Source organism: Bacillus sp. FSL H8-0545, assembly GCF_038006105.1.
GTDB lineage: Bacteria > Bacillota > Bacilli > Bacillales > Bacillaceae_G > Bacillus_A > Bacillus_A cereus_U.
On sequence record NZ_JBBOUO010000001.1, the window covers coordinates 3,528,400 to 3,759,085 of the forward strand.

Genomic DNA, 230,686 nt, shown 5'->3' on the forward strand with positions numbered 1-230,686 from the left:
ACATCAACAACGATAGTATCTTTATCAATATTCTTTTTCTCCATCGCACTTACATCAGCAAGCTTGAATGTATATGTAACAGTCGGAACAGCCAAGATTAACAAAAGAATAATCGGAATAACTGTCCATATAATTTCTAGTTTGTGATTTCCTTCAACTTGCTCTGGAATATAATCTTCCTCACCCTTTTTTTGTCGGAAACGCACAATTACATATAAGAAAATAATAGTAACTACAAGTACTACTCCTACCATGATTGCACTCGCTAGCAAGAGCAAATCATATTGCATTTTTGCTACTTCCCCTTGCGGAATTAAAGTAGACTGAAAAGCTTTACCGCATCCCCCTAACAGTAAAGCCAGCAGTGAAACGAACGAAAGCAGTCGCCACTGTTTCTTCATACAAACAACCCCCACTTTCTTTGTGAATTAGATTGTACTTTATAGTTAAGTAAAGTAAATCTCAACGTAAAGAAATCCAATTATGTCGTTGTCTTAGAAGAATGTAACTACAATCATTGACACAAATAAGATTGTTAAGTAATTCAGGGAATAAACAAACATTTTTACGGACCACTTGATGTCATCTTGCTTACGGAAGCCATAAAACCCTAATGCGATCCATCCGATGTTAAGCAATGTTGCAATTACCATGAATGTTATTCCAAGCCCACTCATATAAAATGGTAGTGGTAATAAACATACTGTCCAAATCATAATCTGACGTTTCGTAATATCAAATCCCTGTACAACAGGAAGCATTGGGATTCCTGCATTTCGATATTCATCAACACGCTTCATCGCTAATGCGAGGAAATGTGGGATTTGCCAAATAAACATAATTAAAAATAACATCCAAGCAATTGGATGATTTAAAGACGGATCAATTGCCGCCCATCCAATTAAAGGTGGAACTGCTCCTGATATACTACCTACAACAGTATTTAACGTATATTTTCTCTTCGTCCATAACGTATATAAAACAACATACGTGAAGGCACCAATAAATGAGATTAACACTGCCATCGGTGTAGTAAGTAATAAAAATGCAAAGCCAAGAAGTAAAATTACAAGTCCAAATGCAAGTGCAAAGCCAGGTTTATATTTACCTGTTACCGTTGGACGGTTTTTTGTTCTTTCCATTAATGGATCGATATCTCGGTCAATGTAGTTATTTAAACAACATACCCCAGCCATAATTAATGCAGAACCAACGATTGTGAAAAATAGCTTATCTAGATTGTCCATAACACTCAATCCATTAAAATGTAAAGCCAACCAAAATCCTGTAAATACAGTAAGTGTATTTGAGTTTACAATCCCCATTTTAACGAGCGCTGATAAATCTTGTAACCGAGTTGTTTCCGGTACACTTGAAACAGCTGACTCATCATGCAGCTCACTTGTTGCATGGTTCATCACTTTAACCCCCTCTTAAACCTATCATCTTTCTAAGCACATATTTCATGTGAAATATTTCGCTTCTATACAGCAATATTATTACAGTAGAAATATTGTTAACCCATTCTACTACTAATCTACGCCCATACTCCAATATATTAAATCACATTTCCCGAACATTTTGTGAAGAAAACATGAACTTTTTGTGTCGAACATTAAAAAACTTTATTCCAATTTATCCTTATCATAACATGATGTTATCTTCTATAATAAACTATTTTGTCATATTTAGCATGTATTCTCCCCATTTCTTTTCAAAACAGCCTGAATTTCACCTAAAATATGTATTTAAAATCCCATTTTTTTCTTTATACTGCGTAGGTTGTCCTCGCCCTCCATTTCTTTGCTATTTTATTATTTTTTATATATCATAGGACTGTAGCACGTTTTATTCTATACATAATGGAATGAAAATATTTCGCAATAACTTCATAGCAGAAAGATGGTGAAAGAGATTGCAACGCTTTATTAAATGGTTAGCAGTCATTACAAGTCTCGATTTATTAGTAGTTTTACTAGGAGGCGCTTTAGTTACAAAAACAGGTTCAGGCCAAGGATGCGGCAAATCATGGCCACTTTGTAACGGTGAATGGTTTCCATCTAATTTATCAATGGAAACTATTATTGAGCTAAGTCACCGCTTAACATCGGGATCAGCAGGAATCCTTGTTACTCTTCTTTGTATCTTGTCCTGGAAATATTATAAACATGTGCGCGAAACAAAAACGTTAGCAATTTTATCCTTCGTATTTTTAGTTGCACAAGCATTAATGGGGGCGGCAGCAGTTGTTTGGGGACAAATGCCTGCAGTATTAGCTATTCACTTCGGTATTTCCTTAATTTCATTTGCTTCTGTCATCTTGTTAACGTGTCTTATTTTTGAAATTGATCAGAAATTTGATGCACGTTCACTTATTATGGACAAAAAAATGAAATTTCATATTTATGGTGTAACAATTTACAGTTATATTGTTGTCTACACAGGAGCTTTAGTACGTCACGAACGAGCTACCTTAGCCTGTCCAGACTTCCCTTTATGTAGTAAAAACAGACCTATGCCAACTCAACTACATGAGTGGGTCCAAATGGGGCATAGAGTTGCAGCTATGTTAATATTCGTTTGGATACTATACGCAATGTTTATAGCTATTCGTCATTACAAGCAGCAGCGTGTAGTATACTGGGGATGGATTATTTCATTTATCCTTGTTACACTTCAAGCTATAGTAGGGATTTTAGTCGTATTTACAAATGCTAGTTTAGCAATGGCATTATTACATTCACTCTTCATTTCTTGCCTGTTTGCTGTACTATGCTATTTAGTTATGATAGGTACAAGAAGTACAGTCAATGCAAAAGAAACTGAATCAACTTCTAAGCAAAGCAAAACAAAATAAAGTAAAACTTTAATACCTTGCCAATTCGGCAAGGTATTATTTACACACAAAAAAGAGCTGCTTTCGCACAGCTCTTTTTCTTTATTTTAATGATCTAATTCAATGAGTAAATCTCCCGTTTGAATTGCATCCCCATCATTTACATATACTTTTTTCACTTTACCACTGAATGGCGCTTGAACCGTCGTTTCCATTTTCATCGCTTCTGTAATTGCCATGGAATCACCTTTTTTCACTTCATCGCCTTCTTTTACAACTACTTTAATAGCAGTTCCCGGCATCGTTGCGCTAATATGATTTGGATTTTCACGATTCCCCTTCACACGCTGTGCAACAGTTGATTTCACGCTTTCATCTTTCACTACGATTTCACGCGGTTGTCCATTAAATTCCAAGTAAAGCACACGATTTCCATCTGGCTGCGGTTCTCCAATGGAAACTAGTTTAACCATCAATGTTTTACCTTGTTCGATTTCTACATCAATTTCTTCACCAAGTCTCATTCCATAGAAGAAAGTAGGTGTATCAAGCACAGATACATTTCCATAAAGTCCAACAACTTTTTCGTAGTCCATAAACACTTTTGGATACAATGCATATGCGACTACATCAAAAATTGTTACTTCGCGTCCAAGTTTGTGGAATAACTCTTCTTTTAAAGCGTCAAAATCTACTGGCTCTAATAATTCACCTGGTCTTACTGTCAACGGCTCTTTCCCTTTTAAAATAATATTTTGTAATTCTTTCGGGAAACCACCATATGGTTGACCTAAATCTCCAGAGAACATTTCAACAACAGATCCTGGGAAGTCCATAGAATCTCCACGCTCTAAAATATCTTGTTCTGTCAGATGGTTTTGAACCATAAATAATGCCATATCACCGACAACTTTAGATGATGGTGTTACTTTTACAATATCTCCAAACATATCATTAACACGACGGTACATCACTTTAACTTCATCAAAGCGATCTCCTAAACCAACCGCCTTCGCTTGTTGTTGAAGATTACTATATTGTCCACCTGGCATTTCGTGCATATATACCTCTGTGTGAGGAGCGTTCATACCACTTTCAAATGGTGCATAATATTTACGTACATCTTCCCAATAATGAGATAGTTTTTCTAATGAGTCTATATTAACATCTGGTTGTCTTGCGTTTCCGCCTAACGCATAGTATAGTGTATTCGCACTCGGTTGTGACGTTTGACCAGCCATAGAACTCACCGCTACATCGACAATATCAACGCCTGCTTCAATTGCCTTCGTATACGTTAAAATACCATTTCCGCTCGTATCATGTGTATGCAGGTGAATTGGAATCGACACCGTCTCTTTTAGTGCTGAAACTAAATCATATGCTGCGTTTGGCTTTAATAAGCCCGCCATATCTTTAATCCCTAAAATATGAGCTCCTGATGCTTCCAACTCTTTTGCTAAATTTTTATAATAATTTAAATCATATTTACTGCGTAACGGATCATGAATGTCTCCTGTGTAACACATTGTTGCTTCTGCAATTTTACCAGTATCTCGTACAGCATCAATTGCAACTCTCATACCTTCTACCCAGTTTAAGCTATCAAAAATACGGAACACATCAATTCCAGCTTGCGCGGAACATTCTACAAATTTTTGAATTAAATTATCTGGATAGTTTTTGTATCCAACTGCGTTTGAAGAACGAAGTAACATTTGGAATAAAACATTCGGCATTTTTTCACGAAGATCTAGTAATCGTTCCCACGGATCTTCTTTTAAGAAGCGATACGCAACATCAAACGTTGCACCGCCCCACATTTCCGCTGAGAATAAGTTTGGTAACATTCTCGCTGTCGGTTCTGCAATGTGATGTAAATCTTTTGTACGAATACGTGTTGCAAGTAATGACTGATGCCCATCACGGAATGTTGTATCCGTTAAAAGTACACGCTTTTGATCTTGTACCCACTTTACTAATCCATCCGCTCCACGTTCATCTAAAATTTGTTTCGTTCCATTTTGGATTGGCTCTGAGTGTAGTACATTCGGTATACGAGCATCCGGGAAAATTGGTTTCTCTTTTTTCCCTACTCCTGGGAAACCATTTACTGTTACTGTACCAATGTAATTTAACATTTTCGTTCCGCGGTCTTTACGTTTCGGGAACAAGAACAGTTCAGGTGACGCGTCAATAAACGAAGTATCATACTCTCCCGATAAGAAGTTTCTATGTTTTACTACATTCTCTAAGAATGGAATATTTGTTTTAATGCCACGAATACGGAATTCTTTTAAATTACGTTCCATTTTTGCAGCAGCTTGTTCAAAAGTAAGCGCCCAAGTTGTAACTTTTACAAGTAAAGAGTCATAGTACGGTGTAATAACTGCACCTTGGAAACTATTACCTGTGTCAAGACGCACACCAAAGCCACCGCCTGATCGATACGCCATAATCTTCCCTGTATCAGGCATAAAGTTATTAAGTGGGTCTTCTGTCGTTACACGAGATTGAATTGCATAACCATGCACAATAATCTCTTCTTGTTTCGGCACACTTACCATCTTGCTATGTAAAGCATGTCCATCTGCAATTAAAATTTGTGATTGAACAATATCGATTCCTGTAATCATTTCTGTAATTGTATGTTCTACTTGAACACGTGGGTTTACTTCAATAAAGTAAAATTCATCATCTTTCACTAGGAATTCAACTGTTCCAGCATTTAAATAATTTACATTTTTCGTTAACTTTACTGCAGCATCACAAATACGCTGGCGCAAATCATCTGAAAGCGACACGCTCGGTGCAATTTCAACTACTTTTTGATGGCGTCGTTGTACAGAGCAATCACGCTCATATAAATGTACAACATTACCTTCTTCATCTGCTAAAATTTGTACTTCTATATGTTTAGGTTTTTCAACGAATTTTTCAACGTACACTTCATCATTACCAAAGGCTGCTTTTGCTTCTGATTTCGCGCGATTATACGATTCTCTTAATTCTTCACTAGCACGTACAATACGCATACCGCGACCGCCGCCACCAAGGGATGCTTTAATAATAATCGGGTAATCATACTTTTCAGCAAATTCTTTAACTTCTTCTATTGAATCTACTGGACCATCACTACCAGGAATAATTGGAATTTGTGCTAGCTGCGCTTGTGTTCTTGCTTTAACTTTATCTCCAAACATGTCTAAATGCTTACTTTTTGGACCGATAAAGATAATCCCTTCTTCTTCACAACGTTTTGCAAATTGAATATTTTCTGACAAGAAACCATATCCAGGGTGGATTGCATCTACATGATTACTTTTCGCAATCTCAATAATGCCTTCAATATCTAGATAAGCATCAATTGGCTTTTTCCCTTCCCCAACTAAATAGGACTCATCGGCTTTATAGCGATGATAAGAACCGCTATCCTCTTTAGAATAGATCGCAACTGTGTTTAATCCAAGTTCTGAACATGCTCGGAACACACGAATTGCTATCTCTCCACGGTTAGCTACCAATACTTTTTGAATACGTTGCAGCTTTGTCATGATTTTCCCCCTCTATTTTCTTACCACTCTAGAGATAAAATACATACACACTCTAAAGAGCGTGAAGTTCTTCACTTTCTACATTATATTATACTTAGAAAGCTTCACTTTATTTTTATCCATCATACCTTATTTTTCAACAAATGATAAGTTTTCTGATCAATTTGTTTCACAAAAATAGTATAGCATACCTCTTCCTTTTCTAACAACACTATTGTATATCACATTCACTTAAATGTAATATACTTTTTATTTTAAAAGAATCAATATTATATCACATTTGAAACCTAACAAAATAAAAAACACATTGAACTCTAGAGCTCAATGTGTTTTTTATTTTACAACAACAAGATGTGGTCCACCTTGTTCTATTTCTTTAGTCATTTCATTTTGTTGTTTCTCTTGTCGTTTGACTTGACTAGCAATATTTAATAATATGCCCATTGCAAGTAGATTAGCTAATAAGGAACTCCCACCGTAACTAACAAACGGTAACGGTACCCCTGTAAGCGGTATTAACCCCGACATACCACCGACATTTATAAAAGTTTGAACTCCAAGCAAGCTTGCAATTCCGATAGCTATTAAACTTCCAAACGGATCTTTACACTTTTGTGCAATTCTAAATGAACGAATAATAATGAGTAACAAGCAAATCAAAATAACAGCTACACCAATAAAACCTAGCTCTTCAGATATAATTGCCATAATAAAATCTGTTTGCGGTTCTGGTAAGTAGCCATATTTTTGGACACTGTTCCCTAACCCTCTACCGTTTAGCTCTCCTGAAGCAATTCCAATAAATGAATTTATTAATTGGAATCCATCCTTTTGCGGATCGCTAAATGGATCAAGAAAAACTGAAAAACGTGCCTTTTGATATGGGCTTAATGCATAATTTCCGAGAAAATATAGTGCCGGAATCCACACTATAGAAGTTAAAACAATTCGTTTAATCCATAAGTTAATCCGGACTCCCGAACAAAGAAACATAATTCCTACCGTTCCCGCAATTAACAAATCGGTACCTAAGTCATTTTGAAGTAAAATTAATCCCATCGCTCCACCAACAACAGCTAGAGGAGGAATTATCCCTTGTACAAAAGCTGTTTGCGTTTCTTGTTTCTTAGCAAAAAAGTTTGCTAACGTAATAATAACCGTTATTTTCACAAACTCAGCTGGTTGTATACCTAATATCCATCCTTTTGCACCATTTACGTCCTTACCGAAAATCAAGGCTGCTGATAATAGACCAATACTCCCTATTCCCATTGCGATCAAAACTATTCGCTTTCTCCACAACTTATAAGGAATAGCAACGATAATCGCTAACATTATCGTTCCAATAGCTAAAGCAATTAATTGTTTTTTAAAAAAGTAATTTGCTGGCCAGTTATGCTTCGAAATCGCAACAATGGAACTAGAACTATATACCATTATTACTCCCAGCACACATAAGATAACAAGAGGAAGTAATAATGAATAATCCATCGATTTCCATACTTTTTTCATTTCATTTCCTCTTTCTGTTTCAATTTAATTATTGTTGTATTCCATATGTATATAGGTTCTTCCTTCTTTATTATACAAATAAAAAGCCCAAACTATTTCAGTTTGAGCCCCCTTATTTGAACCCGTTATTGTTGTTTGTTTGTAAATGCTTCATGAAGTGCAGACAACTCACGTTCGAGCTCTCCTAACATGGCTTTCCCTTGTTCTTCTGCAATAAGACCAAGGCGAACCGCAAAATCGACCTCGCGGGATAGTCCAAACATTTGTGTGTCTAATACTTCTTCATATAATGGACATTGCGGCATTGTAAGATTGTCCATTTGTACCTTAATAAGTCTTAAAATCTTCTCTGCATCCGCTTGTAGAAGGGCTAGTGCCTTTTCCTGATGATTTGATACTGTCTCAGACGCCAAATTGATTCCCTCCGTTTCCGTCCTACTCTCTCATATCTATTAATATTAGCGATAGTTTTAATAAATTGCAATAGAAACATTTTTTGTGACAACAGTGCCTAATACTATTATACTGAAAAGTGGGAGTATAACACAAATGGGGGAACAACAATGAGCGAAATTTTATTTATTAATGGAAAAGTTCGTTTTCCAATCACTATCGATCCAACTGTATGGATTTTCGATGATCGAAAAATAGATTTGACAACTTACTTTGATGAAACTAGAGAAGAATCATCCGAATTAGAAACATACTTAAAACATACTTCAGAGCATTGGGATCGCGAAATCCGTGATGGTGCTGCCTTCCCGCCAATACAACAAAGTGTAAAGAAATATAAAAAAGAACAGCTTATTAACGGGACATTTGGCATACCACTTCATCCATTTCTTAAAAATGCTGAAATTTTAGAAGATGCTACTCAAGTCGAAATTGAAACCACAGACAATACAATTACACTTCCGTTAGAAACAGCCCATAAAGCTATTCTCGGTTTTTCAAAAGAAGGTAAACCATTACGAGAAGACGGGCCTGTTCATCTATATTTCCATGATGGATCTAATAGACAAAACCCGATTCGTAACATCCGTAAATTTACAATCATTTAAATTGTATAATTAAAAGAAAAAAAAGGAGTGAGCTTAGGCTCACTCCTTTTTATAATAAATCCGCTGCTAGTTGTGCTAAATTAGAACGCTCTCCTTTAACAAACTTTACATGACCACTAATACGTTGTTCTTTAAACTTCTCTACAACGTATGTTAAACCATTATTATATTCATCTAAATACGGGTGATCAATTTGCTGAGGATCCCCCATTAATACAATCTTACTTTTTTCGCCTACCCTTGTTAATATCGTCTTCACTTCATGCTTCGTTAAATTTTGTGCCTCGTCAATAATAATAAACTGATCTGGAATACTTCTCCCGCGTATATAGGTAAGCGCTTCTACTTCAATCGAACCCATTCCAGCTAAAATAGCATCTAGCTCCCCAGGCTTTTTCGTATTGAATAAATACTCTAGATTATCAAAAATCGGCTGCATCCACGGTCTTAATTTTTCCTCTTTCTCTCCTGGTAAATAGCCTATATCTTTTCCTACCGGTACAATTGGTCTCGCGACAAGTAGTTTTTTATATAACCCTAAATCTTCCGTTTGCATTAGTCCCGAAGCTAATGCAAGTAACGTTTTTCCTGTACCGGCTTTCCCTGTTAACGTTACAAGTGGAATATCTTCCCGAAGTAGCAATTCCAACCCCATAATTTGCTGCACGTTTCGTGGGCGTATCCCCCACACTTGCTCATTGTGAAAAATAAGTTTTTTTACCTTCTTACCTAAATGATCCACAATCCCAAGTGCAGAGCTAGAACCCCCTAGTGCATCTTTCATTACAACAAACTGATTTGGATAAAAAGGATGATTTGCGATTTCAGATAAAGGTAGTTCACCTTTTTCATAAAAATAATCTAACTGTTCTTTTGATATATACCCTTCTAAAAATCCTGAATATATATTTTCCACTTCGATTACTCGGTCACTTAAATAATCTTCGGCCTGCAATCCGATCGCATCAGCTTTTACCCTTACGAGTACATCTTTACTTACTAAAATAACTGATTTCCCATCCTCTTTTTCTTGTTCTTCTAAAGAGAGGTTTTTCGCTACCGCTAAAATTCGATTATCATTTGTTTTTTCTACAAAAATATCTTGCAGTTGAACAAATGAGCGATGATTTAATTCAATACGAAATGTACCGCCGTTTTCTAACGGAATACTTTCATGCAGCTTTCCTATTTCGCGAAATTTGTCGATTAACTTAGATACATAGCGAGCATTTCGTCCTACTTCATCCATATAACGTTTTTTCGAATCAACCTCTTCTAATACAACTGCTGGAATCACTACTTCATTTGTTGCAAATGAAAAAATAGATAAAGGATCCTGCAAAAGTACATTCGTATCTAACACATAAATTTTATCCAACCTGTTACCCCCTGACTCCACTTTTAAATTTGTAGAACAAGGGTTTCATCCATAAAATATGGACGAACCATTGTTATAATTATATGTACCGTAAAAACGAGGTAGAATCGAAATTCATAGAAATTAAACCTTTTCTTTATTTTTTATTCATTTCTATTCAATATATTACTTTTTATTATAATTTTTCACATTAAATCACAATACTCACTTATAAAAGTTTATGAACGATGTTCCTATTCATCTTCTTTATAATTCTTTCATTCCTACTAATACTTGATTATCAAGCTTTTTAGCAGCTCGAAGATCATATGTTTTTTCATATGTTGGTTCAGTAGCAAGTTTCGCACCATAAAACATAACATCACGAACTTCTTGTACATTCACTTCTACTACCGTTAATTTTAGAGGAATCCCTTCCATTCTATCTGTTAAAATTTTACTTTCACCACTTATGGAAAATACGGATTCATTCGCCATTATAGTCAATACAACCCCTGCACTATGCCGTATATTCCCCACAATACGTGAGCGTTGATCTACCGCAAATCGAATACTAGTTTCACTCACTGCATATACCCAAGAAATAGCACTTACGTTAGGAATTTGTTTTTCGAAATCTATTGTTGCTATCATAACGATACACTCTTTACGCAAAGATTGTACTAAATCACCTGTCAATGTAGGCTCAACTACATTCGCCATATTTCCACCTCCAAATATTATTTATATATCCTTATCATAACCTATTTTTCGAATTGCGAAAATATTATTTTTTCCCGCTATTATTCAAAAACATTATACTTCCATGATATACTTATACTGATAGAATTCGTATTGAGGTGACGAAATGAGAGTCAAATGTATGATTTGTGATAAAAAAGATATGTTAGATGACGAAAATCCTATGGCAAAAAAACTGCGTAATCGCCCTATTCATACATATATGTGCATGGAATGTACGGAACGAATTGCAGAGCGTACTATGGAACGCCATGCGAGTGGTAATTTCCGATTATATCGTGATAAAAAAGTAGAAGACGATTGGTAAACCGGAAATAAGTCCTTAATCATATAGATAAGGACTTATTTGTATTTTTCTGGTTCACGATTCATCTGATCCAAAAAACAATCAATGGCTTCTACCGGAAATCTTGCACACCTTATTTCTCCATCAATTTCATATGTAATCAAATACATTTCCTCGTTCTTTTCAACTTCTACATTTCGTAATTTATGCTCTTCATATATCATATTTTGAAATAATACATACGTTTCTTGTGCAGCGCTATCATCTGGACGTGCTTCCGCAACCGTTTTAATTGTTAACCAATTATATAATGCATCTTGTACTGAGCGCATGAAAGCCCCTCCTTTTCTCACCCTGTTTTTTGTTGTTTAGCTTGACGTAAACGCAGTCTATAAATTCCAAGTACAATTGCCGCTACAACGAGCCCCTCTCCAACGGGTAAAAAAACTGCAAAAAAAGTTAATACCGTGCATCCAATTGCTAAAGATGTATATATCACTATATTTTTTAGTACCGATAGCTTCCTTGCAAATCCTAAATTATATACAAGTGCACTTAATAAAATTATTGTTCCATAAAGCAACCACATCCCTACCTCTGGATTTTCATCAACTTTACAAAGTTTCGCGAAAAATGACATTCTTTCTAACACTATCTTTCACCTCTCCTCATGAAACAAATTCTCTTTATGTACTTAATACAAGAGTAACTCGCAAAAAAAATACTGTCCACAAAAAAGAGTAAATATTCAAAAAAATAAACATAAAACAAAAAAACAGCTACCTTTTATAAAGGTAGCTGTTCTATTATTTTATGCTTCAACAGATTTCTTTTTCTTAGCAGCTCTTTCGCGCTCACTCTTATCAAGAATCTTTTTACGTAGACGAATTGATTCTGGAGTTACTTCACAGAACTCGTCATCGTTTAAGTACTCTAATGACTCTTCTAAAGTCATTAAGCGTGGTTTTTTCATTGTTGAAGTTTGATCTTTCGTCGCAGAACGAATGTTAGTTTGTTGTTTCATTTTTACAACGTTAACTGTTAAATCATTCTCACGTGTGTGTTCTCCAACGATCATACCAGCATATACTTCTGTACCTGGTTCAACGAAGATTACACCGCGATCTTCAACTTGCATAATACCGTATTGTGATGCTTTTCCTGCGTCAAGTGAAACTAGAACACCTTGGCGACGTCCACCCACTTGTCCAGCATGTACTGGTTGGTAGCAATCAAATGTGTGGTTTAAAATACCATAACCACGAGTTAATGTTAGGAATTCTGTTGTGTAACCAATTAAACCACGTGCTGGAACCATGAAAGTAAGGCGAACTTGACCGTTTCCGTTATTCACCATATCTAACATTTCACCTTTACGTGCACCCATTGATTCCATAATAGAACCAGTGTATTCTTCAGGCACATCGATTTGTACGCGCTCTACAGGCTCACTTCTTACGCCATCGACATCTTTAATAATTACTTCAGGCTTAGATACTTGTAGTTCATAACCTTCACGACGCATGTTTTCAATTAAGATAGATAAATGTAATTCCCCGCGTCCAGATACGATCCATGCATCAGGAGAATCTGTATTATCTACACGTAAACTTACATCTGTTTCTAATTGTGAACGAAGACGCTCTTCAATTTTACGAGATGTAATGAATTTACCTTCACGACCTGCAAATGGGCTGTTATTTACAAGGAATGTCATTTGTAGTGTTGGCTCATCAATACGTAATAATGGTAAAGCCTCTTCATGCTCAACCGGACATACCGTTTCACCTACGTTAATGTCTTCCATACCTGAAACAGCTACTAAATCTCCAGCTTTTGCTTCTTGAATTTCTTGACGTTTTAATCCAATGTAACCAAATAATTTAGTTACACGGAATTGTTTTACACTTCCGTCAACTTTCATTAATGCAACTTGTTGTCCTACTTTCATTGTACCACGGAATACGCGTCCAACCCCGATACGACCAACATAGTCATTGTAATCAAGAAGTGCTACTTGGAATTGAAGTGGCTCTTCGCTGTTATCAACTGGTGCTGGAATATGTTCAATAATTGTGTCAAACAATGATTTCATATTCTCTTCTTGATTTGCTGGATTTGAATCTAAGCTTGCTGTTCCGTTCATTGCTGATGCAAATACAACTGGGAACTCTAATTGATCTTCGTTTGCACCAAGTTCGATGAATAAGTCAACTACTTCATCAACTACTTCATCAGGGCGAGCGAAGTCACGGTCAATTTTGTTTACAACAACGATTGGAGTTAAGTTTTGCTCAAGAGCTTTCTTTAAAACAAATCGTGTTTGTGGCATACAACCTTCATATGCATCAACAACAAGTAGAACACCATCAACCATTTTCATGATACGTTCTACTTCTCCACCGAAGTCAGCGTGACCAGGTGTATCTAAAATGTTAATTCTTTTATCTTCATAGTGAATCGCAGTATTCTTCGCTAAAATTGTAATACCACGTTCTCTTTCTAGATCATTTGAGTCCATTGCGCGTTCTTCAATATGTTCATTCGCACGGAACGTCCCCGCTTGACGTAATAACTGGTCAACAAGTGTTGTTTTACCATGGTCAACGTGGGCAATAATTGCTATATTTCGTAAATCTTGTCGTTTTTTCAACATGTCCAACTCCTAATGTCTTTTTAATCCTTCTCTATTATAAGAGCGAAGGGGATACAATGGCAATCAAAATAAAATCAAGAATGAAAATATAGTTGTATTCTTACTTTTGTGAAAGTAAAATGAGATTGGAGGGTGAAGAAATGGAACACATTCAATATCGCTTTTTATTAACAGCAATTATCGGTGTTATCTTCTTAATTGGTATCGGAATTATGATTGCTGAAAATAGTCCCATCGGCATTATCATTTGCATTATCGGCACATTTGTTACAGTCGGATACGGTTTTGTAACAAAAAGAAAAATGCGTAAATCGCAATAACATTAAAAAGTAAGAAGCTTCTTTATGCCTCTTACTTTTTTTTATTATTGCGATACAAATGGTAATAATTCTTCGTATACTCCTGGTTTTGCAACTAACACACTGCTTTTCTCTACAATAGAAAGAGGTGTTCCCAAGAACGTTGTCACTTTACCGCCAACTTCTTCTACAATAATCTGTCCCCCGCCAAAGTCCCATGGCGATAAGCGCGGTGTTACATATGCATCTAATCTTCCCGTTGCAACATATACCATTTCTAACGCTGCACAACCATATGACCTCGTACCTCTCGCCTTCTTAACGAGCATCATCATTTTTTCCATATTAAGCAATGGATTATCAGTAAGCCATATCGCATTCAAAGCTATAATTCCATGCTCTACCGTTCCTTTTTCCAACATGGGAATAGCTAAATCATTGCAAAAAGCCCCTTCTCCCTTTACCGCATGATATAGTTCGTCATGAACTGGATCATAAATAAGACCAATCTTTCCGATACCGTTCTCATAAATCCCGATTGAGATTGCGAAATTCCTTTTTTGATGAACAAAGTTCATCGTGCCGTCAATTGGATCAATTAACCAAACAACCCCATTAGAAGAGGTAATCTCATCTCCGTAGCCTTCTTCTCCTAAAATATTATGAGCCGGGAATGTTTCTTTAATTTTCCCAATTAAAAACTGCTCCGTTTCTCGGTCCATGTTTGTTACTAGATCAGCTGCATTTGACTTTGTTTCTATAATAAGTGTTTTTTTCAGTGACGCCATTAAATGTTCTCCCGCTTCTCGAATCCACTGTTTCGCGTGTGTATCGATGTCTTTCCATACTTCTTGCATGTTTAAACACTCCGATCTATACTGTTCACAGAAAAAACGAACCCTTTATAAGGTTCGCACCAACTAATTATTTATACATATACTATTATTACGCTTCTAAACGGATCATTTCAAGTCTTAACACTTCTAATTTTTGTACGCACTCTTCTTTTTTCTGGTTGTCGTTATCCATCATCGCATCATATAAAGTTGCTAATTCATAATCTAGCTCCAAACGTAGCACCGGAATTCTCTTTTCAGCATCTGTTCTCTTTAACGCATTAATCACCTGTCTCATTTTTTTGCCTCCTCCCAATATTCGTCTGCCCTCGGACTAGAATTGATTCAATTTTCTGATTTTTTGTTTTATACTATACTATGTTGGATAAATCATCTATGCAACACAATTATATTTTTTTATTTAAATTTTTTTGTGCTGTTTTTTTTATGAATAGTACAAGCTATGCTAAAATTAAAACAAAATAGGAGTTGGAGGAACAATCATGACACTACAAACATTCACATCAACTGATTTTGAAGTCTTTACTGTTGATGGTCTTGAAGAACGAATGAGCGCAATTAAAACGAATATTCATCCTAAGCTAGAAGCTTTAGGGGAACAGTTTGCAGAATATTTATCACAACAAACCGATGAAAACTTTTTCTACCATGTAGCAAAACATGCACGCCGCAAAGTCAATCCACCAAACGATACTTGGGTTGCTTTTTCAACAAATAAACGTGGATATAAAATGTTACCACACTTCCAAATTGGTTTATGGGGTACTCATGCCTTCATATACTTTGGTTTAATCTATGAGTGTCCACAAAAAGTGGAGACGGCTCACGCCTTCTTAGAACATTTAAATGATTTAAAAACAAATATTCCAAATGACTTCGTTTGGTCCATTGACCATACTAAACCAGGTGTAAAATCACATAAAACGCTTGAAACGGAAGACTTGCAAAAGATGATTGAACGTTTAGCTACTGTGAAAAAAGCAGAATTATTAGTCGGTATTCATATATCACCAGAGGAGTTTTCAGCAATGACCAACGAACAATTCCTTGCTAAGATTGAATCTACGATGCAATCACTCCTTCCTTTATATGCGATTTCTAATCGATAAATCGATAGTAGAAAACGGACAATTTATATTGTCCGTTTTTAGTTGTTATCACATTATAGCACTTTGTATTTTATTTTTCAAAATATTTTTACATTTTAACAATCTTTTTTTCCGCTACTTCTTTTGCTCTTTGAATCGTACGATATATAGAATATCCACTTACTTCTTGAAATTCTTTATCAATTGTTTTCTCCGCTGCCTTCGATGGCACAATCTCTTTAAAACGACGATATAATTCCATCAAATCTTCTCTCAAAACTCCTTTTTCATATACCTTTTCAATCGCTTCATAAAACTTTACAACTGCTACCATTTCTTCATTTGACCAATCGTAATCAAGTGGATATTGATATTCCATTTTTGCACCTCATTCAGTATTCTTTCTTTTTCCATTATGCTACCTTTAAGAGAACCTTTTATTCCTCACTATAGCCACTCTGCATTATACACCATTTATCCATTTCGATGGAATTGTCTTCCTCTTTGTATTATTTAAAATATAACTATTAAACATACTCACCTTGAAAATGAGATTTTTCTATACATCTATAATTATTGGTGATATAATGCTTTTGTTTTATAGAGAATAAAGTGAGACTACCATCCCCAAAAAGACGCTTGCGAATGGCAGAAAAACAAGTCAAGTTCTAAAAGTTTGTCATCTTAATTTCCTTTTAGAATGAGATGAAATCATATAAAACAAACTCTAATAAATATTACGAAGAAGAAGGGGTGTATAGATTGTCCCAATACGAAACACCATTGTTTACCACTTTAGTTGAGCACAGTAAGCGAAATCCAGTTCAATTCCATATTCCTGGTCATAAAAAAGGACAGGGCATGGATCCTACATTTCGCGAATTTATTGGGCATAATGCATTAGCAATTGATTTAATTAATATTGCGCCGCTCGATGATTTACATCATCCAAAAGGTATGATTAAAGAAGCACAGGATTTAGCAGCCGCTGCTTTCGGTGCAGATCATACGTTCTTTTCTATTCAAGGTACAAGTGGTGCAATTATGACAATGGTGATGAGCGTGTGCGGTCCTGGGGATAAAATCCTCGTGCCACGGAATGTGCATAAATCAGTAATGTCAGCTATTATTTTCTCAGGTGCAAAACCAATTTTCATGCATCCTGAGATTGATCCGAAGCTCGGTATTTCACATGGAATCACAATTCAATCTGTCAAAAAAGCTCTTGAAGAGCACTCAGATGCGAAAGGCTTACTTGTTATAAATCCAACATATTTTGGATTTGCTGCAGATTTAGAGCAGATTGTAGAATTAACTCATTCTTACGATATTCCTGTACTTGTTGATGAAGCTCACGGTGTTCATATCCATTTTCATGATGAACTGCCGATGTCAGCTATGCAAGCAGGTGCAGATATGGCAGCAACAAGTGTTCACAAATTAGGAGGGTCTTTAACCCAAAGCTCTATTCTTAATGTAAAAGAGGGTCTTGTTAACGTAAAACATGTTCAATCCATTATTAGCATGCTTACGACTACATCAACTTCTTACATTTTGTTAGCATCTCTTGATGTTGCCAGAAAACGTCTTGCTACAGAAGGAACAGCTCTCATAGAACAAACAATACAATTAGCTGAACATGTTCGTGATGCTATAAATGTTATTGAGCATCTTTATTGTCCTGGAAAAGAGATGCTAGGTACAGATGCTACTTTTAACTATGATCCTACAAAGATAATTGTATCTGTAAAAGATTTAGGTATTACAGGCCATCAGGCTGAAGTATGGCTTAGAGAACATTACAACATTGAAGTAGAACTCTCTGATTTATATAACATACTTTGTCTTATCACATTTGGAGATACAGAAAGTGAAACAGATATACTTATTACAGCATTACAAGATTTAGCAGCAACATATGGAAATAGAGCAGATAAAGGTGTTCAGGTACAAGTAGAAATACCAGAAATACCTGTGCTAGCACTTTCTCCTAGAGATGCTTTTTATTCAGAAACAGAAGTCATTCCATTTGAAAACGCAGCAGGTCGTATTATAGCTGATTTTGTTATGGTTTATCCGCCAGGGATTCCAATCTTTACTCCGGGGGAAATTATTACACAAGATAACTTAGAGTATATTCGTAAAAATTTAGAAGCTGGGTTACCTGTACAAGGTCCCGAAGATATGACATTACAAACATTACGTGTTATTAAAGAGTACAAGCCTATCAGTTGATAGGCTTTTCTTTCACCTTTTTTCTCTTTTTTTCATACGATACTAAAGAATTTGACATTCCCACCCCTAATGGGGCCAGCTGACTAACGTCAGTGGGACTCTTGCTATGAAAGGCGAAGTCCATTTCTGGTATCGCTGACGTGCAAGATTGCGGTGTGCCATCACCACTCTCACAACAGACCGTATAGGTTCGTGAGCTACGGTACTATACCGTACAGATTCGTGTTCAAGTGTTTTAGCGCTTTGTTCTTGACGACACATATCATGCTTGAATTCGGATATCGAACTCCATATGATATCTTTTATTCAAGGAACACATTGGCGTTTTAAAGACTTGTACTTGTCGATAGTTAACGTATACCAAAATATAAATGTTTTTCTATGAAAAAGCGATACTTTCATCCTATGCTTAAAGGCGGACTAAAGTCCAATATGGGATTTCCCGTATCGCGAAATCTGTAACGTATAGGTGGGGATACCATTATGATTGTGATAGGCCGTTCTATTGTACACCCTTATATCACAAATGAATATGAGCCATTTGCAGCTGAAAAACAACAGATTTTATCCATAATGGCTGGAAATCAAGAAGTTCATTCCTTCCGAACAGCCGATGAACTCAGCTTTGATCTTAATTTACGAGTTAATATTATTACTTCCGCGCTAGAACTTTTTCAAAGTGGCTTTCAGTTTCGTACATTTCAACAATCTTTTTGCAACCCTCAGTTTTGGGAAAGAACATCACTTGGCGGATTTCAACTACTCCCAAACGTACCATCCTCTATTGCCATCCAAGATATTTTTAAAAATGGAAAACTATATGGAACTGAATGTGCCACCGCAATGATTATTATTTTTTACAAAGCATTACTATCATTATATGAGGAAAAAACTTTCAACCGTCTATTCGCAAACCTCTTACTTTATACATGGGACTACGATCGCGACTTAAAGCTCATAACAAAAACGAGTGGCGATATCGTTCCAGGTGACCTCGTTTACTTTAAAAACCCACAAGTTAATCCAGCTACGATTGAGTGGCAAGGAGAAAATACAATCTATCTAGGAAACTTCTTTTTTTACGGACATGGCGTAGGCGTAAAAACGAAAGAGGAAATTATTTATTCATTGAATGAACGAAGGATTCCTTATGCTTTTATTTCAGCTTATTTAACCGATTTTATTACTCGTATTGATAGCCGTATGATGAGTCAATATGCCTCTCCTAACACGCCACAAACATCAATAGGATTTATTCCTATTAGAGATGATGCAATCGTTGCAACAGTCGGACATACAACTACAATCTATTAAAAAAACGCCTACATGTGTAGGCGTTTTTTCTTAATTATTAAGCTTTTGTATGTTCTGTATGGTCACATTCGCAATGAGATCCACATTTCCCATAAAGTACTGTTGATTTTTCATCTTCAAAATGTCCGATTGTTCCTTCACAAACTTGGCATACGATTGTTCCCATTTTCATTTCCCCCTGAGTTTTAAGAATAATCTACTTATATATGATTAAGCTTTCGCATTGTCTCTACTAGCACAGTCACAATTTGAACCACATTTTCCATAAAGTACTGTCGTTTTCTCATCCTCAAAATGTCCGATTGTTCCTTCACAAACTTGGCATACGATTGTTCCCATTTTCATTTCCCCCTGAGTTTTAAGAATAATCTACTTATATATGATTAAGCTTTCGCATTGTCTCTACTAGCACAGTCACAATTTGAACCACATTTTCCATAAAGTACTGTCGTTTTCTCATCCTCAAAATGTCCGATTGTTCCTTCACAAACTTGGCATACGATTGTTCCCATTTTTCATTTCCCCCTAAGTTTATGGTCCTAAAAACTTTTAGTTGTCCATTTCCTATCAATTATTGGGCTTTTGTATGTTCTGTGTGCTCACATCCGCAAGATCCACATTTCCCGTAAAGTACCGTTACTTTCTCATCCTCGAAGTGTGCAATTGTACCTTCACAATCTTGACATACGATTGTTCCCATTTTTCATTTCCCCCTAAGTTTATAATCCCAAAAACTTTTGTAACCGCTTAACTTTCTGTCTTTATTTTAATATGTTATACTTTTTACGTCAATAGGTTTTTAGTATAACACATTAAATATTTTAAAATTAAATTAGTATGCGATATTAACACAAAAAAACAGCCATATTTCATACATACGACTGTTTCTTGTTAATTATTCTTCATACTCCGCATGCAAAGAAGTAGACGGAACAAGAAATTTAAAAAACTGAGCTAATTCCTCCGCCTCCTCTTCCGATCCTAACTTAAAAGTTTCTTGTATATATGGAACATTTTCTACATCATCTCGCCCAAGCAAAGTAGATCTCCCTGTTTGCATACAAACAATAAGTGGCTTTCCAAAAAACATATTTGTATAAATAACTCCAAAATCATAACGTGTATCATGCGTCATAAATCCTAAAAATCGTACCTTCACACTTTCATGCTCATCATACAATTTTTCAAACATGAGTTTCCACCTTTCTAAATAACACTTCCTATTCATAATATATTAAACAAAAAAAGTAATACTCCTTTTAATTGTCAAAAAATTCAGTAGGATGTAGAATGATATTATTCTACTAAACTAGGGGGAAATTTGTATGCAACACGCCTTTATCACACTTGTACCTAAATCTAATCAACAATCTGTTTCAATAGAAGATGTAAAACACCTTTTTCATAACTATAAAACCGTTACTTCCAAGACTGGTGATCAAATTAATTATGCTTATACAAATACAGCTTTTCCTTATGAAATATTAGATACATCAGCAACAACATTAAAACTCCAATCAAGTCACGATCGATATGATTCTATTTATGTGGGGATTGGAATAGAAAAGGAACAATCTTTCATTCAAGTTTCTTTACCTACTACAGCAACATTTGGTGATAAAGGAAAAGCAAATGAATTTAGCCGTTTTCTAGCGAAGAAATTAGAAGGAGAGTTACAACTATTTAATGGAAGAACAATGTATTTCTATAAACGTTAATTTAAAAAATAGAGAATAGAATTAAAAAGAGTATACAATTCGAACACGTAAGTAATAAAGCCTGCTTCCTTACGTGTAATAGAAAACATGCAATCACATATGCTAAATAAAGAAATACGAAAAAGAGTATTACTTTATAATGAAACTTATCACCATTCGATAATGTTAATACAACGGAAAAACCAATCCATAATAGAAAATGATAAAATATAACATGTAATATTTTCATGGAACCTTCTCCTTTGACATGCTCTATTTTATTAATATATGGGATTAAGTTTGAATCAATTACATATTATACAACGGCATATATTCTAACGATTCATTTAAAGTATTATATATTCATTCGACAAGTACATATAAAGACCTTGCAAGTCATTTTATGAAAATAAAAATAACCCATCTCTTTAAATAAGAGATGGGTTATTTACATTACTTAAATTATTTTACAATGTGAATTGGCATTCCAAGAGCAACTTCAGCTGCTTCCATTGTGATTTCACCTAATGTTGGGTGAGCATGGATTGTTTGAGCGATATCTTCAGCTGTCATTCCAGCTTCGATAGCTAAACCAATCTCAGAGATAATATCAGAAGCACCTGTACCTGCAACTTGTGCACCTACAAGAAGACCATCTTCTTTACGTGTTACAAGTTGTAAGAAACCGTCAGTGCTGTTTAATGATAACGCACGACCGTTTGCAGCGAATGGGAACTTAGATACAGCTACTGTCATTCCTGCTTCTTCAGCTTGTTTCTTAGTGTAACCAACAGATGCTAATTCTGGATCAGTGAAGCATACTGCAGGAATTCCGATGTAATCGATTGCTGATGCATGGCCACTAATTACTTCAACAGCTACTTTACCTTCGTAAGAAGCTTTGTGAGCTAATGGTGGTCCAGGAACGATATCACCGATTGCATAGATGTTTGAAATATTTGTACGGCATTGCTCATCAATTTCGATGATGCCACGGTCAGTCATTTTAATTCCAACTTGCTCAAGACCGATTTCTTGAGTGTTTGGACGACGACCTACAGTTACTAATACGTAATCTGCTTCTACAGTTTGGATTTCACCTTTAACTTCAAAGCTAACTTTTACGCCAGTTTCTGTTTCTTCAACGCCTTTAGCCATAGCTTTTGTATGGATATTTACGTTACCTTTTTTCTGTAGAGCACGTTTAACAACAGAGCTCATAGCTTTTTCGAAACCAGCTAAGATTTCGTCGCCAGCTTCTACTACAGTAACTTCTGTACCGAAGTTAGCATATGCAGTACCTAATTCCATACCGATGTAACCGCCGCCGATTACAACAAGTTTTTTAGGAATTTCAGGTAAGCTTAAAGCGCCTGTAGAGTTGATAACACGTTTAGAGTATTTGAATCCAGGAATTTCGATTGGTGTAGAACCAGTTGCAAGAACAGCATTTTTAAACGTATAAGTTTGTGCTGCATCTTCAGTCATTACGCGTAATGTGTTAGCATCTACGAAGTAAGCTTCACCGCGAATGATTTCAACTTTGTTACCTTTAAGAAGGCCTTCAACACCGCCAGTTAATTTCTTAACTACGCCGTTTTTCCATTCTTGAACTTTTGTAAAGTCAACTTTTACGTTCTCTGCAGTGATACCCATGTCATCAGAATGCATAGCATTCTCATAACGATGACCTGCATTGATTAACGCTTTTGAAGGAATACATCCAACGTTTAAGCATACGCCACCCAGGTTAGCTTTTTCAATGATTGCTACCTTTTGACCTAATTGTGCTGCACGAATTGCCGCAACGTATCCACCAGGACCTGCACCAACAACGACTGTATCTAATTCAATTGGGAAATCTCCTACTACCATTGTTATTACGCCTCCATTACTAATAATTGTGGGTCATTCAATAGACGTTTAATTTGGTTTAATGCTTTTTGAGCAGTTGCGCCGTCAATTAAACGATGGTCAAAGCTTAGAGATAATGCTAATACTGGAGCTGCAACGATTTCACCGTTTTTCACAACTGGTTTCTCAGCGATACGGCCGATACCAAGGATTGCTACTTCTGGGTGATTGATAACTGGAGTGAACCATTGTCCACCTGCAGAACCAATGTTTGTAATTGTGCAAGAAGCACCTTTCATTTCAGTTGGAGCTAAACGACCGTCACGTGCTTTACCAGCAAGTTCATTGATCTCGTTAGAAATAGTAAAGATAGATTTACGATCTGTATCTTTAACAACTGGTACTAATAGACCTTTGTCTGTATCAGCTGCGATACCGATGTTGAAGTAATGTTTATGAACGATTTCTTGAGAAGCATCGTCTAAAGCAGTATTCAACATTGGGAATTCACGTAATGCAGATGTTAAAGCTTTTACAACGTATGGAAGGTAAGTTAATTTAATACCTTTGTCAGCTGCAACAGCTTTGAACTTCTTACGGTGAGCAACAAGTTCTGTTACATCTACTTCGTCCATTAATGTTACGTGAGGAGCTGTATGCTTAGAGTTAACCATTGCTTTCGCAATCGCTTTACGGATACCACTCATTTTCTCACGAGTTTCTGGATATTCACCAGCTGGGATTGGTTGTGCTTTTGGTGCTTCTTCTTTCGCTGCTGCTGCTGGAGTAGCTTCTACTGCTGCTGGAGCCTCAGTTGCTGCTACAGTTTGTCCACCATTTGCAAATGCATCGATGTCAGTTTTCACAACACGGCCGTTCTTACCAGAACCAGCTACTTTATGAATATCTACACCTTTTTCACGAGCATATTTACGAACAGATGGCATAGCGATTACACGCTCATTTACTACTTCTGCAGTTGCTGCTGGAGTAGTTTCCGCTGCTGGAGCTTCTACTGCTGCTTCTTCAGCTTTTGGAGCTTCATCATGATCGTCACCTTTAAATTTAAGGTTTTCGTATCCAGGAGCATCAAATTTAATTAATGTATCTCCTACTATTGCAACTGTTCCTTCTTCTACAAGTACTTCAAGTACTTTACCTTTAACAGGAGAAGGGATTTCTACTACTGCTTTATCATTTTGCACTTCAAGAAGTACATCGTCTTCATTTACTTCATCGCCTGGTTTAATAAACCATTTTACGATTTCACCTTCGTGGATACCTTCACCGATATCTGGTAGTTTAAATTCAAATGCCACGGAATTCAGCCCCCTGATTCATTTCATTATTATGGAATATGTACAAAAGAAACCAGCATGTGCTGATTTCTTTTGCACATGAAAAACTAAAAATTAGAAGTTCATTACTTTGTTAACAGCTTCAACAATATCTTTATGGTTTGGTAACCATACGCTCTCAGCTTGAGAGAATGGGAATACTGTATCAGCAGCTGCAACACGAACAACTGGTGCTTCTAAGTTTAAGATTGCACGGTCGTTAATTTCCGCTACAACGTTAGCTGCAATACCAGCTTGCTTTTGAGCTTCTTGAACTACAACTACGCGACCTGTTTTTTCAACAGAAGCAATGATTGTTTCGATATCTAATGGTTGAACTGTACGTAAGTCAACAACCTCTAAAGAGATACCTTCTTTTTCAAGTTCTTCAGCAGCTTTTAGTGCAGCATGAACCATAGCACCATAAGCGATAACAGATACATCTGTACCTTCACGTTTGATATCAGCTTTACCTAAATCAATTGTGTAATCGCCTTCTGGTACATCTTGACGGAATGAACGGTACAATTTCATATGCTCTAAGTAGATAACTGGATCGTTGTCACGAATCGCAGAGATTAAAAGACCTTTTGCATCGTATGGAGTAGATGGAATAACAACTTTTAGACCAGGTTGTTGAGCCACTAATCCTTCTAAGCTATCAGCATGTAGTTCTGGAGTATGAACGCCACCACCGAATGGAGAACGAATTGTTACTGGAGCAGTCCAACGTCCACCAGAACGGTAACGCATACGAGCTAATTGACCAGAAACTGAATCCATTACTTCATAAATGAAACCGAAGAATTGGATTTCTGGAACTGGACGGAAGCCTTCAAGTGCAAGTCCAACTGCAAGTCCACCAATACCAGACTCTGCAAGTGGAGTATCCATTACACGATCTTCACCGAATTCAGCTTGTAAACCTTCAGTAGCACGGAATACTCCGCCGTTTACACCAACGTCTTCACCAAACACAAGTACGTTAGGATCATTTTTCATTTCAACGCGTAAAGCATCAGTGATTGCTTGAATCATTGTCATTTGAGCCATGGCTTACTTCGACTCCTTTTCTTTGTAAATTTCATATTGTTCAGCTAAGTTGTAAGGCATTTTTTCGTACATGATTTCCATTAAATCAGTAACTTTTTGTTTTGGAGCTTGGTCAGCCTTAGCAATTGCTTGTTTGATATCTTCTTTTGCTTCTTCGATTACTTTCTCTTCAACTTCTTGAGACCATAGGCCTTTGTTTTCTAAGAATGCACGGAAGCGTACGATTGGATCTTTTTGTTCCCATTCGTTTTCGATATCTTTTGTACGGTAACGAGTTGGGTCATCACCAGCCATTGTATGTGGACCATAACGGAATGTTAAAGTCTCAATTAAAGTAGGGCCTTCACCGTTTACTGCGCGCTCACGAGCGAATGCAGTTGCTGCGTATACAGCTAATGGATCCATACCGTCTACTTGAATTCCGTAAATACCTGCTGCTACTGCTTTTTGTGCTACAGTTTTAGCTGCAGATTGCTTTTCTACTGGAGTAGAGATTGCATAACGGTTATTTTGTACAACGAAGATTGCTGGAGCTTTGAATGCACCCGCAAAGTTCATACCTTCGTAGAAGTCACCTTGTGAAGCACCACCGTCACCAGTGTAAGTAATTGCAACAGATTTTTTACCACGTAGTTTCATACCTAACGCAACACCAGCAGTTTGGATGATTTGCGCACCGATAATGATTTGTGGAGCAAGTGCATTTACATTCTCAGGCATTTGGTTACCCATGAAATGTCCACGAGAGAATAAGAATGCTTGATATAATGGTAGACCGTGCCACACTAATTGTGGAACATCACGATATCCTGGTAAGATGAAGTCTTCTGCTTCAAGTGCGAAATGACTTGCTAATTGAGAAGCCTCTTGTCCAGCAGTTGGTGCGTAGAAACCTAAACGTCCTTGACGGTTTAAAGAAATAGAACGTTGATCTAGTACGCGAGTATACACCATACGGCGCATTAACTCTTTTAATTGATCATCTGATAATTCAGGCATAGCTGCTTCATTCACAACTTCGCCTTTTTCATTTAAAATTTGTAATGTTTCAAATTGAGCTGCGATAGCTTTCATTTGCTCATCAACATTAAATAGGGTGTTTTTTGTTTTAGTACCCATTCCGTTCACCTCTTCCTCTCTTGAACCATATTCTGAAACGCTTTCACTATCTATTAGCTAGACTGAAAGCGCAACAATGTAAACCAACAAGTTTGTCTGTCGGTTGAGAATAATTTTGTGTACCTAACAATCTGTACTAATGTTTTTTCAAAAACATATTAATACAATCTTGATCACGTTTTTTAGTTTACAACTATTCTAATTACGATGTCAATTACTTTGAATACGTTTTTTTATAAATAATATGCAGGTTTCCTCTACACAAACATGTTTTTATTTTTCACATCTGTATTAGTAAGCGATAACCTACTGTTATATTATTCCCTTTTTAACTTGTTTTTTCTCTTAGAATAATATGTAAACGATTTAATTCTCTTTAGTTTTTCTCTCTTCTCAATAAAATTATACAAACACTTCTTCCTTTTATAGGTAAATACCTATACATTTCTAATCATTCCTCCATACATTATAGTAACCGCAGTATTAGCGGGAAATGATAAAGGAGGTCATCTCATGTACGGATACTCATATTGCTATCCAACAACTTGTTCATATCCTTCCTACGGTTATGGCGGTTCTTGTGGCGAATCTGGACGCGGCTTCGCCTTAATCGTTGTGTTGTTTATCCTTTTAATTATCGTTGGTGCTGCTTGCATTCGCTAATTAATGTAAAATGAAACAACTATGGAAAGAAACAGACGGCTTTGCCGTCTTTTCTTTTATTACATAACTTATCTATAGAAGATTTGTTTCCAAGTAGTTCTTCCTTACTTGCCGATGACTTTTTTTATCTCCTTTGGTAGACTAAAGAAGAAAGGAGAGATTACATATGCTTACAATGAATGAGGTAATTCGTGAAGGAAATCCTATTTTGCGCGAAGTCGCAGAAGAGGTCTCCTTACCTGCTAGCGAGGAAGATACAAATACTCTTAAAGAAATGATTGAATTTGTAATAAATAGCCAGGACCCTGAAATGGCTGAAAAATATAATTTACGCCCAGGAATCGGATTAGCGGCTCCGCAAATCGGTATTTCAAAGAAAATGATTGCGGTTCATGTAACTAATACGAACGATACGTTATATAGCTACGCATTATTCAACCCAAAAATCATTAGTCATTCTGTTGAACGTACATATTTACAAAATGGTGAAGGCTGTCTATCTGTAGACCGTGAAGTAGCTGGTTATGTCCCTCGTTACACAAGAATTACAGTAAAGGCAACAACGATTAACGGTGAAGACGTAAAACTGCGATTAAAAGGTTTACCAGCAATTGTATTCCAACATGAAATCGACCATCTAAACGGTGTTATGTTCTATGACCATATTAATAAAGACAATCCATTTGTGGCTCCCGATGATTCAAAACCTCTCGAGCGATAATAGTAAAAAGGCGGAAGTTAACCTTCCGCCTTTTTATTATATGAAATGGGTTCCACACTTACCTATAACAAGCCAGCCCACTTTAATCCGTGATAAATACCGTCTTCATTAACATCTTTTGTCACATAATTAGCAAGTTTTTTCAAATCCTCATGACCATTCCCCATCACAATGCCCGTTCCTACTGCTTCAATCATTTCTAAATCATTTAATCCGTCCCCAAATGCATATACTTGTTCACGATTAAATCCTATTTTCTCAATAAACTTCTCAATCCCTTTTGCCTTAGAACCACCATTAGGAATAATATCCATTGAATATGCATGCCAGCGTATAAAATGAAAATCTGGATAATGATGAATAAACTTTTCTTCTTCGTTTACTTCACAAAAAAGAAGCGTTTGATAAATATCGCGTTTCTCATAAAAATCAGGTTCATATGCCGGATGCTCGAATTGTAAGCTTCCAAAACCTTCTTTTACATAATCATGATATTCCACTGACGCTCTCATTTCTTGATGGTCAAGATATACAAGTGGATATCCTTCTTGTTTTGCAAACTGAGTAAACTTATGTAGAGCATCAGGATGTAATGGATTATTAAATAATACCTCATCCTCAAATACAACATACTGTCCGTTAAAACTAACATAATTATGTATATTGAGTTCCTCACGAATATCTTCAAACATAAATGGCGCACGCCCTGTCGCAATCGCTACATGCACACCTTTTTCTTGTAAATCTCTTACTGCATCTCTTGTAGATTGCGGAATTTTTTTATCATGATCTAATAATGTTCCATCAATATCAAAAAAGACAATTTTATCATTCATTTGTCAAAACCCTTTCTGGCACTCTATATTCCTATTTTGATTATCACTTTTCAAATTTCAAAAAAAAGTATAACATATTAAACATCTGTGAAGAAAGCGTTCACTTTCTGACCTTATTTATGAAATGTGCATATACTATTAGTAAAAAAATGTGGATACTTGTTCGGATGAATTTTCTTTTCTATTCTTCCTCATACTATATCTATAACTAACGGCTACTAATCGTTACTACAGGATAACTTACACTATACTAAAAAGAACAAGATTCACTATTCACTTCTAATCTTCTTTCTTGTATAGGAGACGGAGTTATCATTAGTAATATGCATGTTTAAAATAAGGAAAGGAAGGAGTAATCATGCTGAAGAAGCTGAAGAAAAAGCTCAAGCGTTATTTAAACGATTTAGTCCGTAAGAAGACAATCGCTTAAATTGTGCCCATTTCGGGCTTTTTCTTCATTCTCATTCGAAAAAACATGAAAATCGTGACTGTTTGCTTTATAATAAGTAACAGATAATGCAAAACATAGACAAGGAGAGGTTTTCCCAATGATTTTTAAAGTATTTTATCAAGAAAAATTAACTGAGGTCCCAGTACGTGAAAATACAAAAGTTTTATATTTAGAGGCTACGTCTCAAAAGGATGTTCGTAAAAAATTACAAAAGTTCGCATATAATATCGAGTTCGTTCAGTCTGTTACTGGTGCTCATCTTGAATATGAAAAACAAAACGCTGATTTAATATTAGCGGAGATCGTATAGTCATATGAAATTCCTAAAAAATGATCAAGCTGCCGTTTTTGCCCTCGGTGGTCTTGGTGAAATCGGTAAAAATACATATGCTGTTCAATTTCAAGATGAAATTATTATAATTGACGCTGGAATTAAATTTCCAGAAGACGAACTCCTCGGGATCGATTATGTAATACCAGATTACACTTATTTTGTGCGAAACGAAGATAAAATTAAAGGATTATTCATTACACATGGTCACGAAGATCATATCGGTGGAATTCCTTATCTATTACGTCAAGTAAACATTCCAATTTACGGTGGAAAATTAGCACTTGCCCTAATAAAAAACAAATTAGAAGAGCACGGATTACTTCGTAAAGCAAAACTTTATGAAATTCAAGAAGATGATGTTATTAAATTTAAAAAGACATCTGTTTCCTTCTTCCGTACAACTCACAGTATTCCGGATTCATACGGAGTTGTTGTGAAAACACCTCAAGGACAAGTCGTTCATACAGGTGATTTTAAATTTGATTTCACACCAGTAGGCGAGCCAGCAGATTTAACAAAAATGGCCGAAATCGGAAAAGACGGTGTACTTTGTCTCTTATCTGATAGTACAAACAGTGAAGTGCCAAACTTTACGATGTCTGAGCGCCGCGTTGGTGATAGTATTCAAGATATATTCCGCAAAGTAGACGGTCGTATTATATTCGCAACCTTTGCATCGAATATCCATCGCTTACAACAAGTTGTTGAGGCTGCTGTTGAAAACAATCGTAAAGTAGCTGTATTCGGTCGAAGTATGGAAGCAGCTATTGAAATCGGACAAAACCTTGGTTATATCCGGTGTCCAAAGGATACATTCATAGACACATCTCAGCTAAACCGCCTACCAGCTAATAAAGTTGTTATGTTATGTACAGGTAGTCAAGGGGAGCCGATGGCAGCACTTTCACGTATTGCCAATGGTACACATCGTCAAATTCAAATTATCCCTGGCGATACAGTTGTTTTCTCTTCTTCACCAATCCCAGGCAATACAATTAGTGTAAGTCGTACAATTAACATGTTGTACCGCGCTGGCGCTGATGTAATCCATGGTAAACTCTCAAATATTCATACGAGTGGACACGGTGGACAAGAAGAACAAAAGTTAATGCTACGTCTTATTAAGCCGAAATATTTCATGCCAATTCATGGTGAATATCGTATGCAACGTATGCATATGAAATTAGCGAATGATTGTGGTATTCCAGAAGAAAATTGTTTCATTATGGATAACGGGGATGTTCTCGCTTTACGTTCTGATGAAGCAAGCGTAGCTGGGAAAATCCCATCTGGCTCTGTCTATATCGATGGAAATGGTATTGGAGATATCGGTAATATCGTATTACGTGATCGTCGCATTCTTTCTGAAGAAGGACTCGTTATTGTAGTTGTAAGCATTGATATGAAAGAATTTAAAGTTGCAGCAGGACCTGATATCATCTCGCGTGGTTTCGTTTATATGCGTGAAAGCAGCGATTTAATCAACGATGCTCAAACATTAATTACAACACATTTAGAAAAAGTAATGGAGCGAAAAACAACACAATGGTCTGAAATTAAAAATGAGATTACAGACACATTAGCACCATTCCTATACGAAAAAACGAAACGTCGTCCGATGATTTTACCAATCATTATGGAAATATAAGAAAAAGGACAATGCCTCCTCGGCATTGTCCTTTTCTCTTATCTTAAAAAATGCTTAAAACGATCTACTTCATCGTCATGACCAATTACAATTAATATATCTCCCGCCTGAATGTTTTCTGTAGCTCGAGGAGATACGATAACTTCTTTCCCACGTTTAATTGCTACAATGTTCAAACCAAACTTCGCACGAATATCTAATTCAATTAAAGAGTGCCCATCAATTTTTTTATTTGCGATAATCTCTACAATACTATGCTCATCTGAAAGCTCTAGGTAATCTAACACATTACTTGATGCGATATTATTAGCAATCCTTTTTCCCATATCTCGTTCTGGATGCACAATATGATCTGCCCCTATTTTACTTAACACTTTTTCATGATAGTCATTTTGAGCTTTTACAGTAATATTTTTCACACCTAATTCTTTCAAAATTAACGTTGTTAAAATACTTGAATTCAAATTATCTCCAATAGCAACGACTACATGATCAAAATTACGAATACCAAGACTTTTTAATACCATCTCATCTGTTGAATCTGCAATTACAGCATGCGAAGCTATATTTGCAAACTCATTAATTTTATCCTCATCTGAATCAATTGCCATTACTTCCATACCTAATTGAGCTAATTCACGGCAAATACTTCCACCAAAACGGCCAAGCCCAATAACAGCAAATTCTTTCTCTTTTTCGCCCACAGGAATTCCTCCAATAACATCAAGTACTATGTACTTTTATTGTAACATACTTTAAATTCGCTACAAAAACCTGTATATACTTCTTATTTTTGTTTTTGCATATAAAAATACTGTTGTAAATAAAACGCGATACCGAAAATTAACATACCAAATACAAATATATTTCCAAATGAACTAAATGTTTCAAAAACGAACAATAGCGTTTCTTGTCCGAAAAAAGCAAATAAAAGTTGTGTAAATGCGAATAACAGTGCCCATATGTAATGATGTTGATGGAATAAATAATGTGTTGCGCCTAAAAAAGCTACAAGCGAAACAATGAAGATCCACCAAGTTTCTAAAAACAATTGCCAATTAGTAAATTGATATCCATTTACTAATATCGCAATAATTCCTATAACTGCCATCGTCGGCACACTCCATAATAATGCACGCCCTCTAAAGAAGCGCGCACCTTTTGCATCTCCTTTTTCATTTGCGATGTATGTTAGCACGACAGTACTTATATACAAAACAGAGAGGATTGTTAAAACAATGATAAGCCAAAAATGTAATTGATAATATTCATGCTCTATATTCGTCACAATTGCAGCTAACATACATGGAATAAACATCCCTGTCCAACCATCTATTTTTCTTTCGTTCCAAAACACCGTATTACCAATCCGAATTCCTAATAGCATAAAAATAATGATACCTAGTACAAATAACGTAGTCTTATTCCCTACTAAACTCGTTGAGAAAGCAATTAATCCAATAAATAAAAAAAGAACAAATCCATTCATAATTTCTAGTACAGGTGACAAATATCTTTTCACCCATTTGTATGTTTCTTCATATTCACTATTATTTGCTAAACGATAGGCGTAAAAACTTATCCCAAAATAAACCGCCGCAATAATAACATATGCATATAAGACGAAACATAAAATCGCACTGCTAATTTGCACGTAATTCCCCACCCTTTTTTCTATGTATCACATTGATTTTACACACTTTTCATACTAAAAGTAAACCTGTATAAGGTAGTTAAATAATTATCTTACCTATTAGTACTAATTAATAATGAGCAGTGGCTAAAAACCCCTGCTCATTATTAAGACGTCAAATTTAACTCTACTCATTTGTATGAAGGTGTCTAACACTAACAAATACAAAAGATGTTTTCGTCTCGGAACTAAAAAATCCCCACTCTAAACTGTTGCACAATTAGCGAGTAAGTTCACTTTCTATTTCCCTTCCACTTCACATATTGATTTAAAAATACAATCGCTTTCTCAATAACCTCTTCGTCTGGTTTTAATTTCGCATGATGTAAACCATATTCTGAATTTACTCCAAGCCAAAACATAAATCCAGGTATCTCTCGAAGCATATAACCGAAGTCTTCACCTGTCATTGCCTCCGTACATGTAATTACGTCCATATTCGTTTGTTCACGTGTAAATTGCATAAACTCTCTCGTTAACTCTTCATGGTTATACACTTGATGATACATCGCTCCGTAGTCAATAACAGCTTCACATTGAAAGGAAGCTTCTATTCCCGCAACAATTGCCTCAATTCGGCTTTTAACACGTTTCATTGATTCCACTGATAGCGTTCGGATTGTTCCTTCTAAACGAGACTTTTCTGCGATAATGTTTTGAACTGTACCACCTGTAATTTTCCCAATTGTAATTACCGCACTGTCAAGAGGATTCACATTACGACTAATAACTGATTGAAGTTGTGTAACGAGATGACTCGCTGCAACAATCATATCATTTGCTGTATGCGGATATGCAGCATGTCCACCTTTTCCTTTTAAATCAACGTATAACTCTGATGTATTCGCAAATAGTAAACCTTCTTTTGTCGCAATTGTTCCCACAGAGTATTCAGGCGCAATATGAAGTCCAAGAATCATATTAGGCTTCCATTCTTTTAACTCATCACTTTCTAACATAGGAAGTGCACCACCTGGACCTTCTTCAGCTGGTTGGAATATAAATACAATATCATCATCTATTCTTTCGCTTACAGCCGCTGTTAGAAGGCCTAAACCGATTGTTGCATGCAAATCATGTCCACATGCATGCATCATTCCTTCATGGACAGAAGAGAATTCATATCCAGTTTCCTCTGTAATAGGTAGACCGTCTATATCTGCACGATAACCTATTATTTTTTCAGGATTTTTCCCATTTATTTTAACAATTACACCTGTTTTCCATGTTCTCACTTCCAAATATTCGTTAGGAAGCGTTCCTATATAATCTAAAATATACTGTTGTGTTTTCCACTCTTTAAATCCGATTTCCGGAATTTTATGTAAATCTCTACGAACTTGGACAAATTTGCTTACTGTCATTTTTGCACCTCTATCTATAAAAAGCGTAAGAGCACATTCATGCTCTTACGCTTTTTGTTTTTTATTTCTCTGGGTTTAATTGACGAAGCTCTTGTTTGATTTCAGTTTTTGCTTTTGTCTTCTCATCAATTTCTTTAATTACACGTGCCGGAGTTCCCGCAACAACTGTATATGGAGGCACATCTTCTGTTACAACAGCTCCTGCTGCTACAACTGCACCTTTACCTACTGTAACGCCTTCTAAAACCACTACATTTGCACCAATTACAACATCATCTTCAACGATAACTGGTTTTGCAGAAGGTGGCTCAATAACACCGGCAAGTACAGCACCTGCACCTACGTGACAGTTTTTGCCAACTGTTGCACGTCCACCAAGCACTGCGTTCATGTCGATCATAGTACCTTCACCAATTACAGCACCGATGTTAATTGTTGCATTCATCATGATAACAGCGTTGTCACCAATTTCTACATGGTCACGAATAATCGCGCCTGGCTCAATACGAGCTTTAATACCTTTTAAATCAAGCATTGGAATTGCAGAATTACGACGGTCGTTCTCAACTACATAGTCAACAATGTGCTTGTTATTTTCATCAAGAATTGTCTTAATTTCAGACCATTCTCCGAATAATACACCAGATTTTTTATTTACAAATGCTTGTACCGTTTCAGGGAATGTTACTTCTTTTAAATCCCCTTTTATGTATACCTTTACAGGAGTTTTCTTTTCACTGTTTTGAATAAACGAAATAATTTCGTTAGCGTCCATCATTTTCATTCTTGTTGCCTCCTAAATCCATTTATAATGTTACTCTACCAAACGATAGAGCGAGTAGCAAGACAATAATCTTATTTTTCCATTTGAATTTCTTCTATAATTTCTAAAAATGCTTGTACTTGCTTCAACTGCCTTGCCGAGTCACTCGTCAATAACCATGTTTCTCTCGTTAATTGAACAGGTGTTTTATACATATTTTCCTGCACTTCTTTTAAAACAGTCGAAGGTAAAAGAGCGTAACCTATTCCATTTAAAACAAGCTGTTTGCACGTTTCAATTTGGTCAACTACAATCGTTCGCTTAGGTGGATTTGAAAATAATCCATACCACCAATTTTGTATTTGTCCATAGTAGGTCGAATCACTTTTAAATTGAATAAATGGTCTATTTGTCTCTTTTAACATCGAAATATCTTTTATTTCTTTATCAACTAAATATAATTCATCTTCAAATAATTGTTGTTTCTGCCCTTTGTATTCTTGTGATCCTCTCAGTATAGCAACATGAACGTCTCCTTCATAAAATTGCTTTTGCACTTCACTACTCCAGCCAGTAAACAGAGCTATCTTCACAGAAGGATACTTATGCACAAATTTTTTCAAAACAGGTGGAAGCCAATATTGCCCAATGACTGATGCAACAGCTATTTTTAACGTACCGTATGTTTCCGTTCTAAAAAGAGCCAGTTCACTTTTAATATCCTCTTCCCGTTGTAACATTTCTTTTGCATAATTTGCAACTTTTTCCCCTTCGGGTGTAATTGTTAATCCTTTTTGTGAACGAATAAAAAATTTCATTCCCCATTGTTTCTCCATAGATTGTAATCGTTGACTAAGCGCAGGTTGGGAAACAAATAAACGTTCCGCCGCTTTTCTCATATTTGATTCCTGAGCTAACACAACCATCATTTGAAAATCATCAATTTGCAACTTTCTCCCTCTTTCCTTAGCTTCCATACACCTAATTTTAATAAGCATTTCATCCTTAATTTAATTGCATACTTTTATACATTAGAACGGTTTGTTAGTTCAAAGTTTTCTTATGCTTTATGTCTTTTTAAATATAATACATACACAACTGATATGCACGAAAAAAAGTGACTTCGCCTTTTCAGTGAAGTCACTTTCCCTACGTTATCGATTATGCTGTCTCACTTTTTTATTCAATAATTTTAAAATAGCCCGACGTGTTAAAATACCCTCGAAGTAACCTTCTTCATTGACAGCGCAAATAAAAGGATGATCAATTGTCATTTCTAAAGCTTTTGCAAAAGAATCTTCTAACATAAGAACTGGAATCTCTTCCTTCATCACTTGTTCCACTTTCATATTCTCAAGTCTTTCAAACTCAATGTGATCTAATCCTAAAATACCATCTAAAATCATTGCAGTACTAATTAACCCATGTAATTTATACATAGGGTCTAAAACAGGAATCGCCGAATATCCAGATTTCACAAGAACGAGTAAAGCATGTTCTAAACCATTCCCTATTTGGACATGTGCTACTTTTTCTGATGAAATCATTAAATCCTTCACAAGAATTTGTTGAAACTCATCTTTCGGAATACTAATCATGTTACATCCCCCATTTCTCTTGCTTATATTCTCCAATCCTACTCACATTTTATGATAGCGTTTTCATATTATTGTTTTGTCCTAACATTCTTCTAATAAAAATAAAGATACACAACTATTTTAGCATACAACATAAAAAAAAGACTACCATTCCGGTAGTGCTTAATACCCTTTATTTTTTAATCGGTAAAACAATCTTGTAATTTTTTTATATTGCGTCACATCTGTCTGTTTTAAACCATTCTCAATGTCTGTAAGCTCCACCGCTAAAATTTCGCTCGCGTAATTTTGCTGAAACAGAATATCCAACAATAAATTTTCTTCTTCTCTTGTTAAAACAAATTCCTTTTCCATATGCTCCTCTCCTTGCACTCTCATTATATAAATTTTTCAGCTTATTTAGTAGATGTAATATTCAGTTTTCGTTAGGGATACTTAACGACTGCGAATATATAGACATCATTTCACATTATTTCGTATATCTGTTCGCATAACTAAATGCCGCATAAGCATCTGGTTTAATTTTTGCTGTTAATCCCATTGCTTGAATTTTCATCGTCATATCTAAAATAAATTCTTTTGTTAAACCATCATTCCCGATATCTAAATGAATTTCCATTATGAATCCTGCTCCATCTTGAGCGTATGGGTGCAATAAATCCCATATTGTTTGTATATGATTGGGAGTAAATAAATAGGCGATTTCTTGACTAAACTGTGTTTCTAAATATATTTTCTCTCGCAACGTTGCTGGCTTATTTTTCACTGATTTATGATGCAAACATCCCCATGCTCCTTTTCCAACCCGATGAATATGTATCGCTGTAATAAACCTCGTATCCTTTTGATGCGCTTGTGAGTCTGTCCCAATAGATAATCGATATAAATTTCGTGGATCCTTTTCAATGAAACTACAAATACGGTTAAATACCATATCAAAATTCAAATGTCTCTCTGAAACATTATAAAATGTATGCTCACCGTCCACATAGTCACGTCCTTTCAATTAGACAGACTTTTCGTATTCTCATTGTATGGGACAAAAACAAAAATTATAACTTACTACCCTTTATTCGTTTCAATATTTCGAATTACATAATTACAAAACTTACATGTATATATTACATTTTGATTAGACTGGGCGGTTAATACATGATTAATTTCAGCATGACTGTGACAATTAGGACAAATAACAATCGGTAAGCGTTCCATCCTTTGCACCTCCTATTAATATTTACTATCATTGTAGGAAAAATAAAAAATTCCTATACATATACATTTGTAAAAAACCTTTTATTTAATCGCGCCTTAAATTGCAACTTCTACTACCTGTATAGCCCATTAATTAATATAACTAAAAAAGGTACCGCCATTTGGCAGTACCTTTTTTATATGTATCAATTAATGATATCATAAATCTCAATTGCAACCATATCGATGTTATCGAATTGATACACTTGAGGTTTTTCACCTTGTTGATACACTTCTAATTCATACATTTCACTTTTATCGAAAAATTTCACGCTACATTTGCGCTCACCGTTCACTTCAAAATAGCGTTGTGCTACTTCACCGCTTTCAGCTTGTTCTTGTAGACTAACAAGTCGAGTTAAAATTCCTTGGAGTAGAGACATGAAATCTCTCCTTTCTCTGATCTTCCTACCAATAGGTTTTACAGCTATACTCATTCTATCCGTCATAACAGAAAAAACGTTCCACAATCTAGGATAAAGGTTCTTGGCCAGAAACTCAACTAAAATTTGTCGAAATACGAAGTAAAAAGATGAAAGAGCATCTTTTTACTTCTTTATTGCGCTTTTTATACTGGCAGAATATAATAAAAAACAGAAAAAGGGAGGAATTACAATGAAAAAAATTGAGGTTTATACACAACCTGATTGTCCGCCTTGTACCATTGTGAAAGAATTTTTAAAACATAATAACGTTGTATATGAAGAATTTGACGTAAAAAAAGACGCTGCTGCACGCAATCGTCTTTTATATGACTATGAGTCCTATTCAACTCCAACAGTTGTAATTGACGGAGAAGTTGTCGCAGGTTTTCAAATTGAAAAATTACAACAGCTACTCGGTATAGAATAGGAATAGGGGACACCTATCCCTATTCTCATAATTGTTGTAACCTTTTTATTTCAGTCAACAGTTCCTGACTTTCATGATACCCTGCTAGTTTCCATTTTCCATTATCCTTTTGCAATGTCACAATTTGATATTGTCCACTCTTTGCCCGCTCGTAGACATATAAATTTTTATGTTCCTCATCATAAGACATTTTTGTTTCTGAATTAAAGGAAAACGGAGCTTCTTTTGCTGGAAGTAAATATTCACCACTTTGTTTTTCATTTCTACTGTTTTCATCTGTAAAAACTTGAAGGAAATTATTTGTAAAATATGGTGATAACGTCTCTATCATCTTATTCATAGATATTTGCTTCCCGCGAATTGAAAATTGCGTCTCATAACCTTTTTGTATCGTTGTAAACACTTCTTTCCGATCCACTTTCACTTCTTCTTTTCCTAAAACAGTTGTGACACTATAGCCAACTAGAAAGGCAACACATATAAATAGAACAAACCATATTCCATATTTCTTCATTTTTTCACCTTCCTTTTAAAAGAGCTTGTCTTTGTAGTATTCATTGTAACAATGATTATGCAAAGAAAGGGATGATTTCGTTCGTAAAATCTTTACAACGATAGACAGCATTTTCATCATCATTTTCACTATTACCAATTTATGATAAAAACAAACAAAAAAATGCACGAATCTCTTCGTGCATTAAAATAAAACATCTTCCTCATATAAATATTCATACGATAAATCTATAAATAAAAAGTTTTCATCATCAATCGGGAATGAAAATGTTCGTACCATTTCACCAGTTTCGATATCAGCATATAAATCTGAAAGTCTTGCCTTATTCTCAAAACGCATTTTCATTATATTTTCTAAAAAATACGGGCGCCAGCTCCAGTTCTTCATATAATACTCTGGCATAATGATCCATTCACCATCTTTTTTCATAATATTACTAGATTGTTGGAAGCCATCTTCATTACAAATAAATATCCGAAAACTATATTGTGATATGCTTTGGCTAAATTGTAATAACCAATCATTTATATCTTCATTCTTTTTTTGTTTTGACAGAACATCACCAATTCGATCACGTAACATCTCTGTTAAATTATAAATTTTTTGTAACTTCTTCTTCTCATGCAGAATAAATTGATGACATTCATTACCAAGTCGCTCTTTTAAAACATTCGTTTCAATAAAATCAGGTAAACATTCTTTCAAATAATTACCTTGATAATATCTACCGCCGTTTTTCCAAGCATATTGTAGTTGATAAAAAGCATCAATTTCTTCATATAACAATGTCGCACCAATTCTTCTAGCAAGTAAAGATAAGGAATATAAAATATCTTGATAAGATTGTAAAAGTGCAGTTTGCCTTAAATTTGTTAAATCTACTTTTAAAATATCCGGTGCTAACACGCTAATACGCTCTAAATTACTTGTACCCGTTCCGACTTTATTAATCGAAATTTGAATACCATATGTACGATAATACATCAGTAAATGATTAAATTGTTCTATATCTTCTTTACATTCATGTTCTGTTATTTCTAGAACAATGCGTTGTAAGTTCAAACCTTGTTCTTCATACATCAGCAAAAGTTGAAGTAAACTTTCATCTTCATCATTCATTAATACATTAGCATTCCGATGTATAAATAATAATAATTTTTGATCCGTTTCTAAATACCTATTTAACGCTTTTTCTACAATGATGTTATCCGCTTCAAGTTGGAACTCACTCGGAATAGAATCATCATGGAAGAAAGATGCTAAACTTTGTATGCCCTCTTCTGTTTGAATACGTCCTACAACTTCATATCCAATTACTGTATGCTCATCAGCACTAAAAATAGCTTGATAATAAGGAAGGACTTTATCCAAGTTACTCATTACATCTAACGCATCTATCAACGTGCTTCCCTCCCTTTACTTTTCAAAAATTATAACACGATATTTACGGAAAAATAATAAAAAATCCCTTCAGTTTTCCTGAAGGGATTAGAGGGGTAAAATGCTAAGGGGAATTAGCAATTCTACTATGAAGAAAAAAGAGGTCTTAAATATAACGTATATATTCCCCTTTGTAAACACATTTCTCTCACATGTCACAACTTCGTCACATTTTACCAAAGAAAAAATAATAAATCATTCATTTTCCATCCCTTTTAAAATGGATATTGGTGCAAATGCTGGCCACCATCCATTGTCATACAAGTTCCATTTATGTATGCAGCTTCATCTGAACATAAATAATAAGCTAGACCCGCAATTTCTTCTGGTGTCCCCAGCCTACCAAGTGGGACACTTTGTATTGTACGCTTAGCCATTTCTTCTGAAATCCATAATTTATCGGCACCACCTGTACGTTCAATTGGTCCTGGTGCGATAGCGTTAATTCGTATCCCATATTTACGTCCCCACTCAACAGCAAGAGTTTTTGTCATTGCTAATACACCAGCTTTAGCTGCTGCCGAATGGATAACCCCTGGGCCTGCATCCCATGCATATGTTGCCACCATGTTAATAATATTTCCTTTTATACCTTTTCCAATCCAATATTTACCAACAGCCTGACTGCAATAAAATGTACCATTTAATACAATATTAATTACCGAATTCCAGCCATTCACAGATAAGTCCTCTGCTGGACAAATAAAGTTTCCGGCTGCATTATTTATTAAAATATCAATTCGTCCAAACTTCTCATCAATATGTTCAATCATTTTTTGAATATCATCAGTATTTCGTACATCCATTTGTACAGATAATACTTGCCCTGGAAACTGTTCAATTTCTAACTTTGCTTCTTCTAGCTTTTCTTTTGTACGCCCTGTAATAACAACTCGTGCCCCTTCTTTCGCAAAACGAGTCGCCATCCCTTTTCCCATTCCACTTGATCCACCTGTTATAATAACTACCTTCTCTTTCACATACATCCCCTCCAAAAAATGAATACACATTCATTTTATCACTTTATTTGATAGAAATCTTTATATTTTTCAATTTTTCTGATATTTTAACGTAAAGGGGTTTCTTTTCGTTCATTTTTTCGTAATCTATACTACTTTTTTAGTGTTTAAAATATATTTCCAAAAAACTGAAGGGAGATTCGAGTAACCTGTATATGAAGAAAATTACAAGAAGAAATTTTTTAAAATCTGGAATACGCACTTGTCTATATTCATTTATAACCGCTAGTATCGGCTATTATTATGCTAAATATATAGAGCCCTATTTGCTTTCTTTTACGCAACACACACTTAAATCACAGCTCATACCAAAAGGTTTTCATGGTATGAAAATCCTTCAATTTAGCGATTTACATCTAGGATACTATTTCTCTCTCCAACATTTATCTCAAATCGTTTCCAAGATTAATGCTGAAAAGCCAGATATTGTCCTTTTTACTGGTGATCTCATTGATAATTACCAAACATATACCGAGGCTCCTTTTGTTGCATCCATTTTAAAGAATATACAGGCACCCTTCGGTAAATTTTCTATTTATGGTAACCACGACCATGGTGGATATGGAACTGAATACTATGATCACATCATGCGCGAATCTGGATTTGAACTTTTGCAAAATAGCGAAAAACGAATTCGTTTACTGGATAATAGTGAAATTTCTATTTTCGGGCTCGATGATATGCTACTAGGTAAACCAAAAATAGCGGAAACTTTACAACATGCAAAACAAAATATTTATACAATTGTTCTCGTTCACGAACCAGATATCGCGCCACAAATCGCAACATATCCAATCAATCTTCAACTTTCTGGTCATAGCCATGGCGGACAAGTACAAATCCCTTTTTTAGGTGCTATTATTACCCCGTCGCTTGCAAAAGAATATATTGAGGGTTTCTATAACATTCAAGGTTTGACTCTTTATGTCAATCGAGGTATTGGAAGAACACGTGTCCCATTCCGCTTTATGTCAAAACCTGAAATTACACTCTTCATCCTACAACATTCGTAACAATTCGCCTATTTTCTTACATATCCTTTCTTGTACGCGCTCATCCACACTTGGTCCACCATATGATAAAAATGAGTCCAGTAAAGGAGGTTTGTTCATGTATCCATATTATCAACCAATCCCAGTTCGTTCAGCATCTATTGGCCCAGCAGGCGACTCACGCTTCTTTCCATTTTTCGGTGTTCCATTTCTAGCTGGAATTGCTGGAGGGTTACTCGGTGGAGCATTAGCTTTCGGCCCTAGACCGTTTTATCCGCCATATCCACCGCCTTTCCCACCACCAGCACCCTTTCCTTGTTACGGAGGGCCTTGTCAACAACCATACTATTATTAATTTAAAACAACGATTCTTCTAATGTTTTTCTATCAACGAACCGATTTATCACACGCCTATAATAAAAAACTATTCTCTCTACTCATTCTTCCATTTATGGAAGAATGAGTAGAGAAAAAAATAAAAACCTCTTAATTTCGATTAAGAGGTTTTTACTTTTTCTCTATTATTCAGCATCTGTATTTTGGTACGCCATCTTAAATAAATTCACTTGGCTATCAATTTCTTCTATACTACTATTAATTATATAATAATAGTCACCATCTTTATTTTGTTCACGTGTTTTCACATTATCGGCTAAAATTAGCTGTAAAATTGCCTTTATTCTCGCTTTCATTTCAATATCTAAAATCGGGAAGGATATTTCTACTCGTTTTTCCATATTTCGCGTCATCAAATCAGCTGAAGATAAATATATTTTTTCATCTCCATTATGATGGAAATAATAAATACGGCTATGTTCTAAATATCTTCCCACAACACTAACTACACGAATATTTTCACTTACATTTGGAATACCAGGTCTTAAACAACATGTCCCTCTAACGATGAGCTCTATCCTTACCCCAGCTTGCGATGCTTCATACATTTTTTTTATTAACGGTTTATCTGTTAACGAATTCATCTTAGCGATAATATATCCATTTCCATATTGTCTATGGTAACGAATTTCCTCATCTATTAACTCCATAAACTGCTCTCTTATATCAAACGGGGCAACAGATAAATGATGAAAATGCGGTTTTTTTGTATAACCACTCAAATAATTAAAGAAATTTGTTGCATCTACACCAAAGTCTTTTCGCGATGTAATATATCCAAAATCGGTATACAACTTCGCTGTTGCATCATTATAATTTCCGGTTCCAAGATGTACAAACCTTTCAATTTTTCCGTTTCTTCTTCTTACAACTAACGTAATTTTACTATGCGTTTTCAAGTGACTTACTCCGTAAATAACGTGACATCCGGCCTGTTCCAATTCTTTAGCCCAATTAACATTATTCTCTTCATCAAACCTCGCCTTTAACTCAACCAATACCGTCACTTGTTTTCCTTTTTCAGCTGCTACCTTCAACGCCTGAATTATTGGAGAATCTCCACTTACACGATATAATGTTTGTTTGATTGCAAGTACATTCGAGTCATCTGCCGCATCACGGACAAAATCAACGACTGGCTGAAACGACTCAAAGGGATGGTGTAATAAAATATCATGTTCTATCGCTTTTTCAAATACATCTTCCTCATCACCTAAATCTTGAGGAGGTTGAGGAATAAGAGCCGGATATACTAGATGTTCATATAAAGGCGCTAATTTTTTATATAAGGAGAATAAACATGTTAAATCTAACGGTCCATCCATCATGTACACATCTTCATCTTTTACTTCCAACACCTCATACAATAACGCTAACACTCTTTCATCAATGTGTTCTTTACCAACTTCTAAACGAACGGCAGCTCCCCACTTACGCTTTTTCAATTCTTTTTCAATTACTTTTAATAAATCGCGTGCACCTTCTTCATGGATTGTTAAATCCGCATTACGTGTAATACGGAAACGAGTAACAGGTGATACGTTATATCCTGTGAATAATTTATGAGTAAAACCACTAATTACATCTTCTAATAAAATAAATTTATGTTTTTGCCCTTCACTCGGTAAAAATATGAAACGCTCCAGTAAAGAAGGCACTTGGACAATTCCTAACTTCGTGCGATTTTCTTCCTCTGCCTGCTTCTCATCGTATAAAATAGTAGCTAAATTCAAGCTTTTATTTAATAACATAGGAAATGGACGATACGCATCAATAGCTACAGGAGTTAACACTGGAAAGATTTGTTCATCAAAATACTCTTCGATAAATTCCCTCTGCTCTTTCGTCAAATCATGGAATGTTAGACGCTCAATCCCCTCTAGTTCAAGCGCTGGCAATACGTAACCTTTAAACGTATCATACTGTACAGTCATTAAGTCATGAGCTTTTATCGCAATCTTATTTAATTGTTTCTTCGGTGTTAAACCTGCTTTATTTTCTGGCTGATTAAATCCAGCACTTACTTGATCTTTCAAACCTGCTACGCGCACCATAAAAAATTCATCTAAATTTGAACTGAAAATACTAATAAACTTTAATCTTTCTAAAAGTGGATTATTTTCATCTTGCGCTTCTTGTAGTACACGTTCATTAAAAGCTAACCAGCTCAACTCGCGGTTATTATAATACGCTGTATCATTTAAATTTACTAAATTCCCCTTTAGCAATTCCATTCTCTTCACACTTCCCTTTGAAACTTTTTCACTATAATTTAGTTACTTTTATTTTATCAAATTATAATATTCCAAAGTGTTAATTTTTCGTAAAGACATCCGTACAACTTAACATCCTGATTCGAATAATAAGTTAATATTCGTTTTCAATACTCTTTCTAACTGCTTTTTTTGTTTTTCAGCTTGCACTTTTTCCGCTAATGCCGATTGCTCACATACAATTCTAAATGTTAATCCTTCTTTACTTTCTGTTATAGATATCGTTTCAACAAGCGCTCTTTGTCTCACATTTAAAGCGGCTGAAAATTGCAAAACAGCTCCTAATAACCGGATTTTTTTTTGTTCACTTTTATCAAACCATCCTTCAAATGGGGCTAAATGTTGTTTAAATAACATTTTTGATTTGTATGAAGCAATAAGTGCTAATCTAACTCGATCTTTATGCATCATGCCATCAATTGTTTTATTCGCTAGTAAATAAAACGTATGTAAGCGGCTCGCTTCTTCATCAATGTACTTCCCTATATTAAATACTTTCGCCGCTTGATGGAATATTTCCCAGTCTTTTTCCGACATAGAAATAAGTCCTACTCCTTCAAGTTGTTTACAAATCAATGTTCCTTGTTTAATAAGTTGAACTACAAATTCCATATCCATTTCGTATTCATATGATAATAAATATAAGCTTTCTTCTACTACGTTCGGATAGTACGAAATCCCCAAATCTTTCGCTAATTCTTCATAAAAAACACCTTCTCTTAATCCTTTTTTACTCAATATAAATGCCGGTGCCTCTATAACGTTAACAAGCATATGAAAGACTTCGACTGCTGGAATAATTGTATCTGCTCGATCTTTTGCTAACCCCTCCATCTTTTGAAGCTCTATGAACGACAATTCTTTTAATTCCTCTTTTACATGTTTAATATCTTCTTCTTTCATTTTGTATAAATGTAATCCAGCTATAGGATAACAAATTAAATTTTGATGGATTTTCACCATATTCCTCGCACTCCCCCCAATTGCGATAAGGGGTAATTCTTTATCGATTAACCATGGTAGCGTTCGAAATTGATACCATAAATAGTTTTTTATTTCCTCTAACTCTTCTGTAGTAGGAATATCACCTTGAATAAATTGTTGCTTTAAAGAAAGTGCTCCAAAAGGAAAGCTATGATATTCTAAAATTTCTCTATTTCGAAAGTATGTAACTTCTGTACTCCCCCCACCAATATCAACTGTAATTCCTTCTGAAAATGAAGTGGAATTCATAACTGCTAAATAACCGTAACGTGCTTCTTCATATTCTGATAAAACTCTAAGAGTAAAATCTGTTTGCCCTTCAACAAGTTTTTTAATTTCATCTTGATTCTCAGCCTGTCTAATTGTTGCCGTTGCAACGCAAAGTACATGATGTAACTTATGGAATCGTGTACTTTCTTGAAATTGAAATAATGTTTGTAATAATACTTCTATTCCTTCTTCACTTAATACACCATTTACTAAATAATTTCTTAACCTAGCGACCACTTTCGTATTTTCAATCTCTTTATAAAAACCCCCGCTTTGTTTTTCATAAATAACTAAACGCATTGTATTAGAACCAATGTCTATAATGGCATATTGTAGTTTTAATATTTTTTTCAAACTTCTCACTCTTTCATTATCAAATTTCTGAAACATATTCTATCACTATTATACAAAATAGTTGTTTTTTGTAACAATATTGCTTTAATATTGAAAATATATACAATTACTTTTTGCATATAATAAAAACCCATTTTATTTATGCTATAATAAGGAAAACTTGAAAGGAGATTCAATATGAAACCTTCACAACCCCAATCTCAATTACATAATCAACATTCTATTAATAGACTAGCTCAATCTATTTTCGTTGTGAATCGTCATGCTAAAGCTGCAACTAACCCTAAGTACTTATATTGGTTAAAAAAGACTGCTTTAGAACGCTTAATTACTGAAAAAAAGGCTATCAAAGAAGGATTACATTTTTCTAGAAATCCACGTTTTAGTCAACAACAATCCGATGTTCTTATACGTTTAGGTGATTATTTTTTCCATATCCCTCCTACGAAAGATGATTTTCGCACCCTACCGCATCTTGGTCACCTTGAATCCTCCTATCGAAATCCGAAAACAACCTTATCTTTAACAATAGCAAAAAAAACACTTCAAGATTATATTGGTCCTGAAGCATTAAAACAAGAAAAAAAATTAAACGAAGCAGTTCCATGGTATAGCCGTACCTATACAAAAAAATAAAACAGTTTGGCCCATATTAGGCCAAACTGTTTTATTTTTTATCTTCCTTAATTTTAATATTCGCTTGTTTATAGAATGCAACTTTTTCTGTATTATATGATTTCGTATATTCATTAAACTTATCTTTTTCTGTCTCAATATCTTTATATGCTTGGTTTACTAACTTTACTTTCTCGCTAATATCTTTTAATTTTGTACCTTTATCTTGTAGCATTGTATATAATTCTTTTTCTTGCTTTAAAGATTTATTATAGCTATCGTACATCTTTTGGAATGAATCATGTCGTTTCTCATAAGTACTCTTTACTTTATCCGCCTGGTCTTTTAATTTATTATCTTCAATTTTCTTCACATGCTTATCAGCTGACTTCACTTCTTCTTGCGCTTTATTTAAAGCCTCTTTTTCTTTAATAAGAACTTTTTCTCGTTCAGCTGTATTTTTCACTGCTTGATCAAGCTTATCCTTAACAGCCTGATTATTATCTTTTCCTTCTTGGACAATTTGATTATATAATACTTGCCCCTCTTTCTCTAATGACTCTAATTTTTTCGCATCTTCAAACATTGTTTTTTCTTGCTTGGCAGCATTTTCAAATGCAACATATAGCTCCTCTTCTGGTTTTGGGCCGAAACAACCAGCTAGTAAAGTCATTGATAATGCAGTTACAATTGCTAATTTATTATATTTCAACATCTTTTCCTCCTATTAATAAACGATCATCGTGCCAAAAATTCCATGAAAAACATGTAACTTCTTTATCTATTTCACGCTCGCATCTTTTTTACGAAGATCATCAATAATTATTTATACTGCTTGTACAATTTTCGCACTTGAAATTATGTAATATCTTAAAACATAAAGGTATTTACCTTAATCTTACCTACTGCAAGAAACACTATAATGTTTCACCTGATAAAAGATGATCGTTGACCTCTCACGTCTATCATTCCCTTTCTCACTTTCTATCAAATAACCTCTTTGTCCATTTTACATAGTGCAAAGGTGACCTCGCAACTCTTACAAAGATTCTTTTAATTTCTTAAAAAGGAAAAGTGTAGAGCATGCTTTCCTCTACACTTTTAAAATGAAACGCATTGTGCAAAATGCATTGACACATCCACAGACAATTATATGCTGATTTCATATATTTTTAAAGACTTTTGTTACAAAAAAAAGTTTTCTTGTAACAAAAGACAAAAAAATGTTACAAAAAATTCTTTATATCATACTTCTTCAAATCAAAGTTTCATTCATGACTTTGCAAGTTTCTATAATTATACAATTGATTTTGTGCCTTTCTAAACAAATCTTCAAAAGTTTTCCCTTCTATCGGATAACTTGCAGCCCCAAATAATAGTGTGACACTTAATAAATCATTCGCTATTTCATTTTGAATATTTTTGATTAATCGATTTGTTATTGTTGACTTTTCATAGCCATTATCAACAGCTACGATAACATATTTATTTTCATCCCATCTCGTAACTACATCGCCTTTTCGAACTGTCTTTACAATTGTACGTTCTACTCTTTGGACTAGCTCATCTAACTTTTTTTCTTGCACTGTGTCTTTTAATACATCCCATTCTTTTACGGAAAGAATATACACTGTAATATTACGAGAATCTCTTTCTGATAAAGCAGCTACTTTCCCAAAAAAATCAACGACAAAATCGTTATTTGTCATTCCTCCTACTTCAATATTTACACGCGCATTCGCTCTTTTATCGTACCAATGTCCAAAATAATAGCTTAGTATCATTTGCAATATATAAATAATAAAGACGGTATAAAATGATCGCGAATCCAGTTTTGTAATTACGTCCTGCAGCGCAATCCATTCTGTAACTGCCACTGTATTCCCAAGTAGTAATCCACTTATTTTCCCTTTATATTTCATACTTTCCCTCCCTTCTATACTAATATATGCTTCTATAACAATAATGTTTTTCTACAAAATAAAAAATGTACATATTCCATGTACATTTCTACTTAAGCTCGTATACCTTTTCTATTTTATTTCATATATATACTATATATCGTTTTTAGAAAGGAGTGACCTATATGCCTCAAAAAGAAAATCTATCAGATATTATGCGCTTACTAGCTGGCTTTTTATTATCATTAAACTTACTATTTAACTCTTTCGGAATAAACTTCATTACAAACGATCAAATTGACGCTCTAGTAAATGTTATTTCATTTCTATTCATTCTATATTTTGGATACAAAAATAACTATGTTGGAAAAAAAGGAGTGGAACAAAAGAAATTACTCAAGAAGCACAATCTTCATTAAAGAAGGAACCTTTCGCACAGGTTCCTTCTTATCATTTTCTGACAACCACTTCATTTGTTTGTAGCGGTCCATATGATACTCCTTTATATTGAAATGTATATGTAGCCTGAAATAATGAATTGGGAGGAGCTTTATCTTTATTTGCTTTTATTTGACAAATTAATTCTACCCTTTCACTCGGCGATAGATTATCGATTCGCCACCTTACAAGCTGAAATAAAAACTCACTTATTCCCTTATCTGCTTTTAAAGAGTTTGGGATATACGCGAAATAATCACGAATCATATGACTTACAACTACTCGCGAAATCATTTCAACACCTTTATTTTCAACTTCAAGTCGAATAATTAGTATGTCATTAACATCATAGATTATCTCATATGAAAATTTTTCTTTATACATACTACGGATTTGCAATGTGACTGCTACATTAGATGCTTCCGTATCCTTTTTAGAACCATCAATCCACAAAACCGGCTGTAACGGTATAGAATACCTTCCTTGATCCGAAATTCGTTTCCATATTTTCATAATATATTCACCTCATTCCAGATGTATCATCTATACAACTTTATTCTGCCTCTCGATGCAATAAACTACACTAAGAAAAAATATTGAGCTTGTTACAAACCATTTTAAATTTTTCTTTTCCTTTTATCCTATTCGACAATATAAAGAAAAAACCATTTTTAATAGGTTGACACAGGTTATTCTTTAATTAAATATTTTTTTACAATTTCCTTCCGTAACTACATAAAAAAATAAATTCTTACTCTCTCTTTTCGTCAATATAATAAAATACTTTGGCTTAAGAAAACATTTACCTTTTAGTCAAATTTGACTATAATATAATTTATGATTTCCATCCTTTATATCATGTCAATGCAATTTTTTATAAATGAAGAGGGAACGATACAAACTGTACATAAAGTTTGTACGCATTGCACTAAAAAACTTAAGTTAGTTTAATTTTCAATAAAGGAGGGCTATATTTGGAAGCGCAACTTTCAAAAAAAGATTCAAGTAAAACAAAATTTGTTGTTGCTGGTTTACTACTTGGTATTCTAATGGCAGCAATGGATAACACAATCGTCGCAACTGCGATGGCAACGATTGTCGGAGACTTAGGAGGGTTCGACAAATTCGTTTGGGTCACATCTGCCTACATGGTAGCAACAATGGCCGGAATGCCTATATTCGGTAAGCTTTCTGATATGTACGGGCGGAAACGTTTTTATATTGGCGGACTAATTCTTTTCTTATTCGGTTCTGCACTTTGCGGGACAGCATCAAGTATTGAACAACTAAGTATTTATAGAGCCATTCAAGGAATTGGTGGCGGAGCTCTTATGCCTATCGCATTTACAATTATGTATGATATATTCCCGCCTGAAAAACGCGGAAAAATGACCGGACTATTTGGTGCTGTTTTCGGAACATCTAGTGTTTTCGGACCTTTATTAGGTGCTTACATTACAGATTATATAAGTTGGCACTGGGTCTTCTATATTAATATTCCATTAGGACTTATTTCCTTCTTCTTCATTACTAAATACTATAACGAGTCTCTAGAATATAGAAAACAAAAAATTGACTGGGCTGGTGCCATTACACTTGTCATTAGTATCATTTGCTTAATGTTTGCCCTAGAACTTGGTGGTAAGGAATATGCATGGAACTCTAATGTGATTATTGGTTTATTTTCAACTGTTATTATTATGCTTATTATTTTCTTCTTCGTAGAAAGAAACGCAACCGAGCCTATTATTTCTTTCCATTTATTTAAAAAACCTTTATTTGCAGCTAGCCAAGGTGTTGCCTTTTTCTATGGCGCAGCTTTTATCATCTGTACAGTTTATATTCCAATCTTCGTTCAAGGTGTTCTCGGTGGTTCAGCCTCAAATGCTGGATTAATTTTGACACCTATGATGGTAGGATCTGTAATTGGAAGTCAAACTGGTGGACAGTTAGCTTCACGAACAAGTTATCGTAACATCATGATAGTATCTGGAGTTTTCTTCGTTCTTGGTATTTATTTACTAAGTACTTTAACAATGGAAACACCTCGTACACTCGTAACAATGTTTATGGTACTTGCTGGACTTGGAGTTGGATTCTCCTTCTCAGTTTTAAGTATGGCATCTATTCACAAACTAGAAATGAGAGATCGCGGTTCTGCTACATCAACAAATTCATTCTTCCGTTCACTCGGTATGACTCTTGGTGTAACGATTTTCGGTACAATTCAAAATCATGTTTTCACTGATAAATTAAAAGCAGTCTTCCCTCCTGAACTAGCAAAAATGGCTCCTAAAGGTGGAGACACAAGCTTTTTATTATCACCAAATGCTACTGAAAAGCTACCTCCTGAAGTACTGAGCGGAATTAAGGAGGCTCTTGCAACATCTATTGCTAATACGTTCTTCTGGGCACTTATTCCGGCCATACTAAGTATTATTTGTATTTTGCTTATGGGAAATGAGCGCCTCTTCACAGGACCAGAAACGAAACAAAAACAAAAGAAAGTAAGTTAGTATAGAAAAAAGAAACGGCATATCCCTTTATGAAAAAGGATATGCCGTTTATAATATATATAAAGTTTCTATATACAGGAGTTGAGACAGCATGAGTATGAAATTAGTCATTCTCGGCTTGCTACTCGAAGGAGATAAACATCCATATGAAGTGCAGCACATTATGAAAGAACGACACATGGATTGTTATATTAAATACGCAAAAGGATCACTGTACTACGCCTTCGAGCAATTAGAAAAGCAAGGCGCAATTCGCATTACAACTATTGTTCGAGATACGAATAGACCAGATAAAACAATCTTTCATATAACAGAAGAAGGTAAACGGCTATTTCACACGTTACTATTAAAACAGTTCGAAGCAAAAAACCAAATATATAAACCGATCTATTCCGCACTCTCTTTTGCTCATTTTGGTGATGATCGAGAGTTAGTTCCTATTTTAGAAAAAAAGAAAAATGATACCGTTCAATATTTACATAAAATGCAAACTATATACGATTGTAGCAAAGGGAACATTCCACGTGCACAACTATACATTTTACAAAGCGTTATTGAGCATATTACCGTTGAATTACAATGGTTAAACACCCTCCTTACAGATGCAGTGGCAGGACGGCTTTCAGAAATTGATATTGATGAAGGTTAAGTTTCCGAAGAAGATAGCCCTCTTCTTCGGAAACTTAACCACAATTTATTTCAATTCTCATACCTTTTCTCCACTTATAAAAATCAGAATATTTAAAATAATAATTAATAAAAAACTTTAGAATTTTCTCTTTTTAAAACAGTGGACAAAATTCAAAAAATTGTGTTAGAATTTGTTTCAATATCATATCGCTTGTTAAATTCCTTTCAAAAGGAAAATAGGTACACGGAAATTTCGTTTCGTGTTTAAAAGGGAAGCTTGGTGAAACTCCAACACGGTCCCGCCACTGTAAATGCTGAGATTTCTTTTCTATGCCACTGTGAAAACGGGAAGGTGAAAGAAATTATATAAAGCATAAGTCAGGAGACCTACCTGTTTTAACAACACTGATAGACTCACGGATGATGATGAGGTGTTAAAAACAAAAAGGAAGGCTTATTTTTCTATGCCTTTATGCTTTTTGTTATAGGTATTTCCGAGTAAACGGAAATGCTTACTTTCAATTAGGGAGGAATTTAAAATGGCAATTCAAACAAGTAACTTAGGTTATCCACGTATCGGACTACAACGAGAGTGGAAAAAAACATTGGAAGCTTTTTGGTCCAATAAAATTGATGAAGAACAATTTTTAACGACAATGAAAGAAATTCGCCTTCAACACGTCAAAGTACAGCAAGAAAAAGGAATTGAATTAATTCCAGTTGGCGATTTTACATATTATGACCACGTTCTGGATACGGCCTACATGTTAGGATTCATCCCGTCACGTTTTTCAGAGTTTACCTCTTACCTTGATGTATATTTTGCAATGGCACGCGGCTCTAAAGATCATGTTGCTTCTGAAATGACAAAATGGTTTAACACAAACTATCATTACATTGTTCCTGAATATGAAGAAGGATTACAAATCTCTTTAAAAGACAATCGTCCTCTTCGTTTATATGAAGAAGCGAAAAAAGAGTTAGGTGTTGATGGAAAACCAGTTATTTTAGGACCTTATACATTCCTAAAACTAGCAAAAGGTTATAACGAAGAGCAATTTGCCACTATTTTAAAAGAGCTAGTTGCACCTTATGTACAATTATTCTCTGAATTACACGCAGCTGGAGCACAAATTATTCAAGTTGACGAACCAATCTTCGCATCTTTAACAAAAGATGAAATTAATCAAGCGAAAGAACTTTACGAAGCTATTCATAAAGAAGTTCCGAATGCTAATCTTCTTCTACAAACATATTTTGATAGTGTAGAAGAGAACTATGAAGAAATCATTACATTCCCTGTTTCTGGTATTGGATTAGACTTTGTTCATGGCAAAGAAGGTAATGTAAATGCTATTTCAAAATATGGATTCCCAGCTGATAAAATTTTAGCTATCGGTTGTATAGATGGCCGTAACATTTGGAGAGCTGATCTTGATGATGTACTTTCTTTATTTACAACATTACAAAATCAAATCACAGCAAAAGGTTTCATTGTTCAACCTTCTTGTAGCTTATTGCATACTCCAATTGATAAAACGGGAGAAACGCACTTAGCAACTGAATTATTTGATGCACTTGCATTTGCTAATCAAAAATTAGAAGAACTAGTCCTTATCCATTCTGCTCTTACTAAAGGTGTAGAAAGCATAAGTAGCGATTTGACAACATATCGTAATGCACATCATGCAATCCGCTCATCAGCTGCACGTAATCGTGAAGATGTAAAAGTGGCACGTACATCACTTAAAGAAGATGATTTCTCACGTCCCCTTCCATTTGAAAAACGATATGAACTACAGCAAGTAGCTTTACAATTACCGTTGTTACCAACAACAACTATCGGTAGCTTCCCGCAAACATCTGAAGTTCGTCAAACACGTAAACAGTGGCGTAACGGCGATATTACAAATGAACAATATAATCAATTCATTGAACAAGAAACTGCAAAGTGGATTCGTTACCAAGAAGATATTGGTCTTGATGTACTAGTACATGGTGAATTCGAAAGAACTGACATGGTGGAATATTTTGGCGAAAGACTTGCTGGTTTCTCCTTTACTAAAAACGGATGGGTACAATCATACGGTTCCCGTTGCGTAAAACCACCTGTTATTTATGGTGATGTTGCCTTTATAAGTGGAATGACTATTAGAGAAACTGTATATGCACAAAGCTTAACAGAGAAAGTAGTAAAAGGTATGCTCACTGGACCTGTCACTATTTTAAATTGGTCATTCGTTCGAAATGATATTTCAAGAAAAGAAGTTTCATATCAAATTGCATTAGCACTTCGTCATGAAATTGAATTACTTGAATCTTCCGGAATTAGAGTAATCCAAGTCGATGAGCCTGCACTTCGTGAAGGTATGCCGTTAAAAGAAAAAGATTGGGATGCATACATTACATGGGCAGTTCAATCATTCCTTTTAGCAACATCTTCTGTAGAAAATGAAACACAAATTCATACTCATATGTGTTACAGTAACTTCGAAGATATTGTAGATGCAATTCGTGCATTAGATGCAGATGTTATTTCTATCGAAACATCAAGAAGTCATGGAGAATTTATTAATACATTAAAACATACAACTTATGAAAAAGGAATTGGTCTAGGTGTATATGATATTCATAGCCCACGTGTCCCAAGTAAAGATGAAATGTTCGCAATCTTAGAACAATCTTTACAAGTATGTGATCCTAAATATTTCTGGATTAATCCAGACTGTGGTTTAAAAACACGAAGAACTGAGGAAGTTATACCTGCTTTAGAGCACATGGTTCAGGCAGCAAAAGACGCTCGTTCTCTCCTAAAAACAAACGCATAATAAAAAAACGTGTTATCCTTCAAAAAGGATAACACGTTTTTTTATTCTACACTCTCAAAATAGAAGTCGTATTGTACTTTATACAATTCATCGTCTGTTGGCTCTTCAAGAGGAGTTGCCTGCAAGACTATCATATATTCCCCGTTAGGAATAGGAATATGCAATTTATTAGAAAGAATACTTGTTATATATACTTCTTCATTCTTCACTGTGAAAGGAACTGATATCGTTCTAACCACTTCTTCTTTCTCAATATGATTTCCGCAAGTAACTTCTACTTCACAAGTATAGTCAGAGATTGCTTCAAAAATAATAGCTCCATCCACCTCAGCATAGCCTCTTTCAAAATCTTCAGGAGTCCAATCTACATAAGGCTGCTGACCATCATAATTCATTATCATTAATTGCGAATATGAAATTGTTAATTCCATAACTACCCCTCTCCTCCACTATGAAATGTACGCCAATTACTATTTCACTTCAAACTTCACACGCGTACCATCTGGATATTTGTCTAGCTTATTCCCTACCCAAGAACCTGCACCGCGGTTATCTGCTGGACTTATATATTCAATATGGGCTCCTTTTCCACCCTCCTTACACATCGCCATCGGCCATTCATCACGATCATAACCTTTCTTCGTCGGATATGGCGCTAACGATAATTTCCTTCTATCCGCTGCACCATTACGATCAATTGTGCACATTTCTGAATGCCCTTCTTTTATAGCATCCGTTATATGTTTCCCGGTCTCTGGATATCGTTCTTTCGGGAACTCTAGAATTTGATCATACGTAGTTGTTTTTTTAGTACTTGTCTCCTCTGGCACAAGTACTTCATATACCGCTACCAAAAGAGAAAGAATTGCAATAATTGAAATGATAATACCTTTAAATTGCTTCATGTGTACCTCCGTGTTCCTACCAATTTCTTTTCCTCAGTTATTATAACAAACTTCTTCTATGTATGTTTTCAGACATTATTTTAGCTCTTCCTCTCCATTTCGCCAAAAACATTCATTTTTCCTCATCTTTTCACTAATGCTGTAGAAAACTAATAACCTTCCGACATTCTTTTTCAAAGGAAGTCCTCATAAAAGATTGAAATGATATATACGATACTTTTTGGGGAGGAACTATCATGGAAGCTATTTATAAAACGAAAGATGTTACAAATAAAACAGGTATCCCAAAACATATAGTCCGAAAATATAGCCAACTCTTAGAGGAACACGGTTATATTATTTCCAAAACAGCTGATGCTCGTATTTATAAATTGGATGATTTAAAACTATTGAAATCTATACATGAAAGAGCTGCTACATTACAAGAAGACATTTCAGAAACAATACCTATTATTTTAAAAGAAAAAGAGGCCCCACCTGTCCCTGTTATTCAAGATAAACAAGAGATACAACCGAAAGAAGATGGACGTAACTTTGAGGAGTTCATGTTAAAACTTGAAATGCTTGCTCAATTAAATGAAGCAATTATTCATCAAAACTCTACTCTCATTACACAAAATCGTTTAAAAGACGAGAAATTAGATGAACTAATGCAACAAGTTTATGTAAAAGAAGGCTCTCAAGAAAAAATGTTACAAGAGCTAGTTGTTCACGCCGCTCAAACAGATGCACTCCAAAAAGAAAAGATGGACTTATTAATGAATCATATGTATAAGCGAGAATCCAAACAAGAAGAAAAAATGAATAAACTTGTCAATCAAATTTACAATAAAGATAGCAACCGCGATGCACAACTTATGCAAGTTATTCGCGAAATTCAAGAAACAAAAAAATTAGTCGCCGCCTCAAAAGAGCAAAGCTTCTTTCAATCATTTAAAAGTTTATTCGTTCGAACAAAACAAGATAAAATAAATGAATGAAATTTCGTATATTTTTCTAATGCAAGATAAAATAAAAAGTTACCTTCTACCGGTAACTTTTATTCCTTATATCGTACAGCTGGCAATATAATAATAGCTTCAGTTCCTTTTCCGCTTTCACTTTTATATTCCAATGTACCATTATGCGCTTGTAAAATACTAAATGTTACCATAAGACCTAATCCTGTTCCTTTTTCTTTTAAAGAATAATAAGGTTGTCCAAGCCTTGCTAACTGTTCTTTTGTCATTCCAACACCACTATCTTTAACTCTTATTATTATCATTTCATCTTTTTGAATAGCCGTTACTTTTAAATACCCTTTGTTTCCTTGAATTGCTTCAATACCGTTTTTAACAACATTCATAATAGCTTGCTTCAATTTCGCCTTATCGCCGATAGTATAAAGGCTCTCAGAAATCTCAACTTGCAAATAAACGCCCTGCATCGCTGCAAATGATGACATAAGAGTTGTCATTTCAATTAATTGTGCTGATAAACAAATATGTTCTTTTTTTTCAATTTGAGGCCTTGCTAAATTTAAATAATCTGAAATAATCTGTTCAGCACGATCCAGTTCAGCTAATACGAGACGCATATAATCTTTGTTTTTTACGTCTTCCGTACTCTCTAGCAATTGAATAAACCCTCGTACAACAGTGAGAGGGTTTCGAACTTCATGTGCAACACTTGCAGCTAACTCACTTATAATATTAAGTTTTTCTGATTTTTGCATTTCTGTACGCAATAATGCATTTTCGTTTAAATACTCAGTCAAATACACTTGAAATACCATTGTCATAACCATAATAAGTGATGCAAATATATACCCACTATATAGATTAGATATGTACGGTGTAAAACCTGTTTCTAAAAGGACATTCAACATCCCGACTACTAATGAAACAAGAACATAAAATGATGCAATCATAAAAGCTAATATTAGCTTCTTATCTCTTGAAAACAGAGACCATTTCTTTGACAAAAACAATGGAATTATCGAAAGAAATATAACTTCTACGATAGGCAACCAACTGAGCCCCTTAGAAATCCATTCATATGCAACAAAAATAATGGCAGGGATGAGCCCAACAATCCCACCATATAAAAAACCACTAACAATTGGGATTGGATGGAAATTGTATCCGCAAACGGTACCAAAACAAATAGAGTATGTCATGGAGAGAACGAGTGTAACGCTAGATAAAAACATAATAAAGTAGCGATTAGGCTTCGGAAGCATTTCTTGATAACGATTTAAACGAATCGCTTCATATAAAAATAGTGGTAAAATAATGATGGCAATTTGGATCATTAAATCACGAATCAGCTCCATAGCCTGTCATCCCCTATATGTATTTTGATATGATTATATCATTTTATAACTCTATTTGTTTTAAAATTTTGATTTTTCTTAACATTTTTGTTAATTATTTGTTAACAACTAATAATAAATGTTACAAATTTCCGAAATGATTGTAAACCCTGTACCAAATTTCCTTCGTGCAGTATACAATGAATACGGATTACAAAGAAAATAAAAAACACTTCACTAGACGGACAACTATTGCAAAATACAGCATATAATCCATACTATCTATGTTTACAAATAAGTGATCATTACTTTAGTAGGAGGAAGATAAATATGGCGGGTACTACGCTTGTTTTAAAAGAAGAAAATTTGGTTGTGCTAGAAAACGTTGAAAAATCAGTATACGAAGAATTGCAACATAAAGCAGGGGAAGAAGATTGTACATGTGCTGTAAATGAATCCGTTGTCCATCTTGGCAGAGTATCTTCCGTACTTTGGAACGAAGATGAAATAGATTGGGAATACGGTTATTAAAAGTCGCTTGCAGCGGCTTTTTTTTTGTTTATGCTTAAACAAATGGAGTGAAACTTTAATTAACTCACACAACTTATACTCTTATGGACATTTGGATCCTCACATAATTTCTTACTTCCACTGAATTTTAAAAATAGCGGGGGAATTTTATAAACAAAGCGTAATAGTTAAAAATATGATAAAATGAACTTAATTTTCAAACGGAAGAAAGGGAGATACAATGGAACAATTCATTAATCCTAGAGTGAAGGACATCCAAATTTCTGGAATCCGTCAGTTCTCTAACATGATTCAAAACTATGATAATCTCATCTCTTTAACAATTGGGCAACCCGACTTCCCTACACCTTCTTTAGTAAAAGAAGCTGCTAAACGGGCCATTACAGAAAATTATACAAGCTATACACATAACGCTGGTTTACTAGAATTACGCGAGGCGGCTTGTAACTTTGTAAAAGATAATTACGATTTACATTATTCACCTGACAACGAAACCATCGTTACAATCGGTGCTAGTGAAGCGATTGATGTTGCATTTCGAACAATTTTAGAGCCAGGAACGGAAGTGATTTTACCTGCTCCTATTTATCCTGGTTACGAGCCGATTATTCGACTATGCGGTGCAACTCCCATTTTTATAGATGTTCGTGAAACTGGATTTCGTTTAACAGCTGAAGCTCTGCAAAATGCAATTACAGAACGAACAAGATGCGTCGTTTTACCGTATCCTTCTAATCCAACTGGTGTTACCTTATCAAAAGAAGAATTAGAAGATATTGTATCTACCTTAAAAGATAAGAATATTTTCGTTCTTTCTGATGAAATTTATAGCGAACTAGTATATGAAGGGCAACACACATCTATTGCTCAATTCCCAGAAATGCGTGAGAAGACTATTGTCATTAATGGCTTAGCCAAATCACATTCTATGACAGGATGGCGTATTGGATTTTTATTTGCTCCTAATTATTTAGCAAATCATATATTAAAAGTTCATCAATACAATGTGACATGCGCTAATTCAATCGCCCAACATGCTGCAATTGAAGCGTTAACAGCTGCTAAAGATGCACCTAAGATGATGCGTCATCAATATAAAAAGCGCCGTGATTACGTATATAATAGACTCATTCAAATGGACTTAACAGTCGAGAAGCCAACGGGTGCATTTTATTTATTCCCATATGTCGGAAACTTAACATCTTCATCATTTGATTTTGCACTTGATCTTGTAAAAGAAGCTGGGCTGGCCGTCGTTCCTGGAACGGCATTTTCTGAATATGGTGAAGGTTATCTTCGCCTTTCCTATGCTTATAGTATGGAAACTTTAAAAGAAGGCTGCGACCGTTTAGAAGCCTTTCTAAAGCAAAAAGCTAAGAGTTAAACTCTTAGCTTTTTTTACGCATAATGATCACAAGTTTGGCGCTTCAATAATTTATGCGGAATAATAATGCATTTTGAAGTAGGCTCAGAATGCTCTACCTTATCAACTAAAGCTTTTGCCGCTTCATACCCTAATTGATAAATATTCACATCAACTGTTGAAAGCGGTGGACTAGCAATTTCTGATAATAAAGCATTATTAAAACTTACAATAGAAACATCTTTCGGTACAACAAACCCTTTTTTAGAAAGTGCGCTTAGTACGCCAAGTCCAATTAAATCATCAGTTGCGATAATTGCTGTTGGTGGTTGCTTTAGTCCCATTAATTCCTCAACAGCCTGTTGACCACTCTCTCTTGAAAAATCAAAGTGTAAAATATACTCTTTCGGTAGTAGAATATCTCCTAATTTCAAAGCATCACTCATACCTGCCAAACGATCTCTCGTTACAAGTAAATCTGATCCACCACCAATGAATGCGATTTGTTTATGCCCTAATGAAATTAAATACTCGGCTACTTCTCTTGCGGCTGTATAATTATCATTATCTACATATGTAATTTCATCTTTTCGATCATATGGTTTTCCGATTAAGACAAACGGGAAATTTTGATTATGCAGATATTGAATGATCCGATCGTTTTCTCTTGAATACAAAAGAATAATTCCACCAATTTGGCGCCCTTGTACCATCTTTACAACACCATTAAAAATTTCGTCCTCCGTTTCACCTGTCGACATATAGAGCGCATACCCTTCCATATGTGCAAATGAACTAATTCCTCTTATAACTTCTGGGAAAAATGGATTTTGAAAAGCTTTACTTGCAGAACTCGGCATAACGAGTCCAAGCGTTTTCGTTGTTTGATTCGCAAGGTTTCTTGCATTTAAATTTGGGTGATAGCCTAGTTCACTCATTACTTTTCGAACACGGCGCTTTGTTTTTTCACTTATACTTGGATTATCAGCAATTACACGTGAAACCGTCGACGGTGCAACATTTGCCTTCTTCGCCACATCTTTAATTGTAACTGTCATAAAAATCCCCTCCTCTCACTTCTCTGCCCTATTTCATATATTGTTATCTTGCATCTGTGCAAGTAGTAGGAGAAGTCGCAAACTTCCATCACTTCGTTCTATCTCACAAAAATTATCTTATTCTCCCTCTCCATGTATTGTAAGGGAAATAGCTCTATTTTCCTATACTATAATATACTATTTATTTCACATCTTTTCTCATGCTATGTCAAATCTCTTTTCATCTCCCTATAAAACTTTTTATAGGGAGATGAAAAGAGAAATGGGACGTAATGTCCCATTTTCATCCTTTCGTACCTCCAGCTGTTAAACCGGAAACAAAATATTTTTGCAGCGATAAGAATAAAATAGAAATCGGAATTGCAATTAATACTGATCCAGCTGCAAATGTTGTAAATTCATTACCAAATTTCTTCGCTACCATTTCATATAACCCAACTGCTAAAGTATAATTTTCCGGTGTGCGTAAAATAATACTTGCTAAAATAAAGTCTGTAAATGGACCGATGAAAGTAAATAACGCTACAACCGCTACGATTGGCTTTGCAAGTGGCATAATAATTTGCCAAAAAATACGGAAATGCCCCGCTCCATCCATTCGAGCTGATTCATCCAACTCTTTCGGAATCGTATCAAAATACCCTTTCATAAGCCATGTATTCATCGGAATTGCTCCGCCCACATAAATTAAAATTAATGCAAGATGTGTATCAATTAATCCTGTTAACTGCGCTAATATATATAGCGCGATTAACGCTGCAAAATTCGGGATCATTTGGAGAATTAAAAATGTTAATAAACCATTCTTTCTTCCAACAAAACGATATCTCGAAAATGCATAAGCAGTAAAGCTAATTGCTAACACAGAAAAAATCATCGTCATAACACTAACTTTTAACGTATTTTTATACCAAAGTAAGTAATTACTTGAATCAAGATCAAGTAGCTTGCGATAATGATCTAACGTGGCATTTTTCGGAATAATGTTAGAACCAGACAAACTATCTCCTGGATTAAACGATGAGCCAATTATCCATAGTAATGGATAGAAAATAATCGCACACATTATGAAGATAACTAAATAACTTAATGAAAGACGTAACATCTTTTGTCGTTTAATATTCATTTACATCATATCCTCTTCTTGGAATGATTTTGTTCTCTTAAATTGCCATAACGCAACTGTAATAACGATTAACGATAAAATCATTGTAAGAGCTGCTGCTTTTCCGTACTGAGCCGAAGTCATCGTTAACTTATAGATCCATGAAATTAAAATATCTGTTCCACCTGCATTTTGTCCAGACACAGCAGGTCCCCCGCTATTAAATAGATAAATAATACTAAAATTATTAAAGTTAAACGTATATTGTGTAATTAAAATTGGAGCTGTTGCATATAGAACGAGCGGCAATGTAATTTTGCGGAACTGTTGCCAAGCTGTTGCACCATCTACTGTAGCTGCTTCATACAGTTCTCCTGGAATCGATTGCAATATACCTGTTGTCATTGCAAAAACAAACGGGAAGCCAAGCCACGTTTGAATCATAATTAAAGCGATTTTCGACCAAAATGGATCAGTCATCCAAGCAACCTTTTCAATCCCGAATAAAGCTAATACTTGATTGTTAATCGCTCCGAATGTTTCATTAAACATACCAGCAAATACAAGAATAGATACGAATGCTGGAACAGCCCACGGTAAAATGAAGATTGTTCTAATAACAGCCTTCCCTTTAATCCCAGGCTGGTTTACGATAATCGCTAAAAAAATACCCAGTGCAACTTGTAATGTCGTTGCAACGAATGTCCAAATGACAGTCCAAGAGAATACACTTAAAAATGTATCTCTCCACATTGGTAATGTGAAAATATCAATAAAGTTTTTAAAGCCCACCCAATCTACTAATTTAGCTGGAGGGGAGTGATATAAATCATAGTTTGTAAATCCAATTAAGATAACAAAAATGATTGGAAACACGACAACAAAGATAAGTAATAGAAACCCTGGTGAAACCATTAAATACGGAAAACCTTGATCTAATAAATTGCGATATTGCTCTTTTACTGAGTTTAATGGTGTCCCTATATCGCGTTTTTCCCCATTTTGGTATGCATCATATAAGTTAAATGCATATACCCCTAGTCCAAACACGACAACAATAAGTGCCAAAATCCCTTCTACTAATAGAAAGACAGAATGGTCACGTGGAACTTCTGTACCGAGCGTTACAATTCCCCATAATCCTATATTTAATAAATCAGCAAATGCTACAATAAATGAGCCTGTTAATACTAGAAAAATAAGACCTTTTACGTATTGTTTATTATATATTTGGCCCATGCCTGGAATAATAGATAACATGGTCGCCATTTTCCTATGCTTTGAACCGTTCACATCTTTCGTTGGTTCTATAGATGTTTGCATGTTCCTTCCCCCTTTTTTCTTCCTACTTGGAAGGGAGAGAATTCGTGCCTCTCATATTTAGAGGCACGAATTTCACCTTATTTTTTATTGCTGTGGTTTGCCTCAATATTACCTTTAATTTGTTTCACTGCATTATCAAGTGCTGCTTTTGGCTCTTGTTTATTTGATACAACTAATTGAAGCGCATCTCCAGCTGGTTTCCAAACTTCTTGCATTTCTGGAATATTCGGCATTGGGATTCCATTTTCTGATTGAGTCGCAACTGCTTTTGCAGCCTCATTATCTTTAATAATTGGATCTTCCATCACTGATTTTACTGGAGGAATTTCTTTTGTTTTCTCAAATCGAATTTTCGCGTTTTCTTCATTTGTTACCCACTCAGTGAATTTTGTAGCTAAATCATTTTGTTTAGAGAAACTTGTTACATGCCATCCTTTTACCCCAACAAATGTTTTCATCGGTTGACCATTTGGTAATTTCGGCATTGGAGCAACACCATAATCAATTCCAGCCTTTTCCATTGCTTGGAATGCCCATGGACCATTCATAATAGATGCTGCTTTTCCTTCATTAAATAATCCATCTGCAGCTGAACCGCCAGATTCACCAATAATTCCTTTTGGTAATAATTTTTCTTTATACCATTTTTGAATATATTCAGCACCTTGTACTGCACCACTATTATTTAATCCAATATCTGTCGGAGTCAGTTTTCCATCTTTTTCACCAAATACATAACCGCCCATACCCGCCATAAATGCGTTAGCAAAATAGAAGTTATCTCCTAATGTTAAAAATCCGTACTTGTCATCTTTCGTAAAGTCTTTTGAGAAGTTATACAGCTCATCCATCGTTTCTGGTGCTTTTGGCATTAATTTTTTATTATAAATAAAGATTGGTGTTTCAATTGCTTTTGGTAAACCGTATAGTTTTCCGTCGTATGTTTGTGCCTTTATTGATAAATCTGTAAATTTATTTTTTACCGTATCATCCACTTTCACCTCTGAAAGTAGCCCTTCTGTTACCGCATTACCAATATGATCATGCGGTAATGTTACAACATCTGGTCCTGTACCAGCTGGACCGTCGAGACGAAGTTTTTCTATTTGTTTCGTCATCTGAACCTCTACAACTTTTACTTTCACATTATATTTCTTTTCAAAACTTTTCACTGCCGGCTCTAGACCAACACCTTTTTTCTCATCTTCCCAAACGAGAAGATCATAATCTTTCTTCTCGTTACTTGCTTCTTTTTTCCCTGAATCTTTCGGTCCACATGCAGATAACATACCGATTGACAATGCTGAAATCGTTAATAGTGATAATGCTTTCTTCATCCCAAAAACCTCCCTAAATTGTCTATGTACCTCTTTAATTGAAAACGTTTGCATTCCATAGTTTAATAAAAGCGCAAACAATATCATAATCTATGAAAACGTTTGCGCTATTTGTCTATCATTATACATCCTTTTATTCATTTTGCAAATATTAATTTTCAAAATAATCTTATCATACTCTTTATTCATTGACTTTACATAAAATGAATACTACTCTTATAAGCAATATTAAAGTTATGTGGAAGGCAATCGTTTGCAACATAATCTTTATTATTTCGTTTACGGGAACTATATGTATAGAGATATTAAAGGGGGATTTTCTATATGCTTAAAGAAGCGATCTATCATAGGCCAAAAGATAATTATGCATACGCTTACGATGAAAAAACAATTCACATCCGAATACACACAAAAAGAGATGATGTTCACAGCGCCGCTCTCATCTACGGTGATCCGTACGAATGGCAAGATGGGAAATGGATTACAGCGAGTACACCGATGAAAAAAACCGGATCTACTGAGTTATTTGATTATTGGTCGGTTTCAATCAAACCAAAATTTAAACGCTTACGTTATGGATTCGAATTAAAAAACGACGTAGAAACTCTTATTTATACAGAACGAGGATTTTTTTCTAATATTCCAAATGACGATGTCGGTAACTTTTTCTGCTTTCCATTCATTCATGCAAAAGACGTTTTCAGGGCACCATCCTGGATTAAAGACACAGTATGGTATCAAATTTTCCCAGAACGATTCGCTAACGGGGATAGCACATTAAATCCGGCAAACACCCTTCCTTGGAGCAGTGCAGAGCCAACTGCTACTAATTTTTTCGGAGGTGATTTTGCTGGTATTCTTCAAAATCTTGATTACCTTGTGAAGCTTGGAATCTCTGGCATTTATTTCACTCCTATTTTCAAAGCTCATTCGAATCATAAATATGACACAATTGATTACATGGAAATCGATCCACAATTCGGGACGAAAGAAACTTTCAAAGAGCTCATTGAAGCGTGTCATAAACGTGGTATAAAAGTAATGCTCGACGCTGTTTTTAATCATAGCGGATACTTCTTTGATAAATTTCAAGACGTGCTGGACCAAGGTGAGAATTCCGCCTATAAAGATTGGTTCCATATTCATGAGTTTCCAATTATAACCGAGCCACTTCCTAGCTATGATACTTTCGCATTTACACCATATATGCCTAAATTAAATACGGCACATCCAGATGTAAAAGAATATTTACTTGAAGTAGGTCGTTATTGGGTAAGGGAATTCCATATAGATGGTTGGCGCCTTGATGTGGCAAATGAAGTCGATCACAGTTTTTGGAGAGAATTCCGAAGTGAAATAAAAGCATTAAATCCTGAAGTATATATTTTAGGAGAAATTTGGCACGATGCACTCCCCTGGCTACAAGGTGACCAATTTGATGCTGTAATGAGCTATCCGGTTACAAACGCTCTACTTTCTTACTTTGCTAACGAGTCCATTAATTCAAGTGAATTTATGAAACAAATTACAGATTCTCTACATTTCTACTCTATGAATGTAAATGAAGCGGCATTTCATTTATTAGACAGCCATGACACACCTAGAATTTTAGCAACATGTAACGGGGATAAAAATAAGTTAAAGTTACTCTATGTATTTCACCTTTCTTTCATCGGTTCTCCTTGTATTTATTACGGCGATGAAATCGGTATGGATGGTGGAATGGACCCTGGCTGTCGCAAATGCATGATATGGGATAAAAAAGAACAAGACACTCTTTTATTTACACATATACAAAAATTAATTTCATTACGGAAACAATATAAATCATTTGGAGGACACGGTACTTTTCAATTCATTGAGGCAAATGATGAACATAATTATATTTCTTATACAAAAACATATGAAGATGAAACTATCTTTTTCGTTTTAAATCCTACTAACAGTGAAGTTACAACTTCACTCCCTCTTCGTATTACTGGGAAGAAAATAATTAACATTTATACAAATGAAGAATTTTCAGCGGAAGCAAATGTATTACAAGTTACACTTCCACCGTACGGATTCTCTATTTTAAAATGGTAATAGAAAAAGCCTTATGCCAGGGTGGCATAAGGCTTTTTCTTATTTCAATTTAAATACCATTGCTTCATATGGTCGTAACGTAATGTTTTCTATCGATACATTTTCTACGTCATAATTGTATATTAATAACTCTGATTCACTATAAATAATATCCTCAGGCAATTCAAATACACATTCATCTGCAGTGAAGTTTGCAATCACCAGAAGCTTTTCTTCTTCATATGTTCTTACATAAGCAAAAATAGAAGGGTTATTTTCTAGTATTAAATCATATGTTCCATACACAACTATTTCATTGTTTTTGCGTAACTCAATCAATTTTTTATAGTAATAAAAAATCGATTCTTCGTCTTGGATTGCATGTTTCACATTAATCTCTTTGTAGTTAGGGTTTACCGCAATCCAAGGCTCACCCGTTGTGAATCCAGCATGTTCTCTATCATCCCACTGCATCGGGGTTCTAGCATTATCTCGGCCCTTTATATATATAGACTGCATCACTTTATCTATATCTTCGCCGTGCTCTATAACTTTTTCTTTATACATATTTAATGTTTCAATATCTCGATATTCATCAATCGATTCAAATCGAACATTGGTCATTCCGATTTCTTCTCCTTGATAAATATATGGTGTCCCTTTCATCATATGAAGCACTGTCGCTAACATTTTTGCTGATTCAGTATGATAAGCTCCATCATTACCAAAACGAGATACAACGCGAGGCTGGTCATGGTTATTCCAATAAAGGCTATTCCAGCCTGTTTGTTCTAATGCTTTTTGCCACTTTGTTAAATTTTGTTTCAAAGTAATAAGTGAGCATGGTTTTACATCCCATTTCCCACCTTCTCCAGAATCTAAATCCATATGTTCAAATTGGAATACCATTTGCAGTTCTTTTCTAGCTTCTCCTGTATACAATTTAGCTTCTTCTGTCGTTACACCAGGCATTTCCCCAACCGTCATAATGTCATACTGAGACAATACGTCTTCATTCATTTCATGCAAATACTTATGAATGTTCGGACCGTTCATAAAATGTTTATGCCCTGAAACATATCCTTCTTCATCCGTTTCAACAGCTGGTAAGCCATCTTCTTTAGAAATAAAATTAATAACATCCATACGGAACCCATCAATTCCTTTTTCTAACCAAAACTTCATCATGTCATAAACATCTTGTCTTACCTTTTCATTATCCCAGTTTAAATCTGGCTGTTTTTTAGAAAACAGATGCAAATAATATTCATCTGTCATTTCATCATATTGCCATGCAGAGCCACTAAATGCTGCTCCCCAGTTATTCGGCTCGTTCCCTTCATTTCCAGGACGCCATATATAATAGTCTCTATATTTATTTTCTTTTGATTTACGTGATTCAATAAACCAATTATGTTCATCTGAAGTATGATTAACAACTAAGTCCATCATAAGTCTCATATTACGTTTATGCATTTCATGTAATAGTTCATCCCAGTCTTCCATTGTTCCGAACTCATTCATAATTTTACAATAATCACTTATATCGTAACCATTATCATCGTTTGGAGATTCATAGACTGGTGATAACCAAATTACATCAATACCTAGTTCTTTTAAGTAATCTAGCTTTGAAAGAATACCACGAAGATCCCCTATGCCATCACCGTTACTATCCATAAAACTACGAGGATAAATTTGATATACTACACTTTCTTTCCACCATTGTTTTTCCATTATGCTACCCCATTTCATCTATACTATTGATTCTTTTTTCTTTTTTTAAGGCGCAAACGTTTTCATTACTGAATGATAACAGATTCTATCCAAATTTAAAATAGCGCTTACAATATTTATTTTCTTTTTCTGATAAAACATGTGGAACTTATTATATATTCATAGGAATAATGAAAACGTTTTATTTTTTTATAGTGTTTTTATTTCTTTTTTGAATCTATTCGTTTATAATAAATTCAAAGAAAACGTTTGCATAAACTTTCTAGGGGGAAATATCATGGCAGAACTTAAATTAGAAAATATTTATAAAATATATGATAATAACGTAACAGCCGTAACAGATTTTAATTTACACATTCAAGATAAAGAATTTATCGTATTCGTTGGTCCTTCTGGCTGTGGAAAATCTACAACACTACGAATGGTAGCTGGACTTGAAGATATTTCAAAAGGAGAATTTTCAATTGATGGTAAGCTAATGAACGATGTTCCTCCAAAAGATCGAGATATCGCAATGGTCTTCCAAAACTACGCTCTTTATCCACATATGAGTGTGTATGATAATATGGCATTTGGATTAAAACTTCGAAAAATACCGAAAGATGAAATCGACCGTCGAGTGAAACATGCAGCTCAAATTTTAGGGCTTGAACAATATTTAGATAGAAAACCGAAAGCTTTATCAGGTGGACAACGCCAACGTGTCGCATTAGGTAGAGCGATTGTTCGAGACGCAAAAGTCTTCTTAATGGATGAACCATTATCAAACTTAGACGCTAAACTACGTGTTGCAATGCGATCAGAAATTTCTAAATTACACCACCGCCTTGGTACAACGACAATTTATGTAACACATGATCAAACTGAGGCAATGACAATGGCTTCCCGTCTTGTTGTTATGAAAGACGGAAAAATCCAACAAATTGGAACTCCAAAAGAAGTATATGAAACACCTGAAAATATTTTCGTTGGTGGTTTTATCGGTTCACCCGCAATGAATTTCTTCCGTGGAAAATTAACTGAAACCGATTTCGTTATAGACAGTTCACTAAAGATTAAAGTATCTGAAGGAAAAATGAAGTTATTACGCGAACAAGGCTATGTAAATAAAGAAATTGTTTTAGGTATTCGTCCAGAAGATATTCATGATGAACTATTATTTTTAGAAGCTTCACAATCTACTACTTTCACAACAAAAATTGAAGTTGCAGAGTTGTTAGGGGCTGAATCCATTTTATATATGAAACTTGGAAATCAAGATTTTGCAGCACGTGTTGATGCAAGACATATCTTTTCACCTGGTGACCAAATTAACCTTGCTTTTGATATGAATAAAGCACATTTCTTTGATAGTCAAACCGAACAACGTATTCGCTAAGTATACATGCAAATACAACACCTTCTTTTTTAGGTAGAAAAGAGAACCTAGCCATGCATAGAAACGGTCAAATTCTCTTCCTACCCCGTACCAAATTAAAACAAAGAAAATAGTGGGTACGAAATCACTTGTATTCTGTATAGTTTCTACTTATACGATAAGAAATTAGAATGGCTGAAAATACACACAAAAAAACCGTCCACATATATACTGAGGGCGGTTTTCCATTATTATACTAGGGCTTCTATTGTATGAAATGATTGTCCTCTCGTGCTAATAATACCGAAAACTGGTAAATCACTGAGCACCACTTCTTCTTGCTGTTTCATAAAAGATGACGTTAATTGTTTTATCTCTATCCAAACGTCATTAATACAAAGTGCATTGGAATCGTTCTCTTGTTGGCGAGAAAAAATAGAATCTATTTTATACAGACCAGCATTTTGAAAAAGCATATCAACACGACTATATGCCTCCATAGCAAAACTGATAACACGTTGCCAATCTCCTTGTTTTCCCATATCGTAGGATACAAAAAGTGCCTCTCCGCCTAGATTCGTAATTTCCTCAGCTGTTGCTTGTCCACTTTCTTGATCAATGTCCGTCACAATTACTTTTGCGCCTTGCTTAGCCAACAAAAGAGCTGTACTACGTCCAATACCGATGCCACCACCAGTTACAATGGCAACCTTTCCTGCAAGCTTCATTTTCATTACCCCTTCTATAAGTCTTACCGTCATTCAGTATACTCTTTTATTAGATTAATCCGCAAGCAGGAAAAGTTAACTCGACAACTTGTAAGCGATTACTTGTTTGTTTCTTTTTTTTTCTTACTATTATACTGATCGAAGGTTAAACCAATAAAAATAAGAATTCCCCAAAATATTAAGCTACCTCCAGTCATTGCAAATCCCCCTTTGTTATATAACGATATTATTTATATCCATTATACCATTATCTTAATTTTCAATCTATTCAAAACGGAAATAGGGTGTTTGAATTAGCTACCGCTTCTTTAAACATCCTTCAGTAATATGGAAGGTACTATATAGGAGATATCCTCCCTATATAATCAAATTTTTTACGAAATTAAAAATAAGACTTTTTATATACAAACAATAAAAAGTCTTATTTCATTAGTAGCACCTATAATTTAAATATTAATTATACAAGACTCATCACTTTCGTCTTTGCAATTAAATCATGGAAGCCACAATTATCTTTGCGGAATAACATCATATATACATTGCATATTAATGGAACTCCAAGTAATAATATGCTTGGTAATAATAATACCAAAAATCGTATTATTAATGTTTGTAACGTTAGTTTTTCACTTGTTAACGAGATTATTTTTGTTCTTGTTACCTTTTTACCAAGTGTAGAACCGTTCCAAAGAAAAGGTAACACAATAAAATTTATAGCCATTAATACAAAAACAAGTGTAAGGTCATATCTATAGTCACCTAAACTTATATTAAAACGATTGAAAATAGCACTATAGTTCCCGGTAATAATAGCTACTACTGCACCGTACGTAACTGAGATTAAAAACATGTCAATAAGGGAAGCACCTATGCGATTCATTACAAGCGCTGGACGATGCATCTTTAACTTCATTTTGTGTCGACTCCTTCATATCCTTCTTTACCCGTTTCATCGTACCACTTCTAAAAAACATTGTAAACTGGCGTTTCGCTTACTTTTCTTGTACAATGTGTTACAACAGCATTGTAAAGGAGGTTCCCATATTGAAAAGATGGATAATCCTATTTGCCGCACTCTTATTAACAGGTTGTACAGGCAATACAAACCATTTAACTTATACAATTAACGATGAATATGAACTCATACATACTTCTGGAGATGCATTTGAACTTTTCCCCTCTCAGGATGCTGTATATGCTACACAATACATCCCTGCAAAAATTACAGAAATTGCTTGGGACGATAAATACATTATCACAAAACAAATTGAGGAAAAATCAGATCCAAATAATCCTGACGCAGCAATTACAAATAAAAAAAGTGAACATTATTGGATTATCGATGTAAAGCATAATAAACGATTCGGTCCTTATAATGAAAAACAATTTAACGAGCAAAAAGATGCTTTTAAAATTACAGTACCTTTTCAAAGTGTAGATTCATATGTGAAAGAGCTAAAAAAACAGTCAGCATAACTTTTTATGCTGACTGTTTTCGTTTAAGTACACACCTTACTTAGAAAATGAGATATTGAAAGTTTGTGGCTCTTTAACAGCTTCATGAGTATCTCCCACTGCTAAATCATCTGTTGTAAACTTAATATCCTTTACCTTCTCTTTTCCATCATCGAGTATTAAACCGATAATTCCTTCTCGTGTCTCACCAGGCTTATAATCTTCCCTTGATACACTCTTTGTGCCTACAAGTGTGTCTTCTTCATTTAAAAAGTTTTGAGTCGCTACCTTAAAATGCTGTTTGTCATTAATAATAACATCATTCATAGAGAAGAATTGCATGTTCTTATTTCCACTATTCTCTACCTTATATGTAATTTCAACATACCGAATCGTATCGCTAATCTCTGTTCCACTTAACGATGCATATAATTCAGCGTCTTCTTGACTCACTTTATCTCCTAATCTACGCTTTACTTCTTCAGGAGTTAATGCAGTATACACTTTCAATGTATTTTTTGCATCTTTGCTCATTTGTGATAATGAGATAACTTTAACGTCTTGTACGTGAATTTTCATTGGGGCTACTTCAAATGTCTGATTCACAGAATGAATCTGTTCTAATTCAAATGTCCCCCACCCTTTTTCTTTCACTTTTTGTCCTACTTTTTTAAGCTCACGCCCACCATACTCTTTTGTTTCTGGAATAGATTCTTTCTTCTTAGGTTCTGCCTTCTTTTCTTCTTGATGGAAGCAACCACTTAACATAAGAAGAAAACTACATAAAACAAAAATACTTTTCCATGCTTTCATCATTTAATTTCTCCTAACACTATCATTCATTAAAATATATTAGTCCCTTGATTTGTAAACTATAGAAACAATAAGAAGTCCACAAAACGAACTTGTCAGTCCAGATACTATTATACCTCCTATTTGGAAAATATGAAAATAGGGGTCTAATAACGCGTGCACGATAAATATAATGGCCGCCACAACGATAGATGAAGCCCAATATTTCTTTTTTTCCGAAGTTAAACTAGTATCTTGATCAGTTTCCCTCCTATATTTCCATAGTACATATATTAGTAATAGTAGGCCAAAACATGTACTCCCATGCTGTAAAAATTTATACATCGGAATACTATATACTTCTTGCTGTAACAGCGGCATTTTCATAACAAAATAGCCTGTCTTATGGGTAAAAGCATCCCAAACGACATGCGTCACCATACCGAATAAAGCAGAATAGCAAAATACAAAAAAATCTTTCCAAGTATAAAGCCCCCACTTCTCATCTACTACATATTTATAGTAACTAGCAAAAGGCTTAGGTAAATGGGTTATAAATGGTCCTTTTAAAATACGATGATATGCATATGCTAATAAAAAAACGAGTGGTAAATTCAAATATAAGCAACCAGCCCATGTATGGCCAATAATACCGTATGGCCTAAAATGTAAAAAATATTCAAAATCAGGTGCCATACTACCTAATATAAGAGCCGTCACTGAAATATAACTAGAATGTTTCTTAGCAAAAGGGAGAACAGCTGCTGGATGCGCGAATGTAAATGGCATATTTTAACTCCTTTTCATATTTCCAATAGAATACATATTATCATAACGATATGAACAATCTCTATGCAATATTTATTTTCACATTGGAATATGATAGTTTAAATGTTATAATCCACATGAAATATTCAGAAAACAAGGGAGGATCACGTGTCGTTAACACTTGTCTTTTTTCTTGTTCTTTCTTTTCTTTTACTAAGTACGTACAATAGGATTTTTTCGCGGGCTAATAATCAGTGGGGGATGAACAAAACCCCCACTGATTATAGTTTCACTTTATTAGCAAGCTTTCTTACACTTGTATTCGCTGCTTTTTTAGAAACAAAATCCCTTATGAATTGAGGTTTATATATTGATTGACGTACCCTTTTTAAAAAGTGTCACATTAAAAAAAGAACATATCCCTAGCTTTTCCGCATATCCTTACTGCTTACCGGCTATACGAACATTACAATCACTCCTTTTCCATCCGAATGTAACATTCATTATTGGAGAAAACGGAACGGGTAAATCAACATTACTCGAAGCGATTGCAGTTGCTTTAGGTTTTAATGCAGAAGGTGGAACGAAGAACTTCCATTTTAACACGTACGATTCACACTCATCTTTACATAAATACATTCGAATTTCAAAAAGTTTTAATACCCCAAAAGACGGCTTTTTTCTACGTGCTGAATCATTTTATAACGTTGCTTCTTACATTGATGAAATAGATGCTATAAAATCTTATGGTGGTATCTCACTACACAAACAATCACACGGCGAATCATTCTTCTCATTATTTATGAACCGCTTTTCAGGACAAGGTTTATACATTTTAGATGAGCCTGAGGCAGCTTTATCACCGATGAGGCAACTTTCAATGCTCATTCGCATGCACGAGCTAGCTGAACAAGGTTCACAATTTGTTATCGCAACGCATTCTCCCATTTTAATGGCTTATCCTGAATCTACTATATACTCTTTAACTCAAGAAGGGATTCACGAATCGACATTAGCAGAAACAGAGCATTATCAAACGACGAAACTTTTCTTTGAAAATCGCGATCGATTATTTCATCACTTATTTGAGTCATAAAAAAAGAGGCAGCAATCGCTGCCTCTTTTTTATAATGCTTCTATAAATAAAGCTACTCCAATACCGCCTCCAACGCATAGAGAGGCAATACCTTTCTCTAATCCACGTCTTTTTAATTCGTGAATTAAACTCACCGTAATACGAGCTCCTGTACAACCGATTGGATGTCCAAGTCCTACACCACTACCGTTTACATTCACTTTCTCACGGTCTAACCCTAACTCTTTCTCTACAGCTAGGTATTGTGCAGCGAAAGCTTCATTGATTTCAAGTAAATCTGCATCTTCTAATGACCAATCTACTTTTTCTAACCCTTTGCGAATTGCTGGTGCTGGTCCAATACCCATAATTTTCGGATCTACACCTGCTACTGAATATCCAACAATTCGAGCTAACGGTTGTAAACCTTTTTCTTTCGCCTTTTCTTCACTCATTAATACTAAAACGGCACTTCCGTCATTAAGACCAGATGAATTCCCTGCAGTTACTGATCCATCTTTACGGAAAGCTGGTTTTAATCCCGCTAACTTTTCAGCTGTAATATCTGCACGTGGATGTTCATCCTTCGAAAATATAACTTCTTTTCTACGTTCTTTTATCGAAATAGGAACAATTTGATCGTCAAAGTATCCAGACTCAATCGCTTGCAACGCTAATGCATGGCTACGAAGCGCAACTTCATCTTGTTCCTCTCTTGTAATTTCATATTGTTCAACTAAATTTTCCGCTGTTTCACCCATCATAATATGGTGAATCGGATCTTCTAAAACTTCCCACACCGTATCACGAATTTCTCCGTGCTGTAGACGTTGTCCCCAGCGGTGTTGTTTTAATGCATAAGGGCTCGAGCTCATTGCCTCTACTCCACCTGCAACAACAATATCACTTACACCTAATTGAATTTGCATTGCAGCAGACATAATTGCTTGCATACCTGAAGAACATTGACGTTGAATTGTATAACCAGTAACTGTGTCAGGAAATCCTGCCGCTAATGCAGCTGTTCTTGCCGTATTTGCTTCATCAGTTCTTTGAATACAATGACCTAAAATTACTTCATCAACTTCATGTGGCTCTACTCCGCCTCTTTTTACAGCTTCCTGAAGTACAGGAACAGCTAATTCTACTGGTGTTATATTTTTTAGTGCTCCTCCGAAAGTTCCAATTGGTGAACGAACTGCAGCTGTAATGACAACATTATGCATTTTGTACTTGCCCCTCTCTTATGTAACCTAGTAAGTTTTTAGGTGAAATTCCATAAGTTGTATGTCTACAATTATCATACTATAAACATACCAAAAAATCAAAATATTTAATATAATAAAAATAGAAGGAATTAACCTTCTATTCTGTCAATGCATATAAGAATTTTTGTAATATCTTCTCTGTCGTTTCATTCAATTTCGGTAACTTGTCTACTGGAAAATATTGAAGTTGTAACCCTTCATGATCGAGCTTTAATTCTCCGCTTACATGATGTGCCTGATACAGATGAATCACATTAAAAATTTCATCTCCATTTGGATAACGGAAATAAACTTCCTTTCCTGAAAGAACACCAAGAAATTGCATTATTTTTGCACTTAGCCCCGTCTCCTCGAATAATTCTCTACGAGCAGTTTCTTCTGTCGTTTCTCCCAGTTCCATTGCCCCGCCAGGCACACCCCAATCATATGTATCTGAACGATATTGAAGCAATACTTCTTGATTATCATTTAATATAATAATTGCTGATCCTACTAAAATAAGTGGTCTCGTACCAACTACTTTGCGTAACTCTTCAATATACCCCAATATGTAAACTCCCCTTTCCTCACCCTTCCTTATCATAACAAAATTCTCTTCCTTTTGTTGCTGTAATTTTCAATAAAAAAAGGAAGCTTCCGCTTCCTTTTTTTACCGTTATCCCGCTATTTGCGGGCAGTAAGACCCCTACCTCAAAATCCAGCGAAAGTAAAGAAGTTAGGAGGGGAATCAACTGCCCGTAAAAGCCCGATTGGTGAGGGCTAATAATCAGCGGGGGATGAACCCCCCCCACTGATTAAAGTTTCACTTTATTTCTTAAAGCTTTCGTATTTTACAGCTTCAAAAGCTTCTTCAATTTCCTCATTGCTATAATGGACATATGTAAAACGCCCTAATTCTACTAATCTAGCTATTTCTTGTAACGCTTTATACTGATCATATGTTTCTTCAATTGTAATATGTACATAAAACTTCATTAATGGATGTTCATATAAAGGTTCTCCCACCTCTACATATACACCTTCAACCCCTTGCACAACTCTTACATAGCTCGCAAATTGATACAGAGCTTCTCTGTCTGAAACGATTTTTAATGTATACATATATTCTCCCCCTTTTCTTTACTATATCAAAAAGATGACCATACTACGTTATAGAACTATGAAATTTTTTCGACTTGTAGTCTATATATTCGTGTAATAAACAAGGCGTTTATCCATACATAGGACCTTTTCCCCACATATATTATAGAAAGAATTTTTTCCTTTGAGGTGTTCCTTATGGATTCATACATTAATATATGTGTTTGCATTACTCCAGGCGCCGATATTTCTGACGACCGTATTGCAAAAGATTTAGCAGTTGCAGAATCAATTTGGCATCCCATTACATTTCAAATTAAAGAAGTAATTGTACTAAACGAGCTTTTCCGTTTTTCTAATCGGGAAATTAGTTATAAAAACTCCATTCAAAGTCAGGAAAAATTATCATCCTTTTTTCAAACTTGTGTTAACGAAGCTCCTGAATGTGACCTTTATATTTGTTATATTGGCAGTGATTATTTCAAAGAAACCGCAGTAATCGCTTGCGCTTACTCTCTAGCGAAACAACAACAACTTACTGGTTACATCGTTCTAACAAACTCAGCTGCTCCAATGAAAAATATATACACCCTCGCTCACGAAATTGGTCATATTTTATTCACAAGACGAATTCATGGAAAACTTACGCACGCAGATCCCCACTCTCCAACCGGTTCTGAACATCACCATTCACCATCGAACCTTATGTACCCTATAGTCCCTAGCCCTAATAAAGTTCACATCAATTCATTATTAACAAATGAACAAAAAGCGCTCTCTTTACAAAGTCCCTTATTACAAAGAAAAAAACAGTAACGATATTGTTACTGTTTAAAACAATATATTCCAATCAACAAACCAAATACCGGCTGCGAGAAATAAAAACATACAACTAAAAGTAAATGTAATCCCTCTAAAAATCCCAATATAATATTTCTTTGGAAATACTTTTTTGCATATCCAAAGCAGCCCTTTTCCTATTAAACCAAAAAACAAAACATATCCTGATGTATCATCTAATAAAGTATTAAAATATTCATCATGTATTCTTTTGGTGAAAGCAGTATAGATCCCTAAAATTGCTAATCCTAGAAACATAATAGTTAATATACATATAAATATATTTTGCATATTTGTACCCCACTTAATAGAAAATTCCGTTTGCTAATTATTTGCTCGTTACTTTCGTATCGTACAGCTAGTTTATACTTTTTCGCTCTTCAATTTTTAAATACCATCGCATTAATCCATATATACTTCCATACATAAGTAAAATCTTTGCAATTCCCCAAAATACATTTCTTTCTTCTAAGTCTTTAAATATAAACATAATTGCCAAAGGAACAATTAGCACCAAAACGCCCATCCAACCAAGAACATACACTTCTCCAATGAAAAGTAATAAAAAGATACTTGCTGCTAATATATATGTTTGTATTGTCGACAATTGCAAAATAGGTGTACCGTACCATTTATCAATAAACATCAATAATACTAATAATAAGATAGGAACCATTACTATTACGTAAATAATCCCAAACTCTACAAACTTATTTTTAAAAGAAGACATTCTAAAGGCAACAATTGTTCCAATAATCGTAATGATTAAGACGATAGGATAGCCAATTAACTGTATATTTGTTAGCGTAAATTGCTGATTCGGATTATTAAACAAAATATGTGTTAATATCCAGTACCCGCCAACCCCAATTATCATCGCAAGAATACTCTTTATAATCCCGCTTTTATCCTTCTCCATCTCTTTCGCCAATTCTTCCGCATACGCTTTTGGCGAATCACCAAATATATCACTTACTGTCTTTCCTTTTTTCTCACCTTCTATTAAATGTAGCTCTGCATCTTCTAGAAATGCATCCACATCTTCTACTTTAATTCCCTTCGTTATTAAATACAATTTCGTATCGATTAGAAACTTTTCCCCTTCTTTAGAAACTTGCATTATAACCCCTCCCTTATTTAATCGTTTCTCTTCTATTCGCCTTCATCATAATTTCAACGAAAATTAAAATAAACAAACTTCCGTATAAACATATAATTTGAAATAACATTGGCATAAGATCTTCCGATGTAAATGTTTTAAACACTAACATAATCGAAAGTGGAATAATTAAATATAAGTTTTTAAACCATCCTTCAAAATATATATTTATAGCTACCGTGAGGATAAAGATCCCTCCAGCTAATATATAACTTTGGACTAGAGTCAACGTAAACATCGTTGTAGGATATATCACATCTAAAATCGTAACAGCTCCTAATAAAAACATTGGCGCAATCATGACTAAAAACCACATGGAAAACCACGTTTTTGTAAAACTTGTTACAAATGTCATTTTACGAAGCAAAAAATTAGGACCCATAACAGCTAAAATCAATGTAAAACTATAGCCAATACACTGAATAAGCGAAATCTGTAAAATCCCATTATTAACTATTAAAATAGAAGCAATAATCCAAAACGAAACGATATTCATTACCGTAAACCCAATTTGCTTCCACGTTTCCTTTCTATCCCTTTCCATCACTTTTACAAGTTCATTCGCGTATTCTTTCGGTGAACTTCCGAAAATATCTTCTACACTTTTCCCTTCACTCTCACCTTCTATTAAATGCAACTCTGCATCTTCTAAAAAGCTTTCAATATCGCTTTCTTTCACACTCTTTGCAGTTAAAAATAATCTCATATCCAATAAAAAATTGCGTGCTTCATTTGATAGCATTATTTTTTTCTTCCCTTCCCTTCAAGTAGACGCTCTACACTACTTTGCATCGCTTCCCAGCGATCCATAAATTCATCCAGTGCTTCCTCGCCTTTTTCTGTTAATGTATAATATTTTCGCTTTGGACCAGATGGAGATTCCTTCATTACACTTGTTATTAATCCTTCCTTTTGCATTCGTATTAATAACGGATAAATACTTCCCTCACTCGCCATTGTGAAACCATATTTCGCTAATTTTTCACTCATTTCATAACCATATATTTCACCTTCAGAAATAATAGCAAGTAAGCAACCTTCTAAAATCCCTTTTAGCATTTGACTTGTCGACATATTTCAAATCCTCCCACTATCTTGTTTTACAAGATAGATAAGCGTAAGTATCTTGCTTTACAAAATAGTATAGCAGAGACTATTTTGTAAAACAAGATAGCTAAATATATTTTTCCAAATGTTTGCAGGAATTTCATTATCACCTCTCTAAATAGAGCAATAAGAGAACTTTTATTATGAAGGAGTGTTTTTCATCATGGTTACAAATCGAGTTGTCTTTTTAACAGGTGCTGCGAGCGGTATTGGTTATGAAATGGGAAGTGCTTTCGCAAAAGAAGGTGCTAAAGTTGTCATTAGTGATCGTCTTGAAGATCGTGCAAAAGAAGCTGCTGAACAATTGCAAAAAGAAGGCTATCAAGCTATCGGTTTAAAATGTGACGTTACAGCTGAAGAAGAAATTGCAGCAGCAATTTCTCAAACAGTTACTCACTTCGGTTCATTAGACGTATTAATTAACAACGCAGGAATGCAACACGTCTCACCAATTGAAGATTTTCCAACGGATAAGTTCGAACTTCTTATTAAAATTATGCAAATTGCTCCATTTATTGCAACCAAGCTTGCCTTTCCTATTATGAAGAAACAACAGTATGGACGAATTATTAATATCGCTTCTATTAACGGCCTTGTCGGATTTGCTGGAAAAGCTGCTTATAATAGTGCGAAACATGGTGTAATCGGATTAACAAAAGTGGCTGCTTTAGAGGGAGCAACTCATGGAATTACTGTAAACGCTCTTTGTCCCGGATATGTTGATACTCCCCTTGTACGAAATCAACTACAAGATTTAGCAACTACACGAAATGTACCACTTGAAAATGTTTTAGAAGATGTTATTTATCCTCTTGTACCGCAGAAGCGCTTGTTGCAAGTACAAGAAATTGCAGATTATGCTATGTTTTTAGCAAGTGAAAAGGCAAAAGGCATAACTGGTCAAGCTGTTGTTATCGATGGTGGATATACTGTTCAATAAAGTGAAACTTTAATCAGTGGGGGTTTTGTTCATCCCCCACTGATTATTAGCCTTCACCAATCGGGCTTTTACGGGCAGTTAATCTCCGACCTAACTTCTTTGCTCCAACCAAATTTTGAGGTGGGAGTTTTACTGCCCGTTAATGCGGGATAAAAAATAAAGTTTGCTCACGAAGAGCAAACTTTATTTTACTTTCTATCGCGAGGATCTTCATACTTTAGTAATTGTTGAGGGAGTTTCTCAATTGCAACAATTACTCCGTCTAATTTACTTTCAATGCGATGTAGTAAATATAACGTTACAACAATTGGAAACCCCACATTACCTATCATCCTGATCCACTCTTCCATCTTTCTCTCCTCCCTTCATTACATAAATAAGAGGAAAAGAGAATCTTAGGCATAAAAAAACAAGCTATTTGTGAAGTGACCCCTAAAAGTTAGACACGGTTATTTCATTAGGCAGCTTGATAAAAGTGAGTCCGGTATTGTACCGGGCTCATTTTTAATTTTGCCTTTATCCGTTTCGTATTATAATAATCTATATATTTTTCTAATTCTATTTTAAAATGCTCTACACTTTCAAACTCTTTTATGTAGAGGAATTCCGACTTCATGATCCCAAAGAAATTCTCCATTACTGCGTTGTCATAACAGTTTCCTTTTCGAGACATACTCTGCACAATACCTCTTGATTCAAGTGTACGGACATATTGTTTCATTTGATAATGCCACCCTTGATCTGAATGTATCAATAGTTGGTGATTTTCAGGTAAACGTTCTAATGCTTTCTCTAACATTTCTGAAACAAGTGAATACGTCGGTCTAGAGCCAATTGTATATGTAATAATTTCACCATTATACAAGTCTAATACAGGTGATAAATAAAGTTTCTCTCCAAACAATTTAAACTCTGTGATGTCTGTTACCCATTTTTGATTCGGTGCATCTGCATGAAAACTGCGCGCTAAAATATTTGGTGCAATTTTACCGAATTTCCCCTTATAAGACTTATATTTTTTCATACGCACAACACACTTTAATCCAAGCTCTTTCATAATGCGCTGAACCTTCTTGTGATTTACTTTCTGACCACGATTCGATTCGTCAACTCATCACGAATGCGACGGTAGCCATAACGACCTTCATTTTCCTCATAAATCGCTTTAATTTCGGCTTTCAAATCGGCATCTAAATCCGGACGATTCATTTTCTTTACTAAATCATAATACGTGCTTCGTGGAATATCAGCTAGCTCCACGAGTGCCTTCACCGAATATTTATGCCTTAATTCATAGACTACTTGCGCTTTGTCTTGTTTAGTGACTTTTCCTTGTTTTGAACTAAGGCATTCAACTTTTTTAAGTACTCATTTTCCATTTCAAGCTGTTTAATACGTGCTTCAAGTGCTTCGACTGAACCTTCAACTGGTGCTTGTTTTGATTGTTTATTTGACTCTTTTTTCATGGATGGACGCCCCTTTTTCTTTGATTGAAGGGCATCGATTCCTTGTGTTTCGAGTTGTTTTTTCCAAACAATAATCGTTGAAGGGGCAGGAATGTTAAAGATAGCTGCCGTTTCAAATAAGGACGTACCGTTTTCAATCATATAATTTAGTACGTCTAGTTTAAATTGTTGTGTGTAATTTGTATACCGTTTTAGAAAAGCTTCCACACCATTTTGCTTATATTGGTTTACCCAATTCAAAATTACTGTGTCCCTTATACCGATCGCTTTACCAATTTCTCGATAACTTTCATTTCCGTTCAAATAACGTAGAACGATATGTATTTTTTCATCAGCTGTAAATTTAGCCATAGAAAAACTGCACCTCCAATTGTTAGACTGTGTCTAACAATTGGGGTGCAGTTCATTTGTGATTAGCTTGTTTTTTCAAATAATGATGTAATTTCTTGCTTATAATCTCCACGTAAAATACCTTTCTCAGTTATAATTCCTGTAATTAATCCATGCGGTGTTACGTCAAATGCAGGGTTAAATACAGGCGTTCCAAGTGGCGCCACTTGTTTCCCAAAAATTTTCGTAACTTCTGTTTCATCTCTTTCTTCAATGACAATTTCAGCACCTGTTTGTTTCGTAGTATCAAATGTAGATAACGGTGCTGCAACGTAAAATGGGATACCGAAATACTTTGCTAATATAGCTAAATTTAATGTTCCTATTTTATTAGCAGTATCACCGTTTTCAACGATTCGATCTGCTCCTACAATAATTGCATTAATTTCTTTCGTTCGAATTGCATGTGCTGCAGTATTATCCTTAATAAGCGTTACATCAATGTCTGCTTGCTTCAATTCCCATGTCGTTAAGCGACCACCTTGTAAAACCGGTCTCGTTTCACACGCATACGCATGTAAACGTACACCCTTCTCTTTCCCAATATAAAATGGGGCTAATGCTGTTCCATATCTAGCAGTTGCAATACTTCCAGCGTTACAAATTGTTAAAATTTTATCACCGTCTTTAAAACATGTTAAAGCATGTTCTCCAATACTTCGGCACACCACTTCATCCTCTTGCTGAATACGAAGTGCTTCCTCTTCTAATATTTTTTGTGCTTCTTTTATTGTAGAAATCCCTCGTATAGCTTCTCTCATGCGATCAATTGCCCAAAATAAATTGACTGCCGTCGGACGTGATGTCCCTAAATAGTTACAATCTCTATTAAACTTCTTTTGAAATTCATCGATATTTGTAGCATCATATTTCTTTGCCGCAAGCGCCAAACCAAACGCAGCTACAATTCCAATTGCAGGTGCTCCGCGTACTTCTAACATAATGATACTTTTCCATACATCTTCAACATTCGTTAATGTTTTGTATTCAGTGACATGCGGCAACTTTGTTTGGTTTAATAACGCGATGGTATCTCCTTTCCAACTTACAGATCTCGGAATAGTAATGATTGTACTCATGCCTTTACGCCTCCTGAAATTGTATGTTGAAATAATGTTCGGAACAGTTGTATATCTGCGCTCTTTGATTCATATTTTAATAGTTCTTTCCCTAAATAAAGTGCTTGTTTTTTAGCTTGAATTCTTCTTTCTTTATCTGCTATTTCATCTAAATCTGCCACGTGTGCTAGACCAATTGTTCTACGAATAAGTTCACATCCAGCAAATCCAACAATATCACTAAAAATATTTTGCAAAATAATTGGTAACCATTGTTTCTCTTTCGTATATACTTCTACACCTTCTCCAATCCATAGCTTTGTAAAAGCTTCTACAAAATAACTCCATGTTTTCTCGATATGGAAAAATAGCACACTTCTTTTTTCCTCTTCACGCGATAACGCATTTAATAATAAATTTGCAATAAATTGACCAAGATCAAATCCAAATGGACCGTACGTTGCAAATTCTGGATCAATTACTTTTGTTTCAGAAGGCGATGAAAATATACTACCAGTATGTAAATCCCCATGAATGAGCGCTTCTTTTCTCGTTAAAAACTTATACTTATACTGCGCTACTTTTAATTTTAAATTTTTGTCACTCCACAGTTCATCAACCGCTAGTTGTAACTCTGGCTCATAATCATTCGTATCATAATGACTAAACGGATCTGTAAACACTAAATCTTCTGTGATTTTACTAAGATCTGGATTAACAAATTCACTATCTAACACTCTTTTCTCTTCTGAACGTACGCCGAAATCTGAAGTATAAAATAAAACATGTGCTAAAAAGCGACCAATATGCTGGGATAAAAGAGGATATTCTTCTCCTTCTATTAATCCTTTTCTTGTAATCGTTAGTCTTGATAAATCTTCCATTACTGTCACTGCTAACTCCTCATTATGACTATATACTTTTGGAACGTATTCCGGTACATACTTCGCGAAAATTTGCAGTGCTTTACTTTCAATCGTTGCTCTTTTTATTGACAATGGCCAGCTCTCACCAACTACTTTCGCATATGGAAGTGCTTGTTTAATTATAATTGTCTTCTCTCCATCATCTAATTTGAATACGTAATTTAAATTGCCATCTCCAATTTCATGGCAAACTACATTTGCTTTCTTTTCAAAGTATCCATGTTCTTTTGCATAGTGTACAGCTGTTACTTCTGTTAATGAATAATATCCCATCTTCTTCTCCCCCTTTTAATTCAGAGGTTTTTCTAGCACAGAAAAACCTCTTCCCACAAAGAAAGAGGTTTGAAGTTTATCTTCTCCCCTCTTATCTGCCAGAAAGTTTACTTTCTGCTGGAATTAGCACCGTGCCTTTTGACGTCATAAACGCCCCATTTCACAATGGTATTGCGGTCGGTTGCTGGGCTTCATCGGGCCAAATCCCTCCACCTGCTCTTGATAAGAGTTGTATAATTTTTTGAATTTTTAACTTTATGATGAAGACTATACCAAGAATAAAAATCACTTGTCAACATTTTATTTGTATAATTCTGGACGACGATCTGCAAAAACTGGGATTCCTTTGCGAACCTCTTTAATTTTCTCGAATTTCAGCTCTCCAAATAAAATAAATTCCTCTTCATTTGCCTCTACTACAACTTCACCCCAAGGATCGACAATTAAAGAATGACCTGCAAACTCATTGTTCGGATCCTTTCCTGCTCTATTACATGCTACAACATAACACTGGTTTTCAACTGCTCTCGCCTGTAAAAGCAAACGCCAATGCGCTAAACGTACTAATGGCCATTCTGCTACAACAAATAAAACTTTTGCACCTTTAGCAGTATGAACACGCATCCACTCCGGAAAACGAATATCATAGCAAATTGTGCCAGCGCACTCTACATCATCTAGCTTAAATTCACCTGTCTCATTACCAGCTACTAAATATTTATGTTCATCCATAAGCTGAAATAAATGTACTTTACTATATTCATTGACTAGATTCCCTTCATTGTTTACAACATACATTGTATTTGTAACACCTTGCTCTGTTTGCTTCGCTATGGAACCACCAACAATATGTACACCATATTGTTTCGACCACTCTTTCAACTTTTCTTTCGTTTCCAATCCATCCCTATCTGCAATTTCAGAAAGTCTTGTTAAATCATATCCTGTTGTCCATAATTCTGGTAAGACGATAACATCTGGTCTTTCCTTCATCGCTTCGCTTATTTTATTTTTAGCGTTCTCAATATTTTTTTCTACATCACCAAAGACAATATCCATTTGAATACATGCGACTTTCATTTTGTCCGCCCCATTCCTAATTTTTTCTTTACAAAATACTGGAAAGATTATATCATTTGTCACTAGAATTGTAACAACTTTCAAAAGAGGTGAAAAGTATGAAAAATTTTCAACCTTCCGAAGTAGTAACATCATTGCCGACACAATTTTTCGCTTCACTTGTTGCAAAAGTTAACAAAGTCGTTGCAGCTGGTCACGATGTTATTAATCTAGGTCAAGGTAATCCAGATCAACCAACACCACAGCATATCGTAAAAGCTTTACAAGATGCTGCTGAAAAGGCCATTCATCATAAATATCCGCCATTTCGCGGACATGAAAGCTTAAAAGAAGCCGTGGCAACATTCTATCAACGTGAATATGATGTAGTAGTAAATCCAAAAACTGAAGTTGCTATTTTGTTTGGTGGAAAGGCTGGATTAGTAGAATTACCAATTTGTTTTACAAACCCTGGTGATACCATTCTCGTTCCAGATCCAGGCTATCCAGATTATTTATCCGGAGTTGCTTTAGCAAAAGCGCACTTTGAAACAATGCCGCTTATTGCAGAAAATAATTTTTTACCAGATTATACAAAAATTGATGACTCTATTGCCAAGAAATCCAAGTTAATGTTTTTAAACTATCCTAATAATCCTACCGGTGCTACTGCATCAAAAGAATTCTTTGATGAAACCATTCATTTTGCTAGTAAACATAATATATTAGTTGTTCATGATTTTGCTTACGGTGCTATCGGATTTGATGGTCAAAAGCCTGTTAGTTTCTTGCAAGCAGACGGCGCCAAAGATACAGGAATTGAAATTTACACTTTATCAAAAACTTTCAATATGGCTGGCTGGCGTATTGCTTTTGCAGTGGGGAATGAAAGTGTCATCGAAACAATTAACCTATTGCAAGATCATATGTATGTTAGTATTTTTGGCGCAGTTCAAGATGCTGCCCGCGAAGCACTATTAGGCTCGCAGTCTTGTGTGGTAGATCTTGTTAATAGTTATGAATCTCGGAGAAATGCTCTTATTTCAGCTTGTCACTCAATTGGTTGGAATGTAGATATTCCAACCGGATCATTCTTTGCATGGCTTCCTGTACCAGAAGGATATACATCTGAGCAATTTTCTGATATTTTGCTAGAAAAAGCACACGTTGCAGTTGCTCCTGGTGTTGGATTTGGTGAGCACGGCGAAGGGTATGTTCGTGTTGGTCTCTTGCATACAGAAGATAGATTACGAGAAGCAATTAATCGAATTGATAAATTAAATTTTTTCAAAAAGTCATTGACAACATAAAAAATATCTGACAAAATTCAGTTATCTTAAAAATTTAAACATTTCTAAATACTTCTTATCAAGAGCAGGTGGAGGGACGAGCCCGACGAAACCCGGCAACCGATCTACAATTGTAGACACGGTGCTAATTCTCGCAGCGTTACGCTGACAGATAAGGAGCTGGTTGTAAAAAAACCTCTCCTTAGCTGAGAGGTTTTTTTATTTAACTAGGAGGTTATAACAATGAGCGGAATTATAGCGACATATTTAATCCACGATGATTCTCACAACTTAGAAAAGAAAGCAGAACAAATTGCAATTGGTTTAACAATTGGCTCGTGGACTCATTTACCACACTTATTACAAGAACAATTAAAACAACATAAAGGCAATGTCATTCATATTGAAGAGTTAGACGAACAAGAACATATTAACTCTTATCTTGGCAAAAGAGTATCACGTGGAATCATTAAAATTCATTATCCATCGCTGAACTTCAGCCCAGACTTACCAGCCATTTTGACAACAACATTTGGAAAACTTTCGTTAGATGGGGAAATTAAACTAATTGATTTAACATTCTCAGACGAATTAAAGAAACAGTTCCCTGGACCGAAATTTGGAATTGAAGGTATCCGAAACCTTTTACAAGTTCAAGATCGCCCTCTTCTAATGAGTATTTTCAAAGGGATGATAGGACGGAATATTGGATATTTAAAAACTCAACTACGCGATCAGGCAATTGGAGGCGTAGATATTGTAAAAGATGATGAAATTTTATTCGAAAACTCATTAACACCACTTACAAAAAGAATTGAATCTGGGAAAGAAGTTTTACAATCTGTATACGAAACCTACGGACATAAAACTTTATACGCAGTAAATTTAACAGGGCGAACTTATGATTTAAAAGAGAACGCGAAACGTGCGGTGTTAGCTGGAGCAGACATTCTTTTATTTAATGTATTTTCTTATGGATTAGATGTACTGCAATCACTTGTAGAAGACGAGGAAATTCCAATTCCTATTATGGCACACCCTGCTGTAAGTGGCGCATATTCGTCATCGAAACTATACGGGTTCTCTTCTCCATTACTACTTGGAAAGTTACTACGTTACGCTGGTGCTGATTTCTCTTTATTCCCATCACCATACGGCAACGTTGCATTAGAAAAAGAGGAAGCTCTTCTCATTACAGAAGCATTAACTGAGGAAGACCACTATTTCAAGAAAAGTTTTTCTGTTCCATCTGCTGGAATTCATCCTGGTTTCGTTCCCTTTATTCTACGAGATTTTGGTAAGGATGTTGTTATTAATGCCGGCGGCGGGATTCATGGGCATCCAAATGGAGCTCAAGGTGGTGGCAAAGCTTTCCGTACTGCAATTGAAGCTACTTTACAAGGTAAACCACTCCATGAAGTGGATGAAATAAATTTGCATAGCGCACTACAAATATGGGGAAATCCTTCTCATGAGGTGAAATTATGAGTATTCAAGTATTTTGTGATTTCGATGGTACGATTACAAATAACGATAATATCATGTCCATTATGGAAAAATTCGCACCACCAGAAGCAGAGGAGATAAAGCAAAAAATTTTATCGCAAGAACTTTCTATTCAAGAAGGTGTTTCTCAATTATTTCGATTAATACCTATTAATCTACACGATGATATTATTCAGTTTTTACAAGAAACTGCTGAAATCCGTACAGGTTTTCATGAATTCATACAATTTATTAATGAAAATAACATTTCCTTTTACGTTATATCAGGTGGAATGGATTTCTTCGTCTATCCACTCTTACAAGAAATAATCCCTAAAGAACAAATTTATTGTAATGCAACTGACTTTTCAGGAGAATTTGTTGAAGTTAAATGGCCGCACCCTTGTGACGAGCAATGTCAGCATAGTTGCGGTCTCTGTAAATCATCATTAATTCGTAAACTAAGCTCTAAAGATGATTTTCATATTGTGATAGGAGATTCCATTACTGATTTACAAGCAGCAAAACAAGCAGATAAAGTATTTGCCCGTGACTTCCTTATTACAAAATGTGAAGAAAATCATATTGCTTATACATCCTTTAACACATTTCACGATATTCAAGTCGAATTACAACATTTGTTGGAGGTGAAATCATGAAACAACTTTTTCGTCAATGGTATGACTTAAGTGAAATAAAAAAAGAATTAACAACTCGGAATTGGTTTCCAGCAACAAGTGGAAATATTTCTATAAAAGTCAGTCATGATCCCCTTACTTTTCTTATTACAGCAAGTGGCAAAGATAAAACAAAAACCACTCCAGATGATTTTCTATTAGTAAATCATCAAGGAGTTCCCGTTTTAGAAACTGAGTTAAGCCCTTCAGCAGAAACAATATTGCATACACATATTTATAACAGCACGAATGCCGGGTGCGTACTTCATGTTCATACAACTGATAATAATGTCATCACAAATTTGTATAGCGATAAAGTCACTCTTCAAAATCAAGAGATTATTAAAGCTCTTGATATTTGGGAAGAAGGTGCAACGATTAACATTCCTATTATCGAAAATGATGCTCATATCCCAACGCTTGGAGAGAAATTTCGAAAGCATATACAAGGAGATTCAGGAGCAGTATTAATTCGAAATCATGGCATTACCGTATGGGGCCGTGATAGCTTTGATGCAAAAAAAAGATTAGAAGCTTATGAGTTTTTATTCCAATTTCATATAAAATTATTATCAATTCAAGGAGGCGTTTCTAATGGCGCAAATTCGTATTCATGAGGAAAATATTCGTATTGAAAATGAAGTAGAAGTATCAAACTTTCTACAAGGAGAAGATGTTTTATATGAGAAATGGAATATTTCTAAACTTCCTACTCATTTAAAAGAAAATTACTCCTTAACAGATGAAAACAAAGCTGAAATATTAACGTTGTTTTCAAAAGAAATTGCTGATGTTTCAGAGCGCAGAGGTTATAAAGCATATGATGTGATTTCACTTTCAAATAGCACACCTAACCTTGACGAGTTATTAATTAATTTCCAAAAAGAACACCATCATACTGACGATGAAGTTCGCTTTATTGTCAGCGGTCATGGCATCTTCGCTATTGAAGGAAAAGATGGTCGATTCTTTGACGTTGAACTTGAGCCTGGTGATCTTATATCTGTGCCTGAAAATGCAAGACACTATTTTACCTTACAAGATGATCGCCAAGTTGTAGCTATTCGTATTTTTGTTACAACAGAAGGTTGGGTTCCAATTTATTAAGGTAGCTAGTTGAATAAAAGAACTTGGAACCCCTTTTCCAACCTTTTATTCACTCTACATATATACATCCTCCTATGGAACAGGCTTATTTCATAACATTGAAGTAAGCCTGATTTTTTATTTACTAAAATGATTTGTCCCTTTCGTTTGTTTAAATCAAATATCTCGAATCATAATTCCACTTTATCAAGTACATTTCGGAATACTTTTTGAACATTTATTGAACTTTTTTTGAATTTTTTCTGAAAATTCTGTTTTACGTATGATATACTACAACTAATAAGAAGGAAAAGAATATTGCAAACAGAGGGGGATAATCATGAGTTTACTTATCGCACTTATACTAGGAGTTACATGCGGAGCTATTCCTGTCATTTTAGGAGCTATTATGGAAGAATTAGAAGTTGGTGTTTTAGGTTTTGCTGCATCATGTGTAAGCGCTTTATTTTTTGGTTTATATGGTGCTATTCCTGTTGCTATTCTGTGCGCATTTTATATACTACGCCATGCTCGCGCGAAACAGTTGGGTCCTAATCACATTGCACAAGTTATTCCATTCCCAATTGAAAGATGCCGTCGCGCTTCCAGCCTATAAATTATCCAACTTAAATATTATGCCTGCCTAAATAAATAAAAAGTCCTCAAATGAGGACTTTTTATTTATTTTCTTCTAGAAATTGAAACAATTCTTGCAAATGAAGTGCATCTTCACTATAGCTAACGGATACATGACATGTCCCTTCAATCTCAGCATGCATATAAAGAGCAATTCCATCCCGATCATATTTCAATGCCAAATAAAACTCCATTTCCTCTAACATCTTTTTCGAGGTTCGGATAACATAATGCCCTTTCTCATCTCTTCCATATTCAAAATCTGGTCCAAAATCGTATTTTTGTTTAAAAGCTTCTTTTTGCTTATCATTAATCTGTACACAAGTTGCTCGCTGCACAGCATCAATCATCTCGTCAAACTTTTGGAGATCCATTTCATTTACCCCCTTATATACTTTTTGTATAATACTTGTGTTCCGCTATTCTCTTTTCCATCTGCGATTAGCTCTTCATACAATTCCTTCGCTAGGGTTAAACCCGGTACTGGTAATTGTAATTTTTCAGCTTCATCTAAAGCAATCTTCATATCTTTCATAAAATGCTTTACATAAAAGCCAGGTTCAAAATCTCCTTTTAACATTCGAGGAGCTAAATTACTTAATGACCAGCTACCTGCAGCTCCTGTCGAAATACTCTCTAATACTTTATCTGCATTAAGTCCCGCCTTTTTCGCATACGCTACCGCTTCACATACTCCTATCATGTTAGAAGCAATTGCAATTTGATTGCACATTTTTGTATGTTGTCCACTCCCAGCAGGGCCTTGCAACTGAATATTTGTTCCTAGTTTTTCAAATAGAGGTAAGCAAATATCATATATTCTGTTCTCTCCACCGACCATAATTGCTAGTCTAGCTTCTTTAGCTCCAACATCCCCTCCAGATACTGGTGCATCTAATGTATATATATTCTTGCTTTTCGCAACTTCATTAATACGTTTTGCCAATGTTGGTGTCGATGTTGTAAAGTCAATTGCTATCGTACCTTCATTTGCATGTTCTAAAATTCCATCTATCCCAAAGTACACTTCTTCTACATCATGAGGATAACCAACCATCGTCATAACAACATCAACTTGCTTTACTAACGCTTTCGGTGTATCACACCAAGTCGCACCCTCTTGCACTAAAGAATCCGCTTTTTCCTTCGTTCTATTATATACATATACTTTATAACCACTTTGCATTAAATGGTTAACCATACTTTTTCCCATCACACCAATACCAATAAAACCTATTGATAAATTTTTATTTTCCATCTTCTCATCCCCTTTGTTCTAATAAATCATTTACCATCTTCCGAAATTCCTTATTAAAATCATCATCCAAACCATTCTTCACATTTGAAAATAAAATAACAAACGTTCCTTTTTCTTTATTGAAATTATTAAACGTATTCCAACCAGATAGTACACCATGGTTATGGAAAAAATCAGGATATATGTAAAAGCTAAATCCATATTTTCTTTCTTGTGAAGGTGTAAACATCGCTTGTATACTTTGTTCAGAAAGAAGCTTGCCATTTATAATCGCTTCATCTAATTTCTTCATATCTCCTACTGTCGTATACATCTCACCAGAGCCATATAACCAGTCCATCCCTAATTTTTGCGCTGGTACAAGTTCTTGATCTTTCTTCACATAACCCTTCGTGAAGTTTTTATCTCCAGGCACCATATTTCCCATACCTGATTCATGCATCTCTGCCTTTGTAAATATATTTTCTTTTATATAATCTCCTAAAGGCTTTTTCGTTATATTTTCTATAATATAAGCGAGCACCATATAATTATAATCCGTATACTTCCAACCTGTTCCTGGTGGAAAATCTAACTTTTGACTTCCAATCCAATTTATTAAATTTATACGTGAAGCTACATTAACCTTTCCTTTCCCATTTTCCGGTAAACCAGATGTATGCGTTAATAAGTGATATAACGTGATGTTTTTATCTGCTGGAAATGAAGGAATGTATTTATTTACATTATCTTGGATATTTAACTTCCCTTGTTCTTGTAACTGTAGAATGGATGTAGCAACAACTGTTTTCGTAATAGAACCGATACGATATTTTGTTTGAGGTGTATTTTCTATTTTATTTTGAACATCAGCATATCCATATCCTTTATTCAATATAACACGCTCTTTATCTGTCACCAAAACTGTCCCATTAAATTGCTTTCCTACTAAATACTGATCTAACTTTTGAGATATACTAGCATAATCAATTTTTTGTACTTCTTCTATATTATCTTGTACCTCTGACTCAATAGCAGGCGTTACCTTTGTTGTTAATACTGCTTGTTCCTTTGGATCTGGACTATAGAGAAAATAGTATACTCCGCCGCAAACTACAGCAGACAGTGAAACCATAGCCATTATTTTTTTTATCATATTGTTCCTCCGTCGTTACTTCATTTAAAATGGTCCCCCATATTCTATTATCAGGTAATAAAAAAAAATCGCAACAATTTGTTGCGAAAAATCACATTTTTTCTTTCCTATATATACATACTTGATTTTTCCCATTTTTTTTTGCTTCATATAATGCAATATCCGCTCTTTGCATTAATTCTTCTTTAGTAATCCCATTCTCATGTAACGCAACTCCAAAACTCGCTGTTAACTTTGAAATTCCAGAGAATTGCTTTGTTTCAATAAAAAATCGTAATGACTCCGCAACTTGAAACGCTTCTTTTTCTACCGTATTTGTCACTAATATTATAAATTCCTCTCCTCCCCACCTTGCAAATATATGTTGATTTTCAACTTTAGATTTCATAAGATCTGCAAGCTGTACTAATGCTAAATCGCCAAAATCATGACCATATGTGTCATTTACTGATTTAAAATTATCTATATCAAACAAAATAAGTGCTATTTTTTCATCGTTACGTATTACATTCTCCCACTCTTTCTCCAATATTTGTTGGAATTTCAAACGATTATATATTTCTGTCAATGAATCTATCATTGCAAGTCTTTCTTGCTCTTGATAGATTTCATCTAATTCTGTAATCTCTGTGCATTTTACTATAAATCGCGATAAGTCTTCTGGTAATGGTATCGCACGTAATAGAAAAGTCAATGCTTCTCCTTCATGATTGTACATTTTAATTCTTCTTCCATTTGATAAAGTATCATCCAACCATGTTATATCGTGAGTCGTCGAATAATATCCGTTCTCTCTAATAAGATGTTCTGCAAACACTAAATGTTGTTCGCGATACGTAAATAAATTATCATATCCGAAGAATTGTAAAAAATTCGTATTACAATCAACAATCTCATCATCTTCTACTACAAATAATAAATCATTTTGAAAATCAAACATCGTTTGAAGCAATTCTTGTTGTAAACCTACTTGCTGCACTAAAGAAAGTTGATATAAACTCTTATTCACTTCCTCTAGTACCACTTGTGGGGTTACTGGTGCTATAACAATATTACGTATTCCTAACATTAGTAAATCTGCAAACTCACTGTTTATCTGTTGATCCCAAATGATAATGAATGTACTCCGTGAATCATATATATTCTTTATATATTTTATTTGATCAACATCTGTTACATACATAATTACAATATGCGGTCTAGTTCTATGAAACAATATTTCTCCTTCTTCAAAACTATTTGCTATAAACATACACTTTGGATGGACATTTTCTATCGTTTGTTGATGTGTACATCCATCTTCTATATAAAGGACATTCAACTGAAGATCTTGTAATACATTTTGGAAAACAGTATTCTCTAATAAAAAATGTAGTATGTTCATCACTAGTCTTCACTCACTTCATATATCTTGTTTTACTGAATTCCTCACAATCATTTTATAAAAGATTGTTCTCAAAAAAATTCGATTAGTGAGGGATACATATTAACAAGCTAATTGAGAATGTTATCTTCGCCTTTTTACTCAATAAATTCCTTTTTTAGTGTATGATTGTAGGAATTGTATCGTTTGTATGAATGCCCTCCTTAGCACTTAAAACTTGACAATTAAAATAAAGTTATTATATTCTTAAATTCAATAACTTACAAAATGTAAGTAGAATATATTACATGTATTTTAAATTAAGCTGATATGTAATTTGGAGGATATATAATGACAAACAGTGACTTTTTTAACGTTTTATATGAACGCACATCTACACGTGCATTCAACCCCGAAAAAGAAATTTCATCTACAGAATTACACGAAATTTTAAAAGCAGCTGCTCAAGCACCTTCTGCTTGGAACCTGCAACACTGGAAATTCCTTGTTTTCCAAGGCGAAGATGTACAAAAACGATTACATCCAATTGCTTATAACCAACAACAAATTCTTGATGCTTCTGCAGTAGTCGCTATTTTAGGTGATTTAGAAGCTTATAAAAACGTTGAACCCGTTTATGGTCCAATCGTAGAACAAGGATTTATGAAAGAAGAAGCAAAAGAACGCTTAGCTAAAAACATTGAATCTGCATATGCTCGTGAGCAATTCCCAAGAGATGCTGCCTTTTCAAATGCTGCTTTAGCAGCAATGCAACTTATGCTTGCTGCTAAAGCAACTGGCTGGGATACTTGCGCAATTGGTGGTTTCAACCCACAAGCACTAATGGAAGAATTTAATGTTTCATCTCGTCACGTACCAATTATGCTTATTACAATTGGTGAATCAACTTTAAAAGGTCATCCTGCACCACGCATGAGCGTAGAACAAGTAAGTGAATGGGCGAAATAATAAAAACGAAGGTAATTTCATTACCTTCGTTTTTTTATATTCTGTCACACATCCGTAATATTACAATGTATTATTCGACATCTATACATAGAGAAATCGTAATTTTCATGCTATCCCCATAAACAAATATGGCGTTTTGTGTCGAAATTTGTTAAAGTATCAAAATATAACCGTGTATTTTTGTTACAATTGTGATACAATGATAACAAATAGATAACAAGAGAGGGATTTTCATTGAGTTCATACGGAAGCTTTATCGCACTTTTAAGTTACATAGTAACTGTACTACTGCTATATTTTATTGGCGATGCTGCAAACATATCAGTGTTACAATTCCCAAAAGAAGAAGCGTTACAATTAGAAGCAGAAAAACATACTGTACGATCCATTGCACCACTACTCTTAGCTCTTCCTGTATATATCATCGTTTTATATAAAAGCAAAAAAGTGTAAAGGCTACCTATTTCATTCATTTCGGTGGTCTTTACATTTTTTTGTGACATTTCCCCTATTTTAAACATCATTCCATACTAAATACCCATCTAGTCATTTAAAATGAGAAAATCCCCTAGAAAAATTTCCATTATCTGTCCAGTCACCGACTGCCGAACTTACATAGATTATAAGTGTGAAGGGGGTGATGAGGATTATGTTTGGATCATTTGGATGCTGTGATAACTTTAGAGAATGTCATCATCATGAAAGAGAGCGCAACCACAACCATCGTGAGAAAGAGAAAGAAGAAATTAGACCACAACGACATGCTGTATGTAACGTGCTTGCACATCTTTCTATAGGAACTGAGGTTTCGCTTCTTAAACTAAAAGGAAATGCAACATTCCGCAATTTAGTTTTTGAGGGGTTCTGTAACGGTGTTGCTCTATTCTCTCAATTAAGAAAAGATGACGACAAAGACAACAACAAAGATGATAAGAATGGAAACAATCGTAATGACGATAGATTTGAAGGGATTTTACGTGTTTGCCCAGAGGATGTTATCGCAATTGCTCTTTAAGATAAGTTTAATCAATAAAATCACCTAAGGTATATGTAGCAAAAAAACCTGAGACCGATTTCAAATCGACTCAGGTTTTTTTATACTTATATGCTTTTAACTAATTCAACAACTTCTTCAGCAGTTGACATCATTAATGCCTTTTCTGCTAAAGTTTCCATTTCTGCTTTTGACAACTTGCTTAGTTGTGTTCTTGCAGGAAGAATTGATGTTGCACTCATACTGAACTCATCTAAACCTAATCCTAATAATAATGGGATAGCAAGTGAATCTCCTGCCATCTCACCACACATACCAGCCCATTTGCCTTCTTTATGAGCAGCATCGATAACCATTTTTACAAGACGTAAAATAGATGGGTTATACGGTTGGTATAAGTAAGCTACTTGTTCGTTCATACGGTCTGCAGCCATTGTGTATTGGATTAAGTCATTTGTTCCGATAGAGAAGAAATCAACTTCTTTTGCGAATTGATCTGCTAATACTGCTGAAGCTGGAATTTCAACCATCATCCCCACTTCAATAGAATCAGAAACAGTTGTACCCGCTTCTACAAGTCTTTCTTTCTCTTCTAATAAGATTGCTTTCGCTTGACGGAACTCATCAAGAGTTGCAATCATCGGGAACATAATTTTTAAGTTACCGTATACGCTAGCACGAAGTAATGCACGAAGTTGTGTACGGAACACATCTTGCTCATCAAGACATAAGCGAATTGCACGGTATCCTAAGAATGGGTTCATTTCTTTTGGTAAATGTAAGTATGGAAGCTCTTTATCTCCACCGATGTCAAGTGTACGAACAACGACTGGTTGATCTTCTTTTACACCTTCAAGAACTGCTTTATACGCTTCGAACTGCTCTTCTTCTGTTGGAAGATTGTCACGGCCCATGTATAAGAATTCTGTACGGTATAAACCAACACCTTCTCCGCCATTATCGATAATACCTTGTACATCATTTGGTGTTCCGATATTAGCAACAAGCTCAACGTGATGTCCATCACTTGTTACAGTTGCTTGGTCTTTTAATTTTGCCCATACAGCTTTTTGCTCTTCAAATTTCGCTTTCTTTTCTTCAAAAGAACGAAGAGTTTCTTCAGATGGGTTTACAATTACTTCTCCATCTAAACCGTCAATGATTACGATATCGCCGTTTTGGATTTTCTCCATAACAACTTTCGTACCAACAACAGCTGGAATTTCCATAGAACGAGCCATAATTGCAGAGTGAGATGTACGTCCACCGATATCAGTTGTGAAACCTTTTGCATACTCACGGTTTAACTGAGCTGTATCAGATGGTGTTAAATCTTCAGCAATGATGATTACTTCTTCAGAAATTGTACCAGGATTTGAGAAGTTAATTCCTAGTAAATGTGCAAGAACACGTTTTGTTACGTCGCGAATATCCGCAGCACGTTCTTTCATGTATTCGTTATCCATGTTTTCAAACATAGAAATAAACATTGATGCAACCTCATCCATTGCAAATTCAGCATTTACTTTTTCGCCATTTACTTTATCTTTTACTGGATTTACTAATTCTGGATCATTTAATACTAATAAATGCGCTTCAAAGATAGCAGCTTTATCAGCACCTAGCTCAGCAAAAGCATGGTCCTTAATAGCTTCTAGTTCAGATTTTGCTTTCTCAAGCGCAGCGTCTAAGCGTGCAATTTCAGCAGCTTCGTCTGTAATTGATTTCTTTTCAATGTTAAATTCAGGATTCTCAAGTCTGAAAGCCTTTGCAATAGCAATCCCACTTGATGCAGCGATCCCTTGAATGTTAAGAGTCATTATTCTCCTAATCCTTCGTTTTTCATAGTTTCTTCGATAGCTGCTAGTGCTTGAGCTGCATCATCACCATTTGCAGTGACCTTAATTTCCGCGCCTTGTTGAATTCCTAAAGACATAACACCCATGATTGATTTTAAGTTAACGTTTTTTCCGTTATACTCTAAGTTAATGTCAGAACCAAATTTGCTTGCAGTGTTTACAAGTAGAGTTGCTGGACGAGCATGAATTCCTGAGTCGCTAGTTACTTTAAAGATTTTTTCCATGATAATTTATCTCCTTTAAATACAGTATTTTTTCAGTTGTATAGACGTGAGTACTACATCATCTATTGTATATAATAGGCGATGTTCGGTCAACCACATCGCCTATTATAATTATAAACATTTTGCGTCAAATTCCTACTGAATGTCAATAATAGCGTTTTCGCCCTTCTTAACATTTCCATCTTTTTTCAATTCGACTTGTTGCCCTTGTTGTAAATTCGTAAAGACGATTGGTGTAATAATAGATGGTGCATTTTCTTTTACAAATGCAAGATCTACTTTTAATAATGGTTGTCCTTGCTTCACTTTATCACCTTGTGCTACAAGCGCTTCAAAGCCTTCACCATTTAATTTTACAGTATCAATACCGAAGTGGATTAAAATTTCTTTTCCGCCTTCAGACTGAATACCAATCGCATGTTTTGTAGGGAATACATTTACAATCTCACCATTAACCGGAGAAACTACTGTTCCCTCTGTTGGCTCAATCGCAAATCCATCTCCCATCATTTTCCCTGAGAATACTTGGTCGGGTACTTCTGTAATCGGTAAGATTTTCCCTTCAATTGGTGAAACGATTGTTTCATTTTCATCAACCTGTTGAGGAGCTTCTTCCGCTTTTACAGGCGCTTCTTTTTCAACATGAGGTGTACGACCTGACATAATATCATGAATTTGTGATTTTAATGTGTCAGATTTCGGTCCGAAAATAGCTTGAATGTTATTTCCAACTTCAAGTACACCGGCTGCTCCAAGCTCTTTTAAGCGGTCTTTATTTACATTTTTTTGTTCGTTAACTTGAACGCGTAAACGAGTAATACAAGCATCTAACGAAGCAATGTTTTCTTTACCACCAAGTGCTACTAATACTTCACGTGGAAGTTCTCCTGCTTCTGTTTTCCCTGCGCCTTCATTAGCATTCGCTACTTCACGACCAGGTGTTTTTAAGTTCCATTTACGGATTGCGAAACGGAATCCGAAGTAGTAAATAACTGCTAGTACAAGACCAACAATAATTACCCACCACCATGCCGTACGACCTGGTAGTACACCGAATAATATGAAGTCAATTAAACCACCAGAGAATGTCATACCAATTTTAACACCTAAAATTTGCATTGTCATAAATGATAGACCAGCGAATACTGCATGAATTCCGAATAATACTGGTGCTACGAATAAGAATGAAAATTCAAGCGGTTCTGTAATACCTGTTAAGAAAGATGTTAATGCAGCAGATCCTAAAATACCAGCTGCTAATTTTTTATTTTCTGGACGTGCTTCATGGTACATTGCTAAAGCTGCTGCTGGAAGACCGAACATCATGAACGGATACTTACCAGTTGTAAATGTACCAGCTGTTAATTCTACGCCGTCTTTTAACTGTGCCATAAAGATTTTTTGGTCACCACGGATTAATTCGCCAGCTGCATTTGTATACTGACCGAATTCGAACCAGAACGGTGAATAGAAAATATGATGTAATCCAAATGGAATTAATGAACGTTCGATTAAACCGAATATAAATGCTGCTATCGTTCTATTTGCATCAATCATTTGATGTGAGAACGTATTTAAGCCACCCTGAATGTATGGCCAAATGAAGCACATGATAATACCTACTACTAAAGAGAATGTTGCAGTTGCGATCGGTACGAAACGCTTACCTGCAAAGAAACCTAAGTATGATGGTAATTCAATGTTGAAGTATTTATTATAACAATATGCCGCTACTATCCCGACGATAATACCACCAAACACTCCTGTTTGCAGCGTTGGAATTCCTAATACGTTTGCATATGCTGGATCTGAAAATCCAATTTTCACTGGATCTGTTCCAGTGCTTGTTACTTTCACTAGTTTATCTACTTCTAAGAACACACTCATCGTTTTGTTCATAATTAAGTAGCCGACGAACGCTGCTAAACCAGCTACTCCGTCTCCACCAGCTAAACCGATTGCTACCCCAACTGCGAATAATAGCGCAAGGTTAGCGAAAATAATATCACCAGATTGTTCCATAATTTTTGCAACCATTACGAACCAATCTGCTTTTAAAGCAGGAATAACATTTGTTAGTTGTGGATTTTGAAATGCATTACCAAATCCAAGTAAAATACCTGCTGCCGGTAAAATCGCTACTGGAAGCATAAGCGCTTTTCCGACTTTTTGAAGAACACCAAAGATCTTCTTAAACATGGAAACCCTTCCTCTCTTATCTATATTGATACTTTTCGACAAACGCCAAAAAGGCATGAGGAAAAAAAAGATAGAACGATAGCTATACAAAGGGTAGTATGTCCCTTTCTTTAGCTTACATTCCCAGCTTTTCTCCACTCATGCCTGATCGAATCAGTAACACGTGTCAAAAATAGGATTACGTATAAGTTCACTATAATTAAAGCAAACGTTTTCGTTATTTACCTTAATTTGTTTGTCGAATTTTGTATAACTTTGCATTAGTTATTATACATAACTATTGTAAGCGATTCAATCATTTTTTTTAACGTTTTCATTTTAGACAAAAATATATGTCTTTTTACACATGTTCTGCTTTCACTAATCGTTGTAAATGCATCGTTAAATAAATACTCTCCGCTTCATAAACAGGAAGTTGTAATTCTTTTTGCATTACCTTAACTAGCTTCCAAGCTAAGTTATAACAGACTGGATATTCTGCCTTTAATAAATCAGCAAAACTTTGTGCTTCTTCTACTTTTTCTCCTTTTTTCACCCGTTCAATAGCATATTGCAAATGACGAATAAGGCGTAAATAATGAATGCTTTCTTGGTCTAATGTAATTTGTAGGCTTATCTCAATTAAAGAAACAAGTTGTGCAATAAGACGGGAATTTTGATTAACAGAAGATAAATCAGAGTTTGTAAGCGAGCTGTAAATATGGAGTGCGATAAAGCCAACTTCTCCTTCTGGCAATGTAATTTGCAAACGAGAATTTAAAAGTTGCACAACTCCTTCAGCAATTTCATATTCCTCTGGATATAGCATTTTCGTTTCAACTAAAAAAGGATTATCTATTGTAAGTCCTTGTTTTAGCCTTTTAATTGCAAAAGAAATATGATCTGTTAAAGCGATATGAATATGTTCATTTAATGGAGACTCCGCTTTTTCTTGAATGTATAACATAATATCATTCATCAATTCAATTAGCTTTTCACTCACATGTGGCACTAAAAGTTTGTATTGTTCTCGATCACGTTCATTTTTTAAAACAAACATTTTCTCAATTTGTTCTTGCTCCAACACATCTTCAGCCTTTTTTCCAAATCCAATTCCTTTACCGATCACTACTACTTCCTCGTGTTCAGGATGGCTAGCAATGATGACATTATTATTTAAAACTTTTTTAATTTCTAGATAATTACTCATATAACACCACCCTCGTACTTAAATAGCCTACTTTTATGTTACAGAATATTCTTCTTTGTCGTCAATGTAAAACATCTACCATTTGATAAAAATTCATTTTTTAGACATGTTTGTATATGATGCGTATAATGTAAGAGCAACTGTACATAGAAAGGAGATAGCAACATGATTAAAATGTTTGTAAGTGATATCGACGGTACAATGATGCAACATGGAGGTCTAATTGATGAACAAGATATTGTAGCACTTCGCAGTCTTGCTGAGCAAAATGTTATTCTTTGTTTCGCTTCCGGGCGACTTGATAATGAAATCGCAGACTTAATGAAGGCTGTAAATACAAATTTCCATCGCATTAGTGTGAACGGTGTTTTCGTATATACACAAGAAAATAAACAACTATTATCTGCAACATTCGATTCCAGTATTCTACCTGATTTGTTATCAATGACAAATGAAGACCCTTATTTCCGTTATGTAAGTGATGAGCATAATTACTATATTGAAGAAAAGACACCTTTTATTCATGAACTCGAAAAACAAATAACAATGACTTCTGTTGAAGAACCAAATTTATTACAGAAAATCGATGATACAATTTTTCCAAATAAAATTTCTATCGGTGGAACAAAGGAAAACTTACAACTCCTTCAAAAAAAGATTGATGAAAAATTCCATGGAAAAGTTAGTACTTTCATTTCAGCTGAACAATGTTTAGATGTAATGCCACCAAATATTAGTAAAGGTTCTGCTATTTCTGTTTTATTACAAGAGTTTCAAATACAACCAGAGGAGGTTGCGTGCATAGGGGATTCTTACAATGATATTCCAATGTTTTCTTTAACTCCTCATAGTTTTGCTATGTCTCAAGCTGATGACGCGGTAAAAGAGCACGCTCACTATGTAGTAGATGCTGTCAAAGATGCCGTTAACCAAGTACTTGTTTATAATGAAGAAGCAAATAAAAATACGACTCGATCCTTATAAGGATCGAGTCGTGTTTTTATTTCTTTACATGTTGAAAACATCAAAGTTCACTGTACTTCACAAACTGAAATATATTACTTGTTACGTGCGATGTTCGTAATAAACTTGTAACGATCCCCACGATAAATACATTTCACATACTCTAACGGTAACTCACCTTCTGAATATGACCATTGACGCATTACAAGTACAGGCGCCTTTTTAGGAATATGCAGATGTTCAGCTTCATTATCCGTTGCAATTGAAGCTTCAATTGATTGAGTAGCGCGAACAAGCTTAAAGCCCAGTTTTTTCTCTAAATGTTCATATAAAGATTGTTGCAATATTTCTTCGTTAATATCTTTCACAAGAGTTGGCGACAAATATGTCGTCTCAAATGCAATCGGTTCGTCATCAGCTAAGCGCGTACGCCTCACTTCATAAACCGATTCTCCCTCTTGTATTCTCAGCCGGTCTGCTATTTTAGCAGTAGCTGGAACTAGGCGGAAACTTAATAACTGGCTGCTCGGTTTCATACCACGAGAAATCATATCTTCTGTGAATCCCGTCATTCCTTGCAACTTTTGCTCCACTTTCGGAAGTTGGACGAACGTTCCAATCCCACGTTTCCGGTATAAATAACCTTGTTCCACTAAGTTATTAATCGCCTGTCTGATTGTCATACGACTCACTTCGAACTTATCACAAAGTTCATTCTCAGATGGAATTTTATCTCCCGGCTTCCATTCGCCTTCCTCAATTAGCTGTTTCACCCACTCTTGAATCTGATAATAGATCGGAAATGGTGAATACTTGTCGATGTTCATCAGCAATCGCCTCACTGCATAAAGATAGAGCTTCTGGATCTGCGATTACGGTTACATTCGGATGACGTTGTAGAACTGTAGCAGGACACGCCTCACTATATTCACCTTGCAATAACTCTTTAATAGCTTCTGCCTTTTTAGATCCCATAGCAACAAGTAGAATTTGTTTTGCTTTCATAATACTTCCAATTCCCATTGTAATCGCATGAGTCGGCACATCTTCTTCATTTTCAAAGAAGCGAAGGTTTGCTTGGCGCGTAGATTCTGTTAATTCTACAATGTTAGTTGGAGAATTAAATGGTGTTCCTGGCTCATTAAATCCGATGTGACCGTTTTCACCGATTCCAAGAATCTGTAAGTCAACTGGGTTAGCTACTAGAATGCCTTCATAACGCTTGCACTCTTCCTCTAAATCACTTGCCATCCCATTCGGTACATAAGTTTGTTTAAATGGAAGATGATCAAACAACTGTTCTTGCATGAAATATTGATAGCTGTTTTTATCTTCGTGTGGTAAATTTACGTACTCATCTAAGTTTACAGTGGTTGTATGACTTGTATCAAGTTTATTTTTTCGCATTTCTGCATAAATACCTAATGGAGAGCTTCCTGTAGCCATTCCTAAAGTTGGATTTTCTTTTGATTTTACAACCTCTTTAATTAACTTATAACCTGCTTCTGCTAATTCTTCTGGAGTTTTTACAACAAGAATATTCATCTAATTACTTCCCTTCCTTCATATGAATTCCTAAACGAACCGTATCATATACATGTAATTCTTCAGTCATAACAACAAAGTCTGCATCTTTCCCTGCCGCTAACGCGCCTTTATTATTTAATCCAAACTCTTCTGCTTGGTTAACTGATGTCATTAATACTGCATCCTCGATTGAACATCCTGTAAATTCAATTACATTTCGGAAAGCTTGATCCATTTTTAAAATACTACCAGCTAACGTTCCATCTTCTAATCGAGCACTGCCATCTTTTACATGTACTGGCTGTCCACCAAGCTCATATAATCCTTCTTCAAGACCTTTTGCACGCATTGCATCTGTAATGACACTTACTTTTTTCGGCCCTTTTAATTTATACGCTAATTTCACCATATCAGGGTGAATGTGAATACCATCTGTAATTACTTCAACCATTACATCTGGATTTAATAACACATGACCAACAACTCCTGGTTCACGATGATGTAATCCACGCATTTGGTTATATAAATGTGTTGCATGTGTAATTTTTCTATTTTTCAGTTGTGCATCAATCGCATCTGTATGCCCCATTGTGCCAACAACACCTGTTTCAGCAAGATACTGTTCAAACTCTAACGCACCTTCTTCTTCCGGTGCATATGTTACTAATTTAATTAGATTACCGCTTGCTTCCTGCCATTGTTTAAATTGCTCGATACTCGCAGGAACAATATGTTCAAGTGGTTGTGCACCCGCACGTTTTTTTGAAACATATGGTCCTTCTAAGTGAATATATTCGAAATGTGCTCCTTTATCTTTCGCTTCCTTCGCAGCAAGTAGCGCCGCTTCAATCGCTTCTGGAGCTTGTGTCATTGTTGTTGGGAAGTAAGTTGTAACTCCTTCTTTTAACATTTCTTTACCAAGAGTTACTAATCCATCGCTATTTGCATCCATCGCATCAATATCGTATCCACCATGAATATGAACATCAATCATACCTGGAATCACAATCTTTCCTGCCGCATCTAACACAGTTTCATTTTCTTGTGATACATATTGAGCCATCAAACCAATTTCTTTAACTGTTTCTGCGTAACGAATAAATCCGTTTTCCACTACTTCTTTACCTGTATAAATTTTGGCATTGATGACAACTTGCGTTTTCATTTTCATCGATCCTTTCCCATGAAATACCTACTTATTATTATTACCTTATTCGCCTAATCCCATCTTAATATACACACAAGTAGTTGTCTATACATTCTAATGAAATTTCCTCTTCGTTCAGCGAAAAAAGGAAATTGATTTCTTTTTCATTATAATATATATTATCCATTTTTTCCAAAATGGATAATAACCTCTTATATAATTAGTTACTTAAGTAATGGCATAAGACCGCTTGCCCCCATAGTAATATGTTCACCATCTGTTTCTATTTCTACAGTTCGCTTGTTTGTTCCGTATATCATTATACCACGCTGTTTTAATCGTCTTACTACACTTTGATGAGGATGTCCATACGGATTTCTACTCCCGTACGAAAGAATAGCGAATTGTGGATCTACTTTTTTTAAGAATGTTTCACTCGTTGAAGTATACGAGCCATGATGCCCAACTTTTAATACATCTGCATGTACATCAAATTGCTTTAATATTTCATTTTCCGTCCGTATATCAGCATCACCCATTAATAAAAAGTCCGCTTTACCATATCGAATCTTTAACACAATTGAGGACTCGTTATTCTCGTCTTTTGATTTACCATTGTTCAATACTTGTATAGAAACATGTGGATCTAGCGGTATGTATTGTCCTTCCTTCACTGAAATGAAAGGAATGCCTCTTTTTTTAATGTTATTCCGATACGTATGATAAGTAAATGAACTATATGTTTTCCCACTATCTAATACGAGTGAAACTGGCATTTGTTCTACAATTGGAATAAGCCCCCCTATATGGTCCATATCAGGATGAGTACTTACAATCACATCTAAATGATTAATTCCTTTTTCAATTAGTTTTTGAATAATAACCTCTCCCGCTTCATAAGGGCCCCCATCTATTAACATCGTTTGACCATTTGGCAATGTAATAAGTGTCGCATCACCTTGTCCAACTTTTAAAAAACTCACTTTCATTTTACCGAAATGTTGCCGCTGCATATGTATAGAAGACGTAGTATGAATAGACATCATATATCTTTTAGCCGATGCGCTGTTTAACGAAAAACATAATAAAACAGAAACCAACAATAGAATACTCCGTACACCCTTCATAGCTCGTCTCCTTTTTTCATTTAGTATGGCACGCTCTGTAATTGATATACAAAAAAAGCTTAGCAAAATGCTAAGCTTTTATTTTGATAATTCCTGTAAAGAGCCAAAGAATAAATCTGCTTCATTCATTTGTTCATTTTCTTCCGAAAGAGGTGGTAAATCATCTAACGTTTTCAATCCAAACGTATCTAAAAACTCTTTCGTCGTTCCGTATAAAATAGGGCGCCCTGGTCCTTCCGCTCTTCCCGTTTCTTTTATAAGTAAGTGTGAAACTAACGTTTGTAATGCCTTGTCTGTTTTCACGCCTCGAATCTCTTCCATTTCTGTCCTTGTAATCGGTTGACGGTACGCAACGATTGCCAACGTTTCAAGAGCTGCTTGAGACAGTGACGCCGTTGTTGGGGTATCTATTAATTTTTGATAGTATGCAGCATGTTCTTTCTTTGTTGCAAAACGATACATTTTTGCATATTGCACAATTTGCAGACCGCGATTCGATCCTTCACCTTCTTTTTGCATTTCCTCTATACTGTTTATTACTTCTTCCACTTTAACTTCCAGAACTTTAGCTATCTGTTCCGGATAAATCCCTTCGTCACCTGCAACAAATAAAATCCCTTCAATAATCGCTTTTTGTTCTTTTCTATCCATTTTACGAACTCCTTCCTCCTATTTCCCATAAAAAATACACATAAAAAAACCGAATCACAGTAAATGCGTTCGGTTCAATATTTCTTCTCTCGTTCCAAACGATACATTAAAACCTAACATAAGATAAAATATTTCTATCCCATCTTCACATACCAACTCTATACGGATTTATTAGAGCTTGATACGAAAATTTCATCAAAATTATGTTCTTGCTCAATTATGATTTGTTGATTTTTCATTAGCTCAAGAACCGCTAAAAATGTTACAACCATTATTTCACGTTCTTCATCAGCAAACAAATCATAAAAACTTTGACGACCGCCTCTTACTTCTAACTGTTGTAGAATATCAGTCATTCGCTGTGCAATTGGTATTTCTTGGCGAGTAATTCGCGTTGTTACGGGGGTCTTTGCTTTTTTACGACGCATTAGCTTTTGAAATGCCGCTAACATATCATATAACGTAACATCAAGAGGTAAGCTTGTCTCCTCTTCTTGTTGAAATGATGTAAAATCAATTGGCGGACGTGTATATAGCTGTGCTCTTTCTTGTTCTCTTTCTTTTAACTCAGTAGCAACTTGCTTATATTTCTTATATTCAATTAACCTCTCCATCAATTCTTGACGAGGGTCATCTATAAAGTCTTCACCGTTATCAGGTACATCTTCTTCTTGTTTCGGTAACAACATTTTACTTTTAATTTGTAATAACGTTGCAGCCATTACTAAATACTCACTGGCAACATCTAATTGTAATTCTTTCATCGTATGGACATAAGATAGATATTGCTCTGTAATTTCCGCTACAGGAATATTATATATATCGATTTCGTAACGATGTATTAAGTGTAACAATAGATCTAAAGGCCCTTCAAAAGCCTCTACTTTAAAATTATACTGCACAAAGCATCCCACCACATTTTTTCTATAACACCATAAGTATAGAGCATACTCATGTTCTATCCAACCTTTTTAAGAAATTTAATTAAAAATAGACCTATGCCCATGTCATAATGCCCACCGCTTCATATGATAACAATGTAGTAAGAACAATGTAGGAGGTCAAAAAACTATGGGTCACGTTGATTGTGGTTTTAGCGGTGGGTTCGCATTACTTGTTGTACTGTTCATTTTACTAATTATTGTAGGAGCAGCTTGCTTCTGCTAATAGGACGCAATAAAGCGACTAGGGATACTTCCCTAGTCGCTTATTGTTAATATTTCTATGATAAACTGTACATATAACCGTTAGACAGGAGCGAAAAAAATGTATCCTACCGAGTACATACAATTTTTAATTCATTTTCACGGAGACTGTGATTATTTTGAATGTCATGAAATATTAGAAGAGTATTGGAAATTAAAACCTAGAGGAGAACGCGACACTTACTTAGTCGGTCTCATTCAAATTGCTGTTTCCTTATACCATCACAGACGATCCAACTGGAATGGTGCAGAGAAGATGATAAAAAGCGCAATAGCACTTTTAGAAAAGAACAGTACATCTTTACATCAATTAGGAATAGATCATAAACAACTTATATTCTTATTAAATGAAAGGTTACAATCTATCCACAAAAAGGAATTTTTCGCGCCGTTATTTTTACCATTATTAGACGCATCGTTAGAAAAACAATGCATACAGTTATGTAAGAAACAAAACCTCTCTTGGAAAGATGTGAATTTCATTCCTGGTGAATACATCATAAATAAGCACACATTGCGCGATCGAACAGAAGTCATTTCTGAACGACACGAACAACTACAAAAAAGAAAGCAGAGATAATAAACTACTTATCCCTGCTTTCATGAATGTATATTTTGTTCAAGCTCTTTACACTTTTTGCAAAAACTTGCTGTTTGCTCATTTCCGCAAATTGTAAACTCAAGAAATTTACTCTTAAGCCCTTGAACCATCTTCGTCCCAATCCCCATATGACGGTGAGACGGATTCACGCTCAAATGCTGAATTTCCAATACCTGATCTTCTTTTTTTATAATCCCCATTATCCCAACAAAATCTTCATTTTGTTTCCACAAATACAATTGCCAATCCTCTTTCGCTTCATACTCTTTCATTGTCAATTGTAATGTTTTTACATCTTTTTCAGTTGGCATAAATGAAAGAAGCCCCATTGCAATTTTTTCATAACTTTTTTTAAAACGAATTAACATAACCCTTATCCCTTCTTACAAAAGTTACAAACTATTTATCCCATCAATCACTCTTTTCATATCACATTCATTCTACAATATTTTTACCAGAGTGAGAAGAGGCTGAAACAACTTGATAATCATACAAAGCGTTAAGAAGAAAGTCAAATATATGTTTCCACGCTATTTCTTTCTATTACACCACTCAAAAAAGAGACAATACTGTATAGGAACTAAAAGGAGAATCCCTTTCTCATCACATTTCACTTATTAACCACTTTTGAACAAAGTAGTTCTACCAAAAGCAATATGTTAAGAGAAATCCATTTATTGAAGCATATAATTCGTACTCCATCCTATGTGTTTTGTTAAAAGTGTGTTCTCATGAACAATATAATTTAACGTTAGTAGCCGTCCTATTTGTGTCATATACTTTAAAATATATACCAATTCCTGTTTATAGGAAATAAAAAAAGAGAGCAAAATCGCTCTCTTTTTCTCACAACTTATTCTTCCCAAACTTTAACTTCTTTCATTACATCGCCTTGACGCATGTTTAATACCGTTTCAATACCGCTTGTTGCTTTACCGAATACAGTATGTACGCCATCTAAATGCGGTTGTGGCTCATGAACAACAAAAAATTGGCTACCACCTGTATTACGACCAGCATGTGCCATAGAAAGTGATCCAACAAGGTGTCTACGAGGATTTCCATCAGTCTCACATGGAATAGAGTAACCTGGGCCACCTGCACCTGTGCCTGTTGGGTCTCCACCTTGGCTTACGAAGCCAGGAATAACGCGGTGGAATGTCACACCGTCATAAAATCCTTGCTCTGCTAATTTCTTAAAGTTTTCTACTGTTTTTGGTGCCTCTTCTGGGTAAAATTCTAAATCGATTTTTTCGCCATTTTCCATTAATATGTATCCTAAAGTTTTCATATGTATATGTCTCCTTTCAACTATCTCAGCACTATATTACCATATTCATGACGAGAAACAAAAAGAATCCGACAATCTGCATACTTCTTTTTCGAAATGTGGAAAAAGCTAGGTGACAAATTTTTAAAATATACTATAATAACTGTGTTGCCCGAAAATTTCAGAAAGAGAAAGGGAGCGATTTTTCGTGAAAGCGAAATTACTAGCTCTGCTATTAGCTGTAGCCGTATTTATTATGCCAACAGCTTCATTTGCAGACATCATTGAGGGAGAATCAATTGTTACACTAGGAGAAAACTTATCTGAACAACAAAAACAAGAGCTGTTAAAAGAAATGAAAGCACCAAAAGATGCTACAATCATCACTGTGTCTAATGCGGAAGAACATAAATTTCTAGAAGGAATTGTTCCAAAAGCACAAATTGGTACAAGAGCAATTTCCTCTTCTATGATTACATACACAAAACCAGGGTCAGGTCTCATTGTACGCTCAAAAAACATTAATTCGATAACAGATGCAATGTACACAAATGCACTTATTACAGCAGGTGTGAAAGATGCAGAGATTCAAATTACTGCACCATTTAAAGTTTCCGGAACTGCTGCTTTAACAGGTTTAATGAAGGCCTATGAAACAACATCGAACAAGGAAATTCCAGAAGATGTTAAAAAAGTAGCCAATGAAGAAATGGTACAAACAGCAAAACTTGGTGATAAAATCGGTGAAGACAAAGCAGTTCAACTTGTTGCAAAAATTAAAGAAGAAATTGCAAAAGAACAGCCAAAAACAACTGAAGATTTACGTTCATTAATTAAAAAAATTGCTGATCAACTTGGCATTACATTAACAGATGAACAGTTGGATAACTTAGTATCGTTATTTGATAAAATGAAAAATCTTAATATCGATTGGAACCAAGTTGGTAGTCAATTAGATAAAGCAAAAGACCATGTGTCTGCCTTCTTAGGATCTGAAGAAGGACAAAGTTTCCTAGATAAAGTAAAAGATTTCTTCTCTAGTATCATTGATTTCGTTAAATCTTTATTCAAGTAAAAAAGAAGCTCGCCAGTGACGAGCTTCTTTTTTATACAAGTAACGGTAATTTCATAATAGCTTCTTCAACCGAACGAACAACATGATTTGCTTTCTCCTTCACATACGGATGAGCATGATGGAGGGTGAAGGAGTGCGGGGTTACTTCAAACATAGAAATATCATTGAAAGAATCTCCAATACATGCAACTTCATTTGCTTCAATTTGTAAATGTTCCATTAATCGCTTCAGAGCGCTTCCTTTACTTACACCTCTTGGCATAATGTCAACATAGCGCTTACCCGATATAAAAACTTCCGCTTGGCTATGAAATGTATCTCGCAACTCTTGATCTAATGCTACAATTTTTTCTTCTTCGCCAAAAACAAATAATTTCGCAGGATGTACAGTCTTCCCAAATTCCTCTTCTAGTTCTTCGATTTCAGCAATATGCACTCCCATATACTCTTCAAAAGTATGATGATGTTCATTCTTCCTTTTTGTATATCGCTGCTCATTTGCACAAACAATATCTGCTAGTCCCTTTTTATGTATATATCGATATATTTCCTGGGCAACCCCATCTTCAAAACTCGATTCATGAAATACTTTTCCATCCGGTAGTATCATTGTCGCTCCATTTAAACTAGTTGTGTAATACGGGAACGAAAACCTTTTTACCGCCTCATCAATTCGGTGAGTAAAACGGCCAGAGGCAAAACAAATATTTGTCCCTTTTTCAGCTAGCCAACAAAGCGCTCGTTCATCTTCTTTTTGCATATGATTCACATTGTAAACGAGCGTATCATCTAAATCACTTACAAATAATTTAATCATGTCCTCTTCCCCTTTCATACACAATATCTACTCTAATTGTACAAAAAAAATGTTTGATTTTTGTTAAAAAAATAATAAATTTTCAATAAAAAATAAGCAGGAGCATAATGAACTGCACCCCAATTGTTAGACACAGTCTAACAATTGGAGGTGCAGTTTTTCTATGGCTAAATTTACAGCTGATGAAAAAATACATATCGTTCTACGTTATTTGAACGGAAATGAAAGTTATCGAGAAATTGGTAAAGCGATCGGTATAAGGGACACAGTAATTTTGAATTGGGTAAACCAATATAAGCAAAATGGTGTGGAAGCTTTTCTAAAACGGTATACAAATTACACACAACAATTTAAACTAGACGTACTAAATTATATGATTGAAAACGGTACGTCCTTATTTGAAACGGCAGCTATCTTTAACATTCCTGCCCCTTCAACGATTATTGTTTGGAAAAAACAACTCGAAACACAAGGAATCGATGCCCTTCAATCAAAGAAAAAGGGGCGTCCATCCATGAAAAAAGAGTCAAATAAACAATCAAAACAAGCACCAGTTGAAGGTTCAGTCGAAGCACTTGAAGCACGTATTAAACAGCTTGAAATGGAAAATGAGTACTTAAAAAAGTTGAATGCCTTAGTTCAAAACAAGGAAAAGTCACTAAACAAGACAAAGCGCAAGTAGTCTATGAATTAAGGCATAAATATTCGGTGAAGGCACTCGTGGAGCTAGCTGATATTCCACGAAGCACGTATTATGATTTAGTAAAGAAAATGAATCGTCCGGATTTAGATGCCGATTTGAAAGCCGAAATTAAAGCGATTTATGAGGAAAATGAAGGTCGTTATGGCTACCGTCGCATTCGTGATGAGTTGACGAATCGAATCGTGGTCAGAAAGTAAATCACAAGAAGGTTCAGCGCATTATGAAAGAGCTTGGATTAAAGTGTGTTGTGCGTATGAAAAAATATAAGTCTTATAAGGGGAAATTCGGTAAAATTGCACCAAATATTTTAGCGCGCAGTTTTCATGCAGATGCACCGAATCAAAAATGGGTAACAGACATCACAGAGTTTAAATTGTTTGGAGAGAAACTTTATTTATCACCTGTATTAGACTTGTATAATGGTGAAATTATTACATATACAATTGGCTCTAGACCGACGTATTCACTTGTTTCAGAAATGTTAGAGAAAGCATTAGAACGTTTACCTGAAAATCACCAACTATTGATACATTCAGATCAAGGGTGGCATTATCAAATGAAACAATATGTCCGTACACTTGAATCAAGAGGTATTGTGCAGAGTATGTCTCGAAAAGGAAACTGTTATGACAACGCAGTAATGGAGAATTTCTTTGGGATCATGAAGTCGGAATTCCTCTACATAAAAGAGTTTGAAAGTGTAGAGCATTTTAAAATAGAATTAGAAAAATATATAGATTATTATAATACGAAACGGATAAAGGCAAAATTAAAAATGAGCCCGGTACAATACCGGACTCACTTTTATCAAGCTGCCTAATGAAATAACCGTGTCTAACTTTTAGGGGTCACTTCATAACCCCGCTTATTTTTGTCTTCTCACATTTTGAGGTCTTACAATACTTGGACGAACCTTTAAACTAGACATAGTTGGACGAAGTAAAATTTTCGTTAACGCGCCCCAATCAAACGGTAAAAACGGCCATAAATACGGTGTTTGCAAGCTTCTTATAGATGTTAAAAATAGAATCAACATCGTCATTCCAATGACAAATCCCATTTCATGAAATATGCCTGTTAAAATAATAACAAACAATTTTCCGACCTTATTTCCAAGTCCAAGTTCATAACTCGGCGTTGCAAATGATCCAATCATAGAAACCGCTACATACAAAATAACTTCTGGTACAAATAAACCTACATCAATTGCAATTTGACCAATTAATATGGCAGAAATTAATCCTGCTGCAGACGACAATGATGTCGGTGTATGGATGGCAGCCATTCTTAAAAATTCGAGTCCGACTTCCGCCATCAAAATTTGTAATAAAATTGGTAAGTGCGTCATCTTGTTTGGTCCAATGAAAGCAAGACTATCCGGTAAAAGAGTTGGATTAAAAACAAAAACTAACCAAAATGGCAGTAAGAACAGCGAAAATATAACACCTAAAAAACGTACCCAACGTAAAAATGTACCTACAGCTGGATTTTGTCTAAACTCTTCTGCATGCTGTAAATGGTGGAAATATGTTGTTGGAGTGATCATAACACTTGGTGATGTGTCAACGAGTACTAACACATGTCCTTCTAATAGATGATTTGCTGCTACATCTGGTCTTTCTGTGTATCGAATAAGCGGGAATGGATTATAACCTTGTTTAACTACAAATTCTTCTACTGTTTTATCCGCCATCGTAATCCCATCTACATCAATGTTATTTAATTCTTGTTTTATAATCTTTACTAAATCTGGATTTGCAACATCTTGAACGTATGTAATACAAATATCCGTTTGCGATCTATCTCCGACTCGAATCATTTCATTTCGAAGACGTGGATCGCGTATCCTTCTACGAATTAATGCTGTATTTACAACGATATTTTCAACAAAACCATCCCTTGCACCGCGCACTACCTTTTCTGTATCTGGTTCTGTCGGTGTCCTGCCCGGATAACTACGAACATCTATTGCGAACGCTTCCGTTTCGCCTTCCACAAATATAATAATGAGTCCTGATAATACTTGGAGCATTACCTCATCCATCGTTTTCACTTTACTTACTTGTTGATGAATTAAACGATTCTCTAAAAGCTTCACTGTATCTTCTTCTACATCCCTTATTTCATTTGTATCCACCGCTTCTTCTAAAATAGGGATAATATAATTCGTATCACAAAGTCCATTTACAAATAACACACCAATTTCTTTATTTAAAATTTGAAATTTACGAATACCAACATCGTATGTAACACCGAGTCCAACTGTTTGCTTTAAGTAGTTTTCATTATCACTTAAAAAAGATGAAATCGGGATATTCACTTTTTTAGGCTTCGTCATAAAACCCACTCCTTTCCAAAATTAATTGAATCGCTTTTCTAGTAATAGGTGATCCTCTCTCCCATTCATCATTTCCGCACATCTTACCAATATCACCGACCCCCACAATGACAGGAACATTCAGACCATCTAAACAATAAATCGTATCCCCACTAATCCTGCCAACTTCACCATCTGGGAGTCCAAATTTATCAACGCCGTATTCTGTCAAATTCCCATTCCGATCTACACTTACATCTACACGCGCCCATTCCCAATGATGTGTATTAGATGCTACTGCTAAAATACCCAGTACATCAACTTGTTTATGTGTTGCGACATACTTTAACGCCTTTTCACCAGATCCTTCTCCTATAAATCCGCTGTCATCAAACATGACAAATACAGGGTCATATGGCGTTTGCATAATAAGCTCAACAACTTTCTTCCCTGTCAATTTGGTCGGATTACTTTGCGATGCCGAAATACACCTTCCCCCAAATTCCTTTGTTAACAGCTCAATTGTCCGCTTTGCATATTCATCTCCATCTGTGACCAAAACAACCCTTCGTCTCATTTGATTTATCCTTTCGGTTTACATATAAGTGCAACAAAAAATGAAAATAATATCGCTGCTGAAATCCCCGCAGACGTTAAACTAAACATACCGATTCCAATTCCTAAATATCCATGTTTTTCTGCCGCATGCATTGCCCCGTGCAATAGTGAGTGTCCAAAACTTGTAATAGGGACCGTTGCCCCAGCACCTGCAAATTTTATAAGCTTATCGTACAATCCGAATCCGTCTAAAATAGCTCCGGCGACTACAAAAGTTGCCATTAAATGTGCCGGTGTTAACTTTGCGAAATCCAGCAACACTTGTCCAATTACACAAATAGCTCCTCCTACAAGAAATGCGTATATAAAATCCACAATTCACTCTCCTTTAACGCTTTCAAACACAACACCATGCGCAATCGTTGGAATCGTTTCCTTCTGTTGCATCATCATGGGGCTTAATAGAGCTCCAGTTGCAACGACAAAAATTCTTTGTAAATTCCCTTTTTGCATTTCACGCAATAAATGGCCGTATGTTACAACAGCTGAACACGCACAACCACTGCCCCCTGCAAACACTTCTTCTTGATTTGAATTGTAAATCATTAATCCACAATCGTTGTATACATTCCCCAAATCATATCCTTCCTCAAGTAAAAGTTGTCTCGCAATTGGTGTCCCAACAGCTGATAAATCACCAGTAACAATAAGATCATAATCAGCTGCACTTCTTCTCAAATCTTCAAAATGCTGTTGAATTGTATGAGCAGCAGCTGGTGCCATCGCTGATCCCATATCTAAAGGATTAGCAATTCCTAAATCTTGTACTTTGCCGATTGTTGCTGCTGTTATTTTAATTGCACTCTCCTCATTGCTAATTAATATTGACCCTGCTCCAGTAACAGTTGAGTTTGCTGTCCCTGGCTTTTGTCCTCCGTATTCTGTTGGGTAACGAAATTGTCTTTCAGCCGTCGCATTATGACTACTTACTGTAGCTAAAATACGATTCGCAAATCCACCATCTATAAAAGCTGATCCAACAGCCAAAGTTTCCATTGACGTCGCACAAGCGCTGAACATCCCTAAAAAAGGAATACCATACTCACGAGCAACGTAATTTGCTGTCACTGTTTGGTTTAATAAATCTCCCGCTAAAAAGAAATCAATTTGTGATTTTTTTATATTCCCTTTTTGCATCGCTTGTTGAATCGAGTCTGACATTAACCTTCGTTCAGCAAGTTCCCAGTTTTCCTCTCCGCAATGTAAGTCAGAATATGAAATATCAAAATCCTTTCCAAGAGGGCCTTCAGCTTCTTTCGGACCGACAGCAGTACCAGTTGCATTCACGAAGATATCATTTTGAAATACCCACGTTTGTTTTCCTGTCAATCTCATACCCACCCCTCCTTTAAGACATTAAAATTTGAAATGTATATCTTATTAGCCCGATAATGTATGCACCGACGACTCCAAATACAATGACACTTCCTGCAAGCTTAAACATGTTAGTAGCGATTCCTAGAACAACCCCTTCACTCCTATGTTCTAGCGCGGCACTCGCCATAGAATTCGCAAATCCAGTAACTGGTACTGCTGATCCCGCTCCAGAAAACTGCCCGATTTTATCATATACACCACACCCTGTTAAAATCGCTGATAGTAAAACAAGAGTTGCAACTGTAGGGTTTCCTGCCTCTTTCTCACTAAAGTGAAAGTAATGTATATAAAATTTCATCAACACTTCTCCCGCCGTACAAATGAGTCCACCAACAAGAAATGCCTTCACACAATTTATGAAATAGTTCGGTTTTGGATGGTACTCCTTCACTTTATTTATGTAATCGTCCTTCAATTTTCGTCCTGCCATATATATTGCCTCCTACTTTACGAAATAAATCCAGTGAAACAACGAGCCTATTACTTTCCCAAGTACAAGAGCAACCAGTAAAACAATAATTTTCCCCTCTACCCTTACTCGTTTCGCTAAAATAGGTAAAACGTTTAATACTTCCGTTAACGCCGCAGCGAGCATTCCAATGAATGTGCCACAAAATATCCCTAATATAACAAGCCAATATTGTGACGTGTGAAATGTAATATTTTTCAAACTACACCAAGCCCCTGTTAAAGTACCTGCAATGACCGCCCACTCAAAATATTGAATATGCTTTCCACTTCTCGTTAATTGAGCCAAACGCGGGATTATACCAAGTACAGCTAAAAACGCGACATATCCGCTACCTACTGCAATCCCTCCAGCTAAACCAATTAATACAACAAATGCACACTCAATCATCAGCAATCCGTTTCATATTATCCTTGTTTTCATGCACAATTACATATTGATCAAGCGACTGCTGATATTGAAACATCTCAACTTCTAACGGGCTCGGCTCTTCATTAATTCTCTTTTGAAATACATGATTAAAAAATAAGACCATACCTAATCCAAGACCTAATGAATAAGGAATTTGAAATAAAAGTGGTTGCGCCTTAAATTCTCCAGTAATCATGTAATATAACCGTTGGTGTACTTGTTGCATACTTACATCTTCATGGAAATAAATGATCGCAAGGGCTGCTCCAATGAAAAGTAACAACCATACAAGTCCGAAGAAAACCGGATGTACTTTCTTTTTTTCGTATATAATTTCAACAAGAGTTTGTCCAGAACCAAGTAAATTAATTTGTATGTGAGCCGCTTTTTGTTGAATAATCTCAATCACTTTCATAACATCAATTACAACATGTGTTTTATCATGCGCTGTTATTTTGTAGACTATCTCATTTTGTAACGACTCAACTACCAAAGAATCTCCGGCAAGTTGAGCAACATCGCTCAGCTTTACTTCATACGTAGAAGACACTTTTAAGCGATTGCGCATTTTAATATAAATCGTTTGTTCCAATTTTCATTCACCCCTTCACTCTTCCTCGTAGTTGTAGTATGGTTATTGGAATTTTTTCTAATACAATTTTTTCATAAAAAAAACATCTGTACCATTTCGGTACAGATGTTTTTAGCTTATGCCTTTTTCTTAAATAAATTTGCAATACTTAATGCAAGTCCTCCCCAAATGACTACCATACCTATAACCATCATCATAATCGCTGATCCGCTCATCATGAAACACCTCGGTCCTTCCATTCTTTTTCAAGCTGGGCAGAGTCTGAATGTATTTGTGCATTCCATTTTTTCAGACTAATGACTAGTGCAACTATAAGAAACGCTGCCGCTATCGACCAACCATACGTTACAACAAAAAAAATCGAATAGATAGCTATTCATCTATTCGATCTTTCATCTGTTTTAATATTTTCTTTTCAAGCCTTGAAACTTGTACTTGCGAAATGCCTATGCGCTCCGCTACTTCTGATTGGGTTTGGTCTTTATAATAGCGCAAATACACAATTAGCCGTTCTCGTTCATCCAATTCTCTAATTGCTTCTTTTAAAGCAATTTTATCAAACCATTTCGTTTCCGATTGATCTGCAATTTGATCTAAAATAGTAATCGGATCTCCATCGTTTTCATACACAGTTTCATGTATCGACGAAGGAGCACGACTCGCTTCTTGCGCCAGAACAACTTCTTCCGGCGTTAGTTCAAGAGCCTCTGCTACCTCATTAATCGTTGGGGCCCTTCCAAATTCCTTCGAAAGCTCGTCTCTCATCTTTCGGACTTTGTTTCCTGTTTCTTTTAAAGATCTACTTACTTTCACTGATCCATCGTCACGTAAAAATCGTTGTATTTCACCGATAATCATTGGAACTGCATATGTTGAAAATTTCACGTCGAAAGATAAATCAAATTTATCTACCGATTTTAAGAGTCCAATACATCCAATTTGAAATAAATCGTCTGGTTCGTATCCTCGATTAAGAAATCGCTGCACAACCGACCATACGAGACGCATATTACTTTGAACGATTGTATCTCTCGCTTGTTGATTTCCATCTTGACTTTTTTGAATTAACGCTTTTAGCTCGTGGTCCTTTAACTGAGGTTTCTTCTTCTCATTTCTGACCTCTATGTCCATTGGCTATTCTCCTTAATTGCATAGAGCGTTACTATTTGATAAGTATTTTGTCAAATGGATTGTTGTCCCGAAAGATTCGTTTGAAATAACTTCTACTTCATCCATAAAATTTTCCATGATAGTAAATCCCATTCCGGAACGCTCTAATTCAGGTTTAGTTGTAAAAAGGGGTTGTCTTGCCTCATCTAAGTTAAAGATACCAATCCCTTCATCTCGAATCGTGAGTTTCACCATCGCTTCTTCCAAAATCACTGAAATATAAACAACACCTTCTGCATTTCCTTCATACCCATGAATAATTGCATTTGTAACCGCTTCTGACACAACTGTTTTAATCTCTGTTAGTTCTTCCATCGTCGGGTCTAATTGCGCAATAAAAGCAGCTACCGTAACACGAGCGAATGATTCATTCTGACTTAACGCTGAAAATTGAAGGTTCATTTCATTTCTCATCTATGCCACCCCCAACGTCGCGAGCGCATGCGCTTCACTTTCTTCTAAACGAACAATTTTGAATAGACCTGACATTTCAAATAAACGTTTAACAGGCGGTGAAATTGCACAGACAACCATCTCTCCACCTAATCCCTTTACATGTTTATATCGGCCTAATATAACGCCTAAACCTGAACTATCCATAAATGTTAAGTTCTCTAGGCTCAAAACAATATGATGAACACCATGTGTCTCAATCATATCTGTTACTTTCGTTCGCAACTCTTCAGCAGTATGATGATCTAATTCACCCTCTAGCCTCACACATAAGACGTCACGTTTTACTTCTAAATGCATGGAAAGACTCACACGATTTCCTCCTTATGCTCAAACTTTATTCTTTAACATAAGATTTTCGTGATATAAAACCAGAATCCTTCCTACTGACAAAAGAAGAACTATTTCGCCATAAAGTGAAACCTTTCAGCAATTATCCCCGTAAATACGAACAGAAAAGCGGCAAAATTTTCACCGCTATTTTGATGTTGAAAACATCCCAAAGCTTCGTTTAAATAACTCCCACCAGCTAGCTGCATCAACATCTTCTTTCGCTACAATTGTTTGTTTTAATAAAACATCTTTATCTCTTTTAATAACAAGTGTGCCAAGTGCATCACCTTTTTTAATCGGTGCCTTCACTTTCTTTTCAGCAATCACTTCTTGTTTAACTTTGTCCATATTTTCGCCCTTCTTCATAAGAAGAGACACATTGTCTGACGCAACTAAATCTACTTTTTCTTCCTTACCTTTTCCTACTTGTACAGTCTTAATTTTCTCACCACGTGTATACAATTTCTTTGTCATGTATTGTCCAAATGCATAATCAAGCAGCTTCGTTACTTGATTGTTCCGTTCTTTTGAAGTAGGTGCTCCCATTACAACTGAAATAACACGCATACCATTTTTTTCAGCTGATGCTGTTAAACAATATTTCGCTTCTGTCGTAAAGCCTGTTTTCACTCCATCTACTCCAGGATAAAAACGTACTAGCTTATTCGTATTAACAAGCCAAAACTTCTTATCCGTATTTTCACGTAAATAGTCTTCATATTTACCTGTGTATTTTCGAATAAGTGGATACTTCATCAACTCTTTCGCCATAATAGCCATATCATTCGCTGTAGAATAATGATCTTTCGCTGGAAGACCTGTCGGATTTTGAAAATGTGTATTTTTCAGCCCTAGATCTTTCGCTTTTTTGTTCATCATATTTACGAAACCTTCTTCTGAACCAGCGATATGCTCAGCTACTGCAACAGATGCATCATTTCCAGATGCAATTGCAATGCCCTTTAACATTTCATTTACAGTCATCTCTTCCCCAGGTTCTAGAAAAATTTGTGATCCGCCCATTGAAGCTGCGTGTTCACTCGCTCTCACTTTATCTGTCAGTTTTAATTTTCCTTTTTCAACTTGTTCCATAATTAAAAGCATTGTCATAATTTTTGTCATACTAGCAGGTGGTAACTTTTCATTCGGATTTTTATCAAATAAAACTTTACCTGTATCTTGCTCAATTACGATCGCTGACGACGCTTGTTCCGCTAACTTCGGCGTGGCTTCTTCTGTTTTCTCCTGCTTCGTTTTCTCAGATTGTGCAAAACTAACTGAAGTACCAGAAAGCAATAACATGAAACAAACAAGTATTCCAAAAACTCGCTTCATGACTAACCCTCCATTCTATATCAAACCTATTTTTTCCAATTTATTCATTTTTAATACCATATTTTTCTATCATTTTCAGTTGACAAATAAATTCATTGCTTATATTGTATTAAGTGTATTACACAAAGTAGTACACTTAATACTCATCAGGAAGGAGACATTGCTCTTGCATATTCAACTTGATCCAAGAAGCAACACTCCGATATGGGAACAAATTGTTCAAAATATAAAAGAGCTCGTACTAAAAAACATGTTAGCTCCAAGTGATAAGCTTCCTTCTGTACGCGAGCTTGCTTCTTTGCTCGTTATAAATCCAAATACAGTAAGTAAAGCTTATCAAGAATTAGAGCGACAAGGGATTATTGAAACATTACGAGGAAAAGGAACATTTGTAGCCCAATCGATTACCCCAACATTAGACGAAAGGAAAATCGCTATGGTTGAAAAGCAATTTCATCAATTATTACTAGAAGCCTCTTATCTTGGGATTACGAAAGATAAAATTCACGATTGGATAGATTCATACTATAAAGAGATTGGAGGAAATACGGATGCTGAAAGTGACAAACTTGAAGAAAACAATTGATAACCAAACGATTTTAGACGATGTTGCTTTCACATTACAAAAAGGTAGTATCGTCGGATTGCTCGGAAGAAACGGTGCGGGGAAAACAACTTTATTACGAACGATGGTCGGCATTTTAGACCCAGATGCAGGAACTGTTACATATGAGGATACGGATGTTCATAAGCATCCTGAAATTAAACAAAAGGTTGTATACGTTCCAGACTCTACTAACATACTAAACGGTTATACAGTGAAAGAAATCGTTAAGTTTTATAAAGCAGTTTATACAGCATTTGATGAACAATATTTTTATGAGATATTAGAACGTTTTAATTTACCAAACAAACGTATTCGTAGTTACTCAAAAGGAATGAAAGCACTGCTTGCGATCATTTTAGCTTTCGCTGCAAAAGCAGAATATATCATTTTAGATGAACCGACAAACGGACTTGATCCTATCGTTAAAAGACAGATTCTACAATTTCTCGTTGAAGAAGTAGCAGAAAAAGAAATTACAATTTTCATCTCCACTCACCATTTAGATGAAGTTGAAAAAATTGCCGATACAATCATTATTTTAAAAGAACATACCGTAGATTCTATTACATCACTAGATGATGCAAAATCACAATTTGCTAAAGTCCAAGTTGCTTACGAACGATCACTACCTCAAAAACTAGAAAACTTAAGCAATATTAAAATATTAAATCAAACAGGAAAAGTATATACAATCTTAATTGAGGGAAATGTGGCTACAACACTGGAGAAGTTCTATAAAGAGCAACCAATACTCATTGAAGAACTAACAATGTCACTTGAAGATGTCTTCGTTACGACACTTGAGGGGGATGAGTATGTTTCATAAGGCGTTGTGGATGTGGAATTGGAAACGCGGGAAATATGCTGTACTAATAATGTTTTTAGTATCTATGTATGTTTTCCCTTATAAATACTATAAGGCATCCCAAACCCAGATGGATTTTTTCTATAAATATAACCCAACAGGAGAGTTTTATTACGACTATTACTTCTCAGATTACAATTCCATCATTATTCTCTCTATCATTGCACTAGCTTGCTTAATGATTGGATGGGAACGTAGCAATTTGAAGTTGAGTGATTCTTTAATGGTAATGCCTTTTAAACGTAGCACCATCTTTTTTTCAAAATGGTTATTTGGCATTATTCACATTGTTACATGTCTTTTACTATGCTGGGCTCTAATGTACCTTGTATATAGAACGACAATTCACTTTGAATTTCAATCATTCAACTTTTTCCATAGATATTTTTTCTATGCAATAATTACTTATATCGCTCTCTATACTACAGCTTTGTGTATCGGAACTTTTACAGGAAGTATCATTTCTCAAGGTACCTTCTGTGTTTTATATTTAATTAAAGGGTTTGGAATTTTTTCTTTGCTCTTCTCTTTTTATAATGCACATTTAAATATGGATACAGAACATTCTTCAAATAAATATGAAGCAATCTATCATTTAAACCAGCAAACAGAAATTCTTGCTCCCATAAAAAATTTTCATATTCGATATAATTATGATATGAGGAACCAACCAACTAAAAAGGAAGGACCTGTATTCTATGACTATAGTTCGCCTAAAATATTACTAGTACCCATTCTATATACAATATGTTTCTTATTACTGGGGGTTATTTTATATAAGCATTCACCTAATGAAAATAATAAGAAAGTATTTTCATTTCAAAAGAAACAAAAACTATGGATTGTCGGGACAACTTTCTATTTTGCTTTAATCGGTGGGAGCATGTTACACTATTTTGATTTGATATTTAGCTATTATTTTGGGCTAATTTTATTTGGAACCCTCAGCTATTTTGCACTATCACGCCTTACAAATTATAAAGTTTTATAAAGGGGAGATCCTATGTTTCAAAAAGCATTATGGTTACAAAGCTATAAACAGGGAAAATATTTCATTTGGCTTTTTTGGATTACTAGCTTCTATACACTATCTTATAAATATTATTTAGATGCTGCAAAATCCTTTCATTTTTCACAAACTATCACGAAAAAAGTTAATTATCATTATCAATATTTCCTTAGTCCTGAAGACCATTTATTTATACAGGGAATTGTAATTATTGCATTAGCATGTGTTCAAATTGGTTGGGAGCGCCATAACCAAACCATGGATGCTTTATGGTCAATGCCTTTTAAACGAAGATATATATATCTTACAAAATGGTTATTAGGGGTATTCAATATTATTGCTGTCTATGCAATAAATTGGGGACTTTTCGCAATTTTAAAAAAGACGACCTTTCATAATAAATACCAGTTATTCTCACCATTTCATTCTTATTTTCTTTATACAGTCATTGTATTAATTGCTATTTATACTTTGACATTATTTATGGGAACAATAACTGCTAATATACTTTCTCAAAGTATATTCACTAGTATTATGCTTATTTTACCATACGGATTGGCCTTACTTTTGGCTGGTTTTATTTCAGTTCACTTGTACGAAACTCATGAGAAAACTTATAAAATTGAAAATCAATACGTATCAATTTCATCACATATAAGTATACTTTCACCTATTGAGGACTTAGAGATTAGATTTGATTACGATCCACAATCAGCTTATACAGATAAAAACGGAAAACGCATAAACGAACCTAATTTTTCGAAAATACCTTCTGCTTGGAAATTATTAACTCCAATTGTGTATATACTTATCTTATTACCTTTAGGTACCTATTTATATACACAATCGCCTAATGAACAAAACGGTAAGTTGCTTTTATTCTCAAAGCTCTACAAGCCTTTTATAGCATGTACTGCATCTTGTTTCGCCCTATTTGGAGGTCGCATAATAGGAGGTATACAATCAATTATTGGGTATTATATTGGATTTGTTGTAATTGGTCTAATTTGCTATATCGTGTTATCACGCTTATTAAAGAAAAAGATTTCTTGGGGATTAAAATAACAAAATGTAATTTTTTAATAAATAACCTCCTTCAAAAGGAGGTTATTTTACATTCTCTCTCCTATCCCCATACACCCTCTCTTCTTTCATCCCAAATCCATCACCATTTTTCACAATTTGCTCTGTCGGCGCGACTACACTTTCAGCAATTTTCCATTCGCCGCGCTCTTTCACAAATACTTGCAGAAAATAGTTCATGCCATTTAGCTGATATGCATTTTCTTTTTTCACATTATAGTGCACCGCAATGTAGTACACTTGAATATTTTCTTTTCCTACTTTTGATACGTATTGCGATAATCTCGGAATGTACATTGATGCTTTCTGAAAAGGCAATTGCTTCGCTTTAACGAGCGATGAACTTGTTACATTACGCAGAGTGTCCTGATTACGAACATTATCGCTATGATGAAATAATACTGCGTTTTGCATAGAACGAACCCATAATTTCGAATACAAGACAGTATTATCGTTTTCAATGTACTTCACTTCTTTTTGCACCACTTGGATAGGGGTATCGGCGTACATGAATGTATGAAAGCAGAAGAAACTTCCAAGTAAAATGGTAAGTGCAGTAATATATTTCATAATCTTTCCTCCGATCTGTTTAATTAAAGTATCGGAGTTTCAAAATATTTTTATTCAAAAGAAAAAGGATAGGAAAGCTCTCGCTTCCTATCCTCATTTATTATAATACGCGGCCAAATAGTTCTAAAACCATTTCTATCTCTTGGTCGCTCCAACCTTTAAATTTCTCTTTATAATATTCTTTACGCACAGCTTCAAGCTTTTCAGTTACTTCTCGTCCGTTTTCAGTAATTTCTAAGTATACGATACGACGGTCCGAATTTGAACGTTTTCTTTCAACAAACCCTTTTCGCACGAGACGATCTGTTACAGCTGTAATATGACTGGAGGTTACGTTTACTTCACTCGCAATTTGCGAAGCCATCTGTGGACTTTTTAAAAATAACGCACGTAATACAGAGAATTCATTATATGGCATATGCTCTGAAAAACGTGTATTAATATCATTTTGTAATAAACGTATCATCTTTCGAAATGATGCAGATAAATCTAAAATCAGTGTTTCTCTATTTTCGTTCACTAGCCTCGTCCCTTTTTTATCATATTTACACATATTATAATCTATAAATACCTATATTGTATATGCTTTCTTCTCACAACATTCTCATTTATGTAACTTTTTTCATACGATTTTCTTTTTTGTTCACACATATACATGTAAAAAAGGATGGTGAGCATAAATGCAAGGTGGAATGAATCCGTATTTACATAATATCCGTACGACAAATACTGGTAAAGAAGCTACTATTACTGTACAAGGAGAAGGCATTATAAAGGCAAAACCAAATGTTGTCATATTAACACTGGGCATTCGAACAGATAGTAAAAATGTAAAACAAGCGCAAGAAGAAAATGCAGTGCAATCGAAACAATTGCTTGATGCACTCAAACAGCTAGGTATTGCCGATAAAGATATAGAAACCATTTCTTATACAATTACTCCTCAATACGAATATGTAAATGATAAAGCATTACTACAAGGCTACCGTGTGGAGCATTTGTATGAAATTACCGTTTTAAATGTGCAAAAAGCAGGGGAAGTATATGATATAGCCGTTACGAATGGTGCAAACGTAGCAAAAGGATTACGTTTTCGAATATCTCATCCAAATAAATATTATGAGCAAGCTCTCATTCAAGCTCTGCAACAAGCAGTAGAAAAAGCTCGTACAATTGCGAGTACCTACAATTTAAATATTAATCCTGTTCCCCTCTCACTCGTTGAAGAATCTGTCCAATTACCGCGGGAGATCGCATCATATGCTACTTTGCATGCGCAAGCAGCTCCGCCCATTCAATCAGGAGAACTAGAAATCATTTCATCTATCCGGGCAATTTTTACGTATTTATAAATAAACTCATTTATAAGTAACCGTTATCATTTTCGTTGTTGTAAAAACATGATGTTCTGATATAATAAAGGACGGTGAGCTCTTACATAAGAGATATCACGGGTGGGAGAGGGATATGAAAAAGAAGGTTTAACATGAAAGGAATACTTGAAAGAACATTTAAATTAGACTTACACCAAACATCACCAAAACAAGAAGTTTTAGCTGGAGTCACGTCATTTTTCACAATTGTTTATATTATGATTGTAAATGCGTCAATCTTATCAGATGCCGGCATTCCTCTTGAGGCAGGAATTTTGGCAACTGTTTTTAGTTCATTTGTCGGATGTCTACTTATGGCATTTTGGGCAAATGCACCTGCTATTCTTGTCCCTGGTATGGGTGTAAATGCATTCTTTACGTACACTGCTGTGCATACGCTTGGTTTAACTTGGCAAGAAGCATTGGCAGCTGTTTTTATCGCCGGTATTATTTTTTCAATTGCTGCTTTTACACCGATTGCTCGCGTGCTTTCGGTATCGATTCCAAAGTCATTAAAGGAAGCGATCACTGTCGGTATCGGGTTGTTTTTAGCTTTCATCGGCTTGCAAAAAGGTGGTTTAGTCGTTTCGCATCCTAATACTGCTGTTGCAATGGGGAAATTAAGTAGTCCTGTCGTTCTTGCCACACTACTTACTCTTATTGTCGCACTTGTGCTATTTGTGCGTAACGTACGTGGAAGCTTTTTATGGACGATTGCAATTGGCACTGGTATTGCATGGCTGTTTGGTCTTGTTGATACGAGTCAACTGGGAAATAGTTCGTTTTCATTCGCTAATTATGGCGATGTGTTTGGAGCTATGTCATTTGGGAAACTTTCTTCCTTGCCATTTTGGATTGCAACATTCTCCTTAAGCATGGTGCTTATTTTTGAGAACATGGGACTACTGCACGGTTTATTAGAAGATGACCGTAAATTCCCACGTGCTTACCAAGCAAATGCAATTTCAGCAATGACATGTGGTCTATTTGGCACAAGCCCTACCGTTTCAACAGTAGAGAGTGCCGCAGGTATTACTGCAGGCGGAAAAACAGGTCTGACGTCTATCGTTACAGGGTTGTTATTCTTCGCATCACTGTTTGCGCTTCCGTTTGTCAAAATAATTCCTGATAGTGCCATTGCACCAATCTTAATTATTATTGGCGGGCTGATGATTACAAGCATTCAACAAATTCCTCTGAACGACTTTTCAGAAGGATTTCCAGCGTTTTTAATTATCGTTATGATCCCGCTCACATATAGTATCGCTGATGGCATTGCGTTCGGATTTATTGCTTATCCTATCTTGAAAGTTGCTCTTGGAAAGCGTAAAGAAGTCGCACCGTCCATGTATATCATTACATGCTTATTCTTAGCCATGTTCGTATTACACGCTATTGGCTAAGAAAAAAACACCGAGGATTTCCCTCGGTGTTTTTTTACTTAAACCAACCTTTTTTATAAAACCAAGCCATCATTCCGCCGCCAATTAACGCCATTAAAATTAAGCAAATAAAATAACTATACTTCCCGCCAAGCTCTGGCATATGTGCGAAGTTCATGCCGTATACCCCTGCAATAAATGTTAACGGCATGAAAATAGTTGAGAAAACAGTTAATGTTTTCATAATGTTGTTCATATGGTGGGAATTCAACGAAAAGTAACTATCTCGAATATCTGCTGTTAATTCACGGCTTGCTTCAATCATCTCTGTCAGTTTAAGCAAATGATCATGTATATCTTTAAAATAAATTTCATGATCGCTTATACCGTAAAAACGTGTTGAATTTAATATACGATACAATAAATCACGCATCGGAATAATCGTACGCCTTAGCTTAGATAAATCCGCACGAATATCAAATACTTCTTCTAGCACGCTTCCTGCTGTCTCACCCGTTAAATTATCATCAATTGCATTTAAATGGTCTTCAATGTAATAAACAGGTGCGAAATAATCATCTACAATTTGGTCAACAATTGTATGTGCTACATGTAAAGGACTCTTCTTAATACGTTTCTTTTCACCGAGCGTTTTCCATACTCTTTCAATCGCATTATTATGAGAGAAATGGAAAGAGACTATATATCGATCACTAACAAATAAATCGATTTCATGCGGTTCTAATCCATCTTCTCCGAATGCATGAAGAACTAAAAAGTTATATCCATCATAAAAATCTACTTTTGGCCTCTGTACATATTCTACACAATCTTCAATTGCAAGGGGATGGAACTTGAAGTGATCTTGTAAAATATATGTATACTCCTCTTTCGTCGGCTTATATAAATCAAGCCAATACCATACAATGTTTTCTTTTTTCGTTTCTTCTAGCGAAACATCATATAAAACTTCATTTTTTTTCGTTATTGCACAAATTCTAATCATAATTTCACCCATTACTATTATAAACAAAAAATAGTAAAAAAAGCCAAGGAGAAATCTCCTCAGCTTTTTTTATCCCGCTATTTGCGGGCAGTAAGACCCCTACCTCAAAATTCAGCGAAAGCAAAGAAGTTCGGTGGGGGATCAACTGCCCGTAAAAGCCCGATTGGTGAAGGCTCATGATCAGTGGGGGATGAAGCCCCCCACTGATTAAAGTTTCACTTTATTACTTCGTTACAATACCGTGTACTAAAGTTGGTGCATCTACGTGGTCTTTAGCGATTTTCATGTTCTCATAAATTTTCACTTTTACATCTTCAACGTTTTCGCGGTTTGCGTAAATTGTAACAAGAGAGTCACCTTTTTTCACGCTATCGCCTACTTTTTTGCGAAGCATTAGACCAACTGCTAAATCAATTTCAGACTCTTTCGTTGCACGCCCTGCTCCTAAAAGCATTGCTGCTGTTCCGATTTCATCTGCAACGATTTCCGATACGTAACCGTCTTCTTTCGCTTCCACTTCAATTTTATATTGTGCTTGTGGCAATTTAGAAGGATCATCAACAACAGAAGCATCGCCGCCCTGCGCCGATAAGAACGTTTTAAATGCTTCTAACGCTTTTCCATTGTTCATTACTTCAATTAATTTTTCACGTGCATCTTCTAAAGATGAAGCTTGTCCAGCAAGGTATACCATTTGACTTCCAAGCGTTAAACATAGCTCTTCTAAATCTTTTGGTCCCTTACCTTGTAATGTATCAATTGCTTCTTGTACTTCTAATGCGTTACCGATTGCTTCACCAAGCGGCTGACTCATATCAGAAATAACCGCCATCGTATTACGACCAACGTTATTACCGATGCGCACCATTGCTTCTGCTAAACGCTTTGCATCTTCATCCGTTTTCATAAATGCTCCTGCTCCAGTTTTTACATCAAGAACAATTGCATCTGCACCAGCAGCAATTTTCTTACTCATAATCGAGCTTGCAATAAGCGGAATTGAGTTTACTGTTGCCGTGACATCACGAAGTGCATACAATTTTTTATCAGCAGGTGTTAAGTTTCCACTTTGACCGATAACAGCAATTTTATTTTCATTTACAAGACGCATGAATTCATCATTTTCAATTTCCACATGGAATCCTGGAACTGCTTCTAACTTATCAATTGTACCACCAGTATGTCCTAAACCACGTCCAGACATTTTTGCAACTGGTACACCTAAAGCAGCTACTAATGGACCTAATACAAGTGTCGTTGTATCACCAACACCACCTGTTGAATGCTTATCTACCTTTACCCCTTCAATGGCTGATAAGTCAATTGTATCACCGCTATTTACCATTGCCATCGTTAAATCTGCACGTTCTTGATCATTCATATCTTGGAAGAAAATTGCCATTGCAAGTGAACTTACTTGATAATCAGGAATATCACCATTTGTATATCCTTCAACAATAAAGTTAATTTCTTCTGTCGTTAATGCTTGTCCATCACGTTTTTTTGCAATTAGGTCCACCATTCTCATTGTGAGGTCACCCCTTCATTTGTTTTACAATTGCTTTTACTAATGCTAAGAAGTTAGCTTTAACACGTTCTGTCGTTTCAATTACTTCATCGTGGTGAAGTGGTTGATCTAAAATACCAGCTGCCATATTTGAAATACAAGAAATACCAAGTACTTTCATACCCGCATGACGCGCTACAATTACTTCAGGTACAGTTGACATACCAACTGCATCTCCGCCAAGTGTACGAAGCATACGAATTTCAGCAGGTGTTTCATATACAGGACCTGTCATTCCAACATATACACCTTCTTGTACTTTAATATTTAAATCTGCTGCAACTTGTTTCGCCATTTCGCGAAGTTCTGGCGTGTATGATGTAGACATATCAGGGAAACGTACACCCATTTCAGAATCATTTGGTCCGATTAATGGGTTCGTACCCATGAAGTTAATGTGGTCTGAAATTAACATAAGATCGCCTGGTTCAAATGATGTATTTACACCACCAGCTGCGTTCGTTACAACAACTGTTTCTACACCTAGTTCTTTCATAACACGAACTGGGAATGTTACTTTTTGCATATCGTATCCTTCGTAGAAATGGAAACGTCCTTGCATTGCTACTACTGTTACACCTTGAAGTGTACCGAATACAAGTTGACCTGCATGTCCTTCTACAGTTGAAACTGGGAATTCAGGGATTTCACTGTATGGTACTGTTACTGCATTCTCGATTTCATCTGCTAATACACCTAGTCCAGATCCAAGGATTAGTCCTACTTGTGGTGTCTCTTGAAATTTCTCTTTTAAGTATGAAGCTGATTTTGTAATTAGTTCACGATTCATCTGTTTATCCCCCTATTTCTTTAGCTCGTTTAAGAAGCTTGTTCCATGTTCTGGCATTTTAACATTAAAGTTTTCTGCTACAGTTGCACCAATATCAGCAAATGTTTGACGAAGTGATAACTCTTGTCCGCCTTCTTTCATGCTTGGACTATATGCTAATAACGGTACATATTCACGTGTATGATCAGTACCGTAGTGAACTGGATCATTACCGTGGTCTGCTGTAATTAATAATAGATCATCTTCTTTTAGTTTTTCGAATACTTCTGGAAGACGTGCGTCATATTCTTGAAGAGCTTCTCCGTACCCTTGTGGGTCACGGCGATGACCAAATAATGCATCAAAGTCAACTAAGTTTAAGAAGCTAATACCTGTAAAGTCCATATTTAATGTATCTACAAGCTTGTCCATTCCATCCATATTTGATTTCGTACGAAGTGATTCAGTTACCCCTTCGCCATCATAAATATCAGCAATTTTACCAATAGCAATTACATCATAATCGCTATCTTTTAGTTCATTCATTACTGTGCGACCAAATGGTTTTAGTGCATAGTCATGACGATTTGGTGTACGTGTGAAGTTTCCTGGCTCTCCGACGAACGGACGAGCGATAACGCGTCCTACCATGTACTTCTCATCTAATGTTAATTCACGTGCGATTTTACAAATTTTATATAGCTCTTCAAGTGGTACTACTTCTTCATGAGCTGCGATTTGTAATACACTATCAGCAGAAGTGTAAACAATTAAAGAACCTGTTTCCATTTGTTCTTGACCAAGCTCAACAAGTACCTCAGTTCCAGAGGCTGGTTTATTACCGATAATTTTACGACCTGTCTTTTCTTCTAATTCATCAAGTAATTCTTTCGGGAATCCTTCAGGAAACACTTGGAATGGTGTATCAATGTAAAGGCCCATGATTTCCCAATGACCTGTCATTGTATCTTTTCCTGTAGATTTCTCCTGCATTTTTGTATAATATCCAAGCGGTTTCTCTACTTTAGAGATTCCTTTCATTTCACGAATATTACCAAGGCCCAATTTCACCATATTTGGCATGTGTAATCCATTCATATGTTCAGCGATATGACCAATTGTATCAGAACCTAAATCACCAAACTGCTCAGCATCCGGTGCTTCACCGATTCCCACAGAGTCCATTACGACTAGGAAAATACGTTTATATTTATTCATAACTGCAACCTCCTATATGTTCAGTTCTACTTCTTGTAGTATGTTCAAAACGCTATAAAGTGAAACTGTTATCAATGGGAATTATCTTTCGTCCTCATTATTAAACAGTACTGCTTTAAATCATTCTCTAACTTTTTCGTTTTACTTTCAAACGAATCAAAAACATTTCTAGGTTTTTCCAAGTCAGATGTCAGACATCTGATATTGATATCATAACATGTTTACGCTTTCTTTTTAATACATTTTCGTAGAATTCTTCATTTTCTTTACCCTTCTATTGTAATCCATTCTGCAAAGAAGTGCTAATCATTTCATGACTTTTTTCCTAAAATAAAAAGCAGCTCTAAAGAGCTACTTTTTATTTTACTTCTACTGTTTCTTCTTTATGTTCATGTAGTTCACCTTTTCTTACATGAACTTTCACTTTATAAGCACCATTCTCTTTGAAAGTATGTTTACTTTCATACTCCCCTTTATTCCCCTCTTTCACCGGAATAAATTCGTGTTTTTCAACGCCGTCTTTCCAAATCTCAAGTTGTACTTCAGCACCAGATAACGCTTCTTCTTTTTGTTTTAAATGAACTTTCATTGTTGACTCAGCATTTGCTTTAATATCTCCAGCCATAAGATGTATCATCGTATCACTTTTATGATCCCCATGACCTTCTTCTTTTTTCGCATCTTCAACTTTTGCATTTCCCACAGCCACTTTTACTTCTGGCATAACATGCATTTCACGTGCATTTGTATGAGCAATAACATGATATACTCCATCCGTTTCGAATGTTTTTTCTACAGTATAAACACCTTTTCCTTTATGCTTAGCATTTAACATCTCGTGCTTTTCGTCGCCTGCTTTCCAAATTTCAAACTTTACATCATCAGCATCTGTTACTTTTTCTTTTCCTTGTGTAACAAGTGCTTGTACTTCTGTTTTTTCACCTGGTTTAATTTCTTTCGGATTCGTTTGAACTGCTACTTTTACAGCTTCAAGTTTTTCTTTCTTTTGTTCTTCTTTGTTTGTATTACAGCCAGCCAATGCTAGCATCGCGATAAATAACGTAATAATAAGTTTTTTCATCATCATTTCCTCCTTCATACTTTATTTAGTATAGAGGAAAGACATTGTAATATTCCAGTGTTCTGCTGAAAACAATGTACGAAATGTTTGTGAAGTTTCTGTGAAATGGTTTGTTCTTCTTAATCTATGAAAAAAGAGCATAGTGACTATGCTCTCGGGTGAAACTGTTTATATACATCTTTTAATCTAGTTTTTGAAACGTGCGTATAAATTTGCGTCGTTGAAATATCTGCATGTCCAAGCATTTCTTGTACAGCACGCAAGTCTGCCCCGTTTTCTAATAAATGTGTAGCAAAAGAATGGCGTAACGTATGCGGTGTAAGCTCTTTTTCAATATTTGCTTCTTTCGCTAATCGTTTTAAAATTTTCCAAAATCCTTGTCTCGATAATCGATTACCATGATGGTTTAAAAAGAGTGCATCTACTGCTTTTTTACCCATCAATTCTCTTCTTCCTTTTTCAATATACTTTTGAATCGCTTCTGTCGCTAAGCTTCCTAATGGAATAATTCTTTCTTTATTCCCTTTCCCTATGCAGCGAACAAACCCCATCGTTAAGTGTACATCTTCTAAATTTAATGAAATTAATTCTGAAACACGAAGTCCTGTTGCATATAACAACTCTAACATTGCCTTATCACGAATCCCAAAAGCACTTGCCGTTTTCGGTGTTTGAAGCAATGCTTCCACTTCGTCGATCGATAATACTTTTGGTAATTTCCGTTCCCCTTGTGGCGTTTCAATATGTACCGATGGGTCATGCTCCACTGCTCGCTCACGAAGTAAAAATTGATGAAACGAACGAATCGATGCAATATGACGCGCCAATGTTTTTGAAGATTTTCCGTTTTCTTTTAAATGCTGCAAAAAGTTAACAATATGCAAGCGTGTCACTTCATGAAACGTCTTCGTTTGTTCTACATTTTGCAAATACTTCACATAGCTTTTCAAATCGCGTTCATAAGATACAACTGTATTTTTCGCTAAACCTTTTTCAACAATCATATAATGAATAAAATCTTTTAATTGATCTTCCAATCTACACTACTCCCCATTTTCATAGAAAAACATCATTCTATTTACGAAAGCATCCTTTTCCGGCTCCTCATTCCCTGATACTTTTTCTACAGTCTCTTCTTTTGGCTTTTCATAACGATGGTAACTTTCATATTCTTCATTTATCCATAGTATAGCGAAATAAAACAAAATCGTACAACTTGTAAATAATAAAAATACTTTCATCCCATCAAAAGTTAATTTTAAAGCTCGGCGCATTGTAAATTCCTCCAAAATATAAGTTATTACAACATATGCCAAGCTTTCACCAATTTATACCTTATTCAAATAAAAAACCTCTTCCTAGTTAAATAGGAAAAGGTTATTTTTCATCCGTTTCATTTTCTTGACAATTTTTACAAATCCCATGGAATGTTAAACGATGATCTTTCACCTTAAAGCTCCAGTCTCGTTCCACTTTATTCTCCACTTCACCAAGTAAATCTTCTTGTATTTCTTGTACAGCACCGCATTGTGTACAGATTAAATGATGATGGAAACGCTGTGCACCTTCTTGGCGTAAGTCATAACGCGAAACACCGTCTCCAAAGTTAATCTTATCGACAACTTTCAACTCAGACAATAACTCTAAAGTTCGATAAACGGTTGCTAATCCGATCTCTGGCGACTTTTCTTTTACAAGGAGGTATACATCTTCTGCGCTTAAATGATCTTCTTCATTTTCTAGCAGCACACGAACTGTTGCTTCACGTTGTGGTGTCAATTTATAGCTCGCTGCATGTAATTGCTTCTTAATTCGTTCAATTCTTTCTTCCATTCGGTACTACTCCCTCCTCGCCACTCTTACACCATTATATCAGAAGAAGGGCTCCTGTCAAAAGAAAAACAATAAAAACAAATTGATAATTATTCTCAAAAAGTATTTATTGTTTGTTAATCGCCTCCACAACTTCTTTCATTAAAACTGGTGATGCATACGCTTCGACACTGGAAGCAATAGCTAATACCGCTCCAATCACGAGAAAAAAGCATGTATAGCGAATTAATAACGGTAATAGTGGCTCAGTTATTTTCCGGATAAATTGATGCCTAATCATTCTCAAGGAAAAGCTTGCAGCAATTGTTGTCATTACGAGAAATACAGGAATTATAATTAAATTTTGTGGCAATACAGATACAAATGCTAATAATAGTCCATTCCATCCGTGCTGACTTACTAAAAAACCTACTGTAAATCCAACAACTACCCCTTTTAAAAATAGTAAGATAAAAATGAGCGGCAACCCAATAATTGAAATCCCCAAAATCCAAATAAAGCCGATATATTTTAATTGCGAAAAGTAACTTTCTCGAAACATTTCGCCTGCGACAGCAAATTCTCCTTTAGAAACTTGTCCAAAAAAACGCTGTAAATAAAATGATAAATCTTGCTTTTGGTTTATTTGTAAACTATTCACAAGAATCGCTCCAAATATTACTCCCATCAGTAATAAAACCGCATTAAATATATATAGTGAAGAATTTTCCTGTATGTGAGACATTACACGGTCTTGCCACGTTTTTCGCCACATTTTCCTTCCCTCCGTTCACACTCTTACTAAAAATGTATGAAAGAAAGAAAAAAAGTATGACGAATTAGCATTGAAATTCCGCTCTACTTTGCTAAACTAAAAAGTAGAGAATAGGAGGGATTTCTCTTGAAACCATTATTATTAGATTTTCCAACATTATTTCAAACTGAGCGCTTGCAAGTACGTAAGCCGTTTCCAGGTGATGGCACAGAAGTATATGAAGCAATCCAAGCTTCTCTAGAAGACTTATTACCATGGATGCCAATTACAGCTGAAACAGAAGAACGTGCTGAAGAAATTGTTCGCGAAGCTCACGGACAGTTTTTACTTCGTGAAACACTTGATTTCCATTTATACGATAAAGTATCTGGTACATTCATCGGAGCTATTACTCTCAATCCTGAAAACTGGGATATTCCAAAGTTTTCACTTCACTTCTGGCTACATAGCGCTTATACAAAGCATGGCTATATGACAGAAGCCATTAAAGGTGCGATTCAATTTGCATTTGATAAACTAGGTGCTAGAAGAATTGAAATTCGTACTGATGCAACAAATATAAACGCATGTAACTTAGCAGAACGTCTAGAATTTATTTTAGAAGGTACAATGGAAAATGATTTCCTAGCACCCGATGGCAGCTTACGCGATGCACGTGTATATGCAAAAATCAACTAAAAACACTCGCCTTAGGCGAGTGTTTATTTTTGTAATTGTAAATATTGTACTGCAAACATCGTCTTAGCATCATGTATGCGAAGGTCTTTCATAAGATCAATCGCTTCTTCTAATGACACTTCCATTAATTCCACAAATTCATCTTCATCTAAAGCTGCTTTATTTTCTTTTTGTATTAATCCTGTCGCTTTATATACATATAAAATCTCATCTGCAAAACCAGGTGATGTATAGAAAGATGTAATAAGCTCCATATTTTCACATACATATCCTGTTTCTTCTTCTAATTCACGAACTGCTGTTACCTCTGGCTTTTCCCCAGGTTCTAACTTCCCAGCAGGAATTTCCACAATTGCCTTTTCGAGAGCTTTACGATACTGCTCAACGAGTACAATTTTCCCCTCATCAGTAATAGCAATAATAGCAACTGCCCCAGGGTGATTTACGATTTCACGTTTACTCATTTCTCCATTTGGTAATACTACATCATCAACACGAACTTTTATAACTCTACCATCAAAAATCGGTTCAGTTTTTACTGTTCTTTCTGCAAGATTACTCATACTACTTCATCTCCCTGTTCTATTTCCTAATCGTTCTTCATACATTTTACCACATTGAAAGGAGCGTGATAGAAATGAAAGTTTACATTTTACCAAATCGCGTCACTTTAGTCGGCAAAGCATGGCAAATTCGTCATAAGCTAAAACAATATGGAAAAGAGTATACAACTGTGCAAGAGTGGATTACAGCAAACAAAAAGTAAACGTTTGTCAACCTCCTTTCCCTTTCGTACAATAAAGATAAGGAGGTTGACCTATGAAAAAACGTCAATTAGGAAACTCAGATTTATATGTTACGGAAATTGGATTTGGCTGTATGTCTCTCGGTACATCTGAGGCTGAAGCTATGCGTATTATCGATGAGGCAATCGATTTAGGAATTAACTTTTTTGATACAGCGGACTTATACGACTATGGATTAAATGAAGAATTTGTTGGAAAAGCTCTGAAAGGAAAACGCGACCAAATTGTTCTTACAACAAAGGTTGGAAATCGATGGACAGAGGAAAAAAACGGCTGGTCTTGGGATCCTTCTAAAGCTTATATAAAAGCCGAAGCAAAAGAGAGTTTACGTAGACTTCAAACAGATTATATTGATTTATATCAACTGCATGGCGGGACGACTGAAGATCCTATAGATGAAACAATTGAAGCCTTTGAAGAATTGAAAAAAGAAGGTATTATTCGTCATTATGGTATCTCTTCTATACGTCCAAATGTCATTCGTGAGTATGCAAAACGTTCAAATATCATTAGTGTATTAATGGAGTACAGCCTTTTAAATCGTCGTCCTGAAGAATGGTTCCCACTGCTTAATGAACATCAAATTAGTGTCATCGCACGCGGACCACTTGCGAAAGGTATTTTAACTAACAACAATGCAAGCAAGATAGAAAGAGTAAAGGAAAAAGATTACCTCTCCTATTCTTATGATGAATTAAATACAACACTCGCGAGTGTAAAAGAAATTATAGGAGAAAGATCTTTAACTGGATCAGCCATTCAATACTGCTTACATAATGAAGCTGTTGCATCTGTTATACCTGGTGCAAGCTCTATTCAACAGTTGCAAGCAAATGTACATGCTGGGGAACAAACGTCGTTAACAAAAGAAGAATATGCACAACTTCAGCAAATTGTTAAATTTGATACATATACATTACATCGTTAAAAAAACGTTACCGTACAGGTCATAGCCATCAAGTTAAAAAAGAAGGTGTCCCAAAAGCTCATTAAAAATGACCTTTTGGAGACACCTTCTTTGTATTGATCTTTATATGGATCAGAAGTTGTTTCATGAACTAATTTAACGTTATGTTTATCTACCGCGAATAAACGACTATTATTTCTCTTATTTTGAACTGAAATTAATTGATTTGTAGCGTTCGGGCAACTTTCCCACCACTTTCTATAACCGTACAGATAGCATTTTTATAACGTATCATATTTATCAGGATTCGTTCCTACATGTAAATTACGATTTAACGTATTAATTTGATCCATCTCTTCTTCAGTTAATGAGAAATCAAAAATAGTAAAGTTCTCTTTAATACGAGATGGCGTAACAGATTTAGGAATAGTCACAATCCCACTTTGAATATCCCACCTTAATATAACTTGTGCAGGTGACTTTTCATATTTTTTAGAAATAGCCTGAATAATTGGATGCTGGAATACTTCGCCGCCTCTCATTAAAGGACTCCATGCTTCCATTTGAATTTGCTCACCTTGACAGAAATCACGCAATTCAAATTGCGCTAGCATTGGATGAAGTTCAACTTGGTTTACCATCGGCTTCACTTTGCAATTTGGTAATAACAGTTCTAAATGATGTTTATGAAAATTAGAAACACCAATGGCACGCACTTTACCTTCTTCATATAGCTTTTCTAGAGCACGGTACGTATCAACATACTTCCCTCTTATCGGCCAATGGATTAAATATAAATCTACATAGTCCATTTGTAATTTCTTTAAACTTTTTTCAAACGCCTCGAGCGTCTCCTCGTACCCTTGATCGTCGTTCCAAACTTTTGTTGTAATAAACAAGTCTTCTCGCGAGATTCCAGATTCACGAACCGCTTCTCCGACACCGCTTTCATTTTCATATACAGTTGCTGTATCAATCGAACGGTATCCAAATTCTAATGCTGTTTTTACTGCTTGTTTAACTTCGTTGCCTTCTTTCGCTTTATAAACGCCTAGACCAATCATCGGCATTTTCACACCATTATGAAGTGTAGTTGTTGGAATATGCACACTCGTTCTCCCTTTCAATGTTACATTTTTTATAAACCACCACTTTATTTCAACAAGATTCATCCAAAAAGTCAAAACATACGTACAGTTTACATAATACTTTTATACACATTTAAAAAAACAACGTGAACTCAGCCATTCACGTTATTTTCTATCCATTCTTTCGCCTTTTCATCTACATTACGTACAAACTCATTTTTTCCTTCCGTATACATCGTGCCATCATATGTATATTTTTCCGCTAGTTCTTTCTTTAAAGTTGCATACGCCTCTGCTTCTTCACAATGAGCCATCATGTAATCACGAAACGATAAATGCCTTGTAATCTCAGGATTCCCTTTTTCAAATACGTGCAAATGATACGAGCGTTTCTCCTCAGTTCCATGAATAAAAAAACGACGACCTGAAATACCATTTTCCCCTTTCACGATGTAACCAAGCTCTTTAAATCGTTCATTCCAATGATCTACTCTGTCGATACTTTCTACTTCCATGATCATATCAATAATAGGTTTAGCTGCTAGTCCTGGCACTGACGTACTTCCAATATGATGGATTTTCACCGTTTCTGGCATCGCCGATTTTAATCTTTCGGCCTCCATTTGAAATTTCTCACTCCAATGATTTTCGTACGAAACGACTACAATTTCCCTCATTCTAACTCCCCTTTTCTTACAAACTCGTCAAAAAAATGATCAGCGGCATTTCACTGATCATGTTTTTATTATTTAAAGTCTTTCCAAGTAAGGCTACTTTCACTTAACAGTTCTTCAAATGATTTATTCTTTTCACGTTCTTTTTGTTCCTTACGCTTTCTTTCTTGTTCTGCTGCCTCTTTTTTCTCTTCTCTCACTTGCAACTCTTTTTTCTTATTCTTTAATTGTTGCATTAACGAATCGTTCAATTGATCACCTAGTGTAAGTGATTCTTTCTCTGGTTGATTCATTTGAGAGTGTCTTTGTGTTTGTCTTTGCTTCTTTTTCTTCATACTATTCACCTTTTACTTTTTTCTCCATTATAGAGGATACACGGCGAAATCGACAATAAAAAAGATACATGCCCCCCGATTCTCTATTATTCTTTTTTTGTAAATATGTTAATTTTTCGAAAAAACTAAATTTTATGGTAGATATAATCCTAGTAATCTATTAAAATTATGTCGTATGATGTCAGATTATAAAAAAAGGAGAAATTAATTATGTGGAAAAAAATTATTCCTGCTGTTGCTGTTTTAAGCACTATTACTTTTTCAAGCGTATTCGCCGCTCCTCCATCTCAGGCTCCTGCCGAACAAAACCGATACATAGACGTACAAATGCTTGGTATTAATGATTTCCATGGACAACTAGATACTGTAAAAAAAATTAACAATAAAGAAGCTGGTGGTGCTGATTACTTAGCTACTTATTTAAAAGAACGCAAAAAACAAAACCCTAATACACTTCTTGTACATGCTGGAGATATTGCCGGAGCTAGCCCACCAGTTTCTGCTTTATTACAGGACGAACCAACTATTGAATTTTTAAATGACTTAAAATTTGATGTTGGTACAATTGGAAATCATGAATTTGATGAAGGCATTGATGAAATGCGACGCCTTATTTATGGTGGATATCATGAAAAAACAGGGAATTTCAAAGGAGCAAACTTCCCTTATGTCGCTGCAAACTTCTATAATAAATCTACTGGCCGCTTATTTTTACCACCATTTACTGTAAAAATGGTAGATGGAGTTCCTGTAGGATTCATCGGAGTTGTTACAACGGATACACCGAATGTCGTTATGCCAACTATGCTAAAGAATGTACAAATTACTGATGAAGTAGAAGCTATTAATAAATCTACTCAGCAATTAAAGCGTCTCGGTGTTAAATCTATCGTAGTCCTTGCACACGTTGGAGGTACAACTGATGACACTGGTGTAACAAACGGTGACCTTACTCGCATTGCAAATGAAACAGATCCCGAAGTTGATGTTATTTTCGGCGGACATAGTCATACGTACGTAAATGGTACTGTAAATAATAAACTCATCGTACAGGCGAACTCTTACGGAATGGCTTTCTCGGACGTAGATGTAACAATTGATAGAAAAACAAAAGATATTGTGAAGAAAAAAGCTGAAGTTATCACAACATATCATGAAGGTGTAGAACCTGATAAACAAGTAAAACAAAAGTTAGATCAATATAAAGAAAAAATTGCACCGCTTGTAAATGAAGTTGTCGGAAAATCTACAGCACCTATCGACCGTAAACAAAACGATGCTGGTGAATCTACCCTTGGAAATTTAATTGCCGATGCACAGCGCCAAACAATGCAAACACAAATCGCTCTTATGAATCCTGGTGGAATTCGCAATGATCTAGACGCTGGAGATATTACATGGGGCGAGTTATATGGTATTCAGCCTTTCGGAAATCAATTAATTAAAATGGATTTAACAGGTCAAGATATTCGTGAAATTTTAAATCAACAATGGCAAAAAGGAACAACGAGAATGCTCCAAATTTCAGGTATCCAATACACTTGGGATGCAATTAAACCAAATGGTGAAAAGGTTACGAATATCCGTTTAACCAATGGTGAAGAATTAGTTTCCACGAAAACGTATAGCGTAGTTGCAAATGCCTTCCTAGCTTCTGGCGGCGATGGATTTGTATCCTTTAAAAATGGAAAAAATACTGAAACTGGTCCAAACGATTTTGAAGCATTAGTCGATTATGTAAAACAAGTGAAAGAACCAATTCAGCCAATTATTGATGGACGTATTCAAAAAATCAACTAAATACTATTCAAACTAGTGCGTGACACTCGAAAGAAGAAGCTCCTTTTTATATGCAAGGAGCTTCTTCTTTTAGAGTCATACGTATTGTCATTCTTCTAGTGCAGTAAAGGATAAGCACATAGCCCCTTGTTTCCTCGTAGTATATAGAAAACTATAATAGGAGGGTTTGTATGTATTTCTATCCAAACAATGACGATACATTATATCGACAAAATGACAAACTCATTCGTAGTATTGAGAAAGCAATTAATGGAGAATATAGCGCCATTCATTGTTATGCTAAATTAGCTAATTTAGCTCCAGACATAAATGAACGAAATCAAATCCTTGAAATTCGGCAAGATGAAATAAAACATTTTCACCAATTTGTACAAATCTACACCCTTTCAACCGGTAAAAACCCTCAGCCCCAAATCACTGAAGAATGTCCAACTCTTTATTTGAACGGATTAGAATTCGCTATACAAGATGAGCAACGAACAGTTGATTTTTACTTAGAAATTGCAGACGAAACGACAAATCAACAAGTGAAAGAAACATTTCGGCGCGCAGCAGCTGATGAACAAAATCATGCCGTTTGGTTCCTATATTACTTTTCGAAACAAAAAATGAAATAAAATAAGACAAAAAGGATACACGCTCTTATATGGAACATAGTATCCTTTCTTTTATTTCTCTGGATACGTTTCATGATTAACATCATACCGTTGCAAAAATTCATGTAGTGCTTCTTCTACAATTTTAGACTTTTGAATCCCTTTCGATTCCGATATAACATCTAGTCTTGCTAATACTTCTATATTAATCGAAAAGGTTCGTTTCTTTTTCTCTGTGCTCTTACTTATAATTTGAACACTTATTTCTTCTCTTTTTCTTAGCAATTCATAAATGCTTTGTAATTGTTCATAAATTAGTAATTGATAGTCTGTTTTTGCATATTGAAGGGCAGTAGCTTCTTGGATTTGCAAATGACGTGGCTCTTCACCATCACCTATAAAGATACGTTTTTTCTGCTCTCCATCATATTCATATCCAATCACCCTTAACTTCTTTGATAATGTATATGGGCTCATTTCAAGCCGTTTCGCTATAATAGCGATTGATTCGCGTCTATTTAAAGAATCAATAATTTCTCCAATCGTCACATTCTCCCTCCTCTCTTAATCGCCTAAACTTGAAATCAAACCAGTATGTTATGATACAATGATTTTCTAGTAGTATATGCAAAAGAAAGAGCCTGTGCGATTCATACCATTTAAGAAAAGGAGGTTTACATATGCTTTTTCGTAGCTATACACCACAGTTTTATAACGAAAAGAAGCAATTAATCCCTAACAGTATCGCTACGATAGAAAGCGTTATGATTAATGACCGGAAACAATCTCTCCTTATACGCGGACAAAACGTGGAACAGCCTATTTTATTATGCTGTCACGGTGGACCTGGTATGGCACAAATCGGCTTTATTCGTCATTTTCAAAAAGAGTTAGAAAAGCACTTTATCGTTATTAATTGGGATCAACGCGGGGCAGGTAAATCCTTTTTATGGCGAGATATCCAAACAAATTTTACGATTGATCAATTTATTTCAGATGCAAAAGAAGTCATTCACTATCTTCTTAGACGCTTTAAAAAACAGAAATTGTTTCTCGCTGGGCATTCTTGGGGGAGTATTATCGGACTGCAAATCGCTAGTCAATATCCCAAATATATAGAAGCATACATCGGCATCGGTCAAATCGTACATATGAAGCAAAACGAAGAATTACTATACCGACATTTAATTAGCTCTGCAAAAAAACATGACCATAAAAAGGCATTAGCTTCTCTTTTAAAGTTAGGGAAACCACCCTTTTTAGATACGAGACGTCTCATTATTCAAAGAAAGTGGCTTGGTACATTTGGCGGAGCAATACAAAACGGATCTTCCTTTTCTTTCATACGAAAAGGTTTCTTTTCTCCTGAATATACGCTATTAGACTGGTTCAAATTTCTCGCAGGAAATTTAAAATCCGGAGTTTTATGGGAAGAGATGCTAACAATCGATTTCTTTTCGTCTATTTCAAGTTTATCTGTTCCTGTTTATTTTTGTTCTGGTCGCTATGATTATCAAACTCCTTATGCACTCGTTCAACAATATTGCGATATCATTCAAGCTCCTATTAAAAAGATGGTTTGGTTTCCAAACTCGGCACATTCTCCAGATTTAGAAGAGCCTGAACTATTCGCCAAATCTTTACAATCAATTAAACAAGAACTATCTTTTCAACATACATAACGAAAGGCTCTTTTACATTTCATAGAAAACATTTTATAATGATATGTCGCAAGTATATGTCACTACAAACACTTGCTTGCCTTAACAGAATAAAAATTAGGGAGATTACATTTATTATGAACGCTGTACTCATCGCAGTAGCAGTCATGCTACTGCTTAGTTTGTTACGTGTCCAAGTCATTGTCGCCATTATCGTTGGAGCTTTAACAGGCGGACTTATCGGCGGACTCGGTATTTCAGAAACAATTAGTACTTTTACAGCCGGTCTTGGGAACAGTGCTCCTATCGCATTAAGCTACGCAATGCTCGGTGGATTTGCTATTTCCCTTTCAAAAACAGGACTTCCTGATGCAATGATCCAATCAGCTTTAAAATGGATCGGCAACGAACAAGACACGAAAAAACAAGTCTATTCTAAAATACTTATATTATTTATCATTTTAACAATGGCTTGTTTCTCACAAAATATTATCCCTGTTCATATCGCCTTCATCCCAATCTTAATTCCAGCACTTTTGAAAGTATTAAATGAGCTGAGGGTGGATCGTAGGCTTGTAACATGTCTTATTACATTTGGATTAATTACCCCTTACATGTGGGTCCCAGCAGGATTCGGAAAAATTTATCATGACGTATTACAAACAAATGCTGCGCAAAGCGGTCTTACATTTGATGTCGCACTTATTCCAAAAGCGATGACTATTCCAGCAATCGGTATGATTATCGGATTATGTGTAGCAGTTTTCATTACATACCGAAAACCACGTACATATGAAACAGAACAAATTCATGCTGCACAGAATGAAATCGTTCCCTATACGAAAAGAAGCATTACTTTTGGTTTATTATCAATACTCGCTACATTAACTGTGCAATTAGCAACAGAATCAATGATTTTTGGTGCTTTAGCAGGTATTATCGTCTTATCAGTTAGCGGTAGTCTCCCTCTTAAAGAAGCCGATGCTATTTTAACGAGCGGAATGCGTATGATGTCCTTTATCGGATTTGTTATGATTTCTGCCGCTGGATTTGGCGCTGTTCTTCGAAAAACTGGACATGTTGAATCTCTTGTGCAAACGAGTGCACATATAATCGGAAATAATAAACCGCTTGCTGCATTTCTTATGCTCGTTATTGGACTTCTCGTTACGATGGGAATTGGTTCTTCCTTTTCAACCATCCCAATCTTAACAACAATTTTCGTACCGTTATGCGTCCAGCTCGGATTTAGTCCCATGGCTACAATCGCAATTATCGGTACAGCTGGTGCACTTGGTGATGCAGGTTCTCCAGCATCTGATAGTACACTTGGACCAACGTCCGGTTTAAATGCTGATGGTCAGCACCATCATATATGGGATACATGTGTTCCAACATTTCTACACTATAATATACCGTTACTTATATTCGGCTTTATTGCCGCAATTACACTATAAAAGGTGCGTTTTAAAAACGCACCTTTTACTTTGTTGTTTCTCTCTCAATACATCTAAATTCTGTTTCCACTTCTTCTTGTTCCACTTGTTTCTTCTTTATTTTTCCTATTAACTGCTGAAAAGCTATTTCCCCATATTCTTCGATATAACTTCCAATCGTCGTTAATGATGGACTTATCCATTCACCCTCTACACTCCCGTTAAATCCAATGATTTGCAAATTACCTGGTATATGAATATTAAGAGTTTTCGCCGCCCTGATTAGCTCAATAGCGACCTTATCACTTGAAGCTACAACCCCATCTATGTATGGATGCTTTTGTAACAATTCAAGAAACTGTTGATTCGTATACCCTTGGACAATTTCCTCTCGATAAGAAAGTCCTTCTTTCCAAGCAGTATCTAGAAATCCTGCCACATGCTCTTCCATTTCTTCACTCTCTACTCCCTCACCGATATAAGCAAGAAACTGGCAGCCTTTCTCTTTTAATAAAGAAACAGCTTTCTGTCCACTTTCATAATAGCTCATAAGAGATTGCCGTCCTTCAAGCACAGCGAAAGGAAGTGAGATCTCTCCTATACTTCGAAAAACAGATTTCGTCATTATAACGCCTGCAATGTTATTTTGCTCCAACATATCTATGTATCTATTCTTATTTTCTATATTACAAACTATTACTTGATACCCTTCTTTATATGCTATTTCCTCAACGAAACGGAGCAAAGTGATGTATGATGGATTATGCAAATTATCTACAAGTAATGCAATCATCGTTGAAGGCTGTTTAAATAAAGGCTTTGCTGTAGCATTCGGTCTATAATGTAATTCTTCAATTGCTTTTTTTACTTGTTTCACCGTATCTTCATGGACATATCCTTTTTCGTTAATGACTCTTGAAACGGTTGCGACTGAAACACCGGCCAATTTTGCAACATCACGTATAGTTGCCACATCGTCACCCCTTAATATGGTAATAGATTACAATTTTAAACTAAACCAAAATATAACATTCGTCAAGGTTATTGTTTTATATTTCTGAAAATTGTTACACAACTTCCACTCTACTCATAAAGTGAAACTTTAATCAGTGGGAGTTTTACTGCCCTCAAATACGGGATAAAATATACTCCAGCTGAATTTCATGTGAAATCGCGATATTATCATAACCAATAAACGGAATTTCTTTCTTTATTTTTCGTGCTTCTTTTACCGCATCAATATACAAGTTCGTCATCATGAAGTTACGTTTTTGATAAAAACGAAGTGCGTTCATATTATCATTCGTCGTAATGAGCCACACTTTTTCACATTCGTTCTCTTTTGCCACTTGCAGCACACAATCCACCAGTTTTGTACCAATCCCCTTTCCTTCCTCAAAACTATTTAACGATACAATTTCACACATATTTTCTATCACTTTACACGTTATAATTCCCACTATTCTGTTATTTCTAAGTGCAACAAAACCGGGTAATTCTTCTAATTGATGTACTCTGCCTCGCGAGACCATCATTGAGCTTCCCCAGTTTTCACACATAAAATCCTGAATTGCTTCTTTCATTTCTGGTGTAATTTTTTGTATATGAACCATATACGATTTCTCCCCTTTTCACATCATTGTGATACAATGTTAGTGTATCATATGTAGAGGTATTTGGAGGATGAGGTAAAGTATGAAACGTTTTTTTACAGCATTGTTTACTATACTAGGTGCACTAACTGCGATTGGGATTTTCTTTACAAATAAAGTTATGTACTTGAAGAAAAAAACAGAGGAAGAAGTTTTAGAACGCGAAACGAAAAAGCATTTTCATTTGGACGATTTTAAGGCTATTCAAAAAGAAGAGGTTCACATCCCTTCTCAATTCGGATACGAACTTCACGGATATTACATGCCAGCTGGTCATTCCAATAAATTTATGATTTTTTGCCACGGTGTGACCGTAAATAAAATCAATTCCGTTAAATATGCAAACTTATTTTTAAATAGAGGATATAACGTATTTATTTATGATCATCGCCGTCATGGTAAAACCGGTGGTAAAACAACAAGTTATGGCTATTATGAAAAACATGATTTAAAGTCAGTAGTTGACTGGCTAAAAGATCGTTTCGGAACGAATATTACACTCGGAATTCATGGTGAATCTATGGGTGCTGCAACTCTTCTTCAATATGCAGGACTTGTTGAAGATGGTGCTGATTTTTATATTGCTGATTGTCCTTTCTCTGATTTTTATGGACAGTTACAGCATCGTTTGAAAGTTGAGTTTCACTTGCCAAAATGGCCTTTATTGCCTTTAGCAAATGCCTTTTTAAAAGTTCGTGATGGCTATACAATTCGTGAAGTTTCACCAATTGATTGTATAAAAAACATTAACAATCCTGTTCTCTTTATTCATAGTAAAGACGATGACTATATTTTATCTGATATGACGAAATCACTTTATGAAGCGAAAGAAAATAATAAACAGCTTTATATTGCAGAACATGGTGCACACGCTTGCTCTTATAATGAAAATAAAGAAGAGTACGAAGATGCCATCGATCAATTTTTAAACACATATGTAAAAGAAACAAAAAACAGGCTTGCATAAGCCTGTTTTTTTACTGCGCTAAAACGTCTGTAACTTGTTCCATATTTTCAGAAATCCACTTTACTGCCTCGTCTAGCGTTGGGAATTCCGTCGTTTGAAAAGTCACCTCATCTTGAAGTAACCAAACATCTTTCGGTTCTTGTCCTACACCTGCGATTGACCAATGAAGTAAACTATATGGATGATTATCATTCAAAAATGATGCCCATGTGCGCTCATTTGCAATATTTTGTAGTGTTTGTAATTTTTTATCCATCTTTCGTCACCTTACTCTAGTCAGTTATAAAAACTATTATAACACTCTCTTCTCTCTCAAACAAAGTGCTCTTTTTATATTGTCAAGTACTCTCCCTAATTATATGATGAGAGTAAGCGTTTGGAAAGGAGGGATAACGTTGGCAAAAGTACAAATTAAAGTAAATGATAATGGCTCTTTTCGCGTTACAGGGGACGTGGAATTAGTTGACTCACAAGGGAATGTATTCCCAGCAAAACCGGCATTTTCTTTATGTCGTTGTGGTTTATCAAAAAACATGCCTTATTGCGATGCTTCGCATAAAGGAAAATTCGAGTCTGTTGTTAGAGCACCAGAGGCAGAATAAATATTTAAAGAGCATGCACATTTATTTGTGCATGTTTTTTCTTTTGATCAAAGCCTATACAGCCCTTCCCCTTTCAACATTTCTATTACTTTCGTCCCCTTTCAAATCGGCATATATTTTCACACAATTCTTCACATTCGAACATTTTTTACTATGCTTTTTTCTTTTTTGTGCTATAATGTGAGCAAACAACATCCTTCGGGGTCGGGTGAAATTCCCAACCGGCGGTGATGAAGCGAAAGCTTCTAAGTCCGTGACCCGTTTTCAACGCGAAAACGGTGGATCTAGTGAAACTCTAGGGCCGACAGTATAGTCTGGATGGGAGAAGGATATGTTTTCTAGTAATTATATATAGCGAATACACTTTTATTTCAGTATGCATATTTTTAAAGGTTCATTTTGACTCTTTATATATGTTTTATTTTGTATACTTATGTTTCTATACTGAAATAAAAAGATACGACTAGCGTTTGAAAAACTCGATATTTTGCTAGGTTTTTTTCTTATACCAAAATATCAGTCATCGTTAGGTTTCTTTCCTATACTTTCGTATTCGAACTATATTTCTAGAAATCACGTCTCCCAAACCCCAAGGATTCTATATCCTTGGGGTTTTTTGATTTTTTCAGGAGAGGTGACGAGAATGACAGATCAAGAATATATGAGGATTGCCTTGCAGTTAGCACAAGGAACATCGGGACAAACAAGCCCAAATCCTATGGTTGGTGCTGTTGTTGTAAAAGATGGCAACATTGTCGGAATGGGTGCCCACATGCGTGCCGGTGAAGAACATGCTGAAGTTCATGCTCTTCACATGGCTGGAGAAAGAGCAAAAGGCGCTACCGTTTATGTAACACTTGAACCGTGTAGCCATTTTGGAAAAACACCGCCTTGCTGTGAATTACTCATTGAAAAGGGAGTCCAGCGTGTTGTAATCGCCACCCTTGATTGCAATCCACTCGTTTCTGGTAATGGAAAAAGGAGATTAGAAGAAGCTGGAATCAAGGTGACTACTGGTGTTCTTGAAGCGGAAGCAATTTTATTAAATCGATACTTTTTTCACTATATGAAAACGAAACAGCCATTTGTAACAATAAAAACAGCAATGAGCTTAGATGGAAAAACAGCGACTGTAACGGGGGAAAGTAAGTGGATTACAGGTGAAGAAGCGCGAGCTGATGTTCACCAATATCGTCATATGCATGACGCTATCCTTGTCGGTGTGAATACAGTTATAACTGATAATCCACACTTAACAACACGAATTCCAAACGGAGGTAAACATCCTATACGCGTTATTTTAGATACCCACTTACGAACGCCGCCATCTTCTCATGTCATAACAGATAGCTTAGCTCCGACATGGATTATTGTCGGTAAGGATGTAAATAAAGAGAAAATAGCGTCTTATGAATGTAACAATATAGCTGTATTCCAAATGAAAACGAAGCAAATTGAAATACAAGATGTCCTATCCCTACTCGGGGAGAAACAAATTCTTTCTCTGTTCGTTGAAGGTGGTCAAACAGTACATGCAAACTTCTTAAAAACAAATAGTTTTAATGAAATTGTGACCTATATAAGCCCAAAGTTAATTGGCGGAAAAGATGCACCCACTTTATTTGGCGGAGCTGGTTTTTCGAAGTTACAAGATGCACTTTCCTTAACAATTCAAGAGATGAAACAAATTGGTAATGATATAAAAATTGTTGCAACCTTAAAAAGCGAGGTGACGGAATGTTTACAGGAATTGTAGAAGAGTTAGGAACGATATCAAGCATGACTCAAAGTGGTGAAGCAATGAAGCTAACTATTAGCGCAAATCAAATTTTATCGGATGTTAAGCTAGGTGATAGTATCGCGGTTAACGGCATCTGCTTAACAGTAACTACTTTTACGACTACTTCATTCACTGTTGATGCAATGCCTGAAACAATGAATGCAACATCACTTCGTATGCTAAAGCCAAGTGCCAAAGTGAATTTAGAACGGGCAATGGCTACGAACGGACGATTCGGTGGACATTTCGTCACCGGACATATCGATGGCATCGGTACGATTTTAACTAAAAAACAACATTACAATGCCATCTATTACAAAATAGCAATTTCTGATGAATTACTACGCTATTGTTTGCATAAAGGATCCGTTGCTATTGATGGCACTAGTTTAACAATATTTGATATAGACGAATCTTCAATTACAATTTCACTCATCCCCCACACAGTAAGCGAGTCTATAATCGGAGAAAAAAAAGCCGGGGACATCGTAAACATTGAGTGTGACATGATTGGAAAATATATTGAACGCTTTATTTCAAAGCCCGCAAAAGGAACTGATTCAATGACCGAAAGCTTTTTACAAGAAAACGGATTTCTATAAGGGGGAAGTACAATGTTTCATCGTATTGAAGAAGCTCTAGAAGATTTAAAACAAGGAAAAGTCGTTATCGTATGTGATGATGAAAACCGAGAAAATGAAGGCGATTTTATTGCTTTAGCAGAGCACATTACACCAGAAACGATTAATTTTATGATTACACACGGTCGTGGTCTCGTTTGCGTACCGATTACGGAGCAATACGCAGAGCGTCTACAGTTAGAACCAATGGTTTCTCATAATACGGATTCACATCATACTGCTTTTACAGTAAGCATCGATCACGTTTCTACAACAACAGGCATTAGTGCTCATGAGCGTGCTACAACAATACAGGAATTATTAAATCCCGCATCTAAAGGAACTGATTTTAACCGCCCTGGACATATCTTTCCATTAATTGCGAAAGAAGGTGGCGTCCTTCGCCGCGCAGGTCATACAGAAGCTGCTGTTGATTTAGCAAAACTTTGCGGAACTGAGCCAGCTGGCGTCATTTGCGAGATTATAAATGAAGATGGGACGATGGCACGTGTACCTGATTTAATACAGTGTGCAAAACAATTTGATATAAAAATGATTACAATTGAAGATTTAATTGCTTATCGCCGCCATCACGAAACACTTGTGACGAGAGAAGTGGAAATTACATTACCTACAGATTTCGGTACTTTTCATGCAATTGGCTATTCTAACTCATTAGATATGAAAGAACATATCGCGCTCGTAAAAGGTGATATTTCAACAGGCGAACCTGTACTTGTACGCGTTCATTCAGAATGCTTAACAGGAGATGTATTTGGTTCATTCCGCTGTGATTGTGGACCACAGCTACATGCTGCACTTGCTCAAATTGAGCGTGAAGGAAAAGGCGTTCTTCTCTATATGAGACAAGAAGGACGAGGCATTGGACTTCTGAATAAGCTTCGCGCTTATAAGTTACAAGAAGAAGGGTTAGATACTGTAGAAGCAAATGAAAAACTTGGGTTCCCAGCTGATCTTCGTGATTACGGTATTGGCGCTCAAATTTTAAAAGATTTAGGCTTACAAAGTTTACGATTATTAACGAATAATCCACGGAAAATTGCTGGCTTACAAGGTTACGATTTAAAAGTAACCGAGCGTGTACCGTTGCAAATGCCAACAAAAGAAGAAAATAAAACGTATTTACAAACGAAAGTAAGCAAATTAGGACATTTACTAAACTTATAATTAAGGGAGAGATACATTATGGTATTCGAAGGTCATTTAGTTGGTACAGGATTAAAAGTTGGGGTTGTTGTTGGACGTTTTAATGAGTTTATTACAAGTAAGTTACTTGGCGGAGCTTTAGATGGATTAAAGCGTCACGGTGTAGAAGAGAATGCTATTGATGTTGCATGGGTTCCTGGTGCATTTGAAATTCCTTTAATCGCTAAAAAGATGGCAAATAGCGGAAAATATGATGCTGTTATTACATTAGGTACAGTAATTCGCGGTGCTACAACGCATTACGATTACGTTTGTAATGAAGTAGCAAAAGGTGTTGCATCTTTATCACTACAAACGGACATTCCAGTTATTTTCGGTGTATTAACGACAGAAACAATTGAACAAGCGATTGAACGTGCAGGTACAAAAGCTGGAAATAAAGGCTATGAATCAGCAGTTGCTGCGATCGAAATGGCTCATTTATCAAAACAATGGGCTTAAAAAAAGAGGCTGCGGCCTCTTTTTTTTATTTTCTCACCTTTTTTCGTACATCTTCTATTAATTCATCCATCGTTTTTCCTTCTGTTTTTATACGAAGAGTTTGTGCTGTTCTCCACACATTTTCTCTCTTTTTCGCTTCTTCTATAATAGAAATTTCCTTCCTCACTTCTTTTAAATCCTTTCCTTCTGTTTCAAGTCCAAAATGTTCAGCTTTCGTTCGAAAATGCTGTTCAATTCTTTGTTGCATTTCTTTTTGTTCAGGATTTTCAGCCGCCTTAACTGGATCAGCACTTATCGCTTTTATTAAAATCAGACAAGTCATAATGGCTAATATGTATTTGTACATGTAAAATCCTCCAACCCGATATAAATTACATTTTTACTATGTACAATTAGAGCTTGGAAAATTCGTCCACAAAATTATTTTTCTCGTCCAAAAGTGACTACTATCAAGCGTTAATGGACTTTTATTACATTTTTTTTACAAAAAAAAGCAAACCCTTTAAAGAGTTTGCTTTTCATCTATCTTATAGCGCACATTCTTCAATCTCAAATCCTAAATCTTCAATCATACCCCAGTCCGCAGTCGGCTCTTGTCCAGCTGTTGTTAAATAGTCCCCGACAAAGATAGAGTTTGCTGCAAATAAACCAAGTGGCTGTACAGAACGTAAATTAAGTTCTCGACCGCCTGAAATACGAATTTCTTTTGTTGGATTTACAAAACGCATCATCGCCAGCACTTTTAAACATTCTACAGGTGTTAATTCTTTTTGTCCTTCAAGCGGAGTACCCTTTACAGCAACAAGAAAATTACACGGAATAGAATCCGCATCTAAACGTTGTAATTCAAATGCAATTTCAGCACGCTGTTCAATCGTTTCTCCCATTCCGAAAATTGCTCCAGAGCATGGAGAAATACCGGCTTGCTTCGCTTTTTGGACTGTATCAACACGATCGTCATACGTATGCGTTGAACAAATGCTATCATAATTGTTAGCATGCGTATTTAAATTGTGGTTATAACGATGCACACCAGCTTCTGCTAACTGACCTGCTTGATCTTCATTTAAAAATCCTAAACAACAGCAAATTTTTAAATCTGTCGTTTCACGAATTTCCTTAACTGCTCCAATAACGTGATTTACTTCTTTATCCGTCGGACGACGACCAGATGCAACAATACAATATGTACCTGCTTTACGACGAATTGCTTCGTGCGCTCCTTCAACAATTTTCTCTTGTGTTAACCATGCATACTTATCAATCGGTGCTTCTGAAATAATAGACTGTGAACAGTACCCGCAATCTTCAGGACATAATCCAGATTTCGTATTTATAATCATGTTCAACTTTACTTTCTTACCAAAATGATGATGGCGAATGATGTAAGCTGCATTCATAATTTCTAAAACCTCTATATCATCAGCTTCTAATATTGCAATTGCATCTTCTTTCGTAATCATTTTCTCTTCTACTACGTCGTATGCAAGTTTTTTCCAATCCCTTTTTGTTTGTACTTGTTTCATTTCATCTCTTCCCCTCTTTTGTTATATACGTAAATAAAGCATGATATGTTGCTACTATCCCTTCTTTTTCCGTGAAGTCTCTTTCGTATATACGAAGCATCGTACGAAAGAGTGAAGGGCTTTGACAATAAGACTCTTCATTACTATTGGTCGCTCCTACTTTTCGAATAGAATGTAGGAATTCCCTAACTTCTGCAAATCTTTCTATGTAACATGTTTCAGAAACATGCACATCCCCTGTTTCTATCTTGCATATATGAAGCAACTGATCTTTCGAATAAAAACGTTGACCAATCAAAGTTTCATTTTGAATGTTTTTTTCCTCTTTCGCTCGCTGAAACGAAGCATGGAGCTCTTGAAAAGTTTCTTGTCCAAAGGTGGAAAAGAGTACTATCCCATCTGTAGACAAATGATGAAATAAATTTCTTATCACTTGTTTTACATTGTTAAGCCATTGAAATGTGGCATTCGAAATAATAACATCATATGATTCTTCTAATCGTAATCGTTCAATATCCTCACAATGAAACGTCACATTTTCGGTATTTTGTCTAGTTTTTGCAATCGTAATCATACTTTCAGCAAAATCAACGGCTGTAATTTGTGCTTTTGGAAATAACTTTGATAATTGCTCTGTGACATAACCTGTCCCGCATCCAAGTTCTAAAATACGTATTGATGATGTTTCACTATATCGCCGCTTCAATATAGAAAGTAACGAATGTGCCATCTTTTTTTGTACATTTGCATATTGATCGTAAGATACGGCTGCCCCATTAAACCGTTTTTGTAGTAACGTTTTGTTGATCATGTCGTATCCCCTCTACAAATTGGATTATCTCATTCGCGCAATATTCGAAATTCGTTACACATAATGCATGACCAGCCCCGCTTACTACTTTTAGCGTAGCATTCGTATTCTCCGTCATATTATGAGCTGCGGATAATGGACATATCACATCCTGTTCTCCATGAAGAAGTAACAACGGGACTTTGATATCTGTTAATTCGTTTCTCATATCTGTTTCTATTAAATAATCTAAGCCTAATTGTAAAGACTGAATCGAGTCCCCTTTAAAATTCAGCGCAATCTCTTTAAAACTCGTATTCTCCTTCAGCTCATTTTTTGTAAATATATTTTCATAGAAACGATTCAAAGTATCTTCTTTCTTTCTCGTTAAATTCTTTTTCATACGTTCTACATGCAAAGAATTCCATCCGCTTGTATAGTCGCTCGTATTTGTAAATTTAGCAGTACCACCAATTAGTACAATACCTTTCGCCTTAATCTTTTTATAAGCTTGAATTGCCGCTAATGCTCCTAATGACCATCCAACTAAAATTACATTTTCATCACGTGCTACCTCTATTATTCGTCCCGCAAATTCACTTTGTTCTTTCACATTACGCCAATCTAAACATTGAACAGGATAGTCTTTAAAATACGGAAATACAAAAGTCCAAACATCTTCTTCCATTCCCCACCCAGGAATAAAAATAACCTTTAGCTCTTTCATACTAAAAACCCCTCTTCTTTACCGATGCGTATAATATGCTGAATGGCCCATTTTAAATCCGCCATTGTATGTTGTGACGTAACAGCAAAGCGAATTCGGGAACTACCAATCGGAACAGTTGGCGGACGAATTGCAATGGCTGCGATACCTATCTCTTGTAATCTTTCACTAAACCGTAAAGCATTTTCATTTGAACCGACTACAATTGGTACAATATGAGTTGAGCTATTCCCAATGTCAAAACCAGCTTCTTGTAAATGCGTCCTGAAATATGCACCATTCGCTATAAGGTTCTCTCTTCTTTCGTTATCTTCTTTTACAATCTCAATTGCTTTTTGCACTGCTCCTAATGCTCCTGGTGGTAAAGCTGTAGTAAAAACAAAGCTTCTCATCATATTTTGTAAGTACTCTATATAAATTGCATCACCTGTTAAATACGCACCATAACACCCTAAAGCCTTGCTAAACGTCCCCATATGTATATCGATTTTTTGAGCAAGATCTTTTTCTATATGAGATAATCCAGCTCCACCGATTCCATATATTCCACTCGCATGTGCTTCATCAACTATAATGATTGCCCCGTATTTCTCTTTCAGCTTCACTAAATCTCTCAAATATGCAGTATCACCATCCATACTAAAAACAGTATCAGTTACGATTAATTTCCTCTTTTCAGGTGACGCTACTTTCAACATCTTCTCTAAATGATCCAAATCATTATGACGATACCTTTTATGTTCTGCACCGCTTAATATAATTCCATCAACAATACTTGCGTGATTTAATTTATCACTAAAAACAATATCGTGACGACCAGCTAAAGAAGATAGTACACCTACATTTGCTGTATACCCACTATTTACGATTAACGCTCTTTCAGTACCTTTCCAGTTGCATATACTTCTCTCAACCTCTTCATACAGTGGATAATTTCCTACAACGAGACGAGATGCTGTCGCTCCAGTTCCATATTTTCTTGTGCAAGCAATAGCAGCTTCTTTCAACCTTTCATCTCCAGCTAACCCTAAATAATTATTTGACGCTAAATTTAGCATCCTTTTCTCATTTCGAATAAGCCATGTCTCTTCCGCTTTCTCTGTCACATGCAAATTACGATACTGTCCTTGCTCTCTTAATTGTTCTATTTTAGATTGAAGATGCGCGCGCCACTTTTGATTCATTTTGGATGGACTCCTCTAATTTTGAAATCATAATATGTTCTTTTGCCGATTCCAATAATTCTTCCCTAGTAAAATCACCTTCAAGGAATGGTAATAAACCTAAAACCGGTACCCCGCTCAACTCTTCAATCATTTCTTTGTTTTCTTGTACTCTTTCTTTTTCACATTCTTTACAACCAGACAAAATGACACCTGCTACTGTTAAGCCATGTGCCCTTGCATAAGAAATCGTTAAGACAGTATGATTCACTGTTCCTAGTGTAGGACGCGCTACTACAATAAGAGGAAGCTGTAATTCTTTTGCAAAATCGATTACTAAAGCATCTTCTGTATATGGGACTGCAAGCCCACCAGCCCCTTCTACAAATAGGCTATTAAACTCTTTTAGTAGTTCATTATAGTGATCAGTAATTTCTTTTAACGTTACTGTCCTTCCAGCTCTTTTCATAGCAAGTCTCGGAGCAAGTGGTTCTTCAATAGAATACGGACAAATTTCTTCTTCTCTTGTCGATACACCCGATAAGGCTTTTAACCTTGCTGCATCTCCCTCTGCGTTTGATGCAGCATGTCCACTTTGCAACGGTTTATATACCCCTACGTTATATCCCAATTCTCTAAATACACCTGCTAACGCACCTGCAACCACAGTTTTTCCAACTTCAGTATCAGTTGCCGTTATGAAAAAACCACTCATTATTCTTCCTCCGTAACATCCGAGATTGCTTTATATAAAATGCGTAACATCTCATCAATTTCAGCAATTGTAGATGCAAGAGGAGGCATAAATACAATGGTGTTACCAAGCGGACGTAAAATCATGCCTAACTCTCTTGAGCGTTTACATACTTGAACACCGACTCTTTCTGTCCATTCATACGATTCTTTCATTTCTTTATTTTTCACAAGTTCAATACCAATCATTAATCCGCACTGACGAATATCACCTACGTGCTTATATTCATTAAGCGCTTCTAATTGCCCCGCTACATATTCTGTTTTATGCGCAACAGATTCTATTAAATTAGTTTTTTCATATAGTTCTAGATTCGCAATTGCTACCGCACACCCTAACGGATTACCTGTGTAACTATGCCCATGGAAAAATGTTTTTTGTTCCTCATACTCTCCTAAGAAGGCATTATATATTTCGTCTGTCGTTACCGTAATTGCCACTGGTAAATAACCACCTGTTAAGCCTTTTCCCGCAGTTAAAATGTCTGGCGTCACATCCTCGTGTTCACATGCAAACATTTTCCCAGTACGCCCAAATCCAGTCGCTACCTCATCTGTAATAAATAATACATTGTATTTTGTACATAAATCGCGAAGCCCTTTTAAGTATCCTTTTGGCATTGTAATCATCCCACCAGCACCTTGCATTAATGGCTCCACAATGATAGCTGCTACTTCTTCATGTTTTTCTTGCAGCAATTCTTCCATTTCTTCTAAATGTTTCTTTACAATTTGTTCCTTATTATCTCCATAAGGAGAACGATATGTATATGGATACGGCATTTTAATCGCCTCAAATAATAGTGAACTATACACTTGGTGAAACAAGTCTATTGCTCCTACTGAAACAGCACCTATTGTATCACCGTGATATGCTTCTTTTAATGTAACAAATCTTTGTTTTCTCGGTTTTCCTTTATGCTGCCAATATTGAAAAGCCATCTTAATTGCAATTTCAACAGCGGTAGAACCAGAGTCTGAATAAAATACTTTCTTCAAGCCTTCTGGTACAACATCAATTATTTTTTCTGCTAATAAAATAGATGGAACGTTAGCAAGTCCTAACATAGTAGAATGAGCAATTTTATTTAATTGCTCACGAATTGCCTCATCTAGTTCCGGTACTTGATGCCCATGAACATTTAACCAAATAGACGAAACACCGTCCCAATATTCATTTCCATTTACATCGTATAGCTTCCTTCCCTCTCCACGTTCAATAATGACAGGATCTTCTTCTAAATAATCTTTCATTTGTGTAAATGGGTGCCATACGTAATCTTTATTCTTCTTCGATAATTCTTCATATGTATAAGACGATTTTTCACTCGTGTTACTATTAACAGCCACAATTGTCACCCCTAATGTTAACTTGTTTATAAATATAGTTAACATTAAAAACAAATGACTGTCAATTATTTTTAAATCAAATAGTTCTTAAAAAAGAACAACTTATCATACGATAAGTTGTTCTACTTTCCATGTTGTATCTTTCCAATTTCTAAAATAATCTCTTCCTCTTTTTTTCCTTCTGTATCAATTCCAAGTTGCTTAGCATGCTCAATTAATAAATCATGGCGCTGCTCAAACCTAGCGGTATCTACTTCTTTCGTAATCTCTTCTTTTGTTTTCCCTTCAGTAGAAACTCCTAGTTTTGCAGCTGATTTTTCCATCGATTTCTTCTCTTCAGTTTCTTTCACTTTCTTCACTTCTGACTGCTGTATTTGCTTTTGTTTCGACTGCTCTGATTCAGCTGCAAAAGCTGTGTAAATTCCAGCACTTCCGCCAACGACTAGTAAGGTGGTAAAAAGAATTATTTTTTTCTTCACTCTTTCCTCCCCTTTCAAATTCATTATAACGCACATTTTTACAGTATAAAAAACATTTCTCCTTTATTCCCCTAAAAAAATATCGAATATTTTTATTGACATGTATGATGAATATATGATAAAAATTTAACTAACATCATATGAATCGGCGTTGATAGGATTTAGTAGTATTTCGTTTTCTGATTTCAGAGAGCTGGTGGTCGGTGCGAACCAGTACAGAGCGATTTATGAATTACCCCCTGGAGCTTCTTTTACGAAACGTGAGGAGTAGTGAAAGACGGTTTAGACCGTTATGTCTAAAGAGTGGTGAAACGACACTGTTTCACAATTTAGGGTGGTACCGCGAATTTTTCGTCCCTGCATATATTGCAGGGGCGTTTTTATTTTATTAGCGCATATCATATGGCCCTTTATTTTGTGATACATTCCTTTCACAAGCTAGGGTGGTACCGCGATTTCTTCGTCCCTGCATAATTATATGCAGGGGCGTTTTTTTATTCCAATCTTTATTGAGCGATTATCCTAAAAATTTGAGATAGGAGAGATACAAAGCTTGATAAATCCCGATTTTTTAAACTTTATGATGAAAAACAATTACCGGTAATTTGTCACAAAATTCTGAATCTCAAAAGGGAATATACAGTATTGGCGAATTTTATATAAAAAAGAGCTATTTTAGATTAATTAGGAGGGGAAAACAATGATTTCAAAAATTGAATCTATTCTTTTAACATTTTTTATCTTTTTCTGTATTGGCTTTAGTGTTATTCAATTAGAAGTTTCACCACATATCCCAATTTTATTCGGCATCGTTATTTTATTAGCGTTTGGATTTATGAAAAAAATCTCTTGGTCTACTATGGAAAAAGGGATGATAAGTAGTATTTCAGCTGGTATTCCATCTATTTTTATTTTCTTACTTGTAGGAGTATTAATTAGTGTTTGGATCGCAGCTGGAACAATTCCAACTTTAATGGTATACGGATTCCAACTTGTATCTCCAAAAATTTTCGTTCCTACTGTTTTTGTTGTTTGTGCAATTGTTGGAACAAGTATCGGTAGTGCATTTACAACTGCAGCAACAGTAGGGCTTGCCTTTATGGGAATGGGTAGTGCTCTCGGATACGATCCAGCTCTTATTGCTGGTGCAATTATTTCTGGTGCATTCTTTGGGGATAAAATGTCTCCTTTATCTGATACAACAAACTTAGCTCCAGCTGTAACTGGTGTAGATTTATTTGAACATATTCGCAACATGCTTTGGACAACAGTCCCTGCTTTCATTATTGCTTTTATCGCATTTTTCATTTTAGGAAGCGGCACTAGAGGAGACGTTGATTTCACAAACTTTATTAGTACGTTAGAAAAAAATGCAACGATTTCTATCGTTACACTTATTCCGATTTTATTACTGTTCCTATTCGCATTTAAGAAAGTACCCGCAGTTCCAACATTACTTGCAGGAATCGTAGTAGGGATCATTATTCTCTTTATTTTTAACCCTAGTACTTCTTTAGCTGATTTAATGAAAATTATGCAAGATGGTTACGTTTCTAAAACTGGTATAAAAGATATTGATAGCTTATTATCTCGCGGTGGTTTACAAAGTATGATGATGTCAATTGCTCTTATTTTCCTCGCTCTTTGTATGGGGGGGTTACTACAAGGAATGGGCATTATCACGCAGCTGATGAATATCATCTCTAGCTTCGTAAAAAATAGTACACGCTTAATCGTCTCTACCGCTTTCACTGCAATTGGTGTAAACTTCTTACTTGGCGAACAATACTTATCAATCGTTTTAACAGGACAAGCATTCGCTAACAAATACGATGAAGTCGGTTTAGAACGTCGTAATTTATCACGAGTATTAGAAGATGCTGGTACAGTAATTAATCCGCTCGTACCATGGGGTGTAAGTGGCGTATTTTTAACAAACGTCCTTAGCGTTCCAACATTCGATTATGTTCCATACGCAATCTTCTGTTTAGCTTGTCCAGTCTTAACAATTATTGTTGGGTTCACCGGATTTGGGCTTTCATGGAAAAAAGAAAAAACAATACCAGTTTCATAATATAGAATAAAAAAAGGATTACCGTAATCGGTAATCCTTTTTTTCATACAACACTTTACTATCTATTTATTTGCTTTCTTTCTTCTAAATAACATAAGTAATCCCGCTCCAACAAACGCCAGACCAGCTCCAATTGTAGAAGCAATACTCGCACCTGTTTTCGGTAAATCACGTTCCTCTTTATTTTCACTTACAGTTGTTGTTTCTTTTGTATTTTGATTATCCGTTGTAGTTTGTCCAGATCCTGCGTTGTTTCCATCTTGTTTTGGTTCATTTCCATTATTACCTTCATCTGTTGGCGGTGCCGTTGGATTCTCCCCATTATTACCATCACCTGTTGGTGGTGTCGTTGGATTCTCTCCATTATTGCCATCACCTGTTGGTGGTGTCGTTGGATTCTCTCCATTATTGCCATCACCTGTTGGCGGTGTCGTTGGATTCTCTCCACCAGTTTCCTTATCACCGTCGTTCTTCTTCGTTATATCAATTGCATATTTAGCGAATTCATTTTCAGATGGTCCAACATATGATATTTTTCCATCTTTCTTTATATATTTTTGTGCATTTGGTGAAGAATCAAATGTTGTATTTAATTGATCTGCAATAATCGGTTTAAACGCCCAATTTTGATCAGCTGCTGGATTAATAACTGGTGTTTCTTGCATGTACTTCACAATAATTTGACGTGTTTCATCTTGCGATTGGTATACAACTTCGCCTTTACTTACACCAGGGAACGTTTGGCTACTTCCACGATAGTTATTTGTAGCAACAATGAACTCTTGATCGTCAGCTACAGGCTTACCTTCATACGTCATATTTACAATACGATTCGTATTTGCATTTACAACTTTTCCATCTTTATCATATTTCGCCGGTTGCGTCACGTCAATTTCGTATTTTAAACCATCTAAAATATCAAAGTTATATGTAGGATATCCGATATTTACTAATGGCTGTTCTTCTGTTTTCTTTGGATCAATTTGATTAAACTGACCTGCAGACATTTCAAGCCATTCTTTCACTTGCGCTCCATTTACTTTCACAGCATATAATGTATTTGGATATACATATAAATCTGCAACGTTTTTAATCGCTAACGTTCCAGCCGGAATATCAGTATAATATGTAGCACCGTTTCGTCCACCTGCTTTAAATGGTGCTCCTGCAGATAAAACTGGAAGCTTTTTATAGTCATTATATTTTTCATTTTCAGCGAATAGCTTTTCTACATACCATTTTTGTGCATTCGTCACAAGCTGTACGGAAGGATCATCTTGTACTAATGAAAAATAACTATTAATTCGTGCTGTCGTTTGACCTACAGCTGTATTGACATAATCGATTGTCGCTTTATGATCATCTTTAATTTCATTAACTAGTTTTTGATCAGATTCTACTAATGGATTACCTTTACTATCAGCAATCGGACGAAGTTGTGGCTTCGATTGCTCTTTTTGCACTTCCCATTTTCCGTTTACCTTTTTCAATTGCATATCAATAATCCCTAAGTTACTGCCAAACACACCAGGCATTACAACCGGAACACCATTAAATACATCCTTCATTTCAGTATGTGAATGTCCCATTAGTACTGCATCAACACCAGGAACTTCTGTTAAATAATACGATGCATTTTCCATTTTGGGGCTACGGCCGCTCTTATCGACACCTGAATGGGCTAATGCAACAATAACGTCCGCACCTTGCGCCTTCATTTCTGGAACTAACTTTTCCGCTGTATCAACAATATCTTTCGCTTTTACTTTTCCTTCTAAATTTGCTTTATCCCAGTTCATAACTTGGGGTGGAACAAATCCCATTACACCAATTTTCACTTTTTGTTTTTGGCCAGATTCATCCTCTACTTCTTTTTCAAAGATATGATATGGTTCAAAGTAATGCTTGTCATTCTCATCATTACCATCATGATCATCTTTATAAACATTCGAGTTAATAACCGGGAATTCTGTTTTACTAATCACTTTGTTTAAATAATCTAAACCGTAGTTAAATTCGTGATTCCCAAGAGAGATGACGTCATACTTCATTAAATTCATTAAACGATATAATGGATGTGTATAACTAGGATCCACAGGCTTCTTCGGATCATTTATTTTATTCGCTACATAATCTCCAAGTGGCGTCCCTTGTAATGCATCCCCATCATCAAATAGGACAGAGTTCTTTGCCTCTTCACGCGCTTTATTAACAAGTGTTGCAGTTTGCACGAGACCTACTTTATTATCTGTTTTCGTTTGATAATAATCGTAATTCATTAAGTTAACGTGAATATCTGATGTTTCTAGAATTCGTAAGTTAACTGTACTCTCCCCAGTTTTCTCATCCGCATGAGCTGTTGTTGGCAACACTTGTGGCGCTATTACACCTATAGCAAGTGTTGCTCCAGCTAGCATTTTTTTTGACTTTTTCACAAAAAATCCCCCTTATACAATTACCAGAAATAATGAAATGAATCCCTATCTGCCTCTAACCACATACCTTTTTTCTTCTATTAGAGACACGATTTTCATTTCATCCTGCGCTAACGAGTAGTCCCCTTAAACGCCCGATTGATGAAAACTAACAATTAACGGGAAATAAAGCCCCCACTAAGCAGAATTTCACCTTATCTGACATTATCATATATAAAGTTCTTTCATATCGTCAATATTTTTTGACAAACTTCAACAAATTTTCTGTAAAGTTATTATAAACTTTTCATAAACATATAATATGCCCTTACATTGCTAATACTGCTGAATATGATACAATTACCAATTACAAGGAGGATGAATTTATGAAAAAAGTCATCTTAACAATTGTTTGTCTCCTCCTTCTAATCATTTCTTATTCTAATTTTGAAAAGAACGATGAGACAAAACAAAACGAACCTGAAGAAAAAACAGAGAAAACATCTGCTCCAAGTTGGATTGATAAGCAAACAAACGACTCCTTTTATCACCTCGTATTAGGTGATTCACTCGCTAAAGGATATGGATCAACACAAGGTGGATTTGCCGAATTAGCTTCTAGACAATTAGAAGGACAAATTCATAAACCAATTACAGTAGAAAACCTCGGTGTAAATGGTCTCACTACAGATCGTCTCGTTAAGAAAGTCCAGTCAGAAGAAGTTCATCAAAAAATTAGGGAAGCAAATATCATTACTATTAGTATTGGAGGAAATAATTTATTCCGCTTAAATCGTGATGTAGGTGTTATAGATGGTATTAAAATGTTAAATAAAGAAAAAGCCCGTTTTGAAACGGATGTAAAAAATATTGTAAAGACCGTTCGAGATCAAAATCCGAATGCTTTACTCATTCTCTCTGAACTCTATAACCCTTTACAACTAGAGGACTCCATCGCAAGTTATGCAGATATGTTTTTAGACGGTTGGAATGATTCTATTTATTCTATTTCAAAAGCACATCAACCGTCGATCGTTTTACCAATTCGCAAATTAATATCGAATGATAAAAAAGAGTTACTATTTGACCAAGTACACCCAAATGATAACGGTTATGCGATTATTGCCAATACATTTACAAAGCAAGTGTTATCCTACAAATATTAAGGCTACCATGAAACAATTCTATTTTTATACCTTGTCTTTTTTGTTACAATGATAGTGGAAGGGGGCCGTTATATGGAATCACGCGAGTGGGAACGTATTGTTGATCATCTTCTTTCGCTAGTGCCTCTTTTTTATCGCAAATTTATGCTTCCTGGAGAGTTTTCTTCTCAAAGACATATGCCGCCATCGCATACGCAAGTGTTACTGCTTTTGCATGAAAATGGTACATTAGCAGTTTCAGAAATTGGCAAGCGGCTAGCGATTTCACGGCCTAACATGACCCCTCTATTAAACAAACTTATTCAAGAAGAACTAATAGAGCGTCATTATAGCGAAAAAGATCGACGGGTCATTTTAATTTCCCTAACAACTGAAGGGAAATTGCTAGTAAATCAGTATCAGCAATTCATTTTAGACAAACTAAAAGAAAATTTTCAAACATTATCTGAGGAAGAGCGTGAAAAGCTCATTCATTCTCTTAAAACCATTCAAAATTTAATTTTGAAAACAAACGCATAAAGCTGCTTCTAAATAGAAGCAGCTTTATGATTCGTAATAATTACCATAGTATACATTTGAATATGGCCATGTCATTAAATACGGCTTTTGTTCTTGAACAGGTTGCTGCTGAGGCTGTTGTATTTGCTGTACTTGTTGCTGTGGATACACTCCGAATTGCTGCCTCATATCATTTACAGCATAATAATTTGTATACGGATATACTTGAGGTACGTAATAATAATACATTCATTCTCTCCCCCTTTTTCTTAAACATATTCAAAGGAGAAAATGAATGTGACATTCTTTATATTTGTACAAGTGGTTCTCTCACTTGTTTCTTTCTTTTCTTCAAACGTAACTTACGATTCTTTTCATATAAATAATGCACTACGAAATATGAAATTACCCCAAACACAATTCCTATTATCGTCATACCAATTAATACATATACTTCACTCTGTAATAAGCTCTTTAACATCGTAAAAATATGGCTCGAAAACAAATCTGATATCGTAAATGGTTCATGATGTATTTTCTGTACATGAAATGGATAAATCATTTTTCCTAACGCATAAGCAAACGGAAATAAAAACACTGGGAGAAACGATATTTTCCCAATAATATTACCAATGACTGCGGCTGGAAAAGATCCCTTTGCTAACCTGACAATTGGATAAAATATTAAATATACGAGCGATGCCGTATAAATCACCAACATTTCTAAACCAAATCCAATAGCAAAACCTAACGACACTTTCTTTGCTCCTTCTGGCGATCGAAGCAACTTAAAATATTGAAACTTTAATATTCTCCACATTCGCTGAAAAAACGAATATGTTTTCTGAGTTGTTTTCAAATTCATCATCTCTTTAACTATATTTTTTTATCTAGTATGTCCTTACATGATATGAAAAATAAAATTAGTTTTCTCTTTTTATTATAAATGATATAGAGATAATTAACTAAATATACATCAGACATTTCAACATAAAAAAACCTCCCTTTTAGGAAGGCTCCTCTATATTTTTAAACAAACTCACCAATAACGCTTTTTGCGCGTGCAGTCGATTACCAGCTTGCTCAAAAACGATAGACTGTGGCCCATCTATAATCTCTCCAGTTACTTCTTCTTCACGATGAGCAGGCAAACAGTGCAGGAAACGATATGTTTGCTTTGCATGTATAACAAGCTCTTTATTTACTTGGAAAGGCTGGAATAAAGTATATTTCTCTGCTTCTCCTTCTTGGCCCATACTCATCCAAACGTCAGTATAAATAAAATCCGCTCCACTTACCGCTAATTCAGGATTATGCAAAATCTCAATTTCAGCCCCTGTTTCATCTGCAATCGCTAACGCTTTTTTAACAATTTCTTCATTCGGTTCATACCCTACGGGAGTCGCAACAGTCATATTCATTCCGACTTTTGCACTTGCTAGCAATAGTGAATGACATACATTATTCCCATCACCTACGTAAGCTAATTTAATTCCTTTAAACGTATGAACTTCTTCATATATCGTCATTAAATCTGCCAACGCTTGGCAAGGGTGATGATCATCAGTTAAACCGTTAATAACTGGGATACTGGACTCTTTTGCAAGCTCTTCTACATCTGCATGCGAGAATGTACGTATCATAATTCCATCAATATAATGAGATAGTACTTTCGCAGTATCTGAAACCGTTTCTCCTCTGCCAATTTGCATCTCTTTTCCACTTAAAAACATTCCATGTCCTCCGAGCTGTACCATCCCTGCTTCAAAAGAAACGCGAGTACGAGTTGAATGTTTATCAAAAATGAGACCTAATATTTTCCCTTGTAATAAAGGCTCCTGCTTGTTCTTTTTTAAATATATAGCGAACTCAATTAAAGAAATGATTTCTTCTTGCGTCAATTCTTCTAACGTTAAAAGATCTTTCGTATTTAATTTCGGTACTTGTACAGTTGACATGAAATTTCCCCCTTATATTATTGATGCATTTTTTGTACAAACCACTTCTTTTATCATATATACTGCCTGTTCTAGCTCTTCATTCGTTACAATAAGTGGTGGTAATAGTCTTATAACATTAGGTCCTGCTTGTAATACGAGAAGTCCTGCTTTTTCTAGTTGTTCTATGAAATTTGCAACCTCATGCTTACATTCGATTCCAATCATAAGTCCCTTACCACGAATATTTTGAACACATTCAACGTGTCGTAATTCTTCTTGCAATTTCTTTAATACGTACTCGCCCTTTTTCTGTACCTCTTTAAAAAACGATTGTTCCTTAATGCATTGCAATACTTCTTTCGCTGCAGTCATAGCGATATAATTCCCACCGAAAGTTGAACCGTGTGACCCTGCAGTAAAAGAAGAACCTAGTTCTTTCCGGCCAATCATCGCTCCAACTGGAATACCATTCCCCAGCGCCTTTGCGATGGTAACGATATCAGGCCCTATTCCCATTTGCTCATAAGCGAATAGTGTTCCTGTTCTGCCTATTCCAGTTTGTATTTCATCTATAATAAAAAGAGCATTGTACTCATTACATAGTTTTTCAATTTTCTTCAAAAAGGATGGATCAGCTAATATTACTCCTCCTTCTCCTTGAACAACTTCTACCATTACCGCCGCAACTTCTTCATTCATTACTTCCTCTAATGCTTGTATATCGTTAAATGGTGTATGTAAAAAAGACGGAAGTAATGGACCGAACCCTTCTTTCACTTTATCTTGCCCTGTTGCACTCATCGTTCCAAATGTTCTCCCGTGAAAAGATTGCTCACATGTTACTACGAGAGATTTTCCAGTATGCTTACGTGCTAGCTTTAAAGCCGCTTCATTTGCCTCCGCCCCGCTATTACAAAAAAACACATAATCTAATGCTGTATCTTCTGTTAATAACGATGCGACCTCTTCTTGTAAGGAGTTCGTAAACAAGTTAGATATATGCCATATATTTCCAAGTTGCTTTTCTACTGCCTTTACAACAGTAGGATGACAATGTCCTAAGTTACATACGCCAATCCCCGACGTAAAATCTAAGTATTGCGTACCATTTTTATCAATGACTGTTGTTCCATTCCCCTTTACAAACTCAATAGTTCTCCTGCCATACGTTTGAAAAAGATGGCTTGTCATAGAATACTCACTCCTTTCGTTACCGTGGTTCCAATACACTTTCCTGTGACCCCGGCAAAATCCTTTGTACCATTTACGATACTAACCTTTTTCACTCCCATTTTTAACGATGTAAGTGCCGCCTGTACTTTCGGAATCATCCCACCTGTAATGACACCTTGTTCTATAAAAGTAAGAATTTCATATTCATCCATTTTCTTTACCAATCTTCCTTCGTGTAATACTCCATCTACGTCCGTTATAAAAATGAGTTCTTTTGCGGATAGTGTGGCTGCAATTCCAGCTGCAGCAGTATCTGCATTAATGTTATAAACTTCATTACCATTTATCCCGATTGGAGCAATCACAGGAATATAATTCATATCTATCAATCCTTTTAATAAGGCTGTTTCTACATAACTTACTTCTCCTACATATCCTATCTCTTCACCAACAGGTTGAACTTGAAGTAAATTACCGTCACATCCTGAAAGCCCCACCGCAAGTAAATTATGTTTTTGTAAATTCATTACGATTTTTTTATTCGTACTTCCGCATAGCACCATTTGAACAACATCCATAACCTCTTTCGGCGTTACTCGTAATCCATCTTTCTTTTCTATCTTGATATTAGCGTCTTCTAACTTGGCATCAATTTCTGGGCCACCGCCATGGACAATAACAACCTTATACTTATTTTGCAATTTCTTTATGCAATCAAAAAACACACTAGTTAATCGATTCAACATGCTACCGCCACATTTAACTACAATATAATCGCTCATCTTCTCTCTCCTTATGTACGATAACAAGCATTTATTTTCACATATTCATAACTTAAGTCGCAGCCCCAAGCTGATCCCGTTTCGTCTCCTAAATGTAAACACGCATCAATTTTTATTTCATGTTCTTGTAATTTCTTTTTCATTTCCTCTTCGGAAAACATTTGAGGCTCACTATTTTTTAATACGGCGATAGATTGAAGAGTGATATCAATTGTATTTGGGTTAATAGTTACTTCACTCTGTCCAATACTACTAATAATTCGTCCCCAATTTGGATCCTCACCATATATCGCTGTTTTCACAAGACTTGAACCGACTATTTGTTTTGCAATTTTCTTTGCTTCTTCATTTGTTCTAGCCCCTAACACGTTTACTTCTATTAACTTCGTAGCACCTTCACCATCTTGTGCAATTTTTTTCGCTAAATCTTCACATACCTTTTGTAAAGCAAATACAAAAGTTTCCCAATCCTTATGTTCCATATCCATCGTTTTCGTTTCTGATAATCCACTTGCCATAACGATAACCATATCATTTGTAGACGTATCTCCGTCCACCGTAATTTGATTAAACGTATGATTCGTAATTTTTGATAATGCTGTTTGCAGTATTTCATGCTCTATATTTGCGTCTGTTGTAATAAAACTAAGCATCGTTGCCATATTCGGGTGGATCATCCCTGAACCTTTTGCGACCCCAGCAATGGTCACTTCTTTCCCATCAATTATCATCTCATAGCAAGTTTCTTTCGTTATAAGGTCTGTCGTTAAAATTGCTTCACAAAAAGAATGAGCTTCACTTACTTCCTTTGTTGGCACAAGAGATTCAATTCCCTTTCGAATGATATCCATCGGTAAAGGGACTCCAATTACACCTGTTGAAGCGACTGCGACGTACTTTTCTTTTACTCCAAAGTGTTCCGCTCCTAATGTTCGCATCTCATAAGCATCTTGCAATCCTTTCATGCCCGTACAAGCATTTGCATTTCCGCTATTTACAACAATTGCTTGTAATTTCCCTTCTGCTGCTATGCTATCCTTCGTTACTTGCAACGGTGCTGCTTGTATTTGATTTGTTGTATACACAGCGGCACATGATGCTGGCACCTCACAAACGATTGCACCCACATCCTTTTTCACCTTTTTCAGACCATTTGCAGTACCGATTGCCGAAAAGCCTTTCGGCGTAACAATTGAACCATTTGCTAATTTTGTAATAGACGATGTTTTAATCATAATTTCCCCCTTATGGATAAAGCGGCATATGCTGTAAACCCGTTGTCTCTTCTAGTCCCGCTAATAAATTTGCATTTTGAACTGCTTGCCCTGCTGCGCCTTTCATCATATTGTCTATCACAGAAACTACTGTAATTCTTTCTGTTCTTTCATCGTAAGCCATCCCAATATCACAATAATTTGAGCCTCTTACTTCTTTCGGACTCGGAAATTCTCCTTGAGAACGAATTCGAACGAAAGCTGAATTGTGATACGTTTCTTCATACAACGTTTGAAGTTGCTGCATTTTGATTTCTTGTTTTACTTTCGCATAGAGTGTAACCATAATCCCTCTTGATATCGGTATTAAATGTGTATTAAATGTGATTGGCTTCGCTTTATCATTCCACTCTACAAGCATTTGCTCAATCTCAGGAACGTGCTGATGCTGATTTACTTTATAAATGTGAAGGTTATCATATAGATCTGGAAAATGAGTCATTGTTGTTGGAGTTTTGCCTGCTCCAGATACACCTGACTTTGCATCAATGATAATCGAATCTTCTTCAATCATTCCGCTACGTACTAACGGCGCTATCGCTAATAATGCAGCTGTCGCAAAACATCCTGGGTTTGCAATTAAATCTGCATTTTGAATCTCGGACCTTTTCCATTCGCTTAACCCATAAACTGCTTTCTTAAGAATTTCTTCTTGTGCAGCTGGCCTTTTATACCACAGTTCATATGACGAAGGATCGATCATACGATAGTCTCCAGATAGGTCAATTACCTTTAAACCTACTGCTAATAATTTTGGAGTTAACTCTGCCGATACTCCTGCCGGGGTCGCTAAAAATACGATTTTCGCTTCCTTCTCCATTGCCTTTATATCAATTTCTTGTAATGTATGTACGAGAACATTTCGAAAATGCGGGTATACATTTGTTATACACTCGCCAACTTGCGAAAAAGAATGGAGAGATGCTATCGAAAAATACGGATGTTGCTCTAATAACCGAATTAACTCAATTCCTCCATATCCAGTTGCTCCAATAATTGCGACTTTCATAAGCTCCTCCTCATATCGATTCTTTAAGTTAAGTATGATTATAATATTGTATATTTATAGAGTCAATTAAATATTTATAAAATTTTTAAAACTTAAAAATCTTAATTTTACTGGAAAAATAATATACACAATCGAATTTTTATGCAAAAACAATGTATAGTAGTATTTCCATTTCACTTCAAGTACAATAAAACAATACATGTATACATACAGGCGGGGAAAAACATGAATGAAAAATTAATTGAGAAAATGATTATAAAAAGTTTTCGGCAATATCAATGTAATCCTGTTTCAAAAGAGGATCAGGAAATGCTAATTAAACATATTCAAATGATAATTCATTCAAATACTGAAATTGATGTATACGAGGCTGTTGAGGATATCGTTTACGATTATGTGACTGGAAAATAAAAAAATAGGAGATTTCCATATGGAAATCTCCTATTTTTTACTTAATGATTTGCCTGCAACACGTTCAAATAAACCTGGGAATAATGCGTAGAGCTTTGGCCCCATTCCCATCCACTTCGGCAAGTTTACTTCACGTTTTTTCGTTTGCATCGCCTTTACGATTTGTTCTGCTACATATGTTGGTTTTAACATGTAACGTCCCATATTTTTCACATATGTACCTGATTGATCGGCTATTTCAAAAAAGTTCGTATCTATCGGTCCCGGGTTAATTGCTGTTACATACACATTTGTGTTAGATAACTCCATGCGCAAACTATTCGTAAATCCTAATACAGCGTGTTTTGTTGCTGCATAAGCACTCGACTTCGGAGTTGCAATTTTTCCAGCCAATGAAGCAATATTAATAATTTGTCCTTCGTTCCTTTTTACCATATAAGGTAATACCGCTTTCGTACAAGCTACTAATCCAAATACATTTACTTGAAACATATCCTTTACTTCATCCATTGAAGCATCTTCAAACGTTTTAAAAATACCAAATCCCGCATTATTTACCAATATATCAATACGTCCTACTTCTTGTAATACCTTTGAAAAAACAGATTGTACTTTCGTTTCTTCACTTACATCTAATACATAGTAATAGCAAGGCGTATTATAAGTTTCTTTAATTTTGTCTGCTAATGCTTGTAGCTTCTCTTCTGTTCGGGCCATTAATACCGGCGTCGCCCCTTGCTCTGCAACCTGCATTGCAACTTGCTCTCCAATTCCACTAGAAGCACCTGTAATGACGATTACTTTTTCTTGTAAACGTCCCGTCATTGCTGTCACCTACTTTGCATAATAAATCAATCGTTGTGAAGATTCATCAATCATCACTTGTTGATTATATGCTAAAAAGTCTAATTGTCCAACAGTTTCTGAGATAGTAAGTGGCAATTGCTCTTTATATAATACCGGAAATAGTTTTACACATACTTCAAATGCTGTCATTGGCTTTTCCTTTAATAGTTCAAGCACTTTAAAAGCACGTGTCTCTTGCTTTTGTAATCTTGTTTCAATAAGTTGTTTCATATTCAGAACATCTTCCCCATGCCCTGATAAAATACGTGAAATATTCATTTCACTTAAACGTTTTAACGTTTGATTATACTGCAATAAAGGACGCGCTCTTTCTGTTTGCCCTTCATATGGTGGTTCTAATATTGGATTTGAAGAAATATGACTAATGAGAGCATCCCCACCAATTAATATTCCATCAGATTCTCTATATAATGAAATATGAGTGGAAGCATGACCCGGGGTTTCAATCACTGTAAATCCAGGTAACGAATCTATACGATCTCCCTCTCTCACGGTATGTGTTAACGATCTATTACAAGAATATTTAAGTGTCTTCGTCGTCAATAACGCCTCACCATTCAAAAACGCTGCTGGAACGCCGAACTGCAAGGCTGTCTCTTTAAAAAATTCATGATACCTCTTTAAAAATTCAGCATTCTTTGTAATCCACGGTTCATTCCAAGGATGTCCGATAATCTTTACTTTTTCAGAAAATGTATTTAAAAGTCCGCAATGATCCGCATGGTGATGCGTAATCACTACCGTTTCAATATCTTCTATCTTATACCCTAATGCACCTAATTGACTTTCTAATGCCTTCTTTGCTTCTTCTGTATTTGTCCCTGTATCAATTAACGTTAATGTTTCTCCCTCAACTAAAAACACATTCACTGTCTCAACTGCAAATGGAACAGGAATCTCCATTCGATGAATCGCCGTCATGCTTAGCCCCCCCTGTCTTTTTCCGGTTCAAAATGAATACCTCTTCAGTTTACAACTTCCCTATAAATTTGTCATTATTTTCAGATAAAAAGAGGTGTTTTCCATAAAAAAACGAATGTATGTACATTTATAAGCATTTCTAACCAAATTCAAAGGAGGCACATCATGTCTATGCAAAACATTTCCTTTCTCGGTGCAGGCTCTATTGCCGAAGCGATTATTGGTGGTTTATTAAACGCAAATGTTGTTAAGGGAGAACATGTCACTGTAAGTAATCGTTCTAACGAGACAAGATTACAGGAGTTACATAAAAAATACGGTGTCAAAGGTACACATAATAAAAAGGAGTTACTTGCTGATGCAAATATTCTTTTTCTAGCGATGAAGCCAAAAGATGTCGCAGAAGCGATTATTCCTCTTAAAGAATACATAAATAATGACTTGCTTATTATTTCGTTACTAGCAGGTGTTTCTACTCATTCAATTAGAAACCTACTTCAAAAAGACGTTCCGATTATTCGTGCAATGCCAAATACATCTGCGGCTATTTTAAAATCCGCTACTGCTATCTCACCTTCAGAACACACAACGGAGGAACATATTCGCATTGCAACATCGTTATTTGAAACGATTGGTCTCGTCTCTGTTGTAGAAGAAGAAGATATGCATGCTGTCACTGCATTATCCGGAAGTGGACCAGCTTATATTTATTATGTGGTAGAGGCAATGGAAGAGGCCGCAAAAAAAATTGGTTTAAAAGAAGATGTTGCAAAATCACTTATTCTTCAGACGATGATTGGTGCTGCTGAAATGCTAAAAGTAAGCGAAAAACACCCTTCTATTTTGCGAAAAGAAATTACTTCTCCTGGCGGAACTACCGAAGCAGGTATTGAAGTATTACAGGAGCATAATTTTCAACAAGCATTAATCTCCTGTATTACACAAGCAACGAAACGATCACACGATCTTGGAAAAACATTAGAAAAAATAGCAGAAGAAAAATAAAAAACGGAGCTCAACTTTATTTGAGCTCCGTTTTTTATTTTAATCATATGATATGCTTTTAGTTATTACTCTTACCAAAAATCTCTTCTTGCAGACGACGACCTGTTGGTGTTGCTGCAAGTCCACCTTCTGCTGTTTCACGAAGTGCTACTGGCATCGTTTGTCCAATTCTAAACATCGCCTCAATGACTTCATCACATGGAATTGTACTAGTTACACCAGCTAATGATAAATCAGCTGAAATCATGGCATTCGCAGCTCCTGCTGCATTACGTTTTACACAAGGTACTTCTACAAGCCCTGCAACAGGATCACATACTAAACCAAGCATATTCTTTAATGAAATCGCCATCGCTGTAGCTGCTTGATCTTGTGTTCCACCAGCCATCTCAACTGCTGCTGCTGCTGCCATTCCACTTGCTGAACCTACTTCAGCTTGGCAACCTCCTGCCGCGCCGGAAATACAAGCATTATTCGCAACAACCATACCGAAAGCTCCTGCTGTAAATAAAAATTCAATCATTTCTTCGCGTGTCGGCTGTAATTTTTCTTGCAGTGCAAAGAGTACACCTGGCACTGTTCCAGCAGATCCTGCTGTTGGTGTTGCACAAATGATTCCCATCGCCGCGTTTACTTCATTTGTTGCGACAGCTCTACTCACTGCGTCCAAAATTGTATCTCCAGATAAGCCTTTTCCACTCTTTAAATACGCTTGGACTTTCACAGCATCCCCGCCAGTTAAACCAGTCGGTGATTTTACACCACGAATACCTCGTTCTACTGCTTGCTCCATCACGACTAAGTTCTTTTCCATTCCAGCAATTACTTCTTCACGTGAGATACTTCTTGTTTCCATTTCACATTGAATCATAATTTCTGCGATTTTTACATTTTGCTCTTTAGCTTGCGCCACTAGTTCCGCTGCGTTCCGAAACATGGTGTGTCCCCCCTGCAATTAATCCATAATAGTTACTTGACAAATATTTTGTTGCCCATTTATTTCTGCGATTACTTCATCTGCTAATAATTCATCTGTTTCAATGACCATAAGCGCTCTTCTTCCTTTTTCTTTACGAGAAACACTCATTGTACTAATGTTAATCTCATGCTTAGCAAGGATCGAAGCTACAGCTGCGATAGCACCAAAGCGATCGTTATTTACAATAAGTAGTGCTGGACTCGTGCCTGTTAATTGAAGATCGAATCCGTTTAATTCTACTACTTCAATTTTACCGCCACCAATTGAGCAAGCAACAACTTCAATTTCCTCTTCACCTTTATACAGACGAATTTTCGCTGTATTTGGATGTGGAGCATTTGCATCTTCTTCAATGAATTCCACTTCAATCCCGCGTTCTTTTGCAATATCTAACGCACTTGGAATACGTAAATCATCTGTTTCAAATCCTAGTATTCCACCGATTAGCGCTACATCCGTACCGTGACCACGGTATGTTTTTGCAAATGAACCATATAATGAAATGCTAACTCTCTCTGGCTCATGACGAAACAGCTGACGAGCAACTTGCCCCATTCTTGCCGCGCCTGCTGTATGTGAACTTGATGGGCCGATCATAACTGGACCAATAATATCAAACACTGAGCGATACTTCATCATAACTCCCCCTAAACCTCTATGAAAAAATTATTTTCTACTATTCTATTAAGCTGCCGAAACGGTTGCTTTTCCAGTCGTACCACGAATTTGTTCCGCTGTACGAATTGGATAGTTTTTGAATAACAATGAACCAATGTATCTTGAAATAATACCAGTTATAATAATAAATACGAAACTTAGTATTACCTTCATTTAAAAATGATATAAGATAATTCACAATAAAGTCTGGTAGCAATCCAAAGTTTAACACAGAACCCCTTACAAGCATAGCATAAACAAGTGAAACTCCCATTGCTTCCATACCTTACCTTTTGGTGCTTCAAAGCTAAAGAGTGAAAAAAGACTTAGTACAAATAATAGTAATATCCTTTTATAATCTCCATGTTGCTCTCTCTCGGTTTAGTCAACTTCACTTGTTACGACAAATGGCTAAAACGCATGTAGCCTACAATAAATTATAATCTGCCCTCATTATAGCTTGTATTTTATAAAACGCTTACTTTTTTTGAATTTTAAAAGTTCTGAATAAAAATCCTTTTTCGCTATTTGTATCACTTGTATGTCGTCTGACTTATATAACAGTTTTTCTAAATAATCGGTATTGTGTATTTCCATCCTATATCTTCACATCATTAAAACTTTCTGTGTCATCCAATATAAAAATAAAATGATAACAGTTTTAGTAAAAAAAAATTTATTATAAATAAAAAAAATGGCAAACGTATGTTACCATTTTTTGAATATTATTTTTATACTGGAAATGATTTCAAATCCATCGCGATTTCTGTATTAGAAAATAACTCTCTTGCTTCTTTCAGCAATTCCTTATATGTATCTCCTTGATAACGAGAACTAATATGAGTCAATATTAATCGCTTTACATTTGCATTTAATGCAATACGCGCAGCTTGTTCTGTTGTTGAATGGAAATAGTCATGTGCTTGCTGTTCATCTTCTGCCGCAAAAGTCGCTTCATGAACAAGTACGTCAGCATCTTGCGCAAGCTCTCTACTCGCTTCGCAATATCGTGTATCGCCTAAAACTGTAATAACCCTTCCTTTTTGAGGCGGGCCGATAAAATCTTTTCCATTTAACACTGTGCCATTCTCTAATTCAACTACTTCACCATCTTTTAAACGTTTAAAAACTGGACCAGGTTTCACACCCATTCCCAGCAACTTATCCACTAAAAGAGCTCCCTGTACATCTTTCTCTACAATTCGATATCCGAAACATTCGATTCCGTGTGATAACCTTTTTGTTTCTACACAGAATTCATTATCCTCAAACACAATACCTTCTTCCGTAATCTCAATGATTTCAAGTGGATATTTAACATGTGTCGTACTTACTAATAATGCTACTTCAATAAATTGTTTAATTCCTTTTGGGCCGTACACTGTTAACGGCGTCGTTCCTCCTTGAAAAGAACGGCTCCCTAATAAACCAGGCAAACCAAAAATATGATCTCCATGTAAATGAGTAATAAATATTTTTTCAATGCGTCTTGGGCGTACAGATGTATGTAAAATTTGATGCTGAGTCGCTTCACCACAGTCAAATAGCCACGTTTGCCCTCGTTCTTCTAACAATTGTAAGGCGATTGCTGAAACGTTCCTTCCTTTTGAAGGAACACCTGCACCAGTTCCTAAAAATACAAATTCCACTTTCTTTCCTCCAGCTCTTTATATAATCTATCTTTCATCTTACGGAATGTTATTTCAAATGGCAAATTGAATTTACATAGACAATCATCTAGACAACTATATAACACGAACATTTAAATAAAAAACTCAACAATCGTTCGCGTTTTGTAGTAATATAACTATATCACATATAAAGGGAGCGTTTTATTATGAAAGAAGTATTTCGTTTACAAACTGATTTTTCATCTTCATTTGATCGCTGGGTAAGTTCTTTCGTTTCTGATCACCCAGCACAACTAGAGTGGACGACTTTAAAAGAATTAATTCATGAATATACAACATCACATACAAATGAGACGTTACCAACATATATTTCTTCAGCTTTAACATATTACGCACAACGCGTTTCAACAACAAATAGCTCAGAGATTGTTATTTTTGAAAATCCTACAATCTCATAATCTATAATAAAAAGCACTGTAAACAGTGCTTTTTATTTATATTTATTTAAGTATTTATTTTCCCACCATATTTACAATTAAACACATCTTACTTCATACTATATATCCATCATAAATCTATTTAATTTTTTGAAAAAACAGACAAAAAAGATATTGACACTACAAATTTACAGTGCTAATATTCAACGTGTAATTGAATATGGTCTCTGTTAGGTGAGGCTCCTGTATAGAGAAACGCTGCTGCCCAAAAATGTCGAGAGACGCCAATGGGTCAACAGGAAAGGTCGGAATGAAGGCCTTTCTTAACGTAGCTGGTTTCAGTACCTATGCTATACAGTGCTAAAACTCAACGAGGGAGAGGTGCGTATGTTTTGTCATACACAAAAACTGTTTTTATCTATGTTTACTAACAGTCTTTGTTGTTGACTCTTTTTGACTACGAATTCAGACCTTTACTCGTTTTGAGTAAAGGTCTTTTTTACGTCTTTATGCACCTTACTATGAAACAAACATAGCATATTCAGAAACTACTAATTGTACGGAGGTGAGGAGCAGTGGCGAGTGATGATTCGGCCCAGATACCCATATGTTTTACGTTTATATTTCATCATGTAGGTAGGAAAGAAGCTGTTCCTCCCAATTTTAAATAGTCGAGTAACAGATTGTTTCCTCCTTCATGAAAAAGGAGGAACTACCAATGTTAAATTTACAAAGACAAGAAACAAAGCATGCTTACGATCAAGATAACATGAATACAAATAACGAATTGCTAGTAGAAGTTGCAACACAAGATGTAAACGATGTATTAAAACTTCTAGAAACAACACAAGATGGACTCTCTAAACAAGAAGCATCTCGTAGACTTTCTTTATATGGTCCGAATGAAATTGCTCATAATAAAACATTGCCATGGTATATTCAATTTCTGCTGGCATTTAAAAACCCATTTATTTTTGTTTTGTTAGCTCTTGGAGCACTCTCTTTTTTCACAGATGACATACAAGGAACAATTGTCGTATCTGTGATGGTACTACTAAGTGCAACGATTCGTTTTTTTCAAGAGTTTCGTTCTCAAAAAGCTGCAGATAAGTTAAAAGCTATGGTTCGAACAACTACAAGCGTCTCTAGAATAAATGGATTTATACACGAAACAGAAAACGTAACGAATTTAAATAGAAATCCTATAACAGAAATTCCAATTGAAGAACTTGTACCCGGTGATATCATTTCACTTTCAGCTGGTGATATCGTTCCAGCTGATGTGCGTATCTTATCGGCTAAAGATTTATTTGTAAATCAGTCTTCATTAACCGGGGAAGCACTTCCTGTAGAAAAATACGAAAACTGCTACCATACAGAGAATAAGCATATCTTACCGAAAAATATGAAAAAAAATTTCAATCCACTCGATATGGAAAACCTTTGCTTTATGGGTACGAATATTGTAAGTGGTAGCGCAAAAGCTGTTGTCGTTTCAACAAGTACTGATACGTATTTCGGCTCTTTAGCGAATAAAGTAATCGGAAAGCGCGCAGAAACAAGCTTTGATAAAGGAGTAAACAAAGTCAGCTGGCTCTTAATCACATTTATGCTTATTATGGCACCGATCGTCCTTCTCATTAATGGATTTACAAAAGGTGACTGGCAAGAAGCTTTCTTCTTTGCTATTGCTGTTGCAGTTGGTCTTACACCTGAAATGCTACCAATGATTGTAACTGCTAATTTAGCTAAAGGTGCCGTTAACATGTCTAAACAACAAGTAATTGTAAAACAGCTAAACTCTATTCAAAACTTAGGTGCTATGAACATTCTTTGCACAGATAAAACTGGAACTTTAACAGAAGATAAAGTTGTCCTAGTTCGTCATTTAGATCCTAACGGAAATGAATGCGATTGTGTATTACACTTTGCCTATTTAAATAGCTTCTATCAAACGGGATTGAAAAATTTAATAGATAAAGCTGTTATTGAACATACAGAGGAGAACCATAAATTTGATCCATCAGCTTTTCAAAAGCTAGATGAAATTCCATTCGATTTCGCTCGGCGTCGTATGTCTGTCATCGTGAAAGATATTTCAGGTGAACATACAATGGTTTGTAAAGGTGCCGTAGAAGAAATTTTATCAATTTGTAATTACACTGAAGTTGATGGGCAAATTGTCCCTCTCACTGAAGAAATGAGAGCAAATGTAAACCATCTTAGCGAAACTTTAAATAGTGAAGGAATGCGTGTCATCGCTGTAGCATACAAGAAAGATAACAAACCCTATCATAAAGCATATACAGTACAAGATGAATCAGCTATGATCCTTACTGGATATATCGGCTTTTTAGATCCGCCTAAACCATCTGCTGCTTCTGCAATTCAAGCATTGCAAAAACATGGCGTACAAGTGAAAATCTTAACTGGTGATAACGAAATTGTTACAAGAAAGGTTTGTAAAGACGTTGGATTAAATATAGGAGAGCCTGTCCTCGGTTACGAAATCGATTCTTTACCAGATAAAGCATTAGCAAAACTTGCAGAAGAAACAACAGTGTTCGCAAAACTAAATCCAATGCAAAAATCTCGTATTATTCACGTATTACAAGGTAATGGTCATACTGTAGGTTACATGGGCGATGGCATTAACGATGCCGTGGCATTACGTGACGCTGACGTTGGAATATCTGTTGATACCGCTACCGATATCGCAAAAGAATCTTCCGATATTATTTTACTCGAAAAAAGTTTAACTATATTAGAAGCAGGTATTTTAGAGGGCCGTACTACGTTCGGCAATATTTTAAAATATATCAAAATGACGGCGAGCTCTAACTTCGGAAATGTATTTAGTGTATTAGTAGCAAGTGCTTTCATTCCATTTTTACCGATGCTTGCAATTCATCTATTAATTCAAAACTTACTTTACGATATTTCACAACTTTCAATTCCATGGGATAAAATGGATAAAGGATTTTTAGAGAAGCCTAGAAAATGGGATACTGCAAACTTACGTAACTTCATTATTTGCATCGGTCCAATTAGCTCTATATTCGACATTATCACATACGTTGTCATGTGGAATGTATTCGGTGCAAATACACCCGGAGAACAATCGCTATTCCAATCTGGTTGGTTTGTCGTTGGGTTACTAACTCAAACATTAATTGTCCATATGATTAGAACACAGAAAATTCCGTTCATTCAAAGTACTGCATCAATACCAGTTCTCTTATTAACCGCTTGTATTATGGCAATTGGAATTTATATTCCGTTCTCACCACTTGGTGCAGCAGTTGGTTTACAAGCGTTACCACTAAGCTACTTCCCGTGGCTCATAGGAATATTATTAGGTTATGCTTTCTTAACACAATTCCTGAAAAAACTTTATATTAAAAAGTTTCATAGCTGGTTGTAAAAATGAGAATGAGTGGGGATTCCCCTCTCATTCTTTAAAAAATATAACATGCACTTATATGTATGGATGTGACCATGATGGTATGAGATTATTGATCGCAATCATTGTAGGAGCTTGCATCGGAATGGAAAGACAATGGAGACATCGAATGGCTGGGCTACGGACAAATGCAGCTGTCTTAATTGAAAAATAGTAAGTAGAATGCTTTTAGAATCTGGTGTTACTGCCGCGGGGTGGAAGACAACACTAGACTTAGAAGCAAGTTAAATTATAAAGGTGTCATGAATAAAAAAGAAGGTTTAATATTCATAACACCTTCTTTTTTATTTTCAAGTTATTAGCAACTGCTAGGAATAACTAAAAGTAATCCATACTCTTTCAATCTTTTTGTTTCAACTTAGCCTGGAGCTAAAAAAGGATTTGACCGCTTCTACGCATGGCTAGATCCTCTCTTCCATCTAAAAAAGAAGGGTTTAAATCTCTAAAACTTTCTACATAAACTTATTTTCTAATTTTTGCTGAAACGACTTTTCTTGCTTACGTAATAGTTGACTACCTCGCTGTAAAAGAGCTGTTCCGTATTTATCATTAATTTGATTAATAACAGCAAGTAACGGCTCTTCTTTCGCATCTTCTTCAAACGAAAACAAATCTAACTGTTTCACCGATTCTGTCTTCCACTCTAATTCAGTAGCTGTAACACCTAACAGACGAACAGAATCACCATCCCAGTGTTGCTTCCATAAACGGGATGCCGCTTGAAAAATAACCCGTTCTTCCCATATTGCATTTTTCAATTGTTTACTCCGTGTTACTGTGCGGCGATCATGGTATTTAATCATAATTTGAATGTTATAACTAACGAGAGTTCGTTTTTGTAGCCTTTTGCTTACTGATTTCGATAATCTTTCTAACATATCAAGTAATTCTTTTTCTTCGTCCATATCCTTTGAGAAAGTCATCGAATTTCCAACGCTTTTATGTTGTCCCATTTGATTTGGGTCAACTTCCCTGTCATCCATACCTTTTGCACGTTTTTGTAAATCAACACCATGCTTTCCAATTTTAGCGCGAATGATATGCTCGTCTCCTTTTGCTAACTGTTCAATTGTATGTATATGAATGTCTTTTAATTTTTCAGCTGTTTTCTCTCCGATTCCATGCATCTCTGCAACTGATCGTGGCCAAATGATTTCTGGGATATCACGTTTTCGAAGTACTGTAATACCAAGAGGTTTTTTCATATCTGAAGCAGTCTTTGCTAGGAAAAGGTTTGGAGCGATTCCAATGCTACATGGAAGCTGTAACTCTGTTAGTAACGCTTGTTGAATCATCTTCGCTATTTCAGGAGGCGAACCGAGCGCATAGCAATCTGTAATATCTAAATACCCTTCATCTATAGAAACTGGTTGTATTTTTTCTGTAAAACGGGAAAGAATTTGAAACATTTGAAATGAAGCTTCTCGATATAATGTAAAATTAGGGTGCCTCACAACTAATTGCGGACATAATCGCTTCGCTTCCCATAGAGGCATCGTCGTACGTATTCCATATTCTCTCGCCTCATAACTACATGTTATGATAATCCCTTTTCTCTCTTTTTCATTCCCCGCAATCGCTAATGGCTTTCCTTGTAATGATGGGTCATGAGCAATTTCAACAGATGCGAAAAAACAATTCATATCTACATGTAAAATAACACGACCATTTTTCGGATACATTTCTCGCATACTACTCACCCCTTAAAGAACGTTTGTTCCTTCATTATATCAAATTTATTTACAAGTTATAATAATTATTGGCTTTTCTCTATCTGTTTTTTGCTATACTGTACGTAACAAATGGATATTATTGTAAAGGAGATGAATCGTTATGAAACAACATAATAAACTCAATTATGTATTTATTATTATTATAGTAATCCTTGCGATTAATTATTTGTTACTTCCCCTTTTTAACATTAACATTTACGCTTTAGGAATCTTCTCTCATTTCATACGTTTTACAACAACTTATGTACTTCCATGGGTCTTCTTATATTGGCTTATCCGCCTTGTGAAAGCACTTGAATCAAAATAAAAAAAGACGTGTAAACCATAATTGGTTCACACGTCTTTTTTACTTTATTACTTACTTCGCTACTTCTTCGATAATAGCTACAACTAATTCTGCTGTTTTCGCTAATTCTTCAACAGGAATTTTTTCATTTGTTGTATGAATTTCTTCATAACCAACTGCTAAGTTAACTGTTGGGATACCATGTCCTGCGATTACGTTCGCATCACTTCCGCCACCACTTTGGTGAAGAGAAGGCGTACGACCGATGTTTTCAGCTGCACGTTTCGCAACTTCTACAACGTGATCGCCAGCAGCAAACTTAAATCCTGGATACATAACGTTTACTTCAACGTCTGCATGACCACCCATTTCTTTTGCAGTTGTTTCAAATGCTTCTTTCATTTTTGCAACTTGCACTTCCATTTTCTCATTTATTAAAGAGCGAGCTTCTGCAAAGATTTGAACATGATCGCAAACGATATTTGTTTGTGTACCACCTTCAAAACGTCCAATATTTGCAGTTGTTTCAGAATCGATACGACCAAGTGGCATCTTTGCGATTGCTTTTGCTGCGATAGTAATTGCAGATACACCTTTTTCTGGTGCTACGCCAGCGTGAGCTGTTTTCCCACGAATAATCGCATTCACTTTCGCTTGTGTTGGCGCTGCAACTACAATTTCACCAACTTTTCCATCACTATCTAATGCATAACCATATTTTGCTGTAATACGCTCACGGTCTAACGCTTTTGCACCAATAAGACCAGATTCTTCTCCAACTGTAATAATAAATTCAATTTTACCATGAGGAATGTTTTTCTCTTTTAAGACACGAATCGCTTCGAACATTGATGCTAATCCTGCTTTATCATCCGCACCTAAAATTGTAGTACCATCTGATACAATATATCCATCTTTAATAGAAGGCTTAATTCCATTACCAGGAACTACTGTATCCATATGAGAAGTAAAGTAAATTGTATCAACACCATCTTTTGTTGCTGGTAAAGTACAAATTAAGTTACCTGCACCATGACCAGTTTCAGCCATTGTGTCATCCTCAAATACTTCTACACCTAAAGCTGTAAATTTCTTTGTTAATACTTTGCAGATTTCTGCTTCAAATTTCGTTTCAGAATCTACTTGTACTAATTCCATAAATTCATTTACTAAACGTTCTTGATTAATCATAAGACTGCGCCTCCTGCACTACCATTATGTATGTAACACTATTAATTATAACAGAATTTCGCAAAAGTTTCGAAATACAAGACAAAAAACAGATGGTTAACACATCTAGATACCCATCTGCCTTCTATTACTCGTTTAACAATACCCAGCGCATATGATCTTCCCAGATGCCATTTACCATTAGCATTTTTCGAGATACACCTTCATATTGAAATCCTATCTTCGTCACTACTTGTATAGATGCTAAATTTCGTGGCATAACTGGTGCTTCTATACGATGTAAATGAAATTCTTCAAATGTAACTTGAATTGCTTTTCTAAGCGCTTCTGTTGTGTAACCTTTATTCAATTCTTCCCTATCTAATTTATAGCCAAGTACACAAGATTGATAAATTCCGCGAACAATTAGATTAAATGAAATACATCCAATAATTTTTGTATCATCACCCTTTTTAAAAATCCAAAGCCTGATGATCTTACCTTCCGCGAACTCTTTTCTATCCTTTTGTAACTTTTTCTTTTGATAATCTAACGTGAAAAAACCCTCCGGTCTATACTCTTCCCACGCTTTTAAAAATTCACGATTTTTGTCGTAATATTGAAGAACTTTTTCCGCATACGACTCATCAATTTCTCTTAAATGTAAACGATCTGTTTCGTATATTTTCATCATCGTATCTCCATTCTTCATGCTTGCATAACAAAAAACTAGTACTCTATCCTTTAATATATTCTCTACACACACACACATTTCCTGTTATACTTTACACACACTTCTCGAAATTTGTCATTTCTCTCCCCTTGTCCACAATTTCATTTCTCGTTACAATGAAATTGTACTGATTTGCAAGGAGGTTTAACGATGCATAAAAAAGCTCAAAAAATTATGGTTTATATAATGCTAATTTCTATGCTTGTAACAACATTACTTACTGGCGCAAGTATGTTTTGGTAAAAAGGACGATTCACTCGTCCTTTTTTTACTGCTTACACATACAAAATAGACCATCTCGAAATCGAGATAGTCTATCTTGTATTGAACATTTTATTTTATATATATTACAATTGCTACAATGCTAAAGGAAAAGGCCATTACAAGTGCTATTACAAAACTTGTATATTGTTTCTGCTGAAATGCCCCAATAACAAAAGTAAGATTGAGTAATGCCATAAATACAATCGCTACAACGTAAGAGCATATATTAAAAGTTGCCAATATGAATGTAATAACAAATAGAAAACCAACACAAAACTGCATGTAAGAAATTTTTGGATTTAAATACATATGAGCAACCCCTTTACTCAATTATCTTTATATATTCTCATTAACGCATGGTTATGTACACATGTCAAGACAACTTATAGAAAAGAAAAAAGCCAACCGTTTCGTTGACTTTTCCAAATACTATGGCCCCTTTTTCCTTCGCCAATTGCTGAAATGTTTTTTTCGATTTCACAATCGATACTTTCGTTCCAAGTGGAATACGATCAAACAAATATTCCACATCATGTTTCTTCATTCTTATGCATCCTTGCGAAATATATTTTCCAATTGAACTAGGCTGGTTTGTCCCGTGTATCCCATACTTACTTCCATCCGTTCCTCTTGCATTAAATCCCATCCACCTCGATCCAAGTGGATTTTTTGGAGAGCCCCCAGGAATATCCTTCGCAATATAATAGGGATCCTTCGCCTTCAATACAATGTCAAAGGTTCCTTCTGGGGTTAATTCATTTGTTTTCCCTGTCGCTACTGGAAAAACCTTTTGGATCTTTCCATCATCAATGTAAGCTAGTTTATTCGTTGCTTTATTTACAATTATAAAAGGATCTCCAGCACGTGGGTTATCACCAAGAGGCCAGATTGGTGATAAAGAAAGACATAATAATAAAGAAAGAAGATACGGCATATATAATTCCTACCTTCTAAATAAGTTCTTTTATATTATCCTTTCCCTTAAAACGACTTTTAATGAGTAAATATTGCTCCATTTCATACACAAGTTGAACAAGTTTCGCACGTATCTCAAATTCTTCTCGCGAGACTGGTAAAGGCATTTCTCTAAATACTTCTCGCATTTCTTGAAGTTGTCTTAACGAAATGACCCCTGTACTTTCAGGACGAATAGAATTCCCTATATTTTCAATTACGTCTGCAATCATATCAGCTTGTTCATACGTCCAAGATAGTGATGCAGCTAATGGTATCATTCGCTCCAAAATTTCAAATTGTTGCATACGCATATTAAAATAACGATAGTAATAGTCATCTTCTCGCATAAATGCATTCTCAAGTTTCTTAAAGGATAAATCTTTTGCTTCTTTCAGCATCATTTCTGTTTCAATTAATTCGGCCCCACTCCAATTACTATCTCGATTTTGTAAATAAACGACCATTTCAAACAAAATCGTTCTGAAATGGTCTTCTATTTTCCCTTGATACTCTTTCAGTTTATTCTCACTGCTTGGCATGTACATGTTTACTAATAAAGCGACACTAATTCCAATCGTTAATATAGCAATTTCATTACCAACTATAGACCATGTAATTTGCTTTAATGAATACAGATGCATAACGATAACCGAACTCGTGACAATCCCTTCTTGAATTTTGCACATAACTGCAGTCGGAATAAAGGTAAGCAGTAATATGCTAATCGCAAGTGGTGTATAACCAATCGTTTCAAAAATACAAAACGCAAATACCATCGATAATACACAAGCTAAAAAACGGTGCAACGATACTTGAACGGATTTTCGTTTCGTATTTTGCACGCATAAAATGACTAAAATACCAGCTGAACTATAAAATTCTAATCCTAATAACTGAGCAATAAAAACTGCCGCACCCGTTCCAAGCGCTGTTTTCACTGTTCTATATCCAATTTTAAACATATCATTACCCCTATATGTATAAATGTATTTAAAAATAGTATAAAAAAAGGATGACGCAATGTCATCCTTTTCTATCTATTGTTCACTTAACCTTTACATATTACAATATCTTTTGCAAAAATTCTTTTGCACGGTCACTTTTTGGTGCTGTAAAAAACTCTTCCGGATTACTATCTTCTACTAGCTTTCCACCATCTAAAAAGAGAACGCGGTCTGCTACTTCTTTTGCAAATCCCATTTCATGTGTAACGATTGCCATCGTCATTCCTGTCGTAACTAATGATTTCATAACTTCTAACACTTCTTTCACCATTTCTGGATCTAGCGCAGAGGTCGGTTCATCAAATAACATAACTTCCGGTTCCATCGCTAACGCTCTTGCAATTGCTACACGTTGCTTTTGTCCACCTGAAAGACGATTTGGATATGCATCTTTCTTATCTAATAACCCCACTTTTTCTAGAAGTTTCTCAGCTTTTTTTTCAGCCTCTTGCTTCGTTACTCCTTTTACATTGATAGGAGCATACGTAATATTTTCCAATACAGTCATATGAGGGAATAAGTGAAAATGTTGAAATACCATTCCGACATTTTCACGAACGTGCATAATATTTGTTTTCGGATTCGTTACTTCTTCCGTTCCAATCCAAATGTGACCAGCTGTCGGTGCTTCTAGTACATTCATACAGCGTAAAAACGTTGACTTTCCAGATCCAGACGGTCCGATAATTGCAACAACTTCTCCTTTTTCAATCGTTGTTGTAATTCCTTTTAATACTTCATTTTTTCCAAATGATTTATGAAGGTTGTCAATTTTAATCACTTTTCTTCATTCTCCCTTCAATTGCCTTCCCGACTAATGTAAGAATAATTACTAATATATAATAAATAAGTCCAACAAACAGTAATGGCTCAAGATATTTAAATGTTTCACCGCCTACAATATAAGCACGGCGCATTAAATCAGTCGCTCCTATTACAGTTACTACAGCCGACTCTTTCGTAAGTGTCGCAAACTCATTCACAAGCGCTGGTAATATATTTTTTAAAGCTTGAGGAAAAATAATATTTCTCATCATTTTACTGTACGGAATACCTAAAGCCATTGCTGCTTCTGTTTGTCCTTTATCGACCGCTTGAATGCCGGCACGAATTACTTCTGACATATATGCACCTGAATTTAAGCTAAATGCAAGTACAGCTGCTAAAAAGGCTGGTATCTCATATCCAATCATTTGCGGAACACCGAAATAAATAATCATTAATTGCAATACAAGCGGTGTGCCACGAAATATTGACGTATAAATATCTGCTGCAATGTTTAGTACTCTTATTCTAGCAATTTTGCAAAGCGCTAATAACGTCCCTAAAATAAATCCTGCCAAAGCTGATGCAGCTACAATTTTCAATGTAACTTCTAAGCCCTTTAATATATATGGTATTGAAGGCGTAATTGCCGAAAAATCTAGATTCATCCTTTTCATTCCCCTCACAGAAAAGTGAAAGGCAGCTTATTTTCCGCTGCCAAACCATTTCTTCACTAATTTATCCATTTCTCCATTTTCTTGCATTTTCTTAATTACTTTATTAAATTCTTCTGTTTTATCACTGTTTTTCGGAAGAGCAATTGCTGCACCTACTTCTTCTGGTGCTTCTTGAATTTCAACCCCTTGTAGTTCTTTCATTTTTTCTAAATAATTTTTTGCAACTGTGTCTTCTATAATTGCAGCGTCAAAACGACCAGCTTTAATTTCTTGTACGATTTCTGGTATACGGTCACGTCCCTCTGCTTTGAAATCGACTTGTTTTTTAAATTCTTCTGCTTTTTCTTCTTGAATTGATCCTGTTTGTACTCCTACTGTTTTACCTTTTAAATCTTCTAATGATTTAATATTAGAACCCTTTTTTGAAACAATCATATTTTTAGCAACAAAATAAATATCTGTGAAATCAGCATTATTTTTACGCTCTGCAGTTGGCGTCATACCTGCCATAACGAAATCAACTTTTCCTGAGCTAAGAGATGCTAATAATCCTCCAAAATCCATATCTTTCACTTTCACTTCATACCCAAGTTCTTTTCCGATATATTTTGCAATATCAACATCAAAGCCGATAATTTCATCACTTTTTGAAGCTTCCACGTATTCATACGGTTTATAGTCTGCTGAAGTCCCCATAACGAGTACTTTTTTATTCTCACTCTTCGTCTTTTCTTCCCCATTACTACAAGCACTGAACATACTTACAATTAAAATAAGTGCAAATGATATTGATAATAACTTCTTCATCTTTCTTCCCCCTAATAATGTATATTTAAAAGTTAAATAGAATATTTATTCGATGTTTGTATTGTATCAACACTTTCATTTTTATGCAACATTTAAAATAAAAATAAACACAAAAACATTATTAAGTTCGTTTTCACTGCATAAAAACATGCATAAAACAACTTTTCTATGCATGTCCAATCATTATAAAAAATAAATAAAAAAGCGGTACGTCCACTTGTTCCTGAACGTACCGCTTTTTCTCTTCCTTATAGTTCTTCGCAATTATCTTCGAAGTAAGATTGTAGTTTTGCAATTACTTGCATTGGTTCATGACCTTCAATTTCATGACGTTCTACCATCGTTACAGTTTTTCCATCTTTCAATAAAGCAAATGATGGAGATGAAGGTGGATATCCTTCAAAATATTCACGAGCTCTTGCTGTTGCTTCTTTATCTTGACCCGCAAATACCGTTACAAGGTGGTTAGGGCGTTTATCATAATGTACGGAATGTGCAGCAGCAGGGCGAGCAATACCGCCTGCACAACCACATACAGAGTTTACCATTACAAGTGTTGTACCATTTCTTTTAAATGCTTCTTCGACTGCTTCTGGTGTCGTCAATTCTGTATATCCCGCAGAGACGATCTCTTCACGCGCTTGACGGACAACATCATTCATAAAAAAGTTAAAGTTAATCAATCTTTTTCCTCCTCTAATTCTACCTATTTGTATCTTACCAGTTAATGTTTAGAGAATACAAGTAAGTTTACTTGTATTTCAGCATAGAAAAGGTGTTAGAGCAGGGCTCTAGCACCTTTTTGTCACATTTTCATATATTCCACAATCATTTTTTTATGCGATCCTACAATATAATCAGGTAGCTCTGTTACCGGGAAGAATTTAAGCTGAACCGCTTCTTCTTTATTCATAACAAAATTCCCTTCGTATTCATCGGTATAATAGGCTGTCGTTACGGATTGAAACTCATCACCGTTTGTTAATTTTGTAAAGTAGTTCGCTCCAGAAAATACATTGATTAATCGGAGGTTCTTTACTTCTATTCCTGTCTCTTCATATACTTCACGGTAAGCTGTTTCTTCTGGTGATTCACCAAGCTCCATTAGCCCGCCAGGCAACCCCCATTTTCCGTACGGCTCTGTTCGCTGTTGTAATAAAACATAACCATTTTCATTTATAACGAGTACAACAGCACCAACTAAAATTAAAGGGCGATGACCAACTACTTTTCGTAATTCTTCTACATATCCCATGGAAACACCTCCCATTTTTTCGTTGTCCACACTATTGTATCATATGTATGAAACGACAAAATGCGTATATTTTTCATTTTTTTAACAAAATATTTATTTTATGTGCTTCATCTACCGTAGCTAACATAATGGATTCGATTTCTGCACTCTTCTCTAAACACTCTTTCGCCCACTCTTCTGTTTTTCCTAATAAAGCGAGAACATCTTGCTGAATTCTTCCATCTTTCACTAATATAAAAGCAACTGGATATTTTTTCCCCGCCACTTTAAGATCAAGCCGAGAAACTGCTTCATATTCTGGATACTGAAATATAGAAACAACACCACTCGCTTCCCACAATGCTAATTTAATCGTTTTAATATCGCTCACATTTTGTACGCGAAGTTCCGAAAATAAATATTCCACCGTAATTCTCGCCTTTTTTAAGTTACTAAAATCAATGGAACCATTATGTATAAGAATAATAGGTGCAGGCTCTAAAAAACGTCTCCACCTATCCCATTTCAACATTAAAACAGAGCTTATTATATGAAGTACAACGAGTATGAACGTTGTAATCATCGAACCGAGTAATCCAACCTTTTCATCTGATAATGCGTTAGAAATATTCCCCCCTAATAATAACACTAGTACAACGTCTAAAAATCTTAGTTGCGCAATAGACCTTTGCCCCATCGCTTTCGCAACAAGAATTAAAAATATATAAGCTATAATCGCTCGGATAACCCATTCGCCATTAGAAAGATGCCGTGCTCCTTCAAAAATATGCATAACTTTGCACTCCTTAAACGTCGCAAACTACACTTCTTTCTTAGTTTGCAACGTTTAAGGGCATATATGTAAAAAAGCTGATTCGTTTAAAAACGAGTCAGCTTTTTTTTACTTAACTGAAAACATATATTTTTTATACGTTTTCCGTACCGATAATATGAGCCCCATCATAATCATATTCGAGAATAAGGAACTTCCCCCATATGATAAGAAAGGTAACGCGATACCTTTTACAGGCATTAATCCAACGATCATACCAATATTTTGGAATATTTGAACCGTTAGTATTCCTATTGATCCAGCACATAATAATGTACCAAATAAATTATCAGCAGAATAACCGATAATAATTGTTCGATAAAGTAGTAACAGGAACAAGAACACAACTAGTGCTGCTACTATAAATCCGCCTTCTTCAGCAATTGTAGCGAAAATAAAGTCCGTGTGTTTCTCCGGAATATAGACGCTCCCTTCACCGTACCCTTTACCTTCCATACCTCCACTACCTACAGCTAAAATCGATTGCTGCGTTTGATAGCCTTCATTTGCATTTTCAAATGGATCTAGCCAACCTATAATACGTGATTGTTGGTGAGGTTTTAACAGAGTAACTAATTTATTAAAGAAGAAATCTGGATATTTTACAAATATAAATATTAATGTAGACAATATGGTCACCGGAATGACTGTACATATCGCAATTAATTTCTTTTGAATTCCTGACATAAATAAAATACATGCGATAGCTGCTGCATATAAGAACACCATTCCTGTGTCTGGTTGGCTATATACAACGGCCATAGGTGGAAGAGATACTAACATAATTTTCCCGACTAATTTCAAATCAGTTTGGAATGTCCGGGCCATATACTGAGCATTATGTTTCACCGCTAAACTGGCTATTATGAGAAGCAATGAAATTTTGAAAAACTCCGATGGCTGAATTTGTCCAGCTACTGGAAAAACAAACCATCTTTTTGCACCTAATTTTTCAGGTGTAAAACTGGAAACCGGTAGTATTTTCAAAAGAATAAGTGAACCAAACCCAGCGATATAAAGCGGCCAAGACAATTTTTGCCATTGATCTAAGTCGATGCTTGCAACAAGAAGTAACAATACAACCCCAATTATGTAGTTAACTCCCTGCTTCATAGCAAAGTTTGCATCTCCATACTGTCCGGTTTGCTGACTGCTATATATAGCAGCTATACTCGTAACACATAGTGCACACAAAATTAAAATTAATTTTACATCTAAACTTTTTAGAAACTCGGTACTTCTTTTCATGACATCCTCCTGAAACATTGTTACAGCAAAATAAAAAACCAGGAGTCAACATTCTTCATGTTTTGACGACTGATTACACATTATCTATAAAACACTTATATAGAATAACTCTCTTTTTCATACAATACAATATATTATACTACAGTTTCATCAGTAAGATTTGCCAAAAAATTATTCTTTTTTTATTTTATATCTATATACCATATATCAGCAATGTATTTTCGCAAATTCCTAATACATGATCATTCATTGTAAGATTACTGGGAAAGGTTTGTACATATAGTAGGATACAAATGAAGAAATGAAATGATAAAAAGCTCGCAAACGCGAGCTTTTTATTAATATACAGATGTATTGTTCTCTGACGTATTTTCTAAAATTTCTTTTACACGTCCTAAGAATTTACCACAAATTAAACCATCAAGTACACGGTGATCAAGTGATAAACATAAGTTAACCATGTCACGAGCACCGAACATACCATTATCCATAATTACTGGGCGTTTTACAATTGATTCAACTTGTAAAATAGCCGCTTGTGGGTAATTAATAATACCCATAGATTGAACAGAACCGAATGATCCTGTGTTATTAATTGTAAATGTTCCGCCTTGCATTTCATCAGCTTTTAATGATTTCGTGCGTACTTTTCCTGCAAGTTCTGTAATTTCGCGAGCGATACCTTTAATTGTTTTCTCGTCCGCGTGCTTAATTACTGGTACAAATAGTTCTTCCTCTGTTGCAACAGCGATAGAAAGGTTAATGTCTTTCTTCTGAACGATTTTATCGCCAGCCCACATTGAGTTAATTTGAGGATATTCTTTTAGCGCTTGTGCTACTGCTTTTACGAAGAAAGCAAAGAACGTTAAGTTAAAGCCTTCACGCTTTTTGAAATCGCCTTTAATTGAGTTACGGTATGATACAAGGTTTGTCACATCTACTTCAATCATCATCCAAGCATGAGGTGCCTCGTGTTTACTGCGTAACATATTTGCTGCAATTGCTTTACGCACACCTGTTACCGGAATCTCGATATCTCCAGGCATTGTCGGCACAGAAACTGGTTTTGCAGCTTCTACTTTTGACGCTACCGGGGCTACTGCCGCTGATTTTGGTGCTTCTGGACGCGCTGCTACTGCAACAACTGCCTCTTTCTTCGCACCTGCTTGCGGAATATTTCCAGATTCCACTAGCTTTAAAATATCTTTACGAGTAATACGGCCATTTGCCCCCGTACCTTCTACTAAATCTAAATCAACGTTATGCTCACCCGCAAGTTTTAACACAGCTGGTGAAAAACGTGGTTTTCCATCAGTTGGTTGTTTTGCTTTCGGTGCTTTTTCAGGCGTAGTTACTTCTGCCTTTGGTTCTTCTTTCGTTTTTTCCTCTACAGCTGTTGCTGCTACTTCATCTGCGCCTTCTACTTGAATGACACAAACAACTTCACCTACAGCTAACGTTTCACCTTCGCCAGCTATTAGCTCTTTCACAATACCAGTGAAAGAAGATGGTACTTCGGCATTTACTTTATCAGTCATTACTTCTGCAAGTGGATCATACTTGTTTACGTGATCGCCAACATTAACGAGCCATTTACTAATTGTACCCTCTGTAACGCTCTCCCCGAGCTGAGGCATTGTGATATTTTCTACAGCCATGTATAGTCCCCCCGATTAAAATTCCGCAAGTTCACGCATTGCTTTTTCAACTTTATCTGGATTTACCATAAAGAATTTTTCCATTGTTGGTGCATATGGCATTGCCGGAACGTCTGGGCCTGCAAGACGTGCGATTGGCGCATCTAAATCAAACAGACAATTTTCAGCAATAATTGCTGCCACTTCACTTATGATACTTCCTTCTTTATTGTCTTCTGTTACAAGAAGAACTTTACCTGTTTTAGAAGCTGCTTCAATAATCGCTTCTTTATCTAACGGATACACAGTACGTAAATCAAGAATGTGTGCAGAAATGCCATCTTGTGCTAATTTCTCAGCTGCTTGAAGAGCAAAGTGAACACATAATCCGTAAGTAATAACAGTAATATCATCACCTTCACGTTTTACATCTGCTTTTCCGATTGGTAATACGTAATCATCTTCTGGCACTTCACCTTTAATTAAGCGATATGCACGTTTATGTTCGAAGAATAATACTGGATCTTCATCACGAATTGCTGCTTTTAATAAGCCTTTTGCATCATATGGTGTAGAAGGGATAACAATTTTTAAACCTGGTTGGTTTGCAAACATCGCTTCTACAGATTGTGAATGATACAATGCACCGTGAACACCCCCGCCAAATGGCGCACGAATTGTAACTGGACAAGTCCAATCGTTGTTAGAACGATAACGAATTTTTGCTGCCTCAGAAACAATTTGGTTTACTGCTGGCATGATGAAATCAGCAAACTGCATTTCAGCGATTGGGCGCATACCATACATTGCCGCACCAATTGCTACCCCAGCAATTGCAGATTCTGCAAGCGGTGCATCAAGTGCACGATCTTCACCAAATTGATCATATAAACCGTGTGTCGCTTTAAACACGCCACCTTTTTTACCAACATCTTCTCCTAAAACGAATACTTTCTCATCGCGTTCCATTTCTTCGCGCATTGCTAATGTAATAGCATCAATATAAGACATTACAGCCATGAAACGTTCCCCCCTATTCTGCGTATACGTGCTTCAATGCATCTTCAGGTGCTGCATACGGAGCATTTTCTGCATATTCTGTTGCTTCATTTACGATATGCATAATTTCATCTAACATTTGTTTTTCAAATTCCTCAGTTAACACGCCAACTTCTTTTAAATAAGCTGCAAATGTTATAATTGAATCTTTTTTCTTCGCTTCTTCTACTTCTTCTTTATCACGGTAAACACGATCATCGTCGTCACTAGAATGTGCTGTTAAACGATATGATACTGTTTCAATTAAAGTTGGGCCTTCACCACGACGACCGCGGTCTGCTGCTTCTTTAACAGCTTTATATACTGCAAGCGGATCGTTTCCGTCTATTGTATATCCAGGCATACCGTAACCAATTGCACGATCTGATACGTTTTTACATGCTAATTGTTTTTCAACTGGAATAGAGATTGCATATTTATTATTTTCACACATGAAAATAACAGGTAGTTTGTGTACACCAGCAAAGTTTGCCCCTTCATGGAAATCACCTTGGTTTGAAGAGCCTTCTCCGAATGTAACGAACGTTACTAAATCTTTCTTCTCCATTTTTCCAGCTAGTGCAATACCAACTGCATGTGGTACTTGTGTTGTTACTGGAGATGAACCTGTCACAATACGATTTTTCTTTTGACCGAAGTGACCAGGCATTTGACGACCACCAGAGTTTGGATCTCCAGCTTTCGCGAAAGCAGATAACATAAGTTCTTTTGCTGTCATACCAAACGCTAATACAACACCCATATCACGGTAGTACGGTAATGCATAATCTTTCTCTCTATCAAGAGCGAACGCTGCTCCAACTTGTGCAGCCTCTTGTCCTTGACAAGAAATTACGAATGGAATTTTACCTGCACGGTTTAATAACCACATACGTTCGTCGATTTTACGTGCAAGTAACATCGTACGGAACATTTCTAATACTTGCTCATCACTTAAACCAAACTCTTCATGGCGCTTTTCTTTTACTTCTGCCATTTTTCATAACCTCCTAAATCCACATTTTTATGCGTGTAACGCTCTTCCATCTACAGCTAATGCAGCTTCACCAATCGCCTCAGATAATGATGGATGCGGATGAATTGTATGTGCTACTTCCCAAGGTGTTGCATCAAGTACTCTTGCAAGACCCGCTTCAGAAATCATATCTGTTACGTGTGGTCCGATCATATGAACACCAAGAATGTCATTTGTTTCTTCATCAACTACAAGTTTTACAAAACCGTCTGATTCTCCGTATACAAGTGCCTTTCCGATTGCACGGAATGAGAATTTACCTACTTTTAACTTATAGCCTTTTTCTTTCGCTTCTCGTTCTGTTAAACCAACAGAAGCAACTTCTGGACTGCTATATACGCATTTCGATACCATAGAATAATCAATTGGTGTAACTTCTTTACCAGCAATATGTTCTACAGCAACAATTCCTTCATGCGAAGCAACGTGAGCAAGTTGTAGGCCACCGATTACATCTCCAATTGCGTAAATATGAGATTCCTTCGTTTGATAAAACTCATTTGTTTGAATGTATCCTTTTTCCACAACAATATCTGTATTCTCTAAGCCCATATTTTGCGTATTCGCTTGTCTTCCTACAGATACAAGCATTTTTTCTGCTTTAAATGCTTTATTCTCACCGTTATGTTCAGCTTGAATTGTTACTCCATTATCTTTTACCAATGTTTCTGGTAATACTTTTGCACCAGTTACCACTTTAATACCTTTTTTCTTGAATAGACGCTGCATTTCTTTTGAAACGTCATTATCCTCTAGTGGTAATATGTTTTTCGCATACTCTAATACTGTAACTTCTACACCGAAGTCAGCAAGCATAGATGCCCACTCAATACCAATTACACCGCCACCAACAATAATGATCGAACTAGGAAGCGTTTCCATTTTTAGGGCATGATCCGAAGACATTACATACTCTCCGTCTAACTCTAATCCTGGTAATGAATTTGGACGAGAACCTGTTGCAACAAGTACATTTTTTGGAATTAACATTTCATTCTCTTCTCCACTTGCAAGTTCAACTGAAATTGTACCTGGCATTGGAGAGAAAATAGATGGGCCAAGAATACGGCCAATACCTTCAAACACATCAATTTTACCTTGTTTCATTAAATGCTGAACGCCTTTATGAAGCTGCGTTACAATCTTCTCTTTACGCTCTTGTACTTTAGCAAAGTTTAGTTCTACATTACTTGCAATAACTCCAAATTCTTCTCCTTTTTTAGCAGTTGCGTATACTTCCGCACTACGTAAAAGAGCTTTACTAGGAATACATCCTTTGTGTAAACAAGTACCACCAAGATTTTCTTTTTCAACAAGTGCAGTTTTTAACCCTAGTTGTGATGCACGAATAGCAGCAACATATCCACCAGTACCGCCGCCAACGATGACTAAATCATATTCTCTTGCCATTATCTCAACCCCTAGCTACTGTTTGTTTTTCTCGTACAACATATTCTTTTGGAGCTTCTTCTTCACGTAATACACGAAGTGCTCCTTCTGCTAACGCTTGTAATTCATCTTCTCCTGGATGTACGATAACATCTGCAATCCAGTGAACACGTTCTTTTATTTCATCGACAAGAATTTTACTGTACGCAAGTCCACCAGTTAATACGATTGCATCGATTTTCCCGTGAAGTACAGCACTAGCTCCGCCAATCTCTTTTGCAACTTGATATGCCATTGCTTTATAAATAAGAGTTGCTTCAGGATCACCTTTTTCAACCATTTGCTCTACTTTAATTGCATCGTTTGTACCGATAAGACTTACAAGTCCACCTTGTCCGACAAGTTTTTTAACCATTTCGTCTCGGTAATACTCACCAGAGAAACACATTTCAACTAATTGTCCTACCGGTACTGTACCAGCACGCTCTGGACTAAATGGTCCTTCTCCGTTTAAGCCATTATTAACATCGATAACTTTTCCTTTTTTATGAGCACCAACTGTAATACCGCCGCCCATATGTGTAACTAATAAATTTAAATCTTCATATTTGTGATTTAATTCATCTGCTACTTTACGAGCAACCGCTTTTTGGTTTAATGCATGGAAAATACTTTTACGTTCCATACCAGCAATACCGCTAATACGAGCAATTGGCTCCATTTCATCTACAACGACAGGATCCACAATGAATGCAGGAATATTTAATCCAGAAGCGATTTCATAAGCTAGAATGCCTCCGAGATTTGAAGCGTGATGACCGCTAAATCCGTTTTTTAAATCTTCTAACATTGAATCGTTTACTGTGTACGTGCCACCTTCGATTGGACGAAGTAATCCACCACGCCCACAAACAGCGTTCAATTTTGAAATGTTAATACCATGAGAATGTAGAACTTCTAAAATTGTTTCTTTTCGAAACTCATATTGATCGATAATTCGCTTATATTTTCCAATCTGTTCTTCATCATGACGAATTGTTTCTTCTAAAACGGGTCTTTCATTATCAAAAACACCAATTTTTGTGGATGTACTACCCGGATTAATAACAAGAATTCGATTTAAGGACAATGTTGCTACCTCCACTAATAAATTTAAAAGGAAGTGGAAACCTCATAAGAGGTAACCACACCTTTCGTAAAAGTTGTATATGAATGATTAGCGACGGCTAATAATGTCGTGACCGTTGCGTAAGTATGTGCTACGAGTGTTTTTCAAGCTTGCGATGCGCTCTTCAGCTAGACGATCTGCTGCTACATAAGTTGCTATGCCATCGCGTTTTGAAATTTCGATTACTTTTGCAATTGTGTCATAAATAGACTCAACACGTTTTAATGCACGTTCTCTATTGTATCCATATAATTCGTCTGCTACGTTAATTACGCCACCTGCATTAATAACATAGTCTGGTGCGTATACAATACCCATTTCATGAATGATGTCGCCGTGACGATCTTCTTTTAATTGGTTATTTGCAGAACCTGCGATTACTTTTGCTTTAAGTTGTGGAATAGTTTCATCATTAACTGTTGCACCTAATGCACATGGTGCGTAAATATCACATTCAACACCGTAAATTTCATTTGGCTCAACTGCTGTTGCACCGAATTCTTCTACTGCACGTTGTACAGCTTCTTTATTAATATCTGTAACAATTAATTTTGCTCCTTCAGCGTGTAAATGTTTGCATAGGTGATATGCTACGTTACCAACACCTTGAATAGAAATTACTCTTCCTTCTAGGTTATCTGTACCGAACGCTTCTTTTGCAGCTGCTTTCATACCACGGTAAACACCGTATGCAGTTACTGGAGATGGGTTACCAGAAGAACCGAATGATGGTGAAATCCCTGTTACAAAATCAGTTTCTTCATGGATAATATCCATATCATCTACTGTTGTACCAACATCTTCAGCTGTAATGTAACGTCCGTTTAGTCCTTGAATGTAGCGTCCTAATGCACGGAACATCGCTTCGCTTTTATCTTTACGTGGATCACCGATAATTACTGTTTTTGCACCACCTAAGTTTAAACCAGCTGCTGCATTTTTGTATGTCATCCCTTTTGCAAGACGCAATGCATCTTCAATCGCCGCTTCTTCAGAATCATATGTCCACATTCTTGTTCCACCAAGAGCTGGTCCAAGTGTTGTATCATGGATTGCAATGATTGCTTTTAAACCAGATTCTTTATCTTGACAAAATACCACTTGCTCATAATCATATTTTTCTAAGTATTCGAAGATTTCTAATGTCATTGTCGTTTCCCCCTAATTGTTTTACCCTATTTGGTTTATTTTGAAGCAGTCGCAACTGCCAATGCTAATGAATATACTTTTGTTTCTGCTGAATCAGCACGTGATGTTAAAACAATCGGTGCTTTAGCGCCAGCAATCATCGCTCCTACCTTTGCATTTGCAAAATAGACGAGTGATTTATATAGCACATTTCCAGCTTCAATCGTTGGGACGAGTAAAATGTCTGCCTTACCTGCTACATCACTTACTATGCCTTTATGTTCTGCTGCAATTTGTGATACTGCATTATCTAAAGCAAGTGGTCCATCAACGACACAATTTTTAATTTGTCCGCGGCGATTCATTTGAGTTAACATCGCTGCATCAATTGTCGCTTGCATCGCAGGATTAACAACCTCTACCGCTGCAATTGGCGCTACCTTTGGCAAATCAATTCCTATTGCCTGGGCAACTTCTACAGTATTTTGTATAATAGCAGCTTTTTGTGTTACATCAGGTGCAATGTTCATCGCTGCGTCTGTAACAAAAATAAGACGATCGTAATTTGGAACTTCAAACGCTGCAACATGTGAAAGCACGCTGCCCTTACGAAGTCCCCACTCTTTATTTAATACAGCTTTCAAAATATTTGCTGTTGGGATGTTCCCCTTCATTAGTACATCTGCTTCGCCATTGCTTACAGATTTAACAGAAAGTTCTGCAGCCTCAGCACTTGACGCTGCTGCAATCACTTCAATATGTTCTGAAGTTTGTAACCCATGCTCTTGTAGCATCCCTATTATTTTCTCTTGATTTCCATATAGACGAAATTGAGCTAGCTGTAACTTAATTGCTTTCGCTACAGCTTCAATTACTTCATGATCTTCAGCTACTGCTACAGCCACAGTTTTTTTAGGCTGTCCTGCTGCTTGATCAATTAAGTGTTCTAACTTCATATTTTGTAATCAACCCTTTCCGTCGTCCCTCGTCTATTCATTAAGCAAATACCGTGCCAACTTTTAAAAGTGGTCTTACCAATAATGAAAACGCATTCAAAATGCAGTAAAATCAATACTTTAGAAAACAACGAAATATTCTGTCTCGTTTTGTCGCTTTTTGTATACCATGCAATAAATTGCACGGTACGCAATTTATTGCATGCTATTTTTTGCACAGTCGTACTTCTCTAGCTTGTAATATAAGTTTCGAACTGAAATTCCTAACGCTTTTGCAGTCTTCGTTTTGTTCCCCTCAAATTTCTCTAAATATTCACGGATAATATTCCCCTCAAATTCTGTCACTAGGTGTTCAAGGGCCTTCTCTTCTAATTCAGGTAATAAATTATTTTGTTTCGGCTCTACTTGTTCTTCTTTATGTAAAGGCGGTAAATGATGTACATCAATATATATCTCGTTATAATTCATAAAGATAATAGCTCGTCCTAAAATATTTTCAAGTTCCCTAACATTTCCTGGCCATTCATATGATTGTAAATACGAAACGGCTGAATCGGTGAGTCCTTCTACATTACGACCATAATCTTGATTAATTTTTTGAATTAACCTTTCTGCAATCGCTGGTATGTCTCCTTTACGCTGACGAAGGGAAGGAATTTGAATCGGAATTTTATTTAAACGATAATATAAGTCCTCTCTGAACTTCCCTTCTAAAATAGCTTTTTCTAAATTCACATGCGTCGCAGCGATCACTCGAACATTAATAGGTATCGCTTTTGTTCCCCCTACTTTCACAATTTCTTTTTCTTGTAGTACACGAAGGAGCTTCGCTTGCGTATTTGCAGATAACTCTCCGATTTCATCTAAAAAAACACTTCCATTATTCGCTTCTTCAAAGAATCCTCGTTTCCCGCCTCTTTTCGCTCCAGAAAACGCGCCTTCCTCATAACCGAATAATTCACTTTCTAATAAGCTCTCAGAAATAGCAGCACAGTTTACTCGTACAAACTTATTGTATTTTCGATTACTACCGTTATGAATAGCGTGTGCAAATAACTCTTTCCCCGTACCAGATTCCCCTCTAAGCAATACTGTTGCCGGTGTATTCGCTCCAAGTTTTGCTTGTTCAATAGCTGCCGTCGTTTCATCTGAATCACCAACAATATCATCAAATGAATATTTTGCTTCTAACGTTCGAATAATTTGTCTTGCCCTATTCAATTCATTTGTTAACTTTTGAATTTCTGATACATCGCGAATTACCCCGACGCTCCCTTTCAATATTCCATCAACAATAACCGGTGCTACGTTTACAATTACATCTCGCTTTTTTTGCCCAATCTTCATATGTATTCCTCGTACCGCTCGGCGCGTCCGAAGTACTTTCATATGCATACTTTCACCTTCTACAATATCAGTTGTAGCTGGCTTCCCTATAATATCCTCTTCGGTTAAACCCGTTAACTTCGTATAAGCAGGGTTTATAACTAACCCTCTTCCTTTCTCATCAACAACCGAAATCGCTTCCTCAGATGAGTTAATAATCGCCTCAAGTAGCGTTTGAATTTCTTTTAAATCTGTAACTTCTTCCGCTAAATCTACAACTTCTGTAATATCTTTAAAAATCGCAAATGCGCCTTGAACTTCTCCATCTTCTTTTAATATCGGGATACGCGTTGTAATGATCTTATTTTCATTCTCTAACGTCAGTTCATGATTCACTTCTATTTTTTTCGTGCGTATAATACGAAGCAACTTACTCGTTGGAATAACTTCTAAAATATATTTTCCTATCGCCTCTTCTTTCTTATATCCGATAATACGCTCTGCACTTTTATTAAACAGACGAACTTGTCCCTCTTGGTCTATAACAATCATACCGTCGTGCGTAGAATTTAAAATTAAATTCCCTTGTTGCGTCTGTTCTTCTAGCTTCCCAATTAAGCTTTCCTTCTCATGCGCTAGTCTCGTAACAATTTTTGCAATATCCCCTGGTATAAGAAGGGTGTCTTTATGCTTGCTGCCCAATAAAACTTTATGTAAATCATAATCACCTGTCATATCAAACATTACATCAATATGCATAGAAAGAAACGGAGTTACACTATCACCAATCGGAGTCCCATATTCCTTTGCGATTTGTAATCCTTTCGCAATTGGATTAATATCAATAACTCCTATAATTTGAAATATATTCGAATTTTGTAACAGACTCAGCAGTGTACTCCCACCTTCACCCGCTCCAACAATTAGCACCTTTTGTTTCATACATTACACTTCCTCTCGAAGTATCTCTGCAAAATTTTTCACATCCTTATCTTACTCGTTCAGCAATCTCTTGACAAACCCCCTTTTCATATAACATCATTAAAATAAACAAAATAATCTGAAAAGGGGCATTATGTATGCAGCGTTACCTCGCTCTATCATTAGCACTCATCCCGATTTCATTAGCCGTGCTTGGTATTAAACTAATGCGAGATACTGTATTTGGGATTTTATTCTCCCCAATCCCTATATTATGGTTACAATTTTTAATCGGCGCTCTTTGCTTTGCACTCGGGTTTTATATTTTCGGCGGCTTCGTCTTACACAGAGATCGTAAGAGAAATAAAGTACAAGCCCGCTTCAGAAGATAGAACAACGTTTTCACATACCGATAAAAAAATGAGACCATCATATTAGGTCTCATTTTTTATCGGTAATAAAGTTCTTGCTGTTTCAGGATAATCAGTAATAATCGCCGATATGTTCATATCAAAATATTTACGCATAAGCGTTTCTTCATTTATCGTGTAAGGACGAACCTCTACACCACTTTCCATCGTTAATTCAGCGATGGCATCTTGAAGATAACGATAATTCGGATGCACTGCAGTAGCACCCATCTTTTTTGCATATGCCCACGGGCTATGCAAACCTTCACGATACAAAATAGCTGTTTGAATATCAGGAGCCATCATATGGCACCGTTTCATACTATAGTGGTTAAACGAAGAAAATATAACCCGATCCTCCAGACTAAACTTACGTACAAGTGTTATAACCTCTTCTTCTAAACCTCTGTATGGAATTTTATCATTTTTAAGTTCAATATTAAGTAGCAATTGCGTTTTTCCAAGCCACTCCAGTACCTCTTCTAAAAGAGGAATTTTACAAAAACCTACTTTTTCACTAAATTTATAACTTGCATCTAACTTACATAAATCCTCGTATAAATAATTTCGAACAGCACCTTTTCCATTCGTCGTTCGATTCACAGTTTCATCATGAATAACGACAACTTTTCCATCTTTCGTTAATTGAACATCGAGTTCAATTCCGTCTGCCCCGAAAGCCTCTGCTGCTTCAAATGAAATCATTGTATTTTCCGGATACGTTCCCGCCGCACCACGATGCGCAAATATAAGAGTCATCCTCACTCCCCCAATCTTATGCTATACTATACGAAAAAGGAGGTACTTCTATGAGACCATTACAAATTTCTCCAGACACTGCAGTCCGCCTATCAAAAGCGTTAGGTGTTCCACTTGAACAACTTATGCATATGCCACAGCATATTTTAATCCAAAAGTTAGTTGAATTAGAAAAACAAAATAAAGACGAAGAATAATATAGTCCTGTTTTGCAGGGCTTTTTATTATCATCTATTATATCACGGATAACTTACCCACTAAAATTATGAATGCATGGAACAACAAAATAAAAAGCCTCTATAAAGAAGCTTTTTCTACAAATTGCAAATTTTAATTTCCTCCAACCTATTGAAGGTCTCCAGATTTGTGTAATTCACCTGTTTCCATCTCCAAAATTATTTAAAGAAAAAGTTTGCTCTTCTAGCGGATTCATAACTCCTGTAGCTTTTCCGATATTACCACCTTGCAGTTTCCAAAAGTAGTTATGATCGTCCACAACTTTACTAAAGTCTTTGTTTATCCATCTTTCAGCAATCGCTAAAAGTTCTTCTTTCGTTTCAAAATTACTCTCATTTAAGATACTTCTTACTTTTTCAGCATTCTCTTTAGACATCGGGATTGCTCCCCATTTTTGCTCAGCTATTACTTTTTGGTGAGTCATACTATGCATCGCTTTAACTAAGTCTTCTTCAGTAGAATCTTTTGTAATTTGAAGTTTCGCACTTGCGCCACCAATCTCACCAAACTGCGCTTCTTTTTCTTTTGGAACTGTTTTATATTCGCTTGTATCTATTTCAGCACTAGCTTGTTTGTCCGCCGGATTATCTGCAAGTTCTAACATTCCATAAGTTATACCAGCAGTAAGCCCAACTAAGCCTATTGCACATCCAATCCAAATTAAAATTTTCTTTTTCATATAAACCTCCCAATATTCCCTAGTAAATTCCCTAACAAATATCATATCAAGAAATATCCCTTTATAGATAATCTTACTAAATATATGTTTTATTTTCCATATAAATAAATGAATCACCTTTAAATGTGTCATAATCATATTTCTTATGAAATACTACTTCAATATTATCCTTATAACAAAATAAAAGATCAACGAGTGTTTTAAACTCATTGATCTTTTATAAAAAAATTTATTTTGAATATACTAATCTCAGCTAGCCTTATGTTCAAGTCTTAGCTTATCCGCAACCATTGCGATGAACTCGGAATTCGTAGGTTTTGCTTTTGACATGGATACAGTATAACCAAATAAGGACGAAATAGAATCAATATTCCCACGGCTCCAAGCTACTTCAATTGCGTGACGGATTGCGCGCTCGACACGACTTGCTGTTGTATTATATTTCTTTGCGATATCTGGATATAATACTTTCGTAATAGATCCTAGTAATTCGATATCATTGTACACCATAGAGATTGCTTCTCGTAAGTACATATATCCTTTAATATGAGCGGGTACACCAATTTCATGAATGATACTTGTAATACTCGCATCTAAGTTTTTCGGTTTGCCATCAATCGTTGTTGCTGATCGGAAAGATGGTAATGGACGTTTAATGGTAGCATTTTCCTTACCACTAACTTGACGAATATGACTTGTTAAATTCTCCATATCAAATGGTTTTAATATGAAATATGATGCCCCTAAATCAACCGCTTTTTTCGTCACATCTTCTTGTCCGAATGCTGTCAACATAATAACGTTAGGTTGTCTTAACCTTTCAATATGTCGCATTTTCTCTAGCACAGCTAGACCATCTAAATGTGGCATAATAATGTCTAAAACGAGTATATCAGGCTGCTTTTCTTTCAATAAGTTTAAACATTCTTGACCATTGTAAGCAATTCCAATAACTTCCATATCATCCTGAGCAGCAACATAGCTCTCTAGCATCGATACCAATTCTTTATTATCATCCACAAGACATACTTTAATTTTCTCCACAGTTTTTCCTCCCTTACCGAATCGATTCTTCCGACATGTGTAAGCTTCTAGGCTACATGAATTGTTCGACAATTGTGTGAAAATTCCCTTTAAAGTTTCTTACTTTCCGATAAAATCACAAAAAAATATGTTTATCGTTCATTTTTTTCCTTTCGCAACACATTCCATCATAGAATTACAGCGAAACGTTCAACCCTTTGCTTATATTTTACAACAAAAAACAGCTCTTGCGGAGCTTTTACAAAATTTCAACGAATTTTTCAAAAGAAAAGCGAGCTAATATGTATTAGCTCGCTTTTTTCTCTTGATCATAAATATTAATTCCAGCCTCATGTAACATCCATTCAATATGAACACCGTATCCTGACGTTGGATCATTTACAAATACATGTGTAACCGCACCAATTACTTTCCCATTTTGTACAATCGGACTTCCACTCATTCCTTGTACAATGCCACCCGTTTTTGCTAGTAAACGTTTATCTGTCACTTTTATAACCATACCTTTTGTAGCCGGGAACTTTTGTGGTACTGTACTAACAACTTCAATATCAAACGCTTCCACCTTATCTTGATCAATAACTGTTAATATTTTCGCTGGCCCTTCTTTTACTTGATTGGATAATGCGATAGGCATTGCTTTATCCATTATGCCGTTTGTCATATTTGTATTTAATTTCCCAAAAATACCATACGGGCTATTTATTGTAATATTACCAATCACTTCACGATCCGGTGAAAATCTTGCTAATTTTTCTCCCGGGTTCCCGTGACTTCCTCTTTCAATAGACGTTACCGTCGAACGCATAATTTGTCCATCTTCTACTTGAATTGGCTTTTTTGTATCATTATCGGAAATTACATGACCAAGCGCTCCGTATTTCATAGAATCTGGATGTACAAACGTCATCGTTCCGATACCAGCTGCTGAATCACGAATATACAATCCAATTCGGTAAGAAGATTCACCATTGTCTTTTTGTGGTGTTAGCTTAGCACGAATATATTTTCCATCTCTTAATAAAACAAGATTAAGCGGTTCACCTGTTTCTCCACTATTATGAATAAATGGTGCTACATCACTCATTCTTTCAATTGTTTTACCATTGATTTCAGTAATCATATCTCCAATCTGTACACCAGCTGTTTCACCAGGAGATACTTTACCCTTTTCAGTTTGAATTAAATGATGGCCTACAACAAGTACACCTTTTGTGTTCAATTTTACACCAATCGATTGTCCACCTGGAATAACTTTAAAATCTTTTAATACTTTCACATTTACTTTTTTCACTGGAAAACCAGCAAGTTGAAACACCATATCAGCTTCACCATTTTGGTGAGAATTTACCATAAGTTCTTGTTCATTTGAACTTACAGTAAATACATTACGATTTGTAGATGAAGCCTTAAAAACTGGTAATGATGCTATTTCTGATTGTTGTCCTTCAAAAACAACAAGTTGCTTCGGCGATGAAATAAACGTTCGAAGCGGTTTAAAACATCCAATAAAAACTAGAGAAACAAGGAGACAAAGACCTATTATTTTTCGAAATCTTTCTAATTTCAATTTGTTCACTCTCCTCGCTCCTACCCACATTCAGCCTCTTGGCTTCACTTTTTAATCTCTCCTTGCAGTGCTTTATTTATAACCGGAAGAATTAAGAAATCGTCATTTGAGAAAAAAAAGCTATCCATTACTGGATAGCCTCTGCTGTCTGTTTGAAATGATGCGCTTGCGTAAGTAACTCTTTCGCATGCTCTGTCGTTAAATCTGTAATTTCAACACCAGAAATCATTCGAGCAATTTCTGTTACTTTTTCATCCGTACTTAACACAGTAACCGATGTAATCGTCCGATCATTCGCTACTTGTTTTCTAATAAATAAATGCGAGTCCGCCATTGAAGCTACTTGAGGTAAGTGCGTAATACAAAGTACTTGCGAGTTTACTGATACACGATAAATTTTTTCCGCAATAGCCTGCGCAACCCGACCACTCACACCCGTATCCACTTCATCAAAAATAACAGATGCAACACCTTGATGCTTAGAAAAAATGCTTTTTAAAGCTAAAATAATACGAGATAACTCTCCGCCAGAAGCAACCTTTGAAAGTGGCTTTAACGGTTCACCCGGATTCGTTGAAATATAAAATTCCACATGATCGTAGCCATCCGCCGTAAGTTTTACCGGTGTTCCTTCCACGAGAGGTTCTTCTACATTTCCTACCCTCTTCATAATTCTCACTTCAAATTTCGTTTTTTCCATATATAGTTCTTTTAATTCTTGATGAATAGCGCTTGTAAGATGATCCGCAAGCTCATGACGCATAGTACTTAACAACGTTGCTTCTTTTACAATAACACCTTCTAATTTCGTTAACTGCTTTCTCGTCGTTTCAATATGTACGTCTTTATTTTCAATCGTAAAAATTTCTTGTTCAATTTTATCAGCATACGCTAAAATCTCTTCTACAGTATTTCCATACTTTCTCTTTAACATACGGATTTCATTCAAACGTGTTTCAATTTCATCTAGACGTTTCGGATCATATTCCATCATATCTAACTTTTCTCTAAGCTGATATGCAACTTCTTCTAATAAGTAATAACTATTTGCAATGGAATCATGATTTTCTTGATACGCTTCATCTAAGTGCGTAATACTCTCCATTTGTCCCATTGCATTTCTTACGTGATCTAATCCCTGTCCGTCTCCACTTAACGAACGATACGCATCTCCTAATGCTTTATAAATCTTTTCAAAATTGGAGATTTTTAATCGTTCCTCAGTCAATTCATATTCTTCATCCATTTTTAAATCCGCCTTACGAATTTCTTCATGTTGGAATTGAATTAAATCTAGACGATGGGCCATTTGTTGTTCATTTTCACTTAAAGATTTTAGCTGTTTTTTTAACTTCTCATAGTCTGTATATACATTTTGATATATGGCCAATTGTTTAACAATGCGATTTCCATCAAAATGATCAAGCATAAACATATGACGCTCTTCATTCATTAAATCTTGTGTTTCATGCTGTCCATGAATATCAACTAGCGTTTTTCCAATCTCTTTTAATATGCTGAGTGTAACAAGTTTCCCATTTACACGACAGACACTTTTTCCGTTAGCAGCGATGTCACGCTTCAAAATAATCATGCCATCTTCTATTTCTATATCTAACTCTTCTGCCTTTGCGATACATGGATGCTTGGCATCTTCTACATAGAATAATCCTTCTATCTCAGCCTTTTCTGTTCCATATCGAACAAATTCTGCTGAACCACGGCCACCAACAAGCAAACTAATTGCATCAATAATAATGGATTTTCCAGCTCCTGTTTCACCACTTAAAACGGTTAAACCTTTTTGAAAAGAAATATTTAATGCCTCAATAATAGCAAAGTTTCTGATCGATAATTCCGATAACAATGCCCCATTCACCTCGTTATAAACTAATCCCCAATTAAGGGCTTTTCTCAGTATTCTTCATTCAAATAGTTATACTATATGTTTGTATGTATAAATTACTCTTCTAACCCGCTCCATTGTACCAAACATTCGTTTTACGGGTCAATCCACCTATTTTCTAACTTCATTCAAAAAAAATAATGTATTGTATTTGAAAATCCATATTTTTCGCCAATAAAAATATCTTGTTTACTTTCCACTTTACAGAGGAAAGTAAACAAGATTTTTCTGTTACAGCATATTTAAGAAACGATCAGAGACAACACCTGTATCTTCAGGTGTACGGCAAATAATTAAGCAAGTATCATCACCACAAATGGTTCCGACGATCTCATCCCACTCTAAATGATCAATAAGTGCCCCAAGTGAATGAGCGTTACCAGGCAATGTTTTTAGCACAAGCATATGTCCTGCCGTGTCTAATTTTACAAATGAATCCACTAGATTTCGTTTTAATTTTTGCAACGGATTAAATCGTTGATCTGCTGGCAAGCTATATTTATAGCGACCATCATGTAATGGCACCTTCACTAAGTGCAGTTCTTTAATATCGCGCGATACTGTTGCTTGCGTTACATTAAACCCCACATTACGTAAAATATCAACTAGTTCATCTTGTGTTTCAATTTCTTTGTTCGCAATAATTTCCCTGATTTTAATATGGCGCTGACCTTTATTCATACATTTGCACCTCACACTATCTCTTACCATAGTTTAAACATTGGTATACTTCATTTATTTATGTTAACGTATAATCCGTTACTTGTATACAATTGTTTTTACAATAATTATACGATTACAACAAAAAGAGGAACAACATATGTTATTCCCCTTTCCCTTTTTGTTTTAGAACATTATGCGCTTCGGTAACAACTTGTTCAATAGAAACCGGAGAATGATTTTCGCCATTCTCACGCTCACCGTGCCACTTTAGATGAATTAAAAATTCAATATTTCCATCCCCACCTGTAATTGGTGAGAATGTTAAACCTTCGACATTATAGCCTTCCTTAAGAGCAAAATCGACAATCATTTCCACGACAGCTTCATGTACTTTTCTATCACGAACAATGCCTTTTTTCCCGACTTGTTCTCGTCCAGCTTCAAACTGAGGTTTAATCAATGCAGCTACATCACCATTTGGCGTAAGCATTGTTTTTAAAACCGGCAATATAAGCCTTAATGATATAAATGAAACATCAATACTTGCAAACTGCGGTAAACCACGCTCTAAATCTGCCGGTGTCACGTAACGGAAGTTCGTTCGTTCCATCACAACAACACGCTCATCTTGACGCAATTTCCACGCAAGTTGATTATATCCTACATCTAATGCGTAGGATAACTTCGCACCATTTTGAAGCGCACAGTCTGTAAAACCACCAGTTGATGAACCAATATCTATCATAACTTTATCTTGTAAATCAAGTTGAAATGTTTTTAATGCCTTTTCAAGCTTATAACCACCACGGCTTACATACGGCATAACTTGCCCTTTCACCGTAATCTCCGTATCTTGCGAGATTTTCTCCCCTGGCTTATCGAGTCTCATTTCATTCGCATATACAAGACCTGCCATAACAGCACGTTTAGCCTTCTCACGCGTTTCTATAAGTCCTCGCTCTACTAATAGTACATCTACTCTTTCTTTTTTTATGCTCATTTGTTACGCCCTTTTTTGTTTTGATGGAATCATTGTATGAATACGGTCTACAACAGCATCTGTCGTTAAACCAATTTCTTCTAACAGTTTTGTTACACTACCATGCTCTATGAAGCGATCAGGAATACCCATTCGTTCAATTAAAGCACTATGGTATCCGTTCTCAGAAGCAAATTCAACTACTCCCGTTCCAAAGCCACCGATTAAACAAGCCTCTTCAATCGTTAAAATCGGTATATTTCCCCCTAAAAGCTCATGTAAATATGCCTCATCCATCGGTTTAATAAAGCGAGCATTCACTACTTTCACTGATACTCCAGTTTGTTCAAGACGCTCAGCTGCTTCCATTGCCATCGGGATTGTCGTACCAAACGTTAAAATTGCTGCTTGTGTGCCTTCTTTTAACGTTTCCCATGTACCAATTGGAATCGCCTTTAATTCTTCATCCATTTGAACGCCAAGTCCATTGCCGCGTGCATAACGTAAAGCAATCGGTCCATCTTCGTATTGCATCGCTGTATATACTAAATGTTGTCCTTCATTTTCATCTTTCGGCATCATAAGTACCATATTCGGCAAATGACGTAAAAACGAGATGTCAAATACACCTTGATGCGTTTCACCGTCTGCTCCAACTAATCCAGAACGATCTATTCCAATGAAAACATTTAAATTTTGGCGACAAATATCATGAACAACTTGGTCATATGCTCTTTGTAAAAACGTTGAATAAATTGCTAAGAATGGCTTCATTCCTTGCGTTGCCATACCAGCCGCCATTGTTGTAGCATGCTGCTCTGCAATACCTACATCAATCATACGATTCGGAAATTCTTTTTGGAATTTCTCAAGTTTCGATCCAACAGGCATTGCAGGCGTAATTGCAACGATACGTTCATCCGTTCTCGCTAGCTTAAGCACTGTTTCACTAACAACAGCACTCCATGCTGGTGCAACTTCCTTCGGTTTAACGAAGTCACCTGACTCAATTTTGTACGGTCCTGTTCCATGCCAAGTTCCAATAACGTCACTCTCAGCTGGTTTATAACCTTTTCCTTTTTTCGTAATAACATGAACAAGTACTGGGCCTTTTGTTTTCTTTGCATATTGCAACGTTTCGAATAACTTTTCATAATCATGCCCATCGACCGGCCCTAAATATGTAAAGCCTAATTCTTCAAAAAAGACGCCTGATACTAGTAAATATTTTAGACTATCTTTTATTTTCTCTGCTGTCGCAGCAACTTTCCCGCCGACTGCTGGGATTTTCTTCAATATATACTCTAGTTCATCTTTTACCCAATGGTACTTCCCTGCGGTACGTAAACGACCAAGTACATTATGAAGTGCACCGACGTTTGGTGCAATTGACATTTCATTGTCATTCAAAATAACAATCATGTCCGTTTTTTCATGTCCAATATGGTTCAATGCCTCTAAAGCCATTCCGCCTGTTAATGCACCATCCCCAATGATTGGTATAACGTATTCTTCCGTTTTCTTTAAATCACGTGCTAGGGCCATTCCCATTGCAGCAGATAACGACGTGGAACTATGACCAGTTTCCCAAACATCATGCTCACTCTCGCAGCGTTTTGGAAAACCACATAGACCTTGGTACTGCCTTAATGTGCCGAATTCTTTCGCACGCCCTGTTAAAATTTTATGTACATAGGATTGATGTCCTACATCCCATAAAAACTTATCTTTCGGACTATCAAATAATTTATGCAGAGCAATTGTGAGTTCTACTACACCTAAATTAGGTGCAATATGTCCACCTGTTTGAGAGAGCTCTTCAATTAAAAACTTACGAATATCCTCACTCAATCCCTCTAGTTCACTAATAGACATATCTTTCAAAAAACTAGGGTTTTGAATTTGCGTTAGATCCACACGGATCACTCACTTTCATTTCATAATCTGTCAACATGTCAAATATTATAAGAAACATTTACACAACACAAGAAATTCTCTTTCTATTCTTCTTATCTTGTCCTGCTTTCAAAAAACACTTCCATTTTTTTCACTTATCATATTATACATCATATTTCTTTACGCGATGAAAAAAATAGCCGCTAACACGAAGTGATAACGGCAATGTAATCTACATATATTTTTGCCAATAACAAGAAAAGAAAAACCTTTTCCTACAGTTATATCATAAAATGATGAATGACTCAACAAATGAAAACGCTGTTATATTAGTTATTACGTTTTGCGATTAAATCACAAATAGATAGTAAATATTCATCTTGTAATTGCAAGGAGCTAATAGAATCTTTTGCTTTTGTAATTGTCTCCTCTAAAATAGATTTTGCTCTATCTACAGTAAATAACGTCGTATATGTGCTCTTTTCGTTGGAAGCATCACTACCAATCGGTTTTCCAATCTCTTCTTCTGTTCCTTCTACATCCAAAATATCATCTCTAATTTGGAAAGCTAGACCGATATATTTCGCAAATGCAAGTAACTTCTCTTCTTGCTCTTCTGTAGCATCAGAAAGTATTGCCCCTGCAAGTACAGCAAACTCAAGCAGTTTACCTGTCTTATGCTTATGGATGTACTCTAATTCATTAATTGTAAGTCGTTTTCCTTCAGCTTCCATATCTGCCACTTGTCCAGCAACCATTCCTTCAGGTCCTGCTGCTTTCGCAAGCTCAAGTACAAGTCTTACTTTTTTTTCAGCAGAGATTTCTTTTTGCCCATATGCCATAATAACTTGAAAAGCATATGTCAACAAACCATCTCCTGCTAAAACTGCCATTGCTTCACCAAATACTTTATGATTGGTAGGCTTTCCTCGTCTTAGATCATCATCATCCATACAAGGTAAATCATCATGAATTAACGAATATGTATGAATCATTTCAAGGGCACAAGCTGCACCCACTCCAAGATTTCTTTCTTTCCCAAACGCTTGTAACGTTGCAAATAAAAGTAACGGGCGGAGACGTTTCCCACCCGCTTCCAAAGAATATGCCATCGCTTCACGAAGCACATTTGGACATTGTAATTCATTTGCATAGCTTACAAGATTTTCTTCTACGAAAGTTTTACTCTCTTTCAAAAAAGCATCAAAAGCTATATGTGTCACTATGCTTCATCTCCTAAAGCAGTAAACGGTTTAAGCTCTCCATCTTCTCCAAGGATAACTGCCATTTGTTCTTGTACATCTTTCAATTTCTCATCACAAAGCTTAGATAATTCCATGCCTTCTTTAAAATAAGAAATTGCTTCCTCTAAAGGTACATCACCTTGTTCAAGCTTAGAAACGAGATGCTCAAGCTGCGAAATTGCTTCTTCAAAGCTTAACTTATTTTCCATTATTCAATTCACGCTCCTCTATGCTTGATACGCTACAATCTAGTATTCCATCTTGTAATTGAACCGAAACAGCATCTCCAAGGCTAACATCTTTCACGCTTTTTAATACTTGTTTCTCTTCATCGTATACAAGCCCGTACCCTCTCATCATTACTTTAAGCGGGCTTAATACTTCAAGCTTTTGAGCCGCTCTCACAAATACGAATTCCTTCGTTTGAAGTAACGTTTGCATTTCACGTTGCAACTGCTTTTGCAACGTTTCAATTGCCGTTTTCGTTTGTATAATTTTTCGAGATGGGTGGTGCTTTTCTAAATAAAATGAAAGTTGCTTTAATTGATTTACTTTTTTATCTATATAACGCTCTTTCGCTAAAACAAGTTGTTCAAGAGCTCTGTCTAACTGCTCTTCTTTTTGCTCGTACACTTGCCTTGGATAACGGAACGCATAAGATTTTTGTAACACTTGCAGTTTTTCTTCTTTTTTATGTACTCTCTCTCTCATTGCTCTTTGCAATCTCAGAGTTCTTTGTAATACCTTTTCTTGTAACTCTATAATGTTAGGTACCGCCAGCTCAGCTGCTGCAGTCGGTGTTGGTGCACGTAAATCCGCGACAAAATCTGCGATTGTAAAATCCGTTTCATGACCTACAGCTGAAATAATCGGAATCTCACTTGTAAAAATTGCTCTTGCAACTACTTCCTCATTAAAGGCCCATAATTCTTCAATAGAGCCTCCACCACGTCCAACAATTAAAACATCAATATCTCCCATTTCATTCGCTGTACGAATTGCTTGTACAATTGAGGGAGCCGCTGACTCCCCTTGTACAAGTACAGGAAACACAATAACATTTCCAATTGGATAACGACGTTTAATTGTTGTTATAATATCGCGAATTGCTGCTCCTGTTGGCGACGTTATAACACCGATTGTTTTTGCATATGCAGGGATTGGACGCTTATAAACTTGAGAAAACAGCCCTTCTTCTTCTAATCGGACTTTTAATTGTTCATAAGCTAAATGAAGATTTCCAACTCCATCAGGCTGCATGTCTTGAATATAAATTTGATAAGAACCACTCGCCTCGTAAACAGAAATCTTTCCTTTTACAAGTACTTTCATTCCATTTTCCGGTCTGAATTTAATGTTACGATTATGACCCGCAAACATAACCGCTGCAATTCTTGCATTTTCATCTTTCAATGTAAAATACATATGACCACGACTATGATATTTAAAGTTGGAAATTTCTCCTTTTAACCAAACAGACTGTAAATGCGGATCATACTCTATTTTTGTTTTAATATAGCGTGTTAATGCTGTAACGGTTAAATATTGTTTCTCCATTGCTCTCTCCTCATAGCCGATTCAAATTATTGACAAACAACTCCTGCACGCTTTGCAGACTCCACAGTGTTGTGAAGAAGCATTGTAATAGTCATTGGGCCGACTCCTTTTGGCACAGGCGTAATGTAACCTGCAACGTCTAATACATTGTCAAAATCAACATCACCACAAAGTTTGCCTGTTTCTAAACGGTTAACACCAACATCAATTACAACCGCACCTTCTTTAATATAGTCAGCTGTTACCATTTTCGGTCGTCCAACGGCTACGATTAAAATATCAGCTAACTTCGATAATTCTTCTATATTTTGCGTCTTAGAATGACAATATGTGACAGTTGCATTTTCATTTAAAAACAGTTGCCCCACTGGTTTACCAACAATATTACTTCTTCCAATTACAACAACATGCTTTCCAGAAATATCAAGATTCGTTTCTTTTACTAATTCTAAAATGCCATGCGGTGTACATGGAAGGAATGTGTCTTGTCCCGTCATCATACGTCCTACGCTGATTGGGTGAAATCCATCTACATCCTTTTCCGGTGAAATTCTTTCAATGATAGCTTTTTCTTCAATATGTTTTGGTAAAGGCAATTGTACCAATATACCATTAATGCGGTCGTCTCCATTTAAGCGATCGATTTCAGCAAGCAAACGCTCCTCGGTAATCGTTTCAGGAAGTTCAATTAGCTCTGAATAGATTCCTACTTGCTCACAGCCTTTTTCTTTTCCTTTTACATAAGAACGAGATGCTGGATCTTCTCCAATTAAAATAACTGCTAATCCTGGTACAATCCCTTGCTCTTTTAACTTCACAACTTCTTCTTTTAATTGTGCTCGTTTTTTCTCCGCAACTTCATTTCCTTTGATGATTACTGCTACCATTTTAAGTTTCCCCCTTAAAGAAATTACAGTGTATCTTTTATATTAGATAAAACGCCGTTAATAAAACGACGAGATTCCTCATCCCCAAATGTTTTCGCGATTTCAATTGCTTCGTTAATTGTTACATTGTGCGGAATTTCTTCCATGTATTTCATCTCACACACAGCTACACGTAAAATACTGCGATCAACAATACTAATACGCTCAAGCTTCCACTTTTTTAAATTTTGACGAATTGCTGCGTCAATCTCTTCTTTGTTGTCTACAAATCCTACAACAAGTGATTCTAGAAACTCATTTGTTTCTTCGCCTTCATCTAGCGTATTTTCCACCGCTACTTTCGGTTCTAATTCACCTGTAATATCCATTTGGTATAATGCTTGCATTGCTCTTTCTCTAGCCGTCCTACGTTTCATTGTAACTCTCCTTTATACTTCAAGTCTTTCCTTATGTTTTGTTATATTATTATAATTTATAAGCCGTCAATTCACTTACTCTTGCAGTTTTCATTGATTTTCCAACCTTATAATACAATGATAATAACACAATTTATCGTTTCACACACGGGGTACAAGGCTGAAAAATAATAAAAAGATTAACTTCAAGTTCCATATCTTATCACAATGTACGTTTTTTGGAAAAATGAAACATCCCGTTTTATATTTCTTATTTTTTAAAATAGTATAATAATTTGAGGGTTTTAATTTGTGAAGAAATGAAACGATAAAAAAGATGCCTATTTTACTAGGCACCTTTTTTCACTCTTACACTGGTTCGATTTCTGTTTTTTGTGTTTCGAATGTTACGCCAACGATGTGAACGTTCACTTCTTTTGGCTCAAGTCCTGTCATTGTAAAGAGTGCTTGGCGAATATTGTCTTGAATTTTTTGTGCAACAACCGGAATTGCTACACCAAAATACATCACAACATAAAGGTCAACAATAATATCTTCGTTTTCTAATTCAACCTTTACACCTTTACCATGATTTTTCTTACCTAACTTCTCAACAACATCTGTAGCAAAATTACCACGCATTGCAGCTACACCTTCTACTTCAGCAGCTGCAATACCTGCAATTACTTCGATTACTTCTGGTGCAATTTCTACTTTTCCAAGAGTTGTATCTTGACCCATATCTAACATATGTTCAGCCATGAAAAAAACCTCCTTTAATGTATCACTGCGTCACAAGTTCATGCTCTTCCAAAAATTTCGTGTTAAACTCACCTTTTACAAAATCAGGATGATCTAACAATTGCAAATGGAACGGGATTGTTGTATGTACGCCTTCAATGACAAACTCACTGAGCGCTCGCTTCATTTTTGCAATTGCCTCTTCACGTGTTTTTCCGTGAACAATTAATTTAGCAACCATCGAATCATAGAAAGGTGGTATTGAATATCCCGGATATACAGCTGAATCGACGCGAATACCAAATCCGCCTGGTGGTAAGTACATTTCTACTCTACCTGGAGATGGCATAAATTTTTTGGCAGGGTTTTCCGCATTAATTCGACATTCCATTGCCCAACCATTAAATTGTACTTCTTCTTGCTGTAACGATAACTTTTCTCCAGAAGCAACAAGAATTTGTTCTTTAATTAAATCCATCCCTGTTACCATTTCAGTAACTGGATGTTCAACTTGGATTCTCGTATTCATCTCCATGAAATAAAAGCTTTTCGTTTTATATTCATAAATAAACTCAACCGTACCAGCACCTGTATAATCAACCGCTACCGCCGCTTTAACTGCTGCGTCACCCATTTGCTTGCGAATATTCTCATCAAGTGCAGGTGATGGACTTTCTTCTAATAGTTTTTGCAGACGGCGCTGAATTGTACAATCACGCTCTCCTAAATGAATGGCATTTCCATGTGTATCTGCCATTATTTGAATCTCAACATGGCGGAAATCTTCAACGTACTTCTCTAAGTATACACCAGGGTTCCCAAAAGCGGTACTGGCTTCTTGCTGTGTAATTTGAATTCCTTTTACAAGCTCTTCTTCATGGCGCGCAACACGAATACCTTTTCCGCCGCCACCTGCAGTCGCTTTAATAATAACTGGATATCCAATTTGATTAGCAAGCTCGATCGCTTCTTCGGTATTTTTAATAATCCCTTGTGAACCTGGTACAATCGGAACCCCTGCTTCTTTCATTGTATCACGTGCAACGTCTTTTGTGCCCATCTTTGAAATAGCTTCCGGGCTTGGACCGATAAAAATCAAGTTACACTCACGGCATAATTCTGCAAAATCTGCATTCTCTGCTAAAAATCCGTATCCCGGATGAATTGCATCACAACCTGTCAATTTTGCAACGCTAATAATGTTCGTCAAATTTAAATAGCTTTCTTTCGAAATCGTTGGTCCAACACAATACGCTTCATCTGCAATTTGCACATGAAGTGACTCTTTGTCTGCTTCAGAATAAATTGCAACTGTTTCAATATCCATTTCTTTACAAGCGCGAATAATTCGTACAGCAATTTCTCCACGATTGGCTATTAATACTTTTTTTATCATCACAAAGACTCCCTTATTACGCTTTTACAAGAAATAGCGGTTGTCCATACTCAACAAGCTGTCCGTTATTAACAAGAATTTCAACAATTTCGCCCTCTACATCTGCGTCAATTTCATTAAATAATTTCATAGCTTCAACAATACATACGATAGAATCTTTCGATACTCTGTCCCCAACACTTACATATTGAGGTGTATCAGGCGAAGAAGAGGAATAAAATGTCCCTACCATCGGTGATGTGATTTTATGTAGGTTTTCATTTTGAACAGCTTTCTCTTCTTCTTGTTTTTGCACTTCTACTTGCGCTGCCGCTACTGTTGTTTCTACTTCAACAGATGCTGCTGGTTGTACTACCTGTTTCGCTACCGGTGCTTGCACAGCAACAACTTCATTACCACGTTTTTTCATTTTGATTGTTGTACCGTCTTTTTTGTATTCAAATTCATCAATATTAGAGCTATCAATTAATTTAATTAATTCACGAACTTCTTGAATTTTAAACATGTAAAATCCACTCCCATACTCTTGTTTGTCCCGTTTTTACAGATTGGCATCAAATTGATTTACTGTAAAAATACGATGTATTCTATTAGAAAATTTATTCCTATGACATTTACTAATAGAAATATTTACTATTCCCATCTTACGCTAAATTTTTTAAACATTCCAATTTATATTTCTTTATTATAAATCGAAATTCCTGTAAAAATATTATTCCACCAAAAAATTATTACCTAGTAATAATACCAAGTTTCACACAAAATTGGCAAGACCACTTCCTAAAAAACATTCTTTACTTTTTCAAAACTGTACAGTATAAAAACGTAATTCCCTCAGCATTCTTCATTTTATCTACGGTAAAAAAACATATTTTTACCAAATATTATTTTTTTGTTTACGTGCCGTTCATTCTTCCTTCATAAAAGAATAGTATGTTCAAAGTGTAGAAAATTTATTGTAGTGAGGTGCGGACATATGATATGGCTCATCCTGTTCTTGCCTGCCGTAGTGATTTGGGCATTGGTCCTCTTCATCCACGTCAAATCTGGAAAAAGTAATCACCATCATCATGAACCATTAATCTTTTACTCACAGCGTATTTCCCCGTTTCCAATTGAAAATACTAAATACAACTGCAAAGATGAAATAGAAAAAGGCTATCGAAAACGATAGCTTTTTTCTATTATTCTTTTATCTAACTGGTTTAAGAAAATCCATAGGGATGGAAACCTCCCCACGGATTAAAGTTTCACTTTATTTTGTTGCCGGATCAAATTTTACTCCTACATCTTTTGAGCCGCCTTCACTTCTTACAAGCTGAATAATTTTATTCGCTTCTTTTTGTGAATGCTTTGCCGCTTTAACTGTCACTCTAATGTCAGTTCCATCAGCTCTTACAAGAGCGTCTTTATATCCACCTTGAGACTTAATCACTGTTTCAAGTAATTCTTGTTTCGTTTCCATTGTAGTGATTGCATCTAGATTATCTTTCGCTTTACTCTTTTCTTCTGCTGAAGATTTTGATGAATTCATTACACCTTGTAATTTTTCTTTATCTGCACTACGCTGATCTTCCATTTGCATACGTAAAGCTGTGAAATTCTCATCACTTGATTGAACTGTTACGTTAGCATCTTTTTTACTTGTTTCTTTTTTGTCATTCTCTTTTTTGTCTGTTTCTTTATTTGTAGTTTCCTTGCTTGTATTTTCTTTTGTTGTCTCTTTATTTGTAGTTTCTTTCGTTGTTTCTTTTGTAACTGCTTTATCAGCACCTTGCTTTTCTTGTCCCATCTTTTCACCCGTTGCCGGTGCTGCTGTATTCATTTTATCAGGAGTTGTTACGTAATAAACAGATAGCACAACCACTAAACTTAACATCGTTAATAGCCAAACCGTTTGTTTTTTTAACACTTTATTTCCTCCCTATCCATTTTTCGGTGATACTGAAACGCGATGAGCTGGTACATCTAATAATCGCGTCACAGCTTCTTTTACCATTGCTTTTATTTGTATATTATCCACTCCCTTTGCTACGACCAGAACACCTCGTACTTTCGGTTTCTCTGTTCGCAAAACAATTGGAGTTTCTTTATCACCTTCACGTATAATGACTGTCTTTTCATCAAGAGACTCGTCTTCTACTTCCCTTTCACCGCCTGCTTTATCAGTTTCACCTGTCGTTTGTGAACGTTTTACTGTATTTTTCTCGAGTATTTTTTCTTCAGATGAATCTAAGTTCACTTTAATAGTTACGTCTTTTACTCCGGCTATCTCTTCTAAAGAAGCTTTCAATTCTTGTTCATACGCTTTTTCGTATTTTTCTACATTTGACATATTATCATTGTTTTTTTGACCGAAAGTTGGTACATCTTTATCTTGGCTTTGACTTGTCTTTTCTTTAAACACAGGCACTTCTTCTTTTTTAGGTGATAAGAAATTACTAGAAAACATAAGCGCAATCCCAAGTATGAGTAGGACAAGCAAAAACTTAGGTGTTACCTTTTTCCCCTTCTCATTACTTTCTTTTCCATCCCCATTTAATAGGTTTCGAAAAAATGAGAACCTCGAATTTTTATCTTTATTGTCCATTTACGCTACCTGTCCTCCCTTCCGTCTGAACTTGGATTTGTTTATCCTCTAGTTGCCACCTGCTTGAAAAGAAACCTTTCATTTCTACATTCGTTTCTTCTATTTTTTTTGGAGGTTCTTTCATATTAATTTCAATTGGCTTTACTGTTTCGATTGCATCATTTTTACTACGTTCTTTTTCTTTCAACGTCACAACAACAGATTGAATATCTTTCGCTGACTTTACTTCTTCTGCACTTTCCACTGCGACTATTTGTATTTCAGAGACTGTCATACCATACTTTTTCTCAAACTCTTTTCCTACGTCTTTTTTCATTTTGGTAGCCATCTCTTCTAAACTATATGCACGTGTTAGAGCTTGTATTTCTTTTTTCTTCGAATCTATCAAATTTTTTACAGATCCATCTGCTACGTACTTTTCTTCATTGAAATTTGCGATAACTTCATTTACATCTGTTTGTAACAACTTAAATAGAGGCGTTAAAATTAATACGACTAACAATAGACTTACAACGAATTTAACGTACTTTTGCAAATTTGAATTTGGAAGAATAAGATGAAGCATTGTCGCTAAGAGTAAAAAAACGATAATATTTCTAATCCACTCTGTAACAAATTGCACACTCTTCACCTCCTACCGCATCATGAGAGTAATGTTCCCGGCAGCAATAATAATTGTGATACTTAAAAAGAACATAAATGATACGATAGCTAAGCAAGCAAATACGTAAATGATACTTCGTCCAATGATATCTAAGCATTGAATAATTGCTCCTCCGCCTACTGGTTGCAATACTGCTGCTGCGAATTTATAAATAAACGCGATACAAAAAATTTGAATCGCTGGGAAAGCGACAATTAAGCATAAAATAACAAGCCCGATAATTCCGACTGTGTTTTTTAATAATCCAGATGCACTAATAACAGTATCCGCCGCCTCAGTAAACATCCTTCCTACTACAGGAATGAAGTTTCCTGTTACAAATTTAGCCGTTTTCACAGCTATACCATCAGCAACGGCTGACGCTGTTCCCTGTACAGATAATACACCTAAAAAAACCGTCAAAAAGATACCAATAATCCCTACACTAACGTTTTGCAAAAGCTTGGACAATTTCGTAACTTTATATTGATCACTCATCGTACTTACAATACTTAATATAGTTGCAAGTAATAAAAGTGGTAGAACGATATAGTTCATAAGAAGCCCACTCGTATTCATTAAGAAAATGATGATTGGATGAAAAAACGATACAGAAACAACACCACCACCTGTTGCTATGAGTGCAAGTAAAATTGGTAATAACGCTAGTATGAAATCTACCATTGTTTGTATCGTCTCTCTTGCATATGTCATGACGACATAAAAACTATTTAAAGCGAAAATAATAAGTACCATGTATACGACTGCATCAGCGATTTTACTCACGCTACTCTTTGAAAAAGCAGATTGCAACGATTGCAACAATGCACTGAAAATCGTTAGCATAATGAGCGTTCCAAGTAACTTTCCATTTGCAACAAGCTCGTGAAATAAATATTTTAGTAGACCTATCATCCACTCTTTTATGGAGAACTCTTTTTCTCCCTTTACAAACTCCATAAAGCTTCCTTTTTGACTCTCTGGTAAATAGCCTCCATACTTTGTAACAAGCCCGTCCCAAAATTGCTTCACATCTTCAATTCCGAGCTTATCCAATTGTTGATCAACGACGTTTGTTTCTATAGGAGAAGCTTGTACAACAATCGGTAAAGAAAAGAAAAGGAAGCAAGCAAATAATAGCTTAGCTCCAAACTTCCTCAACATTCACTCCCCCTTATCCCGTAGGTAAAAAACCAAGAATTGTTTCAATTACAACCGTCAAAATAGGAATTGCCATGACGAGAATTAAGATTTTTCCAGCTAATTCAATTTTCGAAGCGATTGCACCTTGACCAGCATCCTTTGTAATTTGCGCACCAAACTCAGCGATATAAGCAATCCCTATAATTTTCAATAACGTTTCTACATATACGTTGCTAACCTTCGCTTCACTCGCCACTCTCTCAATCATTTGTAAAATAGAATGAATTTGATCGATTAAGAGAAGAAACATCATGCTACCAATGAACACAATAAATAACGATGTAATACTAGATTTATGCTGATTTAAAACAGCAGCTAAAAATGTAGCAACGAGGCCTAATCCGACAATTTGTATAATTTCGATTCGAACCGCCTCCTTTACTGGAAGAGAAAGACACTTTTAATCTTGTCGAATAGAGTATTAATTAAAAATGCAACATGAAACAAAATAACGACAAAACCGACAAGGATAACCCAATTCGCAATATCCTCTCGCTTTAATTCTTTTAGTACAGTATGAATGAAAGCTAAAACAATGCCGATTCCGGCGATTTGAAATATTAATCCAACATCAATGGACATCGCCTTTCTCCCCCCTATAGCAGTAAAATTACGATAAGTAGCCCTGCCAGTACCCCTAAACTCTTTATCATTTTTTCATATTGTAGTTGTAATGCTTTCGCTTCTCCTTCTTCTCTCTCCAAATGTGTAATACATAAGCGAATATGTTTTTGCTGTGATTCACGATCATGTTGTCCAAGTGTTTCACCAAATTGTTGCAGTATTTCATACTCGGTTTGTTTAAACGCCGTTAACGTCCAGTTCTCCTTCAAACTATCAATCCAAGCTTCTCTAACTGTTTGCTCCCCGCCCTCTAGCCGTTTCGAAAAGCTTTGAAATATCCAATTTAATGGCTTCGGCATTTGTTTGACTAAACGCTCTGCAGCCTCAGATAACGGCGTGTGTCCATACATAATTTCAGCTTCTAATGATTGCAATGCTGCCTTCAATAACCTAAGTTGCCGCGGTCTCTCACTGTACCTTTTAGCGTATGAAAATCCGAAAAAGGTGCTAACAGCAACTATTAATACCGCACCAAATATTTTCACCATACGCCTTGAGCCTTTCTATGAGGTAATACTGATTTTCCATATTTATCTTTCACTTGCATAACCGTTCCTGGCCCTCTCGCTTTTGACAATTCCACAAACCGATCAAATACACCAAGTTCCAGCACCGCCTGTAACGATGGACGTTTCACAACATCATCATAAGAAAATCCGTGTGCACTTATAAAAAGCTGAACGCCGGCATGCACCGCCTCCATAATTGCTTCACTATCTTCTTTACGTCCAATTTCATCTACGATTAATACGTCTGGGCTCATAGAACGGATCATCATCATCATTCCTTCAGCTTTTGGACAAGCGTCTAATACATCTACTCGCGTGCCAAAGTCATATTGCGGGATTCCTTTCACACAGCCCGCAATTTCTGATC

The 230,686-nt window shown here is 35.7% G+C and carries 253 protein-coding genes, 4 pseudogenes, 5 riboswitches and 1 other annotated feature (2 of these 263 running past the window's edge); of the genes and pseudogenes, 75 read left to right on the forward strand and 182 right to left on the reverse strand.

All coding sequences use genetic code 11. The features are described from left to right. A protein-coding gene (coxB, locus tag MHI07_RS18375) for a cytochrome c oxidase subunit II (protein WP_002088304.1) crosses the window boundary here: on the reverse strand, positions 1-401 show its 5' end (the start). Its footprint begins 649 nt before the window's first position; the window shows 401 of its 1,050 coding nt (coding positions 1-401); the start codon lies at positions 399-401; its stop codon lies off the left edge, out of view. A gap of 93 nt (positions 402-494) precedes the next feature. After that, the gene (gene ctaB / locus MHI07_RS18380) at positions 495-1,418 is read right to left on the reverse strand and encodes a protoheme IX farnesyltransferase (protein WP_002111479.1); all 924 of its coding nucleotides are present in this window, start codon (positions 1,416-1,418) and stop codon (positions 495-497) included. 497 nt (positions 1,419-1,915) lie between these two features. On the opposite strand from ctaB, the gene ctaA reads away from it, so the two are divergent. Continuing rightward, positions 1,916-2,857, forward strand: coding sequence for a heme A synthase (gene ctaA, locus MHI07_RS18385; RefSeq protein ID WP_215579495.1), 942 nt, complete (start codon positions 1,916-1,918; stop codon positions 2,855-2,857). A gap of 86 nt (positions 2,858-2,943) precedes the next feature. Here the strand turns inward: ctaA and pyc are convergent, their stop codons facing one another. The 3 genes from pyc to MHI07_RS18400 form a co-directional block, all read right to left on the reverse strand. Next, positions 2,944-6,390: a pyruvate carboxylase gene (gene pyc / locus MHI07_RS18390; RefSeq protein WP_215579496.1), complete on the reverse strand. Its 3,447-nt coding sequence runs from the start codon at positions 6,388-6,390 to the stop codon at positions 2,944-2,946. Between the two features lie 333 nt (positions 6,391-6,723). Then, complete coding sequence (gene ftsW / locus MHI07_RS18395) at positions 6,724-7,902, reverse strand: putative lipid II flippase FtsW (protein WP_078181627.1); 1,179 nt, start codon at positions 7,900-7,902, stop codon at positions 6,724-6,726. A 125-nt stretch (positions 7,903-8,027) separates the two neighbouring features. Then, positions 8,028-8,315 carry a YlaN family protein gene (locus tag MHI07_RS18400; RefSeq protein ID WP_000135698.1) on the reverse strand — a complete coding sequence of 96 codons (288 nt, stop codon included), beginning with the start codon at positions 8,313-8,315 and terminating at the stop codon, positions 8,028-8,030. A gap of 150 nt (positions 8,316-8,465) precedes the next feature. Here MHI07_RS18400 and MHI07_RS18405 point away from each other — a divergent pair, with 150 nt between their 5' ends. Beyond that, entirely contained in the window at positions 8,466-8,963 is a 498-nt protein-coding gene (locus tag MHI07_RS18405; RefSeq protein ID WP_078172903.1) for a hypothetical protein, read from the forward strand. Positions 8,964-9,012: 49 nt separating this feature from the next. On the opposite strand, the gene MHI07_RS18410 is transcribed toward MHI07_RS18405, so the two are convergent. After that, positions 9,013-10,341 carry a PhoH family protein gene (locus tag MHI07_RS18410; protein ID WP_002088317.1) on the reverse strand — a complete coding sequence of 443 codons (1,329 nt, stop codon included), beginning with the start codon at positions 10,339-10,341 and terminating at the stop codon, positions 9,013-9,015. Between the two features lie 246 nt (positions 10,342-10,587). Further along, the gene (locus tag MHI07_RS18415; RefSeq protein WP_002160684.1) at positions 10,588-11,043 is read right to left on the reverse strand and encodes a pyridoxamine 5'-phosphate oxidase family protein; all 456 of its coding nucleotides are present in this window, start codon (positions 11,041-11,043) and stop codon (positions 10,588-10,590) included. Between the two features lie 145 nt (positions 11,044-11,188). Between MHI07_RS18415 and MHI07_RS18420 the strand changes: the two genes are divergently transcribed. Further along, entirely contained in the window at positions 11,189-11,389 is a 201-nt protein-coding gene (locus tag MHI07_RS18420) for a YlaI family protein (protein WP_002111485.1), read from the forward strand. A 35-nt stretch (positions 11,390-11,424) separates the two neighbouring features. Here the strand turns inward: MHI07_RS18420 and MHI07_RS18425 are convergent, their stop codons facing one another. From MHI07_RS18425 to typA, 3 genes are all read right to left on the reverse strand, one after another. Further along, on the reverse strand, positions 11,425-11,700 hold the full coding sequence (locus MHI07_RS18425) for a hypothetical protein (protein ID WP_002146008.1): 276 nt from the start codon (positions 11,698-11,700) through the stop codon (positions 11,425-11,427). Between the two features lie 17 nt (positions 11,701-11,717). After that, positions 11,718-12,020, reverse strand: coding sequence for a YlaH-like family protein (locus tag MHI07_RS18430; RefSeq protein WP_002160683.1), 303 nt, complete (start codon positions 12,018-12,020; stop codon positions 11,718-11,720). A 159-nt stretch (positions 12,021-12,179) separates the two neighbouring features. Then, a complete protein-coding gene (gene typA, locus MHI07_RS18435) occupies positions 12,180-14,024 on the reverse strand; it encodes a translational GTPase TypA (RefSeq protein WP_078172902.1) in 1,845 nt (614 codons plus the stop codon). A gap of 140 nt (positions 14,025-14,164) precedes the next feature. On the opposite strand from typA, the gene MHI07_RS18440 reads away from it, so the two are divergent. After that, complete coding sequence (locus tag MHI07_RS18440; protein WP_000400127.1) at positions 14,165-14,344, forward strand: DUF5325 family protein; 180 nt, start codon at positions 14,165-14,167, stop codon at positions 14,342-14,344. 44 nt (positions 14,345-14,388) lie between these two features. On the opposite strand, the gene MHI07_RS18445 is transcribed toward MHI07_RS18440, so the two are convergent. Further along, the gene (locus MHI07_RS18445) at positions 14,389-15,180 is read right to left on the reverse strand and encodes an inositol monophosphatase family protein (RefSeq protein ID WP_078181626.1); all 792 of its coding nucleotides are present in this window, start codon (positions 15,178-15,180) and stop codon (positions 14,389-14,391) included. Positions 15,181-15,268: 88 nt separating this feature from the next. Next, a complete protein-coding gene (locus MHI07_RS18450) occupies positions 15,269-15,457 on the reverse strand; it encodes a hypothetical protein (protein WP_002088326.1) in 189 nt (62 codons plus the stop codon). 205 nt (positions 15,458-15,662) lie between these two features. Here MHI07_RS18450 and MHI07_RS18455 point away from each other — a divergent pair, with 205 nt between their 5' ends. Continuing rightward, positions 15,663-16,289 carry a YktB family protein gene (locus MHI07_RS18455; protein WP_002160680.1) on the forward strand — a complete coding sequence of 209 codons (627 nt, stop codon included), beginning with the start codon at positions 15,663-15,665 and terminating at the stop codon, positions 16,287-16,289. 88 nt (positions 16,290-16,377) lie between these two features. Here MHI07_RS18455 and MHI07_RS18460 read toward each other — a convergent pair whose 3' ends face one another. Continuing rightward, positions 16,378-16,647: a UPF0223 family protein gene (locus tag MHI07_RS18460; protein WP_002146003.1), complete on the reverse strand. Its 270-nt coding sequence runs from the start codon at positions 16,645-16,647 to the stop codon at positions 16,378-16,380. A gap of 383 nt (positions 16,648-17,030) precedes the next feature. Here MHI07_RS18460 and speA point away from each other — a divergent pair, with 383 nt between their 5' ends. Both speA and MHI07_RS18470 read left to right on the forward strand, forming a co-directional pair. Continuing rightward, complete coding sequence (speA, locus tag MHI07_RS18465; RefSeq protein ID WP_215579497.1) at positions 17,031-18,503, forward strand: arginine decarboxylase; 1,473 nt, start codon at positions 17,031-17,033, stop codon at positions 18,501-18,503. 483 nt (positions 18,504-18,986) lie between these two features. Further along, on the forward strand, positions 18,987-19,817 hold the full coding sequence (locus MHI07_RS18470) for a protein-glutamine gamma-glutamyltransferase (RefSeq protein WP_002160678.1): 831 nt from the start codon (positions 18,987-18,989) through the stop codon (positions 19,815-19,817). Between the two features lie 37 nt (positions 19,818-19,854). Here MHI07_RS18470 and MHI07_RS18475 read toward each other — a convergent pair whose 3' ends face one another. The 5 genes from MHI07_RS18475 to MHI07_RS18495 all read right to left on the reverse strand — a co-directional run bounded on the left by MHI07_RS18475 (position 19,855) and on the right by MHI07_RS18495 (position 21,009). After that, positions 19,855-19,983, reverse strand: a complete 129-nt coding sequence (locus tag MHI07_RS18475; RefSeq protein WP_002111497.1) for a GapA-binding peptide SR1P — start codon at positions 19,981-19,983, stop codon at positions 19,855-19,857. Positions 19,984-20,027: 44 nt separating this feature from the next. Then, positions 20,028-20,156, reverse strand: a complete 129-nt coding sequence (locus tag MHI07_RS18480; protein WP_002033839.1) for a GapA-binding peptide SR1P — start codon at positions 20,154-20,156, stop codon at positions 20,028-20,030. A 44-nt stretch (positions 20,157-20,200) separates the two neighbouring features. After that, complete coding sequence (locus tag MHI07_RS18485) at positions 20,201-20,329, reverse strand: GapA-binding peptide SR1P (RefSeq protein WP_002033839.1); 129 nt, start codon at positions 20,327-20,329, stop codon at positions 20,201-20,203. Between the two features lie 59 nt (positions 20,330-20,388). After that, entirely contained in the window at positions 20,389-20,517 is a 129-nt protein-coding gene (locus MHI07_RS18490; RefSeq protein WP_002111499.1) for a GapA-binding peptide SR1P, read from the reverse strand. 195 nt (positions 20,518-20,712) lie between these two features. Continuing rightward, the gene (locus MHI07_RS18495) at positions 20,713-21,009 is read right to left on the reverse strand and encodes a DUF3055 domain-containing protein (RefSeq protein WP_000462037.1); all 297 of its coding nucleotides are present in this window, start codon (positions 21,007-21,009) and stop codon (positions 20,713-20,715) included. Between the two features lie 133 nt (positions 21,010-21,142). Here MHI07_RS18495 and MHI07_RS18500 point away from each other — a divergent pair, with 133 nt between their 5' ends. Beyond that, positions 21,143-21,535: a DUF1885 family protein gene (locus tag MHI07_RS18500; protein WP_002014853.1), complete on the forward strand. Its 393-nt coding sequence runs from the start codon at positions 21,143-21,145 to the stop codon at positions 21,533-21,535. A 1-nt stretch (position 21,536) separates the two neighbouring features. Here MHI07_RS18500 and MHI07_RS18505 read toward each other — a convergent pair whose 3' ends face one another. From MHI07_RS18505 to pdhA, 5 genes are all read right to left on the reverse strand, one after another. Then, the gene (locus tag MHI07_RS18505; protein WP_215579500.1) at positions 21,537-21,764 is read right to left on the reverse strand and encodes a hypothetical protein; all 228 of its coding nucleotides are present in this window, start codon (positions 21,762-21,764) and stop codon (positions 21,537-21,539) included. 212 nt (positions 21,765-21,976) lie between these two features. Then, on the reverse strand, positions 21,977-23,389 hold the full coding sequence (lpdA, locus tag MHI07_RS18510) for a dihydrolipoyl dehydrogenase (protein ID WP_002145997.1): 1,413 nt from the start codon (positions 23,387-23,389) through the stop codon (positions 21,977-21,979). Positions 23,390-23,394: 5 nt separating this feature from the next. Continuing rightward, positions 23,395-24,687 (reverse strand): pyruvate dehydrogenase complex dihydrolipoyllysine-residue acetyltransferase, encoded by a 1,293-nt coding sequence (gene pdhC, locus MHI07_RS18515; RefSeq protein WP_002033838.1) that lies wholly within the window; start codon positions 24,685-24,687, stop codon positions 23,395-23,397. A 93-nt stretch (positions 24,688-24,780) separates the two neighbouring features. Beyond that, positions 24,781-25,758 carry a pyruvate dehydrogenase complex E1 component subunit beta gene (gene pdhB / locus MHI07_RS18520; RefSeq protein ID WP_000068162.1) on the reverse strand — a complete coding sequence of 326 codons (978 nt, stop codon included), beginning with the start codon at positions 25,756-25,758 and terminating at the stop codon, positions 24,781-24,783. 3 nt (positions 25,759-25,761) lie between these two features. Beyond that, positions 25,762-26,877, reverse strand: coding sequence for a pyruvate dehydrogenase E1 component subunit alpha (gene pdhA / locus MHI07_RS18525; protein ID WP_002160676.1), 1,116 nt, complete (start codon positions 26,875-26,877; stop codon positions 25,762-25,764). 513 nt (positions 26,878-27,390) lie between these two features. Between pdhA and MHI07_RS18530 the strand changes: the two genes are divergently transcribed. Further along, positions 27,391-27,540 carry a YjcZ family sporulation protein gene (locus MHI07_RS18530; protein WP_002160675.1) on the forward strand — a complete coding sequence of 50 codons (150 nt, stop codon included), beginning with the start codon at positions 27,391-27,393 and terminating at the stop codon, positions 27,538-27,540. Positions 27,541-27,706: 166 nt separating this feature from the next. Further along, on the forward strand, positions 27,707-28,261 hold the full coding sequence (gene def / locus MHI07_RS18535) for a peptide deformylase (protein ID WP_204208366.1): 555 nt from the start codon (positions 27,707-27,709) through the stop codon (positions 28,259-28,261). Between the two features lie 62 nt (positions 28,262-28,323). Here the strand turns inward: def and MHI07_RS18540 are convergent, their stop codons facing one another. Continuing rightward, on the reverse strand, positions 28,324-29,097 hold the full coding sequence (locus MHI07_RS18540) for a Cof-type HAD-IIB family hydrolase (RefSeq protein WP_002014845.1): 774 nt from the start codon (positions 29,095-29,097) through the stop codon (positions 28,324-28,326). A 548-nt stretch (positions 29,098-29,645) separates the two neighbouring features. Here MHI07_RS18540 and MHI07_RS18545 point away from each other — a divergent pair. Both MHI07_RS18545 and rnjA read left to right on the forward strand, forming a co-directional pair. Beyond that, entirely contained in the window at positions 29,646-29,858 is a 213-nt protein-coding gene (locus tag MHI07_RS18545) for a DNA-dependent RNA polymerase subunit epsilon (RefSeq protein WP_000576437.1), read from the forward strand. 4 nt (positions 29,859-29,862) lie between these two features. Next, positions 29,863-31,530, forward strand: a complete 1,668-nt coding sequence (rnjA, locus tag MHI07_RS18550) for a ribonuclease J1 (protein ID WP_016106048.1) — start codon at positions 29,863-29,865, stop codon at positions 31,528-31,530. A 38-nt stretch (positions 31,531-31,568) separates the two neighbouring features. Here the strand turns inward: rnjA and MHI07_RS18555 are convergent, their stop codons facing one another. The 10 genes from MHI07_RS18555 to MHI07_RS18600 form a co-directional block, all read right to left on the reverse strand. Continuing rightward, a complete protein-coding gene (locus tag MHI07_RS18555; RefSeq protein ID WP_000504032.1) occupies positions 31,569-32,234 on the reverse strand; it encodes a potassium channel family protein in 666 nt (221 codons plus the stop codon). A gap of 83 nt (positions 32,235-32,317) precedes the next feature. Next, the gene (locus MHI07_RS18560) at positions 32,318-33,184 is read right to left on the reverse strand and encodes a hypothetical protein (protein WP_002160672.1); all 867 of its coding nucleotides are present in this window, start codon (positions 33,182-33,184) and stop codon (positions 32,318-32,320) included. 272 nt (positions 33,185-33,456) lie between these two features. Next, a complete protein-coding gene (locus MHI07_RS18565; RefSeq protein WP_215579501.1) occupies positions 33,457-34,587 on the reverse strand; it encodes an N-acetyldiaminopimelate deacetylase in 1,131 nt (376 codons plus the stop codon). Between the two features lie 61 nt (positions 34,588-34,648). After that, the gene (gene dapD / locus MHI07_RS18570) at positions 34,649-35,371 is read right to left on the reverse strand and encodes a 2,3,4,5-tetrahydropyridine-2,6-dicarboxylate N-acetyltransferase (RefSeq protein ID WP_002014841.1); all 723 of its coding nucleotides are present in this window, start codon (positions 35,369-35,371) and stop codon (positions 34,649-34,651) included. Between the two features lie 71 nt (positions 35,372-35,442). Then, a complete protein-coding gene (locus MHI07_RS18575) occupies positions 35,443-36,327 on the reverse strand; it encodes a LysR family transcriptional regulator (protein WP_033710806.1) in 885 nt (294 codons plus the stop codon). Positions 36,328-36,504: 177 nt separating this feature from the next. Further along, entirely contained in the window at positions 36,505-36,948 is a 444-nt protein-coding gene (gene cbpB, locus MHI07_RS18580; RefSeq protein WP_002145988.1) for a cyclic-di-AMP-binding protein CbpB, read from the reverse strand. Between the two features lie 162 nt (positions 36,949-37,110). Continuing rightward, entirely contained in the window at positions 37,111-37,302 is a 192-nt protein-coding gene (gene abbA, locus MHI07_RS18585; protein WP_002145987.1) for an antirepressor AbbA, read from the reverse strand. A gap of 115 nt (positions 37,303-37,417) precedes the next feature. Continuing rightward, positions 37,418-37,936 (reverse strand): ribonuclease H-like YkuK family protein, encoded by a 519-nt coding sequence (locus MHI07_RS18590; protein WP_002111508.1) that lies wholly within the window; start codon positions 37,934-37,936, stop codon positions 37,418-37,420. A 74-nt stretch (positions 37,937-38,010) separates the two neighbouring features. Then, positions 38,011-38,160: a hypothetical protein gene (locus tag MHI07_RS18595; RefSeq protein ID WP_002160670.1), complete on the reverse strand. Its 150-nt coding sequence runs from the start codon at positions 38,158-38,160 to the stop codon at positions 38,011-38,013. A 185-nt stretch (positions 38,161-38,345) separates the two neighbouring features. Further along, positions 38,346-38,582, reverse strand: a complete 237-nt coding sequence (locus MHI07_RS18600) for a YkuJ family protein (protein ID WP_002111509.1) — start codon at positions 38,580-38,582, stop codon at positions 38,346-38,348. A 232-nt stretch (positions 38,583-38,814) separates the two neighbouring features. Between MHI07_RS18600 and MHI07_RS18605 the strand changes: the two genes are divergently transcribed. Then, the gene (locus tag MHI07_RS18605; RefSeq protein ID WP_002111510.1) at positions 38,815-39,051 is read left to right on the forward strand and encodes a glutaredoxin family protein; all 237 of its coding nucleotides are present in this window, start codon (positions 38,815-38,817) and stop codon (positions 39,049-39,051) included. Positions 39,052-39,076: 25 nt separating this feature from the next. On the opposite strand, the gene MHI07_RS18610 is transcribed toward MHI07_RS18605, so the two are convergent. The 3 genes from MHI07_RS18610 to fadH form a co-directional block, all read right to left on the reverse strand. Next, on the reverse strand, positions 39,077-39,565 hold the full coding sequence (locus MHI07_RS18610) for a DUF3993 domain-containing protein (RefSeq protein WP_002111512.1): 489 nt from the start codon (positions 39,563-39,565) through the stop codon (positions 39,077-39,079). Between the two features lie 183 nt (positions 39,566-39,748). Then, positions 39,749-40,966 (reverse strand): EAL domain-containing protein, encoded by a 1,218-nt coding sequence (locus MHI07_RS18615; protein WP_215579503.1) that lies wholly within the window; start codon positions 40,964-40,966, stop codon positions 39,749-39,751. 254 nt (positions 40,967-41,220) lie between these two features. Then, the gene (gene fadH, locus MHI07_RS18620) at positions 41,221-41,985 is read right to left on the reverse strand and encodes a 2,4-dienoyl-CoA reductase (RefSeq protein WP_340825588.1); all 765 of its coding nucleotides are present in this window, start codon (positions 41,983-41,985) and stop codon (positions 41,221-41,223) included. A gap of 194 nt (positions 41,986-42,179) precedes the next feature. Between fadH and MHI07_RS18625 the strand changes: the two genes are divergently transcribed. Both MHI07_RS18625 and MHI07_RS18630 read left to right on the forward strand, forming a co-directional pair. After that, a complete protein-coding gene (locus MHI07_RS18625) occupies positions 42,180-43,037 on the forward strand; it encodes a metallophosphoesterase (RefSeq protein WP_016106053.1) in 858 nt (285 codons plus the stop codon). Positions 43,038-43,134: 97 nt separating this feature from the next. Beyond that, complete coding sequence (locus tag MHI07_RS18630; RefSeq protein WP_002145984.1) at positions 43,135-43,371, forward strand: hypothetical protein; 237 nt, start codon at positions 43,135-43,137, stop codon at positions 43,369-43,371. A 166-nt stretch (positions 43,372-43,537) separates the two neighbouring features. On the opposite strand, the gene MHI07_RS18635 is transcribed toward MHI07_RS18630, so the two are convergent. Both MHI07_RS18635 and MHI07_RS18640 read right to left on the reverse strand, forming a co-directional pair. Then, positions 43,538-45,646 (reverse strand): polyphosphate kinase, encoded by a 2,109-nt coding sequence (locus MHI07_RS18635; RefSeq protein WP_002160668.1) that lies wholly within the window; start codon positions 45,644-45,646, stop codon positions 43,538-43,540. Between the two features lie 108 nt (positions 45,647-45,754). Continuing rightward, entirely contained in the window at positions 45,755-47,329 is a 1,575-nt protein-coding gene (locus MHI07_RS18640; RefSeq protein ID WP_080025061.1) for a Ppx/GppA family phosphatase, read from the reverse strand. 141 nt (positions 47,330-47,470) lie between these two features. On the opposite strand from MHI07_RS18640, the gene MHI07_RS18645 reads away from it, so the two are divergent. After that, positions 47,471-47,929: a YkyB family protein gene (locus MHI07_RS18645; protein ID WP_002160666.1), complete on the forward strand. Its 459-nt coding sequence runs from the start codon at positions 47,471-47,473 to the stop codon at positions 47,927-47,929. A 31-nt stretch (positions 47,930-47,960) separates the two neighbouring features. On the opposite strand, the gene MHI07_RS18650 is transcribed toward MHI07_RS18645, so the two are convergent. Then, complete coding sequence (locus MHI07_RS18650; protein ID WP_002066948.1) at positions 47,961-48,623, reverse strand: YkyA family protein; 663 nt, start codon at positions 48,621-48,623, stop codon at positions 47,961-47,963. Between the two features lie 553 nt (positions 48,624-49,176). Continuing rightward, a complete protein-coding gene (locus tag MHI07_RS18655; protein ID WP_078172896.1) occupies positions 49,177-49,830 on the reverse strand; it encodes a diguanylate cyclase domain-containing protein in 654 nt (217 codons plus the stop codon). A 164-nt stretch (positions 49,831-49,994) separates the two neighbouring features. Here MHI07_RS18655 and MHI07_RS18660 point away from each other — a divergent pair, with 164 nt between their 5' ends. Beyond that, entirely contained in the window at positions 49,995-50,228 is a 234-nt protein-coding gene (locus MHI07_RS18660) for a phage holin (protein WP_002160664.1), read from the forward strand. Between the two features lie 31 nt (positions 50,229-50,259). Here MHI07_RS18660 and MHI07_RS18665 read toward each other — a convergent pair whose 3' ends face one another. Then, positions 50,260-50,760, reverse strand: a complete 501-nt coding sequence (locus tag MHI07_RS18665) for a hypothetical protein (protein ID WP_002160663.1) — start codon at positions 50,758-50,760, stop codon at positions 50,260-50,262. A gap of 461 nt (positions 50,761-51,221) precedes the next feature. On the opposite strand from MHI07_RS18665, the gene MHI07_RS18670 reads away from it, so the two are divergent. From MHI07_RS18670 to metE, 3 genes are all read left to right on the forward strand, one after another. Then, positions 51,222-52,763 (forward strand): MDR family MFS transporter, encoded by a 1,542-nt coding sequence (locus MHI07_RS18670; RefSeq protein WP_078172895.1) that lies wholly within the window; start codon positions 51,222-51,224, stop codon positions 52,761-52,763. 91 nt (positions 52,764-52,854) lie between these two features. Beyond that, positions 52,855-53,412 carry a PadR family transcriptional regulator gene (locus MHI07_RS18675; protein WP_002160661.1) on the forward strand — a complete coding sequence of 186 codons (558 nt, stop codon included), beginning with the start codon at positions 52,855-52,857 and terminating at the stop codon, positions 53,410-53,412. A 202-nt stretch (positions 53,413-53,614) separates the two neighbouring features. Continuing rightward, a riboswitch (cobalamin riboswitch) is annotated at positions 53,615-53,802 on the forward strand. A gap of 130 nt (positions 53,803-53,932) precedes the next feature. Next, positions 53,933-56,221 (forward strand): 5-methyltetrahydropteroyltriglutamate--homocysteine S-methyltransferase, encoded by a 2,289-nt coding sequence (metE, locus tag MHI07_RS18680; RefSeq protein WP_215579511.1) that lies wholly within the window; start codon positions 53,933-53,935, stop codon positions 56,219-56,221. 41 nt (positions 56,222-56,262) lie between these two features. Here metE and comJ read toward each other — a convergent pair whose 3' ends face one another. Both comJ and nucA read right to left on the reverse strand, forming a co-directional pair. Beyond that, positions 56,263-56,652, reverse strand: a complete 390-nt coding sequence (gene comJ / locus MHI07_RS18685) for a competence protein ComJ (RefSeq protein WP_002111536.1) — start codon at positions 56,650-56,652, stop codon at positions 56,263-56,265. 39 nt (positions 56,653-56,691) lie between these two features. After that, positions 56,692-57,126: a DNA-entry nuclease gene (nucA, locus tag MHI07_RS18690; RefSeq protein WP_002014817.1), complete on the reverse strand. Its 435-nt coding sequence runs from the start codon at positions 57,124-57,126 to the stop codon at positions 56,692-56,694. Between the two features lie 236 nt (positions 57,127-57,362). Between nucA and MHI07_RS18695 the strand changes: the two genes are divergently transcribed. After that, positions 57,363-58,106, forward strand: a complete 744-nt coding sequence (locus MHI07_RS18695; protein WP_002111539.1) for a DUF3967 domain-containing protein — start codon at positions 57,363-57,365, stop codon at positions 58,104-58,106. 59 nt (positions 58,107-58,165) lie between these two features. On the opposite strand, the gene MHI07_RS18700 is transcribed toward MHI07_RS18695, so the two are convergent. Further along, a complete protein-coding gene (locus MHI07_RS18700; RefSeq protein WP_002111540.1) occupies positions 58,166-59,440 on the reverse strand; it encodes a sensor histidine kinase in 1,275 nt (424 codons plus the stop codon). A 309-nt stretch (positions 59,441-59,749) separates the two neighbouring features. On the opposite strand from MHI07_RS18700, the gene MHI07_RS18705 reads away from it, so the two are divergent. Next, a complete protein-coding gene (locus tag MHI07_RS18705) occupies positions 59,750-59,950 on the forward strand; it encodes a hypothetical protein (protein WP_002111542.1) in 201 nt (66 codons plus the stop codon). 220 nt (positions 59,951-60,170) lie between these two features. Continuing rightward, positions 60,171-61,334, forward strand: coding sequence for an aminotransferase A (locus MHI07_RS18710; protein WP_215579513.1), 1,164 nt, complete (start codon positions 60,171-60,173; stop codon positions 61,332-61,334). A gap of 14 nt (positions 61,335-61,348) precedes the next feature. Here MHI07_RS18710 and malR read toward each other — a convergent pair whose 3' ends face one another. From malR to MHI07_RS18730, 4 genes are all read right to left on the reverse strand, one after another. Continuing rightward, positions 61,349-62,371 carry a maltose operon transcriptional repressor MalR gene (gene malR, locus MHI07_RS18715; protein ID WP_340825603.1) on the reverse strand — a complete coding sequence of 341 codons (1,023 nt, stop codon included), beginning with the start codon at positions 62,369-62,371 and terminating at the stop codon, positions 61,349-61,351. A 283-nt stretch (positions 62,372-62,654) separates the two neighbouring features. Next, a complete protein-coding gene (gene malD, locus MHI07_RS18720) occupies positions 62,655-63,497 on the reverse strand; it encodes a maltosaccharide ABC transporter permease MalD (protein WP_002111546.1) in 843 nt (280 codons plus the stop codon). Further along, entirely contained in the window at positions 63,498-64,799 is a 1,302-nt protein-coding gene (malC, locus tag MHI07_RS18725) for a maltosaccharide ABC transporter permease MalC (RefSeq protein ID WP_340825604.1), read from the reverse strand. 77 nt (positions 64,800-64,876) lie between these two features. After that, a complete protein-coding gene (locus MHI07_RS18730; protein ID WP_002111548.1) occupies positions 64,877-66,136 on the reverse strand; it encodes an extracellular solute-binding protein in 1,260 nt (419 codons plus the stop codon). A 324-nt stretch (positions 66,137-66,460) separates the two neighbouring features. Here MHI07_RS18730 and MHI07_RS18735 point away from each other — a divergent pair, with 324 nt between their 5' ends. Beyond that, positions 66,461-68,221, forward strand: coding sequence for an alpha-glycosidase (locus MHI07_RS18735; protein ID WP_340825607.1), 1,761 nt, complete (start codon positions 66,461-66,463; stop codon positions 68,219-68,221). A 39-nt stretch (positions 68,222-68,260) separates the two neighbouring features. Here the strand turns inward: MHI07_RS18735 and MHI07_RS18740 are convergent, their stop codons facing one another. Beyond that, entirely contained in the window at positions 68,261-69,937 is a 1,677-nt protein-coding gene (locus MHI07_RS18740) for a glycoside hydrolase family 13 protein (RefSeq protein WP_340825609.1), read from the reverse strand. Between the two features lie 277 nt (positions 69,938-70,214). Between MHI07_RS18740 and MHI07_RS18745 the strand changes: the two genes are divergently transcribed. Beyond that, on the forward strand, positions 70,215-71,315 hold the full coding sequence (locus tag MHI07_RS18745) for an ABC transporter ATP-binding protein (protein ID WP_002111551.1): 1,101 nt from the start codon (positions 70,215-70,217) through the stop codon (positions 71,313-71,315). Between the two features lie 230 nt (positions 71,316-71,545). Here MHI07_RS18745 and MHI07_RS18750 read toward each other — a convergent pair whose 3' ends face one another. The 3 genes from MHI07_RS18750 to MHI07_RS18760 all read right to left on the reverse strand — a co-directional run bounded on the left by MHI07_RS18750 (position 71,546) and on the right by MHI07_RS18760 (position 72,935). Further along, positions 71,546-72,055: an SDR family NAD(P)-dependent oxidoreductase gene (locus MHI07_RS18750; protein WP_215579521.1), complete on the reverse strand. Its 510-nt coding sequence runs from the start codon at positions 72,053-72,055 to the stop codon at positions 71,546-71,548. A 65-nt stretch (positions 72,056-72,120) separates the two neighbouring features. Beyond that, entirely contained in the window at positions 72,121-72,219 is a 99-nt protein-coding gene (locus MHI07_RS18755; RefSeq protein ID WP_002145961.1) for a hypothetical protein, read from the reverse strand. A gap of 260 nt (positions 72,220-72,479) precedes the next feature. Beyond that, positions 72,480-72,935 carry an RDD family protein gene (locus MHI07_RS18760; RefSeq protein WP_002014800.1) on the reverse strand — a complete coding sequence of 152 codons (456 nt, stop codon included), beginning with the start codon at positions 72,933-72,935 and terminating at the stop codon, positions 72,480-72,482. 131 nt (positions 72,936-73,066) lie between these two features. Between MHI07_RS18760 and MHI07_RS18765 the strand changes: the two genes are divergently transcribed. Next, positions 73,067-73,498 (forward strand): DUF3997 domain-containing protein, encoded by a 432-nt coding sequence (locus tag MHI07_RS18765; RefSeq protein ID WP_002033805.1) that lies wholly within the window; start codon positions 73,067-73,069, stop codon positions 73,496-73,498. Positions 73,499-73,534: 36 nt separating this feature from the next. On the opposite strand, the gene MHI07_RS18770 is transcribed toward MHI07_RS18765, so the two are convergent. After that, entirely contained in the window at positions 73,535-74,293 is a 759-nt protein-coding gene (locus MHI07_RS18770; protein WP_340825614.1) for a hypothetical protein, read from the reverse strand. A 36-nt stretch (positions 74,294-74,329) separates the two neighbouring features. Next, positions 74,330-75,058: a DUF4184 family protein gene (locus tag MHI07_RS18775; RefSeq protein WP_340825616.1), complete on the reverse strand. Its 729-nt coding sequence runs from the start codon at positions 75,056-75,058 to the stop codon at positions 74,330-74,332. Positions 75,059-75,407: 349 nt separating this feature from the next. Between MHI07_RS18775 and MHI07_RS18780 the strand changes: the two genes are divergently transcribed. After that, positions 75,408-76,133, forward strand: a complete 726-nt coding sequence (locus MHI07_RS18780) for an AAA family ATPase (RefSeq protein WP_215579525.1) — start codon at positions 75,408-75,410, stop codon at positions 76,131-76,133. Positions 76,134-76,162: 29 nt separating this feature from the next. On the opposite strand, the gene MHI07_RS18785 is transcribed toward MHI07_RS18780, so the two are convergent. The 3 genes from MHI07_RS18785 to MHI07_RS18795 form a co-directional block, all read right to left on the reverse strand. Continuing rightward, a complete protein-coding gene (locus MHI07_RS18785; RefSeq protein ID WP_215579526.1) occupies positions 76,163-77,338 on the reverse strand; it encodes an acetyl-CoA C-acetyltransferase in 1,176 nt (391 codons plus the stop codon). A 139-nt stretch (positions 77,339-77,477) separates the two neighbouring features. After that, positions 77,478-77,927, reverse strand: coding sequence for an NUDIX hydrolase (locus tag MHI07_RS18790; protein ID WP_002145954.1), 450 nt, complete (start codon positions 77,925-77,927; stop codon positions 77,478-77,480). Positions 77,928-78,187: 260 nt separating this feature from the next. Further along, positions 78,188-78,481 (reverse strand): DUF3928 family protein, encoded by a 294-nt coding sequence (locus tag MHI07_RS18795; RefSeq protein ID WP_215579528.1) that lies wholly within the window; start codon positions 78,479-78,481, stop codon positions 78,188-78,190. Positions 78,482-78,658: 177 nt separating this feature from the next. Between MHI07_RS18795 and MHI07_RS18800 the strand changes: the two genes are divergently transcribed. Beyond that, positions 78,659-79,276 (forward strand): ImmA/IrrE family metallo-endopeptidase, encoded by a 618-nt coding sequence (locus tag MHI07_RS18800; RefSeq protein ID WP_002199468.1) that lies wholly within the window; start codon positions 78,659-78,661, stop codon positions 79,274-79,276. A gap of 15 nt (positions 79,277-79,291) precedes the next feature. Here MHI07_RS18800 and MHI07_RS18805 read toward each other — a convergent pair whose 3' ends face one another. The 4 genes from MHI07_RS18805 to MHI07_RS18820 form a co-directional block, all read right to left on the reverse strand. Beyond that, positions 79,292-79,591 carry a DNA-binding protein gene (locus tag MHI07_RS18805; RefSeq protein ID WP_070139919.1) on the reverse strand — a complete coding sequence of 100 codons (300 nt, stop codon included), beginning with the start codon at positions 79,589-79,591 and terminating at the stop codon, positions 79,292-79,294. A 67-nt stretch (positions 79,592-79,658) separates the two neighbouring features. Next, positions 79,659-80,420, reverse strand: coding sequence for a DUF1129 domain-containing protein (locus tag MHI07_RS18810; RefSeq protein ID WP_016106069.1), 762 nt, complete (start codon positions 80,418-80,420; stop codon positions 79,659-79,661). Between the two features lie 13 nt (positions 80,421-80,433). After that, positions 80,434-81,201, reverse strand: a complete 768-nt coding sequence (locus tag MHI07_RS18815; RefSeq protein WP_002160641.1) for a DUF1129 domain-containing protein — start codon at positions 81,199-81,201, stop codon at positions 80,434-80,436. Beyond that, positions 81,201-81,533 (reverse strand): PadR family transcriptional regulator, encoded by a 333-nt coding sequence (locus MHI07_RS18820; RefSeq protein ID WP_002111568.1) that lies wholly within the window; start codon positions 81,531-81,533, stop codon positions 81,201-81,203. The genes MHI07_RS18815 and MHI07_RS18820 overlap by 1 nt, the downstream gene beginning before the upstream one ends. A gap of 196 nt (positions 81,534-81,729) precedes the next feature. Between MHI07_RS18820 and MHI07_RS18825 the strand changes: the two genes are divergently transcribed. Beyond that, positions 81,730-82,506 (forward strand): 3-hydroxybutyrate dehydrogenase, encoded by a 777-nt coding sequence (locus MHI07_RS18825; protein ID WP_215579532.1) that lies wholly within the window; start codon positions 81,730-81,732, stop codon positions 82,504-82,506. A gap of 188 nt (positions 82,507-82,694) precedes the next feature. Here MHI07_RS18825 and MHI07_RS18830 read toward each other — a convergent pair whose 3' ends face one another. The 5 genes and pseudogenes from MHI07_RS18830 to MHI07_RS18850 all read right to left on the reverse strand — a co-directional run bounded on the left by MHI07_RS18830 (position 82,695) and on the right by MHI07_RS18850 (position 87,783). Further along, positions 82,695-82,856, reverse strand: a complete 162-nt coding sequence (locus MHI07_RS18830) for a YvrJ family protein (RefSeq protein ID WP_215579535.1) — start codon at positions 82,854-82,856, stop codon at positions 82,695-82,697. Positions 82,857-82,963: 107 nt separating this feature from the next. Next, a pseudogene (locus MHI07_RS18835) lies at positions 82,964-84,323 on the reverse strand (IS3 family transposase). Positions 84,324-84,385: 62 nt separating this feature from the next. Next, positions 84,386-85,441 (reverse strand): S-methyl-5-thioribose-1-phosphate isomerase, encoded by a 1,056-nt coding sequence (mtnA, locus tag MHI07_RS18840; RefSeq protein WP_340825630.1) that lies wholly within the window; start codon positions 85,439-85,441, stop codon positions 84,386-84,388. After that, positions 85,438-86,619: an S-methyl-5-thioribose kinase gene (mtnK, locus tag MHI07_RS18845; RefSeq protein WP_215579540.1), complete on the reverse strand. Its 1,182-nt coding sequence runs from the start codon at positions 86,617-86,619 to the stop codon at positions 85,438-85,440. Before mtnK ends, mtnA begins: the two co-directional genes overlap by 4 nt. Before the next feature lie 88 nt (positions 86,620-86,707). Beyond that, positions 86,708-86,848, reverse strand: a riboswitch (SAM riboswitch). A gap of 71 nt (positions 86,849-86,919) precedes the next feature. Then, positions 86,920-87,783, reverse strand: coding sequence for a carbon-nitrogen family hydrolase (locus MHI07_RS18850; protein WP_033711022.1), 864 nt, complete (start codon positions 87,781-87,783; stop codon positions 86,920-86,922). Between the two features lie 14 nt (positions 87,784-87,797). On the opposite strand from MHI07_RS18850, the gene MHI07_RS18855 reads away from it, so the two are divergent. From MHI07_RS18855 to MHI07_RS18880, 6 genes are all read left to right on the forward strand, one after another. Continuing rightward, positions 87,798-88,988 carry a pyridoxal phosphate-dependent aminotransferase gene (locus MHI07_RS18855; protein WP_016106075.1) on the forward strand — a complete coding sequence of 397 codons (1,191 nt, stop codon included), beginning with the start codon at positions 87,798-87,800 and terminating at the stop codon, positions 88,986-88,988. A 52-nt stretch (positions 88,989-89,040) separates the two neighbouring features. After that, a riboswitch (SAM riboswitch) is annotated at positions 89,041-89,146 on the forward strand. 64 nt (positions 89,147-89,210) lie between these two features. Next, complete coding sequence (gene mtnW / locus MHI07_RS18860) at positions 89,211-90,455, forward strand: 2,3-diketo-5-methylthiopentyl-1-phosphate enolase (RefSeq protein WP_215579542.1); 1,245 nt, start codon at positions 89,211-89,213, stop codon at positions 90,453-90,455. Then, entirely contained in the window at positions 90,452-91,111 is a 660-nt protein-coding gene (locus MHI07_RS18865) for a 2-hydroxy-3-keto-5-methylthiopentenyl-1-phosphate phosphatase (protein WP_002111579.1), read from the forward strand. Before mtnW ends, MHI07_RS18865 begins: the two co-directional genes overlap by 4 nt. Then, entirely contained in the window at positions 91,108-91,746 is a 639-nt protein-coding gene (locus MHI07_RS18870) for a methylthioribulose 1-phosphate dehydratase (RefSeq protein ID WP_002145939.1), read from the forward strand. The genes MHI07_RS18865 and MHI07_RS18870 overlap by 4 nt, the downstream gene beginning before the upstream one ends. Next, positions 91,724-92,236 (forward strand): 1,2-dihydroxy-3-keto-5-methylthiopentene dioxygenase, encoded by a 513-nt coding sequence (locus MHI07_RS18875; RefSeq protein ID WP_215579546.1) that lies wholly within the window; start codon positions 91,724-91,726, stop codon positions 92,234-92,236. Before MHI07_RS18870 ends, MHI07_RS18875 begins: the two co-directional genes overlap by 23 nt. A 319-nt stretch (positions 92,237-92,555) precedes the next feature. Then, positions 92,556-92,831 (forward strand): hypothetical protein, encoded by a 276-nt coding sequence (locus tag MHI07_RS18880; RefSeq protein WP_098776689.1) that lies wholly within the window; start codon positions 92,556-92,558, stop codon positions 92,829-92,831. A gap of 61 nt (positions 92,832-92,892) precedes the next feature. On the opposite strand, the gene MHI07_RS18885 is transcribed toward MHI07_RS18880, so the two are convergent. From MHI07_RS18885 to MHI07_RS18900, 4 genes are all read right to left on the reverse strand, one after another. Beyond that, entirely contained in the window at positions 92,893-93,225 is a 333-nt protein-coding gene (locus MHI07_RS18885; protein WP_002122159.1) for a DUF3909 family protein, read from the reverse strand. 5 nt (positions 93,226-93,230) lie between these two features. Further along, entirely contained in the window at positions 93,231-94,109 is an 879-nt protein-coding gene (locus MHI07_RS18890) for an NAD(P)-dependent oxidoreductase (protein WP_002160632.1), read from the reverse strand. Between the two features lie 4 nt (positions 94,110-94,113). Further along, positions 94,114-95,244: a serine hydrolase domain-containing protein gene (locus MHI07_RS18895; RefSeq protein ID WP_340825647.1), complete on the reverse strand. Its 1,131-nt coding sequence runs from the start codon at positions 95,242-95,244 to the stop codon at positions 94,114-94,116. 91 nt (positions 95,245-95,335) lie between these two features. Continuing rightward, on the reverse strand, positions 95,336-96,628 hold the full coding sequence (locus tag MHI07_RS18900; protein ID WP_070144795.1) for a GGDEF domain-containing protein: 1,293 nt from the start codon (positions 96,626-96,628) through the stop codon (positions 95,336-95,338). 330 nt (positions 96,629-96,958) lie between these two features. Here MHI07_RS18900 and MHI07_RS18905 point away from each other — a divergent pair, with 330 nt between their 5' ends. The 3 genes from MHI07_RS18905 to MHI07_RS18915 all read left to right on the forward strand — a co-directional run bounded on the left by MHI07_RS18905 (position 96,959) and on the right by MHI07_RS18915 (position 98,591). Then, positions 96,959-97,576: a nitroreductase family protein gene (locus tag MHI07_RS18905; RefSeq protein ID WP_002160629.1), complete on the forward strand. Its 618-nt coding sequence runs from the start codon at positions 96,959-96,961 to the stop codon at positions 97,574-97,576. Positions 97,577-97,810: 234 nt separating this feature from the next. Next, positions 97,811-98,029 carry a hypothetical protein gene (locus tag MHI07_RS18910; RefSeq protein ID WP_002160628.1) on the forward strand — a complete coding sequence of 73 codons (219 nt, stop codon included), beginning with the start codon at positions 97,811-97,813 and terminating at the stop codon, positions 98,027-98,029. Positions 98,030-98,225: 196 nt separating this feature from the next. Next, positions 98,226-98,591, forward strand: coding sequence for a DUF3915 family protein (locus MHI07_RS18915; RefSeq protein WP_002160627.1), 366 nt, complete (start codon positions 98,226-98,228; stop codon positions 98,589-98,591). A gap of 86 nt (positions 98,592-98,677) precedes the next feature. Here MHI07_RS18915 and ptsP read toward each other — a convergent pair whose 3' ends face one another. From ptsP to glcT, 4 genes are all read right to left on the reverse strand, one after another. Further along, positions 98,678-100,390 carry a phosphoenolpyruvate--protein phosphotransferase gene (gene ptsP / locus MHI07_RS18920; RefSeq protein ID WP_002160626.1) on the reverse strand — a complete coding sequence of 571 codons (1,713 nt, stop codon included), beginning with the start codon at positions 100,388-100,390 and terminating at the stop codon, positions 98,678-98,680. Continuing rightward, positions 100,390-100,653: a phosphocarrier protein HPr gene (gene ptsH / locus MHI07_RS18925; RefSeq protein ID WP_002033915.1), complete on the reverse strand. Its 264-nt coding sequence runs from the start codon at positions 100,651-100,653 to the stop codon at positions 100,390-100,392. Before ptsH ends, ptsP begins: the two co-directional genes overlap by 1 nt. A 135-nt stretch (positions 100,654-100,788) precedes the next feature. Continuing rightward, positions 100,789-102,852: a PTS glucose transporter subunit IIABC gene (gene ptsG / locus MHI07_RS18930; RefSeq protein WP_002111599.1), complete on the reverse strand. Its 2,064-nt coding sequence runs from the start codon at positions 102,850-102,852 to the stop codon at positions 100,789-100,791. 340 nt (positions 102,853-103,192) lie between these two features. Further along, positions 103,193-104,041: a glucose PTS transporter transcription antiterminator GlcT gene (glcT, locus tag MHI07_RS18935; protein ID WP_002160625.1), complete on the reverse strand. Its 849-nt coding sequence runs from the start codon at positions 104,039-104,041 to the stop codon at positions 103,193-103,195. Positions 104,042-104,206: 165 nt separating this feature from the next. Here glcT and MHI07_RS18940 point away from each other — a divergent pair, with 165 nt between their 5' ends. Next, complete coding sequence (locus MHI07_RS18940) at positions 104,207-105,025, forward strand: Cof-type HAD-IIB family hydrolase (protein ID WP_002160624.1); 819 nt, start codon at positions 104,207-104,209, stop codon at positions 105,023-105,025. Positions 105,026-105,099: 74 nt separating this feature from the next. On the opposite strand, the gene phnF is transcribed toward MHI07_RS18940, so the two are convergent. The 6 genes from phnF to MHI07_RS18970 all read right to left on the reverse strand — a co-directional run bounded on the left by phnF (position 105,100) and on the right by MHI07_RS18970 (position 110,358). Next, complete coding sequence (gene phnF, locus MHI07_RS18945) at positions 105,100-105,831, reverse strand: phosphonate metabolism transcriptional regulator PhnF (protein ID WP_078172874.1); 732 nt, start codon at positions 105,829-105,831, stop codon at positions 105,100-105,102. Further along, positions 105,761-106,549 carry a glucosamine-6-phosphate deaminase gene (gene nagB / locus MHI07_RS18950; protein ID WP_002160623.1) on the reverse strand — a complete coding sequence of 263 codons (789 nt, stop codon included), beginning with the start codon at positions 106,547-106,549 and terminating at the stop codon, positions 105,761-105,763. The genes phnF and nagB overlap by 71 nt, the downstream gene beginning before the upstream one ends. A 4-nt stretch (positions 106,550-106,553) precedes the next feature. Continuing rightward, positions 106,554-107,696: an N-acetylglucosamine-6-phosphate deacetylase gene (gene nagA, locus MHI07_RS18955; protein WP_002160622.1), complete on the reverse strand. Its 1,143-nt coding sequence runs from the start codon at positions 107,694-107,696 to the stop codon at positions 106,554-106,556. A gap of 206 nt (positions 107,697-107,902) precedes the next feature. Next, positions 107,903-108,805 carry a ComEC/Rec2 family competence protein gene (locus MHI07_RS18960; protein ID WP_002145925.1) on the reverse strand — a complete coding sequence of 301 codons (903 nt, stop codon included), beginning with the start codon at positions 108,803-108,805 and terminating at the stop codon, positions 107,903-107,905. A gap of 78 nt (positions 108,806-108,883) precedes the next feature. Next, a complete protein-coding gene (gene scpB, locus MHI07_RS18965) occupies positions 108,884-109,456 on the reverse strand; it encodes an SMC-Scp complex subunit ScpB (RefSeq protein WP_078172873.1) in 573 nt (190 codons plus the stop codon). A 158-nt stretch (positions 109,457-109,614) separates the two neighbouring features. Beyond that, positions 109,615-110,358 carry a segregation/condensation protein A gene (locus MHI07_RS18970; protein WP_002145923.1) on the reverse strand — a complete coding sequence of 248 codons (744 nt, stop codon included), beginning with the start codon at positions 110,356-110,358 and terminating at the stop codon, positions 109,615-109,617. Positions 110,359-110,527: 169 nt separating this feature from the next. Here MHI07_RS18970 and MHI07_RS18975 point away from each other — a divergent pair, with 169 nt between their 5' ends. Both MHI07_RS18975 and MHI07_RS18980 read left to right on the forward strand, forming a co-directional pair. Beyond that, positions 110,528-110,623 (forward strand): YjcZ family sporulation protein, encoded by a 96-nt coding sequence (locus MHI07_RS18975; RefSeq protein WP_000510194.1) that lies wholly within the window; start codon positions 110,528-110,530, stop codon positions 110,621-110,623. A 99-nt stretch (positions 110,624-110,722) separates the two neighbouring features. Next, on the forward strand, positions 110,723-111,241 hold the full coding sequence (locus MHI07_RS18980; RefSeq protein ID WP_078172872.1) for a DUF309 domain-containing protein: 519 nt from the start codon (positions 110,723-110,725) through the stop codon (positions 111,239-111,241). 20 nt (positions 111,242-111,261) lie between these two features. Here the strand turns inward: MHI07_RS18980 and ribT are convergent, their stop codons facing one another. Together ribT and MHI07_RS18990 are read right to left on the reverse strand one after the other, a co-directional pair. Beyond that, a complete protein-coding gene (gene ribT / locus MHI07_RS18985) occupies positions 111,262-111,630 on the reverse strand; it encodes a GNAT family N-acetyltransferase RibT (RefSeq protein WP_002160619.1) in 369 nt (122 codons plus the stop codon). Positions 111,631-112,115: 485 nt separating this feature from the next. Next, positions 112,116-112,553 carry a peptidylprolyl isomerase gene (locus tag MHI07_RS18990; RefSeq protein ID WP_002160618.1) on the reverse strand — a complete coding sequence of 146 codons (438 nt, stop codon included), beginning with the start codon at positions 112,551-112,553 and terminating at the stop codon, positions 112,116-112,118. A 187-nt stretch (positions 112,554-112,740) separates the two neighbouring features. Here MHI07_RS18990 and MHI07_RS18995 point away from each other — a divergent pair, with 187 nt between their 5' ends. Continuing rightward, positions 112,741-113,607 (forward strand): DUF1002 domain-containing protein, encoded by an 867-nt coding sequence (locus MHI07_RS18995; RefSeq protein WP_078172871.1) that lies wholly within the window; start codon positions 112,741-112,743, stop codon positions 113,605-113,607. A gap of 31 nt (positions 113,608-113,638) precedes the next feature. Here MHI07_RS18995 and MHI07_RS19000 read toward each other — a convergent pair whose 3' ends face one another. After that, on the reverse strand, positions 113,639-114,442 hold the full coding sequence (locus tag MHI07_RS19000; RefSeq protein WP_215579553.1) for a Cof-type HAD-IIB family hydrolase: 804 nt from the start codon (positions 114,440-114,442) through the stop codon (positions 113,639-113,641). A gap of 145 nt (positions 114,443-114,587) precedes the next feature. Here MHI07_RS19000 and MHI07_RS19005 point away from each other — a divergent pair. Further along, a pseudogene (locus MHI07_RS19005) lies at positions 114,588-115,947 on the forward strand (IS3 family transposase). A gap of 45 nt (positions 115,948-115,992) precedes the next feature. Here MHI07_RS19005 and spoVAF read toward each other — a convergent pair. The 12 genes from spoVAF to dacF all read right to left on the reverse strand — a co-directional run bounded on the left by spoVAF (position 115,993) and on the right by dacF (position 124,202). Further along, positions 115,993-117,465, reverse strand: a complete 1,473-nt coding sequence (gene spoVAF, locus MHI07_RS19010) for a spore germination protein SpoVAF (protein WP_264539105.1) — start codon at positions 117,463-117,465, stop codon at positions 115,993-115,995. Next, entirely contained in the window at positions 117,452-118,021 is a 570-nt protein-coding gene (locus MHI07_RS19015) for a stage V sporulation protein AE (protein ID WP_002111611.1), read from the reverse strand. Before MHI07_RS19015 ends, spoVAF begins: the two co-directional genes overlap by 14 nt. A gap of 5 nt (positions 118,022-118,026) precedes the next feature. Then, positions 118,027-118,377, reverse strand: a complete 351-nt coding sequence (gene spoVAE, locus MHI07_RS19020; protein ID WP_002014916.1) for a stage V sporulation protein AE — start codon at positions 118,375-118,377, stop codon at positions 118,027-118,029. 3 nt (positions 118,378-118,380) lie between these two features. Beyond that, positions 118,381-119,397 carry a stage V sporulation protein AD gene (gene spoVAD, locus MHI07_RS19025; RefSeq protein WP_016106086.1) on the reverse strand — a complete coding sequence of 339 codons (1,017 nt, stop codon included), beginning with the start codon at positions 119,395-119,397 and terminating at the stop codon, positions 118,381-118,383. A gap of 13 nt (positions 119,398-119,410) precedes the next feature. Then, positions 119,411-119,869: a stage V sporulation protein AC gene (spoVAC, locus tag MHI07_RS19030; RefSeq protein WP_002160614.1), complete on the reverse strand. Its 459-nt coding sequence runs from the start codon at positions 119,867-119,869 to the stop codon at positions 119,411-119,413. Between the two features lie 12 nt (positions 119,870-119,881). Continuing rightward, the gene (gene spoVAB, locus MHI07_RS19035; RefSeq protein ID WP_016106087.1) at positions 119,882-120,298 is read right to left on the reverse strand and encodes a stage V sporulation protein SpoVAB; all 417 of its coding nucleotides are present in this window, start codon (positions 120,296-120,298) and stop codon (positions 119,882-119,884) included. Continuing rightward, positions 120,291-120,911: a stage V sporulation protein AA gene (locus MHI07_RS19040; protein ID WP_340825669.1), complete on the reverse strand. Its 621-nt coding sequence runs from the start codon at positions 120,909-120,911 to the stop codon at positions 120,291-120,293. Before MHI07_RS19040 ends, spoVAB begins: the two co-directional genes overlap by 8 nt. 116 nt (positions 120,912-121,027) lie before the next feature. Then, on the reverse strand, positions 121,028-121,126 hold the full coding sequence (locus MHI07_RS19045; RefSeq protein ID WP_000016829.1) for a methionine/alanine import family NSS transporter small subunit: 99 nt from the start codon (positions 121,124-121,126) through the stop codon (positions 121,028-121,030). Between the two features lie 157 nt (positions 121,127-121,283). Further along, entirely contained in the window at positions 121,284-122,042 is a 759-nt protein-coding gene (gene sigF, locus MHI07_RS19050) for an RNA polymerase sporulation sigma factor SigF (protein WP_340825671.1), read from the reverse strand. Between the two features lie 12 nt (positions 122,043-122,054). Beyond that, on the reverse strand, positions 122,055-122,495 hold the full coding sequence (spoIIAB, locus tag MHI07_RS19055; RefSeq protein WP_001243400.1) for an anti-sigma F factor: 441 nt from the start codon (positions 122,493-122,495) through the stop codon (positions 122,055-122,057). Beyond that, complete coding sequence (gene spoIIAA / locus MHI07_RS19060) at positions 122,496-122,846, reverse strand: anti-sigma F factor antagonist (RefSeq protein WP_002088460.1); 351 nt, start codon at positions 122,844-122,846, stop codon at positions 122,496-122,498. It abuts the gene before it with no gap. 165 nt (positions 122,847-123,011) lie between these two features. Continuing rightward, the gene (gene dacF / locus MHI07_RS19065; protein ID WP_078172866.1) at positions 123,012-124,202 is read right to left on the reverse strand and encodes a serine-type D-Ala-D-Ala carboxypeptidase DacF; all 1,191 of its coding nucleotides are present in this window, start codon (positions 124,200-124,202) and stop codon (positions 123,012-123,014) included. 166 nt (positions 124,203-124,368) lie between these two features. On the opposite strand from dacF, the gene MHI07_RS19070 reads away from it, so the two are divergent. From MHI07_RS19070 to MHI07_RS19085, 4 genes are read left to right on the forward strand one after another with little or no spacing between them, the layout of a single operon-like run. Further along, on the forward strand, positions 124,369-124,788 hold the full coding sequence (locus tag MHI07_RS19070) for a GntR family transcriptional regulator (RefSeq protein WP_002145907.1): 420 nt from the start codon (positions 124,369-124,371) through the stop codon (positions 124,786-124,788). Continuing rightward, positions 124,754-125,635, forward strand: coding sequence for an ABC transporter ATP-binding protein (locus tag MHI07_RS19075; RefSeq protein ID WP_215579565.1), 882 nt, complete (start codon positions 124,754-124,756; stop codon positions 125,633-125,635). Before MHI07_RS19070 ends, MHI07_RS19075 begins: the two co-directional genes overlap by 35 nt. Further along, positions 125,625-126,665 carry an acetoin ABC transporter permease gene (locus tag MHI07_RS19080; protein ID WP_078180691.1) on the forward strand — a complete coding sequence of 347 codons (1,041 nt, stop codon included), beginning with the start codon at positions 125,625-125,627 and terminating at the stop codon, positions 126,663-126,665. The genes MHI07_RS19075 and MHI07_RS19080 overlap by 11 nt, the downstream gene beginning before the upstream one ends. Positions 126,666-126,677: 12 nt before the next feature. Continuing rightward, positions 126,678-127,748, forward strand: coding sequence for an ABC transporter permease subunit (locus MHI07_RS19085; RefSeq protein WP_340825677.1), 1,071 nt, complete (start codon positions 126,678-126,680; stop codon positions 127,746-127,748). 42 nt (positions 127,749-127,790) lie between these two features. On the opposite strand, the gene MHI07_RS19090 is transcribed toward MHI07_RS19085, so the two are convergent. Continuing rightward, entirely contained in the window at positions 127,791-128,336 is a 546-nt protein-coding gene (locus MHI07_RS19090) for a hypothetical protein (protein WP_078180689.1), read from the reverse strand. Between the two features lie 100 nt (positions 128,337-128,436). Beyond that, positions 128,437-128,856 carry a MarR family winged helix-turn-helix transcriptional regulator gene (locus tag MHI07_RS19095; RefSeq protein ID WP_002088468.1) on the reverse strand — a complete coding sequence of 140 codons (420 nt, stop codon included), beginning with the start codon at positions 128,854-128,856 and terminating at the stop codon, positions 128,437-128,439. A gap of 160 nt (positions 128,857-129,016) precedes the next feature. On the opposite strand from MHI07_RS19095, the gene MHI07_RS19100 reads away from it, so the two are divergent. Both MHI07_RS19100 and MHI07_RS19105 read left to right on the forward strand, forming a co-directional pair. After that, the gene (locus MHI07_RS19100) at positions 129,017-129,688 is read left to right on the forward strand and encodes an SIMPL domain-containing protein (RefSeq protein ID WP_215579568.1); all 672 of its coding nucleotides are present in this window, start codon (positions 129,017-129,019) and stop codon (positions 129,686-129,688) included. 134 nt (positions 129,689-129,822) lie between these two features. After that, on the forward strand, positions 129,823-131,112 hold the full coding sequence (locus tag MHI07_RS19105; protein ID WP_002160606.1) for an NCS2 family permease: 1,290 nt from the start codon (positions 129,823-129,825) through the stop codon (positions 131,110-131,112). Between the two features lie 34 nt (positions 131,113-131,146). Here MHI07_RS19105 and corA read toward each other — a convergent pair whose 3' ends face one another. The 9 genes from corA to spoIIM all read right to left on the reverse strand — a co-directional run bounded on the left by corA (position 131,147) and on the right by spoIIM (position 139,319). Beyond that, entirely contained in the window at positions 131,147-132,109 is a 963-nt protein-coding gene (corA, locus tag MHI07_RS19110) for a magnesium/cobalt transporter CorA (RefSeq protein WP_002160605.1), read from the reverse strand. 211 nt (positions 132,110-132,320) lie between these two features. Further along, positions 132,321-133,625 (reverse strand): pyrimidine-nucleoside phosphorylase, encoded by a 1,305-nt coding sequence (locus tag MHI07_RS19115; protein WP_204208319.1) that lies wholly within the window; start codon positions 133,623-133,625, stop codon positions 132,321-132,323. Positions 133,626-133,632: 7 nt separating this feature from the next. Continuing rightward, on the reverse strand, positions 133,633-134,454 hold the full coding sequence (locus MHI07_RS19120) for a purine-nucleoside phosphorylase (RefSeq protein WP_001078443.1): 822 nt from the start codon (positions 134,452-134,454) through the stop codon (positions 133,633-133,635). 12 nt (positions 134,455-134,466) lie between these two features. Further along, a complete protein-coding gene (gene deoB / locus MHI07_RS19125) occupies positions 134,467-135,651 on the reverse strand; it encodes a phosphopentomutase (RefSeq protein ID WP_002111633.1) in 1,185 nt (394 codons plus the stop codon). Positions 135,652-136,009: 358 nt separating this feature from the next. Beyond that, on the reverse strand, positions 136,010-136,735 hold the full coding sequence (locus tag MHI07_RS19130; RefSeq protein ID WP_340825683.1) for a FixH family protein: 726 nt from the start codon (positions 136,733-136,735) through the stop codon (positions 136,010-136,012). A gap of 143 nt (positions 136,736-136,878) precedes the next feature. After that, positions 136,879-137,769, reverse strand: a complete 891-nt coding sequence (gene xerD / locus MHI07_RS19135) for a site-specific tyrosine recombinase XerD (protein WP_002111635.1) — start codon at positions 137,767-137,769, stop codon at positions 136,879-136,881. Positions 137,770-137,775: 6 nt separating this feature from the next. Next, positions 137,776-138,006 (reverse strand): YqzK family protein, encoded by a 231-nt coding sequence (locus MHI07_RS19140; RefSeq protein ID WP_002088473.1) that lies wholly within the window; start codon positions 138,004-138,006, stop codon positions 137,776-137,778. Positions 138,007-138,109: 103 nt separating this feature from the next. Then, the gene (fur, locus tag MHI07_RS19145) at positions 138,110-138,565 is read right to left on the reverse strand and encodes a ferric iron uptake transcriptional regulator (RefSeq protein ID WP_000392654.1); all 456 of its coding nucleotides are present in this window, start codon (positions 138,563-138,565) and stop codon (positions 138,110-138,112) included. Positions 138,566-138,671: 106 nt separating this feature from the next. Further along, positions 138,672-139,319, reverse strand: a complete 648-nt coding sequence (spoIIM, locus tag MHI07_RS19150) for a stage II sporulation protein M (protein ID WP_002111637.1) — start codon at positions 139,317-139,319, stop codon at positions 138,672-138,674. A gap of 126 nt (positions 139,320-139,445) precedes the next feature. On the opposite strand from spoIIM, the gene MHI07_RS19155 reads away from it, so the two are divergent. After that, on the forward strand, positions 139,446-139,997 hold the full coding sequence (locus MHI07_RS19155) for a GNAT family N-acetyltransferase (RefSeq protein WP_340825687.1): 552 nt from the start codon (positions 139,446-139,448) through the stop codon (positions 139,995-139,997). A 23-nt stretch (positions 139,998-140,020) separates the two neighbouring features. Here the strand turns inward: MHI07_RS19155 and MHI07_RS19160 are convergent, their stop codons facing one another. Next, positions 140,021-140,560: an NUDIX hydrolase gene (locus MHI07_RS19160; protein ID WP_340825689.1), complete on the reverse strand. Its 540-nt coding sequence runs from the start codon at positions 140,558-140,560 to the stop codon at positions 140,021-140,023. Positions 140,561-140,634: 74 nt separating this feature from the next. Here MHI07_RS19160 and mciZ point away from each other — a divergent pair, with 74 nt between their 5' ends. Together mciZ and MHI07_RS19170 are read left to right on the forward strand one after the other, a co-directional pair. Next, positions 140,635-140,763 (forward strand): Z-ring formation inhibitor MciZ, encoded by a 129-nt coding sequence (mciZ, locus tag MHI07_RS19165; RefSeq protein ID WP_000870295.1) that lies wholly within the window; start codon positions 140,635-140,637, stop codon positions 140,761-140,763. Between the two features lie 53 nt (positions 140,764-140,816). Continuing rightward, positions 140,817-141,731 carry an aldo/keto reductase gene (locus tag MHI07_RS19170; protein ID WP_215579570.1) on the forward strand — a complete coding sequence of 305 codons (915 nt, stop codon included), beginning with the start codon at positions 140,817-140,819 and terminating at the stop codon, positions 141,729-141,731. Positions 141,732-141,991: 260 nt separating this feature from the next. On the opposite strand, the gene MHI07_RS19175 is transcribed toward MHI07_RS19170, so the two are convergent. The 3 genes from MHI07_RS19175 to MHI07_RS19185 form a co-directional block, all read right to left on the reverse strand. Further along, complete coding sequence (locus tag MHI07_RS19175; protein ID WP_002160598.1) at positions 141,992-142,819, reverse strand: aldo/keto reductase; 828 nt, start codon at positions 142,817-142,819, stop codon at positions 141,992-141,994. Between the two features lie 131 nt (positions 142,820-142,950). Continuing rightward, on the reverse strand, positions 142,951-143,475 hold the full coding sequence (locus MHI07_RS19180) for a GrpB family protein (RefSeq protein WP_340825692.1): 525 nt from the start codon (positions 143,473-143,475) through the stop codon (positions 142,951-142,953). Between the two features lie 68 nt (positions 143,476-143,543). After that, positions 143,544-143,807 carry a YqkE family protein gene (locus MHI07_RS19185; protein ID WP_002014945.1) on the reverse strand — a complete coding sequence of 88 codons (264 nt, stop codon included), beginning with the start codon at positions 143,805-143,807 and terminating at the stop codon, positions 143,544-143,546. A gap of 210 nt (positions 143,808-144,017) precedes the next feature. Between MHI07_RS19185 and MHI07_RS19190 the strand changes: the two genes are divergently transcribed. Both MHI07_RS19190 and MHI07_RS19195 read left to right on the forward strand, forming a co-directional pair. Next, positions 144,018-145,607: a bifunctional metallophosphatase/5'-nucleotidase gene (locus tag MHI07_RS19190; RefSeq protein ID WP_002111647.1), complete on the forward strand. Its 1,590-nt coding sequence runs from the start codon at positions 144,018-144,020 to the stop codon at positions 145,605-145,607. A gap of 170 nt (positions 145,608-145,777) precedes the next feature. After that, positions 145,778-146,224, forward strand: a complete 447-nt coding sequence (locus MHI07_RS19195) for a ferritin-like domain-containing protein (RefSeq protein WP_002111648.1) — start codon at positions 145,778-145,780, stop codon at positions 146,222-146,224. Positions 146,225-146,275: 51 nt separating this feature from the next. Here the strand turns inward: MHI07_RS19195 and MHI07_RS19200 are convergent, their stop codons facing one another. Then, positions 146,276-146,752, reverse strand: a complete 477-nt coding sequence (locus tag MHI07_RS19200; protein WP_002067020.1) for a ribbon-helix-helix domain-containing protein — start codon at positions 146,750-146,752, stop codon at positions 146,276-146,278. Positions 146,753-146,883: 131 nt separating this feature from the next. Between MHI07_RS19200 and MHI07_RS19205 the strand changes: the two genes are divergently transcribed. Together MHI07_RS19205 and MHI07_RS19210 are read left to right on the forward strand one after the other, a co-directional pair. Next, positions 146,884-147,885 carry an alpha/beta fold hydrolase gene (locus MHI07_RS19205; protein WP_002111650.1) on the forward strand — a complete coding sequence of 334 codons (1,002 nt, stop codon included), beginning with the start codon at positions 146,884-146,886 and terminating at the stop codon, positions 147,883-147,885. Between the two features lie 116 nt (positions 147,886-148,001). Next, entirely contained in the window at positions 148,002-149,321 is a 1,320-nt protein-coding gene (locus MHI07_RS19210) for a Na+/H+ antiporter family protein (RefSeq protein WP_002111651.1), read from the forward strand. Between the two features lie 25 nt (positions 149,322-149,346). On the opposite strand, the gene MHI07_RS19215 is transcribed toward MHI07_RS19210, so the two are convergent. Together MHI07_RS19215 and MHI07_RS19220 are read right to left on the reverse strand one after the other, a co-directional pair. Then, a complete protein-coding gene (locus MHI07_RS19215) occupies positions 149,347-150,273 on the reverse strand; it encodes a LacI family DNA-binding transcriptional regulator (RefSeq protein WP_340825697.1) in 927 nt (308 codons plus the stop codon). Between the two features lie 154 nt (positions 150,274-150,427). After that, positions 150,428-150,913 carry a GNAT family N-acetyltransferase gene (locus MHI07_RS19220; protein WP_016106098.1) on the reverse strand — a complete coding sequence of 162 codons (486 nt, stop codon included), beginning with the start codon at positions 150,911-150,913 and terminating at the stop codon, positions 150,428-150,430. An 82-nt stretch (positions 150,914-150,995) separates the two neighbouring features. Between MHI07_RS19220 and MHI07_RS19225 the strand changes: the two genes are divergently transcribed. Further along, positions 150,996-151,919: an alpha/beta hydrolase gene (locus tag MHI07_RS19225; RefSeq protein ID WP_002111658.1), complete on the forward strand. Its 924-nt coding sequence runs from the start codon at positions 150,996-150,998 to the stop codon at positions 151,917-151,919. Between the two features lie 10 nt (positions 151,920-151,929). On the opposite strand, the gene MHI07_RS19230 is transcribed toward MHI07_RS19225, so the two are convergent. Beyond that, positions 151,930-152,175, reverse strand: coding sequence for a DUF2552 family protein (locus MHI07_RS19230; protein ID WP_002111659.1), 246 nt, complete (start codon positions 152,173-152,175; stop codon positions 151,930-151,932). A gap of 139 nt (positions 152,176-152,314) precedes the next feature. Between MHI07_RS19230 and MHI07_RS19235 the strand changes: the two genes are divergently transcribed. From MHI07_RS19235 to ribH, 5 genes are all read left to right on the forward strand, one after another. Then, the gene (locus MHI07_RS19235) at positions 152,315-152,521 is read left to right on the forward strand and encodes a CDGSH iron-sulfur domain-containing protein (RefSeq protein ID WP_001151582.1); all 207 of its coding nucleotides are present in this window, start codon (positions 152,315-152,317) and stop codon (positions 152,519-152,521) included. A 190-nt stretch (positions 152,522-152,711) separates the two neighbouring features. After that, a riboswitch (FMN riboswitch) is annotated at positions 152,712-152,855 on the forward strand. A gap of 309 nt (positions 152,856-153,164) precedes the next feature. Beyond that, positions 153,165-154,277 (forward strand): bifunctional diaminohydroxyphosphoribosylaminopyrimidine deaminase/5-amino-6-(5-phosphoribosylamino)uracil reductase RibD, encoded by a 1,113-nt coding sequence (gene ribD / locus MHI07_RS19240; RefSeq protein ID WP_215579573.1) that lies wholly within the window; start codon positions 153,165-153,167, stop codon positions 154,275-154,277. Next, positions 154,259-154,903 carry a riboflavin synthase gene (ribE, locus tag MHI07_RS19245; protein ID WP_215579576.1) on the forward strand — a complete coding sequence of 215 codons (645 nt, stop codon included), beginning with the start codon at positions 154,259-154,261 and terminating at the stop codon, positions 154,901-154,903. Before ribD ends, ribE begins: the two co-directional genes overlap by 19 nt. Before the next feature lie 12 nt (positions 154,904-154,915). Then, the gene (ribBA, locus tag MHI07_RS19250; protein ID WP_340825703.1) at positions 154,916-156,109 is read left to right on the forward strand and encodes a bifunctional 3,4-dihydroxy-2-butanone 4-phosphate synthase/GTP cyclohydrolase II; all 1,194 of its coding nucleotides are present in this window, start codon (positions 154,916-154,918) and stop codon (positions 156,107-156,109) included. An 18-nt stretch (positions 156,110-156,127) separates the two neighbouring features. Then, positions 156,128-156,589 carry a 6,7-dimethyl-8-ribityllumazine synthase gene (ribH, locus tag MHI07_RS19255; protein WP_002160590.1) on the forward strand — a complete coding sequence of 154 codons (462 nt, stop codon included), beginning with the start codon at positions 156,128-156,130 and terminating at the stop codon, positions 156,587-156,589. A gap of 25 nt (positions 156,590-156,614) precedes the next feature. On the opposite strand, the gene MHI07_RS19260 is transcribed toward ribH, so the two are convergent. From MHI07_RS19260 to MHI07_RS19295, 8 genes are all read right to left on the reverse strand, one after another. Further along, complete coding sequence (locus MHI07_RS19260) at positions 156,615-156,935, reverse strand: hypothetical protein (RefSeq protein WP_002111666.1); 321 nt, start codon at positions 156,933-156,935, stop codon at positions 156,615-156,617. Positions 156,936-157,116: 181 nt separating this feature from the next. Next, complete coding sequence (gene bioB / locus MHI07_RS19265) at positions 157,117-158,115, reverse strand: biotin synthase (RefSeq protein ID WP_002160589.1); 999 nt, start codon at positions 158,113-158,115, stop codon at positions 157,117-157,119. Position 158,116: 1 nt separating this feature from the next. Next, positions 158,117-158,926: a malonyl-ACP O-methyltransferase BioC gene (bioC, locus tag MHI07_RS19270; RefSeq protein ID WP_078172857.1), complete on the reverse strand. Its 810-nt coding sequence runs from the start codon at positions 158,924-158,926 to the stop codon at positions 158,117-158,119. After that, the gene (locus tag MHI07_RS19275; RefSeq protein ID WP_215579581.1) at positions 158,892-159,632 is read right to left on the reverse strand and encodes an alpha/beta fold hydrolase; all 741 of its coding nucleotides are present in this window, start codon (positions 159,630-159,632) and stop codon (positions 158,892-158,894) included. The genes bioC and MHI07_RS19275 overlap by 35 nt, the downstream gene beginning before the upstream one ends. Next, positions 159,629-160,816: an 8-amino-7-oxononanoate synthase gene (gene bioF, locus MHI07_RS19280; protein WP_002160585.1), complete on the reverse strand. Its 1,188-nt coding sequence runs from the start codon at positions 160,814-160,816 to the stop codon at positions 159,629-159,631. The genes MHI07_RS19275 and bioF overlap by 4 nt, the downstream gene beginning before the upstream one ends. Continuing rightward, the gene (gene bioD / locus MHI07_RS19285; protein WP_002111673.1) at positions 160,782-161,510 is read right to left on the reverse strand and encodes a dethiobiotin synthase; all 729 of its coding nucleotides are present in this window, start codon (positions 161,508-161,510) and stop codon (positions 160,782-160,784) included. The genes bioF and bioD overlap by 35 nt, the downstream gene beginning before the upstream one ends. Next, the gene (gene bioA, locus MHI07_RS19290) at positions 161,510-162,943 is read right to left on the reverse strand and encodes an adenosylmethionine--8-amino-7-oxononanoate transaminase (protein ID WP_215579584.1); all 1,434 of its coding nucleotides are present in this window, start codon (positions 162,941-162,943) and stop codon (positions 161,510-161,512) included. Before bioA ends, bioD begins: the two co-directional genes overlap by 1 nt. A gap of 77 nt (positions 162,944-163,020) precedes the next feature. Then, a complete protein-coding gene (locus MHI07_RS19295) occupies positions 163,021-163,377 on the reverse strand; it encodes a hypothetical protein (RefSeq protein WP_002111675.1) in 357 nt (118 codons plus the stop codon). A gap of 142 nt (positions 163,378-163,519) precedes the next feature. Beyond that, positions 163,520-163,739: a binding site (T-box leader), on the forward strand. 338 nt (positions 163,740-164,077) lie between these two features. Between MHI07_RS19295 and nhaC the strand changes: the two genes are divergently transcribed. Next, on the forward strand, positions 164,078-165,451 hold the full coding sequence (gene nhaC, locus MHI07_RS19300) for a Na+/H+ antiporter NhaC (RefSeq protein ID WP_131230592.1): 1,374 nt from the start codon (positions 164,078-164,080) through the stop codon (positions 165,449-165,451). A gap of 62 nt (positions 165,452-165,513) precedes the next feature. Here the strand turns inward: nhaC and cpdB are convergent, their stop codons facing one another. Beyond that, positions 165,514-167,886: a bifunctional 2',3'-cyclic-nucleotide 2'-phosphodiesterase/3'-nucleotidase gene (gene cpdB / locus MHI07_RS19305; protein ID WP_340825712.1), complete on the reverse strand. Its 2,373-nt coding sequence runs from the start codon at positions 167,884-167,886 to the stop codon at positions 165,514-165,516. A 365-nt stretch (positions 167,887-168,251) separates the two neighbouring features. Between cpdB and MHI07_RS19310 the strand changes: the two genes are divergently transcribed. Continuing rightward, positions 168,252-169,031 (forward strand): GDSL-type esterase/lipase family protein, encoded by a 780-nt coding sequence (locus tag MHI07_RS19310; protein WP_002111681.1) that lies wholly within the window; start codon positions 168,252-168,254, stop codon positions 169,029-169,031. A 72-nt stretch (positions 169,032-169,103) separates the two neighbouring features. Further along, a complete protein-coding gene (locus MHI07_RS19315; RefSeq protein ID WP_002111682.1) occupies positions 169,104-169,550 on the forward strand; it encodes a MarR family winged helix-turn-helix transcriptional regulator in 447 nt (148 codons plus the stop codon). A 24-nt stretch (positions 169,551-169,574) separates the two neighbouring features. Here MHI07_RS19315 and MHI07_RS19320 read toward each other — a convergent pair whose 3' ends face one another. The 7 genes from MHI07_RS19320 to argC all read right to left on the reverse strand — a co-directional run bounded on the left by MHI07_RS19320 (position 169,575) and on the right by argC (position 175,707). Continuing rightward, positions 169,575-169,778, reverse strand: coding sequence for a hypothetical protein (locus tag MHI07_RS19320; RefSeq protein WP_002160578.1), 204 nt, complete (start codon positions 169,776-169,778; stop codon positions 169,575-169,577). Between the two features lie 58 nt (positions 169,779-169,836). After that, the gene (locus MHI07_RS19325; protein WP_002111684.1) at positions 169,837-170,388 is read right to left on the reverse strand and encodes a DUF2062 domain-containing protein; all 552 of its coding nucleotides are present in this window, start codon (positions 170,386-170,388) and stop codon (positions 169,837-169,839) included. 148 nt (positions 170,389-170,536) lie between these two features. Beyond that, positions 170,537-171,487: an ornithine carbamoyltransferase gene (gene argF / locus MHI07_RS19330; protein WP_016106110.1), complete on the reverse strand. Its 951-nt coding sequence runs from the start codon at positions 171,485-171,487 to the stop codon at positions 170,537-170,539. A 12-nt stretch (positions 171,488-171,499) separates the two neighbouring features. After that, positions 171,500-172,660: an acetylornithine transaminase gene (locus MHI07_RS19335; RefSeq protein WP_215579593.1), complete on the reverse strand. Its 1,161-nt coding sequence runs from the start codon at positions 172,658-172,660 to the stop codon at positions 171,500-171,502. After that, positions 172,657-173,424, reverse strand: a complete 768-nt coding sequence (argB, locus tag MHI07_RS19340; protein ID WP_215579595.1) for an acetylglutamate kinase — start codon at positions 173,422-173,424, stop codon at positions 172,657-172,659. The genes MHI07_RS19335 and argB overlap by 4 nt, the downstream gene beginning before the upstream one ends. An 11-nt stretch (positions 173,425-173,435) precedes the next feature. Then, on the reverse strand, positions 173,436-174,659 hold the full coding sequence (argJ, locus tag MHI07_RS19345; protein ID WP_215557449.1) for a bifunctional glutamate N-acetyltransferase/amino-acid acetyltransferase ArgJ: 1,224 nt from the start codon (positions 174,657-174,659) through the stop codon (positions 173,436-173,438). Between the two features lie 10 nt (positions 174,660-174,669). Then, the gene (gene argC, locus MHI07_RS19350; protein WP_215579598.1) at positions 174,670-175,707 is read right to left on the reverse strand and encodes an N-acetyl-gamma-glutamyl-phosphate reductase; all 1,038 of its coding nucleotides are present in this window, start codon (positions 175,705-175,707) and stop codon (positions 174,670-174,672) included. 225 nt (positions 175,708-175,932) lie between these two features. Here argC and MHI07_RS19355 point away from each other — a divergent pair, with 225 nt between their 5' ends. Beyond that, positions 175,933-176,118 carry a YqzH family protein gene (locus MHI07_RS19355; protein WP_002160569.1) on the forward strand — a complete coding sequence of 62 codons (186 nt, stop codon included), beginning with the start codon at positions 175,933-175,935 and terminating at the stop codon, positions 176,116-176,118. Positions 176,119-176,148: 30 nt separating this feature from the next. Here the strand turns inward: MHI07_RS19355 and MHI07_RS19360 are convergent, their stop codons facing one another. Then, the gene (locus MHI07_RS19360) at positions 176,149-176,943 is read right to left on the reverse strand and encodes an SDR family oxidoreductase (protein ID WP_002199407.1); all 795 of its coding nucleotides are present in this window, start codon (positions 176,941-176,943) and stop codon (positions 176,149-176,151) included. A gap of 9 nt (positions 176,944-176,952) precedes the next feature. Next, on the reverse strand, positions 176,953-177,906 hold the full coding sequence (locus tag MHI07_RS19365; RefSeq protein WP_340825723.1) for an MBL fold metallo-hydrolase: 954 nt from the start codon (positions 177,904-177,906) through the stop codon (positions 176,953-176,955). Positions 177,907-178,071: 165 nt separating this feature from the next. On the opposite strand from MHI07_RS19365, the gene proI reads away from it, so the two are divergent. Then, complete coding sequence (proI, locus tag MHI07_RS19370) at positions 178,072-178,911, forward strand: pyrroline-5-carboxylate reductase ProI (protein WP_215579604.1); 840 nt, start codon at positions 178,072-178,074, stop codon at positions 178,909-178,911. A 58-nt stretch (positions 178,912-178,969) separates the two neighbouring features. Here proI and sdaAA read toward each other — a convergent pair whose 3' ends face one another. The 4 genes from sdaAA to rnz all read right to left on the reverse strand — a co-directional run bounded on the left by sdaAA (position 178,970) and on the right by rnz (position 182,196). After that, complete coding sequence (gene sdaAA, locus MHI07_RS19375) at positions 178,970-179,848, reverse strand: L-serine ammonia-lyase, iron-sulfur-dependent, subunit alpha (RefSeq protein ID WP_016106116.1); 879 nt, start codon at positions 179,846-179,848, stop codon at positions 178,970-178,972. An 18-nt stretch (positions 179,849-179,866) separates the two neighbouring features. Continuing rightward, positions 179,867-180,526, reverse strand: a complete 660-nt coding sequence (gene sdaAB, locus MHI07_RS19380) for an L-serine ammonia-lyase, iron-sulfur-dependent subunit beta (protein ID WP_002088527.1) — start codon at positions 180,524-180,526, stop codon at positions 179,867-179,869. A gap of 48 nt (positions 180,527-180,574) precedes the next feature. Beyond that, positions 180,575-180,721: a hypothetical protein gene (locus MHI07_RS19385; RefSeq protein WP_215579606.1), complete on the reverse strand. Its 147-nt coding sequence runs from the start codon at positions 180,719-180,721 to the stop codon at positions 180,575-180,577. Between the two features lie 557 nt (positions 180,722-181,278). Continuing rightward, positions 181,279-182,196, reverse strand: coding sequence for a ribonuclease Z (gene rnz / locus MHI07_RS19390; protein ID WP_215579608.1), 918 nt, complete (start codon positions 182,194-182,196; stop codon positions 181,279-181,281). Between the two features lie 188 nt (positions 182,197-182,384). On the opposite strand from rnz, the gene MHI07_RS19395 reads away from it, so the two are divergent. The 3 genes and pseudogenes from MHI07_RS19395 to MHI07_RS19405 form a co-directional block, all read left to right on the forward strand. Then, entirely contained in the window at positions 182,385-182,636 is a 252-nt protein-coding gene (locus MHI07_RS19395) for a DUF3932 family protein (protein WP_002111702.1), read from the forward strand. Positions 182,637-182,834: 198 nt separating this feature from the next. Next, a riboswitch (M-box (ykoK) riboswitch) is annotated at positions 182,835-183,002 on the forward strand. A gap of 331 nt (positions 183,003-183,333) precedes the next feature. Then, the gene (mgtA, locus tag MHI07_RS19400) at positions 183,334-186,039 is read left to right on the forward strand and encodes a magnesium-translocating P-type ATPase (protein WP_215579610.1); all 2,706 of its coding nucleotides are present in this window, start codon (positions 183,334-183,336) and stop codon (positions 186,037-186,039) included. A 160-nt stretch (positions 186,040-186,199) separates the two neighbouring features. Then, a pseudogene (locus tag MHI07_RS19405) lies at positions 186,200-186,306 on the forward strand (MgtC/SapB family protein); the annotation flags it as partial. 224 nt (positions 186,307-186,530) lie between these two features. Here the strand turns inward: MHI07_RS19405 and MHI07_RS19410 are convergent. Beyond that, positions 186,531-187,769, reverse strand: coding sequence for a DNA polymerase IV (locus tag MHI07_RS19410; RefSeq protein ID WP_002160565.1), 1,239 nt, complete (start codon positions 187,767-187,769; stop codon positions 186,531-186,533). Between the two features lie 142 nt (positions 187,770-187,911). Between MHI07_RS19410 and MHI07_RS19415 the strand changes: the two genes are divergently transcribed. Next, positions 187,912-188,118 carry a hypothetical protein gene (locus MHI07_RS19415; protein WP_002111704.1) on the forward strand — a complete coding sequence of 69 codons (207 nt, stop codon included), beginning with the start codon at positions 187,912-187,914 and terminating at the stop codon, positions 188,116-188,118. 51 nt (positions 188,119-188,169) lie between these two features. On the opposite strand, the gene MHI07_RS19420 is transcribed toward MHI07_RS19415, so the two are convergent. Both MHI07_RS19420 and MHI07_RS19425 read right to left on the reverse strand, forming a co-directional pair. Further along, positions 188,170-189,288: a tripeptidase T gene (locus MHI07_RS19420; RefSeq protein WP_215579612.1), complete on the reverse strand. Its 1,119-nt coding sequence runs from the start codon at positions 189,286-189,288 to the stop codon at positions 188,170-188,172. A gap of 127 nt (positions 189,289-189,415) precedes the next feature. After that, positions 189,416-189,961 carry a GNAT family N-acetyltransferase gene (locus MHI07_RS19425; protein WP_340826915.1) on the reverse strand — a complete coding sequence of 182 codons (546 nt, stop codon included), beginning with the start codon at positions 189,959-189,961 and terminating at the stop codon, positions 189,416-189,418. Between the two features lie 189 nt (positions 189,962-190,150). Here MHI07_RS19425 and prli42 point away from each other — a divergent pair, with 189 nt between their 5' ends. After that, entirely contained in the window at positions 190,151-190,243 is a 93-nt protein-coding gene (prli42, locus tag MHI07_RS19430) for a stressosome-associated protein Prli42 (protein WP_000549036.1), read from the forward strand. Positions 190,244-190,333: 90 nt separating this feature from the next. Here prli42 and MHI07_RS19435 read toward each other — a convergent pair whose 3' ends face one another. From MHI07_RS19435 to MHI07_RS19520, 18 genes are all read right to left on the reverse strand, one after another. Continuing rightward, on the reverse strand, positions 190,334-190,573 hold the full coding sequence (locus tag MHI07_RS19435) for a DUF3894 domain-containing protein (RefSeq protein ID WP_002088543.1): 240 nt from the start codon (positions 190,571-190,573) through the stop codon (positions 190,334-190,336). 64 nt (positions 190,574-190,637) lie between these two features. Beyond that, on the reverse strand, positions 190,638-191,198 hold the full coding sequence (locus tag MHI07_RS19440; protein WP_002160563.1) for a L,D-transpeptidase: 561 nt from the start codon (positions 191,196-191,198) through the stop codon (positions 190,638-190,640). Between the two features lie 16 nt (positions 191,199-191,214). Beyond that, positions 191,215-192,183 (reverse strand): aromatic acid exporter family protein, encoded by a 969-nt coding sequence (locus tag MHI07_RS19445; protein WP_215579614.1) that lies wholly within the window; start codon positions 192,181-192,183, stop codon positions 191,215-191,217. 100 nt (positions 192,184-192,283) lie between these two features. Further along, positions 192,284-193,006 carry an amino acid ABC transporter ATP-binding protein gene (locus tag MHI07_RS19450; RefSeq protein ID WP_002160561.1) on the reverse strand — a complete coding sequence of 241 codons (723 nt, stop codon included), beginning with the start codon at positions 193,004-193,006 and terminating at the stop codon, positions 192,284-192,286. Beyond that, entirely contained in the window at positions 192,999-193,658 is a 660-nt protein-coding gene (locus tag MHI07_RS19455) for an amino acid ABC transporter permease (RefSeq protein ID WP_002160560.1), read from the reverse strand. The genes MHI07_RS19450 and MHI07_RS19455 overlap by 8 nt, the downstream gene beginning before the upstream one ends. 36 nt (positions 193,659-193,694) lie before the next feature. Continuing rightward, on the reverse strand, positions 193,695-194,474 hold the full coding sequence (locus MHI07_RS19460) for a transporter substrate-binding domain-containing protein (protein WP_002160559.1): 780 nt from the start codon (positions 194,472-194,474) through the stop codon (positions 193,695-193,697). A 248-nt stretch (positions 194,475-194,722) separates the two neighbouring features. Continuing rightward, positions 194,723-195,136 (reverse strand): BrxA/BrxB family bacilliredoxin, encoded by a 414-nt coding sequence (locus MHI07_RS19465; RefSeq protein WP_340826916.1) that lies wholly within the window; start codon positions 195,134-195,136, stop codon positions 194,723-194,725. A 143-nt stretch (positions 195,137-195,279) separates the two neighbouring features. Beyond that, entirely contained in the window at positions 195,280-195,729 is a 450-nt protein-coding gene (locus tag MHI07_RS19470; protein WP_078172844.1) for an NUDIX hydrolase, read from the reverse strand. Positions 195,730-195,802: 73 nt separating this feature from the next. Beyond that, the gene (locus MHI07_RS19475; RefSeq protein ID WP_215579618.1) at positions 195,803-196,501 is read right to left on the reverse strand and encodes a DUF421 domain-containing protein; all 699 of its coding nucleotides are present in this window, start codon (positions 196,499-196,501) and stop codon (positions 195,803-195,805) included. Between the two features lie 108 nt (positions 196,502-196,609). Then, a complete protein-coding gene (locus MHI07_RS19480) occupies positions 196,610-197,788 on the reverse strand; it encodes an FtsW/RodA/SpoVE family cell cycle protein (RefSeq protein WP_002111722.1) in 1,179 nt (392 codons plus the stop codon). Positions 197,789-198,126: 338 nt separating this feature from the next. Then, entirely contained in the window at positions 198,127-199,446 is a 1,320-nt protein-coding gene (locus tag MHI07_RS19485) for a dihydrolipoamide acetyltransferase family protein (RefSeq protein ID WP_002160556.1), read from the reverse strand. 15 nt (positions 199,447-199,461) lie between these two features. Continuing rightward, entirely contained in the window at positions 199,462-200,445 is a 984-nt protein-coding gene (gene bfmBAB, locus MHI07_RS19490) for a 3-methyl-2-oxobutanoate dehydrogenase subunit beta (protein ID WP_000290070.1), read from the reverse strand. Positions 200,446-200,458: 13 nt separating this feature from the next. Further along, complete coding sequence (gene bfmBAA, locus MHI07_RS19495; RefSeq protein WP_002111726.1) at positions 200,459-201,460, reverse strand: 3-methyl-2-oxobutanoate dehydrogenase subunit alpha; 1,002 nt, start codon at positions 201,458-201,460, stop codon at positions 200,459-200,461. 27 nt (positions 201,461-201,487) lie between these two features. Then, complete coding sequence (gene lpdA, locus MHI07_RS19500; protein ID WP_002111728.1) at positions 201,488-202,909, reverse strand: dihydrolipoyl dehydrogenase; 1,422 nt, start codon at positions 202,907-202,909, stop codon at positions 201,488-201,490. A gap of 4 nt (positions 202,910-202,913) precedes the next feature. Then, the gene (gene buk / locus MHI07_RS19505; RefSeq protein WP_088079347.1) at positions 202,914-204,017 is read right to left on the reverse strand and encodes a butyrate kinase; all 1,104 of its coding nucleotides are present in this window, start codon (positions 204,015-204,017) and stop codon (positions 202,914-202,916) included. Positions 204,018-204,104: 87 nt separating this feature from the next. Beyond that, positions 204,105-205,205 (reverse strand): leucine dehydrogenase, encoded by a 1,101-nt coding sequence (locus MHI07_RS19510; RefSeq protein ID WP_002145827.1) that lies wholly within the window; start codon positions 205,203-205,205, stop codon positions 204,105-204,107. A 35-nt stretch (positions 205,206-205,240) separates the two neighbouring features. Continuing rightward, on the reverse strand, positions 205,241-206,140 hold the full coding sequence (gene yqiS, locus MHI07_RS19515) for a phosphate butyryltransferase (RefSeq protein WP_002033959.1): 900 nt from the start codon (positions 206,138-206,140) through the stop codon (positions 205,241-205,243). 195 nt (positions 206,141-206,335) lie between these two features. Then, entirely contained in the window at positions 206,336-208,408 is a 2,073-nt protein-coding gene (locus tag MHI07_RS19520; RefSeq protein WP_215579622.1) for a sigma-54 interaction domain-containing protein, read from the reverse strand. 137 nt (positions 208,409-208,545) lie between these two features. Here MHI07_RS19520 and MHI07_RS19525 point away from each other — a divergent pair, with 137 nt between their 5' ends. Beyond that, complete coding sequence (locus MHI07_RS19525; RefSeq protein ID WP_002111735.1) at positions 208,546-208,779, forward strand: DUF2627 domain-containing protein; 234 nt, start codon at positions 208,546-208,548, stop codon at positions 208,777-208,779. 42 nt (positions 208,780-208,821) lie between these two features. Here MHI07_RS19525 and MHI07_RS19530 read toward each other — a convergent pair whose 3' ends face one another. Continuing rightward, positions 208,822-209,556, reverse strand: a complete 735-nt coding sequence (locus MHI07_RS19530; RefSeq protein WP_002111737.1) for a glycerophosphodiester phosphodiesterase — start codon at positions 209,554-209,556, stop codon at positions 208,822-208,824. A gap of 50 nt (positions 209,557-209,606) precedes the next feature. Between MHI07_RS19530 and MHI07_RS19535 the strand changes: the two genes are divergently transcribed. Then, positions 209,607-209,753 carry a YycC family protein gene (locus tag MHI07_RS19535; RefSeq protein ID WP_001247671.1) on the forward strand — a complete coding sequence of 49 codons (147 nt, stop codon included), beginning with the start codon at positions 209,607-209,609 and terminating at the stop codon, positions 209,751-209,753. Between the two features lie 148 nt (positions 209,754-209,901). Here the strand turns inward: MHI07_RS19535 and MHI07_RS19540 are convergent. The 15 genes and pseudogenes from MHI07_RS19540 to accB all read right to left on the reverse strand — a co-directional run bounded on the left by MHI07_RS19540 (position 209,902) and on the right by accB (position 225,255). After that, a pseudogene (locus MHI07_RS19540) lies at positions 209,902-210,472 on the reverse strand (PRK06770 family protein). A gap of 249 nt (positions 210,473-210,721) precedes the next feature. Continuing rightward, positions 210,722-211,516, reverse strand: coding sequence for a sporulation transcription factor Spo0A (gene spo0A, locus MHI07_RS19545; RefSeq protein ID WP_002111741.1), 795 nt, complete (start codon positions 211,514-211,516; stop codon positions 210,722-210,724). Positions 211,517-211,802: 286 nt separating this feature from the next. Beyond that, complete coding sequence (gene spoIVB / locus MHI07_RS19550) at positions 211,803-213,095, reverse strand: SpoIVB peptidase (protein ID WP_033711018.1); 1,293 nt, start codon at positions 213,093-213,095, stop codon at positions 211,803-211,805. Positions 213,096-213,213: 118 nt separating this feature from the next. Continuing rightward, complete coding sequence (gene recN, locus MHI07_RS19555; protein ID WP_016106127.1) at positions 213,214-214,953, reverse strand: DNA repair protein RecN; 1,740 nt, start codon at positions 214,951-214,953, stop codon at positions 213,214-213,216. Between the two features lie 270 nt (positions 214,954-215,223). Further along, complete coding sequence (argR, locus tag MHI07_RS19560; RefSeq protein ID WP_002015076.1) at positions 215,224-215,673, reverse strand: arginine repressor ArgR; 450 nt, start codon at positions 215,671-215,673, stop codon at positions 215,224-215,226. A gap of 142 nt (positions 215,674-215,815) precedes the next feature. Beyond that, positions 215,816-216,655 (reverse strand): TlyA family RNA methyltransferase, encoded by an 840-nt coding sequence (locus tag MHI07_RS19565; protein ID WP_215572032.1) that lies wholly within the window; start codon positions 216,653-216,655, stop codon positions 215,816-215,818. A 3-nt stretch (positions 216,656-216,658) separates the two neighbouring features. Then, a complete protein-coding gene (gene dxs, locus MHI07_RS19570; protein ID WP_078172837.1) occupies positions 216,659-218,551 on the reverse strand; it encodes a 1-deoxy-D-xylulose-5-phosphate synthase in 1,893 nt (630 codons plus the stop codon). A gap of 308 nt (positions 218,552-218,859) precedes the next feature. Further along, positions 218,860-219,753, reverse strand: a complete 894-nt coding sequence (ispA, locus tag MHI07_RS19575; protein WP_340825760.1) for a (2E,6E)-farnesyl diphosphate synthase — start codon at positions 219,751-219,753, stop codon at positions 218,860-218,862. Continuing rightward, positions 219,753-219,983, reverse strand: a complete 231-nt coding sequence (gene xseB / locus MHI07_RS19580) for an exodeoxyribonuclease VII small subunit (protein ID WP_000428422.1) — start codon at positions 219,981-219,983, stop codon at positions 219,753-219,755. Before xseB ends, ispA begins: the two co-directional genes overlap by 1 nt. Next, the gene (xseA, locus tag MHI07_RS19585) at positions 219,973-221,331 is read right to left on the reverse strand and encodes an exodeoxyribonuclease VII large subunit (RefSeq protein WP_340825762.1); all 1,359 of its coding nucleotides are present in this window, start codon (positions 221,329-221,331) and stop codon (positions 219,973-219,975) included. The genes xseB and xseA overlap by 11 nt, the downstream gene beginning before the upstream one ends. Positions 221,332-221,357: 26 nt before the next feature. Next, on the reverse strand, positions 221,358-222,218 hold the full coding sequence (gene folD / locus MHI07_RS19590; RefSeq protein WP_002160530.1) for a bifunctional methylenetetrahydrofolate dehydrogenase/methenyltetrahydrofolate cyclohydrolase FolD: 861 nt from the start codon (positions 222,216-222,218) through the stop codon (positions 221,358-221,360). A gap of 23 nt (positions 222,219-222,241) precedes the next feature. Beyond that, positions 222,242-222,634 carry a N utilization substance protein NusB gene (gene nusB / locus MHI07_RS19595; RefSeq protein ID WP_002067080.1) on the reverse strand — a complete coding sequence of 131 codons (393 nt, stop codon included), beginning with the start codon at positions 222,632-222,634 and terminating at the stop codon, positions 222,242-222,244. A 348-nt stretch (positions 222,635-222,982) separates the two neighbouring features. Next, on the reverse strand, positions 222,983-223,375 hold the full coding sequence (locus tag MHI07_RS19600) for an Asp23/Gls24 family envelope stress response protein (protein ID WP_215579631.1): 393 nt from the start codon (positions 223,373-223,375) through the stop codon (positions 222,983-222,985). Positions 223,376-223,397: 22 nt separating this feature from the next. Further along, entirely contained in the window at positions 223,398-224,750 is a 1,353-nt protein-coding gene (gene accC, locus MHI07_RS19605; RefSeq protein ID WP_002160529.1) for an acetyl-CoA carboxylase biotin carboxylase subunit, read from the reverse strand. A 16-nt stretch (positions 224,751-224,766) separates the two neighbouring features. Then, positions 224,767-225,255: an acetyl-CoA carboxylase biotin carboxyl carrier protein gene (gene accB, locus MHI07_RS19610; protein ID WP_215579634.1), complete on the reverse strand. Its 489-nt coding sequence runs from the start codon at positions 225,253-225,255 to the stop codon at positions 224,767-224,769. Positions 225,256-225,726: 471 nt separating this feature from the next. Between accB and MHI07_RS19615 the strand changes: the two genes are divergently transcribed. Next, positions 225,727-225,924 (forward strand): DNA recombination protein RecO, encoded by a 198-nt coding sequence (locus tag MHI07_RS19615; RefSeq protein ID WP_078172836.1) that lies wholly within the window; start codon positions 225,727-225,729, stop codon positions 225,922-225,924. Positions 225,925-226,005: 81 nt separating this feature from the next. On the opposite strand, the gene MHI07_RS19620 is transcribed toward MHI07_RS19615, so the two are convergent. The 8 genes in view from MHI07_RS19620 to spoIIIAA are tightly spaced (at most 23 nt apart) and all read right to left on the reverse strand, a layout consistent with a single transcriptional unit that may run on beyond the window. Further along, entirely contained in the window at positions 226,006-226,662 is a 657-nt protein-coding gene (locus tag MHI07_RS19620; protein WP_002145797.1) for a SpoIIIAH-like family protein, read from the reverse strand. Positions 226,663-226,674: 12 nt separating this feature from the next. After that, the gene (gene spoIIIAG / locus MHI07_RS19625; protein WP_340825770.1) at positions 226,675-227,340 is read right to left on the reverse strand and encodes a stage III sporulation protein AG; all 666 of its coding nucleotides are present in this window, start codon (positions 227,338-227,340) and stop codon (positions 226,675-226,677) included. Beyond that, positions 227,330-227,962 carry a stage III sporulation protein AF gene (spoIIIAF, locus tag MHI07_RS19630; protein ID WP_215579636.1) on the reverse strand — a complete coding sequence of 211 codons (633 nt, stop codon included), beginning with the start codon at positions 227,960-227,962 and terminating at the stop codon, positions 227,330-227,332. Before spoIIIAF ends, spoIIIAG begins: the two co-directional genes overlap by 11 nt. Positions 227,963-227,974: 12 nt before the next feature. Further along, a complete protein-coding gene (spoIIIAE, locus tag MHI07_RS19635; protein ID WP_002033983.1) occupies positions 227,975-229,147 on the reverse strand; it encodes a stage III sporulation protein AE in 1,173 nt (390 codons plus the stop codon). Between the two features lie 10 nt (positions 229,148-229,157). Beyond that, entirely contained in the window at positions 229,158-229,541 is a 384-nt protein-coding gene (spoIIIAD, locus tag MHI07_RS19640) for a stage III sporulation protein AD (protein WP_078172833.1), read from the reverse strand. A gap of 23 nt (positions 229,542-229,564) precedes the next feature. After that, on the reverse strand, positions 229,565-229,768 hold the full coding sequence (gene spoIIIAC / locus MHI07_RS19645) for a stage III sporulation protein AC (protein ID WP_000020914.1): 204 nt from the start codon (positions 229,766-229,768) through the stop codon (positions 229,565-229,567). A gap of 14 nt (positions 229,769-229,782) precedes the next feature. Then, a complete protein-coding gene (gene spoIIIAB, locus MHI07_RS19650; RefSeq protein ID WP_002111763.1) occupies positions 229,783-230,298 on the reverse strand; it encodes a stage III sporulation protein SpoIIIAB in 516 nt (171 codons plus the stop codon). Continuing rightward, positions 230,292-230,686: the end of a stage III sporulation protein AA gene (gene spoIIIAA / locus MHI07_RS19655; RefSeq protein ID WP_002111764.1), read on the reverse strand. The gene runs 532 nt beyond the window's last position; only the last 395 of its 927 coding nucleotides appear in the window; its start codon lies beyond the right edge, outside the window — the gene reads right to left on this strand; its stop codon occupies positions 230,292-230,294. The genes spoIIIAB and spoIIIAA overlap by 7 nt, the downstream gene beginning before the upstream one ends.

Coding starts and splice junctions, on each gene's coding strand:
- metE (WP_215579511.1), top strand. CDS start 53,933: ATGGCAATTCAAACAAGTAACTTAGGTTATCCACGTATCGGACTACAA.
- mgtA (WP_215579610.1), top strand. CDS start 183,334: ATGTTAAATTTACAAAGACAAGAAACAAAGCATGCTTACGATCAAGAT.
- MHI07_RS19395 (WP_002111702.1), top strand. CDS start 182,385: ATGAAAGAAGTATTTCGTTTACAAACTGATTTTTCATCTTCATTTGAT.
- MHI07_RS19510 (WP_002145827.1), bottom strand. CDS start 205,205: ATGACATTAGAAATCTTCGAATACTTAGAAAAATATGATTATGAGCAA.
- ptsG (WP_002111599.1), bottom strand. CDS start 102,852: ATGTTTAAGAAGATCTTTGGTGTTCTTCAAAAAGTCGGAAAAGCGCTT.
- MHI07_RS18490 (WP_002111499.1), bottom strand. CDS start 20,517: ATGGGAACAATCGTATGTCAAGATTGTGAAGGTACAATTGCACACTTC.
- MHI07_RS19425 (WP_340826915.1), bottom strand. CDS start 189,961: ATGATGAAAATATACGAAACAGATCGTTTACATTTAAGAGAAATTGAT.
- cbpB (WP_002145988.1), bottom strand. CDS start 36,948: ATGATTAGTATTCCGAAAGATGAGTTTCAACAAATTCTTGTGAAGGAT.
- MHI07_RS18810 (WP_016106069.1), bottom strand. CDS start 80,420: ATGCAAGTTTCTAAAGAAGGGGAAAAGTTTCTAATCGATACGAAATTG.
- MHI07_RS18870 (WP_002145939.1), top strand. CDS start 91,108: ATGAAACAACTTTTTCGTCAATGGTATGACTTAAGTGAAATAAAAAAA.
- MHI07_RS19470 (WP_078172844.1), bottom strand. CDS start 195,729: ATGGGATATGTAGAAGAATTACGAAAAGTAGTTGGTCATCGCCCTTTA.
- MHI07_RS18420 (WP_002111485.1), top strand. CDS start 11,189: ATGAGAGTCAAATGTATGATTTGTGATAAAAAAGATATGTTAGATGAC.
- MHI07_RS18755 (WP_002145961.1), bottom strand. CDS start 72,219: ATGACTGGAGGTAGCTTAATATTTTGGGGAATTCTTATTTTTATTGGT.
- mciZ (WP_000870295.1), top strand. CDS start 140,635: ATGAAAGTTTACATTTTACCAAATCGCGTCACTTTAGTCGGCAAAGCA.
- MHI07_RS18740 (WP_340825609.1), bottom strand. CDS start 69,937: ATGGAAAAACAATGGTGGAAAGAAAGTGTAGTATATCAAATTTATCCT.
- xseB (WP_000428422.1), bottom strand. CDS start 219,983: ATGGAAAATAAGTTAAGCTTTGAAGAAGCAATTTCGCAGCTTGAGCAT.
- MHI07_RS18730 (WP_002111548.1), bottom strand. CDS start 66,136: ATGAAGAAAGCATTATCACTATTAACGATTTCAGCATTGTCAATCGGT.
- dacF (WP_078172866.1), bottom strand. CDS start 124,202: ATGAAGCGAGTTTTTGGAATACTTGTTTGTTTCATGTTATTGCTTTCT.
- glcT (WP_002160625.1), bottom strand. CDS start 104,041: ATGAGTAATTATCTAGAAATTAAAAAAGTTTTAAATAATAATGTCATC.
- nhaC (WP_131230592.1), top strand. CDS start 164,078: ATGATTTCAAAAATTGAATCTATTCTTTTAACATTTTTTATCTTTTTC.
- MHI07_RS19205 (WP_002111650.1), top strand. CDS start 146,884: ATGCTTTTTCGTAGCTATACACCACAGTTTTATAACGAAAAGAAGCAA.
- MHI07_RS19520 (WP_215579622.1), bottom strand. CDS start 208,408: ATGAAACAAAAGGTGCTAATTGTTGGAGCGGGTGAAGGTGGGAGTACA.
- MHI07_RS18635 (WP_002160668.1), bottom strand. CDS start 45,646: ATGGAATTGCTAAAGGGGAATTTAGTAAATTTAAATGATACAGCGTAT.
- bioB (WP_002160589.1), bottom strand. CDS start 158,115: ATGAAACAAGTACAAACAAAAAGGGATTGGAAAAAACTTGCATACGAC.
- MHI07_RS19140 (WP_002088473.1), bottom strand. CDS start 138,006: ATGCGCCGAGCTTTAAAATTAACTTTTGATGGGATGAAAGTATTTTTA.
- MHI07_RS18745 (WP_002111551.1), top strand. CDS start 70,215: ATGGCAGAACTTAAATTAGAAAATATTTATAAAATATATGATAATAAC.
- MHI07_RS18940 (WP_002160624.1), top strand. CDS start 104,207: ATGATTAAAATGTTTGTAAGTGATATCGACGGTACAATGATGCAACAT.
- lpdA (WP_002145997.1), bottom strand. CDS start 23,389: ATGGTAGTAGGAGATTTCCCAATTGAATTAGATACAGTCGTTGTTGGT.
- MHI07_RS18875 (WP_215579546.1), top strand. CDS start 91,724: ATGGCGCAAATTCGTATTCATGAGGAAAATATTCGTATTGAAAATGAA.
- MHI07_RS18450 (WP_002088326.1), bottom strand. CDS start 15,457: ATGAGACAGGTGATTAATGCGTTAAAGAGAACAGATGCTGAAAAGAGA.
- MHI07_RS19195 (WP_002111648.1), top strand. CDS start 145,778: ATGTATTTCTATCCAAACAATGACGATACATTATATCGACAAAATGAC.
- MHI07_RS19565 (WP_215572032.1), bottom strand. CDS start 216,655: ATGAGCATAAAAAAAGAAAGAGTAGATGTACTATTAGTAGAGCGAGGA.
- phnF (WP_078172874.1), bottom strand. CDS start 105,831: ATGAACATCGACAAGTATTCACCATTTCCGATCTATTATCAGATTCAA.
- MHI07_RS19090 (WP_078180689.1), bottom strand. CDS start 128,336: ATGAAATATATTACTGCACTTACCATTTTACTTGGAAGTTTCTTCTGC.
- ctaB (WP_002111479.1), bottom strand. CDS start 1,418: ATGAACCATGCAACAAGTGAGCTGCATGATGAGTCAGCTGTTTCAAGT.
- MHI07_RS19085 (WP_340825677.1), top strand. CDS start 126,678: ATGTTTCAAAAAGCATTATGGTTACAAAGCTATAAACAGGGAAAATAT.
- MHI07_RS19260 (WP_002111666.1), bottom strand. CDS start 156,935: ATGTACAAATACATATTAGCCATTATGACTTGTCTGATTTTAATAAAA.
- MHI07_RS18770 (WP_340825614.1), bottom strand. CDS start 74,293: ATGATGAAAGCATGGAAAAGTATTTTTGTTTTATGTAGTTTTCTTCTT.
- MHI07_RS19355 (WP_002160569.1), top strand. CDS start 175,933: ATGAATGAAAAATTAATTGAGAAAATGATTATAAAAAGTTTTCGGCAA.
- MHI07_RS19480 (WP_002111722.1), bottom strand. CDS start 197,788: ATGAAAAGAAGTACCGAGTTTCTAAAAAGTTTAGATGTAAAATTAATT.
- MHI07_RS18425 (WP_002146008.1), bottom strand. CDS start 11,700: ATGCGCTCAGTACAAGATGCATTATATAATTGGTTAACAATTAAAACG.
- MHI07_RS18915 (WP_002160627.1), top strand. CDS start 98,226: ATGTTTGGATCATTTGGATGCTGTGATAACTTTAGAGAATGTCATCAT.
- yqiS (WP_002033959.1), bottom strand. CDS start 206,140: ATGAAGTTAGAACACTTAATTGATCAAGCAGCAGGACAGCCTAAAAAA.
- MHI07_RS19365 (WP_340825723.1), bottom strand. CDS start 177,906: ATGACGGCGATTCATCGAATGGAGATTCCTGTTCCATTTGCAGTTGAG.
- bioD (WP_002111673.1), bottom strand. CDS start 161,510: ATGAGTGGTTTTTTCATAACGGCAACTGATACTGAAGTTGGAAAAACT.
- MHI07_RS19180 (WP_340825692.1), bottom strand. CDS start 143,475: ATGAGGGAAATTGTAGTCGTTTCGTACGAAAATCATTGGAGTGAGAAA.
- abbA (WP_002145987.1), bottom strand. CDS start 37,302: ATGGAAAAGGAATTTGTTTTAACAAGAGAAGAAGAAAATTTATTGTTG.
- MHI07_RS18595 (WP_002160670.1), bottom strand. CDS start 38,160: ATGGAACGCTTACCGATTGTTATTTGTCCTAATTGTCACAGTCATGCT.
- MHI07_RS18575 (WP_033710806.1), bottom strand. CDS start 36,327: ATGGAAGCTAAGGAAAGAGGGAGAAAGTTGCAAATTGATGATTTTCAA.
- ftsW (WP_078181627.1), bottom strand. CDS start 7,902: ATGAAAAAAGTATGGAAATCGATGGATTATTCATTATTACTTCCTCTT.
- bioC (WP_078172857.1), bottom strand. CDS start 158,926: ATGATCAACAAAACGTTACTACAAAAACGGTTTAATGGGGCAGCCGTA.
- MHI07_RS18660 (WP_002160664.1), top strand. CDS start 49,995: ATGCCTCAAAAAGAAAATCTATCAGATATTATGCGCTTACTAGCTGGC.
- MHI07_RS18405 (WP_078172903.1), top strand. CDS start 8,466: ATGAGCGAAATTTTATTTATTAATGGAAAAGTTCGTTTTCCAATCACT.
- MHI07_RS19185 (WP_002014945.1), bottom strand. CDS start 143,807: ATGAAGAAAAAGAAGCAAAGACAAACACAAAGACACTCTCAAATGAAT.
- MHI07_RS18565 (WP_215579501.1), bottom strand. CDS start 34,587: ATGACAGTAAGCAAATTTGTCCAAGTTCGTAGAGATTTACATAAAATT.
- MHI07_RS18650 (WP_002066948.1), bottom strand. CDS start 48,623: ATGTTGAAATATAATAAATTAGCAATTGTAACTGCATTATCAATGACT.
- proI (WP_215579604.1), top strand. CDS start 178,072: ATGTCTATGCAAAACATTTCCTTTCTCGGTGCAGGCTCTATTGCCGAA.
- MHI07_RS18880 (WP_098776689.1), top strand. CDS start 92,556: ATGAGTTTACTTATCGCACTTATACTAGGAGTTACATGCGGAGCTATT.
- MHI07_RS18640 (WP_080025061.1), bottom strand. CDS start 47,329: ATGTTTCAGAAATTTGATAATGAAAGAGTGAGAAGTTTGAAAAAAATA.
- comJ (WP_002111536.1), bottom strand. CDS start 56,652: ATGGAATTAACAATTTCATATTCGCAATTAATGATAATGAATTATGAT.
- typA (WP_078172902.1), bottom strand. CDS start 14,024: ATGTTGAAAAAACGACAAGATTTACGAAATATAGCAATTATTGCCCAC.
- deoB (WP_002111633.1), bottom strand. CDS start 135,651: ATGAATAAATATAAACGTATTTTCCTAGTCGTAATGGACTCTGTGGGA.
- MHI07_RS18530 (WP_002160675.1), top strand. CDS start 27,391: ATGTACGGATACTCATATTGCTATCCAACAACTTGTTCATATCCTTCC.
- bfmBAA (WP_002111726.1), bottom strand. CDS start 201,460: ATGGCAGAAGTAAAAGAAAAGCGCCATGAAGAGTTTGGTTTAAGTGAT.
- MHI07_RS19105 (WP_002160606.1), top strand. CDS start 129,823: ATGAAAGGAATACTTGAAAGAACATTTAAATTAGACTTACACCAAACA.
- MHI07_RS19160 (WP_340825689.1), bottom strand. CDS start 140,560: ATGAGTAATCTTGCAGAAAGAACAGTAAAAACTGAACCGATTTTTGAT.
- MHI07_RS18695 (WP_002111539.1), top strand. CDS start 57,363: ATGGAAGCTATTTATAAAACGAAAGATGTTACAAATAAAACAGGTATC.
- MHI07_RS19465 (WP_340826916.1), bottom strand. CDS start 195,136: ATGAATGATGTTGTCCGTCAAGCGCGTGAAGAGATCGTCTCTGCGGGA.
- MHI07_RS18825 (WP_215579532.1), top strand. CDS start 81,730: ATGGTTACAAATCGAGTTGTCTTTTTAACAGGTGCTGCGAGCGGTATT.
- MHI07_RS18735 (WP_340825607.1), top strand. CDS start 66,461: ATGCTTAAAGAAGCGATCTATCATAGGCCAAAAGATAATTATGCATAC.
- MHI07_RS19455 (WP_002160560.1), bottom strand. CDS start 193,658: ATGAATCTAGATTTTTCGGCAATTACGCCTTCAATACCATATATATTA.
- MHI07_RS18750 (WP_215579521.1), bottom strand. CDS start 72,055: ATGACGGTAAGACTTATAGAAGGGGTAATGAAAATGAAGCTTGCAGGA.
- MHI07_RS19535 (WP_001247671.1), top strand. CDS start 209,607: ATGAGACCATTACAAATTTCTCCAGACACTGCAGTCCGCCTATCAAAA.
- MHI07_RS19360 (WP_002199407.1), bottom strand. CDS start 176,943: ATGACGGGACGTTTACAAGAAAAAGTAATCGTCATTACAGGTGCTTCT.
- MHI07_RS19475 (WP_215579618.1), bottom strand. CDS start 196,501: ATGCATATTTTTGAAGGAGCACGGCATCTTTCTAATGGCGAATGGGTT.
- MHI07_RS19410 (WP_002160565.1), bottom strand. CDS start 187,769: ATGCGAGAAATGTATCCGAAAAATGGTCGTGTTATTTTACATGTAGAT.
- argB (WP_215579595.1), bottom strand. CDS start 173,424: ATGAGCGATTATATTGTAGTTAAATGTGGCGGTAGCATGTTGAATCGA.
- MHI07_RS19415 (WP_002111704.1), top strand. CDS start 187,912: ATGAAACAACATAATAAACTCAATTATGTATTTATTATTATTATAGTA.
- MHI07_RS19615 (WP_078172836.1), top strand. CDS start 225,727: ATGATATGGCTCATCCTGTTCTTGCCTGCCGTAGTGATTTGGGCATTG.
- MHI07_RS18895 (WP_340825647.1), bottom strand. CDS start 95,244: ATGATAAAAAAAATAATGGCTATGGTTTCACTGTCTGCTGTAGTTTGC.
- corA (WP_002160605.1), bottom strand. CDS start 132,109: ATGGGTGAAATTATGATTAGAATTTGTGCAATAACGAAAAAAAATGAA.
- scpB (WP_078172873.1), bottom strand. CDS start 109,456: ATGGATAGAAAAGAACAAAAAGCGATTATTGAAGGGATTTTATTTGTT.
- sigF (WP_340825671.1), bottom strand. CDS start 122,042: ATGGACATAGAGGTCAGAAATGAGAAGAAGAAACCTCAGTTAAAGGAC.
- spoVAD (WP_016106086.1), bottom strand. CDS start 119,397: ATGAGATTGACAGGAAAACAAACGTGGGTATTTCAAAATGATATCTTC.
- spoIIIAB (WP_002111763.1), bottom strand. CDS start 230,298: ATGGTGAAAATATTTGGTGCGGTATTAATAGTTGCTGTTAGCACCTTT.
- MHI07_RS18710 (WP_215579513.1), top strand. CDS start 60,171: ATGGAACAATTCATTAATCCTAGAGTGAAGGACATCCAAATTTCTGGA.
- MHI07_RS19045 (WP_000016829.1), bottom strand. CDS start 121,126: ATGAGCGGATCAGCGATTATGATGATGGTTATAGGTATGGTAGTCATT.
- spoIIM (WP_002111637.1), bottom strand. CDS start 139,319: ATGTGGCGAAAAACGTGGCAAGACCGTGTAATGTCTCACATACAGGAA.
- spoVAF (WP_264539105.1), bottom strand. CDS start 117,465: ATGACGAAGCCTAAAAAAGTGAATATCCCGATTTCATCTTTTTTAAGT.
- MHI07_RS19485 (WP_002160556.1), bottom strand. CDS start 199,446: ATGGCTGTAGAAAATATCACAATGCCTCAGCTCGGGGAGAGCGTTACA.
- malD (WP_002111546.1), bottom strand. CDS start 63,497: ATGAATATTAAACGACAAAAGATGTTACGTCTTTCATTAAGTTATTTA.
- accC (WP_002160529.1), bottom strand. CDS start 224,750: ATGATAAAAAAAGTATTAATAGCCAATCGTGGAGAAATTGCTGTACGA.
- MHI07_RS18705 (WP_002111542.1), top strand. CDS start 59,750: ATGGCGGGTACTACGCTTGTTTTAAAAGAAGAAAATTTGGTTGTGCTA.
- spoVAC (WP_002160614.1), bottom strand. CDS start 119,869: ATGGCAGGACGAAAATTGAAGGACGATTACATAAATAAAGTGAAGGAG.
- MHI07_RS19315 (WP_002111682.1), top strand. CDS start 169,104: ATGGAATCACGCGAGTGGGAACGTATTGTTGATCATCTTCTTTCGCTA.
- accB (WP_215579634.1), bottom strand. CDS start 225,255: ATGTTTAAAATTCAAGAAGTTCGTGAATTAATTAAATTAATTGATAGC.
- MHI07_RS18665 (WP_002160663.1), bottom strand. CDS start 50,760: ATGAAAATATGGAAACGAATTTCGGATCAAGGAAGGTATTCTATACCG.
- MHI07_RS18460 (WP_002146003.1), bottom strand. CDS start 16,647: ATGGAATATCAATATCCACTTGATTACGATTGGTCAAATGAAGAAATG.
- mtnW (WP_215579542.1), top strand. CDS start 89,211: ATGAGCGGAATTATAGCGACATATTTAATCCACGATGATTCTCACAAC.
- MHI07_RS18865 (WP_002111579.1), top strand. CDS start 90,452: ATGAGTATTCAAGTATTTTGTGATTTCGATGGTACGATTACAAATAAC.
- MHI07_RS19320 (WP_002160578.1), bottom strand. CDS start 169,778: ATGTATTATTATTACGTACCTCAAGTATATCCGTATACAAATTATTAT.
- pdhA (WP_002160676.1), bottom strand. CDS start 26,877: ATGGGTACTAAAACAAAAAACACCCTATTTAATGTTGATGAGCAAATG.
- MHI07_RS19115 (WP_204208319.1), bottom strand. CDS start 133,625: ATGAGAATGGTGGACCTAATTGCAAAAAAACGTGATGGACAAGCATTA.
- MHI07_RS18440 (WP_000400127.1), top strand. CDS start 14,165: ATGGAACACATTCAATATCGCTTTTTATTAACAGCAATTATCGGTGTT.
- MHI07_RS19210 (WP_002111651.1), top strand. CDS start 148,002: ATGAACGCTGTACTCATCGCAGTAGCAGTCATGCTACTGCTTAGTTTG.
- MHI07_RS18760 (WP_002014800.1), bottom strand. CDS start 72,935: ATGAAGTTAAAGATGCATCGTCCAGCGCTTGTAATGAATCGCATAGGT.
- MHI07_RS18805 (WP_070139919.1), bottom strand. CDS start 79,591: ATGCAAAATATATTTATATGTATATTAACTATTATGTTTCTAGGATTA.
- MHI07_RS18990 (WP_002160618.1), bottom strand. CDS start 112,553: ATGAAAACTTTAGGATACATATTAATGGAAAATGGCGAAAAAATCGAT.
- MHI07_RS18905 (WP_002160629.1), top strand. CDS start 96,959: ATGACAAACAGTGACTTTTTTAACGTTTTATATGAACGCACATCTACA.
- MHI07_RS19225 (WP_002111658.1), top strand. CDS start 150,996: ATGAAACGTTTTTTTACAGCATTGTTTACTATACTAGGTGCACTAACT.
- rnjA (WP_016106048.1), top strand. CDS start 29,863: ATGAAATTCCTAAAAAATGATCAAGCTGCCGTTTTTGCCCTCGGTGGT.
- MHI07_RS18785 (WP_215579526.1), bottom strand. CDS start 77,338: ATGCATAATGTTGTCATTACAGCTGCAGTTCGTTCACCAATTGGAACT.
- MHI07_RS19100 (WP_215579568.1), top strand. CDS start 129,017: ATGCAAGGTGGAATGAATCCGTATTTACATAATATCCGTACGACAAAT.
- MHI07_RS18600 (WP_002111509.1), bottom strand. CDS start 38,582: ATGTCTCTACTCCAAGGAATTTTAACTCGACTTGTTAGTCTACAAGAA.
- MHI07_RS18455 (WP_002160680.1), top strand. CDS start 15,663: ATGACACTACAAACATTCACATCAACTGATTTTGAAGTCTTTACTGTT.
- MHI07_RS19130 (WP_340825683.1), bottom strand. CDS start 136,735: ATGATGAAAAAACTTATTATTACGTTATTTATCGCGATGCTAGCATTG.
- MHI07_RS19420 (WP_215579612.1), bottom strand. CDS start 189,288: ATGATTAATCAAGAACGTTTAGTAAATGAATTTATGGAATTAGTACAA.
- MHI07_RS18700 (WP_002111540.1), bottom strand. CDS start 59,440: ATGGAGCTGATTCGTGATTTAATGATCCAAATTGCCATCATTATTTTA.
- MHI07_RS18475 (WP_002111497.1), bottom strand. CDS start 19,983: ATGGGAACAATCGTATGCCAAGTTTGTGAAGGAACAATCGGACATTTT.
- MHI07_RS18885 (WP_002122159.1), bottom strand. CDS start 93,225: ATGGATCTCCAAAAGTTTGACGAGATGATTGATGCTGTGCAGCGAGCA.
- MHI07_RS19445 (WP_215579614.1), bottom strand. CDS start 192,183: ATGTTTAAAATTGGATATAGAACAGTGAAAACAGCGCTTGGAACGGGT.
- MHI07_RS18485 (WP_002033839.1), bottom strand. CDS start 20,329: ATGGGAACAATCGTATGCCAAGTTTGTGAAGGAACAATCGGACATTTT.
- argC (WP_215579598.1), bottom strand. CDS start 175,707: ATGAAAGTCGCAATTATTGGAGCAACTGGATATGGAGGAATTGAGTTA.
- MHI07_RS18655 (WP_078172896.1), bottom strand. CDS start 49,830: ATGAAATATAAAGGGAAAATAAGTGGATTACTACTTGGGAATACAGTG.
- MHI07_RS18830 (WP_215579535.1), bottom strand. CDS start 82,856: ATGGAAGAGTGGATCAGGATGATAGGTAATGTGGGGTTTCCAATTGTT.
- def (WP_204208366.1), top strand. CDS start 27,707: ATGCTTACAATGAATGAGGTAATTCGTGAAGGAAATCCTATTTTGCGC.
- MHI07_RS18645 (WP_002160666.1), top strand. CDS start 47,471: ATGAAACCTTCACAACCCCAATCTCAATTACATAATCAACATTCTATT.
- MHI07_RS18480 (WP_002033839.1), bottom strand. CDS start 20,156: ATGGGAACAATCGTATGCCAAGTTTGTGAAGGAACAATCGGACATTTT.
- MHI07_RS19335 (WP_215579593.1), bottom strand. CDS start 172,660: ATGACAAGCCATCTTTTTCAAACGTATGGCAGGAGAACTATTGAGTTT.
- ptsP (WP_002160626.1), bottom strand. CDS start 100,390: ATGACTCTTAACATTCAAGGGATCGCTGCATCAAGTGGGATTGCTATT.
- MHI07_RS19080 (WP_078180691.1), top strand. CDS start 125,625: ATGTTTCATAAGGCGTTGTGGATGTGGAATTGGAAACGCGGGAAATAT.
- spoIIAB (WP_001243400.1), bottom strand. CDS start 122,495: ATGAGAAATGAAATGAACCTTCAATTTTCAGCGTTAAGTCAGAATGAA.
- MHI07_RS18545 (WP_000576437.1), top strand. CDS start 29,646: ATGATTTTTAAAGTATTTTATCAAGAAAAATTAACTGAGGTCCCAGTA.
- MHI07_RS19275 (WP_215579581.1), bottom strand. CDS start 159,632: ATGAAAGAGCTAAAGGTTATTTTTATTCCTGGGTGGGGAATGGAAGAA.
- ptsH (WP_002033915.1), bottom strand. CDS start 100,653: ATGGAAAAAATCTTTAAAGTAACTAGCGACTCAGGAATTCATGCTCGT.
- MHI07_RS19190 (WP_002111647.1), top strand. CDS start 144,018: ATGTGGAAAAAAATTATTCCTGCTGTTGCTGTTTTAAGCACTATTACT.
- MHI07_RS19220 (WP_016106098.1), bottom strand. CDS start 150,913: ATGGTTCATATACAAAAAATTACACCAGAAATGAAAGAAGCAATTCAG.
- MHI07_RS19000 (WP_215579553.1), bottom strand. CDS start 114,442: ATGAAAGGGGAAGAGGACATGATTAAATTATTTGTAAGTGATTTAGAT.
- nusB (WP_002067080.1), bottom strand. CDS start 222,634: ATGAAACGTAGGACGGCTAGAGAAAGAGCAATGCAAGCATTATACCAA.
- MHI07_RS19015 (WP_002111611.1), bottom strand. CDS start 118,021: ATGAGACGAAGGGTTGTTTTGGTCACAGATGGAGATGAATATGCAAAG.
- MHI07_RS19075 (WP_215579565.1), top strand. CDS start 124,754: ATGCTGAAAGTGACAAACTTGAAGAAAACAATTGATAACCAAACGATT.
- MHI07_RS18500 (WP_002014853.1), top strand. CDS start 21,143: ATGCAACACGCCTTTATCACACTTGTACCTAAATCTAATCAACAATCT.
- MHI07_RS19310 (WP_002111681.1), top strand. CDS start 168,252: ATGAAAAAAGTCATCTTAACAATTGTTTGTCTCCTCCTTCTAATCATT.
- MHI07_RS18470 (WP_002160678.1), top strand. CDS start 18,987: ATGATTGTGATAGGCCGTTCTATTGTACACCCTTATATCACAAATGAA.
- sdaAB (WP_002088527.1), bottom strand. CDS start 180,526: ATGAAGTATCGCTCAGTGTTTGATATTATTGGTCCAGTTATGATCGGC.
- MHI07_RS18775 (WP_340825616.1), bottom strand. CDS start 75,058: ATGCCATTTACATTCGCGCATCCAGCAGCTGTTCTCCCTTTTGCTAAG.
- sdaAA (WP_016106116.1), bottom strand. CDS start 179,848: ATGTTTCGGAACGCAGCGGAACTAGTGGCGCAAGCTAAAGAGCAAAAT.
- ribBA (WP_340825703.1), top strand. CDS start 154,916: ATGTTTCATCGTATTGAAGAAGCTCTAGAAGATTTAAAACAAGGAAAA.
- xseA (WP_340825762.1), bottom strand. CDS start 221,331: ATGGAGAAACAATATTTAACCGTTACAGCATTAACACGCTATATTAAA.
- MHI07_RS19600 (WP_215579631.1), bottom strand. CDS start 223,375: ATGGCTGAACATATGTTAGATATGGGTCAAGATACAACTCTTGGAAAA.
- MHI07_RS19525 (WP_002111735.1), top strand. CDS start 208,546: ATGCAGCGTTACCTCGCTCTATCATTAGCACTCATCCCGATTTCATTA.
- lpdA (WP_002111728.1), bottom strand. CDS start 202,909: ATGGCAAGAGAATATGATTTAGTCATCGTTGGCGGCGGTACTGGTGGA.
- mtnA (WP_340825630.1), bottom strand. CDS start 85,441: ATGAGTACAATCATTACTATTCCGAGATCTGTAAGTTGGAAAGGAGAT.
- MHI07_RS18630 (WP_002145984.1), top strand. CDS start 43,135: ATGTATCCATATTATCAACCAATCCCAGTTCGTTCAGCATCTATTGGC.
- MHI07_RS18820 (WP_002111568.1), bottom strand. CDS start 81,533: ATGTCGACAAGTCAAATGCTAAAAGGGATTTTAGAAGGTTGCTTACTT.
- MHI07_RS19170 (WP_215579570.1), top strand. CDS start 140,817: ATGAAAAAACGTCAATTAGGAAACTCAGATTTATATGTTACGGAAATT.
- MHI07_RS18675 (WP_002160661.1), top strand. CDS start 52,855: ATGAGTATGAAATTAGTCATTCTCGGCTTGCTACTCGAAGGAGATAAA.
- MHI07_RS18900 (WP_070144795.1), bottom strand. CDS start 96,628: ATGAACATACTACATTTTTTATTAGAGAATACTGTTTTCCAAAATGTA.
- spoIIIAG (WP_340825770.1), bottom strand. CDS start 227,340: ATGGACAATAAAGATAAAAATTCGAGGTTCTCATTTTTTCGAAACCTA.
- MHI07_RS18800 (WP_002199468.1), top strand. CDS start 78,659: ATGGATTCATACATTAATATATGTGTTTGCATTACTCCAGGCGCCGAT.
- MHI07_RS18415 (WP_002160684.1), bottom strand. CDS start 11,043: ATGGCGAATGTAGTTGAGCCTACATTGACAGGTGATTTAGTACAATCT.
- prli42 (WP_000549036.1), top strand. CDS start 190,151: ATGCATAAAAAAGCTCAAAAAATTATGGTTTATATAATGCTAATTTCT.
- nagB (WP_002160623.1), bottom strand. CDS start 106,549: ATGAATATTCTTGTTGTAAAAACTCCAGAAGAATTAGCAGAAGCAGGT.
- MHI07_RS18795 (WP_215579528.1), bottom strand. CDS start 78,481: ATGTATACATTAAAAATCGTTTCAGACAGAGAAGCTCTGTATCAATTT.
- argR (WP_002015076.1), bottom strand. CDS start 215,673: ATGAATAAAGGTCAGCGCCATATTAAAATCAGGGAAATTATTGCGAAC.
- ribH (WP_002160590.1), top strand. CDS start 156,128: ATGGTATTCGAAGGTCATTTAGTTGGTACAGGATTAAAAGTTGGGGTT.
- pyc (WP_215579496.1), bottom strand. CDS start 6,390: ATGACAAAGCTGCAACGTATTCAAAAAGTATTGGTAGCTAACCGTGGA.
- argF (WP_016106110.1), bottom strand. CDS start 171,487: ATGTCAACTGTACAAGTACCGAAATTAAATACGAAAGATCTTTTAACG.
- MHI07_RS18625 (WP_016106053.1), top strand. CDS start 42,180: ATGAAGAAAATTACAAGAAGAAATTTTTTAAAATCTGGAATACGCACT.
- MHI07_RS18890 (WP_002160632.1), bottom strand. CDS start 94,109: ATGGAAAATAAAAATTTATCAATAGGTTTTATTGGTATTGGTGTGATG.
- spoIIIAE (WP_002033983.1), bottom strand. CDS start 229,147: ATGTTGAGGAAGTTTGGAGCTAAGCTATTATTTGCTTGCTTCCTTTTC.
- MHI07_RS18495 (WP_000462037.1), bottom strand. CDS start 21,009: ATGTTTGAAAAATTGTATGATGAGCATGAAAGTGTGAAGGTACGATTT.
- MHI07_RS18975 (WP_000510194.1), top strand. CDS start 110,528: ATGGGTCACGTTGATTGTGGTTTTAGCGGTGGGTTCGCATTACTTGTT.
- MHI07_RS19385 (WP_215579606.1), bottom strand. CDS start 180,721: ATGAAGGTAATACTAAGTTTCGTATTTATTATTATAACTGGTATTATT.
- MHI07_RS18960 (WP_002145925.1), bottom strand. CDS start 108,805: ATGAAGGGTGTACGGAGTATTCTATTGTTGGTTTCTGTTTTATTATGT.
- MHI07_RS18855 (WP_016106075.1), top strand. CDS start 87,798: ATGAAAAATTTTCAACCTTCCGAAGTAGTAACATCATTGCCGACACAA.
- malC (WP_340825604.1), bottom strand. CDS start 64,799: ATGCAAACATCTATAGAACCAACGAAAGATGTGAACGGTTCAAAGCAT.
- ribT (WP_002160619.1), bottom strand. CDS start 111,630: ATGTTAATTCGTTTTAAAAAAAGTTATGAAAAAATTGCAATGGGGCTT.
- MHI07_RS18505 (WP_215579500.1), bottom strand. CDS start 21,764: ATGAAAATATTACATGTTATATTTTATCATTTTCTATTATGGATTGGT.
- MHI07_RS18445 (WP_078181626.1), bottom strand. CDS start 15,180: ATGCAAGAAGTATGGAAAGACATCGATACACACGCGAAACAGTGGATT.
- argJ (WP_215557449.1), bottom strand. CDS start 174,659: ATGATTAAAACATCGTCTATTACAAAATTAGCAAATGGTTCAATTGTT.
- bioA (WP_215579584.1), bottom strand. CDS start 162,943: ATGTTAACTATATTTATAAACAAGTTAACATTAGGGGTGACAATTGTG.
- mtnK (WP_215579540.1), bottom strand. CDS start 86,619: ATGGGATATTATTCATTAACAGAAGTAACAGCTGTACACTATGCAAAA.
- MHI07_RS19440 (WP_002160563.1), bottom strand. CDS start 191,198: ATGCCGTATCTTCTTTCTTTATTATTATGTCTTTCTTTATCACCAATC.
- ribD (WP_215579573.1), top strand. CDS start 153,165: ATGACAGATCAAGAATATATGAGGATTGCCTTGCAGTTAGCACAAGGA.
- fur (WP_000392654.1), bottom strand. CDS start 138,565: ATGGAAGAAAGAATTGAACGAATTAAGAAGCAATTACATGCAGCGAGC.
- pdhB (WP_000068162.1), bottom strand. CDS start 25,758: ATGGCTCAAATGACAATGATTCAAGCAATCACTGATGCTTTACGCGTT.
- MHI07_RS19460 (WP_002160559.1), bottom strand. CDS start 194,474: ATGAAGAAGTTATTATCAATATCATTTGCACTTATTTTAATTGTAAGT.
- MHI07_RS19120 (WP_001078443.1), bottom strand. CDS start 134,454: ATGAATCGTGAACTAATTACAAAATCAGCTTCATACTTAAAAGAGAAA.
- MHI07_RS19530 (WP_002111737.1), bottom strand. CDS start 209,556: ATGACTCTTATATTTGCGCATCGTGGTGCGGCGGGAACGTATCCGGAA.
- spoVAB (WP_016106087.1), bottom strand. CDS start 120,298: ATGATTGAGTGTGCATTTGTTGTATTAATTGGTTTAGCTGGAGGGATT.
- MHI07_RS19435 (WP_002088543.1), bottom strand. CDS start 190,573: ATGTATTTAAATCCAAAAATTTCTTACATGCAGTTTTGTGTTGGTTTT.
- MHI07_RS19230 (WP_002111659.1), bottom strand. CDS start 152,175: ATGGATAAAAAATTACAAACACTACAAAATATTGCAAATGAGCGCACA.
- malR (WP_340825603.1), bottom strand. CDS start 62,371: ATGACAGTTACAATTAAAGATGTGGCGAAGAAGGCAAATGTTGCACCG.
- bfmBAB (WP_000290070.1), bottom strand. CDS start 200,445: ATGGCTGTAATGTCTTATATTGATGCTATTACATTAGCAATGCGCGAA.
- ribE (WP_215579576.1), top strand. CDS start 154,259: ATGTTTACAGGAATTGTAGAAGAGTTAGGAACGATATCAAGCATGACT.
- MHI07_RS18980 (WP_078172872.1), top strand. CDS start 110,723: ATGTATCCTACCGAGTACATACAATTTTTAATTCATTTTCACGGAGAC.
- MHI07_RS18605 (WP_002111510.1), top strand. CDS start 38,815: ATGAAAAAAATTGAGGTTTATACACAACCTGATTGTCCGCCTTGTACC.
- spoIIIAC (WP_000020914.1), bottom strand. CDS start 229,768: ATGTCCATTGATGTTGGATTAATATTTCAAATCGCCGGAATCGGCATT.
- MHI07_RS18610 (WP_002111512.1), bottom strand. CDS start 39,565: ATGAAGAAATATGGAATATGGTTTGTTCTATTTATATGTGTTGCCTTT.
- nucA (WP_002014817.1), bottom strand. CDS start 57,126: ATGAAGCAATTTAAAGGTATTATCATTTCAATTATTGCAATTCTTTCT.
- dapD (WP_002014841.1), bottom strand. CDS start 35,371: ATGAAAATGATGGACGCTAACGAAATTATTTCGTTTATTCAAAACAGT.
- bioF (WP_002160585.1), bottom strand. CDS start 160,816: ATGAATCAAAAGTGGCGCGCGCATCTTCAATCTAAAATAGAACAATTA.
- MHI07_RS18815 (WP_002160641.1), bottom strand. CDS start 81,201: ATGCTATCAAATGAAGCACGCAATTTTTTATTGGATATGAGATTATTT.
- folD (WP_002160530.1), bottom strand. CDS start 222,218: ATGGTAGCAGTAATCATCAAAGGAAATGAAGTTGCGGAGAAAAAACGA.
- nagA (WP_002160622.1), bottom strand. CDS start 107,696: ATGAAAACGCAAGTTGTCATCAATGCCAAAATTTATACAGGTAAAGAA.
- MHI07_RS18540 (WP_002014845.1), bottom strand. CDS start 29,097: ATGAATGATAAAATTGTCTTTTTTGATATTGATGGAACATTATTAGAT.